At 71.4% G+C, this 171,457-nt stretch carries 149 protein-coding genes, 6 tRNA genes, 1 other RNA gene and 2 pseudogenes (1 of these 158 only partly in view); 55 read left to right on the top strand and 103 right to left on the bottom strand.

Features of this window, described 5'->3' with window-relative positions; all coding sequences use genetic code 11:
* A protein-coding gene (locus ACFRAL_RS11725; RefSeq protein WP_378883013.1) for a DUF4349 domain-containing protein crosses the window boundary here: on the top strand, positions 1-1,174 show its 3' portion. It extends 23 nt beyond the left edge of the window; 1,174 of the gene's 1,197 nt are visible here — the last part of the coding sequence; its start codon lies beyond the left edge, outside the window; the stop codon is at positions 1,172-1,174.
* Between the two features lie 74 nt (positions 1,175-1,248).
* On the opposite strand, the gene ACFRAL_RS11730 is transcribed toward ACFRAL_RS11725, so the two are convergent.
* Positions 1,249-1,324 (bottom strand) — tRNA-Glu (locus ACFRAL_RS11730).
* A 41-nt stretch (positions 1,325-1,365) separates the two neighbouring features.
* Positions 1,366-1,441 (bottom strand) — tRNA-Glu (locus tag ACFRAL_RS11735).
* Between the two features lie 118 nt (positions 1,442-1,559).
* Between ACFRAL_RS11735 and ACFRAL_RS11740 the strand changes: the two genes are divergently transcribed.
* Entirely contained in the window at positions 1,560-2,198 is a 639-nt protein-coding gene (locus ACFRAL_RS11740) for an MBL fold metallo-hydrolase (RefSeq protein ID WP_378883015.1), read from the top strand.
* Between the two features lie 91 nt (positions 2,199-2,289).
* Here ACFRAL_RS11740 and ACFRAL_RS11745 read toward each other — a convergent pair whose 3' ends face one another.
* From ACFRAL_RS11745 to ACFRAL_RS11760, 4 genes are all read right to left on the bottom strand, one after another.
* A complete protein-coding gene (locus ACFRAL_RS11745) occupies positions 2,290-2,559 on the bottom strand; it encodes an HPr family phosphocarrier protein (protein ID WP_336396900.1) in 270 nt (89 codons plus the stop codon).
* A gap of 62 nt (positions 2,560-2,621) precedes the next feature.
* The gene (locus tag ACFRAL_RS11750; RefSeq protein ID WP_378883018.1) at positions 2,622-4,694 is read right to left on the bottom strand and encodes a fructose-specific PTS transporter subunit EIIC; all 2,073 of its coding nucleotides are present in this window, start codon (positions 4,692-4,694) and stop codon (positions 2,622-2,624) included.
* Between the two features lie 32 nt (positions 4,695-4,726).
* On the bottom strand, positions 4,727-5,668 hold the full coding sequence (pfkB, locus tag ACFRAL_RS11755) for a 1-phosphofructokinase (protein WP_378883020.1): 942 nt from the start codon (positions 5,666-5,668) through the stop codon (positions 4,727-4,729).
* Positions 5,665-6,444 (bottom strand): DeoR/GlpR family DNA-binding transcription regulator, encoded by a 780-nt coding sequence (locus ACFRAL_RS11760; protein ID WP_336396897.1) that lies wholly within the window; start codon positions 6,442-6,444, stop codon positions 5,665-5,667. Before ACFRAL_RS11760 ends, pfkB begins: the two co-directional genes overlap by 4 nt.
* Positions 6,445-6,521: 77 nt before the next feature.
* Here ACFRAL_RS11760 and ACFRAL_RS11765 point away from each other — a divergent pair, with 77 nt between their 5' ends.
* Entirely contained in the window at positions 6,522-7,448 is a 927-nt protein-coding gene (locus ACFRAL_RS11765; RefSeq protein WP_378883022.1) for an aminoglycoside phosphotransferase family protein, read from the top strand.
* Positions 7,449-7,483: 35 nt separating this feature from the next.
* Here ACFRAL_RS11765 and ACFRAL_RS11770 read toward each other — a convergent pair whose 3' ends face one another.
* Together ACFRAL_RS11770 and ACFRAL_RS11775 are read right to left on the bottom strand one after the other, a co-directional pair.
* Complete coding sequence (locus tag ACFRAL_RS11770) at positions 7,484-9,334, bottom strand: protein kinase (RefSeq protein ID WP_378883025.1); 1,851 nt, start codon at positions 9,332-9,334, stop codon at positions 7,484-7,486.
* A 96-nt stretch (positions 9,335-9,430) separates the two neighbouring features.
* The gene (locus ACFRAL_RS11775; protein WP_378883028.1) at positions 9,431-12,625 is read right to left on the bottom strand and encodes an MFS transporter; all 3,195 of its coding nucleotides are present in this window, start codon (positions 12,623-12,625) and stop codon (positions 9,431-9,433) included.
* A gap of 108 nt (positions 12,626-12,733) precedes the next feature.
* Here ACFRAL_RS11775 and ACFRAL_RS11780 point away from each other — a divergent pair, with 108 nt between their 5' ends.
* Positions 12,734-13,693 (top strand): hypothetical protein, encoded by a 960-nt coding sequence (locus ACFRAL_RS11780; RefSeq protein WP_378883031.1) that lies wholly within the window; start codon positions 12,734-12,736, stop codon positions 13,691-13,693.
* A gap of 9 nt (positions 13,694-13,702) precedes the next feature.
* On the opposite strand, the gene ACFRAL_RS11785 is transcribed toward ACFRAL_RS11780, so the two are convergent.
* On the bottom strand, positions 13,703-17,494 hold the full coding sequence (locus tag ACFRAL_RS11785; protein ID WP_378883033.1) for an AAA family ATPase: 3,792 nt from the start codon (positions 17,492-17,494) through the stop codon (positions 13,703-13,705).
* Between the two features lie 90 nt (positions 17,495-17,584).
* On the opposite strand from ACFRAL_RS11785, the gene ACFRAL_RS11790 reads away from it, so the two are divergent.
* Both ACFRAL_RS11790 and ACFRAL_RS11795 read left to right on the top strand, forming a co-directional pair.
* Positions 17,585-20,425, top strand: a complete 2,841-nt coding sequence (locus ACFRAL_RS11790) for an AAA family ATPase (RefSeq protein ID WP_378883036.1) — start codon at positions 17,585-17,587, stop codon at positions 20,423-20,425.
* Positions 20,426-20,531: 106 nt separating this feature from the next.
* Complete coding sequence (locus ACFRAL_RS11795) at positions 20,532-22,625, top strand: multicopper oxidase family protein (RefSeq protein ID WP_378883039.1); 2,094 nt, start codon at positions 20,532-20,534, stop codon at positions 22,623-22,625.
* Positions 22,626-22,670: 45 nt separating this feature from the next.
* On the opposite strand, the gene ACFRAL_RS11800 is transcribed toward ACFRAL_RS11795, so the two are convergent.
* The 3 genes from ACFRAL_RS11800 to ACFRAL_RS11810 all read right to left on the bottom strand — a co-directional run bounded on the left by ACFRAL_RS11800 (position 22,671) and on the right by ACFRAL_RS11810 (position 25,357).
* Positions 22,671-22,742: transfer RNA gene (locus ACFRAL_RS11800), tRNA-Gln, on the bottom strand.
* 69 nt (positions 22,743-22,811) lie between these two features.
* Entirely contained in the window at positions 22,812-24,341 is a 1,530-nt protein-coding gene (gltX, locus tag ACFRAL_RS11805; RefSeq protein WP_378883042.1) for a glutamate--tRNA ligase, read from the bottom strand.
* An 11-nt stretch (positions 24,342-24,352) separates the two neighbouring features.
* Positions 24,353-25,357 (bottom strand): LysR substrate-binding domain-containing protein, encoded by a 1,005-nt coding sequence (locus ACFRAL_RS11810; RefSeq protein WP_378883045.1) that lies wholly within the window; start codon positions 25,355-25,357, stop codon positions 24,353-24,355.
* Positions 25,358-25,438: 81 nt separating this feature from the next.
* Between ACFRAL_RS11810 and ACFRAL_RS11815 the strand changes: the two genes are divergently transcribed.
* Entirely contained in the window at positions 25,439-26,506 is a 1,068-nt protein-coding gene (locus ACFRAL_RS11815) for an aminotransferase class V-fold PLP-dependent enzyme (RefSeq protein ID WP_378883048.1), read from the top strand.
* Positions 26,507-26,510: 4 nt separating this feature from the next.
* Here the strand turns inward: ACFRAL_RS11815 and ACFRAL_RS11820 are convergent, their stop codons facing one another.
* The 5 genes from ACFRAL_RS11820 to ACFRAL_RS11840 all read right to left on the bottom strand — a co-directional run bounded on the left by ACFRAL_RS11820 (position 26,511) and on the right by ACFRAL_RS11840 (position 32,386).
* The gene (locus tag ACFRAL_RS11820) at positions 26,511-27,782 is read right to left on the bottom strand and encodes an MFS transporter (protein ID WP_378883051.1); all 1,272 of its coding nucleotides are present in this window, start codon (positions 27,780-27,782) and stop codon (positions 26,511-26,513) included.
* Complete coding sequence (locus ACFRAL_RS11825; protein ID WP_336396885.1) at positions 27,775-28,542, bottom strand: fumarylacetoacetate hydrolase family protein; 768 nt, start codon at positions 28,540-28,542, stop codon at positions 27,775-27,777. Before ACFRAL_RS11825 ends, ACFRAL_RS11820 begins: the two co-directional genes overlap by 8 nt.
* Positions 28,543-28,616: 74 nt before the next feature.
* Positions 28,617-29,723 (bottom strand): branched-chain amino acid aminotransferase, encoded by a 1,107-nt coding sequence (locus ACFRAL_RS11830; RefSeq protein WP_336396884.1) that lies wholly within the window; start codon positions 29,721-29,723, stop codon positions 28,617-28,619.
* A 61-nt stretch (positions 29,724-29,784) separates the two neighbouring features.
* Positions 29,785-30,837 (bottom strand): 3-isopropylmalate dehydrogenase, encoded by a 1,053-nt coding sequence (locus ACFRAL_RS11835; protein ID WP_378883056.1) that lies wholly within the window; start codon positions 30,835-30,837, stop codon positions 29,785-29,787.
* Positions 30,838-30,844: 7 nt separating this feature from the next.
* Complete coding sequence (locus ACFRAL_RS11840; RefSeq protein ID WP_378883059.1) at positions 30,845-32,386, bottom strand: MFS transporter; 1,542 nt, start codon at positions 32,384-32,386, stop codon at positions 30,845-30,847.
* Positions 32,387-32,449: 63 nt separating this feature from the next.
* Between ACFRAL_RS11840 and ACFRAL_RS11845 the strand changes: the two genes are divergently transcribed.
* Positions 32,450-32,995: a TetR/AcrR family transcriptional regulator gene (locus ACFRAL_RS11845; protein WP_378883062.1), complete on the top strand. Its 546-nt coding sequence runs from the start codon at positions 32,450-32,452 to the stop codon at positions 32,993-32,995.
* 18 nt (positions 32,996-33,013) lie between these two features.
* On the opposite strand, the gene serA is transcribed toward ACFRAL_RS11845, so the two are convergent.
* The 13 genes from serA to ACFRAL_RS11910 form a co-directional block, all read right to left on the bottom strand.
* On the bottom strand, positions 33,014-34,618 hold the full coding sequence (gene serA, locus ACFRAL_RS11850; protein WP_378883065.1) for a phosphoglycerate dehydrogenase: 1,605 nt from the start codon (positions 34,616-34,618) through the stop codon (positions 33,014-33,016).
* Between the two features lie 140 nt (positions 34,619-34,758).
* On the bottom strand, positions 34,759-35,121 hold the full coding sequence (locus ACFRAL_RS11855; protein WP_378883068.1) for a bacitracin resistance protein: 363 nt from the start codon (positions 35,119-35,121) through the stop codon (positions 34,759-34,761).
* A gap of 8 nt (positions 35,122-35,129) precedes the next feature.
* Positions 35,130-35,642 carry a DNA polymerase III subunit gamma/tau gene (locus ACFRAL_RS11860; protein ID WP_378883071.1) on the bottom strand — a complete coding sequence of 171 codons (513 nt, stop codon included), beginning with the start codon at positions 35,640-35,642 and terminating at the stop codon, positions 35,130-35,132.
* Positions 35,643-35,715: 73 nt separating this feature from the next.
* Positions 35,716-36,570 carry a peptidoglycan-binding protein gene (locus ACFRAL_RS11865; protein WP_378883073.1) on the bottom strand — a complete coding sequence of 285 codons (855 nt, stop codon included), beginning with the start codon at positions 36,568-36,570 and terminating at the stop codon, positions 35,716-35,718.
* Between the two features lie 94 nt (positions 36,571-36,664).
* The gene (locus tag ACFRAL_RS11870; protein ID WP_378883076.1) at positions 36,665-37,384 is read right to left on the bottom strand and encodes a copper homeostasis protein CutC; all 720 of its coding nucleotides are present in this window, start codon (positions 37,382-37,384) and stop codon (positions 36,665-36,667) included.
* 77 nt (positions 37,385-37,461) lie between these two features.
* Positions 37,462-37,668 (bottom strand): hypothetical protein, encoded by a 207-nt coding sequence (locus ACFRAL_RS11875; RefSeq protein WP_336396875.1) that lies wholly within the window; start codon positions 37,666-37,668, stop codon positions 37,462-37,464.
* 101 nt (positions 37,669-37,769) lie between these two features.
* Positions 37,770-38,489 (bottom strand): copper homeostasis protein CutC, encoded by a 720-nt coding sequence (locus ACFRAL_RS11880; RefSeq protein WP_378883079.1) that lies wholly within the window; start codon positions 38,487-38,489, stop codon positions 37,770-37,772.
* Positions 38,486-39,829: an alpha-L-fucosidase gene (locus ACFRAL_RS11885; RefSeq protein WP_378883082.1), complete on the bottom strand. Its 1,344-nt coding sequence runs from the start codon at positions 39,827-39,829 to the stop codon at positions 38,486-38,488. Before ACFRAL_RS11885 ends, ACFRAL_RS11880 begins: the two co-directional genes overlap by 4 nt.
* Entirely contained in the window at positions 39,826-41,361 is a 1,536-nt protein-coding gene (locus tag ACFRAL_RS11890) for a M81 family metallopeptidase (RefSeq protein ID WP_378883330.1), read from the bottom strand. The genes ACFRAL_RS11885 and ACFRAL_RS11890 overlap by 4 nt, the downstream gene beginning before the upstream one ends.
* Before the next feature lie 38 nt (positions 41,362-41,399).
* A complete protein-coding gene (locus ACFRAL_RS11895; protein ID WP_378883085.1) occupies positions 41,400-42,368 on the bottom strand; it encodes an ROK family protein in 969 nt (322 codons plus the stop codon).
* The gene (locus ACFRAL_RS11900) at positions 42,365-43,303 is read right to left on the bottom strand and encodes a carbohydrate ABC transporter permease (protein ID WP_378883088.1); all 939 of its coding nucleotides are present in this window, start codon (positions 43,301-43,303) and stop codon (positions 42,365-42,367) included. The genes ACFRAL_RS11895 and ACFRAL_RS11900 overlap by 4 nt, the downstream gene beginning before the upstream one ends.
* Complete coding sequence (locus tag ACFRAL_RS11905) at positions 43,293-44,198, bottom strand: carbohydrate ABC transporter permease (protein ID WP_378883091.1); 906 nt, start codon at positions 44,196-44,198, stop codon at positions 43,293-43,295. Before ACFRAL_RS11905 ends, ACFRAL_RS11900 begins: the two co-directional genes overlap by 11 nt.
* Positions 44,199-44,243: 45 nt before the next feature.
* Positions 44,244-45,506: an ABC transporter substrate-binding protein gene (locus ACFRAL_RS11910; protein WP_378883094.1), complete on the bottom strand. Its 1,263-nt coding sequence runs from the start codon at positions 45,504-45,506 to the stop codon at positions 44,244-44,246.
* 187 nt (positions 45,507-45,693) lie between these two features.
* On the opposite strand from ACFRAL_RS11910, the gene ACFRAL_RS11915 reads away from it, so the two are divergent.
* On the top strand, positions 45,694-46,851 hold the full coding sequence (locus tag ACFRAL_RS11915; RefSeq protein ID WP_378883097.1) for an ROK family transcriptional regulator: 1,158 nt from the start codon (positions 45,694-45,696) through the stop codon (positions 46,849-46,851).
* 3 nt (positions 46,852-46,854) lie between these two features.
* Here the strand turns inward: ACFRAL_RS11915 and ACFRAL_RS11920 are convergent, their stop codons facing one another.
* The 7 genes from ACFRAL_RS11920 to ACFRAL_RS11950 all read right to left on the bottom strand — a co-directional run bounded on the left by ACFRAL_RS11920 (position 46,855) and on the right by ACFRAL_RS11950 (position 55,690).
* Positions 46,855-48,114, bottom strand: a complete 1,260-nt coding sequence (locus ACFRAL_RS11920) for an alpha-L-fucosidase (protein WP_378883100.1) — start codon at positions 48,112-48,114, stop codon at positions 46,855-46,857.
* Between the two features lie 142 nt (positions 48,115-48,256).
* Complete coding sequence (gene ilvC / locus ACFRAL_RS11925; RefSeq protein WP_378883102.1) at positions 48,257-49,282, bottom strand: ketol-acid reductoisomerase; 1,026 nt, start codon at positions 49,280-49,282, stop codon at positions 48,257-48,259.
* 41 nt (positions 49,283-49,323) lie between these two features.
* Positions 49,324-49,833: an acetolactate synthase small subunit gene (gene ilvN / locus ACFRAL_RS11930; protein WP_336396873.1), complete on the bottom strand. Its 510-nt coding sequence runs from the start codon at positions 49,831-49,833 to the stop codon at positions 49,324-49,326.
* Positions 49,834-49,836: 3 nt separating this feature from the next.
* A complete protein-coding gene (locus ACFRAL_RS11935; protein ID WP_378883106.1) occupies positions 49,837-51,639 on the bottom strand; it encodes an acetolactate synthase large subunit in 1,803 nt (600 codons plus the stop codon).
* Positions 51,640-51,686: 47 nt separating this feature from the next.
* A complete protein-coding gene (gene ilvD, locus ACFRAL_RS11940) occupies positions 51,687-53,405 on the bottom strand; it encodes a dihydroxy-acid dehydratase (protein WP_378883108.1) in 1,719 nt (572 codons plus the stop codon).
* Between the two features lie 48 nt (positions 53,406-53,453).
* On the bottom strand, positions 53,454-54,248 hold the full coding sequence (gene otsB / locus ACFRAL_RS11945; RefSeq protein ID WP_378883111.1) for a trehalose-phosphatase: 795 nt from the start codon (positions 54,246-54,248) through the stop codon (positions 53,454-53,456).
* A complete protein-coding gene (locus ACFRAL_RS11950; protein WP_378883114.1) occupies positions 54,245-55,690 on the bottom strand; it encodes a trehalose-6-phosphate synthase in 1,446 nt (481 codons plus the stop codon). The genes otsB and ACFRAL_RS11950 overlap by 4 nt, the downstream gene beginning before the upstream one ends.
* Before the next feature lie 137 nt (positions 55,691-55,827).
* On the opposite strand from ACFRAL_RS11950, the gene ACFRAL_RS11955 reads away from it, so the two are divergent.
* A complete protein-coding gene (locus tag ACFRAL_RS11955) occupies positions 55,828-56,091 on the top strand; it encodes a hypothetical protein (RefSeq protein ID WP_336396868.1) in 264 nt (87 codons plus the stop codon).
* A 5-nt stretch (positions 56,092-56,096) separates the two neighbouring features.
* Here ACFRAL_RS11955 and ACFRAL_RS11960 read toward each other — a convergent pair whose 3' ends face one another.
* The 3 genes from ACFRAL_RS11960 to ACFRAL_RS11970 are packed head-to-tail and all read right to left on the bottom strand — an operon-like array spanning position 56,097 to position 58,733.
* Positions 56,097-57,281, bottom strand: coding sequence for an acetyl-CoA C-acetyltransferase (locus tag ACFRAL_RS11960; RefSeq protein ID WP_378883118.1), 1,185 nt, complete (start codon positions 57,279-57,281; stop codon positions 56,097-56,099).
* The gene (locus ACFRAL_RS11965; protein WP_378883121.1) at positions 57,278-57,931 is read right to left on the bottom strand and encodes a 3-oxoacid CoA-transferase subunit B; all 654 of its coding nucleotides are present in this window, start codon (positions 57,929-57,931) and stop codon (positions 57,278-57,280) included. The genes ACFRAL_RS11960 and ACFRAL_RS11965 overlap by 4 nt, the downstream gene beginning before the upstream one ends.
* A 1-nt stretch (position 57,932) precedes the next feature.
* A complete protein-coding gene (locus tag ACFRAL_RS11970) occupies positions 57,933-58,733 on the bottom strand; it encodes a CoA transferase subunit A (protein ID WP_336396865.1) in 801 nt (266 codons plus the stop codon).
* Positions 58,734-58,845: 112 nt separating this feature from the next.
* Here ACFRAL_RS11970 and ACFRAL_RS11975 point away from each other — a divergent pair, with 112 nt between their 5' ends.
* A complete protein-coding gene (locus ACFRAL_RS11975; RefSeq protein WP_336396864.1) occupies positions 58,846-59,625 on the top strand; it encodes an IclR family transcriptional regulator in 780 nt (259 codons plus the stop codon).
* Between the two features lie 5 nt (positions 59,626-59,630).
* On the opposite strand, the gene ACFRAL_RS11980 is transcribed toward ACFRAL_RS11975, so the two are convergent.
* The 10 genes from ACFRAL_RS11980 to ACFRAL_RS12025 form a co-directional block, all read right to left on the bottom strand.
* The gene (locus ACFRAL_RS11980; RefSeq protein WP_378883126.1) at positions 59,631-60,599 is read right to left on the bottom strand and encodes an alpha/beta fold hydrolase; all 969 of its coding nucleotides are present in this window, start codon (positions 60,597-60,599) and stop codon (positions 59,631-59,633) included.
* Positions 60,596-61,348 (bottom strand): 3-hydroxybutyrate dehydrogenase, encoded by a 753-nt coding sequence (locus tag ACFRAL_RS11985; RefSeq protein ID WP_378883129.1) that lies wholly within the window; start codon positions 61,346-61,348, stop codon positions 60,596-60,598. Before ACFRAL_RS11985 ends, ACFRAL_RS11980 begins: the two co-directional genes overlap by 4 nt.
* Entirely contained in the window at positions 61,348-62,031 is a 684-nt protein-coding gene (locus tag ACFRAL_RS11990) for a TetR/AcrR family transcriptional regulator (RefSeq protein WP_336396861.1), read from the bottom strand. Before ACFRAL_RS11990 ends, ACFRAL_RS11985 begins: the two co-directional genes overlap by 1 nt.
* Complete coding sequence (locus ACFRAL_RS11995) at positions 62,028-63,641, bottom strand: class I adenylate-forming enzyme family protein (RefSeq protein ID WP_378883131.1); 1,614 nt, start codon at positions 63,639-63,641, stop codon at positions 62,028-62,030. The genes ACFRAL_RS11990 and ACFRAL_RS11995 overlap by 4 nt, the downstream gene beginning before the upstream one ends.
* Positions 63,638-64,723: a branched-chain amino acid ABC transporter permease gene (locus tag ACFRAL_RS12000; RefSeq protein WP_378883332.1), complete on the bottom strand. Its 1,086-nt coding sequence runs from the start codon at positions 64,721-64,723 to the stop codon at positions 63,638-63,640. Before ACFRAL_RS12000 ends, ACFRAL_RS11995 begins: the two co-directional genes overlap by 4 nt.
* Before the next feature lie 62 nt (positions 64,724-64,785).
* Positions 64,786-65,661 carry a branched-chain amino acid ABC transporter permease gene (locus ACFRAL_RS12005; protein WP_336396859.1) on the bottom strand — a complete coding sequence of 292 codons (876 nt, stop codon included), beginning with the start codon at positions 65,659-65,661 and terminating at the stop codon, positions 64,786-64,788.
* Positions 65,658-66,371 carry an ABC transporter ATP-binding protein gene (locus ACFRAL_RS12010; protein WP_336396858.1) on the bottom strand — a complete coding sequence of 238 codons (714 nt, stop codon included), beginning with the start codon at positions 66,369-66,371 and terminating at the stop codon, positions 65,658-65,660. Before ACFRAL_RS12010 ends, ACFRAL_RS12005 begins: the two co-directional genes overlap by 4 nt.
* Positions 66,368-67,183 (bottom strand): ABC transporter ATP-binding protein, encoded by an 816-nt coding sequence (locus ACFRAL_RS12015; RefSeq protein WP_378883134.1) that lies wholly within the window; start codon positions 67,181-67,183, stop codon positions 66,368-66,370. Before ACFRAL_RS12015 ends, ACFRAL_RS12010 begins: the two co-directional genes overlap by 4 nt.
* A gap of 19 nt (positions 67,184-67,202) precedes the next feature.
* The gene (locus ACFRAL_RS12020; protein ID WP_336396856.1) at positions 67,203-68,405 is read right to left on the bottom strand and encodes a substrate-binding domain-containing protein; all 1,203 of its coding nucleotides are present in this window, start codon (positions 68,403-68,405) and stop codon (positions 67,203-67,205) included.
* A 162-nt stretch (positions 68,406-68,567) separates the two neighbouring features.
* Positions 68,568-68,643 (bottom strand) — tRNA-Lys (locus tag ACFRAL_RS12025).
* 95 nt (positions 68,644-68,738) lie between these two features.
* Between ACFRAL_RS12025 and ACFRAL_RS12030 the strand changes: the two genes are divergently transcribed.
* Positions 68,739-69,566 carry an inositol monophosphatase family protein gene (locus ACFRAL_RS12030; protein ID WP_378883137.1) on the top strand — a complete coding sequence of 276 codons (828 nt, stop codon included), beginning with the start codon at positions 68,739-68,741 and terminating at the stop codon, positions 69,564-69,566.
* Between the two features lie 38 nt (positions 69,567-69,604).
* Complete coding sequence (locus ACFRAL_RS12035) at positions 69,605-70,186, top strand: hypothetical protein (RefSeq protein ID WP_336396854.1); 582 nt, start codon at positions 69,605-69,607, stop codon at positions 70,184-70,186.
* Positions 70,187-70,315: 129 nt separating this feature from the next.
* On the opposite strand, the gene ACFRAL_RS12040 is transcribed toward ACFRAL_RS12035, so the two are convergent.
* Together ACFRAL_RS12040 and ACFRAL_RS12045 are read right to left on the bottom strand one after the other, a co-directional pair.
* Entirely contained in the window at positions 70,316-76,165 is a 5,850-nt protein-coding gene (locus ACFRAL_RS12040; RefSeq protein ID WP_378883141.1) for a cell wall-binding repeat-containing protein, read from the bottom strand.
* A 100-nt stretch (positions 76,166-76,265) separates the two neighbouring features.
* Positions 76,266-78,536 (bottom strand): MMPL family transporter, encoded by a 2,271-nt coding sequence (locus tag ACFRAL_RS12045; protein WP_378883144.1) that lies wholly within the window; start codon positions 78,534-78,536, stop codon positions 76,266-76,268.
* Between the two features lie 106 nt (positions 78,537-78,642).
* Here ACFRAL_RS12045 and ACFRAL_RS12050 point away from each other — a divergent pair, with 106 nt between their 5' ends.
* The 3 genes from ACFRAL_RS12050 to ACFRAL_RS12060 all read left to right on the top strand — a co-directional run bounded on the left by ACFRAL_RS12050 (position 78,643) and on the right by ACFRAL_RS12060 (position 80,334).
* Positions 78,643-79,182: a YaeQ family protein gene (locus ACFRAL_RS12050; protein ID WP_336396850.1), complete on the top strand. Its 540-nt coding sequence runs from the start codon at positions 78,643-78,645 to the stop codon at positions 79,180-79,182.
* Between the two features lie 8 nt (positions 79,183-79,190).
* Positions 79,191-79,409, top strand: a complete 219-nt coding sequence (locus ACFRAL_RS12055) for a hypothetical protein (protein ID WP_378883147.1) — start codon at positions 79,191-79,193, stop codon at positions 79,407-79,409.
* 79 nt (positions 79,410-79,488) lie between these two features.
* Complete coding sequence (locus ACFRAL_RS12060; protein WP_378883149.1) at positions 79,489-80,334, top strand: helix-turn-helix transcriptional regulator; 846 nt, start codon at positions 79,489-79,491, stop codon at positions 80,332-80,334.
* A gap of 39 nt (positions 80,335-80,373) precedes the next feature.
* On the opposite strand, the gene ACFRAL_RS12065 is transcribed toward ACFRAL_RS12060, so the two are convergent.
* Together ACFRAL_RS12065 and ACFRAL_RS12070 are read right to left on the bottom strand one after the other, a co-directional pair.
* Entirely contained in the window at positions 80,374-80,799 is a 426-nt protein-coding gene (locus ACFRAL_RS12065) for a hypothetical protein (RefSeq protein WP_378883152.1), read from the bottom strand.
* 48 nt (positions 80,800-80,847) lie between these two features.
* Positions 80,848-82,023 (bottom strand): polysaccharide pyruvyl transferase family protein, encoded by a 1,176-nt coding sequence (locus ACFRAL_RS12070; protein WP_378883155.1) that lies wholly within the window; start codon positions 82,021-82,023, stop codon positions 80,848-80,850.
* Between the two features lie 154 nt (positions 82,024-82,177).
* On the opposite strand from ACFRAL_RS12070, the gene ACFRAL_RS12075 reads away from it, so the two are divergent.
* Together ACFRAL_RS12075 and ACFRAL_RS12080 are read left to right on the top strand one after the other, a co-directional pair.
* Positions 82,178-84,334: a glycosyltransferase gene (locus ACFRAL_RS12075; RefSeq protein WP_378883158.1), complete on the top strand. Its 2,157-nt coding sequence runs from the start codon at positions 82,178-82,180 to the stop codon at positions 84,332-84,334.
* Positions 84,331-85,698 (top strand): glycosyltransferase, encoded by a 1,368-nt coding sequence (locus tag ACFRAL_RS12080; protein WP_378883160.1) that lies wholly within the window; start codon positions 84,331-84,333, stop codon positions 85,696-85,698. Before ACFRAL_RS12075 ends, ACFRAL_RS12080 begins: the two co-directional genes overlap by 4 nt.
* Here ACFRAL_RS12080 and ACFRAL_RS12085 read toward each other — a convergent pair.
* The 7 genes from ACFRAL_RS12085 to ACFRAL_RS12115 all read right to left on the bottom strand — a co-directional run bounded on the left by ACFRAL_RS12085 (position 85,602) and on the right by ACFRAL_RS12115 (position 91,894).
* A complete protein-coding gene (locus ACFRAL_RS12085; RefSeq protein ID WP_336396844.1) occupies positions 85,602-86,312 on the bottom strand; it encodes a hypothetical protein in 711 nt (236 codons plus the stop codon). The genes ACFRAL_RS12080 and ACFRAL_RS12085 overlap by 97 nt on opposite strands.
* A 70-nt stretch (positions 86,313-86,382) precedes the next feature.
* Positions 86,383-87,276, bottom strand: coding sequence for an aldo/keto reductase (locus ACFRAL_RS12090; protein ID WP_378883163.1), 894 nt, complete (start codon positions 87,274-87,276; stop codon positions 86,383-86,385).
* 120 nt (positions 87,277-87,396) lie between these two features.
* Positions 87,397-87,876 (bottom strand): SRPBCC family protein, encoded by a 480-nt coding sequence (locus ACFRAL_RS12095; RefSeq protein ID WP_378883166.1) that lies wholly within the window; start codon positions 87,874-87,876, stop codon positions 87,397-87,399.
* A gap of 5 nt (positions 87,877-87,881) precedes the next feature.
* On the bottom strand, positions 87,882-88,616 hold the full coding sequence (locus ACFRAL_RS12100) for a hemerythrin domain-containing protein (RefSeq protein WP_378883169.1): 735 nt from the start codon (positions 88,614-88,616) through the stop codon (positions 87,882-87,884).
* A 523-nt stretch (positions 88,617-89,139) separates the two neighbouring features.
* On the bottom strand, positions 89,140-89,724 hold the full coding sequence (locus ACFRAL_RS12105) for a hypothetical protein (RefSeq protein ID WP_378883171.1): 585 nt from the start codon (positions 89,722-89,724) through the stop codon (positions 89,140-89,142).
* Positions 89,725-89,726: 2 nt separating this feature from the next.
* A complete protein-coding gene (locus tag ACFRAL_RS12110) occupies positions 89,727-90,299 on the bottom strand; it encodes a helix-turn-helix domain-containing protein (protein WP_378883174.1) in 573 nt (190 codons plus the stop codon).
* Between the two features lie 716 nt (positions 90,300-91,015).
* Positions 91,016-91,894 carry a helix-turn-helix transcriptional regulator gene (locus ACFRAL_RS12115; RefSeq protein ID WP_378883176.1) on the bottom strand — a complete coding sequence of 293 codons (879 nt, stop codon included), beginning with the start codon at positions 91,892-91,894 and terminating at the stop codon, positions 91,016-91,018.
* Between the two features lie 149 nt (positions 91,895-92,043).
* Here ACFRAL_RS12115 and ACFRAL_RS12120 point away from each other — a divergent pair, with 149 nt between their 5' ends.
* The 6 genes and pseudogenes from ACFRAL_RS12120 (at position 92,044) to ACFRAL_RS12145 (ending at position 95,776) form a co-directional block, all read left to right on the top strand.
* Positions 92,044-92,883 (top strand): SDR family oxidoreductase, encoded by an 840-nt coding sequence (locus ACFRAL_RS12120; RefSeq protein ID WP_378883178.1) that lies wholly within the window; start codon positions 92,044-92,046, stop codon positions 92,881-92,883.
* Positions 92,880-93,668, top strand: a complete 789-nt coding sequence (locus ACFRAL_RS12125; RefSeq protein WP_378883181.1) for an SDR family oxidoreductase — start codon at positions 92,880-92,882, stop codon at positions 93,666-93,668. Before ACFRAL_RS12120 ends, ACFRAL_RS12125 begins: the two co-directional genes overlap by 4 nt.
* An 82-nt stretch (positions 93,669-93,750) precedes the next feature.
* Positions 93,751-93,834 (top strand): annotated as a pseudogene (locus tag ACFRAL_RS12130) (hypothetical protein); the annotation flags it as partial.
* A 47-nt stretch (positions 93,835-93,881) separates the two neighbouring features.
* Entirely contained in the window at positions 93,882-94,748 is an 867-nt protein-coding gene (locus ACFRAL_RS12135) for an aldo/keto reductase (protein WP_378883184.1), read from the top strand.
* Positions 94,749-94,811: 63 nt separating this feature from the next.
* Positions 94,812-95,183: a DUF2255 family protein gene (locus ACFRAL_RS12140; protein WP_378883186.1), complete on the top strand. Its 372-nt coding sequence runs from the start codon at positions 94,812-94,814 to the stop codon at positions 95,181-95,183.
* Between the two features lie 65 nt (positions 95,184-95,248).
* Positions 95,249-95,776 (top strand): cyclophilin-like fold protein, encoded by a 528-nt coding sequence (locus ACFRAL_RS12145; protein WP_378883189.1) that lies wholly within the window; start codon positions 95,249-95,251, stop codon positions 95,774-95,776.
* A 175-nt stretch (positions 95,777-95,951) separates the two neighbouring features.
* Here ACFRAL_RS12145 and ACFRAL_RS12150 read toward each other — a convergent pair whose 3' ends face one another.
* Positions 95,952-96,209: a hypothetical protein gene (locus tag ACFRAL_RS12150; RefSeq protein WP_378883192.1), complete on the bottom strand. Its 258-nt coding sequence runs from the start codon at positions 96,207-96,209 to the stop codon at positions 95,952-95,954.
* Between the two features lie 233 nt (positions 96,210-96,442).
* On the opposite strand from ACFRAL_RS12150, the gene ACFRAL_RS12155 reads away from it, so the two are divergent.
* The 3 genes from ACFRAL_RS12155 to ACFRAL_RS12165 all read left to right on the top strand — a co-directional run bounded on the left by ACFRAL_RS12155 (position 96,443) and on the right by ACFRAL_RS12165 (position 98,751).
* Complete coding sequence (locus ACFRAL_RS12155; RefSeq protein ID WP_378883195.1) at positions 96,443-96,775, top strand: hypothetical protein; 333 nt, start codon at positions 96,443-96,445, stop codon at positions 96,773-96,775.
* Between the two features lie 211 nt (positions 96,776-96,986).
* Positions 96,987-97,466: a hypothetical protein gene (locus ACFRAL_RS12160; RefSeq protein WP_378883198.1), complete on the top strand. Its 480-nt coding sequence runs from the start codon at positions 96,987-96,989 to the stop codon at positions 97,464-97,466.
* Positions 97,467-97,581: 115 nt separating this feature from the next.
* Positions 97,582-98,751, top strand: a complete 1,170-nt coding sequence (locus ACFRAL_RS12165) for a tyrosine-type recombinase/integrase (RefSeq protein WP_378883201.1) — start codon at positions 97,582-97,584, stop codon at positions 98,749-98,751.
* Positions 98,752-98,881: 130 nt separating this feature from the next.
* Here the strand turns inward: ACFRAL_RS12165 and ssrA are convergent.
* From ssrA to ACFRAL_RS12200, 7 genes and pseudogenes are all read right to left on the bottom strand, one after another.
* Positions 98,882-99,252, bottom strand: a transfer-messenger RNA (tmRNA) gene (gene ssrA, locus ACFRAL_RS12170).
* 204 nt (positions 99,253-99,456) lie between these two features.
* Positions 99,457-100,944: a phytoene desaturase family protein gene (locus ACFRAL_RS12175; RefSeq protein ID WP_378883204.1), complete on the bottom strand. Its 1,488-nt coding sequence runs from the start codon at positions 100,942-100,944 to the stop codon at positions 99,457-99,459.
* Positions 100,945-101,174: 230 nt separating this feature from the next.
* Positions 101,175-101,615, bottom strand: a pseudogene (locus tag ACFRAL_RS12180) (SRPBCC family protein); the annotation flags it as partial.
* A 141-nt stretch (positions 101,616-101,756) separates the two neighbouring features.
* Positions 101,757-102,527, bottom strand: coding sequence for an anti-sigma factor (locus ACFRAL_RS12185; protein ID WP_378883207.1), 771 nt, complete (start codon positions 102,525-102,527; stop codon positions 101,757-101,759).
* Positions 102,514-103,065, bottom strand: coding sequence for a sigma-70 family RNA polymerase sigma factor (locus ACFRAL_RS12190; protein WP_336396833.1), 552 nt, complete (start codon positions 103,063-103,065; stop codon positions 102,514-102,516). Before ACFRAL_RS12190 ends, ACFRAL_RS12185 begins: the two co-directional genes overlap by 14 nt.
* 43 nt (positions 103,066-103,108) lie before the next feature.
* Positions 103,109-103,747, bottom strand: coding sequence for a class F sortase (locus ACFRAL_RS12195; protein ID WP_378883210.1), 639 nt, complete (start codon positions 103,745-103,747; stop codon positions 103,109-103,111).
* An 11-nt stretch (positions 103,748-103,758) separates the two neighbouring features.
* Positions 103,759-104,583 carry a DUF4397 domain-containing protein gene (locus ACFRAL_RS12200; protein WP_336396831.1) on the bottom strand — a complete coding sequence of 275 codons (825 nt, stop codon included), beginning with the start codon at positions 104,581-104,583 and terminating at the stop codon, positions 103,759-103,761.
* A 130-nt stretch (positions 104,584-104,713) separates the two neighbouring features.
* On the opposite strand from ACFRAL_RS12200, the gene ACFRAL_RS12205 reads away from it, so the two are divergent.
* On the top strand, positions 104,714-105,391 hold the full coding sequence (locus tag ACFRAL_RS12205; protein WP_336396830.1) for an SIMPL domain-containing protein: 678 nt from the start codon (positions 104,714-104,716) through the stop codon (positions 105,389-105,391).
* Positions 105,392-105,400: 9 nt separating this feature from the next.
* On the opposite strand, the gene smpB is transcribed toward ACFRAL_RS12205, so the two are convergent.
* The 3 genes from smpB to ftsE form a co-directional block, all read right to left on the bottom strand.
* The gene (gene smpB, locus ACFRAL_RS12210; protein WP_378883215.1) at positions 105,401-105,877 is read right to left on the bottom strand and encodes an SsrA-binding protein SmpB; all 477 of its coding nucleotides are present in this window, start codon (positions 105,875-105,877) and stop codon (positions 105,401-105,403) included.
* Between the two features lie 130 nt (positions 105,878-106,007).
* Positions 106,008-106,925 (bottom strand): permease-like cell division protein FtsX, encoded by a 918-nt coding sequence (ftsX, locus tag ACFRAL_RS12215; protein WP_336396828.1) that lies wholly within the window; start codon positions 106,923-106,925, stop codon positions 106,008-106,010.
* Positions 106,922-108,061, bottom strand: coding sequence for a cell division ATP-binding protein FtsE (gene ftsE / locus ACFRAL_RS12220; RefSeq protein WP_336396827.1), 1,140 nt, complete (start codon positions 108,059-108,061; stop codon positions 106,922-106,924). The genes ftsX and ftsE overlap by 4 nt, the downstream gene beginning before the upstream one ends.
* A gap of 152 nt (positions 108,062-108,213) precedes the next feature.
* On the opposite strand from ftsE, the gene ACFRAL_RS12225 reads away from it, so the two are divergent.
* On the top strand, positions 108,214-109,560 hold the full coding sequence (locus tag ACFRAL_RS12225; RefSeq protein ID WP_336396826.1) for a DUF222 domain-containing protein: 1,347 nt from the start codon (positions 108,214-108,216) through the stop codon (positions 109,558-109,560).
* A gap of 62 nt (positions 109,561-109,622) precedes the next feature.
* Here ACFRAL_RS12225 and prfB read toward each other — a convergent pair whose 3' ends face one another.
* The gene (prfB, locus tag ACFRAL_RS12230) at positions 109,623-110,735 is read right to left on the bottom strand and encodes a peptide chain release factor 2 (RefSeq protein WP_336396825.1); all 1,113 of its coding nucleotides are present in this window, start codon (positions 110,733-110,735) and stop codon (positions 109,623-109,625) included.
* 25 nt (positions 110,736-110,760) lie between these two features.
* Between prfB and ACFRAL_RS12235 the strand changes: the two genes are divergently transcribed.
* Positions 110,761-112,080, top strand: a complete 1,320-nt coding sequence (locus tag ACFRAL_RS12235; protein WP_378883220.1) for an MFS transporter — start codon at positions 110,761-110,763, stop codon at positions 112,078-112,080.
* Positions 112,077-112,409, top strand: a complete 333-nt coding sequence (locus ACFRAL_RS12240) for a hypothetical protein (protein ID WP_378883222.1) — start codon at positions 112,077-112,079, stop codon at positions 112,407-112,409. The genes ACFRAL_RS12235 and ACFRAL_RS12240 overlap by 4 nt, the downstream gene beginning before the upstream one ends.
* A gap of 80 nt (positions 112,410-112,489) precedes the next feature.
* Here the strand turns inward: ACFRAL_RS12240 and ACFRAL_RS12245 are convergent, their stop codons facing one another.
* On the bottom strand, positions 112,490-114,436 hold the full coding sequence (locus ACFRAL_RS12245; protein WP_378883225.1) for a hemagglutinin: 1,947 nt from the start codon (positions 114,434-114,436) through the stop codon (positions 112,490-112,492).
* Positions 114,437-114,607: 171 nt separating this feature from the next.
* On the opposite strand from ACFRAL_RS12245, the gene ACFRAL_RS12250 reads away from it, so the two are divergent.
* Positions 114,608-115,213, top strand: a complete 606-nt coding sequence (locus tag ACFRAL_RS12250) for a response regulator transcription factor (protein ID WP_336396821.1) — start codon at positions 114,608-114,610, stop codon at positions 115,211-115,213.
* Positions 115,214-115,231: 18 nt separating this feature from the next.
* Here ACFRAL_RS12250 and ACFRAL_RS12255 read toward each other — a convergent pair whose 3' ends face one another.
* From ACFRAL_RS12255 to ACFRAL_RS12285, 7 genes are read right to left on the bottom strand one after another with little or no spacing between them, the layout of a single operon-like run.
* Positions 115,232-115,684 (bottom strand): pilus assembly protein TadG-related protein, encoded by a 453-nt coding sequence (locus tag ACFRAL_RS12255; protein WP_378883228.1) that lies wholly within the window; start codon positions 115,682-115,684, stop codon positions 115,232-115,234.
* On the bottom strand, positions 115,681-116,136 hold the full coding sequence (locus tag ACFRAL_RS12260; RefSeq protein ID WP_378883231.1) for a TadE family protein: 456 nt from the start codon (positions 116,134-116,136) through the stop codon (positions 115,681-115,683). The genes ACFRAL_RS12255 and ACFRAL_RS12260 overlap by 4 nt, the downstream gene beginning before the upstream one ends.
* Entirely contained in the window at positions 116,111-116,536 is a 426-nt protein-coding gene (locus tag ACFRAL_RS12265) for a TadE/TadG family type IV pilus assembly protein (protein ID WP_378883234.1), read from the bottom strand. The genes ACFRAL_RS12260 and ACFRAL_RS12265 overlap by 26 nt, the downstream gene beginning before the upstream one ends.
* Positions 116,537-116,549: 13 nt before the next feature.
* A complete protein-coding gene (locus ACFRAL_RS12270) occupies positions 116,550-116,738 on the bottom strand; it encodes a hypothetical protein (protein ID WP_336397125.1) in 189 nt (62 codons plus the stop codon).
* Between the two features lie 30 nt (positions 116,739-116,768).
* Entirely contained in the window at positions 116,769-117,671 is a 903-nt protein-coding gene (locus ACFRAL_RS12275; protein ID WP_378883336.1) for a type II secretion system F family protein, read from the bottom strand.
* A 20-nt stretch (positions 117,672-117,691) separates the two neighbouring features.
* Positions 117,692-118,552 carry a type II secretion system F family protein gene (locus tag ACFRAL_RS12280; protein WP_378883237.1) on the bottom strand — a complete coding sequence of 287 codons (861 nt, stop codon included), beginning with the start codon at positions 118,550-118,552 and terminating at the stop codon, positions 117,692-117,694.
* Positions 118,549-119,697 (bottom strand): CpaF family protein, encoded by a 1,149-nt coding sequence (locus ACFRAL_RS12285; RefSeq protein ID WP_378883240.1) that lies wholly within the window; start codon positions 119,695-119,697, stop codon positions 118,549-118,551. Before ACFRAL_RS12285 ends, ACFRAL_RS12280 begins: the two co-directional genes overlap by 4 nt.
* A gap of 113 nt (positions 119,698-119,810) precedes the next feature.
* Between ACFRAL_RS12285 and ACFRAL_RS12290 the strand changes: the two genes are divergently transcribed.
* From ACFRAL_RS12290 to ACFRAL_RS12300, 3 genes are all read left to right on the top strand, one after another.
* Positions 119,811-120,014 carry a PLDc N-terminal domain-containing protein gene (locus tag ACFRAL_RS12290; RefSeq protein ID WP_336396814.1) on the top strand — a complete coding sequence of 68 codons (204 nt, stop codon included), beginning with the start codon at positions 119,811-119,813 and terminating at the stop codon, positions 120,012-120,014.
* A gap of 68 nt (positions 120,015-120,082) precedes the next feature.
* Positions 120,083-120,164: transfer RNA gene (locus ACFRAL_RS12295), tRNA-Leu, on the top strand.
* 47 nt (positions 120,165-120,211) lie between these two features.
* Positions 120,212-120,991 carry a VTT domain-containing protein gene (locus tag ACFRAL_RS12300; RefSeq protein WP_336396813.1) on the top strand — a complete coding sequence of 260 codons (780 nt, stop codon included), beginning with the start codon at positions 120,212-120,214 and terminating at the stop codon, positions 120,989-120,991.
* A 3-nt stretch (positions 120,992-120,994) separates the two neighbouring features.
* On the opposite strand, the gene ACFRAL_RS12305 is transcribed toward ACFRAL_RS12300, so the two are convergent.
* The gene (locus ACFRAL_RS12305) at positions 120,995-121,918 is read right to left on the bottom strand and encodes a Ku protein (protein ID WP_378883245.1); all 924 of its coding nucleotides are present in this window, start codon (positions 121,916-121,918) and stop codon (positions 120,995-120,997) included.
* 77 nt (positions 121,919-121,995) lie between these two features.
* On the opposite strand from ACFRAL_RS12305, the gene ACFRAL_RS12310 reads away from it, so the two are divergent.
* The gene (locus ACFRAL_RS12310; protein ID WP_378883248.1) at positions 121,996-124,452 is read left to right on the top strand and encodes an ATP-dependent DNA ligase; all 2,457 of its coding nucleotides are present in this window, start codon (positions 121,996-121,998) and stop codon (positions 124,450-124,452) included.
* Between the two features lie 6 nt (positions 124,453-124,458).
* Here the strand turns inward: ACFRAL_RS12310 and ACFRAL_RS12315 are convergent, their stop codons facing one another.
* The 4 genes from ACFRAL_RS12315 to murI all read right to left on the bottom strand — a co-directional run bounded on the left by ACFRAL_RS12315 (position 124,459) and on the right by murI (position 127,733).
* On the bottom strand, positions 124,459-125,370 hold the full coding sequence (locus ACFRAL_RS12315) for a cation diffusion facilitator family transporter (RefSeq protein WP_378883251.1): 912 nt from the start codon (positions 125,368-125,370) through the stop codon (positions 124,459-124,461).
* An 86-nt stretch (positions 125,371-125,456) separates the two neighbouring features.
* Positions 125,457-126,113 (bottom strand): RdgB/HAM1 family non-canonical purine NTP pyrophosphatase, encoded by a 657-nt coding sequence (gene rdgB, locus ACFRAL_RS12320; protein WP_378883338.1) that lies wholly within the window; start codon positions 126,111-126,113, stop codon positions 125,457-125,459.
* Between the two features lie 17 nt (positions 126,114-126,130).
* Positions 126,131-126,877: a ribonuclease PH gene (rph, locus tag ACFRAL_RS12325; protein WP_336396809.1), complete on the bottom strand. Its 747-nt coding sequence runs from the start codon at positions 126,875-126,877 to the stop codon at positions 126,131-126,133.
* Positions 126,878-126,905: 28 nt separating this feature from the next.
* Positions 126,906-127,733 (bottom strand): glutamate racemase, encoded by an 828-nt coding sequence (gene murI / locus ACFRAL_RS12330; protein ID WP_336396808.1) that lies wholly within the window; start codon positions 127,731-127,733, stop codon positions 126,906-126,908.
* Between the two features lie 41 nt (positions 127,734-127,774).
* On the opposite strand from murI, the gene ACFRAL_RS12335 reads away from it, so the two are divergent.
* The gene (locus ACFRAL_RS12335) at positions 127,775-129,100 is read left to right on the top strand and encodes a nicotinate phosphoribosyltransferase (RefSeq protein ID WP_378883255.1); all 1,326 of its coding nucleotides are present in this window, start codon (positions 127,775-127,777) and stop codon (positions 129,098-129,100) included.
* 29 nt (positions 129,101-129,129) lie between these two features.
* On the opposite strand, the gene ACFRAL_RS12340 is transcribed toward ACFRAL_RS12335, so the two are convergent.
* From ACFRAL_RS12340 to ACFRAL_RS12350, 3 genes are read right to left on the bottom strand one after another with little or no spacing between them, the layout of a single operon-like run.
* A complete protein-coding gene (locus ACFRAL_RS12340) occupies positions 129,130-129,396 on the bottom strand; it encodes a DUF3039 domain-containing protein (RefSeq protein ID WP_109210754.1) in 267 nt (88 codons plus the stop codon).
* Between the two features lie 50 nt (positions 129,397-129,446).
* On the bottom strand, positions 129,447-131,012 hold the full coding sequence (locus ACFRAL_RS12345) for a hypothetical protein (protein ID WP_378883258.1): 1,566 nt from the start codon (positions 131,010-131,012) through the stop codon (positions 129,447-129,449).
* Positions 130,988-132,091 carry an ABC transporter ATP-binding protein gene (locus tag ACFRAL_RS12350; RefSeq protein WP_378883261.1) on the bottom strand — a complete coding sequence of 368 codons (1,104 nt, stop codon included), beginning with the start codon at positions 132,089-132,091 and terminating at the stop codon, positions 130,988-130,990. Before ACFRAL_RS12350 ends, ACFRAL_RS12345 begins: the two co-directional genes overlap by 25 nt.
* Positions 132,092-132,285: 194 nt before the next feature.
* On the opposite strand from ACFRAL_RS12350, the gene ACFRAL_RS12355 reads away from it, so the two are divergent.
* From ACFRAL_RS12355 to ACFRAL_RS12365, 3 genes are all read left to right on the top strand, one after another.
* Positions 132,286-132,978, top strand: a complete 693-nt coding sequence (locus tag ACFRAL_RS12355) for a phosphocholine cytidylyltransferase family protein (RefSeq protein ID WP_336396803.1) — start codon at positions 132,286-132,288, stop codon at positions 132,976-132,978.
* A 64-nt stretch (positions 132,979-133,042) separates the two neighbouring features.
* A complete protein-coding gene (locus ACFRAL_RS12360; protein ID WP_336396802.1) occupies positions 133,043-133,954 on the top strand; it encodes a hypothetical protein in 912 nt (303 codons plus the stop codon).
* A gap of 91 nt (positions 133,955-134,045) precedes the next feature.
* Complete coding sequence (locus ACFRAL_RS12365) at positions 134,046-135,449, top strand: aminoglycoside phosphotransferase (RefSeq protein WP_378883266.1); 1,404 nt, start codon at positions 134,046-134,048, stop codon at positions 135,447-135,449.
* An 11-nt stretch (positions 135,450-135,460) separates the two neighbouring features.
* Here ACFRAL_RS12365 and ACFRAL_RS12370 read toward each other — a convergent pair whose 3' ends face one another.
* Positions 135,461-136,738: a CDP-glycerol glycerophosphotransferase family protein gene (locus ACFRAL_RS12370; protein WP_378883269.1), complete on the bottom strand. Its 1,278-nt coding sequence runs from the start codon at positions 136,736-136,738 to the stop codon at positions 135,461-135,463.
* Between the two features lie 109 nt (positions 136,739-136,847).
* On the opposite strand from ACFRAL_RS12370, the gene ACFRAL_RS12375 reads away from it, so the two are divergent.
* Positions 136,848-137,873, top strand: a complete 1,026-nt coding sequence (locus ACFRAL_RS12375; RefSeq protein ID WP_378883341.1) for a glycosyltransferase family 2 protein — start codon at positions 136,848-136,850, stop codon at positions 137,871-137,873.
* Positions 137,874-137,880: 7 nt separating this feature from the next.
* Here the strand turns inward: ACFRAL_RS12375 and ACFRAL_RS12380 are convergent, their stop codons facing one another.
* Genes ACFRAL_RS12380 through ACFRAL_RS12390 form a run of 3 tightly spaced genes read right to left on the bottom strand, consistent with a single transcriptional unit; the run spans position 137,881 to position 142,225 of the window.
* The gene (locus tag ACFRAL_RS12380) at positions 137,881-139,332 is read right to left on the bottom strand and encodes a CDP-glycerol glycerophosphotransferase family protein (RefSeq protein WP_378883272.1); all 1,452 of its coding nucleotides are present in this window, start codon (positions 139,330-139,332) and stop codon (positions 137,881-137,883) included.
* The gene (locus ACFRAL_RS12385; RefSeq protein WP_378883275.1) at positions 139,329-140,606 is read right to left on the bottom strand and encodes a CDP-glycerol glycerophosphotransferase family protein; all 1,278 of its coding nucleotides are present in this window, start codon (positions 140,604-140,606) and stop codon (positions 139,329-139,331) included. The genes ACFRAL_RS12380 and ACFRAL_RS12385 overlap by 4 nt, the downstream gene beginning before the upstream one ends.
* Positions 140,607-140,653: 47 nt before the next feature.
* Positions 140,654-142,225 carry a S1C family serine protease gene (locus ACFRAL_RS12390; RefSeq protein WP_378883277.1) on the bottom strand — a complete coding sequence of 524 codons (1,572 nt, stop codon included), beginning with the start codon at positions 142,223-142,225 and terminating at the stop codon, positions 140,654-140,656.
* A gap of 115 nt (positions 142,226-142,340) precedes the next feature.
* On the opposite strand from ACFRAL_RS12390, the gene ACFRAL_RS12395 reads away from it, so the two are divergent.
* Complete coding sequence (locus ACFRAL_RS12395) at positions 142,341-143,561, top strand: aminotransferase class I/II-fold pyridoxal phosphate-dependent enzyme (RefSeq protein ID WP_336396796.1); 1,221 nt, start codon at positions 142,341-142,343, stop codon at positions 143,559-143,561.
* Here the strand turns inward: ACFRAL_RS12395 and ACFRAL_RS12400 are convergent.
* Together ACFRAL_RS12400 and ACFRAL_RS12405 are read right to left on the bottom strand one after the other, a co-directional pair.
* Positions 143,548-144,351, bottom strand: coding sequence for a carbon-nitrogen hydrolase family protein (locus tag ACFRAL_RS12400; RefSeq protein WP_378883282.1), 804 nt, complete (start codon positions 144,349-144,351; stop codon positions 143,548-143,550). The genes ACFRAL_RS12395 and ACFRAL_RS12400 overlap by 14 nt on opposite strands.
* Positions 144,348-144,866: a DUF6328 family protein gene (locus ACFRAL_RS12405; protein ID WP_378883285.1), complete on the bottom strand. Its 519-nt coding sequence runs from the start codon at positions 144,864-144,866 to the stop codon at positions 144,348-144,350. The genes ACFRAL_RS12400 and ACFRAL_RS12405 overlap by 4 nt, the downstream gene beginning before the upstream one ends.
* Before the next feature lie 92 nt (positions 144,867-144,958).
* On the opposite strand from ACFRAL_RS12405, the gene ACFRAL_RS12410 reads away from it, so the two are divergent.
* Positions 144,959-145,032 (top strand) — tRNA-Met (locus tag ACFRAL_RS12410).
* Between the two features lie 41 nt (positions 145,033-145,073).
* Here the strand turns inward: ACFRAL_RS12410 and ACFRAL_RS12415 are convergent.
* Positions 145,074-145,493: a MarR family transcriptional regulator gene (locus tag ACFRAL_RS12415; RefSeq protein ID WP_336396792.1), complete on the bottom strand. Its 420-nt coding sequence runs from the start codon at positions 145,491-145,493 to the stop codon at positions 145,074-145,076.
* Between the two features lie 152 nt (positions 145,494-145,645).
* On the opposite strand from ACFRAL_RS12415, the gene idi reads away from it, so the two are divergent.
* From idi to ACFRAL_RS12450, 7 genes are read left to right on the top strand one after another with little or no spacing between them, the layout of a single operon-like run.
* On the top strand, positions 145,646-146,197 hold the full coding sequence (gene idi, locus ACFRAL_RS12420; protein ID WP_336396791.1) for an isopentenyl-diphosphate Delta-isomerase: 552 nt from the start codon (positions 145,646-145,648) through the stop codon (positions 146,195-146,197).
* A complete protein-coding gene (locus ACFRAL_RS12425; RefSeq protein WP_378883290.1) occupies positions 146,194-147,249 on the top strand; it encodes a polyprenyl synthetase family protein in 1,056 nt (351 codons plus the stop codon). The genes idi and ACFRAL_RS12425 overlap by 4 nt, the downstream gene beginning before the upstream one ends.
* Positions 147,246-148,127: a squalene/phytoene synthase family protein gene (locus ACFRAL_RS12430; RefSeq protein ID WP_336396789.1), complete on the top strand. Its 882-nt coding sequence runs from the start codon at positions 147,246-147,248 to the stop codon at positions 148,125-148,127. Before ACFRAL_RS12425 ends, ACFRAL_RS12430 begins: the two co-directional genes overlap by 4 nt.
* Positions 148,124-149,689, top strand: coding sequence for a phytoene desaturase family protein (gene crtI, locus ACFRAL_RS12435; RefSeq protein WP_378883294.1), 1,566 nt, complete (start codon positions 148,124-148,126; stop codon positions 149,687-149,689). Before ACFRAL_RS12430 ends, crtI begins: the two co-directional genes overlap by 4 nt.
* A 2-nt stretch (positions 149,690-149,691) precedes the next feature.
* Entirely contained in the window at positions 149,692-150,045 is a 354-nt protein-coding gene (locus ACFRAL_RS12440) for a lycopene cyclase domain-containing protein (protein WP_336396787.1), read from the top strand.
* Complete coding sequence (locus ACFRAL_RS12445) at positions 150,042-150,365, top strand: lycopene cyclase domain-containing protein (RefSeq protein WP_378883298.1); 324 nt, start codon at positions 150,042-150,044, stop codon at positions 150,363-150,365. The genes ACFRAL_RS12440 and ACFRAL_RS12445 overlap by 4 nt, the downstream gene beginning before the upstream one ends.
* Complete coding sequence (locus ACFRAL_RS12450) at positions 150,362-151,255, top strand: prenyltransferase (protein ID WP_378883301.1); 894 nt, start codon at positions 150,362-150,364, stop codon at positions 151,253-151,255. The genes ACFRAL_RS12445 and ACFRAL_RS12450 overlap by 4 nt, the downstream gene beginning before the upstream one ends.
* Before the next feature lie 42 nt (positions 151,256-151,297).
* Here the strand turns inward: ACFRAL_RS12450 and ACFRAL_RS12455 are convergent, their stop codons facing one another.
* Positions 151,298-154,216, bottom strand: a complete 2,919-nt coding sequence (locus ACFRAL_RS12455; protein WP_378883304.1) for a UPF0182 family protein — start codon at positions 154,214-154,216, stop codon at positions 151,298-151,300.
* 95 nt (positions 154,217-154,311) lie between these two features.
* Complete coding sequence (locus ACFRAL_RS12460) at positions 154,312-155,436, bottom strand: S16 family serine protease (protein ID WP_336396783.1); 1,125 nt, start codon at positions 155,434-155,436, stop codon at positions 154,312-154,314.
* A gap of 144 nt (positions 155,437-155,580) precedes the next feature.
* On the opposite strand from ACFRAL_RS12460, the gene ACFRAL_RS12465 reads away from it, so the two are divergent.
* Complete coding sequence (locus ACFRAL_RS12465) at positions 155,581-156,981, top strand: zinc-dependent metalloprotease (RefSeq protein ID WP_378883308.1); 1,401 nt, start codon at positions 155,581-155,583, stop codon at positions 156,979-156,981.
* A gap of 769 nt (positions 156,982-157,750) precedes the next feature.
* On the opposite strand, the gene ACFRAL_RS12470 is transcribed toward ACFRAL_RS12465, so the two are convergent.
* Both ACFRAL_RS12470 and nudC read right to left on the bottom strand, forming a co-directional pair.
* Positions 157,751-159,529 carry an ATP-dependent helicase gene (locus ACFRAL_RS12470; protein WP_378883311.1) on the bottom strand — a complete coding sequence of 593 codons (1,779 nt, stop codon included), beginning with the start codon at positions 159,527-159,529 and terminating at the stop codon, positions 157,751-157,753.
* Positions 159,526-160,440 carry an NAD(+) diphosphatase gene (nudC, locus tag ACFRAL_RS12475; protein WP_378883314.1) on the bottom strand — a complete coding sequence of 305 codons (915 nt, stop codon included), beginning with the start codon at positions 160,438-160,440 and terminating at the stop codon, positions 159,526-159,528. The genes ACFRAL_RS12470 and nudC overlap by 4 nt, the downstream gene beginning before the upstream one ends.
* Positions 160,441-160,517: 77 nt before the next feature.
* Here nudC and ACFRAL_RS12480 point away from each other — a divergent pair, with 77 nt between their 5' ends.
* Positions 160,518-161,783, top strand: coding sequence for a phosphotransferase (locus ACFRAL_RS12480; RefSeq protein ID WP_378883316.1), 1,266 nt, complete (start codon positions 160,518-160,520; stop codon positions 161,781-161,783).
* Between the two features lie 33 nt (positions 161,784-161,816).
* Here the strand turns inward: ACFRAL_RS12480 and ACFRAL_RS12485 are convergent, their stop codons facing one another.
* On the bottom strand, positions 161,817-165,173 hold the full coding sequence (locus ACFRAL_RS12485) for a UvrD-helicase domain-containing protein (protein ID WP_378883344.1): 3,357 nt from the start codon (positions 165,171-165,173) through the stop codon (positions 161,817-161,819).
* Between the two features lie 2 nt (positions 165,174-165,175).
* Entirely contained in the window at positions 165,176-168,364 is a 3,189-nt protein-coding gene (locus ACFRAL_RS12490; protein ID WP_378883319.1) for an ATP-dependent helicase, read from the bottom strand.
* Positions 168,365-168,521: 157 nt separating this feature from the next.
* On the opposite strand from ACFRAL_RS12490, the gene ACFRAL_RS12495 reads away from it, so the two are divergent.
* Together ACFRAL_RS12495 and ACFRAL_RS12500 are read left to right on the top strand one after the other, a co-directional pair.
* Positions 168,522-168,746, top strand: coding sequence for a DUF3107 domain-containing protein (locus tag ACFRAL_RS12495; RefSeq protein WP_045296833.1), 225 nt, complete (start codon positions 168,522-168,524; stop codon positions 168,744-168,746).
* A 13-nt stretch (positions 168,747-168,759) separates the two neighbouring features.
* Complete coding sequence (locus ACFRAL_RS12500) at positions 168,760-169,050, top strand: hypothetical protein (RefSeq protein ID WP_378883322.1); 291 nt, start codon at positions 168,760-168,762, stop codon at positions 169,048-169,050.
* Between the two features lie 27 nt (positions 169,051-169,077).
* Here the strand turns inward: ACFRAL_RS12500 and ACFRAL_RS12505 are convergent, their stop codons facing one another.
* Positions 169,078-169,791: a ferritin-like fold-containing protein gene (locus ACFRAL_RS12505; RefSeq protein WP_336396776.1), complete on the bottom strand. Its 714-nt coding sequence runs from the start codon at positions 169,789-169,791 to the stop codon at positions 169,078-169,080.
* A 217-nt stretch (positions 169,792-170,008) separates the two neighbouring features.
* Here ACFRAL_RS12505 and ACFRAL_RS12510 point away from each other — a divergent pair.
* A partial coding sequence (locus ACFRAL_RS12510) for a DEAD/DEAH box helicase (protein ID WP_378883325.1) occupies positions 170,009-171,457 on the top strand: 1,449 nt, incomplete at its 3' end.

Raw genomic sequence — 171,457 nt, forward strand, 5'->3', positions numbered from 1 at the left:
CGGCACCCCGGCGCCCCTCCCCGAACTGAGCGACGAGCGCATCGACGAGATCGAGGACGCGCTCTTCTCCGACATCGCCCGCGAGCGATCCCAGCGCTCGGCGCGCGGTCGCCGCCGGAGCCGGCTGTGGGTGGCGGGCGGCGCCGCGGCCGCGGTCATCGTCGTCGCGGCGGTGATCGCGCCGTCGGTGGGTCAGCTCGTGGGCGGAGTCGGCGGCGCCTCGGACCAGTCCGCCGTCGCTCCGCTCGCCCCCGCCGACTCCGACGGCGGCGGCGCGGCATTCGACGCCCCCGCGGAGGAGTCGCGCGGGCCGGAAGGGCTCACCACTGCGCCGGGCGCCTCCGACGATGCCTCCGGCGTCGCGCAGTCCGAGCGCGACATCATCACCACGGCGACGGCCACCGTCGAGGTCGACGATGCCGATGCCGCCGCGCGGTCCATCGGCAATTCGGCGGTCGCCCACGGCGGCTACGTCGAGTCGATGAGCGTGGGCCGTGACGGCAGCGTCCAGCCCCTCGAACCCATGGAAGGCGGGGTCGTCTACGACAGCTCGTATCCGTACCCTTATCCGGTGCCGACCGACGGGGCGTGGATCACCGTCCGGGTGCCCGCCGACGAGCTGGCGAGCGTCATCGGCGAGCTGGACGATGTCGGCGAGGTGACCGCGTCGAGCGTCGATCGCCAGGACGTCACGGAGCAGACGGTCGACCTGCAGGCGCGAATCGACGCGGCGCAGGCCTCCGTCGATCGCCTCACCGACCTCATGGCGCAGGCGGAGACGGTCGCCGACCTCCTCACCGCGGAGTCCGCCCTTTCGGAGCGCCAGGCGCAGCTGGAGTCGTACCAGCAGCAGCTCGAGATGCTGGACGACCAGGTCGCCATGTCCACGCTGTCGGTGACGGTGGTGCCCGAGGTCGACATCGTCGCCGCAGACCCCGCCGGCTTCGGCGACGGGCTCGCGGCCGGGTGGAACGGGCTCGTCGCGACGCTGAACGGCATCGTCGTGGCCATCGGGTTCCTGATCCCGTGGCTGGCCGTCGCCGCGTTCGCGGCGCTCCTCGTCTGGGGCATCGTGCACCTGGTCCGCGGCCGGCGGAGGCAGTCGCGCACCGCCGACGGGTCGACCCCGACGCCGGCATCCGCGGCGGAGGCGCACGAGGATCGCCCGCAGTGACACGCCCGCGTCAGCCCGGCTGAGGCGATGATGAGAAGAGCCCCCGGTCCGCATGGACCGGGGGCTCTTCGCCGTGGTGACCCCAGCGGGATTCGAACCCGCGTTACCGCCGTGAGAGGGCGGCGTACTAGGCCGCTATACGATGGGGCCGTACAGCGTGCCGCAGCTGAACTGCGACGGTGTTGCCCGACTGGTGACCCCAGCGGGATTCGAACCCGCGTTACCGCCGTGAGAGGGCGGCGTACTAGGCCGCTATACGATGGGGCCGTTCAGGCAACCGTTCGATTATGCCACGGCGCGCATTCCCTCTCCAAATCGGTGCCGCCGGCGGCCCCGCCCTCGGGTCGCGCTTGCTCCGGTGGGCGGGTGGCGGTTGACTCGACGCATGCGAGTCACCAAGTTCGAGCACGCGACCGTCACCCTCGTCGACGCCGGACGGACGCTCATCATCGACCCCGGATCCTTCACCGCGCCCCTGGGCGAGCTCGAACCCGTCGTGGCGGTCGTCCTCACCCACGAGCACCCCGACCACTGGACGCCGGACCACCTGGACCGGATCCTGGCGACCTCGCCCGGCGTCCCGATCTACGGCCCCGAGGGGGTGGCGAGGGCCGCCGCGGGGTACGACATCACGATCGTGCACCCCGGTGACGTCGTGGAGGCCGACCCGTTCCGCCTCGAGTTCTTCGGCGGCAGGCACGCGGTGATCCACGAGACGATCCCCGTGGTCGACAACGTCGGCGTGCTGGTGAACGACCAGTTCTACTACCCCGGCGACTCCTACGCCGTCCCCGATGGCCGCGACGTGAAGCTTCTCGCCTCCCCCGTGGGCGCGCCGTGGCTCAAGATCGGCGAGGCCATGGACTTCGTGCTCGCGGTGGCCCCGCGGCGGGTGTTCGGCACGCACGACATGACGCTGTCCGTGGCCGGACGCGACATGGGAAGGTCCCGGCTGCGGTGGGCGGCCGAGCAGGGCGGCGGCGAGCTCGTCGTGCTCGACCCCGGTCAGAGCACCGACATCTGACGCTCCCCGGACGCGGACGACGGATGCCGCAGCGGCTTCGACCCGCGGCATCCGTCGTCACGTCTTCCCGGCCTCGGGCCGGAGCGGTTCTCTACTGGGCGTCGAGGTCGGTCTCCAGGAGTGCGACGAGCGCGTCGAGAGCCTCGTCGGCGCCGTCCCCCTCGGCCTTGAGCGTCACGACCGTCCCCTGCGATGCACCCAGGCCCATGAGCGACAGGATGCTGCCCGCGTTCAGGTCGGGGCCGCCGTCGACGGCGATCGTGACGGGGACGGACTGCGCCTGCACCGCCTGCACGAAGAGCTTCGCGGGGCGCGCGTGCAGCCCCGAGCTGCTGGCGATGGTGGCCTGACGTTCTGCCATGGTTCTCTCCTGTCTGCGTCGGACCTCGACCGGCCGACTTTCCGATTCTGTCTGAGGAGGCCTCAGGCCGCCACGGGTACGGCCGTGTCGGGCGCCTCGGCCTCTTCGAGCTCCTTGCGGCCCACCCACCTCTTGAGGGCGACGACGATGAGGGCGGTCACCACGGTTCCGGCGGCGATCGCCACCAGGAAGCCCCAGATGGGATTGATCGCGAACAGCACGAACACGCCGCCGTGCGGGGCGAGCGACTGCACCGCGAACGCCATGCTCAGCGCGCCGGTCACCGCGCCGCCCACCATGGAGGCGGGGATGACGCGCAGCGGATCCGCGGCGGCGAAGGGGATGGCGCCCTCGCTGATGAAGGCGGCGCCGAGGAGCCACGCCGCCTTGCCGTTCTCCCGCTCGACGGGCGGGAACAGGTTGCGTGCGAGGACGGTCGAGGCGAGCGCCATCGCGAGCGGCGGCACCATCCCCGCGGCCATCACGGCGGCCATGATGTAGTACGGCGTCGGGTTCTCGGGCGACCCGGCGGCGAGCCCCGCCACGGCGAAGGCGTACGCGACCTTGTTGATCGGACCGCCGAGGTCGAAGCACATCATGAGTCCGAGGATGACGCCCACGACCACGATGCCCGCCGTGCCGGCGAGATCGGTCAGCCAGACGTTGAGCCACTCCATCAGCGTCGCGATGGGGCGTCCCAGGAACAGGATCATCAGCCCGGATGCCACGATCGAGGCGAGGAGCGGGATGATGACGACCGGCATGAGCCCGCGGAGCCAGCGGGGCACGCGCCACGATCCGATCCACCATGCCGTGACTCCGGCGAGCAGTCCGCCCACGATGCCGCCGATGAAGCCGGCGTTCATGAGCACGGCGACCGCGCCGGCGACGAAGCCGGGCGCGATGCCCGGGCGGTCGGCGATCGCGAAGGCGATGTAGCCCGCGAGCGCCGAGACCAGGAAGCCCATCGAGGTGCTTCCGATCATGAAGAACACCGAGCCGAGGTACTGGCCGAGCGGTCCGTAGTTCGAGGTGATCTCCTCGGTCGGCAGATCCCACAGCGAATTCTGCACGATGACGTTCGCGGCGTTGTCGGTGACGTTGTAGCCGCCCAGGAGGAAGCCCAGCGCGATGAGCAGGCCGCCGCCCGCGACGAAGGGGATCATGTAGCTGACGCCGGTGAGGAGGATGCGCTGGATGCGGGCGCCCCACGACATCGTCTCGGCAGGAGCGGCCGTCGCCGCGGCCGCCTCGCCGCCCACGCGCGTCGCCGTGGGGTCCTTGGCCGCGGCCACCGCCTCGGCGATGAGCCGGCCGGGCTGCTCGATGCCCCGCTTGACGCCCGCGCGGACGACGGGCTTGCCCGCGAAGCGCTGCGGCTCGCGCACGTCCACGTCCGTGGCGAAGATCACCGCGTCGGCGTCGCGGATGACATCGCCGGGCAGCGCCTGGTAGCCGCTGGAGCCCTGCGGCTCGACGACGAGATCGACGCCCGCCTTCTTGCCCGCCGCGGTCAGCGCGTCGGCGGCCATGAAGGTGTGCGCGATGCCGGTGGCGCACGCCGTCACGGCGACGATCCGTGCGGGACGGCCGTCGATGTCGGACCCCGCGGCGGGCGCCGGGGCCGGGGCGGCTGCCGCCGGGGCGGTCGCCGCGACGGGCGCGGCCGCCGGTGCGGCGCCGCCCTCGCCGATCGCCGCCTGCACGATCGTGACGACCTCCTCGTCGGTCTTCGCGGCCCGCAGACCCGAGGTGAAGTCCTCCTGCATGAGGCTGCGCGCGAGCTTGGAGAGCACCGCGAGGTGCGCCTCCGCGGCGTCCGCGGGCGCGGCGATCAGGAAGACGAGGTCTGCGGCGCCGTCCGGGGCGCCGAAGTCCACGCCCGGCTTCAGCCGCGCGAAGGCGAGCGACGGCGTCGTGACGGCGGCGCTCTTCGCGTGCGGGATGGCGATGCCGCCCGGAAGGCCGGTCTCGTCCTTCTGCTCGCGCGCCCAGGCGTCGTCGAACAGCGCCTCGGCGTCGGTCGCGCGACCCTGCGCGACCACGCGCGCGGCGAGCGAGCGGATGACGGCGGACTTGTCGGCCCCCAGAGGGGCGTCCAGGCTCACCAGGCCTGTCGTGATGGTGTCGGACACGGTGACCTCCTGCGGTCGGGTGTGGTGGTGGTTCAGGTGAGGCGGGTGACGGGCACGTCGCCGGGGGGAAGGTCTGCGGGGCTGGGCGCCTGGGTGCCGGGGAGGGATGCCGCGGCGGCGCCGTAGCGGACAGCCAGGCGCAGGCACTCGTCGGGATGGGCGCCGCGGCTGTGGGCGAGGACGAAGCCTGCCAGCGAGCTGTCGCCGGCGCCGACCGTGCTCACCACCCGGATGGGCGGCGGGGTCGCCGCCCACGCGCCGTCGGAGCGGACGAGCACCGCGCCGCGCGAGCCGAGCGTGACCAGTGCGGCTCCGACACGGGACGGGACGAGCGATCGTGCGACCTCGACGACGGCACGGACGTCGGCGGCTGCCGGCGCGATGCCCGCGAGCTCGGCCAGTTCGTCGTCGTTGGGCTTGATGAGGTCGGGCGCTCCGGCGGCGACCACGGCGGCGAGGGCCGCGCCGGAGGTGTCGACCGCGATGAGCGGCGCTGCGTCGCCGTGCGCATTGCGGACGGCGCGGATCACGCGGACGTAGAAGTCGTCCGGCGCCCCCGGCGGGAGCGAGCCTGCCAGGACCAGCCAGCGCGCGCCGGCGGACACGGCGACGACCTCGTCCACGACGGCGGCCGCATCGGCGGCCGACAGCTCGGCGCCGGGCAGGTTGAGCTTGGTGGTGACCCCGGCCGGGTCGGTGATGGCGATGTTGGCCCGCACGCGTCCGGTGATCGGCACCCGGCGCGCGTCCACGCCCGCTCCGGCCAGCGCGGCCTCGAACGGGTCGCCGTGCGCCAGCGGCAGCACTGCGCGGCACTCCTCCCCCGCAGCGGTGACGACGCGGGCCACGTTGATCCCCTTGCCGCCGGCGTCCTCCCGCGCCGAGAGGGCGCTCTGCACGTCGCCGATCTGCAGGGGCGCCGGGAGGGTGACCGTGCGATCGAGCGAAGGGTTGGCGGTGAGCGTGACGATCATGTGAGCCAGACCTCCACTTCGGCCTCCGCGAGCGCGGCGGCGAGTTCGGCGTCGGGTGCGGCATCCGTCACCAGCACGTCGACGTCCGACAGCGGCGCGAATCCGACGAGGAGCTCCGCGCCCAGCTTGTCGGCGTCGGCGACGACCACGACGCGCTGCGCCGCCCGCACGATCGCCCGCTTCACGGCGGCCTCGTCCGGGTCCGGCGTGCTCAGGCCGAAGCCGGCGGACACGCCGTTGGTGCCGATGAAGGCGACGTCCGGGCGGAGGAACCCGATCGCACCCACCGTGTCGGCGCCGACGGCGGCGGCGGTGAGCCCGCGGACGCGACCGCCGATGAGCGACAGCGATGACCCCGGAACAGCCGCGAGGGCGTGCCCGAGGGCGAGGGAGTGCGTGACCACCTCGATGCGGGCGCCGGACAGGCGCGGTGCCAGCGCCGCCGCGACGGCGCCCGTCGTCGTGCCGGCGTCGAGGAAGACCGAGCCGCTGAAGTCGGGGCCGAGGGCGTCCAGTGCGCGACGGGCGATGGCGGCCTTGGCGCTGCCATGGCGTTGCTCGCGCTCGGCGAGGGAGGGCTCACGGGTGCTGGCGCGCTCGCGACCGACTGCTCCCCCGTGCACGCGGCGGAGGGCCCCCGTGGACTCGAGGTGATCGAGGTCGCGGCGGATCGTCTCGGTCGTGACGTCGAAGCGTTCGGCGAGGTCGACGACACTGACACGCCCCTGCGCGGCCAGCAGCAGTTCGATCTGCTCGTGGCGCTCCGTCGCGTACATGTGGTGCAACCCTCCAGTGGGAATTCCCACACGATACAACACATTCCCACATGAACACAACCGGATATTCTCGACGGGTGCCCGACAAGCCCGCCGCAGAGGTCCGCATCGATGAGCACCTGATCCGGCAGCTGCTGGCCGCCCAGGCCACCGGCGCCGTCCCCGATGCCCCTGACCTGCCGCTGGTCAAGGTCGCCGAGGGCTGGGACAGCGAGGTCTGGCGCCTGGGCGAGCGCTACGCGGTGCGGCTCCCCCGGCGGGCGCTCGCCGCCCCGCTCGTGCTCCACGAGCAGCTCGTGCTGCCGGACATGGCGGAGCGCCTCACCCTCGTCGGGGTGCGCGTGCCCGCGCCGGTCGTCGCCGGCACCCCGGCGGCGGGGTTCCCGTGGGCGTGGTCGGTCGTGCCGTGGATCGACGGCGATCGCGGCATCGACGTGCCCCGCCGTGCCCGTCACGGCTGGGCGGAGCCGCTCGCGGCGGCGCTCCGCGCGCTCCACATCGAGGCTCCCGAGGGTCACCCAGTGAACCCCGTCCGCGGTCAGGCGCTCGCGACCCGGGTCCCGGCGTTCCGCGATCGACTCGGGGCACTGCGCGACGCCGAGGCGATCGATCCCGCCACCGCGGAGCTGCTGGAGGACGCGTGGCACGCGGGGCTCTCGGCGGCCGCGTGGAGCCGTGCACCGGTGTGGATCCACGGCGACCTGCACCCGGGCAACCTCGTGTCGCACGACGGCGGACTGGCGGGGATCATCGACTTCGGCGATGTGACCGCGGGCGATCCGGCCTACGACCTCGCCGTGGCGTGGCTCGCCTTCGACGCCGGCGGTCGCGCACGCTTCCGCGCGGCCACCGGCGGCCGCTACGACGCCGCCACCTGGCGCCGCGCGAGGGCGTGGGCCGCCGCGGTCGTGCTCATGCTCCTGCTGCACAGCGACGACGATCCCGACTACCGCGCACTGGGGACGGATGCCGCGGCCGAGGTCATCGCCGACGACGGCGCCTGATCAGCCGGCGGGAGTGCTGCCGCGGGCGAGCCGCTTCAGAGGTCCCGGCTGCTGATCACGTCGCTGGCCGCGATCTTGAGGACACCTCCCTCGTCCTGGAAGCGGTAGGCCGTCACCTCCTCCACGACCCGGCCGTCGCGGAAGGTGTAGGTGAGGGTCGCCTGTCCGCTGTCGGGCCCCGAGGCGCTGACATCCGTGACCGTGAGATCGGCGACCTGGGACCAGAAGGCCTCGTATCCGTCGCGTCCGCCGGCGTGGTTCTCCTGGTAGTCGGCGGTCATCAGCGGCCAGGCGCTCTCGCGGTCCTCCGGCATCAGGGCGTAGTACCCCGCGATGGTGTCGACGACCCGCTGCTCGGGGGTCACCGGGGCCGGCGTGGGCTCGGGCTGTTCCTCCGGCGGCGGTGCGGTCGACTGCGGCGTCGATGCCGCGGGCGACTCGGTCTCCGGCTCGGAGGTCGGAGCAGGATCGGCGTCGGCCGTCTCCGACGTGGCCGGATCCGCGACGCCCGGGTCGCCCTGCACCGACGCGAAGAGGAAAGCGGCGCCGAGGCCCACGGCGACCAGCAGCGCGAGGACGCCTGCGATGACACCCGCGCGGCGCCGGGTGGTCCCAGGTGCCGTCGCCCGGTCGCCCTCCGCGGGCACCGTCGGATGCTCGGAGACCGCGGCGGATGCGCCGGCGGCCGCGGGTGCGAGACGCTCCGTCTCGGCGGCGTGCACGTCGCGCGCAGTGGCCTCATCGATGGGAACGGTCGCGCCCGTGGGCAGTCGCTCCGTCGGCGGCGTGGCCGGGCCCGGATCCGCGGTGACTGCCGCCGCGCCCGGGCTCGCGTCCGGTTGTGGAGCGGTGACGGATGCCTCGACGGCATCCGGCGCCGACCCCGCCGCGGTCTCCGCCTCCGGCGCCACGGTCTCCGCCTCCGGCGCCACTGTCTCCGCCTCGGGCGCCACTGTCTCCACCACCGGCACCTCGGTCTCTGCCTCCGGCACGGGCTGGCCGACGGTGGGAGCGTCGAAGCCCAGGGCGACGAGTCCTGCCGCGGCACCGCGCTCGCCGGCGTCCTCCTCGCCCCCGATGCCAGCGAGCGCGTCGGCGACGGACTCCATCGACGGCCGGCGCTTGGGCTGCGCCGCGAGCATCTTGCGCAGCAGCGGCGCCAACGGCCCCGCGCGCCGCGGCGCCGGATAGCCGCCGCGGGCGACCCGGTGCAGGAGCGCGATGGAGTTCCGGTCGGTGCCGAAGGGCGGCTCACCCTCTACGACGGCGTAGAGCGTCGACCCGAGCGAGAACACATCGGAGGCGAAACTGGTGGGCAGCCCGCGCGCGACCTCCGGCGCGAGGTAGGCGGGGGTGCCGTGGATCATGCCCGTCGCGGTGATGGTCGCATCGCCCAGGGCATGCGAGATCCCGAAATCGCTGATCATCGCGGACCCGTCCGCCGTGATGAGGATGTTGCCGGGCTTCACATCACGGTGGACGATCTTGAGCCGGTGGGCTGCCGCCAGTGCAGACGCGACCTGCGCGCCGATCCGTGCCGTCTCATCGGGCGGGAACGCGCCCCGTTCACGAAGCAGCTCGGAGAGCGGAGTCGATTCGAGGAGCTGCATGACGATGCAGGGCTGGTCGTCGTGCTCCACGACGTCGTACACCGTCACGGCGTGCGGGTGGTGCAGCCCGGCCGTGATCTGCGCCTCGCGCATGGCTCGGTCGGTGGCGATCTGACGCTCCTCATCGGTCAGCTCGGGCTGCGTGCGCAGCATCTTCAGCGCGACCGGCCGCCGCAGGCGGGTGTCCCAGGCCTGCCACACGATGCCCATGCCGCCCGCGCCCAGCATCTTGACCAGCCGGTAGCGCTCGGCGACGAGGGCGGAAGGTGTGCTCATGCGTCTGCCGTCCGTCGAACCACGTCAGAAGGCTACGCGCGCTCCCGCCGTGCCCGAGGGGGTTGCGCCGGCCCCCGCGGTGTGGAAGCGGCCCCCTCAGCGCCCCGCTGCGGTGAACAGCTCGCCTCCGGTCTGGTCGAGCAGCGCGCGCGCTGCGGCGCGCCCGGACTCGACCAGCCGATCGAACTGGTGGAACTCCAGGAAGCCGACTCCCATGGAGTGGGGTGTGATGACCCACGCGCCCTGGCGCTGGGCCTGTGCCGCGTCTCCCCCGCTGATCATGAAGGTGCGCATCATCGTCTCGCCCAGGGGCGGGATGCGCACCGGCCGGGGCGGCTCTCCCGGCGCCGACGGCGGCCTGCGACTGCTCGCCGAGATGTTGACCGCGACGACGGGCCCCTCGGCCCGCTCGACCATGGTGTCCACGGGCAGGTTGTCCAGCACGCTGCCGTCCACCAGGAGCCGGCCGTCACTGACGATCGGCGTGAACACGACCGGCAGTCGCGACGTCGCCCTGACCGCTTCGACGAGGGGACCGCTGCGGTGCACCACGGCGGTGCGGGCGAGGAGGTCCGTGCTGACGCAGCGGAATCCGCGCGGGAGCTCCTCGATCCGCCAGTCGCCGTACGATCGCACGAGCGATCGCTGCACGCGCCCGCCTCGTACCAGTGAGGTCCGTGGCAAACCGTAGTCGCTGAACAGGTCGTTGCGGACCAGTTCCCGGTACGCCACGTCGGCGACCTCGCCGGCGTCGACGCCGGTCGCGTACGACGCCGCGATCACCGCTCCCATGCTGGTGCCGGCGATGCGGTCGATCCGGATGCCCGCCGCCTCGAGCTCGAGCAGGACGCCGATGTGGCTGAGCGCCCGCGCTCCCCCGCCGCCGCACACGATCGCCAGCGACCTGCCCGCGAGGCGGTCGACGAGCCCGCGGAGCCCGGTGGGCAGGCCGGTCGCGGTGAGGTCGTCGCGCGTCAGCTCGCTGAAGCGCCACGGGTCCACGGCATCGAGCCACGCACGCCGGGCGTCCCGCGCGAGCCCTGAGCGCGACGCAGCGACCAGCACGAGCTCCGGCCGGTTCGCCGCGCTGCGTGGCACGTGCTCCGGCGCGTCCTCCGCCACCGCCACCAGCACGGCCGCGTCCGCCTCGCGCAGACACCTGTCGACCCATTCGCCGTCCGCGGCCGCCGCGACGAGGAGCACCAGCTCGTTGGTCCGCTCCGCGCGGTCGATCTCCTCCGGCACGTGCGGGCCGCGCAGCGTCTCGACGCGCAGGTGGGCGGACAGGCCGTGGCGGAGGAGCTCGGCGATGTCTTCCACCGGGGCACCTCGGCCTGCGCCGACCACGGCGACGAGACCGGGGCGGGAGGCGCGGCGACCGGTGGGCGGGCTGGCGTCCGTCAGCTGCCGGGCGAGCGCCGCGACGAGGGCCGACAGCGCGGCCGGATCGTTGCCGATCGCCTCGTCGAGCACCGCACGCGGCACCTCCAGCACGCGGCACTCGCGCCGGGCCCGGATCGACGCGGAGCGGACGCCTCCCGTCAGCAGCGCCAGCTCCCCGACGACGGCGCCCGGTCCCAGCTCGCGCACCACCTGGCCGCCGATGACGACCTCGGCGCGGCCGGCGAGCAGGACGAACATCGACGATGCCGGGTCGCCCTGCTGAAGCATCCATTCGCCCGCCGGAATCGTTCGCTGCGGAGCGGTCCGCTCGATCCGGTCGCGCACCGCGGCCGGCAGCCGCGCGAAGAGGGATTCCTCGACCGGCGGCACTGCGCGCCGCATGAGCACTCCGGTGTCAGCGGCCGGCTCATGAAGCCGTGAGCCCTCGATCGCCTCGGTCGAGGGGTCCTCCGCCGCGGCGCGCACGCGCCCCAGGAACAGGGTGATCACCGCGCCGAGCGCGAACGAGGCGATGCACAGCCGCCATCCGTCTCGCAGGTCGTCCACGATGGTCAGCGCGGTGGGCGCGCCGATGATCACGACGAGGAGGGCGACGCCGATCGTGCCGCCGATCTGGCGCGCGCTGGAGATGACCGCGGACGCCGTCGCATAGCGCCCGCCGGGCTGCGTCACCAGGGTGGCCGCCGCGAGCAGCGGCAGCGTAGCGCCGACGCCGATCCCGCTGATGACCTGACCGGGCAGCCACTGCGCCCAGAAATCCGGTGTGACGTCGACGACGGTGAGATACCAGACGTACCCGAGGGCCCAGACGACGAACCCCGCGGCGATGACCCACCGATAGCCGAGCCGCGCGGCCACCGGCTCGAGGGCCGCGGCGGTGACCGCGGCGACGACGGCGCCGGGCACGAGCGCGAGGCCTGCTTCCAGGATCGAGTACTGCCACACGTACTGCAGCCAGAGCACGTTGTTGAGCAGATACGCGAAGAAGCCCACACCGGCGACGAGCGTGACGATGTTCGCCACGAGGAACGGCCGGTTGCGCATCATCGCCAGATCCAGCACGGGCACCGGATGCCTCATCGAACTGAGCACGAACGCGCCGAGCAGCACGACCGCGCCGACGACGGTCGCCCACAGCGCGATGCTGGACGCGCCCCACTCCGATCCCTTGATGATCGCGAGGGTGATGAGCCCCAGAGAACCCGCCAGAAGCACGGCGCCGAGCAGATCGGGCGTGCGCCGGCGGCCCGGTGCCCGGCTGTTGACGAGGAGGCCCCGCCCGAGCCACCACGCCAGCACGCCGAGCGGCAGGTTGATCCAGAACGCCCAGCGCCAGCCGCCGGCTTCGACGAGGATGCCGCCGATGGGAGGGCCGAGACCCGCGGCGACGGCGGCGGCGGCCGCCCACAGCCCCACCGCCCGCGCGCGCCTCCCCGCCGGCGCGCCCTCGATCACCACGGCCAGCGACGCGGGCACGAGCATCGCGGCGCCGAGCGCCTGCAGCACGCGCGCGGCGACCAGCAGGCCTACGTTCGGCGCGACGGCGCACACCAGCGACGCCAGCGTGAAGAGACCGACCCCCACGAGGTACAGGCGCCGGCGGCCGACCACATCGCTGAGCCGGCCGAAGACGATCATGAAGGAGGCGAAGACGATGTTGTACGCGTTGAGCACCCACGAGATCGTGCCGATCGATGCGTCGGGGAAGTCCTCGCGCATGCTCGGGAATGCGATGTTCACGATCGTCGCATCGAGGAACGCCAGCAGCGCCCCGAAGGATGCCACGAGCAGCACCGTGCGACCCGGGATGCGGCTCGGTCGCGTCGCCGCGCGCGGCGTCGCGCGCGGCAGATCGGGGCCGGTCCCCACGCGAGACTCGGTCGCCATGCCGCAAGGATGCGGGAGCTGCCGTGACGAAACCTCAGTGATCTCACGGATCTTTTCCGCCCCGGCGCAGGCGAGTCTGAGAGGACCCGATGCGTGAGGAGCCGCGCCATGCCGTCTCACCCGATCCGGGCCGCGCGCCAGCCCGTCGCCGTCATCGCCGCGCTCCTGCTCGCGACCCTGCTCGTCCCCGCCGCGCCGGCGTCCGGTGCGTCGCTGCCCAAGCCCACGTCGATGACCGCGGTGGCACGCACTGATCCGGCGATCGCGGCGCAGCTGACGGGCGTGCCGGACGCCTCGCTCCCCGCGGTGCTGGCCGCTGCCGGGACGCCGTTCGTGGTCGAGGTCTCACTGTGGAACGGGACCGAACCGGCGGCGTATCCGACCGCGACGACGGTGTCGCTCACCGCCCCCGGTCCCGGTCGGCTCAGCGTCGCGCAGGCCACCATCCCGGCGGGCGCCTCGCACGTGTCCATCACCACGTCGTACTCCGCCGCCACCGCCGCGATCCAGATCACGGCCAGCGCCGCCTACAAGAGGGCGGTCCTCGCGGCGACCACCGCTTCGTTCCCCGTGGACCTCACGCTCAACCTGCTCGACGGTCAGTCGCCCGCGCTGAAGAGCGGTGCCGCCGGGGCGGACGGGAGCGGATGCACGACGGTGGACGCATCGCGGCCGATGTGCGGCATCCTGTCGCTGCCCAACGGCGCGGCCGGCAGCGTCGCGCTCTCGCTCGGTCTCTGCCCGGCCGACTCGGCGTGCCGGCCCGGCGGCCTGGTGACGCAGTTCCTCGCCGACATGGAGGGGCTCTACACCCGCACGAGCCCGGCCCGGATGACCATCGTGTGCGACAAGACGGTGTGCGGGCAGGGCGGCGTGCCGCAGTACCGTGCGCAGTGGTCGCAGACGGCCGCGGGCGCACTCGAGACGACCGCGACATGCCCCGCCAAGGGCGTCATCGGCGACGGACAGGAGTACTGCACCGACACCGCGGCGAGCACCCGCGACAACGCCGGCGATCTCCGCCTCGTGGTGCTGTTCCTGCGGGATGTGCGCGGCACCATCAAGTAGGCGCCGCCCTCAGCCCACCACCCCGAGCGAGTCCAGCACACGCCGGGCGTCCGTCCGCAGCCGCTCGTCGGCCGTGGCCTCGGCGAGGGCGAGGCGCAGCAGCGCCGGCTCGTATCCGCCATACGTCCCGGTGTTGAGCAGCAGCCCCTCCCGGGCGGCCACCGCGGCCGGTTCGACGAGCCCCAGGCCCACGAGGATCTGCGCCCGTATGCGGTGCAGGCGGGCGAGCGTGTCCGGTGCCTTCCCCGCGGCAGCGGTGATCGTCCGGTCCACGAGGTCGAGCGCCTCGGCGGATCGCCCATCGGCCGCCAGGGCCTCCGCGTGCGCGGCATCCAGCAGTGCCACCTCCGTCGCCAGGTCCAGACCCGAGAGCACAGCCCGCGCACGGTCGAAGGACACCCACGCCCGTGCGCGGTCTCCGGACCCGGCCTGGGCACGCGCCTGCTCGCGCAGCGCGAGGCCGACGAGCTCCTCGTCGTCGACACGACGCGCGAGGTGGAGTGCATCGGCAAGCGCAGCGAGCGCCTGCCGGTGACGCCCCTGCGCGACCAGCACGTCCGCCTGGTTGTACAGCGCGGTCGCCTCGTCGGCGTCGTCGCCGAGCCGGTGGAAGCCGGCTGCCGCGCGGGCGAAGGCGTCGATCGCTTCGTTCCAGTCGCCGGCGTTGTACGCGTCGATCGCGAGGTTGTTGAGAGTGAGCGTCTGTCCGCTGAGGTCGCCGAGGCGCATGTAGAGGTCCAGAGCGAGCTGCCCGTACGGGCGGTCCTCGTGAAGCGCCGAGGCTCCATACGACAGGTGGAGGGCGTTGCACGCGTTGGCGAGCACCTCCTCGTCGTGCGAGGCCTCCGCCCACTCGACCGCGCGCCGGCCCCAGCGCACCGCCTGCGCGTCTCGATGCTGCAGGTGGAGGCAGAAGCCGTACCACGTGGCGATGCGGGAGCGGACGGCGTCCGCCGCCCGTCCGTCGACCCCGTCCAGCACGCGCATAGCGCGGGTGAGCTGCGCCAGCGCGGCGCGGTATCTCCCGAGGCGCAGCGTGATGCGCGCCTCCTTGTGCAGCAGGTCGGCCGTGGCGACGGGGTCACCGCGCAGATCGCGCCGCGCGCGTCGCAGCGCGGTGAGGGCACCGGCGGAGTCGCCCGACATGTCGAGGCACTCGCCCAGGGCGACCGCGGCCGCGGAGCGCTCCGCGGGCGGCTCGGGCAGCTGCGCCGCCGCCTCCAGCGCGCGGGCGTAGAACGCCGCGGCCTGGGCGAAGGCGTACTTCGCGCGGGCCTCCTCGCCGGCGCGCAGCGAGTACAACCAGGCTCGGTCGAAGAGTCCGGCCTCATGGAAGTGGAGGCTGAGCAGGTCGGCGCCGGCCGCGGTCCCCGCGGAGGCCTCGAGCGTCACCGCGACGCGCTCGTGCATCCGCCTGCGCAGGCGGAAGGGCAGCCCGGCGTAGGCGACGTCGCGAACCATCGCGTGCCGGAACTCGAGCTCGCCGCCCTCCGACACCCGCACGAACTCGCGAAGGCGGTCGGCGAGGGCATCCGCGGTCACCGGCTCGGCGTGCACCTGCGCCAGCGTGGCCGCATCGAACCGCGCGCCGAGCACCGCCGCGAGCCGCAGCAGCGTGCGGTCGCCGGGCGGGAGCCGGTCGATGTCGACCAGCAGCAGCGCCTCGACGGTTACGGGCAGGTCGCCGGTCACATCGCCGACGTGGACGCTGGCGGCGAGCGAGGTGAGGAACAGCGGGTTGCCCGCGGCACGGTCGGTCATGGCCGCGAGGGTGTGGCGGCTGGGGAGGGCGCCGTCCACCGCCGACTCGAGCAGCTCGAGGGCCGCCTCCGGTGCCACTCCGCCCAGCTCGATCCGGCGATCGCCGTCTTCGCCGATCAGCGGGACGTGCCCGGAGGGGATCTCGCGTCGCGTCACGATGACGCACCAGGGGTGTCGCGGCGCCTCTTCCTCCAGGCGGAGGAAGAGCGCAGCGGATGCCTCGTCCATCAGGTGCGCGTCCTCCACGACGAGCACGGCCGGCTGGTCGAGGATCGCGGTGAGGAACTCGGTGGTGACCTGCTCGATGCGGCCACGACGGAACCGTTCCTCCAGCTCGTGGACCTCGCGTGTGACAGGCAGATCCAGATCGAGCGTCGCGCCGAGCAGGGGAAGCCATGGCACCAAGTGAGGCGCCTCGCGGCCCACAGTGCGTGTCAGCATCGCCGCCAGGTCGTCGGGGAGGATGTGCGCCCCGGCGCCGAGCACCTGGCGCAGCAGCATCCCGGCCGCCGCGTACGCGGTCTCGGTGTCGTACGTGCTCGGGGCCACGGCCAGCACGCGGGCGGAGCTCGTCGCGACGGCCTCGGCGACCAGACGCGACTTGCCGATCCCGGGCTCGCCCACGACGTCGACGACCGATCCCCGGCCGTCGGACGCCGACGACACCGCGGCGGTCAAGGCCGCGAGCTCGGCGTCGCGACCGACGAACGGCGTCAGCGCCTGCGGCTGCGCGCTGCGGACTTCGCCGACCACCGCGGCGTGCACCGGTGCGCGCCTCCCCTTCACCGTGAAGGGCGCCAGCGGCTCGGCCTCGAACTCCCGGCTCGATTCGCCGATGACCCGTGCGGTCGCGACCACCTGGCCGGGGCTGCCGCGGCCGAGCAGGCGCGCGGCCAGGTTCACGGCGTCGCCCTTGACCGAGTAGGTGCGACGCCACGGCGGACCCAGGTCTCCGGCGAACACGTGGCCCGAGCTGACTCCGACCCGGATGCTCAGCGTGCCCCGGAAGTCGGCGATCGCGCGGGCGGTGCGCAGCATCCGGTCCCCGTCCCGCCCGGCGCTGCGGGGCGCCCCCGCGGTGAGCATGACCTTGCCGCCGTCCACGGCGATGTCCGACTCGAAGAACGTGGCTCCGTGGTCGAGGCACGCCCGCTGGACGGCGACGATCGCCTCGTGGATCGCGTCGGTCGCGTCCCGGGCGCCGCGGAAGCGCAGCAGGGCGTCGGTGCCCGAGAACTGCACGAACCCGATGGTGACGGGCCGGTGCTCGGGTTCTGCCGCTCCGGCGCGCAGGTGCGCACGGATGCCCGGGGGCAGCGTGCCGGCGACGTCCGGCGTGCCGTCGATCTCGGCGTCGAGGCCGGCGGACGCGGCCGGCGCCGCCTGCGGTCGCGGCGGCGAGCGCAGCAGCCGCCCGACCCCTTCGGACCCGTCGACCGCCACCCCCGCACCGAGCAGCCCTTCCGGCATGGCGGCGGCCGCGGCGGCGCTGAGCAGGATCATCCCCGCCCCGCAGGCCTGCTCCACCTTCGCCAGGTGACTCACCTCCGGGCCGGCGGCGATCAGCTCACGGTGGCTGGCCGGGTCGCCCACGAGGAAGAAGTCGAAGCCGGCGGCGCCGGGGTCGCCGGTGCCGGAGTCGGCGCGGTGGATGCCGATCGACATGCGAAGCGTCCCCGATCCCGACCGCTCCGCCTCGTCGGCGCGCGCGAGGTCGCGCAGGGCCGCCCGCATCCGATGCGCGGCGCGCGCGGCGCGGACGGTGTGCGCCTCGCCGCGGAGCAGCAGCAGCACGGCGTCACCGCCCCACTTGATGAGGTCGGCCCCCTCTTCCGACGCCGGTTCCAGCAGCGCGGCGAAGGTGCGATCGAGGGTGTCGCTGATGAGCTCGGCGCCGATGCGGCCTCGCCGTGCGAGCCGCTCGGTCAGCCGGGTGAAGCCCGAGATGTCCGCGAACAGCATCGTGCCCGGCAGGCGGCGGTGACGCTGGTCGGGCGCCGAGATCAGCCATTCGGCGACAAGGCGCGATGCATACGGCAACGCGGGATCACGCGACACGGCGCCCTCCGCCTCCTAGACTCACCGCAAGCGTGTCAGAGATTCGCTGTGGGGGCGATGGGGGGGCGGTGCATGCGCTCGGCGACCGGCCGGACCGCGACGGAGCGGGAGACCGCCGTCGTGTTCCTCGGTCGCGAGCCCGAGGTCACCCGTCTGATCGCCGCCCGCGGCGGAGCCACCGGACGCGTCGTCCTGGTGCTCGGCGAGGGCGGCATCGGCAAGACGTCGCTGATCCGCGCGGCGATGGCGCGGATGCCTGGCACCCACACCGTGCTGTGGGCCTCCGCCGATGCGATGGACCGGCGTCGCGTCCTCGGGCTGCTGCTCGATGCCTTCACGCCGATGCTGACCGACGGCGACCGGCGCCTCGCCGCGCGCCACAACGAGCACGCGATCGGAGAGAGGCTGCTGTCGCTCATCGACATCGCCGCGGCGAATCCGGCCGTCATCGTGCTCGAGGACCTGCAGTGGGCGGATGCCGCCTCCCTCCGTCTCCTCGCGCGGCTGGCGCGGACGCTGGGGCAGCTTCCGCTGCTGATCATCGGCTCGATGCGCACGCAGGCCCGCCACGAGACCTCGCCCGAGCTCGACCACCTCTTGCACATCCTCAGTGAACGAGACCTGCTCGTGCCGGTCGAGCTCGGCCCCCTCACCCCCGAGACGTGCACGGCGATCACCGAGCGGCTGACCGGCGGGCGGATCGGCAGCCTCCTCGAGCGACATGTCGAGACGGCCGGCGGCAACCCGCTGTTCCTGACCGAGATGATCAGGGCGCTCCTGCGCGACGGCGCGGTGACCGTCGACGACCGGGGCGAGGCGAGGACCGACGCGCCGGTCGGCCCATCACCGTCGCTCGCGACGGTGATGATGCGCCACCTCGGCCATCTGAGCACGCCGACACGTGAGCTGCTGACCTCCGCCGCGCTGCTGGGCACCCGGTTCTCCGTCACGCAGCTGCGCGTGGTCGTCGGCCGCCCGATGAGCGCGCTGGTGCCGTTGCTGCGAGAGGCGTTCGCCGCCGGTTTCCTGGAGGAGGTGGGCGCAGACCTGCTCGGCTTCCGGCACCAGCTCATCCAGGAGGTGCTGCTGCACGACCTGCCCGCCCCGGTGCGTGCGGAGCTCCGCCGCGAGTTCGCGATCCGACTGGATGACGCGCACGTCGCGCCGGCCACCGTCGCCGCCCATCTCCTGCAGGCGACGACATCGCCGGAGGATCTGTCATGGATGCTGCGCCTCGCCGAGGGCGCGGCGGTGAGCGCGCCCGGCACCGCCGCCGAGCTGTGGGGCAGGGTCATCGAGGAGACCGCGCCGGGTGACCCGCTGAGCGTGCGCGCCATCGCCGGCCTCGCCCGGGCCGAGCTGAGCGCCGGCCACGCCGCGCAGGCGAGCGCACTCGCCGAGAGCGCCCTCCGGCACGACGTTCCCTCCGACGTGCTGGCGGGCCTGTCGGCGACGTACACGCACGCCCTGATGCAGGAGCACCGCAACGCCGAAGCGCGGGATGAGGCGGAGAGGTACGCCGCGTCGGAGGTGCTGGAGCCGGCCGACCGCGCGGCGCACCTCGCCTTCGCCGGATGGCCGCGCTTCATGCTGGGTGACCTCGACGGCGCCACGCGCCTGGCCCGGGAGGGCGCCGCGATGGCGGCCGCGGTCGGCAACGCGGGCGCCGAGGCTCTCGCTCTCGCGCTGGGCGGGCAGATCGCCGACGTGCGCGGCGACCTCGACGAGGCCACCGCCCTGCTCACGCGGGCCACGGCGGTCGCCGACAGGCATCTGACCTTCGCATCCATCGAGGCGTTCCCGCACGCCCTGCTGGCGCTCGCGCTGACCGACGCCGGACGCACCTCCGACGTGCTCGAGCTGCTGCAGCGGAGCGTCCGGGCCGCCGAGGAGTTCGGGTATCGCACCGGCGTCCTCGCCGCGCACGCCTTCGGGGCGCAGGTGCTCGCGCAGGTCGGGAGCCTGTCGGACACCTGGGCCGAGCTCGAGGCGCACGGCTCGATGGTGGGGTCGATGGATGTGCGCATGAGCGGCCCCATCCTCGGACTGCGGGCGTGCGTGGCGGCCCGCCGGAGCGGACCCGACGCCGCCGGGGAATGGGCGGGGCTTCTCGATCCGGTACCCGATCGGGCCCGGTGGGCGGGACGCGGTCGGAGCTGGATCTGGTCCGGCCTGAGCCAGCGTGCGCACGCCGGCCCCGACGCCGGCCGAGCCTTCGGCGTGCTGCGGGAGGGCTGGCGCGAGCTGCGCGACGGCGACATGCAGATGGACTGCGCGGAGCTGGGCCTCGAACTCGTCCACGTCGCGCGCGTGGTCGCGGACGCCGACGGCCCGCAGCGCACGCCTGCGCTCGCACAGGCTCAGGAGGTGCTCGACGTGCTGACCGCGCTCGCCGACCGCAATCCCGGGGTCGACCACCTTCGCGCGACCGCCCTGGCCGTGCGCGGGCGGGCGACGGGATCGCCGGATCTGCTCGTCGAGGCGTCGCGGATGCTGGCGGGCACGCCCCGGCGAATGCAGCATGCGCGCACGAGCGAGCTGGCGGCGCGCGTGCTCCCTCACCGGGCCGACGAGCGCCGCGTGCTGGCGGAGGCGGCGTTGCAGTCGTACGGCGAAGCCGGAGCCGATCATGAGATCACGCGGGCCAGGACGGCATTCCGTCGTGCGGGGATTCCCGTGCGCACGCCGCGCCGGCCGCGACCGACGTCCGGGTGGGAGGCTCTCACACGCACGGAGGAGCGCGTCTCGGGACTCGTGGCCACCGGCGCCACCAACCCCGAGATCGCCGAGTCGCTCAGCGTGTCGCGGCGCACGGTCGAGACCCACGTGTCGAACGTCCTGAGCAAGCTCGGTCTCCGATCGCGCACCGAGCTGGCCCTCCTCGTCGCACGGCGCTCCGACGACGCCCGGTAGGTGCCGTCCGCGGTGGTCGCGAACCGGATGTCTTGCCCCGCCGTCGCGGCGGGCGTACCGTGAGCGCGGAGTGACGTCCGCCTGCTCACTGGGGAGGGAGACGGGCATGGGCGCGGTATCGCGGCGCGATTTCCTGCGGATCACGGGTGGGGCAGGCCTGGGCCTGTTCTTCGTCGGGACGGTCGGCGAGGTGCCGTTCCGCATACCCGTCGCGGCGGCCGCCATCCCGGGCGGCACTCTGGATCCCCACGCGGTGACGAAGTACGCCACCGCACTGCTGATCCCGCCGGTGATGCCGCGCACGGGGACGATCAGCCGGCGCGGCGGGAAGCCCATCGACGTGTACGAGATCTCGGTGCGGCAGTTCGAGCAGCAGATCCTTCCGGCCGGCATGCCGGCGACGACGGTGTGGGGTTACGGACCGGTCGACGGCCGGGGGCGCGACCCGCTCCTCATCCACAACGCCCCGTCGCTGACGATCGAGGCACGCGTCGACAGGCCGGCGCGCATCACCTGGATCAACGATCTCGTCCGCGCGGACGGGACGTACCTTCCGCATCTCCTGCCCGTCGACCCGACGCTGCACTGGGCGAATCCGCCGGGCGGCGTCGACGGCCGCGATTCCCGGCCGATGCACCAGGCCACCCCCGGCCCATACACCGGCCCCGTGCCCATCGTCACCCACGTCCACGGCGCGATCGACGTCGGCGACGAGAGCGACGGGTACGCCGAGGCCTGGTATCTGCCCGACGCTGGGGACATCCCCGAGGGCTACGCGACGACGGGCACCTGGTACGACTTCTTCGCGAGCAAGGCCGCCGCGCGGTTCGACACGCACTGGGAACCGGGATCGGCGACGTCCCAGTATCCGAACACGGGCAGAGCGGCCACGACGTGGTACCACGACCATGCGCTCGGGATGACCCGGCTGAACGTCTACGCGGGGCCGGCGGGATTCTTCCTCCTCCGCGGCGGGCCGGGTGGCGACGACGCCGTGACCGATGCCCGAACGGGCGCCCGAGCCGAGCTTCCGGGACCCGCGCCCCGCGAGGGCGACAAGTTCCCGCCGAACAAGCCGTACCGCGAGATCCCGCTTGCGATCCAGGACAGGGCCTTCGACTCCGACGGCTCGCTGTTCTACCCCGACACCCGGGCGTTCTTCGACGGGGTGGCCGGGCCGTACCTGCCGGACTCCGACATCTCGCCCATCTGGAACCCGGAGTTCTTCGGCAACGCGATCATCGTCAACGGGAGCACGTGGCCGTTCCTGGAGGTCGAACAGTGCCGCTACCGCTTCCGGGTGCTCAACGGGTGCCAGTCGCGATTCCTCGTGCTCGACTTCAGCGGGATCCCAGGCGTCGAGGTGTGGGCGATCGGCAACGACGGCGGACTTCTCGCCGCCCCCGTCGACCTGACGTCGACGAACGGCGGTCGCCTGCTGATGAGTCCCGCGGAGCGCGCCGACCTGATCGTCGACTTCTCGAACACTCCCGAGGGCGCGCACGTGCTGGCCAACGTGGGGCCGGACGAGCCCTTCTCCGGCGGGGAGGCGCCGGACGCGTTCGACGTGGCCGATCCCGAGACGACGGGTCAGATCATGCAGTTCCGCGTCGGGCCGGTCCGCTCGCCGGATCACTCCACTGCGCCCCGGTGGCTCCAGCTGCCGTCGCTGCCCCCGCCGCCCACAGCGACGGTCACCCGGCGGCTGGCGCTCATCGAGCGCATGTCGGAGTTCTTCCCCGACGCGCCGGCGGAGGCCCTGCTCGGCACGGTGGCGGGTGACCCGGCTGCGGGTCCTGCCGGGTACACCTCGCACGCCTGGGCGGATGAGATCACCGAGAACCCCGACGTCGGAGACGTGGAGATCTGGGAGCTGTACAACGCCACGGGCGACGCGCATCCGGTGCACGTGCACGAAGTCGCCTTCGAGGTCGTGGACCGCCAGGCGATCATCGTGGACGAGGAAGCCGGGACCGTCCAGCTGGTGCCCGGGACCACCAGGGCCGCCGAGCCCTGGGAGAGCGGCGTCAAGGACACCGTCATCTCGTATCCCGGTGAGGTCACCCGGTTGCGGATCACGTTCGACACGCCCGGGCAGTACGTGTGGCATTGCCACATCGTCGAGCACGAGGACAACGAGATGATGCGGCCCTACCGGATCGGGCCTGTGCAGCCGGGGCAGCCGATGCCGCATCACTAGGCGGCGAAACACGAAACCCCCGGTCATCCGGGGGTTTCTTCACTGCTGGGGTACCTGGACTCGAACCAAGAACAACTGAACCAGAATCAGCCGTGTTGCCAATTACACCATACCCCAAGGCTGTGGGCCGAAGCCGTGCCGAGGATAGAGTCTACGCGACCCCGGCACGTGCTCCAAACCGAGGCGTCACCCGCGCGCGTCGGCGAGCGCGCCGAGCCGGCGGACCGACTCGGCCTTGCCGAGCAGCTCCATCGACTCGAAGAGCGGCGGCGATACGCGACGCCCGCTCACCGCGACGCGCAGCGGCCCGTATGCGACGCGGGGCTTGAGTCCGAGGCCGCCGTCCGCCACCGGCGCGACGAGCGCGGCGGCGAGGGCGTCCTGCACCGCCGCCGCGGTGAAGGCGGTGTCGGGCACACCCTCCAGAGCCACCACCGAGGCGCGGAGCACCTCGGTCGCGTTCGCGGGCAGCGAGGCGAGGGCGTCGTCCTGGTACGTCACGCGGTCGGTGAACAGGAAGCCGAGCAGGCCCGGCGCGTCGCCCAGCAGCTGCATCCGCTCCTGCACGAGCGGAGCCGCCGCGACGAGCATCGCCTGCTCCGCGGGAGTCGGCGACTTCTCCACCACACCCGCGGCTGCGAGGTACGGCACCAGGCGCGCAGTGAAGTCCTCGGGCCGCAGCATCCGGATGTGGTCGCCGTTGATCGACTCGGCCTTCTTCTGGTCGAAGCGCGCCGGGTTGGGGTTCACGTCGACGATGTCGAAGGCCGCGACGAGCTCCTCGAGCGAGAACACGTCGCGGTCGTGGCTGATCGACCAGCCGAGGAGCGCCAGGTAGTTCAGTAGCCCCTCGTGGATGAAGCCGCGCTCCCGCTGGAGGAAGAGGTCGGCCTTGGGGTCGCGCTTGGAGAGCTTCTTGTTGCCCTCTTCTCCGAGCACGAGCGGCATGTGGGCGAAGCGCGGGATGAACGTCGTGACGCCCGCGTCCACGAGCGCGGAGTACAGCGCGAGCTGGCGCGCGGTGGACGGCATGAGGTCTTCGCCCCGGATCACGTGCGTGATGCCCATGAGCGCGTCGTCGACCGGGTTCACGAACGGGTACAGCGGCACGCCGCCGGCCCGCACGAGCACGAAGTCGGGGAACGAGCCGGCGGGGAACGTCACCTCGCCGCGGATGAGGTCGACGTAGGTGAGGTCCTCGTCGGGGACGCGCAGCCGCCACGCCGGCTCGCGCCCTTCAGCGCGGTACGCCGCCTTCTGCTCGTCGGTCAGGTCCCGGTCGAAGTTGTCGTAGCCGAGCTGCTTGGCGCGGCCGTTCGCCTCGTTGCGCGCGTCGATCTCTTCCGGCGTGGAGTAGCTCTCGTAGACGGCACCCGAGGCGATGAGCTTGTCGAGCACCTCGCGGTAGATGTGGTGACGCTGCGATTGACGATAGGGAGCGTGCGGTCCGCCGACCTCGACCCCCTCGTCCCAGTCGATCTCGAGCCAGCGCAGCGCGTCGAGCAGCTGCTGGTAGCTCTCCTCGCTGTCGCGCGCCGCGTCGGTGTCTTCGATGCGGAACACGAGCTTCCCGCCGTTGTGGCGCGCGTAGGCCCAGTTGAACAGCACGGTGCGGATGAGTCCCACGTGCGGGAGACCGGTCGGCGACGGGCAGAAGCGGACGCGGACGTCCGCTCCGGTGGCGGTGGTGGTGCGGGGATCAGGCGAAGAGGACATCGCCACCGAGTTTAGTTGCCCGCGACTGCCGCGCCGGGCGCACCCCGGCCGGGCGACCCACTGTCGGCCGGCATGCCCGGCCAGGCGGCGATCAGGCGGCCGAGCGCCGCCAGCGTCGCGCGCACGGCCGGCACGCGGTCCGCGCCGCGCGCGGTCACCGTGTGGATGGTCCGCTGCTCACCCGCCGGCAGCGGCACGATCGCGACGCCGGGCAGGCGAGGAAAGGAGTCCACGGCCATGCGGGGCAGCGTGGCGACCCCGATCCCCTGTGCGACGAGCCCCTCGACGGCGACGACGTTGTCGGTCTCGAAGGCGATGCGCGGCGCGAAGCCCGCACGACCGCAGAGCTCCAGCAGATGGCCCCGGCAGCGGGGACACCCCGCGATCCAGTCCGAGTCGGCGAGGGCGGCGATGTCGAGCTCGCCGGAGCCGGCGGCCGGGTGGCCGGCCGGAAGGACCCCGACCAGCGGATCGGTGCCGGCCGTGCGCACCGCGAGTCCGCGTGCGCTGGAGCCGTGCGGGTCGTCGCGGTCGCCGGGGTAGCTGAACGTGAGTGCGATGTCGGTGCGGTCCCCGCGCACGGCGTCCACCGCCTCCGGAGGCTCCGCCTCGACATACGTCAGCGAGATCCCCGGATGCCGCTGTGCGAGGTCGGCGAGGAGCCGCGGCACGATCGTGGGAGACGCCGACGGGAACCCCATCAGCCGCACGCGCGCGGAGCGCAGGCCTCGCAGCTCGGCGAGCTCGCCGGCCGCGGCATCCAGTGCCGTCGTCACCGCCGTCGCATGCCGGGCAAGGACTCGGCCGGCGTCGGTCAGGCGGACGCTTCGTCCCACCCGCTCGACGACCGCGACACCCAGCCGCTGCTCGAGGCGCTTGATCTGCTGGCTCACGGCAGGCTGGCTGTAGCCGAGCGACGTGGCGGCGCCGGTGATCGAGCCCGCGTCGGCGATCGCTCTCACGACGCGCAGCTCGCGGGCGTCGAAGCCGGGTTCGCCGTCGGTGGTGCCGCTCATCCGTCAAGCATAAGTCGACGTTATGAGTCGCATGAATCACCTGCTCTAGACGCACGGGATCGACCAGCGCACCCTGGTGGCATGCGTTCCACCACCGCCCCCTCGCCGCTGGATGCCGCACGTCGGGCTTTCGACGGCGGTCGCGGCTACCTCGCCGCGTGCACGGTCGGCCTGCCGACCCGCGCTGCGCGCGAAGCGATCCTCGCGGATCTCGCGACCTGGGCCGAGGGCCGACCCGACATCGCGGCATACTCCGCGGCCGTCGAGCGCTCGCGTGCGCTGTTCGGGGGCCTGGTCGGGGTGGGTGCCGAGCGGGTGGCCATCGGCTCGCAGGCGTCCGTCGCCGCCGCGCTCGTGGCCTCGGCCCTCCCCGACGGCGCGGAGGTCCTGGTGCCCGCCGGCGAGTTCTCGTCGATCGTGCTGCCGTTCGTCCACGCAGGCCGGGGCATCCGCGTCCGCACCGCCCCGCTGGCGGACCTGGCCGCGCACGTGCGTCCCACCACGACGCTCGTCTCGTTCGCCCTGGTGCAGTCGGCGACCGGTGAGGTGGCGGATGCCGCCGCGATCGCCGCGGCAGCTGCGGAGCACGGGGTGCTCACTCTGTGCGATGCGACCCAGGCGGTCGGCTGGCTCGGAGTGGAGGCATCCGCCTTCGACGCCGTCGTCTGCCACGCCTACAAGTGGCTGTGCGCGCCGCGCGGCGTGTCGTTCCTGACCGTGTCGGATCGGCTGCGGGACCGGATGCGCCCCGCCCAGGCCGGGTGGTACGCCGGCGACGACCCCTGGTCGTCGTGTTACGGCGCCGAGGTCGACCTGGCGCCGGATGCACGCCGGTTCGACGTCTCCCCCGCCTGGCAGGCGTTCGTGGGCGCCGCGCCCGCGCTCGAGCTGTTCGCCGCGCTCGACCCACTGCCGCTGCACGCGCACGCCACCGGGCTCGCCGCGGCGTTCCGCGACGGGCTGGGCATCGCGCAGCCCGAGCGGGCGTCGGCCATCGTCACCTGGGATGACCCCGGCGGCGGCGAGCTGGCCCGGCTGACGACCGCCGGGATCACCGCGTCGGGACGGGCCGGCAGAGCCCGCGTCGCCTTCCACGTGTTCAACGACGCCGACGACGTCGACGACGCGCTGGCGGCGCTGGGCCGCTGAGTGCTCAGCCGGCGGCAGCCGGACGTGTGGACGCGCGCCATCCGAGCGGGGCGAGCAGCACCGACGCGGCGACGAGGGCCAAGACCACCAGCGCGAGTCCGCCGTACCCGATCCCGCCGAGCACCGCGCCCGCGATGATCGCGCCGACGCCGCCCACGATGCTCATGGTGAAGTCGCTGAAACCCTGACGGCGCGTCCGCAGCTCCTCTGACGACGACTCGGTGAGGAGGGTGGACCCCGCGACCGTGGACGCGCTCCAGCCGAGGCCGAGCAGCACGAGGGCGACGGTCACGGCCGTGGTCGAGCTCTGGCCGAACGACGCCGTGAGCAGGGCCGCCGCGAGGAGCGCCTGGCCCACGAGGATGGTCGCGACGCGCCCGACGCGGTCGGCGAGGATGCCGAAGACGGGCGAGAGCACGTACATGCCGGCGATGTGGAGGCTGATCGTCAGTCCGATGATCGACAGCGTGGCCGCCTCGGTGGCACCGTGCGTGAGGTGCGTGAGGTGGACCGGCGTCATGGCCATGATCGACACCATCGTGCCGTGGGCGGCGGCCACGGCGAAGATCGCGTAGCGTGCGGCCACCGGCCGGTCGGCCCGCGCGATCGGGCGGCTGCCGGCGGGAGCGGATGCCACCACCCGCTGGGCCAGCAGCAGCGGGTCCGGCCGCATAGCGACGAGGTACACGACGATCGCGAGGCCCTGCGCGACGAGCGTGAACAGGTACGCCCCCGTCAGCGGCGGCATCCCGATCGCGGCGCCGACGATCTCGCCCGGCCCGGTGAGGTTCGGGCCGAGCACGGCTCCGATCGTGGTCGCCCACACCACGATCGAGAGGTCGCGCCCGCGCGACGCGTCGGTCGCGAGGTCGGCGGCGGCGAAGCGCGACTGCAGGTTCGCCGCCTGCCCCGCGCCGATGACGAGGAAGCCGGCGAGCAGCAGCGGGAAGGCATCGACGGCGACGGCGGCGATCACGAGCCCGACGCCGACGAGCGCGACGGCCATGCCCGTGGTGAGCGACAGGCGTCGTCCGCGCCGCCTCGCGATCGCGGCGAGGGGCACGGCCGTGAGCGCCGTGCCGAACGTCACCGCGGCCGCGGCCAGCCCCGAGAACGCCTCGTCGCCCGAGAGCTCGGCGGCGAGGACGGCGCCCAGCGACAGCGTCGCACCGAACGCGAGTCCCCCGAGCACCTGCCCGAGCGAGAGCACCGCGACGGTGCGCCGCTGCACGCGCGCCACGTCGTCGGCGCCGGGCAGGAGCAGGGTCTCAGGCATCGCGCGCGGGATTGCGGAGCGTTCCGAGCCCCGTGATCTCGACCTCGACGGTGTCGCCCGCGGTGATCTGGCCCACGCCGGCGGGCGTGCCGGTGAGGATGACGTCGCCAGGGAGGAGCGTGAACGCCGCGGAGGCGTACGCGATGATGTCGGCGAGCGAGAAGATCATGTCGCTGATCGGACCCTGCTGACGCACCTCGCCGTTGAGCCGCGTCGTGATGACGGCGGGCCCGTTCACATCGAACTCGGTCTCGATGGCGGGACCGAGCGGGCACGACGAGTCGAACCCCTTCGCGCGCGCCCACTGCCCGTCGGACTTCTGCCAGTCGCGCGCGGTCAGGTCGTTGGCGATGGTGTAGCCGAAGACGTAGTCCAGCGCGTTCTCGGCCGGCACGTTCTTGGCGATCCGGCCGATGACCGCCGCGAGCTCGCCCTCGAAGCTGATGAAGTCCGACCCCTTCGGAAGCATCACGCTGTCGCCGGGACCGATCACCGACGTGTTCGGCTTGAAGAACAGCATCGGCGCCTGCGGCACGTCGTTGCCGAGCTCGGCCGCGTGCTCGCGGTAGTTGCGGCCCACGCAGACCACCTTCGAGCGCGGGATCACGGGCGCCAGCAGCGCGACGTCGGCGAGCGGGACGCGCTCCCCCGTCGTCTCGTAGCCCGCGAACATCGGGTCGCCCGCGAGGACGACCATCTCGCCCTCGTCGACGATTCCGAACCTGATGGCGTCGTTGTGGCTGAAGCGCGCGATCCTCACCCGCTCAGCCTAGCGATGCCCCGGACGCGCGAAGCCCCCGGCCGCGCGTGCGGCGGGGGCTTCGCGATCGGGTCTCAGCTGTCCAGGCGCAGGAGCCAGCCGTGCTTGTCCTCGCGACGCCCGTACTGGATGTCGGTCAGCTCCTCGCGCAGCGACAGCGCGAGCTCGCCCGTCGGCTGCTCGTCGACGAAGTCCTTGCCCTTGAGCAGGCCGATCGGCGTGACGACCGCGGCGGTGCCGCACGCGAACACCTCGACGATGTCGCCGGATGCCACGCCCTGGCGCCATTCGTCGAACGAGACGGCGCGCCCCTCGACCCGGTGGCCGCGGTCGCGGGCCAGCTGCAGGATCGAGTCGCGGGTGATGCCCTCGAGGATCGAGTCGGACTGCGGCGTCACGAGCGTGCCGTCCTTGAAGACGAACACGACGTTCATGCCGCCGAGTTCCTCGACATTGCGGTCCTGATCGAGGAACACCACCTGATCGCACTCGTTCTCGTAGGCCTCGGACTGCGGCAGGAGGCTGGCGGCGTAGTTGCCGCCGGTCTTGGCCGCACCCGTGCCGCCCTTGCCGGCGCGGGCGTAGTCCTCGCTGAGCCAGATCGAGACCGGCTGCACGCCGCCCTTGAAGTAGGCGCCGGCGGGCGAGGCGATGACGTAGTAGCCGACCTTGTGCGCCGGCCGCACACCGAGGAACGCCTCTTTGGCGAACATGAACGGACGCAGGTAGAGGCTCTGGTCGTCGCCGGAGGGAACCCAGTCGCCGTCCACGGCGATGAGCTCGCGCAGGGACTGGATGAAGTACGGCACTGGGAGCTCGGGCAGCGCGAGCCGGCGCGCCGACCGCTGGAGGCGGCGGCCGTTCTGATCGGGGCGGAACGTGTGGATCGAGCCGTCCGCGTGGCGGTACGCCTTGATGCCCTCGAAGATCTCCTGCCCGTAGTGGAGCACCGCCGCGGCCGGGTCGAGCGACAGCGGGCCGTACGGCTGGACGCGCGGGCGGTGCCAGCCGCCGCCGGTGGACCAGCAGATGTCGACCATGTGATCGGTGAAGTTCGTGCCGAAGCCGGGGTTGGCGAGGATCTCCTCGCGCTGCTGCGGGGTCTTGGCCTGCAGGTTGCGGTGGACGCTGAACTCGAGCGGGGCGAGTCCGGTGTCGGGATCGGAATCGATGAGGGTCATGACGGCCTGTGCTTTCGTGCGGATCGCTCCGCGAGGAGGGACGGCGCTTGCCGGTTCCAGGTTACGCCTGGAGTCGCCCGGCGATCGCGTCGCCGATGTGCGCGGTGGGGCGGAAGGCGGCGCCCCGGGTCGCGATGTCCTCTTCGACAGCCGTGGTGACGCGCTGTGCCTCGTCGGGCAGCCCGAGGTGGTCGAGCAGCAGCGAGACGGAGAGGATCGCGGCCGTGGGATCGGCCTTCTGCTGTCCTGCGATGTCGGGCGCCGATCCGTGCACGGGCTCGAACATCGAGGGGAACGCGCCGTCGGGGTTGATGTTGCCCGAAGCGGCGAGGCCGATGCCACCGGTGACGGCTCCGGCCAGGTCTGTGAGGATGTCGCCGAAGAGGTTGTCGGTGACGATCACGTCGAAGCGGCCCGGGTTCGTGACCAGATAGATGGTGGCCGCGTCGACGTGGACATAGTCTACGGTCACGTCCGGGTGCTCCTGCGCCACCTCGTCCACCAGCCGCTTCCAGATGCCGCCGGCGTGGACCAGCACGTTCGTCTTGTGCACCAGCGTGAGCTTCCGGCGGCGACGCTCGGCGAGCTCGAACGCGTAGCGGACGACGCGCTCCACGCCGAAGGCGGTGTTCACCGACGTCTCGTTCGCGACCTCGTGCGGGGTCCCGGTGCGGATCGATCCCCCGTTGCCGACGTACGGGCCCTCGGTCCCCTCGCGGACGACGACGAAGTCGATGTCGCCGGGCTCGGCGAGCGGCCCGGGCACGCCGGGGTAGAGCTTCGACGGACGGAGGTTCACATAGTGGTCGAGCTCGAAGCGCAGCGTGAGCAGCAGCCCGCGCTCGATGTTGGCGTCCTTCAAGCGGGGGTCGCCCGGCACTCCCCCGACGGCGCCGAGCAGGATCGCGTCGTGCGCCTTGATCGAGGCGAGGTCGTCGGCGGTGAGCGTGTCGCCGGTGTCGAGGAACCGCGTCGCCCCCAGCGAGAAGCGCGTCTTCTCGAAGCGGATGGCGGTCCCCGCGGTCACCGCGTCCAGCACCTTCTCCGCCTCGGCGATGACCTCGGGACCGATGCCGTCACCCGGGATGACGGCCAGCTTCACGACACGCGACATGGTGCTCCTACGACTTGTGGCGGGACCCTCCCAGGGTAGTGGCCGCGATGACCCCGGCGATGACGACCAGGGCCGCCCCGATGAGCGCGGTGACGGTCACCCCGGCGTCGAAGGCCGCGGCGGCCGCCTCGAACAGTGCCGCACCGGTGCTTCCGCCGAGCTCGCCGGCCGCGTGCACCGCACCGGCCAGGGTCTCGGACGCGGCCGCGGCCGCGGCATCCGGAATCCCCTCGGGGATGATGAGATTCGTGCGATAGAGCGCCGTGAGGATGCCGCCCAGCACGGTGGTGCCGAGCACCGCGCCCAGCTCGTACGCCGTCTCGGAGACCGCGCTCGCAGCTCCCGCCTTCGCCGGCGGCGCGCTCGAGAGGACCAGCTCGTTCGAGACGGTCTCGGCGGCGCCGATGCCGATGCCGAGCGAGATGAAGGCCGCCACGAGCGCCCCGATGCTCTCGGGTCCGGTGGCGAAGGCCACCGCGACGTACCCCGCGACGGAGAACACCAGCGCCACCGGCACGACGATGCGTGCAGGCCACCTCTTCGCGATCGGCACGACCACGAGTCCGGCCACGATCATCATCGCAAGACCGGGAACGAGCGCGAGACCCGCCTGCATCGGCGAGAGGCCGACGATCAGCTGCAGGTGCTGCGCCACGAAGAACAGGAAGCCGACGAGCGCGATGACGCTGAGAAGGTTGACCATGAGCGCACCGCTGAAGCTCCCCCGACGGAACAGGCGCATGTCGAGCATCGGCGTGCGCGCGCGCAGCTGTCGCCGCACGAAGAGCACGCCGAAGGCCAGCCCGGCGAGCATCGGCAGCCACGCCGCGACCGCGAAGCCGTGCACCGCGAGCTCCTTGATGCCGTAGACGATGGGGATCATCGTCGCCATCGAGAGCGCGATGCTGAGCGGGTCGATGCGGCCCGGCTTCGGGTCGCGGCTCTCGGGCACGAGCAGCGGCGCCAGCACCAGGAGCGGGATGAGCACGGGCACCGAGAGCAGGAACACGGATCCCCACGAGAAGTGCTCCAGCAGCAGACCGCCCACGATCGGGCCGAGCGCCGCGCCCGCCGAGAACATCGCGGCCCACACCGCGATCGCCAGCCGCCGCTGGTCGCGGTCGGTGAAGATGCTGCGCAGCAGCGACAGCGTGGACGGCATCAGCATCGCGCCGAACACGCCCATCCCCGCCCGCGCGGCGATGAGCCATGCGGCACTCGGCGCGAAGGCGGCGAGCACGGACACCGCGGCGAACCCCGTCGCGCCGAGGAGCAGCATCCGGCGTCGTCCGAACCGGTCGCCGAGCGTGCCCATGGTCACCAGCAGGCCGGCGAGCACCAGCGGATAGGCGTCGATGATCCACAGCTGCTGCGCGCTGGTCGGTCCCATCTCCAGCGCGATCGACGGCAGCGCGAAGCTGAGCACCGTGTTGTCGACCGAGACGAGGAGCACCGGCAGCATGAGCACGACGAGCGCGGCCCAGCCGCGCCGGCCGACCCTGCGACCCTGGGCGTCGGCGAGCGAGAGTTCTTGAGTGAGTGTCATCATTTCTATACCGTCCAGCCGGTATAGTAACAGGATGCTGCCTGCGCTGTCGATACGATCGACGCCATGAGTCGCCCTCCCCTCGCCCGCGAGAAGGTGCTCGACGCCTTCGAGCAGATCCTCATCGAAGAGGGCGAGCGCTCCGCGACGATGGATGCCACCGCGCGCGCTGCGGGCGTGTCCAAGGGCGGGCTGCTCTACCACTTCGGCACCAAAGAGGCCCTCGAGTCGGCGATCATCGACCGCCTGCAGACCCTGGTGGCGGAGGATGTCGCCGTGATGATCGCGGCCCCGGAGGGGCCGATCGCGTACTTCCTGCGCACATCGGTGATGGCCAACGACCCCATCGACCGCGCGATCCTCGCGACGTCTCGCCTCGCGCAGGGCGGAGACGCCGCGGCCAGCGACGCGCTGCGCGACGTGCGCGAGCAGTGGGCCGCGGCTCTTCGGCCCCACACGAAGGACGCGGTGGCACTCGACCTGGTGATGCTGGTGAGCGACGGGCTCTACTTCAACAACGCGCTCTCGGGCGGCTCGATCCCGGGGCCGGTCCCCCGCGGCCCTGCGCTCGACGCGCTCATCGCCCTCGTCGAGGACGCCACGCGGCGGTAGCGGCCCTCCGCGCGCCGCTCAGTCCTCGGTGACCTCGATGCGGCGGAACAGGTCGGCACCCACCGCTTCACGCATCTCGTCGAGAAGGCCCTCGGGTACCGGCGAATCGACGGTGAGCACCGAGAGGGCGCGACCGCTGGCGTCGGCCTGCGCGACCTGGAGTCCCGCGATGTTGATGCCGGCGCTGCCGAGCTTCTGGCCGTAGATCGCGACGATGCCGGGGCGGTCGGCGTAGCGCATGACGAGGTGGTGACGCTCGATGGGCACCTCGATCTCGTAGCCGTTGATGCCGACCACCTTGGGCACCATGCGCGTGCCGGCGAGCGTGCCCGCGACCGTGAGGACCGAGCCGTCGGCGAGCGTGCCGCGGAGGATCGTGATGTTGCGGTACAGCGGGCTCTCGGACTCGACGATCAGCCGGGTCTCGATGCCGCGCTGCTCGGCGAACAGCGGCGCGTTGACGTACGAGACGTTCTCGCTGACGACGTTCGCGAGGATGCCCTTGAGCGCGGCGAGGCGGTACACGCTCACGTCGTAGGCCGCCAGCTCGCCGCGCACCTCGATGTCGAGACTGGTCAGCGCGCTGTGGGCGAGGCCGGTGAAGAACTGCCCGAGCTGCTCGACCAGCGAGATGCCGGGACGCACGAAGGGGTCGATGACGCCGCCGGCGACGTTCACGGCGTCGGGCACCAGGTCGCCCTCGAGGGCGAGCTTGACCGACTTGGCGACCGAGACGCCCGCCTTCTCCTGCGCCTCGTCGGTCGAGGCGCCCAGGTGCGGTGTCACGACGACGTTGGGGAGGCTCAGGAGCGGGAAGGCGGTGCCGTCCTCGGCGGGGGGCTCGCTGGTGAACACGTCGAGACCCGCGCCGGCGATCTCGCCGTCGGCGAGGGCGGTGTGCAGGGCCTCCTCGTCGATGAGGCCGCCGCGGGCGACGTTGACGACGAACGCGGTCTTCTTCATGAGGCGGAACTGCTCGGCGCCGATCATGCCCGTCGTCTCGGGGGTCTTGGGCATGTGGATCGTGACGAAGTCGCTCTGGGCGAGCAGGTCGTCGAGCTCGAGCAGCTGCACGCCGAGCTGCTGGGCGCGCGTCGGGGTGACGTAGGGGTCGTACGCGACGACGCTCACCCCGAAGGCCTGCAGGCGCGCGGCGATGAGCGCGCCGATGCGGCCGAGGCCGATGATGCCGACCGTCTTCTCGAAGAGCTCGGTGCCGGTGTACGCGCTGCGCTTCCACTGCCCGGCGGCCAGCGACGCATGCGCGGCGGGGATGCGCCGGGCGAGGCTGAGGATGTGCCCCACCGTCAGCTCCGCGGCCGAGATGATGTTCGACGTCGGCGCGTTGACCACCATGACGCCGGCGGTGGTCGCCGTCTTGATGTCGACGTTGTCGAGTCCCACGCCCGCGCGGGCGACGACCTTCAGCACGGGCGCCGCCGCGATCGCCTCGGCGTCGATCTTCGTCGCCGAGCGGATCAGCACGGCGTTCGCGTCGGCGAGGGCCGACAGCAGGGCCGGCCGGTCGGTGCCGTCGACGTAGCGCACGTCGAAGTCGGGACCCAGGGCGTCGATCGTGGCGGGAGAGAGCTCTTCGGCGATGAGGACGACAGGCTTCGGCACGGGTGTTCCTTCGGGGCGGTGCGCGAGCGCGCGGAGCAGGGCGGAGCGGATGCCGCGCCGCACGCCGTCGGGGGCGAGGCCTGTGCCAGCCTACCGCCCGCGCAGGCGGACGCCGGACCGTGTGACGGCGCCGGACGCCGTCAGCCGAGGAAGGACGCGGAGTTGAGCGTCGTGTACGCCACGACGTTCAGCCAGAACACCGCCACCAGCGCCAGGCCCGTGATCGTCACGAGCAGCAGCTCATGCGGCGCCCGCCGATAGCCGATCGCGAACGCGGCGCCCCACACGAGCAGCGGGAACACCGCGGCGAAGATCCAGATGAACCAGCCCAGGGCGTTCAGTGTGAGACCCGCGTCGCCGAAGACCTGGATCGTGGTCACGAGGTTGCCGACCGCGTTCCACACCGCGTACGCGTAGAACAGTCCCACCGCGCCGCAGATGACGGCGACGAGCCAGGTCGGCGTCCGCCCCTTGCCCGCACGCGGGGCTGTGGCATCCGTCACGTTCCCGCTCATCGCCCGACCGCCCCGATCATCACGAACGGCCACGGCAGGAGGAGCACGACCCCCGCCGCGAGCCACGCGAACCTCACCCATGCGCGGCGGCCGCGCGTGAGCAGGAAGGTCGTCGCGAACCACAGCGGCGGCGCGAGCACCGCCAGCCAGAGGCTGCCCTGGTACATGACGTCGAACACGAGGTACTGCGCCCGGCCCTGGAGCCGCAGCCCGCCGATGAGCCAGCCGATCGCGTAGAGCGCGTAGACGCCGCCGAGCACTCCGAGGCCCACGAGCGCGCCGTTGCCCATCGGCGTGCGACCCGCGGTGGTCCCGTCCGTGCCGAGCGAGCCCTCGGAGGCGTTCGCCGGGGCGGCGGCCACCGTGTCGCTGCCCCTGCCCACGGCGGTGTAGCCCTCGGGGAGCGCGGCCGTGACCTCACCCTCCGGTCCCCGGTCGGCGCCGAGGTCGAGCGTGGGATCGTCGTCGCCGTCCCAGCTCAGGGCATCGTCGTCGCGTCCTGTCGTCACGCTCCCAGCGTAGCGCCGGGCCACGCCCGGGCCGGGCCCGGCCGCTCCGGGCGGATCGGCCGAGTGCGACCGGTCATTCGAAGAGGCGCAGCATGAGGGCGTGCCAGGTCTGCGGACCGACGATGCCGTCCGCGGGCGGTGCGAACAGCTGCTGGAACTCGCGCACGGCGGCGTCGGTCAGCGGACCGAAGTCGCCGTCGACGGCGAGACCGGCGAGGAGTGACTGGAGGGCGCGCACCGCCTCTCCCTTCGGCCCGGCGGGACCGTCGCCGAGCTTCACCGTCATGATGAGACTCGGCCAGTCCAGCTGCCCGAGCGTCGTCGAGATCTCGACGGCCCGGAGTGTCTGCTGGAAGTCGCGCACGGCGTCACCGCTCAGCGGCCCGAACTCGCCGTCGGCGACGATGGCGGCTCCGCGGGCCCGCAGCAGGTGCTGCGCGGCCAGCACGCGCCAGTTGGTCGCCTGCGACGAGCCCTGCTTCACCAGAGCCCACGGACGGGGTCCCGGCATGAACGTGCTGAAGAACGACCACGTTTCGCGGCCGGCGATGCCGTCGAGGGAGAGGCCCCACGACTCCTGGAAGAACTCGACGCGCTCCCTCGTGACCGGCCCGAAGTCCCCGTCGACGACGAGGGGGTCCTCGCCCGGCGATCGGGCGAGGCCGAACTGCTGCACGGCGCGGACGGCGTCACCCGTCGACCCCTGCTGCACCGGGATGACCAGGCGCGGCCACGTGATCGGGCCCACGATGCCGTCCGCCGGGACGCCCTCGGCCGTCTGCACGGAGGTGACGGCTGCCGCCGTCGCCGGGCCGTACACGCCGTCCACGGCCACGGCGTGTCCGTGCGCGCGCAGGAGGAACTGGATGCCCGGGACGATCGCTGCCGACGATCCCGGTCCGACGGTGCTCCACGGTTCGACGTTCATGACGGTTCCTCTTCTCTGTCTCGGCTGCGGGGACGCCCCTGGGAGGCGAGGCTCGCCCCGGTCGCGGTGATACACGCGGGGGCATGACGGTCCCTCAGCGAGTCGCGGCCGCGACGGCCTCCCGGACGACGGCGACATCGGTCACGTCATGTCCCGACGAGCCCCCGCCGGGACCGGACGGCGCCTCGTGGCCGGCGCGGGCTCGCGCGGAGAGGTGCACGGCGTGGACCCCGACGGAGAAGAGCGCGGGGATGTCCGCCGGCGTGACGCCGCCGCCGGCCATGACCTCGACGTCGCCCGACCGCGCCGCGAAGGCGCCGAGCGTCGTCACGCCGTCGATCGCCCTGCTCGCACCGCCCGAGGTGAGCACGCGGTCCACGCCTTCGGCCACGAGCATGTCGAACACGGCGTTCGGGTCGGCGGCCGCGTCGATGGCGCGGTGGAAGACGAGCGTGGCCGCGCCCGCGGCATCCCGCCATCGTCGCAGCGTCTCGATGTCGAGCCCGCCCGTGGCCGTGAGCGCCCCGACGACGACACCGCCCGCACCGCGCTCGACGCAGGCGCGGATGTCGGCGCCTGCGAGCGCGACCTCCTCGGCGTCGTAGACGAAGCCGCCCGCGCGCGGTCGCACGAGCACGTTGACGGCCGACGGCTCGGTGGCGGCGAGCGCGGCCTCGAGGAGCCCGAGGGACGGCGTGAGTCCGCCCACCTCCAGCGCCTGGCACAGCTCGAGGCGGGTGGCGCCGGCTCCCATGGCGACGCGTGCGCCGGCGGGGTCCTGGACCGCGATCTCGACGGGTCGTGCTGCGGACATGCCGCGAGCCTAGCCGTGGGCGCCGCTCGGGGACACGGGTCGGGCCCGCCGCTCCCCGTGCGGCGGGCCCCCCGGATTCACGCGAACCGCAGCGAGCGCGGCCTCGTCAGGAGGCTGCGGAACCACACGCCGATTCCCGCGACGGCGTGCGCCGTCGGGCTCTCGGGTGCGATCACCACGCCGCGATCGGCGATGCTGCGGAGAATCCCGTTCTCGCGATTCAGGGCGGCCGCCCGCTCGCGCTCGAGCCGGTCGGCCGTGAAGGTCAGGGCGTACCCGTCCATGGCCGTTCCTTTCATGAAGATCGCCGCGGGTTCGGCGATGTGTGAAGAGAGCGGCGTGAAGTGGTGCCTGATACGCCACTGACCTCGTCGTCCGCGGGGAGTCAGGCGCGGCGCGCCGCGGCGACCGCAGCGGCCACGATGACGGGGTCGGTCACGTCGTGCCCCTCCGCGCCTCCGCCCGGGCCCGAAGGCGCGTCGCGTCCCACAGCGGCGCGGGCGGACAGGTGCACCGCGCGCACACCGGCGCGCAGCAGCGCGGGGATGTCTCGGGGCGCCACTCCCCCGCCCGCGGCCACCTCCAGCCGCTCCCCCGCACGCGCGGCGTATGCGGTGAGTCGGTCGATGCCGTCGATGCTCCGCGCAGCGCCGCCCGAGGTCAGCACCCGGTCCACGTCCTCCTCCAGGAGCGCGTCGAGCACGTCGTCGGGCCGCGGCGACGCGTCGATCGCACGGTGGAAGACGAGCGTCGCGCCGGCCGCGGCATCGCGCCACCTCGCCAGAGCCTCTCTGTCGGCGTATCCCCCGGCGTCCAGTGCTCCCACGACGACGCCGGCGGCGCCGCGGGCGACGCATGCGCGGATGTCGCCCGCGACCAGCGCGATCTCCGCGGCGTCGTACACGAATCCGCCGCCGCGGGGCCGGACGAGGACGTTGACCCTCTCGCCGCCCACCGCTTCGCACACCGCTGCCACCGTGGCTGCCGACGGTGTGAGCCCACCGAGCGACAGCGCCTGGCACAGCTCCAGACGATCGGCCCCGGCGCCGATCGCGGCGCGGGCCCCCGCGGCGTCCTGGACGGCGATCTCGACGATGCCGCTCACACGGCCACCCGGAGGGCAGCCGCCGCGTCGCCCCGGAGCGCCTCCGGGATCAGCGCGTGCGCACTGCCGTCCGGATACCGCTGGAGCGCCGCCTCGGAGCCGTCGGCCCACCGGCCGCGACCCTCGCCCAGCTCCGGCGGCAGGTCGATCACGCCGGCGGCCGGGTCGAGCGCGATCACGTGCACGGCGCCGGCGCCCGTCGTGTAGGCGCGGGGCGCACCGGTCGGCTCGAACGCGCGGATCCACGGTCGTGTGCCGTAGATCGCGTCGCCGTCGCGGCGCAGCCATGCGCCGAGGTCGGTCATCGCACGCTGCTGGAGCCCGGGGATGGACCCGTCGGCGCGCGGGCCCACGTTGATGAGGAGATTGCCGTTCTTGCTCACGACGTCGGCCAGCAGGTGGATGAGCTGCGCGCCCGACAGCGAGTGCCGGGCATCCTCTGCCTGGTTGTACCCGAACGAGTAGCCGAGCCCGCGCGTCGACTCCCATGGATGCCCGATCACGTCCGGCACGTGGGTGTACTCCCTGGTCAGGAACCCGTGGCTCGGCACGCCCCAGCGATCGTTCACCGTGCCGTCGGGCACCGCGTCCAGATAGCGGCGCAGGAGCGCAGCCACCCCGAAGTCATCCCCGCCCTTGCCCCCGTCGGGCCATTCGATGTCGTTCCACAGGACGTCGGGGCGGAAACGGTCGATCAGCTCGTCCACCTGCGCCGCCGCGTAGCGCGAGAACCACTCGTCCCCCCGGCGGAACCGGAACAGGTCGGTGTCGGACTCGATCGGCGGGAAGTCGCCGACGTGCCAGTCCAGCGCGCCCGAGAAGTACACGCCGAACCGCGTGCCCGCCCGGCGGGTCGCGTCGTGGAGCTCCGCGATGAGGTCCCGCCGCGGTCCGCGCCGCGACGCGTTGAACGTCGTGGTCGACGTGTCCCACAGGCAGAAGCCGTCGTGGTGCTTCGTGGTGGGGATCACGTAACGCGCGCCGGCGTCGACGAGCGACGCGACGAAGGCATCGGCGTCGAACCCGGCGGCGTCCCAGTGCTCGGCCAGGTCCTCGTAGCTCGTACCCGTGCCGTAGTGCTCCTGATGCCGCCGCCACGTCGGGCTCCCGGCGATGCGCACCGTGTTGGCGTACCACTCCGCGTACTGATGATGGGCGTACGCGTCCTCGACAAGCACGCCGCCGGGCGGGTGGGCCGGGGCCCAGGCGGGGACCGAGTACAGGCCCCAGTGGACGAAGAAGCCCAGCTTGGCGTCGCGATACCACTCGGGCACCGTCAGGTCCGGGTACTGCGGCGCGGCATCGCCCAGGTCGGGCCCGGTGCGGGTCTCGAAGTTCACGCGCGCACCTCCCCGCGTCCGCGCCGGGCGACTATCGGCTCGAGGGGCGGCTCCTCGTCGGAGGCGGCGAACGGATAGGTGCCGGGCCGCAGACGGGAATGCCCGAGTCGCAGCAGGTCCTGGTCCACCCCGCCCGGAGTCAGCGCGATCGCCCAGCCCGCGGCGAGGTCGTACAGCTCCGGCTCGAGGTAGCCGATCTTCACGATCACGATGTCGGCGTCCTCGGGATCGAGCCCCAGCGACCGGAAGTCGTCCAGGCGATGGAACGGCTTGCGCCGCTCGGTCACGATCGCATGGACCGCGCCGCGGCGCACGACGACCTGCGTCCCGGCCACCGGGTCGCCGTCCGTGATCGAGAAGACCTCTCCGGTGATCTCGACGGGACCGCGCGGCCCGGCATCCACCCGCCCGCCGACCTGCAGCGTGACGGTCGCGCCGACTCCCGCCTCGCGGGCGATGCGCACCGCATCAGGATCGAAGACGGATGCCGCGAGCACCGTCAGCGTCTCGTCCCGCAGTTCGTCGCGCTCGAGGAGCCTGCCCAGCGTCCACGAGACGTCGCCGGCGCCGCCCGCCGTGGGATTGTCGCCGGAATCCGAGATCACGAACGGCCGCGGTGCGCCGTCGGCGAGCGCCTCGTCGAGGGCGTCGTCCAGCGACGCCGCCGGTCCCACGAAGGCGAAGTCCGCTCGCGCGTCCCAGTAGCGCCGCGCGAGCCGCTCGGCCTCCCGCGAGATGACCGAGGGGTCGTCGCCCGTGACGATCACGGTGGCGTGGCAGCGGGGCTCGTCCGCCCAGGCGTATCCGACCCAGATCGCGGCGTCGACGACACCGTCCCGCTCCTCGATCCCGGGGATCTCGGCGTAGATGCCGCGGGCGGGCTCCAGGCGCGTGCTCGTCTTCTCGCCCGGCAGCAGCACCGGCACGCGCACCCAGGCCTTGTGGGGGCGCCGCGCCTCGGGGTCGGCGCCGGTCGCGCGGCGGAGCCGCTCCAGCAGGTTGTGCACGGCGCGCTGCTTGGTGTTGAGCCAGTCCTCGTGCGGCGCCATGCGGTAGCAGGTGAGGAGGTCGACGGCGTCGAACAGCGCGTCGGAGACATTGCCGTGCAGATCCATCGACGTCGACACGAGCGTGTCCGGCCCCAGCGCCTCCCGCACCGCCGTCGCGAGGTCGCCCTCCGCGTCGTCCATCCCCACCACGCTCATGGCGCCGTGGATGTCGAAGAAGAAGCCGTCGAACGGCCCTTCCGAGCGGATGCCGTCGACGATCGCCTGCTTCATGCGCCGGTACGTCTCGGGGTGCACCGCGCCGCCGGGGAGCGACCGCCCGTGCGTGAGGGGCACCCAGTCCGCGGCATCCCGCAGCTCCTCCCCCGCCGCGAGGAAGGGGTAGTACGCGAGCAGATCGCCGCCGGTGCGGATCGTGAACGCGTCGTCGCCGGAGATGTGCGGCGAGAACGTGCTGGACTCGATCGAGATCCCGCCGATCCCGATGCGCGGCCGGCGGAGTCCCGCCGGGTCGGGGGCGCGCAGCGCGCCCTTCCAGATCTTGTCGTGGTCGGGACGCGACGTCACGTGCGGAGCTCACCTTCTGGGAACGGGTCGGGAATGGCGGACAGATCGGATGCCGCGACCAGCGCGGCCGCGCCGAGCACGACCGCGTCGCCGCGAAGCGTGCCGGGCACGATGCGCAGCGGAACCCCGGAGACCGGCGGGTCCGATGCGAGCGTCTCGTCGACGGCGGGCTGGAGCAGGTCCCACGCGGAGGCGACACCGCCGCCGACCACGGCGAGCGAGACGTCCACGAGGGTGGCCGCCGAGACGCATGCCAGCGCCACCGCGCGTCCGGCGTCGGCGAAGACACCGGCCGCGATGGCGTCACCGGCGCGGGCGAGGTCGGCCACCTCTCGCGCCGACGACACCGAAGCACCGCCGACCGACGAGTAGCGGCGCGCGATGGAGGTGCCCGAGGCCAGGGTCTCGAGGTGCCCCGTCCTGCCGCACGTGCAGAGGAGGTCGCCGTACCCCGGCGTGTGACCGATCTCGCCGGCCGCGCCGTGCGGCCCGTGGCGGAGCGCCCCGTCCAGCAGGAGCGCGCCCCCGACGCCCGTGCCCAGCATCACGCCGAGCACGTCGCGTCCGGCCCCCGATCCCCACGCGGTCTCGCCCAGGAGGAAGGCGTTGACATCGTTCTCGACGCGCACCTCCACCTCCAGCCGATCGCCGAGCCGTGCGCCCAGCGGGAAGCCGGCCCAGTCGACGAACATGTCCGAGGCGGCCCGGATGGAGCCGTCCCTCGGGTCCACGACGCCCGCGGCTCCGACGCCGACGGCATCCGGGCGCACCCCGGCCCCGTGCGCGAGGTGCTCGACCAGGAGGGCGGCCGTCTCGGCCATGGCCTCTCCTCCCGTGCGCGCCGGTGTGTCACGCGTCGCGCGCGCGAGCACCGTGCCGTCGGCCGCCACGAGCGCGCCCGAGGTCTTCGTGCCGCCGATGTCGACGCCCGCCACCACGGTGGAGGATGCTGCCGCCGCGCTCATCGGCCACCCAGCCCGGCCATCGCGATGCCCTTGACCAGATGCTTCTGCAGGACGATCACGAGGATCGTGGTGGGGATCATGGAGATGATCGCAGCCGCCATCTGCAGGTCCCAGCGGGTGCCCGTCAGACCGGAGAAGCTCGCGAGGCCGACCGGCAGCGTGCCCAGCTGCGCGTAGTCCACCGTGACGATGAGCGGCCACAGGTAGCTGTTCCAGAACGAGAGGAACGTGAACACCGCGAGCACGGCGACCGCCGACTTCGACAGCGGGAGGATGATCTGGAGGAACGTGCGCACGGGACCCGAGCCGTCCACGCGCGCGGCCTCCTCGAGCTCGAACGGGATGCCGCGGAAGAACTGCCGCATGAGGAAGGTGCCGAACGCGGTGAAGGCGAAGGGGAAGATCAGCGCCTGGTAGGTGTTCACCCAGCCGAACCACTGCATGACCTGGAACATGGGGATGACGAGCACCTCGGCGGGGACCATGAGGGTGGCGAGGAACAGCACGAACACCGCGTCGCGCCCCTTCCACCGCAGCCGGCCGAACGCATAGCCGGCCGTCGTGGAGACGACCAGCACCACCAGCGTCCCCGCGACGGCGACGAACAGGGAGTTGCCGATGTAGGTCCAGAACGGGCCGTACGCGAAGACCTCCGCGAAGTTGCCCCACTTCACCTGCGAGCCCACGAGCGTGGGCGGAACGGAGAAGATCTCCTCGTTCGGCTTGAGCGCCGAGAACAAGGCGTAGACCAGGGGCGCCACGAAGACGAGCGCGGCGAGATAGACGAAGACGTGGGCGATCACGAGCCGCACGCGCTCGCCCTTGGTGCGCGCTCCCGAACCGCGGCGCGTGGCGTCGGCCGCCACGAACTCGTCGTCGGAGGTCATGAGCAGCGTCTGCTCGACGGCCGTGTCGAGGTCGGTGTCAGTGCTCATAGTGCACCCACTTCCGCTGCGCGGCGAACTGCACGCCGGTGATGACGATGATGATCGCGAACAGGATCCACGCGGCCGCCGCCGCGAGGCCCAGGTCGCCGAAGGTGAACCCCTGCTCCCAGATGAACATCACGAGGGGCTTGGTGGCGTTGCCCGGCCCGCCGCCGGTGAGCAGCTGCGGCTGCGCGAACACCTGCAGCGCCGTGATCATCGTCATGATCGTCGCGAAGAAGATCGACGGCGAGATCATGGGGATCATCACGCTCCAGATCAGCCGGAAGCCCCGCGCGCCGTCGATGCCCGCCGCCTCCAGCACGCTCTCTGGCAGCTGCTCCAGCGCGGCCGAGAAGATCAGCATGTTGTAGCCGAGACCCTGCCACACGCTCATCGCGACGACCATGATCATCGCCCAGGACGGGTCGGCCAGGAAGTTCGGCAGCGTGATGCCGAACCAGCTCTGCGCGACGCCGTCGAACAGCCCCTGCGGCTGCAGCATCATCTTCCACACCAGGACGTTCGCGACCATGGGCACGACGACCGGGATGAAGAAGAGGACACGCAGTGCGCCCCGGCCGCGGATCCGCGGTCCGAGGCCGATCGCGAGCGCCAGGGAGAGCGCGATGCTGAGCGGGACGTACAGCAGCGTGTACACCGCCGAGTTGCGCAGCGCCGGCCAGAAGTCCGGGCTCTCGGTGAACAGCTTGGCGTAGTTGTCGACGCCGTTGAAGGCGCGCTCGCCGAACGTCGGCCAGTCGAAGACGCTCATCACGATCGACAGCCCGACGGGCACGATCGTGAACAGGGCGAGCCCCACCAGGGCCGGGCTTGCGAAGCCCAGCGCCTGGCGGGCCTCGGCCCTGGCGAGCGACCCGCGACGGTTCGTCGTGGTCGTCATTGCTCTGCTCTCTTGCTCACGGGAAGGGGCTCGTCACCGAACCCGTCAGTTGCCGAACTGCGCCTGGGCGCTCTCCAGCAGCTCCGGCATCTCCATCTGGCCGTTGTAGACGCTGACCAGGTTGGGCTGTATGTAGCTGTCGAGCTTCTCCCAGTTCTCCGTCATGTACAGCGGCACCGTCGTCGCGAAGGCCGACTCGAAGACCGTCTGCACCTGCTCGCGGTACTGCTCGTCGATCGACTCGAAGTACAGCGGCTGCGACTCCGTGCGGGCCGGGTACGAGCGCCCCGAGGATGCGATGTAGTCCTGCGCGTCCTTGCCCAGCAGCGATCCCATGACCGCGAGCGCCTCCTCCGGGTGCTCGCACGTCTTGGAGATGCCGTACCCCGAGCCGAGGATCGGGCCCGAGTTGCCGTGGTCGCCCGACGGAAGCGGCGCCATGCCGGCGGCGAAGCCGGACTCGTTGTCGAGGTAGCTCACGGCGTTCCAGGTGCCGTCGACCGCCATCGCGGCGTTGCCGCCGGTGTACTGGTTCTCACCCCAGCCCGTGTCGGACGCCGAGGCGACCGGCGCGGCGACGCCCAGGTCGGTCACGAGCCCCGCGTACCACGTGGCCGCGTCGACGAAGTCGGGCTCGTCGATGTGGAGCGTTCCGTCCTCGGATGCCGGCTGCTTGCCGGAGAGCGCGATGGGCATCGACATCCACTGGTACCCGCCCATGCCCATGCCGAAGCCGTACTTCCCGTCCTTCGTCGCCGCCTGGGCGATGTCCTCGAAGTCGTCGAAGGTCCAGTCGATCTCGGGAGTGGCCGCACCGGAGGCGGTGAGCATGTCCTGGTTGTAGTAGACGAGCATCGTCGCCACGTCGAAGGGCACGCCGTACAGACCCCCCTCGAAACTGAGGATCCCCTCGGCGCCCGGGTTGAAGTCGGCGAAGTCGAGCCCGGCGGTCGCGAGGTCCTCGTCGCTGAGCTCGCGGAATCCCTCCGTGAAGCCGCCGAGCTGGGCTCCGCTCATGCCGGTCACGCAGGCCATGTTGCCGCTGGCCATGTTGGTCGTGAGCTTCGTGAAGAAGTCGTTCCACGGGGCCGTCTGGAGCTTCACCACGACATCGGGGTTCTCCTCCTGGGCGATCGCGACCTGCTCCTGGAGGGCCTTGGTGTCGGACTCGCTGCCGGCCCACATGTCCACGACGATGGTGGGCTTCCCGTCCGCGGAGCTGCCTCCGCCGGAACCGCTCGCGCACCCCGTCAGCACCACTGCGACGCCGGTGGCCGCGGCCACCGCGCCGACGCGCAACTTCTTCATCGAATGCCTCCTTGGCAGCCATACTGGAAAGGTTGTTTCGATTCCCGAACAAACCTTGTACTCTTGTGTCGCAAGTCACCATCGCAGGTTTCGATCGGTGGCGCAACCTGAACATCGGATGTTTATCGACGTGTGATACTTCGTGACGTCCCGGAAACACGCCCGGCCCCACCTCGCGAGAAGGACCATGACCCCGGACAACGACCGCTCCTCCGCCCCCGACGACGATGTGGCACGGCGGATCATCGACCTGATCGCGCGCGGCGAGGCGCGCTCCCGGAGCGAGCTGGCGGCGGCCCTCGGACTGGCCCCGTCGACGGTGAGCCTGCGCGTGCAGTCGCTGATCGACGCCGGAGTGGTCGACGAGCGGGGCGACGGCACCTCGCGCGGCGGGCGTCGCCCACGGCTGCTCGGAATCGACGACGCCTCGGGTGTCGTCCTCACCGCGGATCTGGGCGGCGGTCACGCCCGGATCGGCGCGCACGCGCTCAGCGGGGCGCTGCGCGAGACGCGCTCGATCCCGGTCGCGCTCGCCGACGGCCCGGAGGCCACGCTCGATGCCATCTGCGCCGTCTTCGACGAACTCGCGCAGGGGACGACCGTCCGCGCCATCGGCATCAGCCTTCCGGGCCCGGTCGACATCGCGACCGGCACCGTCATCCAGCCGTCGCGGATGCCCGGCTGGCCGGGCTTCCGCGTCGCGGACCACGTGCGCTCGCGCTACGGCGTCACCGTCGCGGTCGACAACGACGCCAATCTCGCGGCCCTCGGCGAGCACCGTGCCCAACTCGGCGCGTCAGGTCACAGCATCACGGTGAAGGCCGGCACGGCCATCGGCAGCGGCATCATCGTGGACGGCCACATCCACCGCGGAGCGACGGGCGCGGCGGGCGACATCACCCACACGCGCATCGACGCCAGCGGCGACATGCCCTGCTCGTGCGGCAACACGGGGTGTCTCGAGACCGTCGCCAGCGGAGCGAGCCTCGTCCGGCAGATGCGCGAGCGCGGCCGCACCGAGGTCCGCACGACCGCGGATGTGCTCGCCCTCGCCTTCGACGCAGAGCCGGAGGCGACCAGCCTGGTGCGCACCGCCGGCACCCATCTCGGTCAGGCGCTGTCGGGCGTCGTGAACTTCTTCAACCCGCACGCGGTGTTCCTCACCGGCAGCATGAGCGCGTCCGAGCCGTTCATCGCCGCCGTCCGCAGCCGCGTCTACGAGGCATGTCATCCGCTGGCGACGCAGCAGCTGCGGATCGAGGCCGCTCAGACCCGCGCGGACGCCATCCTCCACGGCGCCGCGCGGTGGGCGCTCCACAACCTCGAGCTGCCCACTGCGCCCTGATCCTCACGCCTCCAGCGTGAGCTCGATCACCGGCACCAGCACGTCCGGGCGCGGCACCGGCAGATGCACCGTGAGCGTGCCCGCCGCCTCGCCCGCAGGAGTCATGTGGCTCGCCTGCTGCGCGGGGTCGCTGACCGACGTCCGCAGCCAGGAGCCGTCGTGCAGGAACCGCGCGTAGGCGACCCGGCCCCCGAGATCCGGCAGGTGCACGAACCCCAGCGGCCACGAGAAGAGGTGGAGGTAGAGCCGGTCTCCGCGCCGGGTGTACACACCCTCGCGGGGAGGTTCGAAACCCGCGTGCCCCGCGCCGACGACGGCTCGCCGGTGCAGACGCATCCATTCGCCGATCTCCGCCAGCGTGCGCTCGTCGCGCGGAGCGATCGCGCCGCGCCCGTCCGGGCCGATGTTCAGCAGCATGTTGCCGCCCATCGACACCGAGTCCGACAGCATCTGCACGAGCAGCGTCGCCGACTTCTGCTCGGTGTTGTCGCGGTGGTAGCCCCACGAGCCGTTCATGGTCTGGCAGGCCTCCCACACCTGCGGCTCGCCGTCGGCCATCAGCGGGGCCGTCGGCTGATACTGCTCGGGCGTGACGAAGTCGCCGGGGATGCCGAGCCGGTCGTTGACCAGCATGTCGGGCTGGAGGGAGCGGCACATCGCGAGGAGGCCCTGGGCGTCCCAGTCCTCAGGCCCCTTGCCCGGGAGCCCGTCCGCCGGCTCGGGATACGTGAAGTCGAAGAAGAGGTAGTCGATCTTGCCGTACCCCGTCAGCAGCTCGCGCACCTGAGCGTGCAGGAACGCGCGGTAGCGCGCCATGTCGCGGCCCCGGTTGAGCTCCGCCAGATCCTCACCGCGGCGCGGGTGGTTGGCATCCACCGTGAAGTCCGGATGATGCCAGTCGATGAGCGAGTGGTACAGCCCGACGCGGAGCCCCTCCGCGCGCAGCGCGTCGACGTACTCGCGCACGAGATCGCGTCCGCAGGCGGCCATCGCGTTGAAGTCGCTCACCGCGGTGTCCCACAGCCCGAACCCGTCGTGATGCTTGGTGGTGAGCACGACGTACCCCATGCCCGTCTCCTTGGCACGCCGCGCCAGCGCCGGGGCGTCGAAAAGGTCGGGGTCGAAGTGGTCGAAGTACGGGCGGTAGTCCTCGTCGGTCAGCCGCTCGTAGTTCTGCACCCACTCGTGCCGCGCCGCCGCGCTGTACAGACCGAAGTGCACGAACATCCCGAACCGCGCCTCGTCGAACCACTGCTGTCGCATTCCCGCCCACTCGCCTCTCGCTCTGCCGAGCCTCCATCCTGGCACAGACATCGGATGTCTGAGGGCTACCGGACGCGAAGAGCCCGCCCCCAGAAGGGGCGGGCTCTGAATCGCACCTCGGTGCGGATGCCTCAGGGCTCGGTCAGCGCGCCGCGCTTCCCTCCACGTAGTCGGCGTCCTGCTGCTTCCACGCGAAGAGCGAGCGCAGGTCGCGACCGACCGACTCGATCGGGTGCGCGGCGGCCTTCTCGCGCAGCTCGAAGAACTCCTTGGCGCCGTTGTCCTGGTCGTCGATGAAGCGCTTGGCGAACGCGCCGGACTGGATGTCGGCGAGCACCGCCTGCATGTTCTCCTTGACGTGCGGGTCGATGACCCGGGGGCCCGAGACGTAGTCGCCGTACTCGGCCGTGTCGGAGACCGACCAGCGCTGCTTGGCGATGCCGCCCTCCCACATGAGGTCGACGATGAGCTTCAGCTCGTGCAGCACCTCGAAGTACGCGATCTGCGGCTGGTAGCCGGCCTCAGTCAGCGTCTCGAAGCCGTACTGGACGAGCTGCGAGACCCCGCCGCAGAGCACGGCCTGCTCGCCGAACAGGTCGGTCTCGGTCTCTTCGGTGAAGGTCGTCTTGATGACGCCCGCGCGCGTGCCGCCGATGGCCTTCGCGTACGAGAGCGCGGTGGCCCACGCACTGCCCGAGGCATCCCGCTCCACGGCGATGATGTCCGGGATGCCGCGGCGCGCGACGTACTCGCGGCGCACCGTGTGGCCCGGGGCCTTCGGGGCCACGAGGATCACGTCGACGCCCTCGGGGGCCTCGATGTAGCCGAAGCGGATGTTGAAGCCGTGCGCGAACGCGAGCGTCTTGCCCGGGGTCAGCTTGTCCTTGATGCTCTCGTTGTAGATCGAGCGCTGGTGCTGGTCGGGCGCGAGGATCATGATGAGGTCGGCCCACTCGGCCGCATCGGCGACCGACTTGACCTCGAAGCCCTCGTCCTGCGCCTTCTCGGTGGACTTGGAGCCCTCCTTGAGCGCGATGACGACCTCGACGCCCGAGTCGCGGAGGTTCTGGGCGTGGGCGTGGCCCTGCGAGCCGTAGCCCACGATCGCCACCTTCTTGCCCTGGACGATGCTCAGGTCGGCATCGGCGTCGTAGAAGATCTCAGCCATCTTCGTGTTTCTCCTTGATGTTGTGGTCTGTTGGTCGGGGATCAGCCGCGCAGGACGCGCTCGGTGATGCTCTTGCCGCCGCGGCCGATGGCGACGAGGCCGGACTGGGCCAGCTCCTTGATGCCGAAGGGCTCCAGCGCCCGCAGGAAGGCCTCGACCTTGCCCTTGTCGCCGGTGACCTCGACCACCAGCGCGTCCGGCGCGTAGTCGACGATCTGGGCCCGGAAGAGGTTCACCACCTCGAGCACGTTCGAGCGGGTCTGGTTGTCGGCGCGCACCTTGATGAGCATGTGCTCGCGCTGGACGGATGCCACGGGGTCGAGCTCGACGATCTTGATGACGTTGATCAGCTTGTTCAGCTGCTTCGTGACCTGCTCGAGCGGCAGCTCGTCGACGTCGACCACCACGGTGATCCGCGAGAGGCCGGGGACCTCGGTCACGCCCACCGCCAGCGACTCGATGTTGAAGCCGCGACGGGCGAAGAGCCCCGCGACGCGCGTGAGCAGGCCCGGCTTGTCCTCGACGAGGAGGCTCAGCACGTGACTCGACATGGATCAGTCCTCCTGCTCTGCGAAGGCGGGCGAGTGGTCGCGCGCGTACTGCACGTAGCTGTTGCTGACGCCCTGCGGCACCATCGGCCACACCATCGCGTCGGCGCTCACCACGAAGTCGATGACCACGGGACGGTCGTTCGTCTCGAGCGCCGTCTTGATCGCGGCATCCACGTCCTCCTCCTTCTCGACGCGGATGGCGAGGCAGCCGTAGGCCTCGGCGAGCGTGACGAAGTCGGGGATGCGCACGGTGCCGTGACCGGTGTTGAGGTCGGTGTTGGAGTGCCGGCCGTCGTAGAACAGCGTCTGCCACTGGCGCACCATGCCCAGCGACGAGTTGTTGATGATCGCGACCTTGATCGGGATGTCGTTGATCGCGCAGGTCGCGAGCTCCTGATTGGTCATCTGGAAGCAGCCGTCGCCGTCGATCGCCCACACCACGCGGTCGGGCTCGGCGACCTTGGCGCCCATCGCCGCCGGGACGGAGTACCCCATGGTCCCCGCGCCGCCGGAGTTCAGCCACGCGTTCGGGCGCTCGTACTTGATGAACTGCGCCGCCCACATCTGGTGCTGCCCGACGCCGGCGGCGTAGATGCCTTCAGGGCCCGTGAGCTCGCCGATGCGCTGGATCACGTACTGCGGCGACATCAGGCCGTCGGTCGGCTGCGAGTAGCCGAGCGGGAACTCGTCGCGCAGGCCGTCGAGGAAGGACCACCACTCGGCGATGTCCGGATTGCCGCCCTTGACGGCTGCCTGGAACGCCGCGTGCAGGTCGACGAGCACGTCCTTGAGGTCGCCGACGATCGGGACGTCGGCGGTGCGGATCTTCGAGATCTCGGCCGGGTCGATGTCGACGTGCACGACCTTCGCGTTCGGCGCGAACAGCGCCGCTTTGCCGGTGACGCGGTCGTCGAACCGCGCGCCGAGCGCGACGATGAGGTCGGCCTCCTGCAGCGCGAGCACCGCCGGGACGGTGCCGTGCATGCCCGGCATGCCGAGGTGCTGCTCGTGCGAGTCCGGGAAGGCGCCGCGCGCCATGAGCGTGGTGACGACCGGGGCGCCGGTCGCCTGCGCGAACGTGCGCAGCTCTTCCGAGGCGCGTGCCCGGACCACGCCGCCGCCGACGTAGAGCACCGGCTTGCGGGCCTCCACGATCATCTGCGCGGCGGCCTGGATCTGCTTGCCGTGCGCCTTGGTCACCGGCCGGTAGCCCGGCAGGTCGATCTTCGGCGGCCACACGAACGGCGCCTCGGCCTGCTGCGCGTCCTTCGTGATGTCCACGAGCACCGGCCCGGGGCGCCCGGTCGAGGCGATCTCGAAGGCCGCCGCGAGGGCGCCGGGGATGTCCTCTGCACGCTTGACGAGGAACGAATGCTTGGTGATGGGCATGGTGATGCCCACGATGTCGGCCTCCTGGAAGGCATCCGTCCCCATGAGCGTGGAGAACACCTGGCCGGTGATGCACACGATCGGCACCGAGTCCATGTACGCGTCGGCGATCGCCGTCACGAGGTTGGTGGCGCCGGGGCCGGAGGTCGCGATCGCCACGCCCACACGACCGGATGCCGCGGCGTAGCCTTCCGCGGCGTGACCTGCGCCCTGCTCGTGCCGGACGAGGATGTGGCGGACCGACTCGTCGTCCATGAGCGGGTCGTAGACGGGCATGATCGCGCCGCCGGGCAGGCCGAAGACGTCGGTCACCCCCAGCAGGTCGAGGGAGCGGACGACCGCTTCCGCGCCCGTGAGCACGGGCGTCGAGGCGGTGCGGGCCGGCGGCCGGGGAACGGCAGCGGTGTCGAGTGACATGGTGAGGATCCTCTGAGTCGGTTCGGAGGGCTTGTCGGAAGCCGGACTCAACCGGTGGTCGCGCCCTCCGCAGCGGAGCGCACGAGTCGGGAGTACTTGGCAAGGACGCCACGGGTATAGCGCGGGGGAAGCGGCTCCCAGCCCAAGCGGCGGGAGTCGAGCTCAGCCTCGTCGACGAGTAGATCGAGAGTGCGAGCCGCGATATCGACCCGTATCAGATCACCATCGCGCACGAAGGCGATGGGACCAGCGTCCACCGCTTCGGGTGCTATGTGGCCGATGCACAGGCCGGTTGTGCCGCCTGAGAATCGTCCGTCCGTCAAGAGTAGTACATCTTTTCCGAGGCCTGCGCCCTTGATGGCTGCGGTGATGGCGAGCATCTCGCGCATGCCGGGGCCGCCCTTGGGGCCCTCGTAGCGGATGACGACGACGTCGCCCGCGACGATCTCGCCGGCCTCGAGGGCGTCCATGGCGGCGCGCTCCCGCTCGAACACGCGCGCGGGACCCTCGAACACGTTGCCGTCGAAGCCGGCCGACTTCACGACGGCGCCTTCGGGCGCGATCGTGCCGTGCAGGATCGTGATGCCGCCCGTCTCGTGGATGGGGTCGTCGAAGCGGTGGATGACGGTGCCGTCCACGGGGTCCGGGTCGAGTTCTGCGAGGTTCTCGGCGAGCGTCTTGCCGGTGACCGTGAGGGCGTCGCCGTGCAGCAGGCCCTCGTCGAGCATGGCCTTCATGATGACCGGGATGCCGCCGTGACGGTCGACGTCGTTCATGACGTACTGGCCGAACGGCTTCATGTCGGCCACGTGGGGCACCTTGTCGCCGATGCGGTTGAAGTCGTGAAGGCTCAGGTCGACGTCGGCTTCGCGCGCGATCGCCAGCAGATGCAGGACGACGTTCGTCGACCCGCCGAGCGCCATGGCGAGGGCGATGGCGTTCTCGAACGCCTCCTTGGTGAGGATGTCGCGGGTCGTGATGCCCTGGCGGAGCAGGTTCACGACCGCCTCCCCCGACCGGTGGGCGAAGTAGTCGCGGCGGCGGTCGGCGGACGGCGGTGCGGCCGAGCCGGGCAGGCTGAGCCCGAGGGCCTCGGCGACCGAGGCCATGGTGTTGGCGGTGTACATGCCGCCGCAGGCGCCTTCGCCGGGCGCGATGGCGCACTCGATGCGCTTGAGGTCGGCCTCGCTCATCTTTCCGGCCAGGCACGCGCCCACGGCTTCGAACGAGTCGATGATGGTGACGTCCTTCTCGGTGCCGTCCGAGAGCTTGACCCAGCCGGGCGCGATCGAGCCGGCGTAGAGGAAGACGCTCGAGAGGTCGAGCCGCGCGGAGGCCATCAGCATGCCCGGGATCGACTTGTCGCAGCCCGCGAGGAGCACCGAGCCGTCGAGGCGCTCGGCCATGATGACCGTCTCGACCGAGTCGGCGATGACCTCCCGCGAGACGAGCGAGAAGTGCATGCCCTCGTGGCCCATCGAGATGCCGTCCGAGACGGAGATGGTGCCGAACTGGAGCGGGTAGCCGCCGCCCGCGTGCACCCCCTCCTTGGCGCCCTGTGCGAGCCTGTCGAGGCTCAGGTTGCACGGGGTGATCTCGTTCCAGCTGGAGGCGATGCCGATCTGCGGCTTGTCCCAGTCCGCGTCACCCATGCCGACCGCGCGGAGCATGCCGCGGGAGGTCGTCGCTTCGATGCCGTCGGTGACGACGCGACTGCGGGGCTTGATGTCGATGGAGTTGTCAGCGGGCGAATCGGGCAGGGCCATTGACTCAGTGTATTCCCGCGGCAGCGCGCGCTCGGCCGCTGTGACGCGTCAGCCGCGCGCCTCGGTACGCGCCTGTGCGAGACGCTCCAGGAGGGCGGCCAGCGCGGCGATGTCGGGCACCGTCACGGTAGCCGCCGTGGGCCCGCCGCCGACGTGGACGCCGAGGTCGGCCGCTCCGAGACTCGCCAGCGCGTCCTCGTCGGTCACGTCGTCGCCCGCGAAGAGCACCGCCGAGGCGGCCGTCCGCGCGCGGAGCTCGGCGATCGCGGAGTCCTTCCCCTCGTGACGGAAGGCGTACTCGACGATGTTGTGCCCCGTGCGCCGGCGCCACTGCGGCGCCTCCGCCGAGACGATCTCGTCGACCATCCGGTTCGCCGTCGCGGCGGCCTGCGGGTCGGCCCGCCGGGTGTGCACACCGAACCCGAACGTCTTCGGCTCGATCCACACCCCCTCGAGGTGGGCGGTCTCCTGCTCGGCGCGCGCCCGAAGCGCGTCGCGCAGTGCGGCGTCGGCGTCGTCCTCGGCGTGGCGGGAGAGGCCCTCACCGGGGATCCAGTACTCCGCACCGTGCGAGCCGGCCAGGAGCACCCGAGACGCGTCGTCGTGCTCGGCGATCACGCGCAGATCGCTCAGGCTGCGGCCCGATACGAACGCGACCACGGTGTCGGGCACGGCGACGAGGGCGTCGACCGCCGCACGAGCCGCCGGCAGCATCCGCGCATCCATCGGCTCGTCCTCGAGGGGCGAGAGCGTGCCGTCGAAGTCGAGGGCGACCAGGAGCCGATCGGATGCCGCGACCCGCGCGATCTGCGCTCGCGCGTCGTCGTCGAGGGCGGCGCTCATGCGTGGGCCCCGGCGTCGCGGCGGCCGCGGCGCGCCGCGTCCAGGGCGTCGAGGAACGACCGGGACCAGCGCGCGACGTCGCTCTCGATCACCTTCTTGCGCAGCGCCCGCATGCGCCGGCCCTGCTCTGCGGACGGCATCTCGATGGCGCGCATGATCGAGTCCTTCATGCCGTCGATGTCGTGGGGATTGATGCGGATCGCGCTCGGCAGCTCGTCCGCGGCGCCGGCGAACTCGCTCAGCACGAGCACCCCCCGGTTGTCGATGCGCGACGCGACGTACTCCTTGGCCACGAGGTTCATGCCGTCCCGCAGCGCCGTGACGAGCATGACGTCGGCGGCCAGGAACAGCGCGACCATCTCTTCGCGCGGGTAGGCCTGGTGCAGGTAGCGGATCGCGGTGTGCCCCATCGTGTCGTGGTCGCCGTTGATGCGGCCCACGGTGAGCTCGATCTCGTCCCGCAGCTGCATGTACGCCTCGACGCGCTCGCGGCTGGGGCTCGCGACCTGCACCAGCGTGACGTCCTCGACCGAGATGCGGCCGTCCTCGAGCAGCTCGCCGAACGCCTTCATGCGGTGGCGGATGCCCTTGGTGTAGTCCAGGCGGTCGACCCCGAGCAGGATCTTCTTCGGGTTCCCGAGGCTCTCCCGGATCTCCCGCGCACGCGCCCGCACGTCCTCGCGACGCGCGAGCTCGATGTAGGACGAGGCGTCGATCGAGATGGGGAAGGCCTTGGCCAGCGCCCGCCGGGTCGTGCCATCGGGGTTCGGGACGCTGATGCCGGTGGCCTTGGTGTCGTAGCGCAGCTGACGGCGGACGGCCCGGGCGAAGTTGCCCGCGTCGGCCACCCGCTGGAAGCCGATGACGTCGGCGCCGAGGAGGCCCTCGAGCACCTGCCGCCGCCACGGGAGCTGCGAGTAGAGGCCGTATGCCGGGAAGGGAATGTGGTGGAAGTACCCGATCGTGAGGTCGGGGCGCATGTCGCGGAGCATCTGGGGCACGAGCTGCAGCTGATAGTCCTGCACCCATACGGTCGCACCCTCGGCCGCGACCGCCGCCGTGGCCTCGGCGAAGCGGCGGTTGACCCGCACGTAGGCGTCCCACCACACGCGCCGGTAGCGCGGCTCCGCGATGACGTCGTGGTAGAGCGGCCAGAAGGTGTCGTTCGACATGCCCTCGTAGTACTTCTCGACCTCGTCGGAGCTGAGGGCGACGGGGACGAGATAGGTGCCCTCGAACTCGAACGGCTCGACGTCGATGTCGGGCTGGCCCGGCCAGCCCACCCACGCGCCGTCCGACCGCCGCATCACCGGCTCGAGTGCCGTCACCAGCCCGCCGGGTGAGCGACGCCACCCCTGCTCGCCCGCGGCGTCGACGACCCGGTCGACGGGGAGGCGGTTGGCGACGACGACGAGGTCGGCGCTGTGTGCGGGCTCTGTCACGCGGGCTCCTGACGGTTTCGTGGACTCGGCACGCCCAGGCTAACAGCGCCGTTCCGCCCGGCCTGCGCCCCTTGACGCACCGAGCGCGCACATGTCAAGGGGCGCAGGGTGCGCGCACCCCGCGCTAACGTGGCCCCATGCGCAAGTACCTCTTCGGCACCGGGCTCCTCACCGCCGTCACGGGCGGTTTGACGCTGCTGAGGGGACTCCGCGAGAAGGAGCCCTTCACGTGGCGCCAGGTGCTCGCCTGGATCAGCTGGGGCATCTCGCTCGCCCTCGCGATCGGCGCCATCGTCGACCTGCGCCGTGCCGCACACGGCGAGGCGGTCGCCAAGGACTCCCCCATCCATGGGAACGAGCGCAAGATCCGCAAGGACCGCCTCAAGCGCCTCGCGGACTGACCCGCTCAGCGTGTGAGGATCAGCGCGTCGCCCTGACCGCCCCCGCCGCACAGCGCGACCGCGGCCGTCCCGCCGCCGCGGCGGACGAGCTCGTGCACCGCGTGGACGACCAGCCGGTTGCCGGAGGCCCCGATGGGATGCCCGATCGCGATGCCGCCGCCGTGCGGGTTGACGACGTCGTCCGACAGTCCGAGCTCCGCCTGCGATCGCGCCACGACGGCCCCGAACGCCTCGTTGATCTCCACGATGTCGAGGTCGGATGCCGCGATCCCCTGCTTCTCGAGCGCCTTCTCGATCGCGCGTGCGGGCTGCGAGTGCAGCGAGTTGTCGGGACCGGCGACCTGCCCGGAGGCGCCGACGACCGCGAGGACGGGCCAGCCGTTCTCGTCGGCGTGCGAGCGCCGGGTGAGCACCACCGCCGAGGCGCCGTCGGAGATCTGCGACGAGTTGCCGGCCGTGATCGAGCCGCCCTCGGCGAAGGCGGCACGCAGGCGCGAGAGGGTCTCGACCGTCGTCTCGGGTCGCACGCCCTCGTCCTTCGTCACGACCACCGGGTCGCCCTTGCGCTGCGGGATCTCCACCGGCACGATCTCGGCGTCGAACACTCCGTCGGCCTGGGCGGCCGCGGCGCGCTGGTGCGAGCGTGCGGCGACGGCATCCTGCGCTTCCCGCGTAACCTCGAGCCGGCCGTTGTGCCGCTCCGTCGACGCGCCCATGCTCTCGCGGTCGTATGCGTCGGTCAGCCCGTCGTGCGCCATGTGGTCGAGCACCTCGATCGAACCGTACGCCCATCCGTCGCGCGAGCCCATCAGGAGGTGCGGCGCACGGGTCATGGACTCCATGCCGGCAGCGACCACGACCGTCGCGTCCCCCACGGCGATCATTCGGGCGCCGTCGATGACGGCGGTGAGCCCGGAGAGGCACACCTTGTTGACCGAGCCCGAGTGCACCTCCCACCCGATGCCGGCCCCCACGGCCGCCTGCCGCGCAGGGTTCTGGCCGCTGCCGGCGGCGAGCACCTGCCCGACGAGCACCGCGTCGACGGCGTCGGCGGGGATGCCGCCCTTGTCGAGGGCGCCCTTGATCGCTGCGCTGCCGAGCTGCACCGCGGTCAGCGGCGCGAGCTGGCCCTTCAGCCGCCCCTGCGGCGTGCGCGCGGCGGCGACGATGACGATGTCTTCACGGGTCATGAGATCACTTCCAGCTGTTCGGAGACGGTGAGTCGGGGCTCTGTCGCGGCGATGACCTCCTCGACGGTGACACCCGGCGCGGTCTCGACGAGCACGAGGCCGGCATCGGTCACATCGATGACGGCGAGGTCGGTGATGATGCGGTCCACGACGCCGCGGCCGGTGAGGGGCAGCGTGCACTCGTCCACGATCTTGGCCGAGCCGTCCTTGGCGACGTGCTCCATGAGCACGATGACCTTCGCGGCTCCGTGCACGAGGTCCATCGCGCCGCCCGGACCCTTGACCATCTTGCCGGGGATCATCCAGTTCGCGAGGTCACCCGTCGCCGAGACCTGCATGGCGCCGAGGATGGCGGCGTCGATCTTGCCGCCGCGGATCATGCCGAAGCTCGTCGCGGAGTCGAAGAACGCGGCGCCCGGAAGGGTCGTGACGGTCTCCTTGCCGGCGTTGATGAGGTCGGGATCGACGTTCTCCTCCGTCGGGTACGGGCCGACGCCGAGGATGCCGTTCTCGGACTGCAGCACGACCGTCACGCCGTCGGGCACGAAGTTGGGCACGAGCGTCGGCAGGCCGATGCCGAGGTTGACGTAAGCCCCGTCGGCGAGCTCCGCAGCCGCGCGCGCGGCCATCTCATTGCGGCTGAGCGCCATGTCAGGCTCCTTCCGGCATCTCGCGCGCGGCGGCCCGGGCGACCGAGACCGTTCGTCGTTCGATGCGCTTCTCGATGTCGGCTCCGACCTCCACGATGCGGTGCACGTAGATGCCGGGCAGGTGGATGGCGTCGGGATCCAGCTCGCCCGGTTCGACGAGCTCTTCTACCTGGGCGATGCACACGCGCCCGGCCATCGCGGCGAGCGGGTTGAAGTTGCGCGCCGCCTTGTTGAAGACGAGGTTGCCGTGGCGGTCGCCCTTGAGCGCGTGGACGAGCGCGAAGTCGGTGACGATCGCCTCTTCCAGCACATAGTCGCGCGCGGCGCCCGAAACGTCGAAGCTGCGCACGTCCTTGACCGGGGATGCGACGGCGATCGAGCCGTCGACGGCGTAGCGGCGCGGCAGCCCGCCCTCGGCGACCTGCGTGCCCACGCCGGTCTGCGTGTAGAACGCCGCGATCCCTGAGCCTCCCGCCCTGAGCTTCTCGGCGAGGGTGCCCTGGGGCGTGAGCTCGAGCTCGAGCTCACCGGAGAGGAACTGCCGCTCGAACTCCTTGTTCTCGCCGACGTACGACGAGGTCATCTTGCGGATGCGCTTGGCGTTCAGCAGGATGCCGAGCCCCCAGTCGTCGACGCCGCAGTTGTTGCTGACGATGCTGAGGTCGCTCGTCCCCTGCGCCAGCAGCGCCTCGATGAGGGCGATCGGGTTGCCGGAGAGCCCGAAGCCTCCGACCGCGAGAGAGGCGCCGTCGGGGATGTCGGCGACGGCCTCGGCCGCCGAGCCCCAGGTCTTGTCGATCATGCTGCTCCTTCGCATCGCTCGTGCCCTCGATCCTGCCGCGCCCGACGCCGGCGCGCGAGGCGTCGCTTGCCATGTGGCCGATACGGCGCGTAGCGTCCATATCGTGGACAGCATGCCCAAGCGCTCCGTCCCGGGGGCGCAGTCGATCGCGCGCGCGGCGCAACTCCTGCGCCTGGTGACCGCAGGGGGCGCCGAGGGCATGGCCGTCGCCGAGCTCGCACGACGCGCGGAGCTGACCCGGCCCACCGCGCATCGCCTGCTGACCGCGCTGCGGCACGAAGGGCTCGTCGACCAGGACGAGCGCACCGGACGCTGGATGCCGGGACCCGAGCTGTTCCTGATGGGCACCGTGGCGGCATCCCGCTACGACATCACCGCCATCGCGCGCGACATCGTACGATCCCTTGCCGTTCGCACCGAGGAGAGCGCGTTCCTCTCGGTGCGACGCGGCGATGAGACCGTGTGCCTCCTCCGGGAGGAGGGCAGCTTCCCGATCCGCTCGTTCGTGCTGTCGGAGGGCGTGCGCTTCCCGCTCGGGGTGGCCTCCGCGGGGCTGGCGATCCTGTCCTTCCTGCCGCCCCACGATGTGGACGCCTACTTCGAGCGACACCCCGAGCTGCCGGAGCAGTGGGGCGCGGCGCACGGCGAGCGACGGCTTCGGACCAGGCTGCGCGAGACGCAGGAGCGCGGCTACGCGGTCAACCCCGGCCTCATCGTCGAGGGCTCGTACGGCATCGGCGCGGCTGTCTTCACGCGCGAGGGCCACCCGCAGTGGGCGCTGAGCCTGACGGGCGTGCAGTTCCGTTTCGGGGCCGACCGGCTTCCGGAGCTGGGCCGCACGCTCTTGGCCCACGCCCATCAGCTGACGACCCGCATCGCCGCCTCCCGCTGACGGCGTCACACCAGCGCGGCGAGCTCCTCCCGCACGGCGGCGGCCACGACGTCTGCGCCGGCCGGCGACATCACGATCGTGTAGTGGTTGAACCCCGCCACCCGCTCGTGCGCGACGCCCGGGTACGACGCGAGCAGGCGCTCCAGGTGCTCGGGGGCGTAGAGGCCCGGCGGCTCGTTCTGCAGGCCGAGCGGCACCGTGATCAAACGCATCGGATGCCGCAGCCCGGCCAGCGCCGCGGGCAGCGCGGCGCCGGTGTTCATGTCGACGGTGTCATCCGCGGTGGTCGCGTAGCTCGTCGCCGGCCGGTACGCGCCGGCTCCGTCCTCGACGAGGTCGTAGGCCAGGTAGCGCTCGAGCTCGGGCGTCCAGTCCTCGCCGAACGCCGGATGCCGCCGCCAGAACTCCAGGTACTCCCCCGGCCCGGCGAACCTCATCGACAGCCGCGCCGCCGTCGGGCCGAGGATGCCGGCGACCAGCTGGTCGGGGCTGAGGCCCTGAGGCACGTCCAGCGGCAGCCCGCCGTCGACGAGCACGACGCGCGAGACGCGCTCGGGGTGCCGGTGGGCGAAGACCACCGAGACGAACCCGCCCATCGAGTGTCCGACGACCACTGTCCGCGAGATCCCGAGGGCGTCGAGCAGCGACGCGAGGTCCGCCGCGTGCGCGGCCATCCCGGCAGCGCCCGCGAGCCCGTTGCTGCGACCGCGGCCGCGGAGGTCGGGGGCGACGACGCGCACGCCCGGCAGCCGCTCCACGACGAACGGCCAGGCCAGGTGCGACGCGGTGACGCCGTGCACGAGAAGCACCGTCTGCACCCCGGCCGCGTCGTGCGCCGGCGTGTCGATCGGCTCCCACACGCCGGCGTGCAGCAGTCCGCCGTCGACAGGGACGTCGACCTCACGGTATTCGTGTGCGGCCACGGGCGCCGCCGCCGGGACGGCGCCGCCACCGGGGATCCTGTCGTGGTTCATCGAGCCGTCCATCCGCCGTCCATCGTGTACGAGGCGCCGGTGACCATCCCCGCCCGGTCGGACGCGAGCCATCCGGCCAGTGAGGCGACCTCGTCCGCCTCGACGAGGCGCTTGATGGCGCTCTCGGTGAGCATGATCTTCTCGACCACCTCTTCGGCCGGGATCCCGTGCACCCTCGCCTGATCCGCGATCTGCTTCTCCACCAGCGGGGTGCGCACGTATGCCGGGTTGATGCAGTTGCTCGTCACACCGTGCGGGGCGCCCTCGAGGGCGGTGACCTTCGACAGTCCCTCCAGGCCGTGCTTGGCTGCGACATAGGCCGACTTGAACGGGCTCGCGCGCAGGCCGTGAGCGCTGGAGATGTTGATGACCCGTCCCCACCCGCGCTCGTACATCCCGGGAAGCGCGGCGCGGATCAGCAGGAACGGCGACTCGAGCATGAGCCGCAGCAGCAGGCGGAACGTGTCGGGATCGAACTCGGTGATCGGCGACACCCGCTGGATCCCGGCGTTGTTGACGAGGATGTCGACGTCCAGCGCGAGATCCTCGAGCGCCGCGGTGTCGGAGAGGTCCGCCACCCAGGATTCGCCGCCCACCGCGGTGGCGGCATCCGTCGCGGCCTGGGCATCGCGATCGGCGACGGTGACATGAGCGCCTCGCGAAGCGAGCTCGTGCGCGCACGCCAGACCGATGCCGCTCGCACCGCCGGTCACCAGCGCCCGCCTGCCGGCGAGATCCTTGTCTGCCATCAGCCTTCCTTCCTCTCGTCGGCGCCGCGAGGAGCCAGCGCGTTGTCGATGATGCGGGTCATGCCGGCGAAGACCGCGGGGTCGAGCTCGGCAGGCGGCCTGCCCTCGGCGTCGCGCTCCCACAGCAGGAACCGCATGCCGATCAGCTCGCCCATGCCCATCAGGGCCCAGGCCGTGGTCTCGGGGTCGAGCTGCCGGTCGACGTCGCCGGCCTCCTGGGCCGCACGGAGTCCGGCTTCGTAGCCCTCGACGATGCGCGTGTAGTGGGTGCGCAGCACCGCGGGCGACACGAACTCCGCCTCGCGCACCACCCGGTACAGCGCGGGGTGCTCCGCGGTGAACCGGAAGAAGCCGGCGAAGCCCGCGCGCTCCGCCTCCAGCCGCGACGCCGCTCCCGTCATGGCCTCGGACATCGAATGGCGCACGCGACGGTTCAGGTCGAGCACGAGAGCCTCGAAGATCGACTGCTTGCTGTCGAAGTAGAGGTAGAAGGTGCCCAGGCCGATGCCCGCCCGCTCGGTGATCTTGACGATGGATGCCTCGTGGTAGCCCTGGTCCGCGAACACCAGCTCCGCCGCCTCGAGGAGGCGACGGCGGGTCGCCTCTCCGCGCTTGGTGAGGGGGCGCCCGGTCGCGGACGAGACCAGCTCCCCCCCGTCGACCATCTCGTCGGACATGCTCATGCGGACTCCCCCGTCCCTCGCGCCCCGAACGCCGCGGGCCCTGCCGCCTGTGGATCCCCCGGGCACGGCGCCGATCCGAGAGCCCACTCGCGCAGCCGGGAGCGGGCGAGCTTGTCGATCGTCGAACGCGGCAGCGCGTCCACCAGCACGACACGCACCGGCACCTTGAACGCGGCGAGGTTGCGCCGCGCGTGCGTGAGGAGCTCGTCCTCCGCCAGCGCCGCACCGGCGGCCGGCACGACGAACGCGATCCCGCGTTCGCCCCACACCGGGTCCGGAACGCCGACGACTGCGGCCGCCGCGACGAGCGGATGCAGGCACAGCGCGTACTCCACCTCGGCCGGCGCGACGTTCTCGCCGCCCGAGATGAAGATGTCCTTCAGCCGGTCGACGATCCGGAACACACCGTCCCCGTCGCGCGAGACGAGGTCGCCCGTGCGCAGCCACTCGCCGTCCCGCGCGCGCGAGGTGGCGGCGGCGTCGCCGAGGTAGCCCGGGAAGACACTGGGTCCGCGCACCCACAGCTCGCCGGTGGCCTCGCCCTCCAGGGTCAGGCCGGTGGCGGGATCGACGATCCTCACCGACACGTACGGGTACGGCCGCCCGACGGCGCCCGGCGCGGCCGCGGCCTCTGCGGCCGGGAGGTGCAGGACGTTCGGACCCGCCTCGGTCAGCCCGTACCCCTGCGTGAGCGGGACGCCGCGGGACGCCCAGGCTTCCTGCAGCGGCACCGGCATGGTGGCACCCCCCACGAGGGCCAGCCGGAGCGACGAGGCATCCGTCGACTCCCACTCCCGATCGGCGGCCAGCAGCGCGTACTGCGTGGGCACGCCCATCATGGCGGTGATGCGGCGGTCGGCGATGAGCTGCAGCACCCGGGCGGGCTGGAACGAGCGCTCCAGCACGACGGTCGCCCCGACCCACCAGGCCAGCAGCGGCTGGCAGTTCCACGCGGCGACGTGGAACTGCGGCAGCATCGCCAGCACGACGTCGTCCTGCGCGAGCGGGAGCGCCTGCGAGAGGGCCAGGTTGTTCCAGAAGCAGTTGGCGTGCGTCAGGACCACGCCCTTGGGAGCGGCCTCGCTGCCCGACGTGAAGATGACGAGCAGCGGGTCGTCGTCGCGTACCGGCCGGTGCGTGCGCGGGTGCCGTGCGCGAGGGACGGATGCCTCGATCCCGGTGGTGCCCAGGGCCGCGGTGGGACCGGTCCGGTCCGCGAGCCGCAGCGCCTCGCCGGCGAGCGCGGCGTGCTCGTCCTCGATCAGCACGAGCGCCGGCGCGGATCGGGTGAGGACGTCGGCGAGCTCGCGCGGAGTGAGCCGCCACGACAGCGGCACGAAGGCGATCCCCGCGATCGCGCACGCGAAGAAGGCGACGACGTGGTCGGTCGAGTTCCCCGACACCGTCGCGATGCGGTCGCCCGGGCCGTAGCCCGATCGCCGGAGGTTCTCGGCGAGCTCGCCGGCCCGGGCGGCGAGCGTCGCGTAGTCGGTCGTCACGCCCCTGTCGTCCACCGCGATGCGCTCCGGTGAGCGCCCGGCCCGATCGGTGATCCAGCGGCCGATGGTGTGCGGCTCGTCCTCGACGTGCGCATCGAGGCCGCAGGTCATGAGCGCACCTCGGCGGGCGCCTCGGCCGCCTCCGTCGCCTGCTCGGCGTCGTCGAGGCTCCGCAGCGAGGTGCGCACCCGCTCGCTGCGGCGGCGCTTGACGGCGGCGTCGATCGTGCCGGCGATACCGCCCGGCAGGAACATCACCACGACGATGAAGAGCACGCCGAGGAGGAACAGCGGCTCCGACAGCGGCACGCGCAGCCAGTCAGGGAGGTCCGCGATCGCTTCGGATCCGGCCAGCACGGTGAGCCGCTGATCGAGGAGCGTGTACAGCACACCCCCGACGATGGCACCCCACCGGAACCCGACGCCACCCAGCACGACCATGACCAGCACGGTGATGGTGAGATCGGCCGAGACGGCGCGCGGCACGGTGCCCGACTGCAGCAGCATGTACGCCACGCCGGCCAGCGCCGCCAGCGCCGCGGCGATGACGAACACGATGAGCCGCACGCGGTAGGGCGAGAGCCCCAGCACGCGCACCCGCTGCTCGTTCTCGCGGGTCGCGCGGGCGAGGTGGCCCAGACGCGAGGTGTCGACCCACAGTGTCACGAGATAGACCACGACGAGCACGACGAGCGTGAACCAGTACAGGTTGCGGGTATTGATCACGCCGATGAGGAAGTCCGGCACCTGCTCGGTGTTCAGGCTCAGGCCCTCCTCGCCCCCCGTCACCTGGGAGTTGCGGCGCACGAGCACCGAGCCCGCCTGCGCGAAGGCCAGGGTCACCATGGCGAACGGGATGCCCGACACCCGCATCGACACCGCACCGGTCACGAGCGCGATGACCATGCCGCCGATGAGCGCGACGAAGATGCCCGGCCACAGCGGCACGCCGAAGTGCTCGAGGGCGATGCCGAGTCCGTAGGCGCCGGCGCCGAAGTAGAGCGCGTGACCGAACGACAGCATCCCGCCCGATCCCAGCAGCAGGTTGTAGGACAGTGCGAGCGCCGCGAACACCATGCACAGCGACAGCAGCGCGAGCGTGCCCGGCATGTAGGTCGGCGTGGGCAGGATGCCGGGAAGCGAGAGGTTGAGCAGCGGAAGCATCGCCATGAAGGCGACCAGCACCGCGCCCATGATCGCGGGGGTGAAGCGACGGAGGGCGGAGCCCTGCCCCGGTCCCTGAGGCTGTCGACGGGTCATGCCTTCCTCCCCAGGAGTCCGCTCGGGCGCACGAGCAGCACGAGCGCCAGCAGGATCACGACGATGAAGTCGCCGGTCCCGCCGAGATAGAAGTTCGCGAACTGCTGCAGGACGGCGACGAGGACGGATGCCACGGCCGCACCGGTCAGCGATCCGAGGCCGCCCACCACGGTGACGATGAACGCGAAGATGAGGAGCGTCTGGCCCAGGTGGGCCGACACGAACGTCGAGTAGTGCATGGCCAGCACGCCGCCGATGCCGGCGGCCGCACCGCCGATCGCGAAGACGAGGGTGAACGAGCGCCGCACGTCGATGCCCAGCGCGGTGACCATCGAGCGGTTCTCGACGCCGGCCCGGATGATCATGCCGTAGCGCGTCTTCTGCAGGAAGAGCACCAGGGCGGCGAGCACGAGTACGGCCGCGATCATGAGCACCCAGTACGTGTTGGGGATGCGGGCGCCGAGCACCTCCGTCGTCTGCTTCAGCCACGCCGGACCCGAGATGTGGATCGGGTCGGTGCCCCAGATCCCCTCGAACAGCGCCACGGCGGCGAAGGAGAGGCCCACGGTGACCAGCACCTGCTCGATGTGCCGCTCGTACAGCGGGCGGATGAGCACGAGCTCCGTCAGCGTCGCGAACACCGCGCCCACCGCCGCGCCGACGAGCACCGACAGCAGGAACGATCCCCACGAGTCGGTGCCCAGAGCCTGGGCGACCATGAAGCCCATGAAGGCGCTCAGCGTGAGGAAGGCGCCGTGGGCGAAGTTCAGCACGTGCATCAGGCCGTAGATCAGGCTGAGCCCGCTCGCGACGAGGAAGTAGAGGGCGCCGAGGCCGACGCCGGTGATCAGGGTCAGGACGAGGGTGCTCATACGGCGTGCTCCACGTGGACGCCCAGGAGGCGGCGGGTCAGGTCGTCGTCGTCGAGGATCGCGCGTGCCTTGCCGACGTGGGCGACCCGGCCGCCGGCGATCACGACGGCGTCGTCGGCGAGGCGGCGCACGACCTCGAGGTTCTGCTCGACGAGGAGGATCGGCACGGTCTTCGAGGCTTCCTCGAGTGCGTCGGCGACCTCCGTGACGATCTTCGGGGCGAGGCCCTTGGTCGGCTCGTCGACGAGGAGCAGCCTGTTGTCGTTGAGCAGCGCCCGCGCGACCGACACCATCTGCTGCTGCCCGCCCGAGAGCGTGCCCGCCTGCTGGTCGCGACGTGCGACCAGATCCGGGAAGAGTTCGGCGACGAACTGGTGCCGGGGGCTGCGCTGCCGCTCCGCCAGCGCCAGGTTCTCGGCGACCGTGAGCCTGGAGAAGACCTCGCGGTCCTCCGGCACATAGCCCACACCGCGCCGGACGATGCGGTGCGTGGACAGTCCGTCGATGCGCTCCCCGGCGAGGCGTACCTCGCCGCGCCGCGAGATGAGACCCAGGATGCCGCGCAGCGTCGACGTCTTGCCCACGCCGTTGCGCCCGAGGACGGCGGTGATTCCGGTGGCCGGCACGTCGAAGGACACATCCTCGACGACCTGCTGGCCGGCGATGGTGCAGCGCATGTTCCGCACCGTGAGGATCGGCTCGGCGGTCATGCGGCCTCCGTTCCGGTGGAGCCGGAGCCGAGGTACGCGCTCTGCACCAGCGGGTTGTCCATGATCCGCTGCGGGGTGTCGTACGCGATGATCGTGCCGAAGTACATCACCGCCACCTTCTCGACCAGTCCCATGAGCACATCGATGTGGTGCTCGACCATGAGCAGCGTGCAGCCCTTCTCGCGCTGCATGACGCGGATGTTCTCCACGAGGCCGGGCACGTCTCCGGACGCGACGCCGGCCATCGGCTCGTCGAGCAGCACGATGCTCGACTCGGTGGCCAGCAGCACCGCGATCTCGAGCTTGCGCTTGTCGCCGTGGGAGATGTCGCCCGCCATGGCTTCGCGCATGTGGCCGAGCCCGACGATGTCGAGCTTGTCCACAGCCAGCGCGGTGGCGGCATCCGTTCGCCGAGGGAATCGCACCAGCGATCCCGATCCGCCGAGCGACACCTGGGCGGCCAGGCGCACGTTCTCGAGCACGGACAGCTTCGGGAAGAGGCTCGAGGTCTGGAAGGTGCGCCCCAGTCCCGCCCGCGCCCGTGCGGGCACCGACGCCAACGTGATGTCGCGGTCGTCGAGCACGACACGGCCGGCGGTGGGCTTCATGAGCCCGGAGATCACGTTGAAGAGCGTGGTCTTGCCGGCGCCGTTCGGGCCGATGACTCCGACGAGGGAGCCGGCCTCGACGTCGAGGTCGACGCCTTCGAGGATCGTCGCGCCGCCGATCTGCAGGCCGAGGCCTTCGACCCTCAGCGGAGAACCGCGGCGAACGGCACCCGCGTCGGGCGTGGACGGGATGGGAGTGCTCATCGTGCGGTGCCGCCCCGGCTCACTCGGCCTCGGCCGGCGCGACCTCGTCGGCGGCGACGGTGTCGATGAGCTCGGGCACGAAGGTGCCGCCGTCGGCGACGAGCTTCACCTGGTACATCTCCTGGATGAGCGCGTGGTCGCCCTCACGGACGGTCATGGCGCCCTTGGGTCCCTCGAACTCGAAGCCCTCCAGCGCCGAGACCATCGCGTCGACGTCGCCCTTTCCCTCCTGGATCGCGTGGACGATCATGATCGCCGCGTTGAACCCGTCGGGGCTGAAGAGGTCGGGCGTTCCGCCGGCTTCCTCGATCGCCTCCACCATCGCGGTGTTCACGTCGTTGTCCGGGCCACCGGGGAAGTAGTGGTTGAGGAAGTTGATCTTCTCGGATGCCTCGCCGTAGGCCCCGAACGTCGCGGCATCGCCGAGTCCGGTGACCACCGGGATCTCGTCGAGCACGCCCTGCTGGCTCATCGCCTGCCACATCGCGCCCGAGGTGGCGCCGGCCCACGCCACGAAGACGAGGTCGGGAGCAGCCGCGAGCACCTGCTGCGCGAACGGCGTGAACTCGGTGACGTCCTCGGCGACGAGCACGGGGCTCACCGTCGCGCCCTTGCCGCCCAGGATGGCGTCCACGGCCGCGACGTTGCCCTGACCGAACGCGTTGTCCTGCGCGAACACAGCGACCGTCTTGCCCTCGATGTCGTCGAGGAACGTGCCCGCGGTCGCGACGTCCTGCGCGCTCTGCCGGCCGGAACGGAACGTGTAGTCGTTGATGCCGGTGATCGCATCAGCCGCGGCCGGGCCCGAGATGTAGAGCACCTTGTTCTGCTGCGCCTGCTCGGCGACGGCGAGGGCGACGCCCGAGGATGCGGTGCCGGCGATGATGTTGACGCCCTCGCCGATCAGCTCCTTGACGGCGGTGACGGCCTTGTCGGGGTCTCCGGCGTCATCGCGGTTCTCGATGGTGATGGTCGTGCCGTCGATCTCGCCGGTGCCGTCGGTCGCATAGTCGAGACCTGCCTCGAACGCATCGAGGTATTGCTTGCCGTAGCCGGCGAGCGGCCCCGACTCGCTCGTGACGATGCCGACCGTGACCTCGGCGGGACCACCGCCGTCGGTCGCCTCGCCCGACGGCGTCTCCGCGGTCGGCGCGCAGGCCGCCAGGGCGATCGCTGCCGTGACGACCACGGAGCCCAGGAGCAACTTCTTCGTAACCCGCATGTGCGTGCCTTTCCCCATTGGAAGGATTCGGGAACCAGGCCTCCGCCTCATACATGAGACCCGATTCAGGTTCCTGCAATCTATGCGGACGACGCCGTGCGGGTCAAGTCGGAAGAGAGCGGAGACAGCAGAAGGGCGGTCCTCGCGGACCGCCCTTCTTGATGGTGCACCCCCTGGGACTCGAACCCAGAACCCACTGATTAAGAGTCAGTTGCTCTGCCGATTGAGCTAGAGGTGCTCGATTCGCAACGTGGCGAACCGAGGGTCAACGCTACCATCACGATCGCGCAACGTGAAATCGAACGCGGAAGGCCCCCGGGTATCCTGGACCGCGTGACCTCCCCCCTCGTGCCGCCGTCGTTCGACACGCCTTTCGAGGGGGATCTCTCGCGGGACCTCGACCTTGCGCTGCGCCTCGCCGACGCGGCGGACGCGGCATCCATGTCCCGTTTCGATGCCGCGGATCTCGACATCCGGCTGAAGGCGGATGCCAGCCATGTGACCGAGGCGGATCTGGCCACCGAGCGGGCCATCCGCGCACTCCTCGAGACCGAACGGCCCGGCGACGGCGTCTTCGGCGAGGAGTACGGCATCAGCGGCGACTCGAACCGCCAGTGGATCGTCGATCCGATCGACGGCACGGCGAACTACCTCAAGGGCATTCCGATGTGGACCACGCTGATCGCCCTCGTCGTCGACGGCGTACCGCGCGTCGGCGTCGCGAGCCAGCCGGCGATCGGCCGCCGGTGGTGGGCGGCCACGGGCCTGGGCGCGTGGACGAACACGCCGGCGGGCGAGCGGCGGCGCCTCGCGGTGTCGAGGGTCGACGCCGTCGCCGAGTCGAGCGTCAGCTTCCAGAGCATCGGACAGTGGCGTGAGGCCGGAAGGCTCGATGCGCTCGAGCGTCTGACGTCGTCGGTCTGGCGGGACCGCGGCTACGGCGACGCCTGGCCCTACATGCTCCTGGCCGAGGGACGCCTCGAGTTCGTCGCCGAGTTCGGCGTCAAGGAGTACGACATCGCGGCGCTCGTGCCGATCGTGACCGAAGCGGGCGGGAGGTTCACGTCCTACGACGGCAACGACTCCCTCTCCGAGCGCTCCTCCTTGGCGACCAACCGCGTGCTCCACTCCGCGTTCCTCGATCTGCTCCACTCCGCCTGACGTCCTTCCGCCCTCCCATCCCCCAACGGAGACCCTTCATGCCTGCGCCACGGATCCTCGGCACCGCCGCCGCGCTCGTCCTCACCGCGATGGTGCTCACCGCCTGCACGGGCTCGCCCGAGGAGCCTGCACCGCAGGAGACGGGCAACGCCGCGACACCGACCAGCGCCGCGCCCGAGCCCACCACCACCGGCGAGCCCGAGCCGGCGTCGAGCGAGGCTCCGACCTGCGAGACGCTCATCGGCGAATCCGTCGTGGCCGATTTCCAGAGCATCGGCTGGAGCTCGCAGCAGTCGCCGCTCTACATCGGCAGCACCGAGATCGAAGGCGGCATCCAGTGCATGTGGGCCGACTTCAGCGGACCCGCCGGAGACCACGGGCAGATGTTCGGCTGGGCGCTCCTCGCCGACGACGCGGCCGCCGACGCGCAGACCGAGCTCGTCTCGCAGGGGTGGATCCGAGAAGAGGACGCCTCGGGGGTCTACGTCACCGAGAGCCCGAACACGGTCATCGCCCCCGACGAGAACGGGTACGGCATCACGTACCTCTTCGCCGAGGGCCAGGTCACCGTCGCCGACACCAAGCAGGGCCTTCTGCTCATCGAGTGGCCGCGGGACTGAGCCGGCGGGCGCTGCGGCGCGCCTGAATCGTCGCGCCGTGAGCACCATGGACACCACGGAGGGCCGGTTCTCGGGAACCGGCCCTCCTCGTCCGACACGAATGGGAGGGTGTCGGACGCGGCCCTGTCGTCAGGGTGCCGCGGTGACGGGCTCGGAGGTATAGGCCGACACGCTCTGCGCGGTCTCGGCTCCGTCGACGTAGCCGATGGTCACGCGGATCGTCCTGCCGACATCGGCGGCGGCCGGCGCGTAGGCGCTCGCCGTGCCGCCGGCGTCGGCCGGGATGTCGGTCCACACCGCCGTGGGCGAGGCCGGATCGTCGGTCGTCCACGCCCACTGGTAGGTGAGCGCGCCTTCCTCGAAGAGTCCGTCCGGGTCGCTCGGGATGCCCGGGACGATCGGCGTACCCACCACGAACGGTGCGGTCGACTGCATCGAGAGCGTGCCGTTCTGCTGCACGTCCTGCACCTGCGACGTGGAGACCGCCGACCGTGCTGCGCGGAACAGCCCGTCCACCGGATCGGTGTAGCCGACCGTCACGCGGAGGAACTGCCCCACAGCGGCCTGGTCGGGCACGTAGGTCGCGCTCGGCGAGGTGACGAGCACCTCCCACTCGCCCACCGTGTCGGCCGTGTCGCCTTCGCCGGCCCACCAGGTGTAGAGCAGGTTGGTGACTGCCGACTCGTCGAAGTCGACGGTGAAGGCCTCGTCCTCCCACAGCGTGGCCGTCACCGGCTGCCCCTCGACCGGGTCCATCGGCGCCATCTGAACGAACGCCGACGGCTCGCAGGAGACCCACTCACCGTCGATCAGCTCGGCGCACCCGTCGGCGAACTGCATGCGCTCGAAGCCGGTGATGACGTCGGTGCCGTCGCTCTCCTCGGCCTCCTGGACCGCGGTGTGCGTGACCGACCAGTAGCCCGAACCCTCGAACCCGATCTCCGAGATCGCGTACGCGGCCCGCACATCGGCGTACTGCACGGTGTCGGCGTCGCCGACCTCGTCGCGGTTGATGTCGATCGCGCGGATGATCTCGATGTTGCCCGGGTTCAGCCGGCCCTCCACCGCGTGGGTCACCAGCTCCGACGCGCTGTTGACGACGAGTACCGTGCCGTCGTTGAGCGTCGCCTGCAGCTGCACCCGCAGGACCGCGTCGCCGTCGAGGTAGTCGTTGCCACCCCGTCCTTCGACGGTGTCACTGCCGGGTCCGGCGATCATCACCTTGTGCACGCCGTCCGCGTCGATCTCCGGCGCGTCCCGCAGGATCGGGAGGGCGAAGTCGCCGAGGGCGATCTCGTCACCGGTCACGGGGTGCGTCGCCGTCGGCCGCAGCATGGCCTCGAAGCCGTCCACCAGGTCGAGCGACGCTTCGGTCGCCTTGTTGAGGGGCGCCTCGCTCAGCGTGGTGAAGTCGTCCGGTTCCACGAGCGGACCGCGGAGCGTGTCGTTCCCGACGCCGCCCGACAGGGCCTCGAGGAGGTCGAAGCGCGAAGCCAGCTGGTTCTGCGTCTCGAACACCCGGTTGAATGCCCAGTCGGAGACCACTCCATCCGGCGTGCCCCAGTAGGTCAGCCAGTCGAAGCCCAGGTTTCCGAGGTGACGATCGGTGCCGACGGAGGTTCCGACAATGATGTCGTCACCGCCCTCGCCCTCGATGTCGTCGTTGCCGAAGCGACCGATCACGACGTCGTTGCCACCCAGGGTGTCGTTCTGCGCCTGGTCGGCGTTGTCGCCCTGCAGCAGGTCGGCGTGGCTGGATCCTTCGACCCAGTCGTCGTGCTCCCCGCCGAAGACCGTCGTGCGGCCGGAGGTGCCGAGGGTGATGTCATCGCCCAGGCCCGCGAAGAGCGTGGTCGCGTCACCACCGCCGTTGATCATGAAGTCGTCACCCAGACCACCGATCGACAGGTCGTCGCCGGGGCCGTTGTGCATGACGTCATTGCCCTGCTTGCCCTTGAGGTTGTCATCGCCGAACGAGTCGGTGATGATGTCGTCGCCCGTGCCGCCGACGAGCGCGTCGTTGCCCGACCCGCCCTCGATGCGGTCGTTGCCGGCGTAACCCCAGATGGCGTCGTCACCCTCGTCTCCCCGCATCCGGTCGTCGGCATCCGACCCGTGGAGTTCGACGTGCTCGTCACCGCTCCAGCGGTACGTGCCGTCCGGCTCCTGGATCAGACCCGCGGGCAGCGCGCCCCCACCTGCGAAGTCATCGACGTCGAGGATGGGGTCGTGCAGCGCGAAGATGTCTGCCGGAAGGTTGGAGGCATCCGTGTTCCGCTGAATGATGTCGGAGAACGTGTTGCCTTCGAGTGCGGCGAACAGCTGCTCGCCCTGGTTGCGGAACAGGTAGTAGAACCGGTCACCGAACTGGAGCTTCTCGAGCTGCGTCTCGAACACGAAGTTGAACGTCGATCCGAGCATGCCGCCGAAGGGGTTCAGCCGCTCCGCGAGGCCGCCGACCCAGAAGTCGACGTCGTTGAGGCCCGTCTCTACGCCGGCCCACGCACCCGTGCTGTTCATGAAGTCCAGGCGGTCCTCAGGCGCCTGCAACGGTTCGGGGGCGAAGTCCGCCAGGGCGAGCTCCACGTCCGAGCTGACCGCGCCGGGACCACCCAGGATGATGATCTGCTGCACGCCGAGACGCTCGATCTCGGCGATGAGATCCGGTGTGAGCCCGGTCGGCGGGACGAGCAGCAGCGGCGAGCCGTTGATGCCTGCCGCCGGCGTGCTCGTCAGCGCGTCCGGGAAGTTCGCGCCGGTCGCCAGGTACAGCGTGTCCGCACCGTCCGGGAAGAAGTGATCGGTGATCGCCGTCGCGGTCGCGTAGCGGTCGCCGCCGCCGAGCCGGATCACGTCGCCGTCGGTGTACGCACCGAGCTGCGAGGCGACCGAAGCCGACACCGCACCCGTCTGACCGAGGATCACGATCTCTGACGGAGCGAGCTCCTCCAGCACCGTCGCCGTCACCTCCGGAATCTCATCGGGCCGCACCAGCAGCACCGCGGAGCCGGACGAGGCCGCCACCGCCGCACCTGCCAGCGCATCCGGGAAGTTCATGCCGTTGGCGATGAACACCCGTCCGCCCGGCTCGAGCTCACGCGCGATCTCGGCTGCGGTCTCGAAGCGGTCGAGACCTGCGATCCGCGTCACCGGAGCATCCGCGTCGGAGATGGCGTCCAGCGAGGCCACCGTGTTCGGGCCGACCACGCCGGGGCCGCCGAGCACCACGATCCGCTGCGGCTGCAGGTTCGTCAGCGCGAGCACCGTCGCCAGCGGTATCTCGCCCGTGTCGTTCGGTCCTGTCAGCAGGATGGGTCCCCCCGTGGCCGCAGCCAGCGCACCGCCGGCGAGCGCGTCGGGGAAGTTGCTCCCCTGCGCGATGTACGCCACCGGCACTCCCGGCTGGAAGTGACGCTCCGCGATGACCCGGGCCGTCTGATAGCGGTCCGGACCGGCGAGCCGGATCACGAACTCCTCACCCAGCGGTGCGCCGTTGACCAGCAGGGCCGCGGCGTTGCGCTTCTCCTCGAGCGTGGTCGCCGCGGTGATCGTCTCGTGGGTGCCGTACGCGGCCACGAAGTTCACCAGCGACACGCGCTCACCGGCGCGTCCGAAGTTGTTGCCGTTCTTCGTGTTGAGCCCGAAGTCGTTCCAGCTCGTGTACGGACGGAGGTCGTCGTCGCCCGTCGCCTGGAAGAACGTCTGCCGCGCGGTCTGGAGCGACGGAACACCGGCGTCGCGGCCACGGAGGAGGTTCAGCGATGCGAGGTCCAACGGCAGGCCGAGGAGGTTGTTGCGCAGGACGTCGACGATGTGCTCGTCGATCTGGCTTCCGATCCGCGACGTCATGCCGTTGATCAGCGTCCCCGCCGCCTCTTCGGGGCTGAGCGCGCCGTTGTGGTCGAACTCGTCCGGGTTCAGGAACCCGGTGAGCAGCGGGACATCGCCCGCCCCACCCGGCTCGATCGCGCCCGATCCGCCCTCCAGCAGCGGCTCCCGGCCGATCTCCTCGGTCATCATCGAGTGACCGAAGCGGTAGACCACGTGCGCGAATTCTGCGGTGATGGCCGCGTTGATGTTGGCGTCGTAGCTGTTCTCGTTGAAGACGACAGCGTCGATCGTCGGTGCGATCTTGCGGCCGAACTCCTCGAAGACGAGGTGCTGGTACTGCATCTCGGTGGCGAACTTCGCCGCCTGGAAGAGTCGCTCTTCGAACGTCCAGTCGTCGGCCTGGCCTGCGACGGGCTCTGCCGCGGGGTCTGCCGCCGGGACGTAGCCGGGCAGCTGGTCCTCCGGCCGGTCCGAGGCGTACGAGTGGTTCTCGCCACGGAAGGCGGCTGCGAACTCGGCGATGCCGCCGCGCTCCTCGGAATCCTGAGCCTCGAGCTCGGGACGCGCCCCGTCCAGCACTTCGAGGATCTGGCCGACCATGCGGTTGTGCTCCGCGTGGAACACCGCGTGCACAGCGGTCAGGCCGATGTTCTCGTTCACACGACCGTCACCGGCCATGAAGTGCGCGTCGAGCGTGGCGTTGTCGTAGCCGGTGAGGACGGGCTCGCCGTTCTCGTCGAGGATCGGCTCGCCGTTCTCGTCGAAGCGAGGCAGCAGCTCCCCGTTGTCGCCGACGACCGGGGTCGCCCCGTGGGCGATGTCGTCGAGGAACGCGTGCCCCGTGCCGACCTTCGACCAGCCGGCGGGGATGGCCGCGCCGCCCGGCTGTCCCTCCAGCCAGTCGGTCTCGCCGGCCTCGTTCACGATGAGGTACATCGGGAACCCGTTGCCGCCGCGGACGAAGTTGCCGTACGGGTCGACGGCGACCTGTGGCACGTCGAGCAGGTCGGCGTCGCTCAGAGCCAGGCCGAGCACGTCATTGCTCTGCGCCTTGACGTCCGCCCAGGTCGACATGCCGCCGTCGGGACCCTCGATCAGGTGGCCGGTGGGCTGAGGGATGCCGTCGATCAGCACGTACTCACGCAGGAATACCTGGTGCGCGGGGTGCGAGGCGTAGGTCTGGTTCTGATCGATGAACGGGCTCGTGAGGTTCGCGTGCTGGTTGGTAGGGTTGCCCGCCTCGTCCTCGAGGCGGTTCGCCCGCGACAGCGTGATGAAGTTCGCCGCGGGGTCGCACTCGATGGTCTCGTCCTGCGCGCGCACCCCTTCGGGCAGGCAGTACAGCGGGTCGTCCGCCGCCAGCGGAACGATCATCGTCCCGTTGCCGCCCTTGGCGACCAGATCGAGGCCGTGGTCGAAGAACTGGCCGAAGAAGCCCATGAACGTGTTGAACGGCGCCGACAGCTCCTCGTCGGGGGCCGTGTTCGGCGTCGTGACGCGGTCGGTGCCCGCCACGGGGATCGCCGTGCCGGCCTCCACCTGCAGTTCGATCGCGGGGTTGTTCACCGTCTGGTCGACGATCAGGTTGCTGATCTCACGCGGGTGCGAGTCGTAGACATTGCCATCCGTCTGCGCGTAGCACGTGGCGCCCGCCTCGCAACCCGCCATCTGCTCGGGAGTGTTCGCCTCGAAGCCGAGGTCGAGCGCCTCCGGCTCCGCCTGCCGCCACAGCTCCGGCAGCAGCCTCGGGAACGCGTTGTCGGAGGTGCCGTACTGCCCCTGACCGGCGACCAGGTTGTTGTAGCTGCCGTCGACGGTGCGCACGCCCGCGGGGCGCATGATGTCCGGCACGCAGTTCTGAGCCGCCGTCCCCTGGCCGGGGCAGTACAGCTCGTAGTTGGACGGGTTGAGTTCGTCCGCGGCGTGGGCCTCGGAGATCTGGATCTGGCGGAGGATGAACTCGAGATCGTTCTGGGTCAGGACGAACGAGGGGTCCTCGTCCGTGATCGCTCTCGCTGTCGGAGGCGGCGGCGCCAGCAGCAGCGTGACCACCAGCGCCATGATCGCTGTGATCGCCGCCGCGATCTGCAGTGCGGCTGCGGAGAGTCCCGGTTCGATCCGCGCGCGAGAAGATGATCGTGTGTCCACGGCAATGCCTCCTACGGGTGTTTCCACCCATATCCCCAGTGATGCACCCGGCTTCCCCGAGCCGGCCGCGCAGACGTCGGCAAAACGTCTGGTGCTCTGTCTACTCCCTGGTCGACCCCGACATCAAGTGTTTCTCGGGTTGATCTGCAGGATTCGACCAGCCTGATGCGTTCTTAAGGTGTTCTGAAGGCATTCGCAAGGTGGCCCCCTCGGCTGTCTCTTCAGCCCACGCGCGCCCGATTCGACCGGGCCACCACACCCGGCTCCCCAGCTCGTACGCGAGTGCCGGCACGAGCAGCGTGCGCACCACGAACGTGTCCAGCAGCACTCCGAAGGCCACGATGAAAGCGATCTGGACGAGGAACAGCAGCGGCAGCACGCCGAGCGCGGCGAAGGTGGCCGCCAGCACGATGCCCGCCGAGGTGATCACGCCCCCGGTCAGCACGAGAGCCCGAAGCACACCCTCACGCGGCCCGTGGCGCATCGTCTCCTCCCGCGCGCGGGTCATCAGGAAGATGTTGTAATCCACGCCGAGGGCGATGAGGAACACGAACGCGAAGAGCGGCACCGTCGGGTCCGCCCCCGAGAACCCGAGCACCGCGTTGAAGACGACGGCGGACACGCCGAGAGCCGCGGCGAAGGAGAGCGCGACGCTGCCGATGACGATGAGGGGCGCGACGACCGAGCGCAGCAGCAGCATGAGGATGAGGGCGATCGCGAGGAGGACCGCGGGGATGATGAGGGTGCGGTCGGTGATCGCCGCCGCGTTCGCATCGACGTCGATCGCGGTCTGACCGCCCACGAGCACGTCGGTGCCGACCTCGTCCAGTGCGACCCGCAGCCTCTTCACGGTCTGCTCGGCTTCGGGGGTGTCCGCGGCGGAGGTGAGCGTCGCCTCGAGCAGTACGCGGTCTTCGAGCACGAGCGGCGCGGGCGCGACCCCCGAACCCGCGGCGAAGGGCCGGACGCCGCCCGCCGTGATGGGAGCCGGGCCGCCGAGCGTCGCGATCCGCACGTGATCGACGCCGTCCACCTCCTGGACCGCCACGACGGCCTCGAGCAGACGGTCGACGTCGACGATCACCACGGCGGGCGTTCCCGCCCCCGCGGGATAGTGCGCGGCCAGGGCCGCGAGGCCCTCCCTCGCCTGCGACTGCCCCGTCACGTACTCACTCGATGGCGAGCCCTCCGCCTTCAGCTGCGTCACGCCGAGCGCCATCACGGCCAAGACGAGCGAGGTCACGACCCACACGGCGCGGTGTCGCCGCCGCACGAGGCGTGCCAGGCGCGACCACACGCCGGTGCCGGAGAGGATGGCGTCGGACGGGCGAGCCGTCAGCTTGCGCGGCCAGAACGCGACCCTGCCGGCCGAGCACAGGAGCGCGGGCAGCAGCGTGAACGACGCCAGCAGCGCGAAGGCGATGCCGATGGATGCGATCGGGCCGAGCGTCCGGTTCGAGTCGAGCCGGCTCCCGAGGAGCACCATCAGGGCGGCGATGACGGTGAGTCCCGAGGCGAGGATCGGCTGCCACGACCGCTCCAGCGCGTCCCACGTGGCACTCCACCGCGACCGGTGCCGCGTCAGCGCCTCGGCGTAGCGCGAGATGTACAGCAGGGCGTAGTTCGTGGTGGCGCCGATGACGAGGATCAGCAGGATCCCCTGCGTCTGGCCGGCGAGGAGGATCGCCCCCGATCGGGCGAGGCCGGCCACCACGAGCACCGCTCCGCACAGGGCCGACATGCTCGTCGCGAGCACGATGAGCGGGAGGAGCGGTGACCGGTAGACCACGATGAGGATGACCAGCACCGCACCCAGGGCGACGAGCAGGAGCAGTCCGTCGATGCCGGCGAACGCCGAGATGATGTCGGCGGCGAACCCGGCGCCGCCGGTGATGTAGACCGCTGTCGCACCGGGAACCGCCTCATCCAGTCCCTCCCGCAGGCTGTGGACGGCCTGATCGAGCTCGCTGTCCGCGTCCACCGGGATCACCAGCTCCGCTGCGAGCCGGTCCTTCGAGACGATGACCGGCGTCGCCCGGAAGAGCGCGACGCCCGCGATGGGCTCGATGCGCTGGATCGCGCGCTCCATGAGGGGCGCTGCGTGGTCGTCGAGGGGCGCGTCGAACGTGAAGACCGCCACGGCGTAGGAAAAGCCCTCCGCGCGGAATCTCGACTGCTGCTCCTGCACCGACGTGGATTCGGCGCTCGCCGGCAGGAACTGCACCCGGTCATTCGTGCCGAGATCGTTCAGCTGACTGAAGGCGCGGCCTCCCACCAGGAAGATCGCCAGCCACACCAGCATGATCACCGCGATCACTGCGAGACGCCGCCCTCGCGACGCGCCCCGCACTCCCGTCAGCTCCCCAGCCATGGAGTCAACCTAGGCCATCTTCAGCGAATCTCCTCGAAACCTTGGCAGAACATCAGCAACCACCCGCGTCTGGACGTCACGACGTCACCGCGTAGGCTCGAACGCTATGGCGGTCGGCGCGACGATGTACACCTTTGCGATCCAGTTGGCCGACGTCGATCGGGGCGTCTACGAGGATCTGTCGGTGCGTGTGGCGCGGCATCCGTCCGAGACCGACGCCTTCCTGATGACGCGCGTGCTGGCGTACTGCCTGGAGTACGAGGAGGGCATCGCGTTCAGCGAGGGCATCTCGGCGACCGACGAGCCGGCGGTGCTCGCCCGCGACCTCACCGGGGCGCTCACCGCATGGGTGGAGGTGGGTGCGCCGGATGCCGCGCGGCTCCACTCCGGCAGCATGCAGGCCGCGCGCGTCGCGGTGTACACGCATCGCGATCCGGCGAAGGTCGCGGCGCCGTGGGCCGGCAAGCGGATCCATCGCGCGGAAGAGATCCGCCTCCACAGCTTCGATCCGGGGTTCGTCGACGCCGCGGCCGCCGAGCTCGAGCGGCGCAACACGATGACCGTCTCGATCACCGAGCGGCGCATCTACCTCGACCTCAACGGCAAGAGCCTGGAGACGGACATCCGCACCCAGGGGATCGTCTGAGAACCCTCATGATCGAGCTTCCCGAACCCGGCCACCGCGTCGTCGTGCGCTACCTGCTCCCGACGGGCCAGGCGACCGACGCCCTCGGGCCGCTGCTGAGCGCCGATTCCGAGACCGTCCTCGTCGACGGCAAGCGCGGGGTCGAGCGCATCCCCCGCGGTGCGATCATCGCCGCGAAGAGAGTGCCGCCGCCGCCCGCTCCCCGGCCGCGGGGAGCGGGCGCGTGAGCTGACGCCGCCGCGGCTCGGCGCAGGGAGGGACCGCGGATCCCTGGCTGCGGGGCGACGGATGCCGGAGACTCGGGTGATGGACAGGCTTCAGCTCGCCGACTTCCTGCGCCGCCGCCGGGCGGCGCTGCAGCCCGAGGACGTGGGCCTGCGACGCGGCGCCCGCAGGCGCACCGCCGGCCTGCGTCGCGAAGAGGTCGCGGCGCTGTGCGACATGTCCACCGACTACTACAGCCGTCTCGAGCAGGCCCGAGGGCCCCAGCCCTCCGAGCAGATGCTCGCCGCCATCGCCCGCGGCCTGCGGCTGACGCTGGATGAACGAGACCACCTCTTCCGCCTCGCCGGCCACACCGCGCCCGCACGCGCGCTGCGCAGCGAGCACGTCTCCCCTGGCCTCATGCGGATCCTCGACCGGCTCGCCGACACTCCCGCGCAGGTGATGACCGAACTGGGCGAGACGCTCGCGCAGACGCCCGCGGCACGAGCGCTGTTCGGCGACGAGACGCGTTTCGAGGGCAGCATGCGCAGCGTCGGCTACCGGTGGTTCGTGGACCCGTCTGCCCGCGACGTGTACCCCGCGGAAGATCACCACGGCCTGTCCCGTGCATTCGCAGCCGACATCCGCACGGCGTACGCGAAGTTCGGTGCTCGGTCGCGCGCGGGTGTGATGGTCGACGATCTGCTGGCGACCAGTGCGGAGTTCGCCGCGCTCTGGGAGGAGCACGAGGTGCGCGGCACCCATCCCCGCGAGAAGCGGCTGCAGCATCCCGAGGTCGGCGTGATGGAGATGCAGTGCCAGTTCCTCATCGATCCCGAGCAGGGCCAGACGCTCCTCGTACTCACCGCGTCGCCCGGCACCGAGAGCTACGAACGACTGCAGCTGCTGTCGGTGATCGGCTCGCAGCAGATCACCGCGGGACGCTGAGGACCCGGAGAGCCCCCGCCACGTCTGCCGGCCAGGCGGTCAGCGCCCCGCCCGCCACGGACCGGCGCTCCACAGGGCCCACGCGATGAGCACGGGCTGCAGGAACAGCCGGACGAACCTCGCGCGATCGGAGCGCATCAGAGGCACCGGCGTCCCGGTGCGCCAGTGGTGGACGTTGCCGGGGAAGACCGCGACGAAGAACCCCGCGACCGCCGCACCGACGCTGCGTCGTTCCCGAGGGAGCGCCACCAGAGCCGCGCCCAGCAGCACCTCCACAGCGCCCGAGGCCACCACGATCGCGTCCTTGTCCAGGCCGCTGACGCGCGCCGCCCAGTCCGGCACCGCCACCTGGAAGCCGCGGCGGGCCCAGAACAGGTGCGACAGCCCCATGAAGACCAGGAATCCGCCGAGCACGACCCGCAGGATGATCCGGACGATCTGCAGGGGCGGTGTGGGCGCGGTCATCGCGCCAGTCTGGCATCCCCGGCACGACGCTGCGTCGCCGGCAGCGCATCACCCGGCGAGCACCCCAGCGACGTCGTCCCACCACCGGGCGGCCGCCGAGCGGAGCCCCTCGAGGCGCTCGCGCGCGGCCGCGGACGTGGCATCCCGCCCGGCATCCGCACGGTCCACCGCTGAGGCAGGAAGCGCGTCGAGGTCTTGCACCTCGCTCTGACCCCAGTGGGCGAGGGCCCCCGACAACTTGATGCGCGTGTAGTCGTCGGCCGCGAGCGCCACCACCGGCACTCCGGCGGGTGCAGCGAACACGGCCGGGTGGTAGCGGCTCGTGATGAGCAGGCGGGCCGAGCGCGCGAGCGACGCCGCCGGCACCGAGTCGCCCGTCGGCAGCACCCTGCTGGTTTCGGTCATGCGCGCCCTCACACGCTCGTGCAGCGCGGCGTCGCCGGCCGGCTCCTCCCCCGGCCCCCAGGGGCCGAAGTGCGCGTGGAAGACCACCGGCCCCACCGTGCGCGCGGCGTGGTCGACCAGCTCCGCCATCCGCTGCTCGACGTCGGGGGCGGAGCGGCCGGCGAACCAGCCCGACAGGCTGACGACCACCGCCCCGGAGCCCCCGCCGGTCTCGGCCGGACTCCGCCAGCCGAGGAACGACGCGTCATCGACCCCCTCCACGACCGGCAGGCCCCACGACCGCACGAGCGCACCCGACACCGATTCGCGCACGCTCGTCAGTGCCGCCGCGCGCACGAGGCTCGCGACCCGCTCCTCGTCGCCGTGCTCGAGGTCGGGCCCGAACGTCTGTCCGGTCACCACCACCGGCAGACCGCGGGCGCGCGCCATCGCGACCAGCGCGCTGCGTTCGTAGATGTGCACCGGCCACCGCGAGGCGAGGTTGCCCCCGCCCGCGTTCAGGACGCCCGAGACGCGATCCAGAGCAGCGAGCACCCTCTCGGCGGGGTCACCTGCTGCCAGACGACCCCGGCCGGCCGCGGCATCCGTCAACTCCTCCAGCCGCGCCTGCGAGGCGGCACGATCCATGCCCGCGAACCCGAGGCGGGGCACCATGGTCACGCCGTAGCGGCGTTCGGACTCGGCGGGTGCCGAGGACACCCCCACGATGTCGACCCCGCGCGCGGCGAGCTCGTCGCGCGCCGCCTCGAACATCGCCTCATCGCCGATGTGCATCATCCCCGACACCACGCCGATGTCGCCGATGGTGAGCACGGTCATAGCTCTCCGTTCAGGAAGGACGCGCCGGTCGCGGTTCCGCGGCGTCGGTGACGAGCACCGATCCGGGCTCGTTGTCAAGCATGCCTTGCCGCCCGGCCGGCGGCATACGCTGTGGACAGCGCAGACCCGCCCTGCGCGGGGAGGCAGGTGACACGTGGGCGTCCAGACCGCGATGGATGAGGTTCTCCACGCGCCGACGATCGTCGAGGCGCTCCGGGCCGCCGACGACGTGGCGTTCGAGGCCGGACGCGATCCCAGCGTGCGCACCCTGCGTGTGCTGCTGACCGCGCTCGCCCGCAGCGACGACATCGCCGCGATCGCCTCGGTGCACGCGCTGGCGGAGATGCACGACGAAGAAGCGCTCCGCCGGCTCGTCGGCCTGCTGTCGGACCCCCGGGCCTTCATCCGCGAGCACGCCGCCTGGGCGCTCGGCCAGAGCCTGCCCCGGCTCGAGGCGGTGGGCCGCCTGCTCGGCCTGGTCGCCGAGGGCGGCTTCTCGGGGATGCTCGCGCAGCACACCATCGAGAAGTGGTCGGGCGCCGCGGGCGAGGCCCTCGCGATCGCGATCGAGTCCGCGCTGCTGGGCATGACGGATGCCTCGTCCCGGGCGACCCTGGTCGAGACCCTCGGCCTCATCCGCCAGCCCATCGCCACCCGGCTCCTCCGCGAGGTCGCCCTCGATCCCCGCGAGTCGGACGAGGCCCGCGAGGCGGCGATCGCCGCGCTGGGTCAGCGGCGTGACACCGCGGGACTCGACGACGACCTCGGCACGGTGGTGGCCGCCGGGGGCCGCTTGGCGGCGGCGGCACGGCTCGCCCTCATCGACCTCGACCCGGCACCTGCCGCTCACCGCGGTGCGCGCGGGCTCACCGTCGCGCAGCTGTTCCTCCACGCCGACATCGACCCTTCGCTGTCGGCGGTCGGCGCCGGTGACAACGGCGGCATCGCCACCCTGCTCGTGCGGCTGGGCGACGCGCTGACGGTCGATGAGGCGAGTCCCGTCCAGCGGGCGCTCACGCTGTCGCGCGGACCGCTCGAGCACAGCGCCGAGGACCTGCTCCGGGTGGCCGGGACATCGAGGGGCCACGTCTACGGCCGCATCCCTCTCGCTGCCCGTCCCGTGGCTTCTGCCGCGGCCTGGCCGTATCGGGTGACGGCGCGCCGCGGCATCCGCCGTGTCCTGCGTGCGGCAGGCGGCGTGGACGTCGTGCACCTGCGCATGGCCGACGTCGGCAGCCTCGCAGCGGCGGACGTGGCCCGCGAGCTCGGCATCCCCACCGTGTTCACGGTCGCGCCCGACCCGCACAGCGTCATCCGGTCGCTGGAGGATGCCGGCACACTCACCCGCGAGGGCTTCGGTGAGACGGATCTTCGCGAGCACTTCTGGTTCCGGGCGCGCCTGGTGCAGACCCTCGCCGCCTCCGCGTCGCACACCGTCTTCTTCCCGCGGCCCGATCTGGTGCAGGAGATGCGCGAACTGGTCGGCATCGACATGAACGCCCGCAGCGAGCGGCACACGGTGGTTGCAGAGGGGGTCGACCTCGAGGTGATCGACCAGGCCGTGGCCGAAGCCCGAGTCGCCGGCATCGAAGGCGCCGCCGCAGCGGGCGCGGCGTTCGGCGACCTCGCCGCGCTTCTGGGCGACCTGGCGGAGGACCGGCGCGGCCTTCCACTGCTGGTCACCGTGGGGCGCCTCCACCGCGTGAAGGGCGTGGCGACGCTCGTCGGCGCGTGGGCGGAGTCGTCACTCAGCGAGCGCGCGAACCTGCTCGTCATCGGCGGCGACCTCGACGAGCCCTCGCGCGACGAGCAGGAGCAGCTCGACCTCGTCGCCGACGTGGTCCCTCCGCACCAGCGTGCGCGGCGGGGACTGATCCTCGCCGGCCACCGCGCGAACGACGTCGCCGCGCGCTGGATCGCCGCCGCGAGATTCGGGATGCCGGGTCTCGCGGCCGCGGGCGGCGCCTACGTGTGCGCGAGCATCAAGGAGGAGTTCGGCCTCGCGGTGCTCGAGGCGATGGCGACCGGACTGGTCGTGGTCGCCCCCGACGGCGGCGGGCCTGCCACATACGTCGACCACGGCGACACCGGCTTCCTCACGGCGACGTGGGACCAGGACCGCTTGACGGACGCCGTCGCGGCGGCGCTGGATCGCGCGGCGGACGACGATGAGCATCGCGCCCGGCGATCGCGGGACGTCGTCGCCGAGGGATTCACGATCCAGGCGATGGCCGCCACCCTGGCCCCCATCTACGCCTCGGTCGTCGCTCAGGAGGCAGAGCTCGCACGGGCGGCGAGGATGCCCGCATGACCCTCCTCGTCGTCAGCCCCGACTACGCCTCGCACCTGCTGCCCCTCGCGGCACTGGCCACGGCCTGGCGCGACGCCGGTGAGCACGTCGTCGTCGCCACCGGACCGGCCACGGCGCCGATCGTCGCCGACTTCGGCTTCGACCGCGTCGACCTTCCGCTCGGCCGCGGGGCCAACGCCGGCGTCATGCGCACGAGGGAGCAGGACGCCGCCGAGGCGGCATCCCTCGAGGGCTTCTTCGAGGCGACCCGGCACGGCATGGTGCCGACGCTGGCCTACCAGGCCCGCGAGCGTCTGACCGACCTGATGTGGCAGCCCGAAGAGCGGGCGAGGGCCACGCTCGAGGTCGTCGATCGGGTGCGTCCCGACGCGATCCTCGTCGACCACCTCGCGTTCAGCGCGCGCCTGGCCCTCCACACCGCCGGCATCGACTACGGCGACGTCGTGCTGGGCCACCCGTCCGCGCTTCCGGGCCCAGGCGAGGTGTACGGCTTCCCGTCGGCCTGGCCGCGGGCGTTCCAGCCGGAGCCGGCCGAGCTGGCAGAGCTGCGCCGCCTGTGCGTCGAGGTGTCCGATCGCTTCGCGGGTCAGTGGAACACGGCGGCTCGCGCGCTCGACCCCGGAGCGGATGCCGTGACCGATGCGTTCGCCCTCCACGGCGACGTCGTGCTGTACAACTACCCCGCGCTCCTCGCCGCGGGAGACGGGCGTGCGCTGCCGCCGCACGTCTTCCTCGGCTCGACCCGGCGCGACGAGCGACACGATCACGACGTCGACGAGTTCCTCCGCGCCGGCACGCCGTTCGTCTACGTGAGCTTCGGGAGCTTCCTGTCGGTGCGCGGCGACGTCCTGGCACGGGTCGCCGCCGCGATCGCGCGGACGGGCCTTCGCGCGGCGATCGCGACGGGCTCCACCCCGGCGGGCCAGCTCGGGCAGCTGCCCGATGGCTGGCTGGTGCGTGAGTACCTGCCGCAGGTGCGCCTGCTGGGCGCTGCCGCGCTCGCCGTCACCCATGGCGGCAACAACTCCATCACCGAGGCGGTCGGGCAGGGCGTGCCGCTCCTGGTGCTGCCGTTCTCGACCGACCAGTTCGCCGGGGCGGCCGCCGTGGAGAGCTCCGGTGCGGGCCTGTCGCTGGCGCCGAACACCGCGACGGTGGACGAGCTGGCCGAGGCCGTCGCCGCACTCGCAGATCCAGACTGGCAGGGGCGTGAGGCGCTGCGTACAGAAGCGGCGGCCCAGCACGAGCGGCCGGGTCCGACGCTCGCCTACGCGGCGCTCTCCTCGATGTCCGCTTCGCCGGCCACGTCCGCCAGCCCGACCAGCTGGGCCATGGCGACCGGGTCGCCGGCGGCCGACCGGTAGCGCTCCATGCGGGCGGCGTTCGCGTCGTACTGGATGCCGGCCCGCGTCTCGCCGACGTGGTGCAGCGCGTACACGCGTCCCGGGTGGCGCTCCGGCGGGGCTCCGAGGAGGGTCTCGTGCGCGAGGTACCACGCGGCGTCCTCGAAGCCCCAGCCCCGGAATCGCTCGTCCTGCCCGCCGTGCCGCGCCCAGGTGCGCGGAGTGGCGACGTACACGCCCGAGCACGCGCCGACCACGTGGTCGTGATCGCAGTCCTCGAGCGCCCTGCCTTCGGCGTACTGCGCCGAGCCCGCGCGACCCAGCCACCGGTACTCGGTGTAGGGCAGATGCACCCTGTCGCTGGTGCGCGCGGCGCGGATCGCCGCACGCAGCGCATCGGGTTCGGGGATCGTGTCGGCGTCGCCGATCACGACGACCTCGTCCTCGGCGGCGTCGGCCATCGCGCGGTTGCGGCAGGCGGCGAGCACGAACGGGTCCTCACCCGTGTCGACGGTCCGAACGACCGCCTCCGGGAAATGCGCTTCATACCAGGCCGTCACACGGTGGAAGGCATCGAGGCGGGACGGCGCGGGACGCCACGGAATGACGATCCGCACAGCGAGGTCGGAGGGCATGACGGGAGCCTAAGGCACCCCGCCGCCGAGCCCGAATCCTGGCCGGTCGGAGGCATCCGCTCGCCGCATCTCAGTCGTCGAAGATGCCGACTGACGCCGACAGCCGGGTGACGTCGTCCGCGCTGAGCTCGAGCTCCGCGGCCTGCGCCGAGTCGGTGATGGAAGCGGCGCGCCGCGCCCCGGGGATGGGGATGACGTGGTCGCCGAGGGCGAGTTCCCAGGCCAGCACGACCTGTTGCGGGCTGACGCCGTGCGCCTGGGCGACGTCGGCGAAGACGGAGAACCGCTCGCCGACCCGCCTCGCCCCTCCGCCGGTGCCGCCCAGCGGGCTCCACGGGAGGAAGGCGACAGCGTGGTCCGCGCAGAAGCGAAGCTCGCCGATGCTGCCGGGATGCTTCGGCGAGAACTCGTTCTGCACGCTGGCGAGGTTCCCCTCCCCGAGCACATCGAGCGCGATCTGGATCTCCTCCACGCTCGCGTTCGAGATACCCACTGCGCGCACGAGGCCGTCCTCCTGCAGCTTCGCCAGCGACGCGATGACGTCCCCGTAGACGCGCGAGCGATCCGGGCGGTGGTACTGGTACAGCTCGATCCGGTCGACACCGAGGATCTCGAGGGACGTCTCGACGGCGGACCGCAGGTACGCCTCCGACCCGTCGCGCCCCCAGACCTCGCCCTCGCTGCGGGTGATGCCGCCCTTCGTCGCGACGAAGATGCCGGTCGAGTCGCCGTCCCACGTACGCAGCGCCTCGGCGACGATCCGCTCGTTGTGTCCCATCTCGTCCCACGCCGGCGCGTAGACGTCGGCGGTGTCGATGAGCGTGACGCCCGCGTCGAGGGCGGCGTGCACCGTGGCCACCGCGTCCTCGAACGACGGATACTCCTTGTCGTTGTTCATCGACAGCGGCATCGCCCCGAGGCCGATCGCCGAAACCTGCCGTCCCGCCAGAGTCCGCTGCTTCATCGCCTGTCCTTTCGGTCGTGCCCACCAGCCTGCCATCCCCGTGCGCTGCCGCGTGGGAGTGGACAGCAGGGTGCCCGACGCGTAAAGGCCTCCCCATCCCCGCAATGGGACCGCGGACGCTCAGCGCGCAGCGGTGGCGACGCCGTCTGCCCGAATGTCCCGGTCCTCGACCGCAAGCACCCGCGCGAGCCCCCGGAAATCTCGCATCAGGATCCTCGCCAGCACGAAGGTGGGCAGCAAGGCCACCAGCCGCAGCCAGCCGGCGACGTCACCCTCGTAGTCGGCGAGCACCCGCGTCCCTCCACTCTGCGCGACGCAGACGTACTCCACCCGCGAGTTCCACGGCGAGGTGGAGTGCCAGACCACCCTGCGCGGTGGATCGATCGCCTCCAGCTCATCAGCGAACCGCACGGTGAAAGGGCCGAGGATGCGGTCGATCGCCCACCATCGACTGCCCACGTCCGGCGGCCCGTCGCCGATGCGCTGGCGGAACGCCACCGCCGGCGCGAACTCAGGCCACCGCGCAGGGTCGGCGACGTACGCGAACACCCGCTCCGGCGGGAAGGGAAGGTGGACGTCGAGGAAGACGCGTCGCCACATGGCGCTCACACCATCGCGGGCACCGGCCGGTCGGGGTACAGCTCCCTCATCGCCCGGTCGTACTTGCGCTTCATCAGCAGGAGATACAGCAGTCGGATCGGCGCCGGGATGTTCTTGTGCATCCACTCGTCCCTCTCCGCCTCCGGGACGCTCGCGATCAGCAGCCCCACCTGAAGCGCCATGATGTCCTTGCCGAGCTCCTTGCGATGCGCGGCGAGGTTCTCGCGGGTGTGCTCCTCCATCCAGTCCCACTCCTGCTGCGAGAGCACGGCGCCCGCGACCGGGAGGATGTCGTCCTCCTCCTGCGCGAGATGCGCGTGCAGCGTGTCGCGGAGCACCTCGATGTCGGCCGCGAGGGCCGCACCCAGGCGCGGGTCGGCGGTGGCGACCCACGGCTCCAGCTGCGGCTCGATGCGCGCGAGCTGGGCCGCCACGACGGCGTGCTGGGCGCGCATCTGATCGACGTGCAGAGTGCATCCCGGGTCGCGGGACGTCAGCCTGTCCCACAGGGCGATGTCCTCGGTCTCGTGATGCATGTGCAGCGCGAAGAAGTCCAGGTTCGCGTACCGACCGACGATCGCCGCGCGCTCCACATCGCCGGCCTGCACCTCACGCACCAGCATCGGCAGCTGCGTGTACAGCCAGCGGAAGATCCGGTGCACGAGAATCAGGCCCGACGTGTCGCACCCCGCGTGCTGGCCTTCCGGCATCGCTCCGGACGACGGCAGCTTCGTAGCCATGGCGAACCCCCAGTCCCCACCGACCGCGCGCACCGGCCCCACGCCGGGGCGCACAGCCGCACGATACACCCGTCGCAGGGCCGCGCACAGCACCTCGCTCGGAGCGCGGAAAGGCCCAGGCCCCCGCGACGTATCGCGAGGGCCTGGGCCTTCGATTCCGATGACAGCGGTTGGTGGAGATGGGGGGAATCGAATTCTGCCGAGGCTCCCCCGCCATTCCGCGGATTCCCCCCGGCTTCCGCAGGATTCCGCGGCTTTTCGACTAGGTTCGAGCAGGCTCGACGGGTGTCATTCGTGTTCGATCTCGTTCAGATGTGGGCAAATTGTGGGCAAATCGGTCCGATCCGACAATCAGCCGCCCAGCGATCGCGGCCGGCGGAGTGCTCGACGAGAGCGGCTCCTAAGCGCAGCGCGGAGCGCGGAGTCTGGAAGGAGCGAGCGGCGAGAACGGAGCCGGTTGTGATCGCTACACTCGCGGCGTCGGAGCGCATCGATCCGGAGGCTGCGCTCGGACGAATGGGCACTACAGCTCGACCGGTCCTGGCGAGGGAACATGCTCGGGCAGTCCCCCGTCCAGAATGGCGGTCACCATGGCCACGGCACGGTCGGTGAGCGCGTCACCCGGGTAGAAGTCTTCGTAGAGCTCTTCCGCTGCGTCGAGCGTCGTGATCCGGCACAGTGTCAACAGCTGACGGATGTCGTTGGTATCGCGCCCCGGACGATTGGCGCGCAGCTTCATCGCGAGCATCGCCTCCTTGTCTGCGACCTGGATGACGATACCGTCCTGATCGTAGATGGTCTCCCACGCGATCGAGCGTCGCCCAAATGACGGGATTGCGCCGGTCTGCTCGACGTTGAAGTTGAGCCACCCGGGATCCCACCCTCGCGCCGCGGAGACCCTCGCCGCTGCCGCGGCGACGCCGGCGTCGTTGCCTGGATGGATGTGTAGCGAGTCGAGATCCTGCGTCGTTCCGCGCGGAAAGTGGCGAAGGGCCAGAGCCGCACCGCCGACGAGGCGGATGCCCGCGACGAGGTTGGACGAGCGCAGTTCCGCGATGAGCGCGCGGAGCCCTTCCAGGATGTCGTCGCGGTCGAGCGTGGTTGCCACGGTCAGACGCTCGCGAACGTGTCACGCCACGCGAGCACGCCGCGACGGGCGAACTCCTCAGGAACCTCCGACAGGGGCGGTGTCGGATCGGCCGGATCGATCACCAGCGCAACCGGCGCGGAGAGGTAGCGACTGGGATCCTCCACCCACGCCGGGGCCGGCAGCCCGTCCTCACGCAGGCGCCACGCAACCAAGGCGGCGATGGCAGCATCCCAGGCGCGATCAGCCGTCGACTCCGGTTCGGCCAGACCGAGAACGCCGCGGACGAGTCCGTGCTCCGCGACGAGGTTGTCATTGAGCTGCAGCAGCGCCCGCAGTGCGAGTTCCGTGTTCCCGTGCGCGAGACGCGTCCGGATCTCAGCCGCCACGGCCGCAGCATCGTCACGCTGAGTCGGCGCGGAGTACAGACGATGGCCCGCACCTGCGAGCAGGCGCTCGACGGTGCCGAAGTCGATATCGCGCCCGCGCTCCGACCGCGAGACCCTGCTCTGATCGATCCGAGCACGGTCCGCGAGCTGCTGTTGAGTCAGCCGCCTGCTCTTGCGAGCGGCGCGGATGAGCGTCGAAGCCGTCATGCCGGACCTCCTCGCGTATGACTTCTAAGTCATAGTGTACCGGATGGATGCTGTCGAGAAGAGTGGCCACCGCTCGCCCGCCGCAGCTACGAGGCGGCGCGTTTCATCAGTGCCTGGCGGCTGAGCCGCGTGCGCGAGCTCAGGGATGCCCAACTACTCCCCGTCTCACGTAGATCGCGAACGAGTTGATCGCGCTCCCGGAGGAGCACTGTCTCCTGCTTGTGGAGTCGCTCGAGTTCGGTCGACAGTGCGCCGAGGCGCTTCAGCGCCTCATGCTCGCCGCCCCAGCCGCCGAGCAGACGCTGGGCAGCTTTCGCCGCCGCCGCTTCGCGCGCGAGTTGATCAGATTGCCGCTTCTGGGCGGCATCTCGCTTGGCAGTTCGACGCCCACGGACCATGTAACCAGGTTGTCACGCGATCCCTTTGTTTACAACGGTCCCAGGAGGACCCACAGAAAGTGCCTGCGTGCATTGCTGTTCGCTTGCTCGGTTCGGCGGCGTGTGGTTGGGATCGTGCTCGCGTAAGTCGGAGAGCTGGCGTCGGAGTTGCCACTGGCGGTCGCTCATCGGGCATTCGCGCGTTCGGGCTATTCGTACGCCCGCGGCGCGGCATCGAGGCATTTCGGGTCGACACCGGGGGCCACGTGCGCGCGAGGACCGTCTTTCGCGCTTGCACTGGCCACCGTCGAGCAAGGCGGTTTCAGTCGCAGTGTGCAGTCAGTGCTCGGCTGTTGCCTGACGAAAGCTGGGCTCTGCCCAATTGGCGAGCAGCTGCAGTCGGTCGTGAGATGCGGATCCGGGCTCGGCGGAGAACACCAGCATCTGCAGGCCGCGGTCGGAGGTGAGGTCCATGCTCTGGAACGTGAGGTCGAGATCTCCCACAACGGGGTGGTGGATGCTCTTCGTCCCGGTGCGGTGTTCTTTGACGTCGTGGGCGCCCCAGAGTTTGCGGAACAGGTCGCTGCGGGTGGAGAGTTCGCCGACGAGGTCGCTGAGTTGGCGGTCGTAGGGTGACCGGCCGGCTTCGGCGCGGAGGATGGCGACGATCTGACGGGTGTTGGCTTCCCAGTCTTGGTAGAAGTCCTGCGCTCTGGGGTCGAGGAACACGAACCGGGCCGCGTTCACCGGTGGCTTCACGTCGTCGAACATCTCGGAGAACAACGCACGCCCGAGCCGGTTGGTCGCTACGGCGTCGAGTCGACCGTTCTGGATGAAGACCGGCACGGTCGACATGGCGTCGATGGTCTGCTGCATCCCGGGGGTGAGCTGGGCCTTCCGGGTCGTGGCTCGGCGTCGTTGCGGGTGGGCGCCGGCGTTGGCGGTGCGGATCAGGTCGTACAGGTGCGCGTGCTCGGCGTCGGTGAGTTGCAGGGCTCGGCTGATCCCGTCGATGACGGCTTCGGAGACGCCGGACGCGTTGCCGCGCTCGAGGCGCTTGTAGTACTCGGCGCTCATCCCCGCCAGCAGGGCGACCTCTTCGCGGCGAAGTCCCGGGACACGCCGACGGCCACCGAAGTCGGGTAGCCCGGCCTGGGTGGGGGTGAGTTTCGCTCGCCTCGAGGTGAGGAACTCGCCGATGTCGTCGTGGGTGTCCATGTCATCGACGGTACGCCGATCGCCGACGCGGTGAGGGGTCCTGCTAGGGCACCCATAAGTGGGGCCACGCTAAAACTTGGCGGACCGCGTTGACTCGAAACATCAGCCACCCAGTCGGGGCGGCCACCAACTTCGAGAAAGGCAACATCATGGCCAGCAACGTTTGGTTCATCACCGGAGCAGGCCGCGGGCTCGGCGTCGACATCGCCCACTCCGCCCTTGCCGCCGGACACTCTGTCGTCGCCACCGGCCGCGACGCCGCGAAGGTGGAGACCGCGATCGGCGCCCACGAGAACCTGCTCGCCGTTGCCTTGGACGTCACCGTCCCGGACGCGGCCCAGAAGGCCGCCGCCGCCGCGGTGCAGCGGTTCGGGCGGATCGACGTGCTGGTAAACAACGCGGGCAACTTCTACGCCGGCTACTTCGAGAACACCAGCCCTGCCCAGGTGCGCGCGCAGATGGAGACGAACTTCTTCGGTCCTCTGAACGTCACCCGCGCGATCCTCCCCGTGATGCGCAAGCAGCGCTCCGGCCAGGTCATCACCATCACCTCGGCTGCCGGGCTCCTCGGCCAGGAGTTCGTCGCCGCGTACGCCGCGTCGAAGTTCGCCCTGGAGGGGTGGATGGAGTCTCTGCGGTACGACGTGGAGCGTTTCGGGATCAAGACGATGGCGGTCGAGCCCGGGTTCTTCCGCACGGAACTGCTCGTGGAGGGCTCCTCGACGATCTGGCCCGACCTGGACATCGAGGACTACGCCGAACTCACCGCACAGACCATTGAGGCGTGGAAGGGCATGAACGGCCTGCAGGGCGGTGACCCCAAGAAGCTCGCCGAGGCGCTCGTGACCCTGTCCGACTCGGATGAGCTGCCGCTGCGGTTCCTCGCCGGCGCCGACGTGATGGAGAGTGTCGAGAAGAACCTCGCCACCATCCAGGGCCAGATCGACGCGCACCGCGACCTGTCCGCCTCCCTCGCCTTCGACGAGTGACCCGGACGGACACCATGATCGACTCCAAACTGGCTGGCACCGTCGCGATCGTCACCGGCGCGAGCAGCGGCATCGGGAATGCCACCGCCCGGTTGCTCGCCGAACACGGCGCAACCGTCGCCGTGGTGGCTCGGCGCAAGGACCGGCTCGACGCCCTCGTGGACGCCATCACCACCTCCGGCGGCACGGCTCTCGCCGTCGAAGCCGATGTGACCGATCGCACTCACGCCGAGCAGGCGGTCAGCACCGTCGTCGACAGGTTCGGTCGCCTCGACATCCTCGTGAACAACGCCGGGCTGATGCTGCTCGGGACCGTGCTCGACCAGGATGTCGACGACTGGGAGCGGATGATCGCGATCAATCAGCGCGGTCTGCTCTACATGACCAAAGCCTCACTCCCGCACCTTCTCGCGGCAGCGGAGCACCCGCTGCGCGGCGTGGCCGACGTCGTCAACATCTCGTCGATCGCCGGCCGGCAGGCGTGGCCGAAATTCGCGGCGTACAACATGACCAAGTTCGGGGTGAACGGCTTCACCGAAGCGCTCCGGCAAGAGGTCACGCAGAAGCACGTCCGCGTCGGCGTGCTCGAACCCGGAGCGGTGGCGACCGAGCTGAAATCGCACAACAGCTCCGAGGTCGAACAGGAACTCCTGGCATCCGAAGCCGAGAACATCCCCGAGCTGCTCGAACCAGAAGACATCGCCGAGAGCATCGCGTTCATGGTCACCCGGCCGCGACGATCGTCGATCGCCGAGTTGTGGGCCATGCCCACCGCCCAGGCATAACCCCTAGAACGGAGCACCACACATGAAGTACCGCACCCTCCCGGGTACCGGGATCAGCGTCTCCAACCTCGCCCTCGGCACAATGGGATTCGGCACCGAGACCGATGAACCCGAAGCGTTCGAGATCCTCGACCGGTTCATCGAAGCCAACGGAAACCTCGTCGACACCGCCAACGTCTACGGTGCCGGGGCATCCGAAGAGCTCCTTGGCCGATGGTTCGCCGCCCCCCCGCCGATGTCACCGACCGGGTGGTCCTGGCCACCAAGGCACGCTTCGGCACCGGCCCGGACGTCAACGAGGTCGGCTCGTCTCGCAGGAACCTCGACCGGGCGCTGAACGCATCACTGCGGCGTCTCGGCCGCGACAACGTCGACCTGTATCAGCTGCACGGGTGGGATCCGCTGACCCCGATCGAGCAAACCCTGACGTTCCTCGACGATGCGGTGCACGCCGGAAAGATTCACCACATCGGCCTGTCGAACTTCACCGGCTGGCAGATGCAGCTTGCCCTGTCCACCGCAAAGGCGCTCGGGCTGCAGGTGCCGGTGACGCTGCAGCCGCAGTACAGCCTGCTTTCCCGCGAGATCGAGTACGAGATCGTCCCGGCCGCGCTGCACAACAACGTCGGCCTGCTGCCGTGGTCGCCGCTCGCCGCCGGGTTCCTCAGCGGCAAGTTCCACAAGAGACAGAAGCCCGCATCGGACACCCGGGCCGGGTCCGGTACTGCGCTGAATGACCACATATATGCCGACTACGCCGGCAAGGACCAGAACTGGGCCACCCTCGACGTGGTCCGCGACATCGCCGCGCAGCTGGACGTCACCCCAAGCCAGGTCGCGTACAGCTGGATCAGCAACCGCCCCGGCGTGATCGCCCCGATCATCGGCGCGAAGACCATCACGCAACTCGACCAGAACCTGCCCGCCGGCGACCTGATCCTCGACGCGGACGCGACCGCGCGACTGAACGAGGTCAGCGCACCGACCCCGAATGACTACCCGTACGGGCCGTTCGGGGAGAAGCAGCGCGGCCGCTACGTCGACTCAAGCGAGCAGGTCATCGTCGAGCTCGGCCAGTAACCCACCCACTCGGGGTGCGGCACCCGAAGCCGCACCCCGGACCCTCTTAGAAGAAAGGTCGTCATGACCGCATGGACCGGCGAGCAGCTCGCCAAGATCGAAGCAAACCAGGACCTCTACGTCTCCCCGTTCCGCGAGGACGGCACCACCTACGGCACCCCCACCCAGACCTGGGCGCTGGTCGTGGACGGCAAGGTCTACGTCCGCGCCGCCAACGGCCCCGCATCCCGCTGGTACCAGGCCGCGATCACCCAGAAAGCCGGCCGCGTGCGGGTCTCCGGCACGTTCTACGACGTCACCTTCGAGCCTGCCGGCACCGACGACGAAGCAGCGATCGACGCCGCCTACGAAGCCAAGTACCCCGGCAGCTCCGCCGTGCCGATCATGCAGGGCGACGGACCCAAGTCCGCAGCCGTCGTGATCTCACCCCGCTGACTAAGCGGCGTCGTATCCCGTCCACGCTCCCCGTCGACGGCCACCCCTTGCGGAAGAAGCCACCCATGAAAAAGCCACTCATCACCCTGATCGTCGGATCCGTACTCGCCCTCACTCTCGCCGGATGCGCAGCCGACACCGACACCGCTGCAAGCCCGAGCAACGCCCCGTCGAAGACCACCAGCCCGTCCGCGACCGCCGAGTCCACCCCAACCGCCGACGCTGCCCCCGCCACCGGCGACACGGCCATCACCCTCACCTCGGGCGACACCGTCATCACCGCGACTCTCAACGACACACAGGTGTCCCAGGACTTCATCGCGATGCTGCCGATCACCTTGCCCTGGTCCCGCAACTCCGGCATCGAATACATCACCGAACTGCCCGCACCGATGACCGAGGACGGCCCGTTCTACACGGACGTCCAGCCCGGCGACCTGGTCTACTACAACCCACGCGACAGCATCACAATCATCTACGAAGAGACCAGCTCCGTCCCCACCCTCACCTACATGGGCGAGATCACCTCAGACCTCTCCGTGTTCCGTGACCTCCCCGACGACGTCGAATGGACAATCGCCCTCGCCGAGTAAGCATCCTCACCGGGCACCCGGGCATGGGTGCCCGGTCAAGGACCCACTTGCGGTCGACTGGGTCGCGGGTTCCAGTCCCCTTACTCTCTCCAGGTCAGTGCGGTGGCTGACCGAAAGAATCGGCCGCAGGTCTGCCCGGTGTCCACGGAGTGGCTGACCAACCGGCGCGACAATGTCAGCGCGTCCATCGCACCCGGGACGCGCGGACCATCGCCGTGACCGCCGCGACGACTCCCCACGCGAGCAGGGCAGACACCACGATGAGAGAGATGCCGCCGATGACCTCGCCCTCCGCGAACGCCTTGATGACGCCCAAGACAATGAACGGCAGCAACGCAGCGCAGACGATTAACACAACAATGGCCCATGCCAGCAGCCTCTTACTGTTTCTCGGCGGGCGGCGCCTGCCCGCGTTGTAGAGCATCCAGCTCATGCAGTTGTCGCCCTCCTCGCCGCGATGACAGTGTCACCGGCCGGCTCGCTCATTGCCAATGACATCAGATTCCGCGCGCTGTCGGCCCGCACCCCGGCGACTTGCACGCCCCGCGCGTTAGCGAACCGGTAAGCGGGCGAGCGCGCCGCGAACCTAGGAAGCCGGAGCCGGCATCGGCGATAGCGTCTGACCGTGACGATCAGTCAGAACGTAATTCGATGATGGAGCCACCCATGCGACTGACTTTCTACTTTCAGCCTGTCGATGATCTGACGCTGGCCGCCGAGCACTACACGAAGCTCGGGTGGGATGAGGCGTGGCGCGACGGTGAGCACACCATCGCGATGCAGATGCCGCAGGTGGAGACCCAGCTCATGCTGGACGATACCCAAGGATGGGGCGGCCCCGGACCCATGTACCTGGTCGACGACCTGCTGCCCTGGCTCGACGCGCACCCCGATCTCAGCGCTGGCGACATCACCGAGATCCCCGGTGGTCGCGTTGCGGAAATCGCCGGCCCCGGACACTCGTACTACGTCTTCTCGATGGACGACAGCCAGGCGTAGCACCGGCTCGCGCGCGATGAGGCACCCTTCATCGGTCGCGTGCCGGACGCCTCACTGGCTGCCGAGGAACTTGGAGACGAGTAAGCCGCAAGGACCGCGGCTCCGGTCCACCGAGTCGTCGTTGTGTCTCCCGGAGCCCGTTGCTTTGGTATCAGCCGCGTGGTGTAGTTGACGCCACCGGCCGGGGCGTGCGGCATGTGAGGAGTCAGCCATGGCTAGACGGAGAGTTGTCGCCTCAATGCTCGCGCTGACCGCGATGTCCGTGTTCTGGGTCTCGGGATACACGTCCCCTATGCCGCTGTCCGCCGAGACCGCGGCCACTCCACGAGTGTTCGCTGATCCTGATTGTGGAACGGCCACGATCTTGGAGACTGCACCCGGCCTCGGCGCGGACTCTCGGCGCGACCTCATCGATTCCGCGCTCAATGGGCATCGCGACCTCATCGAGTCCTCCTCGGCGAACACTCTCGGCTACGCGCCCGAGGATGCGGTTTTGGTGTTCCAGGAAGCCCTCAAGGCGCTCCCGGAGGTTGAAGAGGGGGCCGCCCCCGATCAAACCCTTGCCGTGCCAGCCGTAACCGGCACTGGGGCATACCTTGGAGAGTTGGTTATCAGATCAGATCAGGGCAAGTACGTCTTCGACACCGTTCTCATCGCGCACGAGGGTGGCGTTCCATGTTCGCCCGGATGAGCACGTGCTATCACGGGTTCTCCGTGCGGCCCGCAGGTGAACGCTGACTCACGCCCTGGACCGCCGCTCACTCCTCGTGTCCCCGGCCTGGGCTAACCTGACCGCCGAGGCACTTATGGGAAGCATCGCGAGCTATCAGGCGGCGGCCGGCCGCCGCTATCGCGTCCGCTGGCGCGACGACAGCACCCATCGGCAGGTCGAGAAGCGCGGGTTCCGGACCAAGCGCGAGGCCGAGATCTTCCTCGCGCGCATCGAAGTCGCCCGCACCGACGGGTCCTACACCGACCCCGCCGCGGCGCGAGCCACGGTCGGCAGTCTCGGCGCCGAGTGGATGCGTAACAAGCGCCATTCGCTCAAGGCCTCGTCCTACAGCTCGCTCGAGACCTCGTGGCGCGTCTACGTCCGCCCACGGTGGGAAGACACCCGCATCGGTGACATCCGTGCGTCACAGGTCGAACAGTGGATTCGCGAGCTCTCGGAAGGGACCGCCCCGACCACCCGCACGAAAAGCAGCGGTGCCGCGGGCAAGCCGCGCTCCGCGACGGTCGTCTACCGCGCGCTCGGCGTGCTTGCCGGCATCCTCGACACCGCAGTCCGGGACGGACGCATCCCCCGGAACGTCGCCCGGGGCGCGCAGAATCTTCCGACCAAGCGCTCCGAGAAGCCCCGGCGATATCTGACGCACGCCGAGGTTGTTCGGCTCGCTGAAGGTGCGAGCACCTCGACGTACCGCACGCTCATCCTGGTCCTCGCCTACTGCGGGCTGCGATGGAGCGAGGCGATCGGAATGCACGTGCGCGATATCAACTTCGAGCGCCAGCGCATGCAGGTGAATCGGGCCGCCGTCGAGGTAGAGGGACGTATCGTGGTGGGCGCGCCGAAGAACTGGGAGCGGCGAGTCGTGCCCTTCCCCGACTTCCTCGAGGGGCCGCTCCGCGAGATGTGTGCAGGCAAGGGTGCGGACGACCTGGTGTTCACGGACGCCGACGGCAACCACCTCCGGCGGGCGAAGACCAGCGTCGGCACGACCTCGTGGTTCGCGGCTGCGCTCGAGCGCTCGGGGGTCGAGCGACTCACCCCGCACGATCTCCGGCACACGGCCGCTAGCCTCGCAATCTCGTCGGGCGCCAACGTCAAGGCAGTGCAGCGGATGCTCGGTCACAAGTCCGCGGCGATGACGCTCGACACGTACGCCGACCTCTTCGAGGACGACCTGGCCGACGTCGCCGCACGTCTCAACCAGGGCGCTCTCGCCGCCGACGTGGCCCGGCTCATTCCGGTATGAATGTGGGCGAGTCCGAGATGTGTGGGCAAATTGTGGGCAAATCGCGAGACCACACCGAGCTCGAACAAACGAAAAGGGCCCGAGACTCGCGGAATTCCGCGGGTCTGGGACCCTCTTCTGTGACAGCGGTTGGTGGAGATGGGGGGAATCGAACCCCCGTCCATCGCTGAGTAACTGCGGTTTCTCCGGGCGCAGTCTGTGAAGACGTTCTACTCGGCTCCGACCTTTGTCACAGACACCTAAGTCGACGAGCCCATCCTGATAAGAGTCCCGCGTGGCGCTCAGGCGACGTCACGCAGCAAGATCCCTAGATGACGCCAATACCCGTGACGGGATCAGTCACGGATTGACGGCGTCGGGCTCGCTGCTCAGGCAGCGAGGGCGAACGCGGACTGCTTCTTTTCGGCAGTTATTGGTTTGCAAGGAGCGTTTACGAGATAACCCTGCATCCTCGGCCCGCTTCACGCAGATTCGCAGGCGATGTCGAAACCGATCATCCCCGTGTCCTCGAATCGAGGTGGTTCCTTCTCGCGAAGGGCCGCTGTCACACTGTGGAGTTGCCAACACCCGGGTGCCGAAGCATCCGAGCACATCAGTCTACAACGGATGCCATGCCCCCCGCCATTCCCGGCCACTCTCCACAGCCGCGTACGGTGCGGCCGCTCCCGCCGGTGCCGGGGACGACCTTCACTCGCGCTGTCCGCCTCAGCTGCCGCGGGTGCGGGGCGACAGGTCGGGCAAGGCACGCGTGCCGAAGTCGTGGCGGAGCGCGCTGAGGGCGGCGAACCACCCGGGCAGCCCGTGCACGCCGGGTCCGGGTGCGGTCGACGCCGAGGCGAGGTAGACCCCGGGCATGGGCGTGCGCCACGGGTCGGGGCTGAACACCGGGCGGCCGAGGATCTGCGGGAAGGTCGGTGCACCCGCGGCGATGTCGCCCCCGGGGTAGTTCGGGTTGTGCCGCTCGACCTCACGGGCGCTACGCGAGCTCGCGGCGACGATCGTGTCGCGGAAGCCAGGAGCGAAGCGCTCGATCTGCCGGATGACCGCTTCCTTCCGGTCGACGGGGCTGCCCGCGGGAACATGCGTGTACGTCCACAGCGTGTGCATCCCGGCCGGGGCGCGGGTGGCGTCGAACAGCGTCGGCTGCGACACGAGCACGTACGGCCGCACCGGCATCCGCCCGCGGTTGACCTCATTCTCGGCCCCCGCCACCTCGGCGCGCGTTCCGCCGACGTGCACCGTGCCGGCGTGGCGCAGCTCGGGATGCGACCACGGCACGGGCTCGCTCAGGGCGAAGTCCACCTTCGCCACGCCGTCGCCGTACCGGAAGCGCCGCAGCGCCCTGCGGTACTTCTCGGGCATGGCATCCCCCGCCATCCGCATGAGCGCCTTGGGTGTGACGTCCAGCACGGTCACGCGGGCGGCGGGCAGCGCCGCCAAGGAGGTGACCTCGTGGTCGAGCACCACCTCACCGCCGTGCGCACGCAGGTCGTCGACCATCGCGTCGATGATCGCCTGGCTGCCGCCGACGGGGATGGGCCAGCCGCGGGCGTGTGCGTACGCCGTGAGCGCCAGGCCGGCGCCCGCCGCGGCGACGCTCGGCTCCGGCAGGATCGTGTGCGCGGCGACACCGGTGAGCAAGGCGGGAGCGACGTCCTGCCGGAAGCGGGCGTTCCACGCGGGTGTCCCCTGCTCGAGGGCGCGGAGGCCGAACGCCACGGCGGTCGCGGGATCCTGCGGCACCTGCAGCAGTGCCGACCCGGTGAATTCGGCGACCTCGGTCGCGCGCGCGACCAGCCCGCGCATGAGCTGCTCGTAGGCGCGGCCGTCGCTGCCGAGGTTGTCGCGCGTGCGGGCGAGGTCACGGTACGCGATGCCGGCGCGCCCGCCGTCCAGCGGATGGCCGAACGAGATCTCGGGAGTGACGAACTCCACGCGGTCGCGCAGGCCGAACTCGCGGAAGAACCGCGACTCGAACGCCATCGGGTGCACCGCGGAGCACACGTCGTGCAGGAAGCCCGGAATCGTGAGCTCGCGGGTGGCGGCGCCGCCTCCCGCCTGATCGGCGCGCTCGAACACGCGCACACGCAGTCCTGCGCGAGCGAGAGTCACGGCGGCCGCGAGGCCGTTGGGCCCCGCGCCGACGATCACGGCATCGAGTTCCTCGCCTCCCGGCCGGGCGCGCGTGCTCACGGCGATGACGCCTCCGCATCCGGAGTCTTCGCGGCTGCCGGCTTCCTGGCGGTCGGCTTCGCAGCATTCGGCTTCGCGGCGGTCGCCGTCGCGCTGGACGACTTCGCAGCGGTCGGTTTCGCGGCGGTTGGCTTCGCGGCCGCCGGTTTCGCGGCCGAGGCCGTCGAGGAGGCGTCGTGCGACTCCTCCCCCGACGCTGCCATCTCCTTCTCGGCCGTCGACGCCGAGGTGCGTCGCGTCGCCCGGCCTTCCGCGAGATACGCCAGCCGATGCAGCGTCTCCTCGTTGCGCCAGTGCAGCGGGATGTCGAGCAGCGGCGCCGGCACCAGCCGCCCGGGACCGGCGACCGCCTCTTCCTGGATGCGCACGACGCACTCCTCGCCGCGGGGCTTGACGTCGATCGTCACGCGCGCCTCACCGATCGGCCAGCCGCGAGCCCGCATCACCATCTTCTGCGACGGCACGTACTCCTCGACGACCGTCTTGTCGTCGATGAGCACCGGCCAGATGCCGAACGAGTGATGCACCTCGGACCCCGCCTGCGGCCACCGCTCGTCGACCTCTCGCATGCGGGACGCGCCGACGACCCATGCGGGGTACAGCCAGCCGTCGCCCAGCACCTCGAACACGTCCTCCGGCGTGCACTTGAGCACCCTCACGTTGCGGGACATCGCCATGCTCCTGTCGTCGTGGGTCTGCCGTGTGCACGACGATAGGCCGCAGTGGCGGTCGTGCGGAGCGGCTTGCGCCGCGGCCGAGCATGTGGCAGTCGCGGCGGCCACGCCGCCCTGCGGTTGTGCGCGCCCCGACCGTCACGCGAACCCGAGCTCACCTCGCACGATCGAGTCCCCGGAGTGGTCGGGATCGCCGTCCTCCGGCTCCAGTGAGATGTCGACGAGCACGTACTCGCGCAGGTCGATGTCGTCGGGAACCTCGAACACGCCGGTGCTGCCCTTCAGCACACCCAGGCTGACGAGCGCGGAGGCGTCGGCTTTGATCAGCCAGACCTCGCGGAACCCGTCGCCCTGCTCGCCGTCGTCGAGGTCCACCTCGACCTGCCGTTCGCCGTCGGGCTTCTCCACCACCACCGCGGAGCCGGAGGCACCCGGATGGGCGGGGAACGCGTCGAGTGTCGCGGAGGCGAGCTCGACCGGCTCGGGCTGACGCACGAAGTTCCAGGTGCCGACCACGGCGACGATGAGAGCGAGGCTGGCCGCGAGCGCGAACAGGAGACGGATGCCGCGTCTGCGGGTGGCCGGCTTCTCGGCGTCCGGCGCGCCGGGCGCGTCCTCGACAGGAGCGGATGCCGCGCCCGCGGCCCCCGGCATCCCGTCATCCGCATCCGGTGCGGGGCCCTCCGCGGCGCCGAGCTTCACCTCGGCGGCGATGCGGTCCCAGACCCGCTCGGGCGGCGCCTGCAGGTCTCCCAGCGCGACGGTGGACCGGCCCACCACGACGGTGTACTCGAGTTCGGCCAGTTCGAGCGCGCACTCGTCGCACACATCGAGGTGCGCGCGCTCCTCCGCCGTGGCGGTCTCGCCGAGTGCGATCAGCGAGAGACGGTCGGGATCAAGATGCGACATGGCCGACCTCCAATCGACTGCGCAGGCGGGTGAGACTTCGCCGGATATGGCTCTTCACGGTACCGAGCGGCATGCCCAGCCTCTCGGATATCTGCTCGTGTGTGAGGTCGTCGTAGAAGGCGAGCCGCACCACGCGGCGCGCATCCGGCTCCAGCCGGTCGATCTCGTCCGCGAGGAGCAGACGGTCGCCGAGGTCGATCTCGGCGCCGACGACGTCCTCGGGCGTGGTGAAGCGCTGCAGCTCCTGCTGCAGCGCCCGCACGCGGGCGCGCGCCTCCAGCGTGTCGGCGATGCGGCGCCGCGTGATCGCGATCAGCCACGTCGACAGCTTCGCCTTGGCGGGGTCGTACGACCGGCGCGACGTCCACGCCGAGACGAACGCCTTCTGCGTGACGTCCTCGGCGTCGCCGCGGTCGCCGACGAAGCGCAGCGCCATCGTGAACACGACCGGCGACCACCGCCGGTAGATCTCTTCGAGCGCTCGCTCGTCGCCGTTGCGGAAGCGATCGCTCAGCTCCCGCTCGTGCGCCTCTTCCACGCTGTGTCCTCTCATCCTCATCGCGGTCGGCGACGTCGCCGGCTCAGGGGATCGGGGTCGCGATGGCGACCACGTTATCGGCGTACCGCCCGCTCGTGGGGTCGAACGCGCCCCCGCACGTGATGAGCACGAGCGCTCTCGTGCCGGAGCGGGCGAACAGATCGTCCACCGGAAGGTCGGCCTTCGGGTAGTAGGTGACCGACTCGACGGAATAGCGGTGCACGGAGCCCGCGGCATCCGTCACCTCCACGACCTCCCCGGCTGCCAGGTCTCGCAGGCGGCTGAACGGCCCGATCGGGTACGAAGGAGCATCCACATGCGCCGAGATCACGACGTTGCCGTCGGCGCTGGCGGGGTCCGACCCGAACCGGTACCACCCGGCGATGGCCGGATCGACGGGGAGCTCCATGAAGCCCCCGGTCTCGACGCCGACCGGGACGACCGGCACATCGACGTCGGCGGAGGCGACGACCACCCGCGCCGGCGGCTGGGGATCCCGCACGGGCGCCTGGGTGGCCGCCGCGATCGGCACGTCGACGGCGGGAGTGGGGATCGGCGTGGGAGTCGCCGTCACCGTCGATGCCGCCGGTGGCGGGGCGGACTCGGCATCGGCCGAGCCGCACCCCGCCAGCGCGAGGACGACCGCCAGAGCCGTCAGCGCTCCCGCGGTCGCCCTCGCCACGTCGGCTGTCCTCAGCGGTTCGCGCGGGCGCGGACGGCGACGACGGATGCCGCAGCCGCGGCCGCGATCGCCAGCCCGGCGAAGACGAACAGGGACTGCATCATCGCGTCGCGCTCGGCGAGCTGGCCGCCGCTGCCCGAGGGGACCCCGTCAGGAGCCGAGTGCAGACCCGAGATCGTCTGGACAGCGACGGCCAGGTTGTCGTCCTCGAGGCTTCCCCACGCGTACACGATCGTGAGGGCGCCCTCCTCGACCGCGACGTCGGTCGGCCCGAGGACGGGATCGGTGGTGCCGGCGGCGGCGACGGATGCCGAGATGGTGCCGGCCGGCAGGTTCAGCGTGGCCTCATTCGGGTTCGTCAGATCCTCGATCACCGGAGAGCCGCCCGCGAGCACATCCACAGCGGGCGCCGCGGCGACGTGGCGAACGGTCAGGCGACCTTCACCCGCCGCGGTGGCGGCGGTGTCGTTGGTGAACGGCGTCACGGTCGGGTCGCCGCCCTCGTTCAAGTGGGCCACGGCGGTGTAGTTCTTGCCGCCTTCGAGCGTCAGGGTGACTGGTCCGAGCACCGGCGAGCTGTCGTCGGTGGCGTCCGTCGCCGTCAGCGCGACCTCGTACGATCCGGCGGGCAGGTCCAGCGGGCCCGCGAGGTCGCCCGGCTGGAAGTCGTCGATCGTGAGCTCCCCGTTGACGTACACGTCCACGGGCGTGTCGGGGATGCCGTGAAGCACCGAGAGCTGGGCCCCGTCGGCGGTGGCGGCGGTGGCGGGTGCGACCATCAGACCGAGGGCTGCGACGGCCCCGGCGGCGATGCCCGCGAGAATCTTGTTTCGCACGGTGGTCCTCCTTCGTCGGGGCGACCGGTTCGCCGCCCATTGACAGGTGATTCCCGCCGGCACGCCGGTTTGGATGCAGGTGAATGAAGATTTCTCGGCCGATGGCGCGGCGGTGCGTAGAGTCGGCGTCATGAGCGACGTCGTCATCACCGTCCGCGGGGAGCACGAGACCCGCATCGCCCCCGAACGCGCGATCGCGCACCTGACCATCCGCGCCGAGGGACCCGAGAGGGGGGCCGTCGTGGAGCGGATGTCGGCGCTCACCGAGCCGGTACGCGACGACCTGGCGGCGCGCAAGGCCGCCGGCACCGTCGCCGAGTGGACGAGCCAGCGCGTCTCGGTGTGGTCCGAGCGTCCGTGGAACAACGAGGGCCGCCGGCTCGCTCCGGTGCACTACGCCACCGTCGACTTCTCGGTGACGTTCACCGACTTCGCCGTCCTCTCCTGGTGGGCCGGCGAGGTCGCCGAGCGCGAGGGAGTGCAGCTCGGCTGGATCGAGTGGAAGCTGACCCCTGAGACCCGGACCTCCGTGGAGCGCTCCGTGGCGACGGAGGCGGTCGGGGTCGCCGTGGCGCGAGCCGCGGCCTACGCCGGCGCTCTCGGGCTGTCCGACGTCGCCGCGCTCGAACTCGCCGACGTCGGCCTGCTCGACCGCCAGGAACGCCCCGAGATGACGCCGGCGCCGCGCATGATGGTCGCGAAGGCGTCGTTCGCCGCGGATGCCGCGGGCGGCGGCCCCGCCGTGCAGCTGCAGCCCGAGGACATCGTCATCTCGGCCGCTGTGGAGGCGCGGTTCGCCGCACGGTGAGGCCCGGGACTAGTCCCCCAGGCGGTTCCGGGTGCGCATCGCGCGCTCGGCCTCTCGCTTGTCCTCGCGCTCGCGGATCGTCTGGCGCTTCTCGAACTCGCGCTTGCCCTTCGCCACCGCGATCTCGACCTTGGCGCGGCCGTCCGAGAAGTACAGCTTGAGGGGCACCAGCGTGTAGCCGCCCGCGGAGACGGCGTGCGACAGCTTGATGATCTCGTCCTTGTGGAGCAGCAGCTTTCGCGTGCGCTTGGCGGAGTGGTTCGTCCAGTGGCCCTGCGAGTACCCCGGGATGTGCACCGCGTCGAGGAACGCCTCGCCGCCGTCGATGTAGGCGTAGCCGTCGGTGAGGTTCGCGCGGCCTTCGCGCAGTGACTTCACCTCGGTGCCGGTCAGCACGAGGCCCGCCTCGTAGGTCTTCTCGATGGCGTACTCGTGGCGGGCACGGCGATTGGTCGCCACGACCTTCTCCCCGCGTTCTTTGGGCATGGCGACTCCTTATCGGTTGCTGGGCGTATGCGCCGGTTGCTGAGCGTGTCGAAGTGTGCCCCGCGGGGGGTCCCTGAGGACCGACGGCCGCACGGCAGCCTTTCAGTCTACCCCGGAGCGAGCCGCGCGATCACGCGCGGAGCCACCGCCGGATCGCGAATCCCGCCGACAGGGCCGCGAGCCCGATGCCGACCAGGATGAGAACGGGCACCACGAGCCAGGCATCCGCCAGATCGACCCAAGTCGTGACGAAGTCGACCCGGTTGCGCAGATAGTTGTCCACGCCGAAGTGCACCCCCGCGATGACGGCCGCACTGGCCAGGACGGATCCCAGCAGCGCTGCGAACACGCCCTCGAGGATGAACGGCGTCTGGATGAACCGGTTGGACGCCCCGACCAGGCGCATGATGCCGAGCTCCCGTCTTCGCGCATACGCCGAGAGCCGGATCGTCGTGGCGATGAGGAGGACGGCCGCGATGAGCATCAGAGCCGCGATGCCGACAGCGATGTAGGTCGCCACCGTCAGTGCGGAGAAGAGCGGCTCGAGGTACTGCAGCTGGTCCTGCACCTGCTCGACCCCCGCAGTGCCCGTGAACGCCTCGATGATGACGGCCGACTGCGCCGGATCGACGAGCGTGATGCGGAAGGTCTCGTTCACCTGCTCGGGGGTGACGACGCTGGCGTCCTCCTCCCCCACCAGGTCGAGCAGCTCCTCGTAGGCCTGCTGATGGTCGAGGAACACCATGTCGCGGATGAGGGGCGACAGCGCGCTGCCCTCGAGCTTGCCGCGGACCTCCTCGATCTGCTCGGGCGTCGCCTCCCCGTCCGCGCACGTCGCCTCGTTCGTGGAGATCTCGGTGCACATGTAGATCGCGACCTGCGCGCGGTCCACCCAGAAGTCGCGCATCGTCACGATCTGCATCTGCATGAGGATGGCGGCGCCGACGAACGTCAGCGACACGAACGTGACGAGGATCACCGAGATGACCATCGAGACGTTCCGCCGGAGGCCGGTGAACGCCTCCGACATGATGAGTCCGAACCTCATGAGGTGGGCCCCACTTCGTCGTCGGGATCGGTTTCGCCGAGTCCGAGCCGGTCGGCGAGCCCCAGCTCCGCCACCTCGATCTGGTCGATGACGGGCATCGTCTGCGTCTGCGACGGCACGGCCGCGGCGGGAGGAGCGGATGCCTCCCCGGCCGCGGCGTCCTCGCCCACGGGCTCCTCGACCGCATGCTCGAGCGCCTGGGCCTTCCGCAGCTCGTCCGCCGCGAGCGCCGCCGCGGTCGCGGCCGTGGCGGCCGCGACGGCCGCGCTGGCGACACCGGGAGACACGGCATCCGTCTCTCCCGCCTGCTCGTCGTCACCGCGCACGAGAGTCGGGTCGAGGCCCGCCGCGGCGGCGAGCGAGGCCTCGCGCTGGACCTCGAGCACCGCGGTGAGGGCGGCCACGGCGGCCGCGCCGCGCTCGGGCTCCGGCGTGAGGCTGGGCAGATTCGAGCGGTCGCCGTAGCCGCCGTGCCGCTCGTCGCGCACGATCTCGCCGTGGCGGAGCTCGATCACGCGACGCTGCATCTGGTCGACGAAGCCGGCCTCGTGGGTGGCCATGACCACCGTCGTGCCGCCGGCGTTGATGCGGGCGAGCAGCTGCATGATGTCGATGGAGGTCGCGGGGTCGAGGTTGCCGGTGGGCTCGTCCGCGAGCAGGATCTGCGGACGGTTGACCAGGGCGCGGGCGATCGCGACGCGCTGCTGCTCACCACCCGAGAGCTCGTGAGGGAACCGCTTCTCCTTGCCGGCGAGTCCGACGAGGGCGAGCACCTCGGGCACGGCCTGCTGGATGAAGCCGCGTGAGGAGCCGATCACCTGCAGGGTGAAGGCGACGTTCTGGAAGACCGTCTTGGTGGGCAGTAGCCGGAAGTCCTGGAACACGGCGCCGACATGGCGGCGGAAGTACGGCACCTTGCGGTTCGACAGCGTGCGCAGGTCGCGGCCGAGCACGACGACCCGCCCTTCGCTCGGCGTCTCTTCGCGGAGGATCAGCCGCAGGCACGACGACTTCCCCGATCCCGAGGCGCCGACGAGGAAGACGAATTCCCCGCGCTGCACTTCGAAGTCGACATCGCTCAGGGCAGGCTTCGCAGTGCCGCGAAAGCGCTTCGTGACGTTCTCGAACCGGATCATGGCCTAACGAGCCTATGCGGATGACCCCCGGTGCGGTCCAGCGACACCCGAGGCTGAGGCATCCGCCGTCCGCGGACTCCCCCTTCTGTCATCGGATCACGCGCCGCTCGCCCGCCCGACGGAATGTCGTAGGTATGTTCTAATATCACAGCATGACCACCTCGGAACCGGACGGCGCGGCCGACGCCGACCCGCACGCGGGCGTCGAGCATGTGGACGACGTGCCGGTCGATGAAGACGCGTGGGCCGGCGCCGCCGCGGCCGTGCCCGACGAGCTCGACCTCGTGACCGAGGTGGACGACATGATGGCGGTCTTCGCCTCGGAGCGCTTCGTCCGCGTCGACGCCCTGCGGCGTCGCGCACTCGCCGACGAGCGCTACGGCGACGCGATCGCCGCCGTCGTCGAGAGGTCGGTGCGGCTGGAGCTCGCGGCGGCGCTGCGCGTCACCGAGGCCGCTGCGGCGCACCTTCTGGGCATGGCCCAGGCACTCGTGCACCGGTACCCGGCGGTGCTCGAAGCCCTCCACCGCGCCAGGATCAGCGAGCGGCATGCCGAGATCCTGGTCGACGCGCTCGACGGCGTCGAGCCCGATGTGCGCGCCAGACTCACCGAGCGCGCGGCACAGTTGGCCGAGGAGCTCCCCGTCGGCGCGTTCCGCAGACAGCTCAGCAGAATGATCGAGAGCGAGCGCTCGGCGACGCTCGCGGAACGTCACGAGGCCGCTCTTCGACAGCGCCGCGTGGTGGTCGAGCCCGCCGACGATGGCATGGCGTGGCTGCACGCCTTCATCCCTGCAGTGGAGGCACGCGCGATCCAGGGCCGGATCACGGCCATGGCCAGAGTGCTGGGCGCGGCGGCCGATGAGGAGCGCACGCTCGATCAGCGGCGTGCCGACGTGCTCGGCGACCTGCTCGTCGACGGCGACACCGCGGCGCTCGTGCCCCAGGCGCGCGGCATCCGGGCCGCCGTCACCGTCACCGTGCCGGCTCTCGCACTGCTGGATGCGGCATCCGGCCCGGGGGACTCCCCCGACGCGCCGGCGGTGGTCGAGGGCGTCGGGCCGATCACGCTGTCGCGCGCGCGAGAGCTGTGCGGGGGCGCCGACGGCTGGATGCGGGTTCTCACCCACCCCGAGACCGGCGCGGTGCTCTCCGTCGGTCGCGACCAATACCGTCCGCCGCCGGGGCTGAGGCGGCTGGTCCGGTGGCGAGCCGACAGATGCATGGCTCCCGGATGCGGGATCCCGGCCTCCAGATGCGAGATCGATCACACCGTGGCGTGGGAGCACGGCGGCGAGACCTCGCTCGACAACCTGGCTCCCCTCTGCAAGGGCCACCATACGATCAAGCATCACGGCGGCTGGCGGGTCGAACAGGTCGCAGAAGGCGGGGGCGCGCTGCAGTGGACCTCCCCTGCCGGGCGACGCTACCTCGTCACGCCCGAGCGGCGTGTGCCCGTCTTCCGCGCATCGGCCGCCGAGCCTGCCGCACCGTTCTGACGCGGATGCCGCGACGGGCGCGGGTCGGCCCGTCCGGTGCGGTCACCCGTGCCCGGCGGATGTCAGTCGTCGTCGTCCTTGCGCTTGCGCCAGCGGATGCCCGCCGAGATGAACCCGTCGAGATCGCCGTCGAAGACGATCGCGGGGTTGCCGACCTCGTAGCCGGTGCGGAGGTCCTTCACGAGCTGCTGCCCGTAGAGGAAGTACGACCGCATCTGGTCGCCCCAGCTCGCGGTGATGGTGCCGGCGAGCTCCTTCTTCTTCGCCGCCTCCTCCTCGCGCTTGAGCAGGAGCAGGCGGGTCTGCAGCACGCGCATGGCGGCAGCGCGGTTCTGGATCTGCGACTTCTCGTTCTGCATCGACACCACGATGCCCGTGGGGAGGTGCGTGAGCCGGACGGCGGAGTCCGTCGTGTTGACCGACTGGCCGCCGGGACCGGACGAGCGGAAGACGTCGACGCGGATCTCGCCCTCGGGGATGTCGACCTCGACGGCCTCCTCCATCACCGGGATGACCTCGACCGCGGCGAACGAGGTCTGGCGCTTGTCGGCCGAGCCGAACGGGCTGATGCGCGCGAGGCGGTGCGTGCCGGCCTCGACCGACAGCGTCCCATAGGCATAGGGCGCGTCGACCTCGAACGTCGCCGACTTGATGCCCGCGCCCTCGGCGTACGACGTGTCCATCACCTTGACGGGGTACTTGTGGCGCTCCGCCCAGCGCAGGTACATGCGCATGAGCATCTCGGCGAAGTCCGTGGCGTCGTCGCCGCCCGCGCCGGAGCGGATCGTGACGACCGCGGAGCGCTCGTCGTACTCGCCGTCCAGGAGCGTCTGCACCTCGAGCTGGCTGACGATGTCCTCGAGCTCGGCGATCTCGTGACGCGCCTCCTCGGCGGAGTCCTCGTCGTCCATCTCGTTGGCGAGTTCCACGAGCACGTCGAGGTCGTCGAGGCGCCGCTCCACGTCGGTGACGCGCTTGAGCTCGGCCTGGCGGTGGCTGAGGGCGCTGGTGACCTTCTGGGCCTTCTCGACGTCGTCCCACAGGTCGGGCGCGCCGGCCTCCTCGCTGAGGCGGGCGATGTCGGCGGTGAGTGCCTCGACGTCGACCACGGCCTTGATGTCGGCGAACGTGGAGCGCAGGGCCTGGATGTCGGCGGAGGGATCGAAGTCGAGCATGACACTCCAGACTAACGTGGAAGCGATGACCGATCACGCAGGCGCCCCCACTGCCCGCGACGTGCTGTGGCGGTTCGGCCCGATGATCTACGGCCCCACGGTGCTGTTCGCGCTCGGCGAGGGCGCCGTCATCCCGCTCATCCCCGTGATCGCCGCTCAGCTGGGCGCGGATGTCGCCACCGCCGCCCTTGTCGCCTCGGCGCTCGTCGTCGGGCAACTGTGCGGCAATCTCCCCGCCGGCTGGGCCGTCGCCCGCATCGGCGAGCGTCTCACGATGGCTATCGCCGGGTTCCTCTCCCTCGCCGGTGTCGCCGGCATGGCGCTCGCTCCCTCGCTGGGCCTGTTCGCGACCGCGGTGTTCGTCATCGGGTTCTGCGCCGCCGCGTTCGGACTCGCACGACATTCCTTCATGACCACCCGCGTGCCGCTCGCCTTCCGGGCGCGCGCCCTGTCGCTGCTGGGCGGCACCTTCCGGCTCGGCATGTTCATCGGCCCGTTCGTCGCCGCCGCACTGCTGGCGCTGCTCGGCGACGAGCGCGCCGCGATCTGGTTCTTCGGCGGATGCCTCGTCGGCACGATCCTCCTGGTGCTGCTGGGTCCCGACCCCGAGAAGAAGCTCCTCGTCCCCGGAGCGCCCGGCGCGGGCGACGGGCGCATGGACACCGAGGACACCGGCGAACCCGTCACGGGCTCGATCCCGATCCGGCGCACCGGTGGCTCGGGCAGCACGGCAGGGCCGGGCACGGGCGTGCTGCGCACCATGTGGCGCCACCGCCGTGTGCTCTCCACGCTCGGGCTGGCCGCGGCATCCCTCTCATCCGTCCGCTCCGCACGCCAGGTCGTCCTGCCGCTGTGGGGCGTGTCGATCGGCCTGGACGCGCAGACGATCGCCCTCGTCGTCGGCATCTCGGGAGCGATCGACTTCGCGCTGTTCTACGCCAGCGGTCAGGTGATGGACCGCTTCGGGCGCCTGTGGGCCGCCCTCCCGGCGATGCTGCTCATGGGCGCGGGCTTCGTCGCGCTCGCCTTCACGCACGACCTCCCGGACGCCGCGATGTGGTTCGCGATGTTCGCCGCGGTGCTGGGCGTCGGCAACGGTCTGTCCAGCGGGATCCTGCTCACACTCGGCGCCGACGTGGCACCGAAGACCGAGCCGGCGGCCTTCCTCGGCTCGTGGCGCACACTCACCGACGCGGGTGGCGCCGTCGCCCCGCTGCTCGTCTCGGGCATCGCTGCAGTCTCTTCCCTCGCCGTCGCCTCCGGAGTCATGGGCGCCATCGGCTTGCTCGGCGCACTCGCCTTCGTGCGCTGGGTCCCGCGCTACGTCCCCCGGGTGCGCCCGTGAGCGAGGTCGTGCAGTTCTGCCGCAGTCGCAACGACGGGCGCCGCTGCACACGGCCCTTCGACCACCCCGGCTTGCACCGCCACCGCACGATCATGTGGACGGATGCCGCCGCCGACCCGCCTCGGTGCCCGGGCTCCGGCGAGCCCAGGGAGCCCGCAGCGACGCTGCCCGACGGCTTCCCGAACGGCCGCGCGCTGTGCCCGGTCTGTCTGCGGCTCATCGATCTCGACGAGACCGGTCGGCTGATCGAGCACGACACGTCCGATCCCGCGGAGACGGATGACGAGGTCCGCCACCGGCGCGAGTGGCTCAACGCCCACGGGTGGTAGCCGGCAGGACGCAACGGAAGACCAGCCCCGCGCGAGTTGTGCGGGGCCGGTCGTTGCGACTCTCCTATGTCACCTTCGGATCACGGTCCGCTGCTGACAGTGCCGCCGTTGCTGACCGTCAGCGCCGACGTCTCGTGGCACGTCCAGTCGATGTCGCGCTGGGCGTCGTTGGTGCTGTCGTAGTTGACTCGCCATGAGAAGTTGCCTGTCGCGAGATAGGCAGTGGTGTTCGCGGTGGTCGCCGTCGGCTGCGCTGCCGTTACTGCCACATTCGACAGCGTGTAGACGGGAGTCCCGCTGCAGGTGCCGTTCGTGTACAGCTCGAAGTCGACGTTGCCCGCCAAGGCGCCCGTGTTGGCCGGCACCGTGATGGTCACGGAGTCGTTCGGAACCCATCGCTGGGCGCTCGTGAGCGACGATGGAACGCTCGTGACGTTCACATCCTCGTTCGTATCGGTGCAGCCGGTGTTGTGGGTTGTCGCGTTGGTATTCGGGAGGTTCCCGCTGTATTCCGCCACCCAGTGATACGACCCGGCTGACGTCGGGGTGAACGAAGCGGTCGCCGAAGCGGTCCCTGCTTGCTGCCCCGTCACGATCGCCGTCGCAGACGAGGTGTGAACGAGGGTGCCGCACGGGCTGCCTGTGATGGCCGGCGCCTTGTACAGCTTGAACGTCACGGTTCCACCGGCGGCAGGTCCGCTCGCCCCAGTGAGGTTGATCACCGGGTCGGCCGGCTGCGTCGCGAGCCCCGTGAGGTTGGCGGTGTCGGTGACAGCGTTGCCCAGCAGCACGTCATCACCGGCGGTGGTGGCGAGAGTCGGTGTCACCGGGGCCACGTTGAAGCACTCCGACATGCTGGAGTCCTCGTCGCCTCCGATCCCATTCGCAAGATCACCGCTGTACACAGCTCGCCAGCAATAGCGGCCGGCAGAGGTGACATAAGCGGTTGGCGACACGACCGTCACTGGATACTCATTATCGACGTCCTCTACGTCGACTATCCCGACATCCGTTCCTCCGGTGGTGCAAAGGGCCGAGCCAGTGACCTTACAGAGGAAGAACTGTACAGTTCCCGCTGGGTCAGGCTCACCCCCCGTGACGTCGACGACGGCGGAGTCTTTGACGGCCAGGATCCCCGTCCCGATGTCGGCATTGCTGGGAACGTTCGTCTCTCCGTCCGAGAGCTTCGGTGTGGTGACGACGCTGCCTTCGCAGTTGCTCAGCTCGGGAGACGGCGCTAGCACTGTGTCCTTGTAATCGGCAGTGTCGGAGTTGCCGGTCACCGTGCTGGGGATCACATTCGAGATGACCAGACACGCCGGAACGCCATCAGACAGGATGGCGGTCAGATCGATGGCCGCCTCGCCCTTGAAGTTATTGTCGCCATAGGCTGCGGCCGACTCAGTTGCGTCGAGCAGTCCGGGCGCACCGAGCACGAGGTTGCCGTTGACTTCGCTCCACGTGCGCAGGTAGAGGTCGGTGCTGTTGCCCTGCTGGTCCCACAGGATCATGAAGTCGCCCGCCTCGCGGTTCGCCCACGGGTTGCAGTTGGCGATCAGCGCTTCGGTGTTCTCTGGCGTAACGGGGAACGTGCAGGTGGTCGGCGCCTTCTGGTGCATGAACTCGAATGCGATGAATCCGCTGCCGTTATTCGAGTCGCGTTCCCATGCGAAGTAGAGCCAGTCATGCTGGGTGACGGGATCCTTTGCAGTGTCAATCCATGCTCTCCTCAGGTCGACCTGCGCATTCGGGTTGGTGAGACCGAGCGTCGGCACGGCGTCGTCGTGGATGACACCGATCTTGGTCGTGCTGGAGTTGAGCGGTCCCAGCTCCTTGACGTTGCCGAAGAAGTCCGGCAACTCCGTGGTGCCGGCGTCCGGTATGAGGGGCGTCGCCGGCGGAATCGCGCCGATCGTGTACGGTCCGTCGGCGGCTGATGCGGCGGAAGCGCCACCTAGTACGAAGGCTGCAACCAGACAGCCTGTGACTCCGGCGGCGATCGAACGTCGCCGCATTATCTGGGACATTGGTCCTCCCCTTTTCCCCAGGTCGCCACGCCACTGGTAACGGCATGGCCCAGCGCTTACGCTAGGAACCGCGTGGGGACGCAACCATCGGGTGAACCCGCACCCGGGTTTGGGGAAACTCCTTAGGGTGGTCTGCTCCCGAGCGAGAGGCGCGCGATTCGGGGAGGAATCGTGAGCAAGGAAGAGGTTTTCGCGTTGGTGGTCGCTGGGGATCACGTGCGCGGCGACTATGTGGCGCTCCTGAGCAGGCTGGGCTTGGGTTCGGCGGCGTTCGAGCGGGCAGCTGACGCCGCGCGGTGGCTGAACGGGCAGGCGCCCGCCGTGGCGATCCTCGAGGTCGAGGACGGGGGGTGCAGCTTCCTTCGCGAGCTTCGTGATCGCTACGGACCCGACATGCCGGCCGTGCTCGTCTCGGCCGACCGCATCACGCCGGCCGACGTCGTGGCAGGGCTCCTGGTCGGCGCCGACGACTACGCCGCGGAGTCGATGGACGCCGAGGAGTTTCTGGCGCGCGTCCGCCGGCTGATCGAGCGCACGAAACCCGCGCGCAACGCCACCGCCGACCTCCGCCGTCTGTCGGCTCTGAGCCGTCGAGAGCGCGAAGTGCTCACCCTCACCACCGAAGGGTTGAGTCAGAAGCAGGTCGCTGCCGCGATGGGCATCAGCATCAAGACCGTCGGCGCGCACATGCAGAACCTCCTGGCCAAGCTGGGGGTCCACTCCCGAGTGGAGGCCGTCGCGCTGGCCGCGCGTGCCGGCGCGACCGCCGACGAGTGAGGCCCCGGGGTCGCCGCGTCAGCGGAGCGCCGTGCGGCTGGTCGCCGTGGCCTCCAGCCCGAGGCCGTCCGGCACGAACGGGGCGATGAGGGGCGGATGCCACACCCCGGCCACGGTGACCCGCGCGGACACGCCGTCCGGGGTCGACGCCGACACCAGCCGCGCACTCCCGCCGATCTGATCCATCATCAGCTGGGCCTCGCGACGCACGCCGTCGTCGTCGAGCAGCGCGACGGGTTCACCATCGACCACCGACAGCTCGAAGCCGTCCGCAGCGGCGAGGACCGCGGCATCCGCCACCGCATCCAGCTGCTTCTGCGCGAGATACAGGCTGGTGGCGGCCGTGCACACGAGGATCACCGCGATGGCGAGCACGCCGTAGCCCAGCGTCAGCAGGAGCACGCTGCCCTCGTCGTCGGGGTCGCCGACCCGACGGCGAATCGCGAGGGCCGCCCGCCACCGGCCGGTCATCCTCCGCTCCAGAAACGCGAGACCTTGTGGGCGGCCGACGCCTCGACGGGAACCGCGACGAGGCGATCCAGGCCGAGCACCGGCGGCACCAGAGGGAGTGAGACGGAGGTGCGGACCGTCACACGCAGCATCGCCCCGGCACGGGGACAGGATGCGCCCTCCGGCGCGCACGCGATCGCGAGATCGACCTCGGCGAGGTCGTACTCGTCCGAGACCGCGGCGACGACGGCATCCGCCCGCTGCCGGGCGTCGGCGGCATCCGCCGCCGTCGACACCGCCCGCGCCACGTGCCGCGCGGCCGCCTCGGCACCGAGGCTCTGACCCTGGATCATCCCCAGTGCCACCACGAGGTAGACGAGCGGAACGAGCATGAGCAGGCCGACGAGGATGAACTCGAGCGCGGCCGACCCGCGCTCCCCGTCGTCATCAGTCGAAGGATTCGACCGGCGCATGCGCCGTCACCTCCAGGGCACGCGGGGCTCCGAGCAGGCCGAGGAGCGGCAGCGTCGCGGCGACCCGGACCTCGACGGCGTCATGGCCGAGATCGGAGGTCTCGCGCACGGCGACGTCGCTCGCGTACCCGGCGCCGACCGTGCGGGAGACGATCTCCCGGGTGCGCTCTGCGCCGTCCTCGAGCGTCGTGTCGGCGAGTGCCGCATGGTACGCACCCTCCACCGCAGCATCGTGGATGACGTTGCGCACGTACACCGCCAGGCCGAACTGCAGCACACCGAGGGTGAGGACGGTCAGCAGCGTCCCCACCAGCACGAACTCGACCGGGCTGGCACCGGCGTCGTCGCGGAGCTCCGCGGCCAGCCGAGCGCGCAGGTTCGCCGTCGCGCGGGCGGCCACGAGACGCACCGGATCACAGACCGGAGACGCGGCTGATCGCCTGCTCGAAGAGATCGGCGAGCGCGGGACCGGCCATCGCCCAGATCACCACCACCAGGCCCGCTGTCATAAGCGTGATCAGGACCCACCCGGGGACGTCACCGCGGTCGTCGACGGCGAGGTCGTGCATCGCCGCGCGCACCCGCGTGGTCAGCCGCTGCATCCGTGCTTTCATCATTTCTCCTTCCGGCGGTCAGCCGAGTCCGAGTCGAAGCATGAAGATCCCCGGGAACACCGCGAACAGGACGCTCAGGGGAAGGATCAGGAACACGAGCGGGAAGAGCATGTAGATCTCCTTCCGCCCCGCGCGCTCGATGAGGGCCCGCTTGGCGTCCTCACGCGCATCGATCGCCTGCGCCTGCAGGACGTTCGCGAGCGGGGCACCACGCTCGAGGGCTGCGACGAGCTGGTCGACGGCGCGGGCGAGCGCCGGGATCTCGAGCCCGCCGGCCAGGCGCGACAGCGACTCGGACAGCGGCGACCCGGTGCCCACGGCGACCACGACGCCGCGGAGCTCCGCGGTGAGCTCGCCGGCCCCGACCTCGCTCACCCTCCGCAGCGAGTCGAGGATGCCCTCGCCCGCCGAGAGGCACAGTGCCAGGAACTCGAGCACCGTGGGAAGCTCCTCCTCGATGCGCGCGGCGCGCGAGCGCGCTGCCCGGCCCAGCCACGCGTCGTATCCGAGTGCGGCGGCGACCGCTGCCACCGGCGGAAGCAGCCCGAGAGCCGGCGATCCGCGCCCCAGCAGCACGAGCACAACGACGAGCGCGCCGCCCCCGCCGAGGCCGACGACCGCCCACGCGAGCTGGCGCCCACGGAACGTCGCCGGGTCGATCGTCCACCCGGCGCGATGCAGCCGGCGTGCCAGGACGGCGTCGCCGCCGGCGAGTCGCGCGAGCCGGCGCTGCGCGAACGCGGACCATGCGAAAGCGGACCCGCCGCCGGGAGACACGTCGAGGCCGCGCGCATCGGTGACGTCGCGGACGTACGGGGCGATCCGACGCGCGAGACTCGGCGCACCCCAGCGGGGCGCCAGCGAGAAGAGCAGGCACGCGCCCACGCCCAGCGCGGTGCCCAGCACCACGGCGTAAGCCATGTCGCCCAGCACGAGACCGCTCACCCGAACCACCGCCGGGGCTCCGGCAGGCGACCCAGCCGCAGCATGAGCCGGTACGCGACGACCGACACGGCGGCGCCCGTCACGATGAGCGCGATGCCCGTCGGGCTGCTGTAGGCGCCGGCGCCCTCGGGTCGCATCGCGAGGAGCGCGAGGATGACCCAGGGTGCGACCACGCCCAGCACGGCCGCGCCGCGGATCCACGACTGACGCGACTCGACCTCCGCCCGCAGGGCGGCGTCCGCGCGCACCGAGGCGGCGAGCGCGCGCAGCACCGGCGTCAGTTCCGTTCCGCCCACCTGGCGCGCCATCCGCAGCGTCTCGACGATGCGATCGGCCACCGGATCGGCCAGAGCCGTCTTCAGTCGCTGGATGCTCGATTCGAAGTGGCCCGAGGCCGAGATGTCTCGGGCGAAACCCGCGAAGGCGGGACGGAGTTCGGCCGGCGCCGAATCGGCGAGACCGGCCACGGCGTCGGGCAGCGACATGCCGGCACGCACCGAGGCGATGAGGAGATCGCAGACGTCCGGCCACAGGCCACGGCGCGCACGCAGGAGCTTCGAGCGCCGCGCTCGCAGCCACGCGAACGGCGCGGCCGCCCCGGCCGCCGCCGCGACGAGCGCGAGCGCGGCCACGGGGGCGATCAGCCATGCGACCGCGGCGGCCACGACGGCGCAGACTCCGGCGACCACGACCGTCGCCGCCGCCGATACCCGCGGCATGCCGGCGTCCTCGAGCAGGCGCGACAGGCGTCCGCGCCGCGGGGTATCCGGCGTCGGCCGGGAGCCTGCCGGCCACATCCACGGGGACACCATCAGCAGCAGACCGGCCGCCAGCACGGCACCCCAGACGAACGTCATGAAGGACCCGCCCGGTAGAGCGTGCGCGCCGCGATGACACCGTCCTCGACGCCGGCGGGCTCGACGATCTCCACCACCCGCCGCGCGCCGGTCGATTCGCGCTCGCAGTGCGCCACCAGCTGGACGGACGACGCCACGGCCGGCAGCACGAAGCCCGAGTCGATGTTCCGCCCGGCCAGCAGAGGCAGCGCGGCGAGCTTGCTCAGCGCCTCGCGCGCCGAGTTGGCGTGGATCGTCGCCATGCCCGGCACACCGGTGTTCAGTGCCAGGAGCAGGTCGAGCGCCTCGGCGTCGCGGACCTCGCCCACCACGAGCCGGTCGGGCCGCATGCGCAGCGCCTCTTTGACCAGGCGGCGCAGCGTCACCTCGCCGGTCCCCTCGAGGCTCGGCTGGCGGCCCTGGAGTGCGACGAGGTCGGGGGCGGCGACCGCCAGCTCGAACGTCTCCTCCACCGTGACGATCCGGTGGTCCGCAGGGCAGGCGGCGATGAGCGCGCCGAGCAGCGTCGTCTTGCCCGCGTGGGTCGCCCCCGACACGAGGACCGACCGCCCCGCGACGACCGCGTCGCGCAGCATCGTGGCCGCCTCCGGCGCGAGGGATCCTGCGGCCACCAGTCGCCCGAGATCGCGGTAGGCCGGCAGGAACTTCCGGATGTTGACGGCCCAGTGCCGACGCGTGATCTCGGGGATGACGACGTGCAGGCGGCTGCCGTCGGGAAGCGATGCGTCGACGAACGGCTGGCTCAGGTCGACGCGACGGCCGCTGGACTGCAGCATCCGCTCGACGAGGTCCCGCACCGCGGTGTCGGTGAGCATGAGCGGGGTGCGCTCGGGCACACCGCCGCGCGCGACGAAGATCCGGTCCGGCGCGTTGATCCACACCTCCTCGACGGTCGGATCGTCGAGATACGCCTGCAACGGCCCGAACCCGGCGACGGCCGCGAGCACCTCCCGCACGCACGCCGTCTCGTCGTCGACCGGTGCGAGGCCACGCGCCAGCGCGAAGTCGTTGTGCCGGCGGACCTCGGCCCGCGCGATCTGCGCGGCGAACTCGGGATCGCGGGTGGGATCCGACCGCTCCGCGCGCAGCCTCTCGCGGACCCGCTCGGCCACGAGGGTCGCGACGGGAGCGGCGGGAGAAGTCACCCCAGCATCCTGGCAATTCGGCACCGAGCCAGCCGGAAGTTATCCACAGATGCGGCGGACGCCCGAGCGGGGCAGGATGGGAGTCGGCGACGAAAGGGACGACGATGACCACGATGAAGAGAGAACTGACGCCGGGGGCGAAGGCCGGGCTCGGCGTCCTGGGCCTCCTGCAGGCCGCCTTCGCATTCCTCGCCTTCTGGGATCTCGCTCACCGTCGAGCCGAAGAGGTGCGCGGACCCAAGCCGGTGTGGATCCCGGCGATCCTCGTCAACTGGATCGGCCCGGCGAGCTACTTCCTGTTCGGCATTCGCCGCTGAACCCGCCCGCGATCCGGGGGTCAGCCCGACAGCCGATCGGCGGTCCCGTCAGTAGACTGATCCCACTCGCGGGAGTGGTGGAATTGGCAGACACGCAGGATTTAGGTTCCTGTGCCTTCGGGCGTGTGGGTTCAAGTCCCACCTTCCGCACGCGAGCGCTCGCATCCTCCGCCGACTGACGACGGGAAACCCTCATCGTGCATGCTGTTCCCACCGCCCTGATCCCGTGGCTCGACCCGGCCGCCATCATCGGATGGGCGGGCCCCTGGGCGCTCGTCGTCGTCTGCTTCATCGTGTTCGCCGAGACCGGCCTGCTGGTCGGCTTCCTGCTGCCGGGCGACACGCTGCTGGTGATCGCCGGGCTCCTGTCCCACCCCCAGCCGTACGCGCCGCACGGGGTCTTCGGGCTGAGCGTGTGGTGGGTCGCACTCCTCATCGGACTGTCGGCGTTCATCGGCGGTGAAGTCGGTTACTACATCGGCCACAAGGGGGGTCCGGCGGTCTTCGAGAAGAAGGAGTCCGGCCTCTTCAGCGTCAAGAACGTCCAGCGCACCAACGCGTTCTTCGAGCGCTTCGGCGGGCTCACGATCATCCTCGCCCGCTTCGTGCCGATCGTCCGCACGTTCGCACCCGTCGCCGCCGGCGTGGGCCACATGAACAAGTGGAAGTACACGCTCTACAACTTCATCGGCGCGGTGATCTGGGGCTTCGGCCTGACGATGTTCGGCTACCTCATCGGCTTCATCCCGCCGGTGGCGGACTTCGTCGAGAACTACATCGACCTCATCCTGCTCGCCGCCGTCGGCGGCACCGCGGTCGTGACGCTGTGGCACTACCTCCGCGAGCGCAGCAAGGCCAAGAAGGCGGCCGCGGCGGGCGAGGACGTCGTCACCGACCACGACGAGGCCGAGGCGCTCGTGCTCGACCAGGACGTCTTCGACCGCGGCCCCGAGCACGACGAGGCGCCCAAGGGCTGATCCTCAGGAGGCCTTCTTCTTCGCCGCGGGCTTCTTGGCGGTCGTCTTCGTCGAGGATTTCTTCGCGGATGCCTTGGCCGCCGGCTTCGCGTCGGCGTCGGCGTCGGCGCCCTTGCCCGCCCCCTTCGAGCCGCCCTCGCGCGCCGCCCGGGACTTCTCCACGCTCGCCCGCAGCGCCGCCATCAGGTCGATGACCTCGCCGCCGGTCTCCTCCTCCTGCTCGCCGAAGGTCTCGGTGGTGTCCAGCGCGTCGCCCTTCTCGAGCTTCGCCTCGATGAGGGTCCGCAGCTCCTGCTGGTACTCGTCGGTGAACTCCTCCGGGTCGAAGTCGCTCGCGAAGCTCTCGACGAGGGATGCCGACAGCTCCAGCTCCTTCGCCGAGATCCGCACCGGCTCGTCCAGTGCGGGGAAGGCCGCCTCGCGCACCTCGTCGGCCCACAGCAGCGTCTGCAGCACCAGAACGTCGCCGCGCACCCGCAGCGCCGCCAGGCGCGTCTTCTGGCGCAGCGAGAAGCGCACGATGGCCGTGCGATCGGTCTGCTCGAGCGTCTTGCGCAGCAGCACGTACGCCTTCGGCGACGCCGAATCCGGCTCGAGGTAGTAGGCGCGGTCGAGCGTGAGCAGGTCGATCTGCTCGCTGGGCACGAACTCGACGACGTCGATCTCACGGCTGCGCTCGGCCGGCAGCGCGTCGAGATCGTCCTTGGTCAGCACGACGGTCCGCTCGCCGTCGTCGTACGCCTTGTCGATGTCCTGGTACGCGACGACCTCGCCGCACACCTCGCACTTGCGTTGATAGCGGATGCGACCGCCGTCCTTGTTGTGCACCTGGTGCAGCGACACGTCGTGATCCTCGGTCGCGGCATAGACCTTGACCGGGACGTTCACGAGCCCGAACGTCAGCGCACCCTTCCAGATCGCCCTCACCACACCAGTAGACACCCGTCACACCGCCCGCGGCTAGCCCTGCGCACCGGGCTTGCACGACAGGGCAGGATGGGCCTATGGCGGGCGACGAGCAGCTGGTGCGCATCGGCGGCCGTCGTCTGCGCATCACCAACCTCGCCAAGGTGCTGTATCCCGAGACCGGCACCACCAAGGGCGAGGTCATCGACTACTACTCGCGCGTCGCAGAGGTCCTCATCCCTCACGTGATCGGGCGCCCGGTGACCCGCAAGCGCTGGCCCGACGGCGTCGGCACCGAGGACGACCCGGGCATGGTGTTCTTCGCGAAGGACCTCGAGCGGGGTGCGCCCTCGTGGGTGAGACGGATGCCGATCCCCCACTCGTCGGGAACCAAGGACTATCCGCTGGTGGGCGACGTGCCGACCCTCGTCTACCTCGCGCAGGTCGCCAGCCTCGAGCTGCACGTGCCGCAGTGGCGGTTCACGCCAGCCGGCGAACGCGGCCCCGCCGACCGTCTCGTGCTCGACCTCGACCCCGGTCCGGGCGTGGGGCTGGCCGAATGCGCGGTGGTCGCCGGCTGGGCGCGCACCATCCTCGTCGACATGGGACTCGAGCCGTACCCGGTCACGAGCGGAAGCAAAGGCATCCATCTCTATACGGCCCTGCCGCCCGGCCAGACGCCCGAGCAGGCGTCGGCGCTCGCGAACGAGCTCGCCCGGGCGATCGAGGCCGACCATCGCGACCTGGTCGTCAGCAGCATGAAGAAGTCCGAGCGGCACGGGAAGGTGCTCATCGACTGGAGCCAGAACAACGGCTCGAAGACGACCATCGCCCCGTACTCGCTGCGCGGCCGCGCGCATCCGACGGTCGCCGCACCGCGCACCTGGAGCGAACTCGACGAGCCGGGTCTCGGTCATCTCGATTTCACCGAGGTGCTCGAGCGGATCGAGACCATCGGGGATCCGATGGCGGCGCTGGGCTTCCAGGCGGGCGGACGGGAGGCGGAGGCAGGACCGCTGTCGACGTACATCTCCAAGCGCAGCGCCGACCGCACGCCCGAGCCGGTGCCCGCCAACCCGCTCGGCACCACCCCGAGCGGCGAGCGCCCGCGCTTCGTGATCCAGGAGCATCACGCCACCGCGCTGCACTGGGACTTCCGGCTCGAGCACGACGGCGTGCTGGTCAGCTGGGCGGTGCCGCGCGGCGTCCCGCACTCGTACAAGCGCAACAACCTCGCGATCATGACCGAGGACCACCCGATGGAGTACGCGACGTTCGAGGGCACCATCCCCGCCGGCGAGTACGGCGGGGGCACCGTGACCATCTGGGACGACGGACGCTACGACCTGGAGAAGTGGCGCGACGACGAGATCATCGCGACGCTCGAGGGGCGGCCGGGCGGCCCGCTGGGGCGCGTCCGCCTGGCGCTCATCCGCACGCAGGGCGAGGGCGAGAAGTCGAGCTGGCTCCTGCATCGGATGAAGACGGATGCCGACGGCCGGCCGCAGCCGGACGGCATCGTCGTCGAGCCCACACCGCAGGCGGACGAGCCCTCGTCCGCGGGGACGGCCGATCTGCGCCCGATGCTCGCCTCGAGTGCGACGCCCGTCCAGGCGCGGACGGCGGCCCGGGGATGGGCGCAGCGCGACGGGGGCGACACCGCGTGGGTCGAGATGAAGTGGGACGGCATCCGCGCCGTGGGCGCGTGGGATGGCCGGCGCCTCCGGCTGTTCGCGCGGAGCGGCAACGAGGTGACCCACCGCTACCCCGAGCTGACGGCTCTCGACGCGGGCTTGGGCGGGGCGCCCTGCGTCGTCGACGGCGAGCTCGTCGCCCTCGAGCCGGACGGGCGGCCCAGCTTCCCGCTCCTGCAGACGCGGATGAACCTCGAGCGCGCGGGCGACATCGCCCGCGAGGCCCGCCGTACCCCGGTGCGCTACTACCTCTTCGATGTGCTCGCCCACGACGGCGACGACCTCGCCGACCTCCCGCTGCGTGAGCGCCGCGACGTGCTGGAAGCGGTGGCTGCGGCATCCGTCGATCCCATCGCCGTCCCGCCGGTGTTCGACGACGTGGACGCGGCGCTCCAGACCAGCGAGCAGCTGCGCTTGGAGGGGATCGTGGTGAAGGATCCCGCCTCGCGATATCTGCGTGGCAGACGATCGGATGCCTGGCTCAAGGTGAAGCTCACGCGCACGCAGGAGGTCGTGATCGCGGGCATCCGACCGGGGAAGGGCGGCCGCAGCACGACGTTCGGCTCGCTGCTGCTCGGCATTCCCGACGAGGATGGCCTGCGGTATGCGGGCCGCGTGGGCTCGGGCTTCAGCGACTCCACCCTGAAGGCGCTGATGACGACGCTCCTGCCGCTGCGCACCGACGACAACCCGCTCGTGGGCGTGCCGCCGCTCGACGCGCGCGACGCGCTGTGGGTGCGGCCGGAGCTGGTCGGCGAGGTGGAGTACGGGGAGTTCACGCCCGGCGGCATCCTCCGCCACCCGCGGTGGCGGGGCCTGCGGCGCGACAAGCTCCCCGCCGAGGTGCGCCGGGAGGAGTGAGCGCCGTCAGGCGTGGGCCTCGTGCTCCACGTGCCCGGCAGGCTCGAGCTGGAAGGTCGAGTGCTCGACGTCGAAATGCTCGGCGAGGCAGGTCTGCAGCCTGCTCAGGATGCGGCTCGACCGGCCGTCGGCGAAGGCCGCGTCGTCCACGACGACGTGCGCCGTGAACACCGGCGCCCCGCGGGTGAGCTGCCAGACGTGGACGTCATGGACGTCGATCACTCCGGGGGTCGAGAGGATGTGCTCGCGGATCTCCTTCACGTGCGTGCCCTGCGGCGCCGACTCCGTGAGCACCGACACGACCTCGCGCAGCAGGCCGATCGCGCGCGGCACGATCATCGCCGCGATGAGCAGCGAGGCGATGGCATCCGCCTGCAACCAGCCGGTGGTGACGATGACGACGGCCGCGACGATCACCGCGGCGGATCCGATGAGGTCGCCCAGCACCTCGAGGTAGGCGCCGCGGACGTTGATGCTGTGCCGCTGCGCGGCACTCAGCAGCCACAGCGCCACCGCGTTCGCCACGAGCCCGACGATCGCGACGACCAGCATCAGCCCGCCCGCGAGCTCCGTCTTGCCGGGGTGCATCAGTCGCGTGACGCCCTCGACCGCCACCCACACCGACAGCACGATCAGGATGACGGCATTGATCAGGGCGCCGAAGACCTCCGCACGCTGGTAGCCGAAGGTCCGGCGGTCGTTCGCCGGTCGCGCGGCGACGACGCTCGCGATGAGGGCGATCACGAGGGCTGCGGCATCCGTGAACATGTGCACCGCGTCGGCGAACAGCGCGAGCGAGCCCGACAGCACCGCGCCGACGACCTGCACGACCATCACCGTCGCCGTGATGGCGAGCGAGATCGCGAGGAGCCGGCGGTTGCCGGTCCCCCGGATGCCCGAGGGCGCGTGGTCGTGCATGAGCCCAGGCTAAGCCCGGGCGCGCCGCCCGACGACGCGTGCGGCGCAGTCGGGAACGATGCTGATTCTCAGTCGCGGCCGGCGCGTCACAGCTCGGCGAGGAGGGGCGCCAGCGCCTCGAAGGCACGGGCACGGTGCGACGACGCGTTCTTCTGCAGCGACGTCCACTCGCCGACGGTGCGCTCCTCGCCTTCCGGCTGCCCGTCGGGGATGAACACGGGGTCGTAGCCGAACCCCCCGTCGCCCGCCGGCGCGGTCGCGAGGCGGCCCGGCCACACTCCCTCGACGACGCCCTCACGCGACCCGTCGCCCGGCACCACCAGGGCGATCGTCGAGACGAACTGCGCGGTGCGGTGGGGGTCGCGGATGTCCGAGAGCTGGTCCAGCAGCAGGCTCAGGTTCGCCGTGGCGTCCTTCGCGTGGCCGGCCCAGTACGCCGAGAAGACGCCGGGGGCGCCGCCCAGCACGTCCACGCAGATGCCCGAGTCGTCGGCGAGCGCGGGAAGACCGGTGTGCTCTGCCGCCGCCCGCGCCTTGATCAGCGCGTTCTCGGCGAACGTGACGCCGTCCTCCACGGGCTCCGGGCCGTCGTAAGCCACGACCAGCAGATCGGGCCGCGTCGCCGCGACGATGGCCTGGAACTCCTCGACCTTGTGCGGATTGTGCGTCGCGAGCACGATCTTGCTCAGCGCCTCCTCGCCACCGGCCGTTTCGGCCAGGGCCTGGGCGATGACCTCGGCCATCTGGTCGGGCTGCGCGGTCACCCGGCGCTCCCGCCGCCGAGCGCGGCCAGCTGGTGCTCGCGGAGCTCGGCGCAGCCGTTGACGCCGAGTTCGAGCAGCGCGTCGAGCTCCCGCTTGTCGAACGGGGCGCCCTCGGCCGTGCCCTGCACCTCCACGAAGAGCCCCCGACCGGTGACGACGACGTTCATGTCGGTCTCGGCGCGCACGTCCTCGACGTAGGCGAGGTCGAGCATCGGCTCACCGTCGATGATGCCGACCGACACGGCCGACACCGAGTCGAACAGCACGTTCGCCTTCTGCCCGACGAACTTCCTGCCGCGGCCCCACTCGATGGCGTCGGCGAGCGCGACATAGGCGCCGGTGATCGCCGCCGTGCGCGTGCCGCCGTCGGCCTGCAGCACGTCGCAGTCGATGACGATGGTGTTCTCGCCGAGGGCCTTCGTGTCGACGACCGCGCGCAGCGCGCGTCCGATGAGGCGCGAGATCTCGTGCGTGCGTCCCCCGACCCTCCCCTTCACGCTCTCACGGTCGTTGCGCTCGTTGGTGGCGCGCGGCAGCATGGCGTACTCCGCGGTGACCCAGCCCCTGCCCTTGCCGGTCAGCCAGCGCGGCACGCCATTGGTGAACGAGGCCGTGCACAGCACCTTGGTGCCGCCGAACGAGATGAGGGCCGACCCCTCGGCCTGGCTCGACCAGCCCCGCTCGATCGTGATGGGGCGAAGCTGGTCGACGGTGCGCCCGTCGGCGCGGGTGATGTCGGTCATGTGTCTCCTCCGGGAGGGTGCGGATGCCTCAGCCGAGGCGATGCGGAAGGTCGATGGCGCCGGTCTGCACGAGGCGCACCGCGCTGACTTCGCGGCCCATCAGGCGATGGGCCAGTCGCAGGAACTCGTCCGCGGACGCACCGGTGGCCTCGTAGACGTGGCGGGGCTCGGCATCCGGCCCCGCGAGCAGGTCGCGCGAGACCAGCTGGCGGTAGACGTCCTTCGCCGTCTCGGTGTCGCTGGACACCAGACTCACGTCGGGGCCCATCACGTAGCTGATCGCGCCCTCGAGGAACGGGTAGTGCGTGCACCCGAGCACGAGCGTGTCGACCTCCGCGTGGCGCAGGGGTGCCAGATACTCCTCGGCGACCGACAGCACCTCGGGCGAGTCGGTGACGCCGGCCTCGACGAACTCGACGAAGCGCGGGCAGGCCTGCGCGAAGACCGTGAGCCGCTCGTTGACGCCCAGCATGTCCTGGTACGCGCCCGAGCTGATCGTGCCGGCGGTGCCGATCACGCCGACGCGCCCGTTGCGGGTCGTCGACATGGCGGTGCGCACCGCCGGGTTGATGACCTCCACCACCGGGACGTCGTACCGTTCGCGCGCGTCGCGCAGCATCGCGGCAGAGGCCGTGTTGCATGCGATCACGAGCATCTTCACGCCCTGCGCGACGAGATCGTCGAGCACCTCGAGGGCGTAGCGACGCACGTCGGCGATCGGCTTGGGACCGTAGGGCGAGCGGGCGGTGTCTCCGATGTAGAGGATCGACTCGCGCGGGAGCTGCGCCGACACGGCGCGGGCGACGGTGAGTCCGCCGACACCGGAGTCGAAGATTCCGATCGGCGCGTCATTCACGATGCCCCAGCCTACGCCAGGCGCTGGCTAGGCTGACCCGCATGAGTCCCTCGACCGCCCTGCTGACGGACCGCTACGAGCTCACGATGATCGACGCCGCCCTGCGCGACGGCACGGGCGAGCGCCGGTGCGTGTTCGAGCTGTTCGGCCGGCGCCTGCCCGGCGCGCGGCGCTTCGGCGTCGTCGCGGGCACCGGGCGGCTGCTGTCGCTCATCCGCGACTTCCGGTTCGGCGACGACGAGCTGCGGTGGCTCCGCGACGAGAAGGTGGTGGATGCCGCCACCCTGGACTTCCTCGAGGGCTACCGGTTCACGGGCTCGGTGACCGGGTATCGCGAGGGCGAGCTGTACTTCCCCGGCTCCCCCATCCTCACGATCGAGGGCACGTTCGCCGAGGCCGTCGTGCTCGAGACGCTGGCGCTCAGCGTCCTCAACCACGACTCCGCGGTCGCCACGGCGGCGGCGCGCATGAGCATCGCCGCCGGGGACCGCCCGCTCGCGGAGATGGGCTCCCGGCGGGCAGCGGAGCAGTCCGCCGTCGCGGCGGCCCGCGCGGCGTACATCGCCGGGTTCGGAGCGACCTCGAACCTCGAGGCGGGCCGACAGTGGGGCATCCCGACGATGGGCACCGCCGCGCACTCGTGGACGCTGCTGCATGACACCGAGGAGGACGCGTTCCGCGCGCAGGTTGAGGCGCTCGGCGTCTCCACGACGCTCCTCATCGACACCTACGACATCCGCACCGGGGTCGAGACGGCGATCCGGATCGCGGGGACGGATCTCGGCGGGGTGCGCATCGACTCCGGCGACCTGCCCACCGTCGCCGCGGAGGTGCGCGCGCAGCTCGACGAACTGGGGGCGACCGGCACGCGGATCACCGTGACGAGCGACCTGGACGAGTACGCGATCGCCGCACTCGCGGCATCCCCCGTCGACGCGTACGGCGTGGGCACCTCGGTCGTCACCGGGTCGGGCACGCCGACGGCGGGCATGGTCTACAAGCTCGTCGCCCGCCAGGATGCCGAGGGCGGCTGGGTGGCGGTCGCGAAGGCGTCGACCGACAAGGGCTCCAAGGGCGGCCGCAAGGCGGCGTTCCGCACGCTGGACGAAGGCACGGCGACCAGTGAGCTGATCGTCGTGTCGGACGGCTTCGAGGAGCTCCAGACGGCGGCCGCGCACCCGGATGCCCGCCCGCTCCAGGTGGAGCTGGTTGTCGACGGCGAACCGGACGCCTCCTTCGAGGGTCCGGCGGGCGTCGAGGGGGCGCGCGCCCACCATGCGCGTGTGCGCGAGGAGCTTCCGGTGCGCGGGCTCGCGCTCAGTCGCTCCGACCCGGCGCTCCCGACCGTCTACACCGACGCCGACTGACGGCCGGCCCGCTGCCGGGATGCCTGGCGTCAGCCCTGGAGGGACTCGTAGATCTCCTTGCAGGTGGGGCAGACCGGGAACTTCTCGGGGTCGCGACCGGGAGTCCACTTCTTGCCGCACAGCGCGCGCACCGGCTTGCCGGTGAGCGCGGACTCGAGGATCTTGTCCTTCTTCACGTAGTGCGAGAAGCGCTCATGGTCACCCGGCTCGATGTTCTCTTCTTTGAGGAGCTCTTCGAGCTCGCGATCGAGGGTCGCGATACCGCCCTGGTCGGGGCTGTCCAGCGGGGTGCTCATGGTCTGTCAGTGTACCCGCGGGGACCGCGCTCGGCTCGGTCCTCGGGGCGTCATGTCGACTCCGCGAACTCCATGAGACGTCCGCCGCGACGCTCGAACGCCAGCGAGCCGACGGTGACGCCCACGATGAGGACGCCGAGGCCGATCGCGAGACCGCCCCACAGCGCGGTCGTCGCGGCGACCGCGTCTCCCTGCAGCGCGAGCCAGGCGCACCACACGACCGGCGCCGAGAGGACGAGCGAGCCGACCATCACAACAGCCTGCGCGATCCCGCCCCGCGCGCTCGTGCGCTGCGGCTGCTGGAACGGACTCTCGCCCGGACGCGACACCGCATACGGCGAGACGACAGAAGAGATGCTGGACAGGCCCAGGCCGCACAGGAACAGCGAGGCGCAGACGCCGGCGAGGGCGGGCAGCATCGCCCAGCGCCCATGGAGGGAGATCGCGACCGGCACCGCGACGGCGAGCAGCGGCACGCCGACGAGCAGCACCGGGACGAGGCGGCCGACCCGGTCCGAGACGCCCCGCACGCCGCTGGCGATGTGCATCCACACGGCCGTCGAGTCGTAGGCGAGGTCGTCGTGCGGCAGCCAGCCGAGGAGCAGGGCGGCGAACGGAACCGGCACGAGCGCGACGAGTTCGGGCGGCACGCCGGCGACCAGCAGCGGCACCGCGGTCACGAGGGCGGCGAAGGGGATGATGATCCCGTTCACGACGTAGCGTCGATCGCCGAACCAATACACGAGGCTCCGCGCCGCGATGGCGCCGCCCGGCGTGCCCGGTGCCACGCCGAACCAGCCGAGCCCGCCCCGCACCCGGCCGGCGGCCGGCCGCTCGGTCGTGGTCAGCACGCGCCGGACGATCCACATCCACAGGACAGCCAGCAGCGCCACGGTGCCGGCGGCCACCAGGGCCGACGGCCACGGGTCGCCACCGGACTCCACGATCCCCGGCAGCGCCCACGCGGCGCCCAACGGCGTGAGCGCGAGGGCGCGCACCGCTTGGAGAAGCTGCGGCGGCACGGCGCCCTGCCACTCCAGCGAGGCGAGGAAGACGCCCACCGGGACGACCACCACGAGCACGACGAGCACGAAGACGCCGGAGAGCTCGCGTGACCGCCGCTCGCGGAGGTGCAGCGAGGCCAGCGCCATGCAGACGCGGGCCAGGAGAAGGCAGGTCAGCACCCCGAGCACGACGCTGGAGACCGTCACGGGCGTGCCCACCCAGTGCTCCTCCCACACGACCGCCGCGCTGACGGCGACCCCGACGAGCACCATGATCGGCACGCTGATGAGGCCCGCCACCGCGAGCACGACGGCGAGCCGGCCGGGCGGCAGCCCGAACAGCGTGAACCGGCGCGGGTCGAGGGGATCGTCGACGGCTGCGAACAGAGGCGCGAGCGCGAATCCGAGCGTCACCGCGGAGCCGCCGAGCACCGTGACGACCAGCACCTCGTCGGCGGGCGCGTCGCGCAGGGTCAGGATCCCCCAGCACACCGCGATGGTGGCGGCCACGAGCAGCACGAGTCCGCTGACGACGCGCACGACGTGGCGGGTGTCGCCGCGCAGCGCGCCGAAGAGCAGCGCGACCCTCAGTCGGAGAATGTATGCAGCCACTCGAGGCCCTCCACGTCGCTGAGGCCCCCGGCCAGCTCGACGAAGCGCTGCTCGAGCGTCAGCTCGCCGCGGACCTCCTCGACGGAGCCCTCGGCGAGCACCTGCCCCGCCACGATCACAGCGACCCGCGAGCACACGCGCTCCACGAGTTCCATGCCGTGGCTGGAGAGGACGACCGTGCCGCCGTGCGCGACATAGGTGGAGAGGATGTCGAGGATGATCGCGCTCGAGACCGGGTCGACGGCCTCGAACGGCTCGTCGAGCACCAGCAGGCGCGGCGAGTGGATGAGCGCGCCCGCGAGCATCACCTTCTTGAGCATGCCGGCGGAATAGTCCGACACGCTTCGGCCGAGCGCGTCCTCGAGGTCGAACGCCCGCGCGAGATCGGCGGTCCGGCTCTCGACGACGGCAGGCGGCAGCTTGCGCAGCACGCCGTAGTAGTAGAGCAGCTGGCGCCCGGTGAGCCGGTCGAACGTGCGAAGGCGGTCGGGCAGCACGCCCATCAGACGCTTCGCGGCGAGCGGCTCGGCGGCGGCGTCGATCCCCCCGACGCGGATCGTCCCGCGATCCGGCACCAGCAGTCCCGCGATGATCGACAGCGTGGTCGTCTTGCCCGCGCCGTTGGGACCGACGAGGCCGTAGAAGGTGCCGGCCGGCACCGTCAGGTCGATCCCGTCCACGGCGTGCGTGGCGCCGAAGCTCTTGGTGACGCCCCGGAGCTCGAGGGCGCTGACATCGGAGACCGGCCGACGATCGGGATCGGCGATGACGGATGCCGCCTCCTGCGTCACGGTCGCTGCCGGCGCCTCTGCCTCCGACGCGGGCAGCGGCGGACGCGGCGGCACGACGATGCCCGCCGCGGCGCTCGCGGCCCGCGCGAGATCGCTCGGCAGCGGGGGCGGTCCCGGCTCGGCGGCGCTGCTCGCCTGGGAGCCGCCGCCCTTGCGCGGCTTTCCGGGCTTGCGAGGCTTCTCGGACGCCGGTTTCGCGGTGTCGGGGAGCCGCACGACACGCGCGTCGGTGTGACGGTCCGGCTCTTCCGGATCGATGTCATTCGGCACCGGGAGGGAGGCTGTCACCGGACCACGGTACCAAGCGGTGCTGATCGAAGGGCGGTTCGTTCCGGCGCGTGGCGGCTTACAGCGAAAGTCACGAAACGGCAACGGGCAGGCGGCATTCTGCACCTTCCCAGTCCCTCTCGCTACCATGGTGCAGGCACGAAGGGGTGTCGGGCCGGTGAACCGGCAGTGAATCACGCACTCAGGAGCAGACTTTGACCCTTCAGACCGTCATCCTCGCAGCCGGAATGGGCTCGCGTCTCGGCCGCAGCCTGCCCAAGCCCCTCACGGAGCTCGGCGACGGCCGCAGCATCATGCAGCAGCAGCACGACAACATCCGCGCCGCCTTCGGCCGCGAGGCCCGGATCACGACCGTCGTCGGCTACCGCGCCGAGACGATCGTCGAGGCCTTCCCCGACGTGGACTACGTCTACAACGACCGGTACGACCAGACGAACACCTCCAAGAGCCTCCTCCGCGCCCTGGCCAAGACCGGCAAGGGCGGCGTGCTCTGGATGAACGGCGACGTCGTCTTCGACCCGCGTGTGCTGGGCCGCGCCATCGAGCTCATCGAACGCGACCAGTCGTTCGTCACGGTCAACACCTCCAAGGTCAGCGACGAAGAGGTCAAGTACACCGTCACACCGGAGGGCTTCATCAACGAGCTCTCGAAGACCGTGAAGGGCGGCATCGGCGAGGCCGTCGGGATCAACTACATCTCGAGCACCGACAAGAAGTCCTTCATGCGCCACCTCACGCGCGTCGACGACCAGGACTACTTCGAGCGCGGCCTCGAGCTCGCGATCGCCGAGGACGGCGTTCGGCTCCTGCCGCTGGACATCTCGGACCTCTACGCCGTCGAGGTCGACTTCGCCGAAGACCTCGAGCGCGCGAACCTGTTCGTCTGAGTCGCCGGGCGCGACCTGTCAACCCCACGTCGGCGGTCCGGATCGGGCGCATAGACTCGGCGCGATGACCGACAAGGTTCACCGCATCCACTCGCTTCCCGGCGACGCGCCGTGGCAGGGAGGTCTGCCGCCCACGGGGTCGGACGAGCACCCTCTCACGATCCGCGCGCTCGACCGCGTGCTGGCGATCCAGCGCCCCGTGGTGCTGGCGCATCTGCGCAGCATCCGCCTGCGGCATCCGGACGCCTCCCCCGCCGAGATCGTCCGCATCCTGGAGCGCCGGTACCTCGCCGCCGTCACGACGGGCGGCGCCGCGGTCGGAGCGACGGCCGTCGTGCCCGGCATCGGCACCGGGGTGACGCTGGCGCTGAGCGGCGTCGAGACCGTCGGCTTCCTCGAGGCGACGACGCTCTTCGCCCAATCGGTGACCGAGGTGCACGGCATCCCGGTCGCCGATCCCGACCGCGCACGCGCGCTGGTGCTGACGCTCATGCTGGGCAAGGAGGGCGTCGACCTCGTGTCCCAGCTCGCCGGGCAGGCAGCCGGCCGCGGACCCACCCGGGACCGCTACTGGGGCGAGCTCGTGACCAAGACGATCCCCCGCGCCGCGGTGGGGCCCCTCGTCGACCGCCTCAAGAACTCGTTCATCCACCAGTTCGCGGTGCGCGGCGGGGCGTCGTGGATCGGCAAGGCGCTGCCGTTCGGCATCGGCGCCGCGATCGGCGGCGCCGGCAACCACATCCTCGGCCGACGGGTGCTCGTCGGCGCCCGTCGCGCCTTCGGCGCACCGCCGTGGCAGTTCCCCGTCGAGCTGGAGCCACGGCCCGGCGCCGACCGCGTCGAGCGACTGGCCTCGCGCGGCATCCGCCGTGCGGGGGCGGCCGTCGCGGGCGGAGTCTCGCGCGGCACCTCGGCGGTGGGCAGGATCGTGCGCCGCGGGAAGCCCGCGCTGGAAGCACCGCCCGACGAGGATTGAGCGCGCACCCCGTCCCGATCGTCAGCGGATGCTGAAAGCGCTTGCATGCGGCTCCTCGACACGCCACCTGCGCGGGCATACGCTCGCAGGTATGGACAGCACTCTGGCGTGCCTGGCGGCGTGGATGCCGCGCCAGCGGTGGTACGCCGCGAAGGGGCGGCCACCCAGCCTGCGGCTGGTGGCCTGGTGGGATCTCGCCCCGGGCTCGGACGATCCCGAGGACGATCTGTCCCCCGCTGACGGCGGCGTGCGCGTGCGCACGTTCCTCGTGGCCGACGAGGGAGCGCTTCCGGCGGTGCTTTACCAGATCCCCATCGTCGAGCGGGCGACCGAGACCGTCGACGCCGATCCGGATCACATCGTGGGCAGTCCGACGCCGGGCGCGACGTTCATCGACGGGCCGCACGATCCGGCCTACGCCCAAGCGCTCCTGCGACTCATCGCGGAGGGCGGCACCGCACGAGGGCCGCAGACCCTCGCGCTCGGACGCCCCTCCGCGTCGGGCGGGCACCCCGGTGCGAGGTCGGCCCGGGTGATGAGCGGCGAGCAGTCCAACACCTCCCTCGTGTACGAGGGCGACGGCATGCCGATCATCTGCAAGGTGTACCGCCAATTGCACGCCGGCCTCAACCCCGACATCGAGCTGCAGGAGGCGCTGGCGGCATCGGGCTCGGCGCACGTCGCGCTGCCCGTGGGATCCATCGAGGGCACGTGGCCGGACCTCACGACGGCGCACGGCTCGGTGCGCGGCTCCCTGGCGTTCGCCCAGGAGTTCCTCCCCGACGTCGAGGACGCCTGGCGGGTCGCACTGCGGGCCGCCGCGCGCGGCGACGACTTCCGCGACAGCGCGAATGCTCTGGGCGCGGCCACGGCCGGGGTGCATCTGGCGCTGGCCAGGTGCTTTCCCACACGGGCAGCCACGGCGGCCGACCGCGCGGCCACCGCGGCGACATGGGAGCGCCGCTTCTCGATCGCCATGGCCGAAGTGCCCGAGATCGCCGAGCAGCGGGAGGCCGCGGGGGCCGTGTACCGGCGGGCGCTGGAGGTGCCGTGGCCGGCGCTGCAGCGCATCCACGGCGATTACCACCTGGGGCAGGTGCTGCACTCTCCGGAGCGCGGATGGATCGTCGTCGACTTCGAGGGCGAGCCGCTGCGACCCATGACCGAGCGCACGCAGCCGGATCTCGCACTCCGCGACGTCGCGGGCATGCTGCGCTCCTTCGACTATGTCGCCGGCTCGCTGCGGCGGGACGATCCCTCGCGGTCGACCGAGGCCGTGCGCGGATGGGCGCGCGAAGCGCGTCAGGCGTTCGTGGACGGATACGCCGCCGCCTCGCGGGGCGACCTGGACCCCCGGCATCCGCTGCTGGCCGCGCTCGAACTGGACAAGGCCGTGTACGAGGCGATCTACGAGTCGCGCAACCGCCCCACGTGGGTCACGATCCCGCTCGGCGCCGTCGCGCGGCTCGTCGGGCGTCCGGCCGCGGTCGCCTGACCGGCGTGGCCTCAGCCCTCGTCGTCGAGCTCGGCTTCGTCCTCGGGCTCGTCGTCGCGCTCGTCGACCGAGCGGGCGTACCACGCGTCCCATTCGTCCATCAGCCGCTGCACGGCGGCGTGGAACCGCGCGGTCGCGGCGCCCGGCGTCGTGTCGCCGAAGTAGCGCGAGACCCACTGCTCGAGGCGGGCCACCGCGTCGGGGTCGTCCAGCACCCGCTCGGTCTGCGCGACGATGTCGGGGGCGCCCGCGGCGGTCAGCCACTCGCACGCCGACAGGTAGCCGTGGGTGTCGATGGCGGCCGCGGGGTCGGCCGGACGCGTGATCAGCAGCGGCCTGTCGGCCGCCAGCCGGTCGTAGACCATCGCCGAGATGTCGACGACCGCGACGTCGGCGGCCGACAGCTGCCAGCCGAGGTCCGGGCCGTCGTCGAACACGTGCTGCGCCGCAGGATCGGCGGCGTTCGCTGCGGCGAGGGCGGCGATGATCCGCCGGTTCGCGGCGCCGTACTCGGCGTTCACGACCCCCGAACGAGGGTGGGGCCGGTAGATGACGCGATGGCGACCGGTGCGCAGCAGCGCCGCCACGAGCGCCTCGCCGTGCGTGACGATCGACCCGTAGTGGGCCGACGGCCGGTCGCCCTCCCACGTGGGCGCGTACAGCACCACGGTCCGGTCGTCGGGCGTGTACGGCAGCGCCCCGGAGTAGTGGTCGGCCTGCGGGCGGCCGATCGCGATCGCCCTGTGGTCGAGGTCGTAGTCCCAGAGCACCCGCGACAGCCGCTCCCGTGCCGCGTCGCCCGCGATCATGGCGTAGTCGTAGGCCTTGTACTGGTTCGTGGTCATGTACATCTTGTCGGACTCGCCGTGGTTGATGAACACGTGCCAGCGTCGGCCGTAGCGGAACATCTGGAAATTGCGGGTGTTCTGGTTCACGTAGAGCACCACGCGGATGTCCTGCGTGGAGATGAAGCGCTCCAGATCGCGCACCGTCGGCACGAACGCGACCGGCAGGGCGTCGTCTGCCAGCAGCGCCTGCGCGCCCGTCGCGGACCGGCTCAGCACGACGACCGGCCACGTCTTGGCCAGCCCGGCGAGCGGCTTGTACCACTGCCGCATCTGGTACATGTTGACCGCGCCGTCGGCGAAGTACACCGCCACCCGGTAGTGGAACGGCGGATGCTGCGGCCCGGCCGACTGCGTGCGCCTGACGTCGATGACGGCGGAGCGGTTGCGCACCGCCTTCCGTACGAGCGCGATCGCCTTCCTGCCGTCCGAGACCAGTGCCACCCGTCCAGCCTACCCAGGGCACCCGTGACATGATCGACGCGTGCATGTCGAGCAACACGGGCGCAGGGACGCTCCGATCGTCCCGCCGGACGCCGGTGTGAGCTTCGTGATGCCGGTGCTCAACGAGCGGGGCTACCTGCGCCGGGCGGTGGAGACCGTCCTCGCGCAGGACGTGCCGGGACCCACCGAGCTCGTCCTTGCGCTCGGCCCCTCGACGGACGGCACGACGGAGCTCGCGCGGGAATTGGCCCGGGAGGACGAGCGGATCATCCTCGTGGACAACCCGGCGGCCGACATCCCGATCGGGCTGAACCTCGCCATCCGGGCCGGCCGCTACCCCACCGTCGTGCGCGTCGACGCGCACTCCGAGCTCGACCCGAGCTACGCCCGTAGGGCCCTGGCGTCGCTCGACCGCGTGCGCGCGGCCAACGTGGGCGGGGTGATGCGCGCCGACGGCCGCACCCCGTTCCAGCGAGCCGTCGCCCGCGCGTACAACTCCCCCATCGGCCTCGGCGGCGGCGCGTACCACGGCGGCACGCAGGAGGGCGAGGCGGAGTCCGCCTACCTCGGCGTCATGCGGCGCGCCGTGCTCGACGAGGTCGGGCTCTTCGACGAGAGCATCCGCCGCGGCGAGGACTGGGAGCTCAACCTGCGCATCCGTCGCGCGGGCTACCGGGTGTGGTTCGATCCGGCGCTCGCGGTCACGTACTGGCCGCGAGAGAGCTGGACGAGGCTCGTGCGGCAGTTCGCGGCGACCGGCCGGTGGCGCGGCGAGCTGGTGCGGCGCTTCGGTCGAGGCAACTCGCTGCGCTTCTTCGCTCCGCCTCTCCTGGTGCTGATGATCCTGCTCGCCGTGGTGGTGGCGGCCCTGCAGCTGACGGGCGTGCTCCAGGGGTGGTGGTCGGTGGCGGCATCCGTCGTCTATGTGCCGCTGGTCGTGTACGCCGCGCTCGTCATCGGCGTGGCGCTCGGCCCGGGCGGGGGGCGCGGCTGGCGCGACAAGCTCTGGACGGCGGCGGTTCTGCCCACGATGCACCTCGCGTGGGGCTGGGGATTCGTCGTGGGGATCATCCGCGGCGCCCACGACACCGTCGACACCTCGCGGCTCGGCAGTCGCAACACGCCGCTGCCCTGACGGGGTCTCAGGGCTCGATGAGCCCCTGATCCAGGATGCGGGCGACCACGCGCTCGGCGGCGTGGCCGTCGTCGCGGGCGTTGAACTTCGCCCGCCAGAGCTCGTACCTCTCCGCGTAGCGCTCGCGGTCGTCACCGGCGAGGGCGGCGGCGAGCTCGTCCTGCGTGCGCACCATGGGGCCCGGCGCGTGCTCGGCGAGGTCGAAGTAGAACCCGCGCAGCTCGCCGCGGTAGTGCTCCATATCGGGCACGAGGAAGTACATCGGCTTGCCTGTCACCGAGAAGTCGAACATCACCGACGAGTAGTCGGTGATGAGCGCATCGGCGACGAGCAGCAGCTGCGACGTGTCGGGGAATCCGGTGACGTCGATGACGCGCGGTCCCTCGGCGTCGCGACCCGGCAGGAGCGTGCGGGAGTGCCCGCGCACCAGCACGACGGAGTCCGTCGCCGCGGCGAGCGCGACCGGGTCGACGAAGTCGACGATCTGCTCGCGGTCGTCCCGCCACGTCGGCGCGTACAGCAGCACGCGCTCACCGGGCCGGATCCCGAGCGCGCCGCGCGTCGCGGTCCCGTCGCCGCTCGCGAGCACGTCGTTGCGCGGATACCCCTCCACCCAGATCGGCCGGCTGAGGAACGCGTACGCCTTGCCGAGGATGCGGGCGGCATACGGGTTCTGCGCGAGCAGGATGTTCCAGCGCCGCGACTCTCGCACCACCGCGGCCATGCGCCGCGGGTCGAAGCCGGGGCGGTGCAGGGCGAGCCGCTTGAGGGGCGTGCCGTGCCACGTCTGCAGCACGACCTGCCCCTTGCGCCGGGCGAATCGCCGGCGGAGCCAGTCGTTCACGACGAGCAGACGCGCGGCGCCCCGCGCCCGCCACCACTCCGGGGTGCCTTCGACGACGGCGATCGCGCCCTCGGGAACTGCCACCGAGAGATCCACGACGCTCCAGTAGCGCGTCACGCCCGGCGCGCGGCGCGTGAGCTCCCGATCGATCGCGAGCGGATTGCAGCTGGCGTTGCGCCCGTAGAAGCTCTCGAAGAACACCGCGTTCTCGAACCCGGACGCCGGACGGGTGGCGTAGCGGCGCTCGAGCGCATCCTGTCCCTCGCCGGAGTCGTAGGCGGGGTCCATCGGCGGTCCCACGCGCAGCGTCCACTGCTCGAGCTCGGCACGCAGCGTTCCGAGCTGGGTGAGCGGGAGCGCGTCGGGAGCAGGGATGCCCCGGTCCGCGGCGTCCGTCACCCGGACCTCGTACGTCCCGGTCGGCAGCGGCAGCTCGGGGCCGCCCCATCGCGCGGCGCGGAGGGGCAGCGTCGCCCGCCACGTCTTGCCGCGGCCGCTCAGACGTGCGACCACCCGGGCGCGCGCGCCCACGAGCTCGACGGTCGCCGGCCGCTCGCCCTCGCCCGAGAGCACGAGCGCAGGTCCGCCGTCCGTCGTGAAGCGCGCGTCGGTCATCCGTTTCCTTCCCTCGGGCGGGCGTGGGCGGCCGTACCGGCCAGAATCGCACGGTACACCCTCTCGGCGTTGCGGCCGTCCCGGTGCGCGTGGACACGCGCGCTGAGCGCCATGGCGTGCTCGACGCGCCGCTCGCGCTCCGACTCGTCGCCGAAGAGCGCGTCCAGCTGCGCGGCCGCCTGGCTCCAGTCGACGGCCCACTCGTCGCCCGCGACATCCCGGTATGCGCCGTAGAACCCGCGGCGCTTCGCGTAGTCGACGACGTCGGGAGCGAGGAACAGCGTCGGGAGCGGCACGAGGGCTGCGTCGAACGCGAGGGAGGAGTAGTCGGTGACGAGGGCGTCGAGCCCGGGCAGCAGCGGGGTCACGTCGGCCACCAGATCGCTCCCGAGCGACTGCACCAGATCCGTCGTGACGGGCGGGACGTAGTCGCCGGCGCCGAGCGGATGGGAGCGGATGAGGAGCGTCGCTCCGTGGCGGCGGAGGACGCCGAGGATCCGCGCCCACTCCGCGGCGGTCGGGATCGCCGGGTCGGGCGCGCCGTCGCGCCACGTCGGCGCGTACAGCACGAGTCGCCCGGACCCTTCGGCCCGCGGCACGGCCCGCGCGATCGCCGTGCGGGCCTGCACGCGCCGGTCTTCCGAGGTGCCGCGGGACAGCACGTCGACGCGAGGCTCGCCGGTGACGGGAACGGCGTCGTCGGGGAGCGCGAACGCGGACTCCAGCCGGCCCCGCACGAGGTGCGACGCGGCGGGGAGCAGGCGGATCCGGCGCGCGGCACCGCGGTACATCGCCCGCAGCATCGCATGCGCCGGCCGCGCCGCCGGCGTCCGCGCGATGGCGCGCGGCAGCCGCAGGGTCTCGGGCGAGTCCAGGCCGATCCGCTTCAGTGGGATCCCGTGCCACAGCTGCACCACGAAGGCGCCCGAGACGGCGTAGCGGTTCACGTCGCCGTAGCCGTGCGTGACGACGACCACCCGCGCCCGCGCCGTGCGCCACAGTCCCCGCAGCGACCGCTTGGGGACGCTCGGGATGCCGCGGGCTGCGGCATCCCGCGCCTCTCGCGCGCTGCCGACCAGCCACACGGCGCGCCAGCCGTCGGCGGCGGCGGCGTCCCAGAGGGCGAGCGCGCCGTCGGCGATGCCGACGGCGCAGCCGAACACCCACTCGTCGCGCGAGCGCGGTACCACGAGGGTGAGGATGCGTCCTGCGGCATACAGCGGGATCGTCGCGAGCTTCCGCGCATTCCCCGCGCCGAACGAGAAGGACGCCATCACGCGAGCCTATCCTGCTCGCGCGATGGCGCCCCGGTGCGTCCCGCCTACTGCTCGAGCGCGCCCAGCGTGACGGTCACCGTCTGCGTCTCCCCGTCGCGGACGAAGGTGACCTCCGCCTCGCTTCCGGCGGCAGCGCCGCGCACCTGCGCGGTCAGGTCGGTGGAGTCGGTGACGGGCACGCCGTTGAAGCCGGTCACGACGTCGCCCGCGGCGAGGCCCGCCGACGCCGCCGCGCCGCCGTCGGTGACCTCGTTGATGTACGCACCGGTGATGGTCGATCCTTCGACGGATGCCGCGGGCCGCACGGTCGCGCCGAGGAGGCCGTGCGTGGCCTCGCCGTTCTCGATGAGCTCGTCGGTGATCCGCTCGACGATGTCGGACGGGATCGCGAATCCGACGCCGATCGAGCCGGAGCCGTCGGCGGACGCACCGCCCGCGGTCGCGATCGCGACGTTGATGCCGATGAGCCTGCCCTCGGAGTCCACGAGCGCGCCGCCGGAGTTGCCCGGGTTGATCGCGGCATCGGTCTGGATCACCGCGATGGAGATGCTCTCGGTCGCCGTCGACTGCTGGTCGCCCTGGCCGAAGTCGAAGCGGAACGGCCCTTCCTGCCCGTTCTCCTCCGGCTGGTCCTGGTTCTCGTCCCCGGTGTCCGGCGCGGCGGAGGACGCGATCTGGATGCTGCGGTTGAGGGCGCTCACGATGCCCTCGGTGACGGAGTTCGCCAGTCCCAGCGGCGCCCCCACCGCCACGGTGGTGTCGCCGACATTCAGGTCGCTCGAGTCGGCGAAGTCGATCGGGGTCAGACCCTCGGCATCCTGGAGCTTGATGACCGCCAGGTCGTACGTCGGGTCGGTGCCGACGATCTCGGCGTCGTACACGCGGCCATCGGCCGTCGTGACGCGCACCTGCGCGTCGCCGGTCGCCCCGTCGAGGGTCACCACGTGCGTGTTCGTCACGACGTAGCCGTCCTCGGAGAGGACGACGCCGGAGCCGGTTCCGGCTCCCGCCGAGCCCGTCGCGGAGATGGTCACCACGCTCGGCACGACCTTCGCCGCGATGCCGGTGGTCTCGTTGACCGAATCGGAGTCGTTCACCGTGACGGTGCTCGGGCCGGCGGCGGGCGACGTCGCCGCGGACGTGAACCAGTTCACGCCGGCGTACGAGCCGCCGAGGCCGGCCGCGCCTCCCACGATGGCCGCGGCGACGAGCAGGCCGACCACCTTGCCGGCGCCGGAGGATTTCTTGGGAGCCTGCGCCGTGGCCGTGCCGCGGTCGCCGCCGTCGATGGGCAGCGTGGGCATGGTGTCGGCCGACGCGACGCCGAAGGCGGCACCGGGACCGGATGCGCCGCCCTGCCCCGCGTAGGAGTGGGGGTGCGGCGCGGGCTGTCCGGCATACCCCTGCGGACGTGCGTACGCGTGGCCGCCGGCCGGATACCCCGCCGGGGGAACCGGCTGGGTCGGCGCGCGGTGCTGGGCGGCGGCCTCGGCCGCCGGCTGGGCGGGCACGGCGGGCTGTGCAGGGGTGACGCTCGGCGCCGTGGTGTCATCGGGCGTGCCCGACGCGTCGGCGGGGACGTGGTCTTCCGGGCGGTCGCCCTGGATGTCGCTCATGATTGCTCCTTCTGCCAAGCACTCACAACTGTGCCCACCGATGCTGTGCGTTTCTTATGTCGGGAATGGGACTCGCCTATGCAACGGGGATGAGCCCGCCCGGTACGGTGAAGCGATGCGACAGATCCCCGGAGCGTGGCACCGCACGGCGGCCGGTGCCGGACTCGTCGGCTCGGACGGGTCGATCCACCCCACCATCTTCGCCGAGATGTCTGCCCTCGCGGCCCGCACCGGCGCGATCAACCTCGGACAGGGGTTCCCCGACGAGGACGGCCCGGCCGAGGTGCTCGAGGTCGCCCGCGCCGCGATCGCCCACGGCGTGAACCAATACCCGCCGGGTCGCGGCATCCCGGATCTCCTCGACGCGGTCGCCGAGCACCAGCTGCGCTTCTACGGCCTGCACATCGACCCGGCCCGCGACGCACTCGTCACTGCCGGCGCGACCGAGGCGCTCGCCGCAGCGCTGCTGGCGCTGCTGGACGGGCCCGATGACGAGGTGGTCGTCTTCGAGCCGTACTACGACTCGTACGCGGCCGTCGTCGCGCTCGCGGGCGCGAAGCTCGTCACGGTGCCGCTGCGGTGGCCGGACTTCCAGCCCGATCTCGACGAGCTCCGCGCCGCGGTCGGCGACCGCACGCGCCTCATCCTCGTCAACGACCCGCACAATCCCACCGGAGCCGTCTTCGGCTCCGAGGTGCGCGACGAGATCGTGCGGCTCGCCCATCACCACGATGCCCTCATCGTCACCGACGAGGTCTACGAGCATCTCGTCTTCGACGAGCCGCACGTGCCGATCGCCACCCTCCCCGGCGCCTGGGACCGGACCCTGACCATCTCGTCCGGTGGCAAGACGTTCTCCACCACCGGATGGAAGATCGGCTGGGTCACCGGGCCCGCCCCGCTCGTCGACGCCGTGCTCGCGGTCAAGCAGTACCTCACGTACGTCAACGGCAGCCCGTTCCAGCCGGCCATCGCGACCGGACTCCGGCTGCCGGACTCCTTCTTCCGCGGCATCGCCGACACGCTGCGGGCCAAGCGCGACCTGCTCGGCGCCGGGCTGCGGGCCGCCGGCTTCGAAGTGTCCACGCCTGCCGGCTCCTACTTCACGGTGGCCGATGCGGCGCCGCTCGGCGCGACGGATGCCGCGGACTTCTGCCGCGGGCTTCCCGAGCGGGCAGGCGTGGTGGCGATCCCCCTCACGGCGTTCGCGACAGCCGAACGCCGAGCCGACTACGCCACGCTCGTGCGCTTCGCGGCCTGCAAACGCGTGGACGTGCTCGAGGACGCGGCATCCCGCCTCGCCTCGGCGGCCGGATCCGGGGTCACCGGGGGCTGACCGCGAATCGCCGAAGCCGCAGCGCCGGGTTGACCCGGCGGACACGATCGATGGCGCCGACGTCGAGGTGTGCGACCGCGACATCGGTCGACGTACCGACCGCGGCGAGCTCGACGCCCTGCGGATCGACGATCAGCGAGTGACCGACCCCGAGCGGCGGCGGGTGATCGGCCGCTGCCACGAACACCGTGTTCTCGATGGCGCGGGCATGCAGGAGCGTGCGCCAGTGGTGCTCCTTGAGCGGGCCGCGCACCCACTCGGCGGGGACCGCGAACACCTCGGCGCCGGCGTCCACGAGCAGCCGTCCGACCTCGGGGAAGCGCAGGTCGTAGCAGGTCATGAGTCCGAACGTCAGACCTCCGCAGGCGAAGGTCTGCGGCGGCGCCGGCTCCCCCGCCTCGACCCAGTCCGACTCGCGCTGCCCGAACGCGTCGTACAGGTGCATCTTCCGGTAGTGCGCCTGCAGGCCCGCCCCGTCGACGGCGACCACCGTGTTGCGCACGCGCGCCTCGTCGCTCGCCCGCTCGAGCAGGCCCGCCACGACGACGACATCATGTGCGGCCGCGATCCGTGCGAGCTCCTGCACGAAGGGGCCGTCGAGCTCCTCGGCGTTGGCGGCGAGCGATTCGTCGAAGGGGTCGACGAAGTAGCTCGAGTACTCGGGGAAGACGACGACACGCCCCCCGCGGGCGGACGCGGTGGCCGTGAGCTGGTCGATGGCGTCCAGGTTCGCCGCGGTGTCGGCGGTCGGCGCGAACTGCGCGACGCCCACTCCCAGGGTGTCCGTCATCGGGCGCCGCCCCTCTCTCTCGCGCGGGCGCGGATCAGTGCCGGGACCAGCACCCACAGCGCGACGATGACCGCGGCGAGGAGGATGAGCGCCCACCAGAAAGCCGATCCGCCGACGACGACGTCGAAGACGAACGCCACCACCCCGACCATGAGCACGGAGACCGTGAGCAGAGCGGTGATGAGGGCGACGTGGCCGTAGCGGACGACCGCCGGCTTCGCACCCTGCTGGAACACCACGCGGTGCAGGGCGACGGGGGCCAGCGCGATGATCGAGCTGAGGGCTGCCAGCACCACCAGCGTGAGGTACACGGCTCGCTGCCCGGCGCTCAGCTCGGCGAAGGTGGGCTGGAAGGCCAGGGCGAGCAGGAAGCCGGTGAGGATCTGCGTGCCCGTCTGCAGCACGCGCAGCTCTTGGAGCACCTCGTTCCAGTTGCGGTCGGCGCGCTCCTCGCGGGTCTCGTCGCGACCCTCGGCGCGGTCCGCCACGGAGTCTGCTTCGGGGCGATCGGACATGCGCTCATCCTTTCGCGCGGCTCGCGTCGCGGCAACCCGAGGCGGCCTGTGGCACGACCCACTCGAAACCCGTGTTAGGCTATTTCTTGTGCCGCGGGGTGGAGCAGCTCGGTAGCTCGCTGGGCTCATAACCCAGAGGTCGCAGGTTCAAATCCTGTCCCCGCAACAGAAAGAAGAAGGGCGTCCCCGACGAGGGGGCGCCCTTCTTCATGTCTCCCGCTTCTCTGTGGCTGCGGGATCCATGGCCTCGCCGAGATCGTCGAGGAATCGGGCGATCACGTCGAGATCATGCCCGTCGTACCTCATGGCGACCTCGCGCATCGCGCGCAAGCGTGCGCCGAACACGGTGAAGAACGCTGCCCGTGCGGAATCCGTCAGCACGACCACGCGCCCCCGCCGATCGCTCGGGTGCGGCCGGCGCTCGACGTGGCCCGACTCGACCAGCCGGTCCAGCAGCTTGGTGGTGGACGCAGTGCTGATGCGCAGGTGCTGGGCGATGTCGCGCGGACTCACCGGACGCCCGGTGCGCTCCCGGATGACCAGCAGCCGCAGTGCGGCGACGTCCGAGGCGTTCATCGCCATGTCGCCCTTCATCCCGCTGTGCATGCGCTCCATGGCGTCGCTCATGCTACGAATGGACGTGAGCACACGCAGCACGGCGTGGTCGTGCTCCGTCTGTGGCAACCAGCGCTCTGACATCGTGGACGTCACCTCCATCCCGTTGTAGCATCGCACTCAATAATTCGCTAGCTAAGCTAGCGATTGAGAGGAGCTTTCCGATGACGGACACCGACCACGTGGTGCTGCTCGACGACGAGGGCCGGGCCATCGGAACCGCCCCGAAGTCTAGCGTTCACGGGCCCGACACCGCCCTTCACCTGGCCTTCTCGTGCCACGTGCTCAACAGCGAGGGCAAGGTGCTCATCACGCGCCGTGCGCTGTCCAAGCGCACGTGGCCCGGCGTCTGGACGAACTCCTTCTGCGGCCACCCGCGGCCCGCCGAGCAGGTCATCTCGGCCGTCCGCCGGCACGCCGACTTCGAGCTGGGCCTCGCCCTCAGCGATCTCCGCGTCGCACTCCCCCTGTTCCGCTACCGCGCCACGGACGCGAACGGCATCGTCGAGCACGAGGTCTGCCCCGTCTACATCGCCCACACCGACGACGAGCCGGTGCTCAACCCCCTCGAGGCGCTCGACGCACGCTGGGTCGAACCCCGGGACCTCGCGACATCCCTCGAGGCCACGCCGTGGGCGTTCAGCCCGTGGCTCGTGCTGCAGGCCCAGCAGCTGCATCTCTTCGACTCGCCGGCACGTCAGCGAAGGGCGTCATGATCATCGGACCTGAGGATCCCGGCGTCGGCATCGCGATCGACGGGTCACTGACGCGCATCCGGGAGCGCGCGGCAGAGCTCGGACCAGGCTTCGGCGCCCTGGCCGACGCCATCACGCGCGCCACCCAGGGCGGGAAGCGCCTGCGCCCCGCGCTGGTGACCGCGTCGTTCGACGCGTTCCGCTCCGGCGACGCCAACGCCTCGGCCGCGCTCTCGGTCGCCGCCGCGTTCGAGCTGCTGCACACCGCGTTCGTGGTGCACGACGACGTGATCGACCACGACATCGAGCGACGCGGCGTCCCCAACGTCGGCGGGGAGTTCCGTCAGCGCGGGCGCACCCACGGCGCCGACGCCGACGGCGCGGCCCTGCTCGGGGACGCCGCCGCCATCCTGGCCGGCGACATCCTCCTCCATGAGGCGTTCCGTCTCGTGGCGATGGCCCACACCGACGACGCCACGAAGGATCGGCTGCTCACGCTCCTCGACGACGCCGTCCTGGTGTCGGCGGCCGGTGAGCTCGCCGATGTCGAGAACAGCGTCACGTCCGCCTTCCCCTCGCGCTCCGAGACCCTCGACACGGCCTTCAACAAGACGGCGGTGTACTCCTTCCGCGCCCCGCTGCAGGCCGGTGCTCTCCTCGGCGGAGCCGACGCCGACGCACTGCGTGTGCTCGGCGACGCCGGCGGACGCCTCGGACTGGCCTTCCAGCTGGTCGATGACCTCATCGGGGCCTTCGGCACGTCTGCGCAGACCGGACGCGACTGCGGACCCGACCTGCGCGAGACCAAGCGCACGCCGCTGGTCGCCCTGGCGCGCGAGACGGATGCCGCGCCCGGCGTCGACCACGCGCTCGCCCTCGCCCGGACCGGCCCCGTCGCGGTGCGCGAGGCGCAGATCGTGCTCGAGGCGAGCGGCGCGCGGGACCGCCTCGTCGCGCTCATCTCCGACACCCTGGACGACGTCCGCGAGGTCTCGGCCGATCCGGCATTGCCCGAGCGGGCGGGGGCGCTGCTGCGCACCCTCGCCGACCGGGTCGAAGGAAGGATCCCGTGAAGGCCTCCCGAAGGCCCGCGGCGACCGGACTCTCGCTCTACGACCGGACGGCCCAGGACGCGGCGGCCGCGGTCATCGCCCGGTACTCGACGTCGTTCGGACTCGCGTGCCGCATGCTGGGTCCGCGTCCGCGCCCGCACGTGCGGAACGTCTACGCGCTGGCGCGCGTGGCCGACGAGGTCGTCGACGGGCCCGCACAGGAGGCCGGCCTCTCGCCCGAGGCGACGGCCGCGGTGCTCGACCAGCTCGAGCAGGAGTGCTTCGCGGCGATCGACCGCGGATTCAGCACGAACCTGGTCCTGCACGCGTTCGCCCGCACGGCTCGCGAGTGCGGCATCGGCGCCGATCTCATCACCCCGTTCTTCGCCTCCATGCGGGCCGACCTCCAGGTCTCGCGCCACGACGCGGCATCCCACGACGAGTACGTGTACGGCTCGGCCGAGGTGATCGGGCTGATGTGCCTGCAGGTGTTCGTGAACGCCGGGTCGCCGCATCCGGTCACTCCCCCGCCGCGGCTCGTCGACGGCGCCCGACGGCTCGGGGCCGCCTTCCAGGACGTCAACTTCCTGCGGGACCTCGACGACGACAGCACGCGGCTCGGTCGCGACTACCTCGGACTGTCGACGCCCGCGGGCGACCGCGCGGCGGTCCTCGACCGCATCGACGCCGACCTCGCGACGGCGGCCGGCGTGATCCCCGAGCTCCCGGCCGACTGCCGGCGCGCCGTCACGGCCGCCCACGATCTCTTCGCCGAGCTCGCACGCCGCCTGCGGGCGGCGCACGGCGGCGAGGGGCGCGTCCGCGTCCCCGACGCCGTCAAGGCCCGCCTGGCCGCCCGGGCCCTGCTCGGATTCGCTCCCAAGGAGGCGCGCGCATGACTTCGAGCGACGGGTCGCGGACCGCGATCGTGATCGGCGGCGGCATCGGCGGCCTCGCCGCGGCGGCACTGCTCGCCTCGGACGGCTGGGGCGTCCACCTGCTCGAGGCGCGTGACGAGCTGGGCGGACGCGCGGGCTCGTGGGAGCAGGACGGCTTCCGCTTCGACACCGGGCCGAGCTGGTACCTCATGCCGGAGGTCTTCGATCACTTCTTCCGGCTGCTCGGCACCACGGCCGCCGACGAACTGGACCTCGTGCCGCTGGATCCCGCGTACCGCGTGTACTCCGATCCCGCGACCGGGCTCGGACCTCTGGACGTCCACTCGGGACGCGAGGCGGCCACCGCCCTGTTCGAGAGCGTCGAGCCCGGTGCGGGCGCGCGCCTGGACGCGTACCTGGACTCCGCCGCCGACGCGTACGACCTCGCCGTGACGCGGTTCCTCTACGACACGTACGAGACGACCGCGGGGCTGCGCGACCCCGCCCTGCTGCGACGGATGCCACGCCTCGCGCCGCTGCTCACGAGGACGCTCGCACGCCATGTCGACAGCAGGTTCACCGACCCGCGGCTGCGTCAGATCCTCGAGTACCCCGCGGTGTTCCTCGGCGGATCGCCGTACGGGGTGCCGAGCCTGTACCACCTGATGAGCCACCTCGACCTCGACGAGCACGTGCTGTACCCGCGAGGCGGGTTCACCGAGATCATCCGCGCGGTGACGCGCCTGGCGGAGGCCGCCGGCGTCGGGATCGAGACCGGCGCGCGGGTCGCCGCCATCGCGACGGAGGGGCGCCGCGCCACGGGCGTGGAGCTGGCGGACGGCCGTCGCCTCACGGCTGACCTCGTGGTGTCGGGCGCCGACCTCCACCACACCGAGACCGGGCTGCTCCCTCCCGAGAAGCAGACGTATCCCGAGAAGTGGTGGGGCTCGCGCACGCCCAGCCCGGGCGCGCTGCTGGTGATGCTCGGCGTGGCGGGATCCCTCCCCCAGCTCACGCACCACACGCTGCTGTTCACGCGCGACTGGAAGGCCAACTTCGACGACATCTTCGGCGCGCACCCACGGATCCCCGACCCCGCCTCGGTGTACGTATGCCGACCGAGCGCGACCGACGACACGGTCGCACCCGAGGGACACGAGAACCTCTTCGTGCTCGTCCCGGTGCCGGCCGACCCGTCGCTCGGGCACGGCGGCGTCGACGGCGACGGCGACGCGCGCATCGAGGCGGCCGCCGACAGCGTCGTCGACCAGATCGCGACGTGGTGCGGCATCCCCGACCTCGCGAGCCGCGTCGTCGTGCGCCGCACGGTCGCTCCCGGCGACTTCGCGGACGAGTTCGGGGCCTGGCGCGGCAACGCCCTGGGCCTTGCGCACACGCTCGGACAGAGCGCGGTGTTCCGGCCGCGGAACGCCTCCCGAATCGTGGACGGTCTCGCGTACGTCGGGGCATCGACGCTCCCCGGCATCGGCCTGCCGATGTGCCTGATCTCGGCGGAGCTCGTGGTCAAGCGCCTCCGCGGCGACCGATCCCCCGGTCCGATCGCCGAACCTGCGAGAGTATGAGGGTGCCCGGCATCTATCTCGCCGCCATCCTCGCCTCCGCAGCGGGCATCCTGCTGATCGACCGCCGCTGGCGCCTTGCGGCATGGCGACATCCCGGCCGGACGGCCGCGGCGGTGCTCCTCGGCACGGCGTTCTTCCTGGCGTGGGATGCGGTCGGGATCGCCGCCGGCGTGTTCGTCAAGGGCGACAGCCCGCTGCTGCTGGGCATCGATCTCGCGCCCCATCTGCCGCTCGAAGAGCCCGTCTTCCTCGCCTTCCTGTGCTACCTCGCGCTCGTCGCGTGGGCGGGCGCCGAGCGCCTGATCGAGCGGCGGAGAGCGGATGCCGTCGCCTCCGGCAGGGAGGGCATGCCGTGACGTACGTGCTGCTGAACCTCCCGTTCCTGGTGTTGACCGCCGTCGTCGTGCTGCTCACGGCAACGCGGCCCGGGTTCGGCCGCCGGATGACGGCATCCGCCATCGCCGCCGCCGTCCTCATCGCGCTGACCGCCGTCTTCGACAACGTGATGATCGCCGCGGGGCTCTTCACGTACCCCGAGGGACTCATCTCCGGCGTGCGGATCGGCCTCGCGCCCATCGAGGACTTCGCGTACCCGCTGTGCGCAGCCTTCCTCGTGCCGGCCGTCTTCGTGCTCCTGTCGCACCCGCGGCAGACGGCTCAGGAGGTGCGCCCGTGACGGCGGCGGCGCCGCTGCGGGCCTCGGGCGTGGCCAGGCAGCTGTTCGTCTCGTCGCGGCCGGTGAGCTGGATCAACACCGCCTACCCGTTCGCCGCGGCGTATCTGCTGACGACGCGCCAGGTCGACCTGCCCCTCATCGTCGGCACGCTCTTCTTCCTCGTGCCGTACAACCTCGCGATGTACGGCATCAACGACGTCTTCGACTACGAGTCCGACCTGCGCAACCCCCGCAAGGGCGGCGCGCACGGCGCCGTGCTGGATCGTCGGCTGCACCGGATCACCCTCTGGGCGGCAGGCCTGTCGTGTCTGCCGTTCGTGGTGTACCTCGTCGCGATCGGCGACCCGGCGTCCTGCGCGGTGCTGGCGGCGAGCCTGTTCTTCGTGGTCTTCTACAGCGCACCGCCGCTGCGGCTGAAGGAGCGGCCGTTCCTGGACTCGGCGACCAGCAGCATCCACTTCTTCTCCCCCGCGGTCTACGGGCTGGTCCTGGCCGGCGCCGTCTGGACACCGGGCCTCGTCGCCCTCATCGTCGCGTTCGCGCTGTGGGGCGTCGCCTCGCACGCATTCGGCGCCGTGCAGGACGTCGTGGCCGACCGCGAGGCCGGCATCGCCTCGATCGCGACGGCGCGGGGTGCCCGCTGGACGGTGCGGTTCGCCCTCGTCTGCTATGCGGCCGCCGGCCTGGTCATGGTCGCGACCGACTGGCCGGGTCCCCTCGCCGCCGTGGTGGCCGTGCCCTACCTCGTCACCGTGTGGCCGTACCGCTCGATCGCCGACGCAGACGCCGGAGCCGCGACAGCCGGCTGGCGCCGGTTCCTGTGGCTCAACCAGCTGTCGGGGTTCCTCGTGACGCTGCTGCTCATCTGGTACGCCGTCCTCACGGCCTGACCTGCGGGCCCGCGCGGCGGCAGCGTGGCAGCAAGGTGGCGGTTACGGCGTGCCGAGCTCGATCAGCCTGTCCACCGCGGCGGTGAGGCGCTCGTCGGCCGCGCCGTACGCGGCCCAGTCGCCGGCCTCGAGCGCCGCCTGCCGGTCGAGCATCGCCTGCTGCGCCTCCTGGAGCGCGGTCTGGTACTCGTCGGTCGGCTCGGCCGGGTCCGTGGGCTCCGTCGGCGCCGGTGTCGGCGCGGGCGTCGCTCCCGGCGTCGCTCCCGGCGTCGGCTGCACGTCGGTGTCGCCGGCATCCGCTCCCGAGTCGCCTCCGAAGAGCGTGTCCAGGGCCTCGTTCAGGGTGTCCTCGAACGCGATGTCGTCACCGAACGAGACGAGCACCTTCTGGAGCTTCGGCAGCTTCGTCCCCGCCGAGGACTGCACGAACACCGGCTGCACGTAGAGCAGCCCGCCGCCCACCGGAAGCGTCAGCAGGTTGCCGTTGAGCACCTCGGACTGCCCCTGCTTGAGCAGGTTGATCTGCGACGACACCAGCGGGTCGGAGTTGAAGGTGTTCTGCACCTGTCCGGGTCCGGGGACGGTGGTGTCGGCGTCGATCACGAGCATGCGGAGCTTGCCGTAGTCCTCGCTCTTGACCCCGGCCTCGGTGCCCGCGTTGGAGTCCACGGCGAGATAGCCCATCAGGACGTTGCGCGCGTTGCCGGCCGTGGCCGCCGGGATGAACGACGTGAACATCGAGTACGTCGGCTCGTCCTGGTCGGGCATCTGCATCGTGAGGTAGTACGGCGGCTGGAGCTGCGTCTCCTCCTGCGGGTCGGCGGGCGTCTGCCAGCGGTTGTCGCTCTGGTAGAACGAGCGCGCGTCGTCGACGTGGTAGACGCCGAGGATGGTGCGCTGCACCTTGAACAGGTCGGTCGGGTAGCGCACGTGGCTGATCAGCTCGGCCGACATGTCCTCGATCGGCTTGATCGTGGAGGGGTAGACCTTCTGCCACGACTGCAGCACCGGGTCCTCCTCGTCCCACGCGTACAGCGTGACCGAGCCGTCGTACGCGTCGACGGTCGCCTTGACGGAGTTGCGGATGTAGTTGATGTCGTCCAGCGCGAAGCGCGGCGCCGGGTTGGACGAGTCCGAGATCGCCGAGGTGAGGCTGACCGTCGAGGAGTACGGGTAGTTCGAGCTCAGCGTGTAGCCGTCCACGATCCACACGATGCGGCCGTCCACCACGCTCGGGTACGCGTCGTTGTCGAGCGTCAGATACGGCGCGACCTTCTGCACCCGATCGCGGGGATTGCGGTCGTAGAGGATCTGCGACTCCTCGTTGACGTAGTCCGAGAAGAGGATCTGCTCGGCCTGGAACTTCAGCGCGTAGATGAGCCGGTTGAAGACGCTGCCGAGACTCGGTCCTCCCTCGCCGTCGAACGTCGTCTTCGTCTCACCCGAGCCGTCCTCGCCCGAGGGGTAGTCGAGCTCGACGGGATCAGCGCCCTCGGGGGCACCCACGATCGAATACGGCGGCGAGTACTCGCCGAAGTAGACGCGGGGCTGGAAGTTCTCGCGGTCCGAGAGGAAGCCGGCGGCGGGGATGCCACGCTCGAGGAAGACCGGGTCTCCTTCGCCGGTGCGGTCGTTGCCCTTCGCGGCGACGAGCCCGTAGCCGTGCGTGTAGACGACGGCGGAGTTCTGCCAGTCCGCCGCGTTGCCGAGCTGGTCGAGGTTCAGCTCGCGCACCGACACGATCGTGTCCTGGGAGACGCCGTCGATCGCGTAGCGGTCGACGTCGAGCGGATCGGCGAACTGGTAGTACGAGCGGTACTGCTCGAGCTGACGGATGTTCGGCGAGATGATCGCCGGGTCCATGATCCGCACCTGCGCGGTCGTGGCCGCGTCGTCGCGGAGCTGCCCGGCCGCGACGTCGGTCACCGCGGTGAAGTCCTGCTGCTCGAGACCGGCGACCCCATAAGCCTCGTGGGTCATGTCGACGTTGCGCTGGTAGTACTCCTCTTCCAGTGTGAACCGGTTCGGCTGCACCTGGAACGTGTTGACCACCCACGGGTAGCCGACGCCGACGACGATCGCCGAGACGACCAGCAGCGCCGTCGCGATGAGCGGGTAGCGCCAGCGGCCGATGATGGCCGTCACGAAGAACAGGATCGCGACGATGACCGCCGCGAACGCGAGGATCGTCTGCCCGGGGATGATGGCGTTGACGCCGGTGTAGCCGGGGCCGGTGATGCGCCCGTCGGCACCGGACTCGACGAGGGTCTTGAAGCGGTCGAGCCACAGGCTCACCCCCTGCACGAGGAGGTAGAGGCCGGCGATCACGGCGAGCTGGATGCGCGCCGACTTCGAGATGCGCAGCTCGCGCTGGCCGATGCGCACCGAGCCGTACAGGTACGACACGAGGGCGGTGACGAGGAGGCACACCAGCAGCACAGCCGAGGCGAAGCCCACCAGAGCGGTCCAGAACGGCATCGCGAACATGTAGAAGCCGGTGTCCAGCCCGAACTCCGGGTCGGTGGTCTCGGTGGCGACCCCGTTGAACCACAGCCAGGTGGTCTCCCACTGCGCCGACGCGGCGAAGCCGGCGAAGAAGCCGAAGAAGACGGGGATGCCCCACATCGCCAGGCGTCGCAGCGGCTCGACGACCTCCTGGTACCGGTCCAGCTGCGAGCTCAGCCGCGCGTACACGGGACGCAGGCGGTAGGCGAGCTGGATGGCGAGCCACACCGGCACCGCCATGCCGAGGAAGCCCACCGCGAACATGATCACGCGGGCGATCCACTGCGTCAGCAGCACCTCCGAGAACCCGAGCTGGTCGTACCAGAGCCAGTCGGCGTAGAGGCTCGCGAAGACGAAGAACGCCACCACGAGTCCGGCGATGACCGCGAGGGTGATGGCGATGACGCGTCTGGTGCGGGAAGGTGTGGCCGGAGTCGGCGACGAGGTCGTGGTCACGATCCCATCCTAGGCGGCGGATTCCCAGGCCCTGCCTTGTCCTGCCTGGGCGAACTCTCCGAAACGCGCAACGTTTCGGGAACGATCGCCGCGCGTCAGCGTGCGGTGCAGGTGGGCAGCGCGTCCAGGTCGCCGTCCTCGCGAACGGCGTCGAGCACCGCCATCGCGTCGTCGAGATCCTCGACCGCGAACACGCGCAGATCACCCGGGATGTGCCCGACGACCTCGTCGCAGTTCGCCTCCGGGGACAGGAACCACTCCGCCCCGGCATCCACCGCGCCCCACATCTTCTGCCGGACGCCGCCGATGGGTCCGACGGTGCCGTCCGCCGAGATGGTGCCGGTGCCGGCGACCTGCTGCCCGCCGTTGAGCTCGCCGGGGGTGAGGGTGTCGATGATCCCCAGCGCGAACATCATGCCGGCGCTCGGACCGCCGACGTTGTTGAGCTGGATCGTCACGTCGATGGGGAACTCGTAGTCGGTGGTGAGGTTCACGCCGATGAGCCACGTCTCCTCGCCGTCGAGCACGGTCTCCTCGGGCGTCACCTCCACGGTCTCCTCCTGGCCCGCCCGATCGACGAGGAGCTCGACGGCGGCGCCCTCGCCGTCGTTGATGACACGGCGCAGGGTGGCGGCATCCGTCACCTCCTCGCCGTCGGCGGCGAGGATGATGTCGCCCTGCTCGAGCAGCCCCTCCGCGGCGGCGCCGTCGATCACGGAGTAGACGGCGAGCTGGCCGCCGACGTCGTACCCCAGCTCGGTGAGCGCGGCCGCGGTCGCCTCGTGCTGCGAGTCGATCATCATGGCGGCGCTCTCCTGGTTGCGCTGCTCGGTCGTCTGGTCCTCGGGGAAGATCGAGTCGATCGGGAGCACCGCCCTGGTCGGGTCGAACCATGCCAGCGCCAGCTCGAACCACGACGGGGTCTGCTCGCGGTTGCCCTGCACCTGCACCGTGAGGAGGTCGAGGGAGCCGTCCGTCGGGAAGGTCTCGGCGCCCTCGACGGAGATCAGCGGGACCTCTTCGCCGTCGGAGTTCTCGGCGGTGCCCAGGGTGTTGTACACCGGTCCCGGCTGCTGGATCACGTACGACGTCGGCAGGAAGGTGATGACCAGCAGCGCCACCATCGCCACCGCGAGGGCCCACACACCGGCGACCGTCCGCCGCGACATGCGCTGCCGCGGGGCGGGCTCGATGGTGGAGTTCTCGTCGAACAGGGCCACGCGGGACCTCTCTTCCGTGCCTTGGGTGGATTCGCTGGTCGTTCGCGACCGGCGTAAGGCGTACGGGGTCCCTGCCGGGGAGTGCGACGGATGCTGCGACTAGCGTAGAGCGCGTGGGTCCCGACCGGCTGAAAGGCGACTGAAGTGGCAGACGACGACCGCAGTCCCGAGGACGACTTCCAGGAGCTCATGCGCCAGCTGTTCGGCGGCGCCGCGGGCGACTTCGACGCCGAGCAGCTGTCGCGGCTGTCGGGGATGAACATCGACCCCGCCATGATGCAGGCCGTCATGCGCCAGCTGCAGGGAGCGTTCGCGGGCGCCGACGAGGGCATCTCGTGGGACCTCGCCAAGCGCCAGGCGCTGCACATCGCCAACCAGGAGGGACTGGGCGTCACCGCGGGCCAGCGCACCGACCTCGATCAGGCGTTCTCGCTGGCGACGCTGTGGCTCAGCGAGGCGACGACGATCTCGGAGCTTCCCGCTCCCCCGGCGACGATCACCCGCGGCGGGTGGGTGGAGGCCACGCTGCCGGTGTGGCAGGAGCTCGCGGAGCCCGTCGCGACGAGCATCGCCGACGCTCTGACGACGGCGCTCAGCGAGCAGGCGCCCGAGGACATGCAGGCGATGGTGCAGGGCGCCGGACGGCTCATGCGCACCGTCGGGGGCTCGCTGTTCGCCTCGCAGCTCGGGCAGGTCGTCGGCAGTCTCTCGAAGGAGGTCGTGAGCGGCGGTGACGTGGGCATCCCGCTCATGCCCGACGGCGAGGCCGCCATCCTGCCGCAGAACTTCGCCGACTTCGGCCGCGACCTGGAGGTGCCGGAAGACCAGCTCGCCCTGTACGTCGCGACGCGGGAGCTCGCGCACGCACGACTGTTCCGCCACGCCCGCTGGCTGCGGCTGCACGTCATCTCGCAGGTCACCGACTTCGCGCGCGGCGTGCACGTCGACACCGACGCGCTCGAAGACCTCGCGTCGCGCTTCGACCCGTCCGATCCCGACGAGCTGCGCAGCGCCATCGAGAGCGGCGCGCTGCTGCCCGCGCGGTCCGAAGCGCAGGACGCGGCGCTGGCCCGCCTCGAGAATCTCCTCGCCACCATCGAGGGGTGGGTCGAGGTCGTGACCGAGACCGCCACCTCGCGCCTTCCTGCCGCGCAGCGGATCGCCGAGGCGGTGCGCCGCCGTCGCGCCGTGGGCGGTCCGGCGGAGCGCGCGCTGGGCTCGCTGGTGGGCCTCGAGATCCGGCCGCGCCGCATGCGCGAGGCCGCCGCGATGTGGCGTGCGGTGACGGATGCCGTCGGCGCGAGCGCCCGGGACGCGCTGTGGGACTACCCCGACCTCATGCCGAGCGCCGCCGACATCGACGATCCGGCTGCGCTCGTGGCACGGCTGGAGGCCCGCGCCCGCGGCGAGGAGCCGGCGAGGGATGAACTGGATGACGCCCTCGTGCGGCTGCTGGCGGGCGAGGTGCCCGAGGCCGACGGACTCGACGAACAGGGTCGCGGCGACGACGAGGGCAGCGCCCCGGACGATCACCGCCCGGTCTGAGCCGGGCTGCACCGCCTCCTCCCCAGGCTCGCGGCCGGAGGCGGTTCGCCGCCCGCGCCTGTGGACAGGCATCGGGGCGCCGCGTCGCTCGGGCAGGATCAGGGCATGCTGCGCCTCGACCCCTCGCACCCGCCGGTGTGGCGGACAGACACCGTCCTCCAGTTCGGCGCGGAGCCGGTCGCCGTGCTTCCCGACCCCGAGCCGTGGATGCTGCGGCTGGTGAGCGAGCTGGAGCGCGGCATCCCGGATTCCGCCTTCACTCCCCTCGCGCAGGCGATGGGCGCGCCCGACGCCGCCGCCGCGAGCCGCCTGCTCGCACAGCTGCGAGGGTGCCTGGCCGAGGATCCCCCGCCGCGCCCGCGGATCACCGTGCGGTGCGAGGATCACGTTCCCGACGAGCAGCGCGACGCGATCGCCGCGGGCGTCTCGGCAGCGGGGGCCGACGTGGCCGTCGCTCACCGCTTCGACGCGGTGACGGATTCTCCCCCGGGATCGGCGGTGCTGCTGGTCGTCCACCGCGTCGTTCCGCCTGGCTCCGCGGCGGCGCTCATGGCCGCCGACCGCGTCCATGTCCCCGTCGCGCTCACCGGCACGGGCGCCGAAATCGGCCCTTTCGTCGTGCCCGGCCGCACCGCCTGCCTCGCGTGCGTGGCGGCCGCCCGTCGCGACGAGGACCCGTCGTGGCCGGTCGTTGCCGCTCAGCTGCTGGGAAGACCGGTCGAGGTCGCACCCGCGGTGCTGTGGGAGGCGGGCATCGTCGCGGGGCGACTCATCGCGGAGCGCGCGCAGAGCCCCGCGCCGCCCCGGACGCGGTCGGTGGCGCTGCGCGGCGACTCGCTGCACCGGACCGTGCGCTCGCACCGCCCGCACGCAGACTGCCGCTGCCGATCTCTCGGAGAAAGCGCGACGGCTGCCGCTCCCGCACCCCTCGAGACCAGGTCAGCGACAGCGTTCGCCCGGCCCGCGTGATCCCGACATAGGCGAGGCGGCGCTCCTCGTCGACCTGCTCGAACGTGGTCGCGTACGAGATCGGCAGCAGCCCTTCGGCCACTCCGACGAGATGCACGTGATCCCACTCCAGGCCTTTGGCCGCATGGAGCGTCGCGAGGGTGACCGTCCGCATAGCCGGCTCGTCGTGGACCTTCGCGCGAGCGGTGAGCTCGTCGGTGAACGCGCGCAGGGTGGTGCCCGCGGGCGCTTCCTGCGCCAGGCGCAGGAGCGCCGCGCGCGCCTCCCAGGCGTCGCGGAGCGCACCGCCCGCGGCAGGAGGCTCGTCGGTGAGGCCCCGCGAGCGAAGGATGTCGCGCACCGTGTCGACGAAGCCGCTCTCTATGGGAGCGATCGACGCCGCCCGCAGCTCCATCACCGCCTGCCGGACCTCGGGCATGTCGAAGAACCGGCGGCCGCCGAGCACCGTCGTCGCGATGCCGGCGTCCGACAGCGCGGCGACGAGCTCCGCCGACTGGGCATGGGAGCGGTAGAGCACGGCGATGTGGCCAGGGTCCGCGCCCCCGGCGATCTGCTCCGCGATCCGCGCGGCCACGGCACGTGCCTCGGCGCGGTCGTCCTCGAACGCGGTCACCGTCGGGATGACGTCGGACGCGGTCGCGTCGCCGCGAGGGGACGCCGCCTCCAGGTGGAGGGCACCGGGCCGCCCGCGCATGAGCTCGTTGGCGACCGCGAGGATCGCGGCATCCGATCGGTAGTTCGTCTCCAGGCGCACTATTCGCGCGCCCTCGTACCGGGACGGGAACTCCAGGAGGAAGCGCGCGTCCGCCCCGGCGAAGGAGTAGATCGTCTGGCTCGCGTCGCCGACGACGCAGAGGTCCCGCCGGTCGCCGAGCCAGAGCTCGAGCAGGCGGTTCTGCAGCGGCGAGACGTCCTGGAACTCGTCGACGGTGAAGTGGCGGTACTGCTCGCGCACGGCCTTGGCGACCTGGGGCTCGGCCTCGAGCATGCCGGCGCAGGCGAGCAGCACGTCCTCGAAGTCGAGCTGCCGGCGCTCGTCCTTGAGCTTCTCGTACGCGCGCTGCAGGGCGACCACCCGGTCGACGGAGAGGCGCCCCACCCCGCCCGGACGGGCGGCGGCGTAGTCGTCGATGCCCATCATCGAGACCTTGCGCCACTCGATCTCGGAGGCGACGTCGCGGAGCGTGGCCACGTCGGGATCGAGGCCGATGCCGTCGGCCGCATGGGCGAGCAGACGCACCTTGTTGTCGACGATCGCCGGCGCGGTGTCGCGCGCCAGCGTCGGCCAGAAGTAGTTCAGCTGCGCGAGCGCCGCCGCGTGGAAGGTGCGTGCGGCGACGCCGTTGACACCCATCGCCCGCAGTCGCCCGCGCATCTCGCCGGCGGCCTTGGTCGTGAAGGTGACCGCCATCACCCGCTGTGGGGAGTATGCGCCGGTGTCGACGCCGTGCGCGATGCGGTGGGTGATGACGCGCGTCTTGCCCGTGCCGGCACCGGCCAGCACGACGACCGGCCCGCGGAGCGCCGTCGCAGCCTCGAGCTGACGGTCGTCGAGCCCGGCGAGGGCACCGGTGCTCATACCCGCTCCGCGTGCCAGTCCGAGATGAGACGGCGCGCGATCGACGCCCGTCCGGGAAGGACCACCTCGCCCTCGCCGGCCAGCGCGCGCCCGATCTCGTCACGCGTGAACCACCGGACGGCGGCGATCTCCTCGCCGTCCGCGCGCGCCGAAGCGTCGTCGCGCGCCGTGGCGAGGAAGCCGACCATGAGCGACCGCGGGTACGGCCAGGCCTGGGAGCCGCGATAGGTCACCGCGCCGACGGCGATCCCAGACTCCTCGAACACCTCGCGCCGCACCGCGGCCTCGAGCGACTCCCCCGCCTCGACGAAGCCGGCGAAGCACGAGAACCGCTCGGGACCCCACAGCGCGTTCGAGCCGAGCAGCAGGGCGTCGGGGTCCTCGGCGCTCGTGATGGCGACGATCACCGCGGGGTCGGTGCGGGGGAAGTGCTGGCGACCGCAGTTCGGGCACCGCCGCGACCAGCCGGCATCGCCGAGGTCGGTGCGGGCGCCGCACGCCGGGCAGAAGGGCGCGTCGAGGAGCCATCGGCCGAGGCTCAGCGCCTCGACGAAGGCGCTCGCGTCGCGGGACGACAGCGCGCCGCCCACGGCGCGGAGCGCGGCCCAGCCGGACGCCGTGGCGAACAGCTCGTCCTCCTGCGCCGGGAACACCGCCGCCAGCAGAGCGGCGCCGTCGGCGTCACGGCCGAGGAAGGCCCATTCGGCGCCGGCCGGCACCTCGGACGGCGCCACCCACCGCAGCGCGTCGGGCGTGGCCAGCGGCGCGGTGTCGCCCGCGATCGCGAGGACCCGCGTCGCGGCATCCGCCCGGAGCTCGTCGACCAGCCCCGGTACGAGCCGCTCTTCGGCCGCGCGGTCGAGCCCTGGACCGGCCGGCGGCGGAAGTGTGGTGCTGTCGGGCGCCGTCATCGGACATGCTCCGCTTCGTCGATCTGGGCCGGGCGTGGCGCGGGGACGGACGAGCGCGACCGACCTACCCTGGGCACATGGCACGCTCACCCCTCACTCTAGCCGCGTCCGTCACGTCGGCTCTGCCGCGGGTCGGGGTCGTGGGAGTCGGTGCGCTCACCGAGGGAGCGACCGGTCGCTACGACACCGCGGTGGCGGACCTCGACGACGGCCGGCGCGTCGTCGTGCGGGTTCCCGCTGCCGCGTCGGCCGCCGAGGAGCTGGCCGCGGAGGCGCGGGCGCTGCGAGCCCTCACGCCGGGCGTGCGCGGCCTCCTCCCATTCCGCGCTCCGGAGCTGCTCGGCGAGACGGGCCTCGGCGGCAGCCGCGTCGTCGTCGTCGACTTCCTGCCCGGGTACCGGGTCGATGCGGTGCACCTCCCTCCCGGCCGCGGAGCGGCGACGTCGCTCGGCGCCGCGCTGGCGGCCCTGCACGCGCTTCCGCATTCCGTCGTGAAGACCGAGGGGCTGCCCGCGCGGACACCGCAGCAGGTGCGGGCCGATGCCGGGCGCCTCATCGACCGGGCGACGGCGACGCGCCGGCTGCCCATGAGCCTCGCGGCGCGGTGGCATCGCGCCGTCGACTCCGACGACCTGTGGCGCTTCGAATCGGCCGTCGTGCTCGGCGGCGCCGGGGCTGCATCCTTCCTGTTCGAGGACCTCGACGGCGTGCCGACCGTGACCGGCCTGCTGGAGTGGCACGGCCTGTCGATCGGCGACCCCGCGACGGACCTGCAGTGGCTGGCCTCGGCGCCTGAGGCGGCCGAGGACGTCTACGCCTCGTACGTCGCCGCGAGCGGCCGGGCACCGGACTCGCGCGCCCGCGAGCGCGCCCGCCTGTACGCGGAGCTGGAGTTCGCCAAGTGGCTCGTGCACGGCCACGATGAGGGCCGCGAGGACATCGTCGCCGATGCGGTGGATCTGCTCGAGTCGCTCGCCGGAGGCGTCTCGACCGACGACATCGTCCCCCGCGAGGGCCTCGGCGTCGACGACGCGATCGCACTGCTCGAGCGCATGCCCGAGGCCTCCGCGCCGACCGTCGACACCTCGATGCACACCGACGCCTACGATCCCGAGGAGCTCGCGCAGTGGGTGACGGACGACGTCGACCTGCCCGACACCGACGCGGACGCCGGTCCCGACGCCGGGCCCGACGACCTGTCGACGGCACCCATCCAGCTCCCGGTGCCGGCGGCAGCAGGAGCGCGCGCCGAGCCGGGGGCGGGGTCGGCCGACGGCCTGGATGCCGCAGCGGAGGCGGAGCGCGCGTCCGAGGCGGCGCTGCGTCGCTGGCTCGCCGACTGACGTCGCTCCGGACCCGGCACTCGCCCGTAGCTCTCAGCCGCGCAGGATGACATCCTCGGCGACGTAGTAGAGCGCGACGTCGATGTCCTCGAGCGGGACGCCGTGCTTGGCGTGGTACGCCTGCCGGTACAGCTCGAGCTGCAGCATCCGCTCGTCCTTCTCGGCCGCGGTGCGCGGTGCCACGCCCGTCTTCCAATCCACGATCTCGATGCGACCGCCGCGATCGGCCCGCCGGTAGACGGCGTCGAGCTTGCAGATGACGATGTGCGGCAGCCCGTCGGGCCCGGTGGTCGCGAAATCGATCTCGGTCTCGACCTCGATCGGCTGCAGCGGCGCCCACTCGGAGGCCAGGAACCGCTCGCGCAGGCGGTCGAGGGCCGCGGCGTCCTCGACGGAGGCCTCGGTGTCGGGCGCCTCGTCGTCCGTCTCCCAGAGCGCGTCGTCGATGGACCCGCCGAGCCCCACACGACCGGACCGCTGTTCGACCCACGCGTGGAAGAGCGTCCCCAGGCGCGTCTGGCGGAACGGGCGCTCGGGCATCGGGCGGGCGATGCTCGCCAGCGTGCCCTCCAGGTCGGCGACGTACTCCTTGTAGCGTGACGCGGCGATGCGTGTGGGGGCGGTGTGCACCGGGCGGGCGCGGCGGGCGTCCCGCTCGGCCAGCAGCAGCGCCGCCTGCGGATCGAGCGCCGCGCGAGGCCCGGCGGCGGCGTCGTCGACCGCCGAGGCCGCCTGTACGACGGCGGCGCGCCGCGCCCCGAGCGGGTCGATCGGCCACTGGAGCACCCGGCGCTCGCCCTGGTACGGATCCTCGCCCGGCTCGTCGTCGGAGAGGGTCACGCCCAGTGCCGCGGCGATCTCGGTGAAGAACGTGCTGCGGGCGCGGGGGCGCTTGGTGCCCGACCACGTGGCGCCCGTGAGGAGCAGATGCTCGCGTGCCCGGGTGACGGCGACGTACGCCAGGCGACGATCCTCCTCGAGCTGGCGCGCGCGGTTCGCCTCGATGAACGCCTCCATCGCCGCCTTCAGGTCCTGCTGCGTCTGCGCCGACCGCCACCCGAGCTCGGGGAGCCATGCGGAGTCTCCGCGGAACGTGAACGGCAGCACGCCGAAGCCCAGCCAGGCCTTCGTGTCGCGCGGCGCGCTGGGCAGCTCGTCCTTGACCATGCGCACCACGGCGACGGCATCCCACTCGAGGCCCTTGGATCCGTGGATCGTCAGCAGCTGCACCACGTCGTCCTCGGGCGGCTCGGTGCGCGGGGCGAACTCGTCCAGCTGCTCGGCGTGGTCGAGCCACGCGAGCAGGCTCGACAGGGACCCCGTCTCGTCGGCCGCCAGGAAGGCGTGCACCTCGTCGACGAACGCGCGCAGCTGCGCCGAAGCCACGCGGGCAGGACCTCGCGACTCGTTCGCCGCGAGCTCGATGTCGAGCCGCAGCTCGAGCTCGATCAGCCGCACCAGCTCGGGAATGGGCATCGCGGTCGCCTGGCGGAGGCCCGCGAACACCGACGCCGCATCGCGCAGCCGCTCCCTCGCGTCGGGCGTGAACCCCGACAGCCAGCCGTGGTCGGGCTTGTGACGCAGCACGAAGTCCAGCGCGTCCACGAGCGAGCCGTCGTCATCTCCGGCGCTCCCGCGGATGCGTTCGACCACCTCGGGCGCGAGCGGCTGCAAGGACGCATCGTGGCGGGCCAGGCGACGGGCGAGCGCCGCGAGCTCGCGCAGATCCGGCAGCCCGATCGACCACCGCGGTCCGCTGAGCAGCCGGATGAGGGCGGAGCCGGCCGAGGGGTCGCTGATCACCCGCAGCGCGCAGACGACGTCGACCACCTCCGGGGTGGAGAGCAGTCCCCCGAGCCCCAGGATGCGGTGCGGGATCCCGCGGCGCCCCAGCGCGTCGCCGAACCGCACCATGTGCTTCTTGCTGCGGAACAGGATCGCCCCGGTGGTGGCGAGGCCTGCCTGCGCTCGCTCGGCGCGGACGCGGGCGAACCACTCCGCGACCCGGTCGGCCTCGGTGTCGAGGTCGGCGTCGAAACCGAGCTCGACCAGCCCGCCCGGCGCGCCGGGACGCGCGCGGAGCTCCTGCACGGGCACCGACGCCGATGCCGCGAGCGGCGCAAGCACGGCGTTGGCCGCGGCCAGCACCGACGCGCTGTTGCGCCAGCTCGTCAGCAGCGAGTACCGGGCGCACGGGGCATCCGGCGAGAACGCCGCGGGAAAGCCGCCGAGGTTGCCGGCGCTCGCACCCCGCCACCCGTAGATGGCCTGGTGCGGGTCGCCGACGGCCATGACGCCCGTGCCCGCGAAGAGAGCGGCCAGGAGGTCGGTCTGCACGACCGAGGTGTCCTGATACTCGTCCAGCAGCACGACACGATAGCGTTCGCGCAGCTCGTCGGCGACGGCGCGGTGACTGGCCACCACCTCGAGCGCGCCCGCCACCTGGTCTGAGAAGTCGATGACGCCGAGACGCCGCTTCTCTGCGGCGTACTCGCGGGCGAGGTCGGACAGCAGCGAGAGCGCGCCGACCTTCTCGACGGCCTCGGCGACGTCGGCGTACACCGTCGTGCGCTTGTTCGTCGACGGCAGATCGCGCACGGCCTGGAAAAGCGCCGGGAAGGCGGCCAGTTCGTCGAAGTCGACGAGGTTGTCGACGCCGTCGCGCGCGATGCGCAGCGCCGCATCGACGATCGTGCGCACGGCCTCCGCCCGCACCTCGAGGCGAGGGTCGTCGGAGGCGAAGACGACCCGCCGCATGAGGAGCCACGCCGCGGACTCCGAGAGGACGGCGGCCTCGGCATCCCGTCCGATCCGCAGCGCATGCTCGCGCACGATCTGATCCGCGAAGCTGTTGTAGGTGGCGACGGTGGGGCGGTGCAGGAGCGCGTCCTCGGCCGACGACTGGGCCTGGGCGCCGACCGAACTCGCGAGCGCATCCAGCAGACGGTGCCGCTCGGCGGTGGCGCGGGCGCCCTCGACGCCCGATCGCTCGAGCTCGCCGAAGACGTCGAGGCGCCCGGCCTCGGCGAGCGCCGGAAGAGCCGGAAGCAGGCCGCGGCGCTCGAACTCGGCCAGGCGCGCGAGGCGCTTCTGGATCCGCTCGGCGAGCTCGCCCGCCGCCTTGCGCGTGAAGGTGAGGCCGAGGACCTCGTCGCGCCGCACGATGCCGTTGGCGACCAGCCAGACCACGCGGGCCGCCATGGTCTCGGTCTTGCCGCTGCCCGCGCCCGCGACGACGAGCGCCGGAGCCAGCGGCGCCTCGATCACCGCGGTCTGCTCGTCCGTGGGCGGGAACTGGCCGAGCGCCGCGGCGATGACCCGTGCGGGGAGGCGAGGCGTGGTGGTGGTCCCGGCGGGCGCCGTCGCCGCGGCGGTGGGCGGGTCGATCATCGTCACGACGCGCTCACCGCACCGATGGTGTGGATGCGGCAGAGGCCGTACGCGTGCTCGTCGCGGCAGTGCTCCTCGTACGGCGCGGTGAACGACTCGCCGCGCATGACCGAGACCGCCGCGCGGATGCGACCGAGGAACGCGTCGCGCCGTTCGTCGTCGAACGGCGGCTGCCAGGGCGTGGCGTAGTCGGCCTTGGTGGCCGTGGGCCGCAGGACCAGCAGCTTCGCGCCCCCCGGGGCATGGCCGCTCGCCGCGGGGATCGCCCCCGCCTCGAAGGCGAGCTGATAGGCCGCCAGCTGCGGGTTGTCGAGCACCTTGGCATCGGTCTGCGGCTCGCGCTTGCCGGTCTTCAGGTCGAGGATGACGACGCTGCCCTCGGGGGTCAGCTCGACGCGGTCGATGTACCCCGACAGCACGACGCGGTGCGGGTCGCCGCCGACGGGGTGGGCGTCGTCGTCGAGGGGGATGTCGACCTCGAAGTGCGGCTCGGCGCCGATGAGGGTGCCGCCGGAGTCCTCGAAGCGGCGCAGGTACAGGTGCAGCCTTCGCACGAGGTCGCGGGCGCGGGTCTGCTCGGCGCGGTCCTGCCACGCCGCCTCGAAGGCCAGCTCCCCCCAGCGCGCCTCGACCTCGGCCCAGAGCGATGTCTCATCGCTGCCGGCCGCGTGCTCGAGCGCCGCGTGGATGATCGTGCCGAGACCGGCCGTCGTGCTGCCCGGGTCGCCGCCCAGATCGCCGATGACCCAGTTGAGCTCGCATTCCTCCAGCGCGTGCAGCCGCGACGGCGACACCCGCACGTCCTCGCGCTCCAGGTCGCGCAGCGCGCCCGTCGAGGTGGGCGCGGCGATGCCGTACCACTCGCGTGGCGCCGCGCCGGGGACGCCGGCATCGGCCAGCAGCGCGAGCTGCTCGGCCGCCCGCGCCACCGACCCGACGCTCTGAGCGGGCACCGGCTGCGCCGGGACGAGACCGCGCATGCCGGCCGTGGTGAGCGTGCGGCGGTGGCGTGCGACCAGGCCTCGCAGCGAGACCGGGTGATCGAGGTCGAGCGGCTCGGGATCCGGCAGCAGCTCGAAGAAGACGCTCGGACCGGTGTCGTCGTCGTCGACGGCCGTGACGATCGTCAGGGCGGTGGCGCGCGACAGGGCCCGCGCCAGGAGGCGCAGCTCGTCGTGCATCGCGGCCCGGCGCCGGTCGAATGTGCCGATCGCCTCGCCGTCGGCGCGGCTGGCCGCATCGGCGAGGCGCCAGGTGTCGAGCAGGCTGCCCCGCAGGCGGGTGTTGGGCCACACCGCGTCCTGGACGCCGGCGATGACGACTGTGTCGAACTCGAGGCCCAGCGCACCGGCGGGTGTCATCACGCGGACGCTGTCGGCGCACGTCGGAGCCTCGAGGCGGTCCTCGGCGACGCCGCTGTCGAGGATCGACCGGACGAAGACCCGCGGATCGGCGTCCAGCGATCGCTCGACGAAGCGCTTGGCCGCCTGGAAGAGGGCGACGAGCGCGTCGAGGTCGCGGTTCGCCTGCTCGGCGAGCGGTCCGTTCCCGCGGGCGAGCTCGGACCAGGCGCGCTCGAGACCGCTCCTGTCCCACGCGGTCCACAGCAGCTCGTGGGCGGTCGCACCGCGCTCGAGGTCGTCGCGCAGCACGGCGAGGGTGCGCGCGAGGGAGGCCGCGCGGCGCGCCTCCCGCGTGTCGAGCACGTCGAACTCGATCGGCCGGCGCATGGCGGAGAGGATCAGGTCCCGCCCGGAGCGCTCGGGTTGCGCGGAATCGTGCGCCGGATCGACCGCCAGCCGCAGCTCCGCGTGACGGAGCACCGAGCGCAGCCGCCGCAGCTCGATGACGTCCAGCCGGCCGTAGGTGCCGACGAGCGCGGCGGACACGTCCTCGAACACCCATTCGTCCTGGGCCGCCAGCTCGATCAGGCGAAGCAGATCGGCGACCGGCCGGACGCTGCCGAGCGCGCGCCCGGGACCGCCGGCCCGCGCCGGCACCTCGCGCGCGGACAGCTCGGCCTCCAGGGCGGAGACCTGCCGGGTGTCGTGCGCGATCACGGCGCACGCGTGCCACGGTACGCCGTCGTGGACGTGCCGCTCCCGCAGCAGCCGGGCGATCGCGTCGTACTCCTCGGCCGGGGAGCGCAGCGTCAGGGCGCGCACCGATCCGTCGGGCTCGCCGTCGGCTCCCGTGCGCCGGTGCGAGACCACGCCGACGGCTCCGATGCGCTCGGTAACCCGGTCGACGAGCACACGCTGCCACGGTGTTCCGCGGTGGCCCTCCGACAGCACGTGCACCTCGCCCAGCGAGCCCGCCAGGCGGGCGAAGTTCTCCGGCGTCGCGCCGCGGAACGACCCCGAGCCGACGTCGGGGTCGCCGAAGGCCAGCACGGCGGCGCCGCGTGCGCGCACCGCTTCGAGCAGCTCGACGCCCCCGAGCGTCAGCTCCTGCGCGTCGTCGACGAGCACCACCCGGACCCGGTCGACGGCCGATGTGCCGGCGGGGGCGGTGCGCAGGAGCCCCACGGCCTCGCGGACGAGGCCGGCGGCATCGCGATGCGCACCGCGCATGCCGTCGCGCACCTGTAGGTACTCGGCGAAGAAGGAGGACAGCGCCACCCACGCCGGCAGCTCGTGGCGCTCGCCGAGGTCGCGCAGCCGACGCGGATCGATGCCGAGCGTCGTGCACTCGGCCAGGAACGTCCGCACCTCGGTGCGGAAGCCCGCCGTGCCGCGGATCGCCGGACCGAGCCAGTCGGGCCAGCGCGCCGCACCGGCGGCCTCGTCCTCTTCGTCGCCCTCGAGGAGGTCGCGGATGATCTGATCCTCGTCGCCGCCGGTGAGCAGCTGCGGCGGGTCGGCGTCGACCGCCACCGCGTGCGCCCGGACGATCTGGAACGCGTAGGAGGCGACCGACCGCGCCAGCGGTCCGCTCGTAGCCACCCGGACGGCCAGTCCGAGGCGGTCGCGCAGCGCCGTGGCGGTCTGCCGCGACGGCGTGAGCACCAGCAGCGAGTCGGGGTCGGCGCCGGCGTCGACGAGCGCCGCGACGCGGGCCACCAGGGTCGCCGTCTTGCCGGTGCCCGGTGCCCCGACGACGACACCCGAGGCGGTGGCGGGCAGCGCGATCACCGCGCGCTGCTGCGCGTCGAATGGGAGCGCCCCGCGCTCACCGCCTCCCGAGACCATGCCTCGACGGTAACGCGTGCGACCGACATCCGACCGTTCGCTCAGAGCGTTTCGGCGACGGCGGATGCCACGCGCGCGTGTCGTAGAGTTGCCATGCGCCCGGGGAGCCCTGAGCCTTTCAGCGAGCAACCGTCGCCCCGCGCAGGAGGTCAGTCACGTGGAGATCCGCATCGGCATCGCGAACACCGGCCGCGAGCTCAACTTCGAGACGAACGAGCCGGCGGCCGACGTGAAGAAGTCCGTCGCCGCAGCGCTCGACGCCGGCGCCACGCACGTCACGTTCGCCGATGCGAAGGGCAACTCGTACATCGTCCCCACCGCGGGGCTGGCGTACATCGAGCTCGGCTCCGAGGAGTCGCGGCGCGTCGGCTTCGTCGCCTGATCCGGAGCCCGGCGTGCAGATCCTCATCGCCTTCATCCTCGGCGCGGTCATCGGCACCGGCATCCACTTCCAGCTGCACCAGCGCCTGACACGCGGCGTCGCGCTCGCGCCGATGATCGGCGCGGTCTCCGCCGGCGCGGCGTGGGTGATCCTCACCTGGCTCGGTGTGGGCATCGACACCCCGTGGCCGTGGCTGGCGGCGCTGGTCGTCCCGATCGTCGTGACGTATCCCGCCGTCATCGCGGTGTCGCGCGCCCGCGTGCAGCACGACGTCCGCGAGAAGGCCCGCCTCGGCATCGGCTGAGCCGCCCCCTCGCCGCCGGCGCCGTCGTCAGGCAGCAAGGCCCATGGCGTCCATGCGCCGCGAGTGCGCGGCCATCAGCTCGGTGAAGACCGGCTCGACCTTCTCCTGTGCAGCGAGCCCGCGCGGGGTGGGCCGCAGCGCTGCGCGTGCGATCAGCAGCGTGTCCCCGACCAGACGGCGGCCCCACAGCGCCAGCAGCGAGCGCCACTCCGGGTCGCTGGAGATGGTCTCGGCGATCAGCTCGACGATCGCCTGACGATCGGAGTCCGCCAGCAGGATGCGCGCGACGCGGTCCCCGGTCTCGCCGTAGCTCGCCGACAGCGCGAGGTAGAAGTCGTCCAGCATGCCGGCGGTGATGTGTACGGACAGCAGGGTCTCCTGCGGCCGCACGCCGTGCGTCGCGGCGCGGAAGGCGTCCAGCGGCTCACGGAAGGGGCGCATGATCTCCGTCGGGTCGTCGCCCCGCTCCCTGATGAGCGCCACGAGCGCCTCGTGCTTGGTCAGGGCCGCGCCGGCGGCCCGCGAGACGGCCTCCTTCTCGGCGAGCTCGGGGATCGTCTGGATCTGCTCGGTCAGCGTCTCGAAGAAGCCGAGCTGCAGATACGCCGCCTGACCCAGGAACGTGTCGATGTCGGGCGCCAGCTCCTCGAAGTCGACGCGATTCGCGCCGCTGAGCTCGTCTCGCGAGCGGAGCTGGAGCTTGCGCCCCGTGTCGCGGCGCTCCCAGAACCACTTGACCATGCACGAAAGCCTACGAGGGCGCGCGCCCGAAAGCGTGCCCCGGGGGCACCTCGGGTATCGTGGGTGTCGTCCCCGGCGTCGGATCGGGGCGCCCGCGCCTGTGGGAAAGAAGGGCGTGGACCGCACTTCCGCCCGCGCGGCGGCCTCGACGAGGCCGGAAACCGCGCCCGGGCGACACCAACCCAGGCAGCATCCCACTGCCGGACAGGCACATATCGTGACGACCTTCGCCGAACTCGGCGTCGATCAGGACATCGTCGACACCCTCACTGCGAAGGGCATCGTCGACGCGTTCCCCATCCAGGAGCAGACGATCCCCCTCGGCCTGCCCGGCCAGGACATCATCGGCCAGGCCAAGACCGGCACCGGCAAGACCTTCGGCTTCGGCATCCCCGTGGTGCAGCGCCTGGGCCCGGACCCGGCCCACGGCGTGAAGGCGCTCATCGTGGTGCCCACGCGCGAACTGGCCGTCCAGGTCTACGAGGACATGGACATGCTGACCTCGAACCGCTCGACGAGCGTCGTGGCCATCTACGGCGGCAAGGCCTACGAGGGCCAGATCGACCAGCTGAAGGCGGGCGCCCAGATCGTGGTGGGCACCCCCGGTCGCCTGATCGACCTCAACAATCAGCGCCTGCTGGACCTCTCGAACGCCACCGAGGTGGTCCTCGACGAGGCCGACAAGATGCTCGACCTCGGCTTCCTCCCCGACATCGAGAAGATCTTCTCGAAGGTCCCGGCGGTCCGTCACACGCAGCTCTTCTCCGCGACCATGCCCGGTCCGATCGTCGCGCTCGCGCGGCGGTTCATGTCCAACCCGATCCACATCCGTGCGACGGACCCCGACGAGGGCCTCACGCAGGCGAACATCCGCCACCTCGTGTACCGGGCGCACTCGCTCGACAAGGACGAGGTCATCGCCCGGATCCTGCAGGCCGACGGTCGGGGCAAGACCGTGATCTTCACGCGCACGAAGCGGGCCGCCCAGAAGCTCGTCGACGAGCTCAGCGACCGCGGCTTCAACGCCGGCGCGGTGCACGGCGACATGAGCCAGGAGGCGCGCGAGCGCTCGATGGCGGGCTTCAAGGCCGGCAAGAAGGACGTGCTCATCGCGACGGACGTCGCCGCGCGCGGCATCGACGTCGACGACGTCACCCACGTCATCAACCACACCATCCCCGACGACGAGAAGGCCTACCTGCACCGCGCGGGTCGCACCGGCCGTGCCGGCAAGACCGGCATCGCCGTGACGTTCGTGGACTGGGACGACCTGCACAAGTGGGCCCTCATCAACCGCGCGCTCGAGTTCGGTCAGCCCGAGCCCGTCGAGACCTACTCGTCGAGCCCGCATCTGTTCACCGATCTCGACATCCCGGCCGGCACGAAGGGGCGCATCGTGACCGCCCCGAAGACCCAGGCCGTCCGCGTCCAGCCCGAGAGGGCTGCGGATGCCGCCGCCGAGGTCGAGACGAACGGGCAGGCACCCGCGCGCCGGCGTCGCCGGCGTCGCTCGGGCGGCCAGGACGAGCGTGTCGGCTCGACGTTCGAGAGCGACGGGGACGGCCCCAAGACGTCGCGGGACCACGCCGCGCAGAGCGGCGACGCCGATCGCTCGTCGGAGGGCGGCGGGACGCACGACGGCGGCGGCAAGGAGCACCACGACGGC

The sequence above is a fragment of the Microbacterium sp. NPDC056736 genome (genome assembly GCF_042790415.1).
Lineage (GTDB): Bacteria > Actinomycetota > Actinomycetes > Actinomycetales > Microbacteriaceae > Microbacterium.

What these genes read in the sequence shown, in the direction of transcription:
- ftsE (WP_336396827.1), bottom strand. Translation starts at nt 108,061, where the DNA reads ATGATCCGGTTCGAGAACGTCACGAAGCGCTTTCGCGGCACTGCGAAG.
- ACFRAL_RS11815 (WP_378883048.1), top strand. Translation starts at nt 25,439, where the DNA reads ATGCGTTCCACCACCGCCCCCTCGCCGCTGGATGCCGCACGTCGGGCT.
- ACFRAL_RS11810 (WP_378883045.1), bottom strand. Translation starts at nt 25,357, where the DNA reads ATGAGCGGCACCACCGACGGCGAACCCGGCTTCGACGCCCGCGAGCTG.
- ACFRAL_RS12405 (WP_378883285.1), bottom strand. Translation starts at nt 144,866, where the DNA reads ATGTCCGATCGCCCCGAAGCAGACTCCGTGGCGGACCGCGCCGAGGGT.
- ACFRAL_RS12145 (WP_378883189.1), top strand. Translation starts at nt 95,249, where the DNA reads ATGAAAAAGCCACTCATCACCCTGATCGTCGGATCCGTACTCGCCCTC.
- ACFRAL_RS12375 (WP_378883341.1), top strand. Translation starts at nt 136,848, where the DNA reads ATGCCGGTGCTCAACGAGCGGGGCTACCTGCGCCGGGCGGTGGAGACC.
- ACFRAL_RS12015 (WP_378883134.1), bottom strand. Translation starts at nt 67,183, where the DNA reads ATGAGCACTCCCATCCCGTCCACGCCCGACGCGGGTGCCGTTCGCCGC.
- ACFRAL_RS11965 (WP_378883121.1), bottom strand. Translation starts at nt 57,931, where the DNA reads ATGGCGCTCAGCCGCAATGAGATGGCCGCGCGCGCGGCTGCGGAGCTC.
- ACFRAL_RS12085 (WP_336396844.1), bottom strand. Translation starts at nt 86,312, where the DNA reads ATGCCCTCCGACCTCGCTGTGCGGATCGTCATTCCGTGGCGTCCCGCG.
- ACFRAL_RS11935 (WP_378883106.1), bottom strand. Translation starts at nt 51,639, where the DNA reads ATGTCACTCGACACCGCTGCCGTTCCCCGGCCGCCGGCCCGCACCGCC.
- ACFRAL_RS12390 (WP_378883277.1), bottom strand. Translation starts at nt 142,225, where the DNA reads ATGAGCGACATCCAGGGCGACCGCCCGGAAGACCACGTCCCCGCCGAC.
- ACFRAL_RS12225 (WP_336396826.1), top strand. Translation starts at nt 108,214, where the DNA reads ATGACCACCTCGGAACCGGACGGCGCGGCCGACGCCGACCCGCACGCG.
- prfB (WP_336396825.1), bottom strand. Translation starts at nt 110,735, where the DNA reads ATGCTCGACTTCGATCCCTCCGCCGACATCCAGGCCCTGCGCTCCACG.
- ACFRAL_RS12140 (WP_378883186.1), top strand. Translation starts at nt 94,812, where the DNA reads ATGACCGCATGGACCGGCGAGCAGCTCGCCAAGATCGAAGCAAACCAG.
- ACFRAL_RS12080 (WP_378883160.1), top strand. Translation starts at nt 84,331, where the DNA reads ATGACCCTCCTCGTCGTCAGCCCCGACTACGCCTCGCACCTGCTGCCC.
- ACFRAL_RS11790 (WP_378883036.1), top strand. Translation starts at nt 17,585, where the DNA reads ATGCGCTCGGCGACCGGCCGGACCGCGACGGAGCGGGAGACCGCCGTC.
- ilvD (WP_378883108.1), bottom strand. Translation starts at nt 53,405, where the DNA reads ATGGCCCTGCCCGATTCGCCCGCTGACAACTCCATCGACATCAAGCCC.
- ACFRAL_RS12235 (WP_378883220.1), top strand. Translation starts at nt 110,761, where the DNA reads ATGACCGATCACGCAGGCGCCCCCACTGCCCGCGACGTGCTGTGGCGG.
- ACFRAL_RS12395 (WP_336396796.1), top strand. Translation starts at nt 142,341, where the DNA reads ATGCGACAGATCCCCGGAGCGTGGCACCGCACGGCGGCCGGTGCCGGA.
- ACFRAL_RS12135 (WP_378883184.1), top strand. Translation starts at nt 93,882, where the DNA reads ATGGTTCGCCGCCCCCCCGCCGATGTCACCGACCGGGTGGTCCTGGCC.
- ACFRAL_RS12290 (WP_336396814.1), top strand. Translation starts at nt 119,811, where the DNA reads ATGAAGAGAGAACTGACGCCGGGGGCGAAGGCCGGGCTCGGCGTCCTG.
- ACFRAL_RS12035 (WP_336396854.1), top strand. Translation starts at nt 69,605, where the DNA reads ATGCCTGCGCCACGGATCCTCGGCACCGCCGCCGCGCTCGTCCTCACC.
- ACFRAL_RS12490 (WP_378883319.1), bottom strand. Translation starts at nt 168,364, where the DNA reads ATGGTCTCGGGAGGCGGTGAGCGCGGGGCGCTCCCATTCGACGCGCAG.
- ACFRAL_RS12060 (WP_378883149.1), top strand. Translation starts at nt 79,489, where the DNA reads ATGGACAGGCTTCAGCTCGCCGACTTCCTGCGCCGCCGCCGGGCGGCG.
- ACFRAL_RS12115 (WP_378883176.1), bottom strand. Translation starts at nt 91,894, where the DNA reads ATGGACACCCACGACGACATCGGCGAGTTCCTCACCTCGAGGCGAGCG.
- ACFRAL_RS12110 (WP_378883174.1), bottom strand. Translation starts at nt 90,299, where the DNA reads ATGACGGCTTCGACGCTCATCCGCGCCGCTCGCAAGAGCAGGCGGCTG.
- ACFRAL_RS11980 (WP_378883126.1), bottom strand. Translation starts at nt 60,599, where the DNA reads ATGAACCACGACAGGATCCCCGGTGGCGGCGCCGTCCCGGCGGCGGCG.
- ilvN (WP_336396873.1), bottom strand. Translation starts at nt 49,833, where the DNA reads ATGTCGAGTCACGTGCTGAGCCTCCTCGTCGAGGACAAGCCGGGCCTG.
- ACFRAL_RS12360 (WP_336396802.1), top strand. Translation starts at nt 133,043, where the DNA reads ATGACCGACAAGGTTCACCGCATCCACTCGCTTCCCGGCGACGCGCCG.
- ACFRAL_RS12505 (WP_336396776.1), bottom strand. Translation starts at nt 169,791, where the DNA reads ATGGTCAAGTGGTTCTGGGAGCGCCGCGACACGGGGCGCAAGCTCCAG.
- ACFRAL_RS11970 (WP_336396865.1), bottom strand. Translation starts at nt 58,733, where the DNA reads ATGATCGACAAGACCTGGGGCTCGGCGGCCGAGGCCGTCGCCGACATC.
- ilvC (WP_378883102.1), bottom strand. Translation starts at nt 49,282, where the DNA reads ATGGCTGAGATCTTCTACGACGCCGATGCCGACCTGAGCATCGTCCAG.
- ACFRAL_RS12120 (WP_378883178.1), top strand. Translation starts at nt 92,044, where the DNA reads ATGGCCAGCAACGTTTGGTTCATCACCGGAGCAGGCCGCGGGCTCGGC.
- ACFRAL_RS11915 (WP_378883097.1), top strand. Translation starts at nt 45,694, where the DNA reads ATGACCCCGGACAACGACCGCTCCTCCGCCCCCGACGACGATGTGGCA.
- otsB (WP_378883111.1), bottom strand. Translation starts at nt 54,248, where the DNA reads ATGAGCGCCGCCCTCGACGACGACGCGCGAGCGCAGATCGCGCGGGTC.
- ACFRAL_RS12275 (WP_378883336.1), bottom strand. Translation starts at nt 117,671, where the DNA reads ATGGCTTACGCCGTGGTGCTGGGCACCGCGCTGGGCGTGGGCGCGTGC.
- ACFRAL_RS12335 (WP_378883255.1), top strand. Translation starts at nt 127,775, where the DNA reads ATGAGTCCCTCGACCGCCCTGCTGACGGACCGCTACGAGCTCACGATG.
- ACFRAL_RS11990 (WP_336396861.1), bottom strand. Translation starts at nt 62,031, where the DNA reads ATGAGCATGTCCGACGAGATGGTCGACGGGGGGGAGCTGGTCTCGTCC.
- ACFRAL_RS11995 (WP_378883131.1), bottom strand. Translation starts at nt 63,641, where the DNA reads ATGACCTGCGGCCTCGATGCGCACGTCGAGGACGAGCCGCACACCATC.
- ACFRAL_RS11775 (WP_378883028.1), bottom strand. Translation starts at nt 12,625, where the DNA reads ATGGCGACCGAGTCTCGCGTGGGGACCGGCCCCGATCTGCCGCGCGCG.
- ACFRAL_RS12050 (WP_336396850.1), top strand. Translation starts at nt 78,643, where the DNA reads ATGGCGGTCGGCGCGACGATGTACACCTTTGCGATCCAGTTGGCCGAC.
- ACFRAL_RS12425 (WP_378883290.1), top strand. Translation starts at nt 146,194, where the DNA reads ATGATCATCGGACCTGAGGATCCCGGCGTCGGCATCGCGATCGACGGG.
- ACFRAL_RS12310 (WP_378883248.1), top strand. Translation starts at nt 121,996, where the DNA reads ATGGCGGGCGACGAGCAGCTGGTGCGCATCGGCGGCCGTCGTCTGCGC.
- ACFRAL_RS12485 (WP_378883344.1), bottom strand. Translation starts at nt 165,173, where the DNA reads ATGATCGACCCGCCCACCGCCGCGGCGACGGCGCCCGCCGGGACCACC.
- ACFRAL_RS11870 (WP_378883076.1), bottom strand. Translation starts at nt 37,384, where the DNA reads ATGTCCGCAGCACGACCCGTCGAGATCGCGGTCCAGGACCCCGCCGGC.
- ACFRAL_RS12010 (WP_336396858.1), bottom strand. Translation starts at nt 66,371, where the DNA reads ATGACCGCCGAGCCGATCCTCACGGTGCGGAACATGCGCTGCACCATC.
- ACFRAL_RS11770 (WP_378883025.1), bottom strand. Translation starts at nt 9,334, where the DNA reads ATGAGCACACCTTCCGCCCTCGTCGCCGAGCGCTACCGGCTGGTCAAG.
- ACFRAL_RS11895 (WP_378883085.1), bottom strand. Translation starts at nt 42,368, where the DNA reads ATGAGCGCGGCGGCAGCATCCTCCACCGTGGTGGCGGGCGTCGACATC.
- ACFRAL_RS12155 (WP_378883195.1), top strand. Translation starts at nt 96,443, where the DNA reads ATGCGACTGACTTTCTACTTTCAGCCTGTCGATGATCTGACGCTGGCC.
- ACFRAL_RS12415 (WP_336396792.1), bottom strand. Translation starts at nt 145,493, where the DNA reads ATGAGCGACGCCATGGAGCGCATGCACAGCGGGATGAAGGGCGACATG.
- ACFRAL_RS11900 (WP_378883088.1), bottom strand. Translation starts at nt 43,303, where the DNA reads ATGAGCACTGACACCGACCTCGACACGGCCGTCGAGCAGACGCTGCTC.
- ACFRAL_RS12255 (WP_378883228.1), bottom strand. Translation starts at nt 115,684, where the DNA reads ATGACCGGCCGGTGGCGGGCGGCCCTCGCGATTCGCCGTCGGGTCGGC.
- gltX (WP_378883042.1), bottom strand. Translation starts at nt 24,341, where the DNA reads ATGTCCTCTTCGCCTGATCCCCGCACCACCACCGCCACCGGAGCGGAC.
- idi (WP_336396791.1), top strand. Translation starts at nt 145,646, where the DNA reads ATGACGGACACCGACCACGTGGTGCTGCTCGACGACGAGGGCCGGGCC.
- rph (WP_336396809.1), bottom strand. Translation starts at nt 126,877, where the DNA reads ATGACCGACATCACCCGCGCCGACGGGCGCACCGTCGACCAGCTTCGC.
- ACFRAL_RS12000 (WP_378883332.1), bottom strand. Translation starts at nt 64,723, where the DNA reads ATGGGCGCGGTGCTGGTCGCCTTCATGGCGATGCTTCCGCTGCTCAAC.
- ACFRAL_RS12480 (WP_378883316.1), top strand. Translation starts at nt 160,518, where the DNA reads ATGGCACGCTCACCCCTCACTCTAGCCGCGTCCGTCACGTCGGCTCTG.
- ACFRAL_RS12165 (WP_378883201.1), top strand. Translation starts at nt 97,582, where the DNA reads ATGGGAAGCATCGCGAGCTATCAGGCGGCGGCCGGCCGCCGCTATCGC.
- ACFRAL_RS12380 (WP_378883272.1), bottom strand. Translation starts at nt 139,332, where the DNA reads ATGACCGACGCGCGCTTCACGACGGACGGCGGACCTGCGCTCGTGCTC.
- ACFRAL_RS11830 (WP_336396884.1), bottom strand. Translation starts at nt 29,723, where the DNA reads ATGACCCTCATCGATTCCGATCCCGACACCGGACTCGCCCCGCTCGAG.
- ACFRAL_RS11975 (WP_336396864.1), top strand. Translation starts at nt 58,846, where the DNA reads ATGCCCAAGCGCTCCGTCCCGGGGGCGCAGTCGATCGCGCGCGCGGCG.
- ACFRAL_RS12340 (WP_109210754.1), bottom strand. Translation starts at nt 129,396, where the DNA reads ATGAGCACCCCGCTGGACAGCCCCGACCAGGGCGGTATCGCGACCCTC.
- ACFRAL_RS11960 (WP_378883118.1), bottom strand. Translation starts at nt 57,281, where the DNA reads ATGACCCGTGAAGACATCGTCATCGTCGCCGCCGCGCGCACGCCGCAG.
- ACFRAL_RS12185 (WP_378883207.1), bottom strand. Translation starts at nt 102,527, where the DNA reads ATGTCGCATCTTGATCCCGACCGTCTCTCGCTGATCGCACTCGGCGAG.
- crtI (WP_378883294.1), top strand. Translation starts at nt 148,124, where the DNA reads ATGACTTCGAGCGACGGGTCGCGGACCGCGATCGTGATCGGCGGCGGC.
- ACFRAL_RS11920 (WP_378883100.1), bottom strand. Translation starts at nt 48,114, where the DNA reads ATGCGACAGCAGTGGTTCGACGAGGCGCGGTTCGGGATGTTCGTGCAC.
- ACFRAL_RS12400 (WP_378883282.1), bottom strand. Translation starts at nt 144,351, where the DNA reads ATGACGGACACCCTGGGAGTGGGCGTCGCGCAGTTCGCGCCGACCGCC.
- ACFRAL_RS12315 (WP_378883251.1), bottom strand. Translation starts at nt 125,370, where the DNA reads ATGCACGACCACGCGCCCTCGGGCATCCGGGGGACCGGCAACCGCCGG.
- ACFRAL_RS11745 (WP_336396900.1), bottom strand. Translation starts at nt 2,559, where the DNA reads ATGGCAGAACGTCAGGCCACCATCGCCAGCAGCTCGGGGCTGCACGCG.
- ACFRAL_RS11840 (WP_378883059.1), bottom strand. Translation starts at nt 32,386, where the DNA reads ATGATGACACTCACTCAAGAACTCTCGCTCGCCGACGCCCAGGGTCGC.
- ACFRAL_RS11760 (WP_336396897.1), bottom strand. Translation starts at nt 6,444, where the DNA reads ATGTACGCGACGGAGCGCCACGAGCAGATCGAACTGCTGCTGGCCGCG.
- pfkB (WP_378883020.1), bottom strand. Translation starts at nt 5,668, where the DNA reads ATGATCGTCACGCTCACCGCCAACCCTTCGCTCGATCGCACGGTCACC.
- ACFRAL_RS12150 (WP_378883192.1), bottom strand. Translation starts at nt 96,209, where the DNA reads ATGAGCTGGATGCTCTACAACGCGGGCAGGCGCCGCCCGCCGAGAAAC.
- ACFRAL_RS11865 (WP_378883073.1), bottom strand. Translation starts at nt 36,570, where the DNA reads ATGAACGTCGAACCGTGGAGCACCGTCGGACCGGGATCGTCGGCAGCG.
- nudC (WP_378883314.1), bottom strand. Translation starts at nt 160,440, where the DNA reads ATGACGGCGCCCGACAGCACCACACTTCCGCCGCCGGCCGGTCCAGGG.
- ACFRAL_RS11845 (WP_378883062.1), top strand. Translation starts at nt 32,450, where the DNA reads ATGAGTCGCCCTCCCCTCGCCCGCGAGAAGGTGCTCGACGCCTTCGAG.
- ACFRAL_RS12365 (WP_378883266.1), top strand. Translation starts at nt 134,046, where the DNA reads ATGGACAGCACTCTGGCGTGCCTGGCGGCGTGGATGCCGCGCCAGCGG.
- ACFRAL_RS12070 (WP_378883155.1), bottom strand. Translation starts at nt 82,023, where the DNA reads ATGACCGTGCTCACCATCGGCGACATCGGCGTGGTGTCGGGGATGATG.
- ACFRAL_RS12385 (WP_378883275.1), bottom strand. Translation starts at nt 140,606, where the DNA reads ATGGCGTCCTTCTCGTTCGGCGCGGGGAATGCGCGGAAGCTCGCGACG.
- ACFRAL_RS12470 (WP_378883311.1), bottom strand. Translation starts at nt 159,529, where the DNA reads ATGAGCACCGGTGCCCTCGCCGGGCTCGACGACCGTCAGCTCGAGGCT.
- rdgB (WP_378883338.1), bottom strand. Translation starts at nt 126,113, where the DNA reads ATGGCCGAGGTCATCGCCCAGGCCCTGGCCGAAACGGCCGGTGGCGAG.
- ACFRAL_RS12100 (WP_378883169.1), bottom strand. Translation starts at nt 88,616, where the DNA reads ATGGCTACGAAGCTGCCGTCGTCCGGAGCGATGCCGGAAGGCCAGCAC.
- ACFRAL_RS12095 (WP_378883166.1), bottom strand. Translation starts at nt 87,876, where the DNA reads ATGTGGCGACGCGTCTTCCTCGACGTCCACCTTCCCTTCCCGCCGGAG.
- ACFRAL_RS12280 (WP_378883237.1), bottom strand. Translation starts at nt 118,552, where the DNA reads ATGACGTTCGTCTGGGGTGCCGTGCTGGCGGCCGGTCTGCTGCTGATG.
- ftsX (WP_336396828.1), bottom strand. Translation starts at nt 106,925, where the DNA reads ATGAGGTTCGGACTCATCATGTCGGAGGCGTTCACCGGCCTCCGGCGG.
- smpB (WP_378883215.1), bottom strand. Translation starts at nt 105,877, where the DNA reads ATGCCCAAAGAACGCGGGGAGAAGGTCGTGGCGACCAATCGCCGTGCC.
- ACFRAL_RS11795 (WP_378883039.1), top strand. Translation starts at nt 20,532, where the DNA reads ATGGGCGCGGTATCGCGGCGCGATTTCCTGCGGATCACGGGTGGGGCA.
- ACFRAL_RS12055 (WP_378883147.1), top strand. Translation starts at nt 79,191, where the DNA reads ATGATCGAGCTTCCCGAACCCGGCCACCGCGTCGTCGTGCGCTACCTG.
- ACFRAL_RS12020 (WP_336396856.1), bottom strand. Translation starts at nt 68,405, where the DNA reads ATGCGGGTTACGAAGAAGTTGCTCCTGGGCTCCGTGGTCGTCACGGCA.
- ACFRAL_RS12065 (WP_378883152.1), bottom strand. Translation starts at nt 80,799, where the DNA reads ATGACCGCGCCCACACCGCCCCTGCAGATCGTCCGGATCATCCTGCGG.
- ACFRAL_RS12260 (WP_378883231.1), bottom strand. Translation starts at nt 116,136, where the DNA reads ATGCGCCGGTCGAATCCTTCGACTGATGACGACGGGGAGCGCGGGTCG.
- ACFRAL_RS12160 (WP_378883198.1), top strand. Translation starts at nt 96,987, where the DNA reads ATGGCTAGACGGAGAGTTGTCGCCTCAATGCTCGCGCTGACCGCGATG.
- ACFRAL_RS11820 (WP_378883051.1), bottom strand. Translation starts at nt 27,782, where the DNA reads ATGCCTGAGACCCTGCTCCTGCCCGGCGCCGACGACGTGGCGCGCGTG.
- ACFRAL_RS11910 (WP_378883094.1), bottom strand. Translation starts at nt 45,506, where the DNA reads ATGAAGAAGTTGCGCGTCGGCGCGGTGGCCGCGGCCACCGGCGTCGCA.
- ACFRAL_RS11835 (WP_378883056.1), bottom strand. Translation starts at nt 30,837, where the DNA reads ATGTCGCGTGTCGTGAAGCTGGCCGTCATCCCGGGTGACGGCATCGGT.
- ACFRAL_RS11780 (WP_378883031.1), top strand. Translation starts at nt 12,734, where the DNA reads ATGCCGTCTCACCCGATCCGGGCCGCGCGCCAGCCCGTCGCCGTCATC.
- ACFRAL_RS12005 (WP_336396859.1), bottom strand. Translation starts at nt 65,661, where the DNA reads ATGAGCACCCTCGTCCTGACCCTGATCACCGGCGTCGGCCTCGGCGCC.
- ACFRAL_RS12205 (WP_336396830.1), top strand. Translation starts at nt 104,714, where the DNA reads ATGAGCGACGTCGTCATCACCGTCCGCGGGGAGCACGAGACCCGCATC.
- ACFRAL_RS11905 (WP_378883091.1), bottom strand. Translation starts at nt 44,198, where the DNA reads ATGACGACCACGACGAACCGTCGCGGGTCGCTCGCCAGGGCCGAGGCC.
- ACFRAL_RS12270 (WP_336397125.1), bottom strand. Translation starts at nt 116,738, where the DNA reads ATGCAGCGGCTGACCACGCGGGTGCGCGCGGCGATGCACGACCTCGCC.
- ACFRAL_RS11955 (WP_336396868.1), top strand. Translation starts at nt 55,828, where the DNA reads ATGCGCAAGTACCTCTTCGGCACCGGGCTCCTCACCGCCGTCACGGGC.
- ACFRAL_RS12245 (WP_378883225.1), bottom strand. Translation starts at nt 114,436, where the DNA reads ATGTCCCAGATAATGCGGCGACGTTCGATCGCCGCCGGAGTCACAGGC.
- ACFRAL_RS11875 (WP_336396875.1), bottom strand. Translation starts at nt 37,668, where the DNA reads ATGGACGGGTACGCCCTGACCTTCACGGCCGACCGGCTCGAGCGCGAG.
- ACFRAL_RS12090 (WP_378883163.1), bottom strand. Translation starts at nt 87,276, where the DNA reads ATGAAGCAGCGGACTCTGGCGGGACGGCAGGTTTCGGCGATCGGCCTC.
- ACFRAL_RS11740 (WP_378883015.1), top strand. Translation starts at nt 1,560, where the DNA reads ATGCGAGTCACCAAGTTCGAGCACGCGACCGTCACCCTCGTCGACGCC.
- ACFRAL_RS11985 (WP_378883129.1), bottom strand. Translation starts at nt 61,348, where the DNA reads ATGGCAGACAAGGATCTCGCCGGCAGGCGGGCGCTGGTGACCGGCGGT.
- ACFRAL_RS12045 (WP_378883144.1), bottom strand. Translation starts at nt 78,536, where the DNA reads ATGGCTGGGGAGCTGACGGGAGTGCGGGGCGCGTCGCGAGGGCGGCGT.